At 52.0% G+C, this 212,863-nt stretch carries 182 protein-coding genes, 1 tRNA gene and 9 pseudogenes (1 of these 192 running past the window's edge); 84 read left to right on the plus strand and 108 right to left on the minus strand.

The genetic code is table 11. From position 1 onward, the window contains the following. The 5 genes from malZ to phoB all read right to left on the minus strand — a co-directional run. A protein-coding gene (gene malZ / locus KW829_RS16125; RefSeq protein WP_218308603.1) for a maltodextrin glucosidase crosses the window boundary here: on the minus strand, positions 1-1,170 show its 5' portion. It extends 648 nt beyond the left edge of the window; 1,170 of the gene's 1,818 nt are visible here — the first part of the coding sequence; its start codon is at positions 1,168-1,170; its stop codon lies off the left edge, out of view. Positions 1,171-1,334: 164 nt separating this feature from the next. Then, the gene (gene proY / locus KW829_RS16130) at positions 1,335-2,708 is read right to left on the minus strand and encodes a proline-specific permease ProY (RefSeq protein WP_218308604.1); all 1,374 of its coding nucleotides are present in this window, start codon (positions 2,706-2,708) and stop codon (positions 1,335-1,337) included. 81 nt (positions 2,709-2,789) lie between these two features. Further along, entirely contained in the window at positions 2,790-4,109 is a 1,320-nt protein-coding gene (gene brnQ / locus KW829_RS16135; protein ID WP_010428030.1) for a branched-chain amino acid transporter carrier protein BrnQ, read from the minus strand. Positions 4,110-4,518: 409 nt separating this feature from the next. After that, positions 4,519-5,814: a phosphate regulon sensor histidine kinase PhoR gene (gene phoR / locus KW829_RS16140; protein ID WP_010428028.1), complete on the minus strand. Its 1,296-nt coding sequence runs from the start codon at positions 5,812-5,814 to the stop codon at positions 4,519-4,521. 21 nt (positions 5,815-5,835) lie between these two features. Continuing rightward, positions 5,836-6,525, minus strand: coding sequence for a phosphate response regulator transcription factor PhoB (gene phoB, locus KW829_RS16145; protein WP_010428026.1), 690 nt, complete (start codon positions 6,523-6,525; stop codon positions 5,836-5,838). A gap of 187 nt (positions 6,526-6,712) precedes the next feature. On the opposite strand from phoB, the gene sbcD reads away from it, so the two are divergent. Both sbcD and sbcC read left to right on the plus strand, forming a co-directional pair. Further along, on the plus strand, positions 6,713-7,918 hold the full coding sequence (gene sbcD, locus KW829_RS16150; protein WP_010428024.1) for an exonuclease subunit SbcD: 1,206 nt from the start codon (positions 6,713-6,715) through the stop codon (positions 7,916-7,918). Then, positions 7,915-11,046 (plus strand): exonuclease subunit SbcC, encoded by a 3,132-nt coding sequence (gene sbcC, locus KW829_RS16155; RefSeq protein WP_218308605.1) that lies wholly within the window; start codon positions 7,915-7,917, stop codon positions 11,044-11,046. The genes sbcD and sbcC overlap by 4 nt, the downstream gene beginning before the upstream one ends. A gap of 146 nt (positions 11,047-11,192) precedes the next feature. Here the strand turns inward: sbcC and mak are convergent, their stop codons facing one another. Then, complete coding sequence (mak, locus tag KW829_RS16160) at positions 11,193-12,098, minus strand: fructokinase (RefSeq protein ID WP_218308606.1); 906 nt, start codon at positions 12,096-12,098, stop codon at positions 11,193-11,195. A 123-nt stretch (positions 12,099-12,221) separates the two neighbouring features. On the opposite strand from mak, the gene rdgC reads away from it, so the two are divergent. Beyond that, entirely contained in the window at positions 12,222-13,136 is a 915-nt protein-coding gene (rdgC, locus tag KW829_RS16165; protein ID WP_010428018.1) for a recombination-associated protein RdgC, read from the plus strand. Positions 13,137-13,184: 48 nt separating this feature from the next. Here the strand turns inward: rdgC and ppnP are convergent, their stop codons facing one another. From ppnP to KW829_RS16190, 5 genes are all read right to left on the minus strand, one after another. Then, the gene (ppnP, locus tag KW829_RS16170; protein WP_042716688.1) at positions 13,185-13,472 is read right to left on the minus strand and encodes a pyrimidine/purine nucleoside phosphorylase; all 288 of its coding nucleotides are present in this window, start codon (positions 13,470-13,472) and stop codon (positions 13,185-13,187) included. Positions 13,473-13,543: 71 nt separating this feature from the next. Then, positions 13,544-14,221 carry an AroM family protein gene (locus KW829_RS16175; protein WP_172701348.1) on the minus strand — a complete coding sequence of 226 codons (678 nt, stop codon included), beginning with the start codon at positions 14,219-14,221 and terminating at the stop codon, positions 13,544-13,546. A gap of 237 nt (positions 14,222-14,458) precedes the next feature. Beyond that, positions 14,459-14,650 carry a protein YaiA gene (yaiA, locus tag KW829_RS16180; RefSeq protein ID WP_010428011.1) on the minus strand — a complete coding sequence of 64 codons (192 nt, stop codon included), beginning with the start codon at positions 14,648-14,650 and terminating at the stop codon, positions 14,459-14,461. 44 nt (positions 14,651-14,694) lie between these two features. Continuing rightward, positions 14,695-15,219, minus strand: a complete 525-nt coding sequence (gene aroL / locus KW829_RS16185; protein ID WP_010428008.1) for a shikimate kinase AroL — start codon at positions 15,217-15,219, stop codon at positions 14,695-14,697. A 145-nt stretch (positions 15,220-15,364) separates the two neighbouring features. After that, complete coding sequence (locus KW829_RS16190) at positions 15,365-15,823, minus strand: YaiI/YqxD family protein (RefSeq protein ID WP_010428006.1); 459 nt, start codon at positions 15,821-15,823, stop codon at positions 15,365-15,367. Between the two features lie 105 nt (positions 15,824-15,928). On the opposite strand from KW829_RS16190, the gene proC reads away from it, so the two are divergent. Continuing rightward, positions 15,929-16,738: a pyrroline-5-carboxylate reductase gene (gene proC / locus KW829_RS16195; RefSeq protein ID WP_089599254.1), complete on the plus strand. Its 810-nt coding sequence runs from the start codon at positions 15,929-15,931 to the stop codon at positions 16,736-16,738. Positions 16,739-16,754: 16 nt separating this feature from the next. On the opposite strand, the gene adrA is transcribed toward proC, so the two are convergent. The 6 genes from adrA to KW829_RS16225 all read right to left on the minus strand — a co-directional run bounded on the left by adrA (position 16,755) and on the right by KW829_RS16225 (position 22,423). Beyond that, on the minus strand, positions 16,755-17,858 hold the full coding sequence (gene adrA / locus KW829_RS16200; protein ID WP_218308607.1) for a diguanylate cyclase AdrA: 1,104 nt from the start codon (positions 17,856-17,858) through the stop codon (positions 16,755-16,757). A 102-nt stretch (positions 17,859-17,960) separates the two neighbouring features. Beyond that, a complete protein-coding gene (psiF, locus tag KW829_RS16205; RefSeq protein ID WP_010427999.1) occupies positions 17,961-18,281 on the minus strand; it encodes a phosphate starvation-inducible protein PsiF in 321 nt (106 codons plus the stop codon). Positions 18,282-18,373: 92 nt separating this feature from the next. Then, complete coding sequence (phoA, locus tag KW829_RS16210) at positions 18,374-19,789, minus strand: alkaline phosphatase (RefSeq protein ID WP_089599252.1); 1,416 nt, start codon at positions 19,787-19,789, stop codon at positions 18,374-18,376. A 99-nt stretch (positions 19,790-19,888) separates the two neighbouring features. Next, entirely contained in the window at positions 19,889-20,149 is a 261-nt protein-coding gene (gene iraP, locus KW829_RS16215; RefSeq protein ID WP_042716702.1) for an anti-adapter protein IraP, read from the minus strand. A 206-nt stretch (positions 20,150-20,355) separates the two neighbouring features. Next, complete coding sequence (locus KW829_RS16220) at positions 20,356-21,570, minus strand: multidrug efflux MFS transporter (RefSeq protein ID WP_010427992.1); 1,215 nt, start codon at positions 21,568-21,570, stop codon at positions 20,356-20,358. Positions 21,571-21,739: 169 nt separating this feature from the next. Beyond that, positions 21,740-22,423 carry an extensin family protein gene (locus KW829_RS16225; protein WP_120159533.1) on the minus strand — a complete coding sequence of 228 codons (684 nt, stop codon included), beginning with the start codon at positions 22,421-22,423 and terminating at the stop codon, positions 21,740-21,742. Positions 22,424-22,525: 102 nt separating this feature from the next. Here KW829_RS16225 and ddlA point away from each other — a divergent pair, with 102 nt between their 5' ends. Further along, positions 22,526-23,626 carry a D-alanine--D-alanine ligase gene (gene ddlA / locus KW829_RS16230; protein WP_218308608.1) on the plus strand — a complete coding sequence of 367 codons (1,101 nt, stop codon included), beginning with the start codon at positions 22,526-22,528 and terminating at the stop codon, positions 23,624-23,626. On the opposite strand, the gene KW829_RS16235 is transcribed toward ddlA, so the two are convergent. Then, a complete protein-coding gene (locus tag KW829_RS16235; RefSeq protein WP_010427988.1) occupies positions 23,623-23,859 on the minus strand; it encodes a DUF2754 family protein in 237 nt (78 codons plus the stop codon). The genes ddlA and KW829_RS16235 overlap by 4 nt on opposite strands. A 248-nt stretch (positions 23,860-24,107) precedes the next feature. Between KW829_RS16235 and KW829_RS16240 the strand changes: the two genes are divergently transcribed. Beyond that, positions 24,108-24,410, plus strand: a complete 303-nt coding sequence (locus KW829_RS16240; protein WP_108415685.1) for a DUF2755 family protein — start codon at positions 24,108-24,110, stop codon at positions 24,408-24,410. Here KW829_RS16240 and KW829_RS16245 read toward each other — a convergent pair. From KW829_RS16245 to KW829_RS16255, 3 genes are all read right to left on the minus strand, one after another. After that, complete coding sequence (locus tag KW829_RS16245; protein WP_042716710.1) at positions 24,407-25,504, minus strand: DUF1615 domain-containing protein; 1,098 nt, start codon at positions 25,502-25,504, stop codon at positions 24,407-24,409. The genes KW829_RS16240 and KW829_RS16245 overlap by 4 nt on opposite strands. A gap of 14 nt (positions 25,505-25,518) precedes the next feature. After that, a complete protein-coding gene (sbmA, locus tag KW829_RS16250; RefSeq protein ID WP_089599248.1) occupies positions 25,519-26,739 on the minus strand; it encodes a peptide antibiotic transporter SbmA in 1,221 nt (406 codons plus the stop codon). A 114-nt stretch (positions 26,740-26,853) separates the two neighbouring features. Next, a complete protein-coding gene (locus KW829_RS16255) occupies positions 26,854-27,387 on the minus strand; it encodes an isochorismatase family protein (protein WP_010427984.1) in 534 nt (177 codons plus the stop codon). Between the two features lie 204 nt (positions 27,388-27,591). Between KW829_RS16255 and ampH the strand changes: the two genes are divergently transcribed. Further along, positions 27,592-28,752, plus strand: a complete 1,161-nt coding sequence (ampH, locus tag KW829_RS16260) for a D-alanyl-D-alanine-carboxypeptidase/endopeptidase AmpH (protein WP_089599247.1) — start codon at positions 27,592-27,594, stop codon at positions 28,750-28,752. Position 28,753: 1 nt separating this feature from the next. Here ampH and KW829_RS16265 read toward each other — a convergent pair whose 3' ends face one another. Beyond that, positions 28,754-29,383: a helix-turn-helix domain-containing protein gene (locus tag KW829_RS16265; RefSeq protein ID WP_029484991.1), complete on the minus strand. Its 630-nt coding sequence runs from the start codon at positions 29,381-29,383 to the stop codon at positions 28,754-28,756. Positions 29,384-29,475: 92 nt separating this feature from the next. Then, positions 29,476-32,250: an autotransporter outer membrane beta-barrel domain-containing protein gene (locus tag KW829_RS16270; protein WP_218308609.1), complete on the minus strand. Its 2,775-nt coding sequence runs from the start codon at positions 32,248-32,250 to the stop codon at positions 29,476-29,478. Between the two features lie 450 nt (positions 32,251-32,700). On the opposite strand from KW829_RS16270, the gene hemB reads away from it, so the two are divergent. Beyond that, a complete protein-coding gene (gene hemB, locus KW829_RS16275) occupies positions 32,701-33,675 on the plus strand; it encodes a porphobilinogen synthase (protein WP_010427978.1) in 975 nt (324 codons plus the stop codon). Positions 33,676-33,747: 72 nt separating this feature from the next. After that, positions 33,748-35,448, plus strand: coding sequence for a lysophospholipid acyltransferase family protein (locus KW829_RS16280; RefSeq protein WP_172701342.1), 1,701 nt, complete (start codon positions 33,748-33,750; stop codon positions 35,446-35,448). A gap of 104 nt (positions 35,449-35,552) precedes the next feature. Here the strand turns inward: KW829_RS16280 and tauD are convergent, their stop codons facing one another. From tauD to tauA, 4 genes are read right to left on the minus strand one after another with little or no spacing between them, the layout of a single operon-like run. After that, complete coding sequence (tauD, locus tag KW829_RS16285) at positions 35,553-36,401, minus strand: taurine dioxygenase (RefSeq protein WP_218308610.1); 849 nt, start codon at positions 36,399-36,401, stop codon at positions 35,553-35,555. Next, complete coding sequence (tauC, locus tag KW829_RS16290) at positions 36,398-37,225, minus strand: taurine ABC transporter permease TauC (RefSeq protein WP_010427972.1); 828 nt, start codon at positions 37,223-37,225, stop codon at positions 36,398-36,400. Before tauC ends, tauD begins: the two co-directional genes overlap by 4 nt. Next, the gene (tauB, locus tag KW829_RS16295; RefSeq protein ID WP_172701341.1) at positions 37,222-37,989 is read right to left on the minus strand and encodes a taurine ABC transporter ATP-binding subunit; all 768 of its coding nucleotides are present in this window, start codon (positions 37,987-37,989) and stop codon (positions 37,222-37,224) included. Before tauB ends, tauC begins: the two co-directional genes overlap by 4 nt. Positions 37,990-37,999: 10 nt before the next feature. After that, positions 38,000-38,962 (minus strand): taurine ABC transporter substrate-binding protein, encoded by a 963-nt coding sequence (gene tauA / locus KW829_RS16300; protein ID WP_042716721.1) that lies wholly within the window; start codon positions 38,960-38,962, stop codon positions 38,000-38,002. Between the two features lie 240 nt (positions 38,963-39,202). Here tauA and KW829_RS16305 point away from each other — a divergent pair, with 240 nt between their 5' ends. The 6 genes from KW829_RS16305 (at position 39,203) to fbpC (ending at position 47,000) form a co-directional block, all read left to right on the plus strand. Continuing rightward, positions 39,203-39,832: a response regulator transcription factor gene (locus tag KW829_RS16305; protein ID WP_010427966.1), complete on the plus strand. Its 630-nt coding sequence runs from the start codon at positions 39,203-39,205 to the stop codon at positions 39,830-39,832. Beyond that, on the plus strand, positions 39,832-41,373 hold the full coding sequence (locus KW829_RS16310) for an MASE1 domain-containing protein (protein ID WP_218308611.1): 1,542 nt from the start codon (positions 39,832-39,834) through the stop codon (positions 41,371-41,373). The genes KW829_RS16305 and KW829_RS16310 overlap by 1 nt, the downstream gene beginning before the upstream one ends. 85 nt (positions 41,374-41,458) lie before the next feature. Beyond that, entirely contained in the window at positions 41,459-42,760 is a 1,302-nt protein-coding gene (gene uhpC, locus KW829_RS16315; protein WP_033487711.1) for an MFS transporter family glucose-6-phosphate receptor UhpC, read from the plus strand. Between the two features lie 13 nt (positions 42,761-42,773). Continuing rightward, positions 42,774-43,805 carry an ABC transporter substrate-binding protein gene (locus tag KW829_RS16320; RefSeq protein ID WP_148400274.1) on the plus strand — a complete coding sequence of 344 codons (1,032 nt, stop codon included), beginning with the start codon at positions 42,774-42,776 and terminating at the stop codon, positions 43,803-43,805. Positions 43,806-43,870: 65 nt separating this feature from the next. Further along, a complete protein-coding gene (locus KW829_RS16325) occupies positions 43,871-45,949 on the plus strand; it encodes an iron ABC transporter permease (protein ID WP_218308612.1) in 2,079 nt (692 codons plus the stop codon). A 4-nt stretch (positions 45,950-45,953) separates the two neighbouring features. Beyond that, positions 45,954-47,000: a ferric ABC transporter ATP-binding protein gene (fbpC, locus tag KW829_RS16330; protein WP_100167153.1), complete on the plus strand. Its 1,047-nt coding sequence runs from the start codon at positions 45,954-45,956 to the stop codon at positions 46,998-47,000. 40 nt (positions 47,001-47,040) lie between these two features. Here fbpC and mmuM read toward each other — a convergent pair whose 3' ends face one another. From mmuM to KW829_RS16345, 3 genes are all read right to left on the minus strand, one after another. Continuing rightward, positions 47,041-47,973 (minus strand): homocysteine S-methyltransferase, encoded by a 933-nt coding sequence (mmuM, locus tag KW829_RS16335; RefSeq protein WP_218308613.1) that lies wholly within the window; start codon positions 47,971-47,973, stop codon positions 47,041-47,043. Then, positions 47,960-49,360, minus strand: a complete 1,401-nt coding sequence (gene mmuP / locus KW829_RS16340) for an S-methylmethionine permease (protein ID WP_218308614.1) — start codon at positions 49,358-49,360, stop codon at positions 47,960-47,962. Before mmuP ends, mmuM begins: the two co-directional genes overlap by 14 nt. Positions 49,361-49,613: 253 nt before the next feature. Beyond that, entirely contained in the window at positions 49,614-49,997 is a 384-nt protein-coding gene (locus KW829_RS16345; RefSeq protein WP_218308615.1) for a GFA family protein, read from the minus strand. 167 nt (positions 49,998-50,164) lie between these two features. On the opposite strand from KW829_RS16345, the gene KW829_RS16350 reads away from it, so the two are divergent. Together KW829_RS16350 and KW829_RS16355 are read left to right on the plus strand one after the other, a co-directional pair. Beyond that, the gene (locus KW829_RS16350) at positions 50,165-51,274 is read left to right on the plus strand and encodes an AI-2E family transporter (RefSeq protein WP_010427927.1); all 1,110 of its coding nucleotides are present in this window, start codon (positions 50,165-50,167) and stop codon (positions 51,272-51,274) included. Between the two features lie 112 nt (positions 51,275-51,386). Further along, the gene (locus KW829_RS16355; RefSeq protein WP_218308616.1) at positions 51,387-53,171 is read left to right on the plus strand and encodes a diguanylate cyclase; all 1,785 of its coding nucleotides are present in this window, start codon (positions 51,387-51,389) and stop codon (positions 53,169-53,171) included. A gap of 22 nt (positions 53,172-53,193) precedes the next feature. On the opposite strand, the gene KW829_RS16360 is transcribed toward KW829_RS16355, so the two are convergent. Both KW829_RS16360 and KW829_RS16365 read right to left on the minus strand, forming a co-directional pair. After that, positions 53,194-53,703 carry a hypothetical protein gene (locus KW829_RS16360; RefSeq protein WP_218308617.1) on the minus strand — a complete coding sequence of 170 codons (510 nt, stop codon included), beginning with the start codon at positions 53,701-53,703 and terminating at the stop codon, positions 53,194-53,196. Positions 53,704-53,719: 16 nt separating this feature from the next. Then, entirely contained in the window at positions 53,720-54,619 is a 900-nt protein-coding gene (locus KW829_RS16365; protein WP_218308618.1) for a LysR family transcriptional regulator, read from the minus strand. A 152-nt stretch (positions 54,620-54,771) separates the two neighbouring features. Between KW829_RS16365 and KW829_RS16370 the strand changes: the two are divergent. From KW829_RS16370 to catA, 5 genes and pseudogenes are all read left to right on the plus strand, one after another. After that, positions 54,772-54,990: pseudogene (locus tag KW829_RS16370) on the plus strand (hypothetical protein); the annotation flags it as partial. Positions 54,991-55,035: 45 nt separating this feature from the next. Continuing rightward, positions 55,036-56,247, plus strand: a complete 1,212-nt coding sequence (locus tag KW829_RS16375; protein WP_218308620.1) for an L-dopachrome tautomerase-related protein — start codon at positions 55,036-55,038, stop codon at positions 56,245-56,247. 348 nt (positions 56,248-56,595) lie between these two features. Beyond that, on the plus strand, positions 56,596-57,090 hold the full coding sequence (locus KW829_RS16380) for a molybdopterin-dependent oxidoreductase (RefSeq protein WP_010427922.1): 495 nt from the start codon (positions 56,596-56,598) through the stop codon (positions 57,088-57,090). A 17-nt stretch (positions 57,091-57,107) separates the two neighbouring features. Beyond that, entirely contained in the window at positions 57,108-59,039 is a 1,932-nt protein-coding gene (locus KW829_RS16385) for a bifunctional diguanylate cyclase/phosphodiesterase (RefSeq protein ID WP_109492526.1), read from the plus strand. 55 nt (positions 59,040-59,094) lie between these two features. Beyond that, on the plus strand, positions 59,095-59,772 hold the full coding sequence (catA, locus tag KW829_RS16390) for a type A chloramphenicol O-acetyltransferase (protein ID WP_218308621.1): 678 nt from the start codon (positions 59,095-59,097) through the stop codon (positions 59,770-59,772). 47 nt (positions 59,773-59,819) lie between these two features. Here catA and KW829_RS16395 read toward each other — a convergent pair. Then, positions 59,820-60,339, minus strand: a pseudogene (locus KW829_RS16395) (IS3 family transposase); the annotation flags it as partial. A 130-nt stretch (positions 60,340-60,469) separates the two neighbouring features. Between KW829_RS16395 and KW829_RS16400 the strand changes: the two are divergent. Further along, complete coding sequence (locus KW829_RS16400; RefSeq protein ID WP_218308622.1) at positions 60,470-61,279, plus strand: DUF4225 domain-containing protein; 810 nt, start codon at positions 60,470-60,472, stop codon at positions 61,277-61,279. Here the strand turns inward: KW829_RS16400 and KW829_RS16405 are convergent. The 11 genes and pseudogenes from KW829_RS16405 to KW829_RS16455 all read right to left on the minus strand — a co-directional run bounded on the left by KW829_RS16405 (position 61,276) and on the right by KW829_RS16455 (position 68,399). Beyond that, on the minus strand, positions 61,276-61,590 hold the full coding sequence (locus KW829_RS16405; RefSeq protein ID WP_089598109.1) for a hypothetical protein: 315 nt from the start codon (positions 61,588-61,590) through the stop codon (positions 61,276-61,278). The two genes, KW829_RS16400 and KW829_RS16405, sit on opposite strands and share 4 nt — an antisense overlap. A gap of 823 nt (positions 61,591-62,413) precedes the next feature. Next, positions 62,414-62,779, minus strand: a complete 366-nt coding sequence (locus tag KW829_RS16410) for a TA system toxin CbtA family protein (protein WP_194512890.1) — start codon at positions 62,777-62,779, stop codon at positions 62,414-62,416. Between the two features lie 20 nt (positions 62,780-62,799). Then, on the minus strand, positions 62,800-63,156 hold the full coding sequence (locus KW829_RS16415) for a type IV toxin-antitoxin system YeeU family antitoxin (RefSeq protein WP_218308623.1): 357 nt from the start codon (positions 63,154-63,156) through the stop codon (positions 62,800-62,802). Between the two features lie 85 nt (positions 63,157-63,241). After that, positions 63,242-63,403, minus strand: a pseudogene (locus KW829_RS16420) (DUF987 family protein); the annotation flags it as partial. Then, on the minus strand, positions 63,400-63,942 hold the full coding sequence (gene radC / locus KW829_RS16425; protein ID WP_218308625.1) for a DNA repair protein RadC: 543 nt from the start codon (positions 63,940-63,942) through the stop codon (positions 63,400-63,402). The pseudogene KW829_RS16420 and the gene radC, both read right to left, overlap by 4 nt. Before the next feature lie 12 nt (positions 63,943-63,954). Beyond that, a complete protein-coding gene (locus tag KW829_RS16430) occupies positions 63,955-64,395 on the minus strand; it encodes an antirestriction protein (protein ID WP_218308626.1) in 441 nt (146 codons plus the stop codon). Between the two features lie 30 nt (positions 64,396-64,425). Continuing rightward, positions 64,426-65,247, minus strand: coding sequence for a DUF932 domain-containing protein (locus tag KW829_RS16435; RefSeq protein WP_218308627.1), 822 nt, complete (start codon positions 65,245-65,247; stop codon positions 64,426-64,428). Between the two features lie 97 nt (positions 65,248-65,344). Beyond that, the gene (locus tag KW829_RS16440; protein WP_218308628.1) at positions 65,345-65,809 is read right to left on the minus strand and encodes a hypothetical protein; all 465 of its coding nucleotides are present in this window, start codon (positions 65,807-65,809) and stop codon (positions 65,345-65,347) included. 56 nt (positions 65,810-65,865) lie between these two features. Continuing rightward, the gene (locus KW829_RS16445; protein ID WP_218308629.1) at positions 65,866-66,264 is read right to left on the minus strand and encodes a hypothetical protein; all 399 of its coding nucleotides are present in this window, start codon (positions 66,262-66,264) and stop codon (positions 65,866-65,868) included. Between the two features lie 182 nt (positions 66,265-66,446). Next, positions 66,447-67,334 carry a GTPase family protein gene (locus tag KW829_RS16450; protein ID WP_218308630.1) on the minus strand — a complete coding sequence of 296 codons (888 nt, stop codon included), beginning with the start codon at positions 67,332-67,334 and terminating at the stop codon, positions 66,447-66,449. A 105-nt stretch (positions 67,335-67,439) separates the two neighbouring features. Beyond that, positions 67,440-68,399: a hypothetical protein gene (locus tag KW829_RS16455; RefSeq protein ID WP_218308631.1), complete on the minus strand. Its 960-nt coding sequence runs from the start codon at positions 68,397-68,399 to the stop codon at positions 67,440-67,442. Between the two features lie 1,041 nt (positions 68,400-69,440). On the opposite strand from KW829_RS16455, the gene KW829_RS16460 reads away from it, so the two are divergent. Then, a complete protein-coding gene (locus KW829_RS16460) occupies positions 69,441-70,025 on the plus strand; it encodes an inovirus-type Gp2 protein (RefSeq protein ID WP_218308632.1) in 585 nt (194 codons plus the stop codon). On the opposite strand, the gene KW829_RS16465 is transcribed toward KW829_RS16460, so the two are convergent. Further along, entirely contained in the window at positions 70,022-70,567 is a 546-nt protein-coding gene (locus KW829_RS16465; protein WP_218308633.1) for a hypothetical protein, read from the minus strand. The two genes, KW829_RS16460 and KW829_RS16465, sit on opposite strands and share 4 nt — an antisense overlap. Before the next feature lie 693 nt (positions 70,568-71,260). On the opposite strand from KW829_RS16465, the gene KW829_RS16470 reads away from it, so the two are divergent. The 4 genes from KW829_RS16470 to KW829_RS16485 all read left to right on the plus strand — a co-directional run bounded on the left by KW829_RS16470 (position 71,261) and on the right by KW829_RS16485 (position 75,073). Further along, positions 71,261-71,467, plus strand: coding sequence for an AlpA family transcriptional regulator (locus KW829_RS16470; RefSeq protein WP_023296957.1), 207 nt, complete (start codon positions 71,261-71,263; stop codon positions 71,465-71,467). Between the two features lie 168 nt (positions 71,468-71,635). Further along, positions 71,636-72,040, plus strand: coding sequence for a putative zinc ribbon protein (locus KW829_RS23065; RefSeq protein ID WP_371317576.1), 405 nt, complete (start codon positions 71,636-71,638; stop codon positions 72,038-72,040). A 671-nt stretch (positions 72,041-72,711) separates the two neighbouring features. Beyond that, positions 72,712-73,626, plus strand: coding sequence for a glycosyltransferase (locus KW829_RS16480; protein ID WP_218308688.1), 915 nt, complete (start codon positions 72,712-72,714; stop codon positions 73,624-73,626). 244 nt (positions 73,627-73,870) lie between these two features. Next, entirely contained in the window at positions 73,871-75,073 is a 1,203-nt protein-coding gene (locus KW829_RS16485) for a multidrug effflux MFS transporter (RefSeq protein ID WP_218308635.1), read from the plus strand. Between the two features lie 7 nt (positions 75,074-75,080). On the opposite strand, the gene KW829_RS16490 is transcribed toward KW829_RS16485, so the two are convergent. Next, a complete protein-coding gene (locus KW829_RS16490) occupies positions 75,081-75,761 on the minus strand; it encodes a nitroreductase (protein ID WP_218308636.1) in 681 nt (226 codons plus the stop codon). A 259-nt stretch (positions 75,762-76,020) separates the two neighbouring features. Further along, a complete protein-coding gene (locus KW829_RS16495; protein ID WP_225624028.1) occupies positions 76,021-77,046 on the minus strand; it encodes an alpha/beta hydrolase in 1,026 nt (341 codons plus the stop codon). A 273-nt stretch (positions 77,047-77,319) separates the two neighbouring features. On the opposite strand from KW829_RS16495, the gene KW829_RS16500 reads away from it, so the two are divergent. The 7 genes from KW829_RS16500 (at position 77,320) to KW829_RS16530 (ending at position 83,703) form a co-directional block, all read left to right on the plus strand. Further along, a complete protein-coding gene (locus tag KW829_RS16500) occupies positions 77,320-78,486 on the plus strand; it encodes an aldo/keto reductase (protein WP_218308637.1) in 1,167 nt (388 codons plus the stop codon). A gap of 14 nt (positions 78,487-78,500) precedes the next feature. Further along, the gene (locus tag KW829_RS16505; protein WP_218308638.1) at positions 78,501-79,181 is read left to right on the plus strand and encodes a heavy metal response regulator transcription factor; all 681 of its coding nucleotides are present in this window, start codon (positions 78,501-78,503) and stop codon (positions 79,179-79,181) included. Positions 79,182-79,196: 15 nt separating this feature from the next. Continuing rightward, a complete protein-coding gene (locus KW829_RS16510) occupies positions 79,197-80,654 on the plus strand; it encodes a heavy metal sensor histidine kinase (RefSeq protein WP_218308639.1) in 1,458 nt (485 codons plus the stop codon). A gap of 64 nt (positions 80,655-80,718) precedes the next feature. Continuing rightward, complete coding sequence (locus KW829_RS16515) at positions 80,719-81,198, plus strand: cupin domain-containing protein (protein WP_218308640.1); 480 nt, start codon at positions 80,719-80,721, stop codon at positions 81,196-81,198. Then, positions 81,176-81,937, plus strand: a complete 762-nt coding sequence (locus tag KW829_RS16520; protein ID WP_218308641.1) for a carboxymuconolactone decarboxylase family protein — start codon at positions 81,176-81,178, stop codon at positions 81,935-81,937. Before KW829_RS16515 ends, KW829_RS16520 begins: the two co-directional genes overlap by 23 nt. Before the next feature lie 9 nt (positions 81,938-81,946). Continuing rightward, positions 81,947-82,531 carry a flavodoxin gene (locus tag KW829_RS16525; RefSeq protein WP_014226770.1) on the plus strand — a complete coding sequence of 195 codons (585 nt, stop codon included), beginning with the start codon at positions 81,947-81,949 and terminating at the stop codon, positions 82,529-82,531. 107 nt (positions 82,532-82,638) lie between these two features. Continuing rightward, a complete protein-coding gene (locus KW829_RS16530; protein WP_014226771.1) occupies positions 82,639-83,703 on the plus strand; it encodes an alpha/beta fold hydrolase in 1,065 nt (354 codons plus the stop codon). Between the two features lie 398 nt (positions 83,704-84,101). Here the strand turns inward: KW829_RS16530 and KW829_RS16535 are convergent, their stop codons facing one another. Further along, a complete protein-coding gene (locus KW829_RS16535; RefSeq protein ID WP_218308642.1) occupies positions 84,102-85,022 on the minus strand; it encodes a LysR family transcriptional regulator in 921 nt (306 codons plus the stop codon). 139 nt (positions 85,023-85,161) lie between these two features. On the opposite strand from KW829_RS16535, the gene KW829_RS16540 reads away from it, so the two are divergent. The 18 genes and pseudogenes from KW829_RS16540 (at position 85,162) to KW829_RS16625 (ending at position 98,874) form a co-directional block, all read left to right on the plus strand. Beyond that, positions 85,162-85,467: a hypothetical protein gene (locus tag KW829_RS16540; RefSeq protein ID WP_045910563.1), complete on the plus strand. Its 306-nt coding sequence runs from the start codon at positions 85,162-85,164 to the stop codon at positions 85,465-85,467. Positions 85,468-85,478: 11 nt separating this feature from the next. Next, on the plus strand, positions 85,479-86,168 hold the full coding sequence (locus KW829_RS16545; protein WP_218308643.1) for a type 1 glutamine amidotransferase domain-containing protein: 690 nt from the start codon (positions 85,479-85,481) through the stop codon (positions 86,166-86,168). A gap of 84 nt (positions 86,169-86,252) precedes the next feature. After that, on the plus strand, positions 86,253-87,200 hold the full coding sequence (locus KW829_RS16550) for an aldo/keto reductase (protein ID WP_218308644.1): 948 nt from the start codon (positions 86,253-86,255) through the stop codon (positions 87,198-87,200). 102 nt (positions 87,201-87,302) lie between these two features. Beyond that, the gene (locus tag KW829_RS16555) at positions 87,303-88,337 is read left to right on the plus strand and encodes an amidohydrolase family protein (protein ID WP_218308645.1); all 1,035 of its coding nucleotides are present in this window, start codon (positions 87,303-87,305) and stop codon (positions 88,335-88,337) included. A 150-nt stretch (positions 88,338-88,487) separates the two neighbouring features. Continuing rightward, positions 88,488-89,060, plus strand: a complete 573-nt coding sequence (locus KW829_RS16560) for an NAD(P)H-dependent oxidoreductase (protein WP_218308646.1) — start codon at positions 88,488-88,490, stop codon at positions 89,058-89,060. A gap of 2 nt (positions 89,061-89,062) precedes the next feature. Beyond that, positions 89,063-90,082, plus strand: a complete 1,020-nt coding sequence (locus tag KW829_RS16565) for an aldo/keto reductase (RefSeq protein WP_218308647.1) — start codon at positions 89,063-89,065, stop codon at positions 90,080-90,082. 38 nt (positions 90,083-90,120) lie between these two features. Next, positions 90,121-90,498, plus strand: coding sequence for a DUF1330 domain-containing protein (locus KW829_RS16570; protein ID WP_218308648.1), 378 nt, complete (start codon positions 90,121-90,123; stop codon positions 90,496-90,498). A gap of 37 nt (positions 90,499-90,535) precedes the next feature. Continuing rightward, positions 90,536-91,132 carry an NAD(P)H-dependent oxidoreductase gene (locus KW829_RS16575; RefSeq protein WP_163387510.1) on the plus strand — a complete coding sequence of 199 codons (597 nt, stop codon included), beginning with the start codon at positions 90,536-90,538 and terminating at the stop codon, positions 91,130-91,132. A 49-nt stretch (positions 91,133-91,181) separates the two neighbouring features. Next, the gene (locus tag KW829_RS16580; protein WP_163387512.1) at positions 91,182-91,877 is read left to right on the plus strand and encodes a putative quinol monooxygenase; all 696 of its coding nucleotides are present in this window, start codon (positions 91,182-91,184) and stop codon (positions 91,875-91,877) included. A 15-nt stretch (positions 91,878-91,892) separates the two neighbouring features. Beyond that, a complete protein-coding gene (locus tag KW829_RS16585) occupies positions 91,893-92,696 on the plus strand; it encodes a carboxymuconolactone decarboxylase family protein (RefSeq protein WP_218308649.1) in 804 nt (267 codons plus the stop codon). A 270-nt stretch (positions 92,697-92,966) separates the two neighbouring features. Beyond that, on the plus strand, positions 92,967-93,206 hold the full coding sequence (relB, locus tag KW829_RS16590; protein WP_182947005.1) for a type II toxin-antitoxin system antitoxin RelB: 240 nt from the start codon (positions 92,967-92,969) through the stop codon (positions 93,204-93,206). Beyond that, positions 93,206-93,493 (plus strand): type II toxin-antitoxin system mRNA interferase RelE, encoded by a 288-nt coding sequence (gene relE / locus KW829_RS16595; RefSeq protein WP_218308650.1) that lies wholly within the window; start codon positions 93,206-93,208, stop codon positions 93,491-93,493. Before relB ends, relE begins: the two co-directional genes overlap by 1 nt. 158 nt (positions 93,494-93,651) lie before the next feature. After that, a pseudogene (locus tag KW829_RS16600) lies at positions 93,652-93,873 on the plus strand (transposase); the annotation flags it as partial. Between the two features lie 167 nt (positions 93,874-94,040). Next, positions 94,041-94,307, plus strand: coding sequence for a DUF1778 domain-containing protein (locus tag KW829_RS16605; RefSeq protein ID WP_014172304.1), 267 nt, complete (start codon positions 94,041-94,043; stop codon positions 94,305-94,307). Beyond that, positions 94,295-94,780, plus strand: coding sequence for a GNAT family N-acetyltransferase (locus KW829_RS16610; RefSeq protein WP_218308651.1), 486 nt, complete (start codon positions 94,295-94,297; stop codon positions 94,778-94,780). Before KW829_RS16605 ends, KW829_RS16610 begins: the two co-directional genes overlap by 13 nt. A gap of 105 nt (positions 94,781-94,885) precedes the next feature. Next, positions 94,886-95,204, plus strand: a pseudogene (locus tag KW829_RS16615) (ISNCY family transposase); the annotation flags it as partial. A 1,108-nt stretch (positions 95,205-96,312) separates the two neighbouring features. After that, entirely contained in the window at positions 96,313-97,695 is a 1,383-nt protein-coding gene (gene mgtE, locus KW829_RS16620; RefSeq protein WP_218308652.1) for a magnesium transporter, read from the plus strand. A gap of 93 nt (positions 97,696-97,788) precedes the next feature. After that, positions 97,789-98,874 (plus strand): porin, encoded by a 1,086-nt coding sequence (locus tag KW829_RS16625; RefSeq protein ID WP_218308653.1) that lies wholly within the window; start codon positions 97,789-97,791, stop codon positions 98,872-98,874. Between the two features lie 156 nt (positions 98,875-99,030). Here KW829_RS16625 and KW829_RS16630 read toward each other — a convergent pair. Then, positions 99,031-99,219, minus strand: a pseudogene (locus tag KW829_RS16630) (protein deglycase HchA); the annotation flags it as partial. Positions 99,220-99,688: 469 nt separating this feature from the next. Then, entirely contained in the window at positions 99,689-100,192 is a 504-nt protein-coding gene (locus KW829_RS16635; protein WP_218308654.1) for a hypothetical protein, read from the minus strand. A 551-nt stretch (positions 100,193-100,743) separates the two neighbouring features. Here KW829_RS16635 and mgtS point away from each other — a divergent pair. Both mgtS and KW829_RS16645 read left to right on the plus strand, forming a co-directional pair. Next, positions 100,744-100,827 (plus strand): protein MgtS, encoded by an 84-nt coding sequence (gene mgtS / locus KW829_RS16640; protein ID WP_371317577.1) that lies wholly within the window; start codon positions 100,744-100,746, stop codon positions 100,825-100,827. Positions 100,828-101,516: 689 nt separating this feature from the next. Beyond that, the gene (locus KW829_RS16645) at positions 101,517-102,017 is read left to right on the plus strand and encodes an NlpC/P60 family protein (protein WP_218308656.1); all 501 of its coding nucleotides are present in this window, start codon (positions 101,517-101,519) and stop codon (positions 102,015-102,017) included. A gap of 206 nt (positions 102,018-102,223) precedes the next feature. Here KW829_RS16645 and KW829_RS16650 read toward each other — a convergent pair whose 3' ends face one another. Next, positions 102,224-102,826, minus strand: a complete 603-nt coding sequence (locus KW829_RS16650; RefSeq protein ID WP_218308657.1) for a helix-turn-helix transcriptional regulator — start codon at positions 102,824-102,826, stop codon at positions 102,224-102,226. Between the two features lie 994 nt (positions 102,827-103,820). On the opposite strand from KW829_RS16650, the gene KW829_RS16655 reads away from it, so the two are divergent. Together KW829_RS16655 and KW829_RS16660 are read left to right on the plus strand one after the other, a co-directional pair. Then, positions 103,821-105,332, plus strand: coding sequence for a cyclic diguanylate phosphodiesterase (locus KW829_RS16655; RefSeq protein ID WP_218308658.1), 1,512 nt, complete (start codon positions 103,821-103,823; stop codon positions 105,330-105,332). Positions 105,333-105,471: 139 nt separating this feature from the next. After that, complete coding sequence (locus KW829_RS16660) at positions 105,472-109,923, plus strand: autotransporter outer membrane beta-barrel domain-containing protein (protein ID WP_218308659.1); 4,452 nt, start codon at positions 105,472-105,474, stop codon at positions 109,921-109,923. A 579-nt stretch (positions 109,924-110,502) separates the two neighbouring features. Here KW829_RS16660 and KW829_RS16665 read toward each other — a convergent pair. Then, on the minus strand, positions 110,503-111,387 hold the full coding sequence (locus KW829_RS16665) for a winged helix-turn-helix domain-containing protein (protein ID WP_218308660.1): 885 nt from the start codon (positions 111,385-111,387) through the stop codon (positions 110,503-110,505). 656 nt (positions 111,388-112,043) lie between these two features. Between KW829_RS16665 and KW829_RS16670 the strand changes: the two genes are divergently transcribed. From KW829_RS16670 to KW829_RS16695, 6 genes are all read left to right on the plus strand, one after another. Beyond that, complete coding sequence (locus KW829_RS16670; RefSeq protein WP_218308661.1) at positions 112,044-112,424, plus strand: helix-turn-helix domain-containing protein; 381 nt, start codon at positions 112,044-112,046, stop codon at positions 112,422-112,424. 75 nt (positions 112,425-112,499) lie between these two features. Beyond that, the gene (locus KW829_RS16675; protein ID WP_218308662.1) at positions 112,500-113,024 is read left to right on the plus strand and encodes a fimbrial protein; all 525 of its coding nucleotides are present in this window, start codon (positions 112,500-112,502) and stop codon (positions 113,022-113,024) included. 62 nt (positions 113,025-113,086) lie between these two features. Further along, positions 113,087-113,761 (plus strand): molecular chaperone, encoded by a 675-nt coding sequence (locus KW829_RS16680; RefSeq protein WP_218308663.1) that lies wholly within the window; start codon positions 113,087-113,089, stop codon positions 113,759-113,761. A gap of 46 nt (positions 113,762-113,807) precedes the next feature. Further along, positions 113,808-116,309 (plus strand): fimbria/pilus outer membrane usher protein, encoded by a 2,502-nt coding sequence (locus KW829_RS16685; protein ID WP_218308664.1) that lies wholly within the window; start codon positions 113,808-113,810, stop codon positions 116,307-116,309. Positions 116,310-116,321: 12 nt separating this feature from the next. Further along, positions 116,322-117,269: a fimbrial protein gene (locus KW829_RS16690; protein WP_218308665.1), complete on the plus strand. Its 948-nt coding sequence runs from the start codon at positions 116,322-116,324 to the stop codon at positions 117,267-117,269. An 18-nt stretch (positions 117,270-117,287) separates the two neighbouring features. After that, positions 117,288-117,821, plus strand: a complete 534-nt coding sequence (locus tag KW829_RS16695; protein WP_218308666.1) for a fimbrial protein — start codon at positions 117,288-117,290, stop codon at positions 117,819-117,821. Positions 117,822-118,235: 414 nt separating this feature from the next. On the opposite strand, the gene KW829_RS16700 is transcribed toward KW829_RS16695, so the two are convergent. The 4 genes from KW829_RS16700 to KW829_RS23070 form a co-directional block, all read right to left on the minus strand. Continuing rightward, positions 118,236-119,401, minus strand: a protein-coding gene (locus KW829_RS16700; protein ID WP_218308667.1) for an IS3 family transposase whose coding sequence is annotated in 2 segments (ribosomal slippage) — positions 118,236-119,137 and positions 119,137-119,401 — 1,167 coding nt in all. Because the reading frame shifts where the segments join, the coding sequence is not laid out codon by codon here. Between the two features lie 490 nt (positions 119,402-119,891). Continuing rightward, complete coding sequence (gene lpxP / locus KW829_RS16705; protein ID WP_218308668.1) at positions 119,892-120,800, minus strand: kdo(2)-lipid IV(A) palmitoleoyltransferase; 909 nt, start codon at positions 120,798-120,800, stop codon at positions 119,892-119,894. Between the two features lie 201 nt (positions 120,801-121,001). Beyond that, positions 121,002-121,274 (minus strand): hypothetical protein, encoded by a 273-nt coding sequence (locus KW829_RS16710; protein ID WP_171279005.1) that lies wholly within the window; start codon positions 121,272-121,274, stop codon positions 121,002-121,004. A 79-nt stretch (positions 121,275-121,353) separates the two neighbouring features. Beyond that, positions 121,354-121,590 (minus strand): YnfU family zinc-binding protein, encoded by a 237-nt coding sequence (locus KW829_RS23070; protein WP_350360144.1) that lies wholly within the window; start codon positions 121,588-121,590, stop codon positions 121,354-121,356. A 93-nt stretch (positions 121,591-121,683) separates the two neighbouring features. Here KW829_RS23070 and KW829_RS16720 point away from each other — a divergent pair. After that, positions 121,684-121,917: pseudogene (locus tag KW829_RS16720) on the plus strand (hypothetical protein). 19 nt (positions 121,918-121,936) lie between these two features. Here KW829_RS16720 and KW829_RS16725 read toward each other — a convergent pair. From KW829_RS16725 to cspF, 3 genes are all read right to left on the minus strand, one after another. Continuing rightward, a complete protein-coding gene (locus tag KW829_RS16725; protein WP_218308669.1) occupies positions 121,937-130,519 on the minus strand; it encodes a GH36-type glycosyl hydrolase domain-containing protein in 8,583 nt (2,860 codons plus the stop codon). A 155-nt stretch (positions 130,520-130,674) separates the two neighbouring features. Next, positions 130,675-130,845, minus strand: a complete 171-nt coding sequence (locus tag KW829_RS16730) for a YnfU family zinc-binding protein (RefSeq protein ID WP_305955329.1) — start codon at positions 130,843-130,845, stop codon at positions 130,675-130,677. A 75-nt stretch (positions 130,846-130,920) separates the two neighbouring features. Further along, the gene (cspF, locus tag KW829_RS16735) at positions 130,921-131,133 is read right to left on the minus strand and encodes a cold shock-like protein CspF (protein WP_001446195.1); all 213 of its coding nucleotides are present in this window, start codon (positions 131,131-131,133) and stop codon (positions 130,921-130,923) included. A 278-nt stretch (positions 131,134-131,411) separates the two neighbouring features. Between cspF and KW829_RS16740 the strand changes: the two genes are divergently transcribed. From KW829_RS16740 to KW829_RS16765, 6 genes and pseudogenes are all read left to right on the plus strand, one after another. Next, complete coding sequence (locus KW829_RS16740; protein WP_000203924.1) at positions 131,412-131,630, plus strand: cold shock domain-containing protein; 219 nt, start codon at positions 131,412-131,414, stop codon at positions 131,628-131,630. 267 nt (positions 131,631-131,897) lie between these two features. Next, a complete protein-coding gene (locus tag KW829_RS16745) occupies positions 131,898-132,125 on the plus strand; it encodes a hypothetical protein (protein WP_010434226.1) in 228 nt (75 codons plus the stop codon). A 563-nt stretch (positions 132,126-132,688) separates the two neighbouring features. Continuing rightward, entirely contained in the window at positions 132,689-133,093 is a 405-nt protein-coding gene (locus KW829_RS16750; RefSeq protein WP_023303013.1) for an H-NS family nucleoid-associated regulatory protein, read from the plus strand. A gap of 52 nt (positions 133,094-133,145) precedes the next feature. Further along, positions 133,146-133,256: pseudogene (locus KW829_RS16755) on the plus strand (arsenical resistance protein ArsH); the annotation flags it as partial. 235 nt (positions 133,257-133,491) lie between these two features. After that, the gene (locus tag KW829_RS16760; protein ID WP_014226777.1) at positions 133,492-134,343 is read left to right on the plus strand and encodes an aldo/keto reductase; all 852 of its coding nucleotides are present in this window, start codon (positions 133,492-133,494) and stop codon (positions 134,341-134,343) included. Between the two features lie 26 nt (positions 134,344-134,369). Then, positions 134,370-135,359 (plus strand): aldo/keto reductase, encoded by a 990-nt coding sequence (locus KW829_RS16765; RefSeq protein ID WP_014226778.1) that lies wholly within the window; start codon positions 134,370-134,372, stop codon positions 135,357-135,359. 24 nt (positions 135,360-135,383) lie between these two features. On the opposite strand, the gene KW829_RS16770 is transcribed toward KW829_RS16765, so the two are convergent. After that, positions 135,384-136,277 (minus strand): LysR family transcriptional regulator, encoded by an 894-nt coding sequence (locus KW829_RS16770; protein ID WP_014226779.1) that lies wholly within the window; start codon positions 136,275-136,277, stop codon positions 135,384-135,386. A 148-nt stretch (positions 136,278-136,425) separates the two neighbouring features. Here KW829_RS16770 and KW829_RS16775 point away from each other — a divergent pair, with 148 nt between their 5' ends. The 3 genes and pseudogenes from KW829_RS16775 to KW829_RS23075 all read left to right on the plus strand — a co-directional run. Further along, positions 136,426-137,217, plus strand: a complete 792-nt coding sequence (locus tag KW829_RS16775) for an SDR family oxidoreductase (protein WP_218308670.1) — start codon at positions 136,426-136,428, stop codon at positions 137,215-137,217. Positions 137,218-137,341: 124 nt separating this feature from the next. Next, positions 137,342-137,593 carry a DUF1471 domain-containing protein gene (locus KW829_RS16780; RefSeq protein ID WP_016243451.1) on the plus strand — a complete coding sequence of 84 codons (252 nt, stop codon included), beginning with the start codon at positions 137,342-137,344 and terminating at the stop codon, positions 137,591-137,593. A 56-nt stretch (positions 137,594-137,649) separates the two neighbouring features. Beyond that, positions 137,650-137,790, plus strand: a pseudogene (locus tag KW829_RS23075) (DNA-binding transcriptional regulator RamA); the annotation flags it as partial. 8 nt (positions 137,791-137,798) lie between these two features. On the opposite strand, the gene KW829_RS16785 reads toward KW829_RS23075, so the two are convergent. From KW829_RS16785 to proB, 6 genes are all read right to left on the minus strand, one after another. Beyond that, the gene (locus KW829_RS16785; protein WP_218308671.1) at positions 137,799-138,590 is read right to left on the minus strand and encodes a Cthe_2314 family HEPN domain-containing protein; all 792 of its coding nucleotides are present in this window, start codon (positions 138,588-138,590) and stop codon (positions 137,799-137,801) included. Between the two features lie 52 nt (positions 138,591-138,642). Next, the gene (locus KW829_RS16790; protein ID WP_256350657.1) at positions 138,643-139,884 is read right to left on the minus strand and encodes a DUF3644 domain-containing protein; all 1,242 of its coding nucleotides are present in this window, start codon (positions 139,882-139,884) and stop codon (positions 138,643-138,645) included. 101 nt (positions 139,885-139,985) lie between these two features. Then, complete coding sequence (locus tag KW829_RS16795) at positions 139,986-141,176, minus strand: integrase arm-type DNA-binding domain-containing protein (protein WP_218308672.1); 1,191 nt, start codon at positions 141,174-141,176, stop codon at positions 139,986-139,988. Positions 141,177-141,339: 163 nt separating this feature from the next. After that, positions 141,340-141,415, minus strand: a tRNA-Thr gene (locus tag KW829_RS16800). A gap of 111 nt (positions 141,416-141,526) precedes the next feature. After that, positions 141,527-142,780, minus strand: coding sequence for a glutamate-5-semialdehyde dehydrogenase (proA, locus tag KW829_RS16805; RefSeq protein WP_218308673.1), 1,254 nt, complete (start codon positions 142,778-142,780; stop codon positions 141,527-141,529). 11 nt (positions 142,781-142,791) lie between these two features. Beyond that, positions 142,792-143,895 carry a glutamate 5-kinase gene (gene proB, locus KW829_RS16810; protein ID WP_089598125.1) on the minus strand — a complete coding sequence of 368 codons (1,104 nt, stop codon included), beginning with the start codon at positions 143,893-143,895 and terminating at the stop codon, positions 142,792-142,794. A gap of 304 nt (positions 143,896-144,199) precedes the next feature. On the opposite strand from proB, the gene phoE reads away from it, so the two are divergent. Further along, entirely contained in the window at positions 144,200-145,252 is a 1,053-nt protein-coding gene (gene phoE / locus KW829_RS16815) for a phosphoporin PhoE (protein ID WP_010427906.1), read from the plus strand. Between the two features lie 110 nt (positions 145,253-145,362). Here phoE and crl read toward each other — a convergent pair whose 3' ends face one another. The 3 genes from crl to gpt form a co-directional block, all read right to left on the minus strand. Beyond that, entirely contained in the window at positions 145,363-145,764 is a 402-nt protein-coding gene (gene crl / locus KW829_RS16820) for a sigma factor-binding protein Crl (RefSeq protein WP_218308674.1), read from the minus strand. Between the two features lie 57 nt (positions 145,765-145,821). Continuing rightward, entirely contained in the window at positions 145,822-147,066 is a 1,245-nt protein-coding gene (frsA, locus tag KW829_RS16825; protein WP_218308675.1) for an esterase FrsA, read from the minus strand. 104 nt (positions 147,067-147,170) lie between these two features. Continuing rightward, positions 147,171-147,629: a xanthine phosphoribosyltransferase gene (gene gpt, locus KW829_RS16830; RefSeq protein WP_010427903.1), complete on the minus strand. Its 459-nt coding sequence runs from the start codon at positions 147,627-147,629 to the stop codon at positions 147,171-147,173. Positions 147,630-147,889: 260 nt separating this feature from the next. Here gpt and pepD point away from each other — a divergent pair, with 260 nt between their 5' ends. Continuing rightward, on the plus strand, positions 147,890-149,347 hold the full coding sequence (gene pepD, locus KW829_RS16835; protein WP_010427902.1) for a cytosol nonspecific dipeptidase: 1,458 nt from the start codon (positions 147,890-147,892) through the stop codon (positions 149,345-149,347). 75 nt (positions 149,348-149,422) lie between these two features. On the opposite strand, the gene dinB is transcribed toward pepD, so the two are convergent. From dinB to KW829_RS16875, 8 genes are all read right to left on the minus strand, one after another. Continuing rightward, complete coding sequence (gene dinB / locus KW829_RS16840; RefSeq protein WP_010427901.1) at positions 149,423-150,481, minus strand: DNA polymerase IV; 1,059 nt, start codon at positions 150,479-150,481, stop codon at positions 149,423-149,425. Between the two features lie 108 nt (positions 150,482-150,589). Beyond that, positions 150,590-150,790: a (Na+)-NQR maturation NqrM gene (gene nqrM / locus KW829_RS16845; RefSeq protein WP_172701397.1), complete on the minus strand. Its 201-nt coding sequence runs from the start codon at positions 150,788-150,790 to the stop codon at positions 150,590-150,592. 2 nt (positions 150,791-150,792) lie between these two features. Then, positions 150,793-152,016, minus strand: coding sequence for an NADH:ubiquinone reductase (Na(+)-transporting) subunit F (gene nqrF, locus KW829_RS16850; protein WP_089598130.1), 1,224 nt, complete (start codon positions 152,014-152,016; stop codon positions 150,793-150,795). A gap of 10 nt (positions 152,017-152,026) precedes the next feature. Next, entirely contained in the window at positions 152,027-152,623 is a 597-nt protein-coding gene (nqrE, locus tag KW829_RS16855) for an NADH:ubiquinone reductase (Na(+)-transporting) subunit E (protein ID WP_003863217.1), read from the minus strand. A gap of 6 nt (positions 152,624-152,629) precedes the next feature. After that, positions 152,630-153,268, minus strand: coding sequence for an NADH:ubiquinone reductase (Na(+)-transporting) subunit D (locus KW829_RS16860; protein WP_014882676.1), 639 nt, complete (start codon positions 153,266-153,268; stop codon positions 152,630-152,632). Continuing rightward, the gene (locus KW829_RS16865) at positions 153,261-154,055 is read right to left on the minus strand and encodes a Na(+)-translocating NADH-quinone reductase subunit C (RefSeq protein WP_010427893.1); all 795 of its coding nucleotides are present in this window, start codon (positions 154,053-154,055) and stop codon (positions 153,261-153,263) included. Before KW829_RS16865 ends, KW829_RS16860 begins: the two co-directional genes overlap by 8 nt. Further along, the gene (locus KW829_RS16870) at positions 154,048-155,283 is read right to left on the minus strand and encodes an NADH:ubiquinone reductase (Na(+)-transporting) subunit B (protein WP_218308676.1); all 1,236 of its coding nucleotides are present in this window, start codon (positions 155,281-155,283) and stop codon (positions 154,048-154,050) included. The genes KW829_RS16865 and KW829_RS16870 overlap by 8 nt, the downstream gene beginning before the upstream one ends. A 2-nt stretch (positions 155,284-155,285) precedes the next feature. Beyond that, the gene (locus KW829_RS16875; protein WP_218308677.1) at positions 155,286-156,629 is read right to left on the minus strand and encodes a Na(+)-translocating NADH-quinone reductase subunit A; all 1,344 of its coding nucleotides are present in this window, start codon (positions 156,627-156,629) and stop codon (positions 155,286-155,288) included. Positions 156,630-156,928: 299 nt separating this feature from the next. Here KW829_RS16875 and dpaA point away from each other — a divergent pair, with 299 nt between their 5' ends. Continuing rightward, positions 156,929-157,669, plus strand: a complete 741-nt coding sequence (gene dpaA / locus KW829_RS16880; RefSeq protein WP_010427887.1) for a peptidoglycan meso-diaminopimelic acid protein amidase — start codon at positions 156,929-156,931, stop codon at positions 157,667-157,669. Here the strand turns inward: dpaA and KW829_RS16885 are convergent. Next, a complete protein-coding gene (locus KW829_RS16885) occupies positions 157,640-158,407 on the minus strand; it encodes a class II glutamine amidotransferase (protein ID WP_010427885.1) in 768 nt (255 codons plus the stop codon). The two genes, dpaA and KW829_RS16885, sit on opposite strands and share 30 nt — an antisense overlap. A 150-nt stretch (positions 158,408-158,557) precedes the next feature. Next, positions 158,558-159,136, minus strand: coding sequence for a D-sedoheptulose 7-phosphate isomerase (lpcA, locus tag KW829_RS16890; protein WP_010427884.1), 579 nt, complete (start codon positions 159,134-159,136; stop codon positions 158,558-158,560). A gap of 239 nt (positions 159,137-159,375) precedes the next feature. Here lpcA and fadE point away from each other — a divergent pair, with 239 nt between their 5' ends. Together fadE and KW829_RS16900 are read left to right on the plus strand one after the other, a co-directional pair. After that, positions 159,376-161,820: an acyl-CoA dehydrogenase FadE gene (gene fadE, locus KW829_RS16895; protein WP_120159503.1), complete on the plus strand. Its 2,445-nt coding sequence runs from the start codon at positions 159,376-159,378 to the stop codon at positions 161,818-161,820. Positions 161,821-161,928: 108 nt separating this feature from the next. Further along, positions 161,929-162,699, plus strand: coding sequence for an amidohydrolase (locus KW829_RS16900; RefSeq protein ID WP_010427882.1), 771 nt, complete (start codon positions 161,929-161,931; stop codon positions 162,697-162,699). A gap of 491 nt (positions 162,700-163,190) precedes the next feature. Here the strand turns inward: KW829_RS16900 and KW829_RS16905 are convergent, their stop codons facing one another. Genes KW829_RS16905 through KW829_RS16935 form a run of 7 tightly spaced genes read right to left on the minus strand, consistent with a single transcriptional unit; the run spans position 163,191 to position 170,965 of the window. Continuing rightward, positions 163,191-164,792, minus strand: coding sequence for a gamma-glutamyltransferase family protein (locus KW829_RS16905; RefSeq protein WP_218308690.1), 1,602 nt, complete (start codon positions 164,790-164,792; stop codon positions 163,191-163,193). A gap of 9 nt (positions 164,793-164,801) precedes the next feature. Next, positions 164,802-165,677: an ABC transporter permease gene (locus tag KW829_RS16910; RefSeq protein WP_063431376.1), complete on the minus strand. Its 876-nt coding sequence runs from the start codon at positions 165,675-165,677 to the stop codon at positions 164,802-164,804. A gap of 2 nt (positions 165,678-165,679) precedes the next feature. Continuing rightward, a complete protein-coding gene (locus KW829_RS16915; RefSeq protein WP_015571382.1) occupies positions 165,680-166,621 on the minus strand; it encodes an ABC transporter permease in 942 nt (313 codons plus the stop codon). A gap of 18 nt (positions 166,622-166,639) precedes the next feature. Beyond that, positions 166,640-168,154 (minus strand): ABC transporter substrate-binding protein, encoded by a 1,515-nt coding sequence (locus KW829_RS16920; protein WP_172411097.1) that lies wholly within the window; start codon positions 168,152-168,154, stop codon positions 166,640-166,642. Between the two features lie 2 nt (positions 168,155-168,156). Then, complete coding sequence (locus KW829_RS16925) at positions 168,157-169,239, minus strand: ABC transporter ATP-binding protein (protein WP_218308678.1); 1,083 nt, start codon at positions 169,237-169,239, stop codon at positions 168,157-168,159. Continuing rightward, positions 169,236-170,249, minus strand: coding sequence for an ABC transporter ATP-binding protein (locus KW829_RS16930; protein ID WP_218308679.1), 1,014 nt, complete (start codon positions 170,247-170,249; stop codon positions 169,236-169,238). The genes KW829_RS16925 and KW829_RS16930 overlap by 4 nt, the downstream gene beginning before the upstream one ends. Then, complete coding sequence (locus KW829_RS16935; RefSeq protein WP_010427872.1) at positions 170,246-170,965, minus strand: FadR/GntR family transcriptional regulator; 720 nt, start codon at positions 170,963-170,965, stop codon at positions 170,246-170,248. Before KW829_RS16935 ends, KW829_RS16930 begins: the two co-directional genes overlap by 4 nt. 967 nt (positions 170,966-171,932) lie before the next feature. Between KW829_RS16935 and KW829_RS16940 the strand changes: the two genes are divergently transcribed. From KW829_RS16940 to KW829_RS16960, 5 genes are all read left to right on the plus strand, one after another. Further along, complete coding sequence (locus KW829_RS16940) at positions 171,933-172,595, plus strand: hypothetical protein (protein WP_108415648.1); 663 nt, start codon at positions 171,933-171,935, stop codon at positions 172,593-172,595. A 184-nt stretch (positions 172,596-172,779) separates the two neighbouring features. Then, the gene (locus KW829_RS16945; protein WP_256350658.1) at positions 172,780-173,415 is read left to right on the plus strand and encodes a hypothetical protein; all 636 of its coding nucleotides are present in this window, start codon (positions 172,780-172,782) and stop codon (positions 173,413-173,415) included. 251 nt (positions 173,416-173,666) lie between these two features. Then, positions 173,667-175,916, plus strand: coding sequence for a type I secretion system permease/ATPase (locus KW829_RS16950; RefSeq protein WP_089598139.1), 2,250 nt, complete (start codon positions 173,667-173,669; stop codon positions 175,914-175,916). Continuing rightward, positions 175,913-177,262: an HlyD family type I secretion periplasmic adaptor subunit gene (locus KW829_RS16955; protein ID WP_010427865.1), complete on the plus strand. Its 1,350-nt coding sequence runs from the start codon at positions 175,913-175,915 to the stop codon at positions 177,260-177,262. The genes KW829_RS16950 and KW829_RS16955 overlap by 4 nt, the downstream gene beginning before the upstream one ends. Before the next feature lie 4 nt (positions 177,263-177,266). Beyond that, on the plus strand, positions 177,267-179,015 hold the full coding sequence (locus tag KW829_RS16960; RefSeq protein WP_218308680.1) for a TolC family protein: 1,749 nt from the start codon (positions 177,267-177,269) through the stop codon (positions 179,013-179,015). Positions 179,016-179,087: 72 nt separating this feature from the next. On the opposite strand, the gene KW829_RS16965 is transcribed toward KW829_RS16960, so the two are convergent. The 20 genes from KW829_RS16965 to KW829_RS17060 form a co-directional block, all read right to left on the minus strand. Further along, positions 179,088-180,089, minus strand: coding sequence for a hypothetical protein (locus KW829_RS16965; RefSeq protein ID WP_218308681.1), 1,002 nt, complete (start codon positions 180,087-180,089; stop codon positions 179,088-179,090). A 10-nt stretch (positions 180,090-180,099) separates the two neighbouring features. Next, a complete protein-coding gene (locus tag KW829_RS16970) occupies positions 180,100-181,032 on the minus strand; it encodes an ACP S-malonyltransferase (RefSeq protein WP_010427862.1) in 933 nt (310 codons plus the stop codon). Between the two features lie 10 nt (positions 181,033-181,042). Beyond that, positions 181,043-182,431, minus strand: a complete 1,389-nt coding sequence (locus KW829_RS16975) for a hypothetical protein (protein WP_218308682.1) — start codon at positions 182,429-182,431, stop codon at positions 181,043-181,045. Then, positions 182,428-183,201 (minus strand): outer membrane lipoprotein-sorting protein, encoded by a 774-nt coding sequence (locus KW829_RS16980; RefSeq protein ID WP_218308692.1) that lies wholly within the window; start codon positions 183,199-183,201, stop codon positions 182,428-182,430. Before KW829_RS16980 ends, KW829_RS16975 begins: the two co-directional genes overlap by 4 nt. A gap of 24 nt (positions 183,202-183,225) precedes the next feature. After that, the gene (locus KW829_RS16985; protein WP_010427857.1) at positions 183,226-184,536 is read right to left on the minus strand and encodes an ABC transporter permease; all 1,311 of its coding nucleotides are present in this window, start codon (positions 184,534-184,536) and stop codon (positions 183,226-183,228) included. Continuing rightward, the gene (locus tag KW829_RS16990) at positions 184,537-185,184 is read right to left on the minus strand and encodes a hypothetical protein (RefSeq protein ID WP_010427855.1); all 648 of its coding nucleotides are present in this window, start codon (positions 185,182-185,184) and stop codon (positions 184,537-184,539) included. Further along, entirely contained in the window at positions 185,168-185,875 is a 708-nt protein-coding gene (locus tag KW829_RS16995; RefSeq protein ID WP_089598145.1) for an ABC transporter ATP-binding protein, read from the minus strand. Before KW829_RS16995 ends, KW829_RS16990 begins: the two co-directional genes overlap by 17 nt. A 10-nt stretch (positions 185,876-185,885) precedes the next feature. Next, a complete protein-coding gene (locus KW829_RS17000) occupies positions 185,886-186,836 on the minus strand; it encodes an ATP-binding protein (RefSeq protein ID WP_182403047.1) in 951 nt (316 codons plus the stop codon). A gap of 18 nt (positions 186,837-186,854) precedes the next feature. Beyond that, positions 186,855-188,072, minus strand: coding sequence for a beta-ketoacyl synthase (locus tag KW829_RS17005; RefSeq protein WP_010427848.1), 1,218 nt, complete (start codon positions 188,070-188,072; stop codon positions 186,855-186,857). A gap of 4 nt (positions 188,073-188,076) precedes the next feature. Further along, complete coding sequence (locus KW829_RS17010; RefSeq protein WP_126816705.1) at positions 188,077-190,635, minus strand: beta-ketoacyl-[acyl-carrier-protein] synthase family protein; 2,559 nt, start codon at positions 190,633-190,635, stop codon at positions 188,077-188,079. Positions 190,636-190,735: 100 nt separating this feature from the next. Further along, on the minus strand, positions 190,736-191,896 hold the full coding sequence (locus KW829_RS17015) for an aminomethyltransferase family protein (RefSeq protein WP_010427844.1): 1,161 nt from the start codon (positions 191,894-191,896) through the stop codon (positions 190,736-190,738). Positions 191,897-191,925: 29 nt separating this feature from the next. Beyond that, a complete protein-coding gene (locus tag KW829_RS17020; RefSeq protein WP_029484982.1) occupies positions 191,926-192,207 on the minus strand; it encodes an acyl carrier protein in 282 nt (93 codons plus the stop codon). Between the two features lie 21 nt (positions 192,208-192,228). Beyond that, positions 192,229-192,777, minus strand: coding sequence for a 3-hydroxyacyl-ACP dehydratase FabZ family protein (locus tag KW829_RS17025; protein WP_010427841.1), 549 nt, complete (start codon positions 192,775-192,777; stop codon positions 192,229-192,231). A gap of 3 nt (positions 192,778-192,780) precedes the next feature. Beyond that, positions 192,781-193,536: an SDR family NAD(P)-dependent oxidoreductase gene (locus KW829_RS17030; RefSeq protein ID WP_010427839.1), complete on the minus strand. Its 756-nt coding sequence runs from the start codon at positions 193,534-193,536 to the stop codon at positions 192,781-192,783. A gap of 20 nt (positions 193,537-193,556) precedes the next feature. Further along, a complete protein-coding gene (acpS, locus tag KW829_RS17035; protein WP_218308683.1) occupies positions 193,557-193,925 on the minus strand; it encodes a holo-ACP synthase in 369 nt (122 codons plus the stop codon). A gap of 17 nt (positions 193,926-193,942) precedes the next feature. Next, complete coding sequence (locus KW829_RS17040; RefSeq protein ID WP_218308684.1) at positions 193,943-195,562, minus strand: ShlB/FhaC/HecB family hemolysin secretion/activation protein; 1,620 nt, start codon at positions 195,560-195,562, stop codon at positions 193,943-193,945. A gap of 89 nt (positions 195,563-195,651) precedes the next feature. Then, positions 195,652-199,524: a filamentous hemagglutinin N-terminal domain-containing protein gene (locus tag KW829_RS17045; RefSeq protein ID WP_218308685.1), complete on the minus strand. Its 3,873-nt coding sequence runs from the start codon at positions 199,522-199,524 to the stop codon at positions 195,652-195,654. 283 nt (positions 199,525-199,807) lie between these two features. Then, positions 199,808-201,955, minus strand: coding sequence for a polysaccharide biosynthesis tyrosine autokinase (locus KW829_RS17050; protein ID WP_218308686.1), 2,148 nt, complete (start codon positions 201,953-201,955; stop codon positions 199,808-199,810). A gap of 17 nt (positions 201,956-201,972) precedes the next feature. Continuing rightward, positions 201,973-202,422: a protein tyrosine phosphatase gene (locus tag KW829_RS17055; RefSeq protein WP_089598152.1), complete on the minus strand. Its 450-nt coding sequence runs from the start codon at positions 202,420-202,422 to the stop codon at positions 201,973-201,975. Positions 202,423-202,424: 2 nt separating this feature from the next. Next, positions 202,425-203,564, minus strand: coding sequence for a polysaccharide export protein (locus tag KW829_RS17060; protein WP_089598156.1), 1,140 nt, complete (start codon positions 203,562-203,564; stop codon positions 202,425-202,427). 490 nt (positions 203,565-204,054) lie between these two features. On the opposite strand from KW829_RS17060, the gene KW829_RS17065 reads away from it, so the two are divergent. Then, positions 204,055-204,750 (plus strand): LuxR C-terminal-related transcriptional regulator, encoded by a 696-nt coding sequence (locus KW829_RS17065; RefSeq protein ID WP_187365536.1) that lies wholly within the window; start codon positions 204,055-204,057, stop codon positions 204,748-204,750. Positions 204,751-204,842: 92 nt separating this feature from the next. On the opposite strand, the gene KW829_RS17070 is transcribed toward KW829_RS17065, so the two are convergent. Continuing rightward, positions 204,843-205,712, minus strand: coding sequence for an OmpA family protein (locus KW829_RS17070; RefSeq protein WP_284734040.1), 870 nt, complete (start codon positions 205,710-205,712; stop codon positions 204,843-204,845). 162 nt (positions 205,713-205,874) lie between these two features. Further along, entirely contained in the window at positions 205,875-212,822 is a 6,948-nt protein-coding gene (locus KW829_RS17075) for an Ig-like domain-containing protein (RefSeq protein ID WP_218308687.1), read from the minus strand. Positions 212,823-212,863: the final 41 nt, after the last annotated feature.

Genomic DNA, 212,863 nt, shown 5'->3' on the forward strand with positions numbered 1-212,863 from the left:
CGCCGCATCTTCCGCATCGTTCTGCAGCCACTGGCGCGCGTCGCCAAAGTGCTCGCCGAAGACAAACGCTTCAGGCTGGGCCGCTTTTGCCGAGCGCGTGATCCCGGCGACGTGCTGAAGGTTGTTCCGTGCCCCGCCCGCTTCACCGAGCATATGCACCACATCCAGACGCCAGCCGTCCATGTTCCACGGCGCTTTCAGCCAGTGGCGCACGATGCTGTCTTCACCGCCGTAGATTTCATTCACGAGAGTTGGCGACTGGAAATCCAGCTTCGGCAGGCTGGCGTAACCCAGCCAGTCCAGGGCGCGTCCATCTTCGCTAAAGCTGTACCAGTCGCGCTGCGGCGAGTCCGGGTTATGGCATGCCCCGCCCATCGACTGATTATGGCGGTCAAACCAGGCGTGCGAATCTCCGCTGTGGTTGAACACGCCGTCCAGGATCAGGCGCATGCCTTCATTTTGGGTGTTCTTACGCAGGCGCAGCAGCGCCTCGTCACCGCCAAACTGTTCGTCAACGTGGCGATAATCCTGCGTATCGTATTTGTGCACGCTTGGGGCTTTAAACACCGGGTTCAGGTAGAGCGCCGTCACGCCAAGCTTTTTCAGGTACGGCAGTTTTTCGCTGATACCGTCGAGATCGCCGCCGTAAAAGGTCGAGCCGCCAGCCTGCGCCGTCACCGGGTCATCCCACGCTTTCATAATGACGTCGTGACCCGCCGCGTGGTGGTAATAAACCTTATCCTGCTGTGCGGTGCGCTTTTCGCTGCGCGCAAAGCGGTCCGGGAAAATCTGGTAAAAGACCTGATCGTTAACCCACTGCGGGCCATTATCCGGGTAATCGACCGCAAACTGCTCCAGCCGTGCGGGCGGGAAACGACTAAACCCCTGCGGGGTAAACCACAGCTGACGGTTGTTCCACAACAGTTTGAAGCTGTAACGGCGACGCGGCTGTCCGCTACTCAGGTCGATATTCGCTCGCCACGCCGTGATCCCCGGCTGCGGCTGGCTGCGCAGCTTGTGCATTTTCAGCCCGGTCTCTTCGTTATCTATTTCGGCGCGGAGCGTCACGCGTTCAGGCTGGTTTTCCCCCGCCAGCCAGAGCGTAATCACAAGGTTGTCTTTGTTTTGCTTAACAAATGGGGCAACCGGTAGGTGCCAGGCGTTTAACATCACGAATCCCCTTTGATGAAATTGACGTCACCTTGCCACAGGGTGGTTAAGGATAGCTCATCACGATCGGGATTATTGGGGGAGGAGAAAGGAGGAGGAGATTTTTTTCCGGGGCAAAAGGGAGTGTAGGCCGGGTAAGCGCAGCGCCACCCGGCATTTTTACCTTACTGTGCTTCCGCCAGCTGACGGTCGCGGCGGCATTTGAACATCCAGCCCACCAGCAGTAGAACAATCCACGCGAAGCCCACGTACAGGGAAATACGGGTGTCCGGGTGGTAGCCAATCAGGCCAATGATAAACACCAGGAAGATCAGCCCAACGACGGTGGTTGCCACCCCGCCCGGTACTTTGAACTTCAGCGCTTTCGTCTCATCCGGCGACAGACGACGGCGGAACGCAATCTGCGACAGCAGGATCATGATCCACACCCACACCGTCGCGAAAGTCGCCAGCGATGCAATCACCAGGAAGACATTTTCCGGCATGATGTAGTTCAGGTAAACCGAGAACAGCAGCGCCACGGTCATGACCACGACGGTCACCCACGGCGTGCCGCGGCGTGAGGTTTTGGCGAACACCTTCGGCGCACTGCCCTGTTCCGCCATGCCGTGCAGCATACGGCCCACGCCAAAGACGTCGCTGTTGATCGCGGAAAGCGACGCGGTCAGTACTACAAAGTTGAGAATGCTGGCGGCAAAGGCGATGCCCATGTGCTGGAAGGTCAGAACAAATGGGCTGCCGTTGGTGCCTACCTGGTTCCACGGGTAAATGGACATGATCACAAACAGCGTACCCACATAGAACACCAGAATACGCATCGGCACCGAGTTGATGGCGCGCGGAATGGATTTCTCCGGGTCTTTCGCTTCACCAGCGGTAATACCGATTATCTCGATACCGCCGTAGGCAAACATGACCATCTGGAGCGACATCACCATGCCGAGCCAGCCGTTACTGAAGAAGCCGCCGTTGCTCCACAAGTTATGGATACCGGTCGGCTGGCCGCCGTTACCAATACCCCAGATGATGATGCCGAAACCGGCGAGGATCATGATGATAATGGTCGCGACTTTAAAGAAGGAGAACCAGAACTCCAGCTCACCAAACACCTTCACGCTCATCAGGTTGACGGCGCAGATGATCAGCACCACGCTCAGCACCCATATCCAGTGCGGCACCGCCGGGAACCAGACGCCCATATAAATGCCAAACGCGGTCACGTCGGCAATCGCCACAATCAGGATTTCAAAGCAGTAGGTCCAGCCGGTGATAAACCCGGCCAGCGGGCCTAAGTTTTCCTGCGCGTAGCGCGAGAAGGAGCTGGCTGACGGGTTGTGAACCGACATCTCACCCAGCGCGCGCATGATGATATAGGCCGCCACGCCGCCGATGATGTACGCCAGCAGAACGCTGGGACCGGCCATTTTAATGGCATCTGCCGAGCCATAAAAAAGACCGGTGCCGATAGCCGAGCCCAGCGCCATAAAGCGGATGTGGCGCGTGCTCAATCCACGTTTAAGTTTGTTAGTGCTTTCCATTTAAATCTTGCCATTCAACACGAAAAAAACAAAAAACCACGGGGCCTTAAGCCCCGTGGTTAAACAGTTTGTTGCCGTTGATTAATGGGCGTTCGATGCGACCTGACGCCCTGCAGCACGGTCCCAGATAATCGCCAGAACCAGTGCAACAACGGTAGGCATCAGCCAGGCCAGGCCTTGCTCAGACAGCGGCAGACGCTGTGTCCATGCAGGCAGGATGTCTGCGAAAGCTGATGCTTTAATCCCGTCAAGGATACCAAAAATCAGGCTGATAAACATGGCTGGCGCGATAATTCGCGACGAGTTGTTCCACCACGGGCGAGTAAAGCTCAGCACCACCAGCACGATACACGGCGGATAAATCGCCGTCAGTACCGGAATAGAGACCTGAATCAGGTGGCTCAGACCGAGGTTGGACACCGCCATAGAGAAGATGCCGAGGATAAACACCAGGGTGCGGTAAGAGAGCGGCAGATACTGTGCAAAGAACTCTGCGCAGGCACAGGTCAGGCCAACCGCCGTCACCAGACACGCCAGGAAAATAAGCGCCGCCAGCAGCATGCTGCCCGCACCACCGAAGGTGTGCTGAACGTAAGCGTGCAGGATAGCTGCACCGTTGGCGTTCTGATCGACCAGCATGGCGCTGTCGGAACCCAGGCGGAACAGTGCCAGATACAGCAGCGTCAGACCCACACCGGCCATCAGGCCAGCCCAGATGGTATAGCGAGTCAGCAGGCGCGCTTCAGTCACGCCGCGGGAACGCGCGGCATTGACGATAACGATACCAAACACCATCGCGCCCAGCGTATCCATCGTCAGATAGCCGTTTACAAAGCCGTTGGAGAACGCCGCATTTTTATAGGCGTCCATCGCGTCGCTAATCGGGCCTGCAGGCCAGACGATAGCGGCTACCGCCAGCACGATCAGGGCCACAATTTTCAGCGGCGCCAGGAAGTTACCCACGGTATCCAGCAATTTGCCCGGGTAGAGGGAAACCAGAATCACAATCGCGAAGTAGATCAGGCTGTAGATAAACAGCGGCATCGCGCCGTCACCCGTCAGCGGAGCAATCCCCACTTCAAAGGAAACGGTCGCCGTACGCGGGGTCGCAAACAGCGGACCAACGGCCAGATAGCAGACGGTCGCCAGCAGAACGCCAGCCACTTTGCCAATCGGGGTGCTGAGGCTGTCCACGCCGCCACCGACTTTCGCCAGCGCGACAACGGTGAGAACCGGTAGACCCACGGCAGTAATCAGGAAGCCAAACGCAGCTGTCCAGACGTGTTCACCCGCCTGTAAGCCAACCATTGGAGGGAAAATGATGTTACCTGCGCCAACGAACAGCGCAAATGTCATAAAGCCCAGCGCGATGATGTCACGCGATTTTAAGTGATGGGTCATAAAACCTTACTGCCTGTGGATGTGGTGTTGAAAACGTTGAGATTTTCGCTATCCCTGTCGGGACGATACAGCGGAAAATTTGCTCAATTTCAGCGGGAAATGCTCCCGTCCTGGCGTGGAGAAGAATAGTTTTTCGATTTACCACGCAAATACAGTCGGTCTGACAGTATCTGGGGGGCAATTTAAACGCTTATAACGTTTAAAGGCAAGGAGGGATCGTAAAACCAGAACAATATGCCAGCATGAAAAAACAGACCAGCACAATGCACTAATTATAAGAAAAACCCATGGCTAATCATGCGAACAAAAAAGCATCAACCGTATAATATTCACACGCGTTTCGCTTGACTGCAAAGCAAACGGGCCAGCAAATGCTGGCCCGTGGAAAGGTAAAATGACACGCCAGCCGTCAGGCGATCTTTTTGGCAATTAATCGTTCCGGAATAACAAAGCTGAAGCGGGTTCCTTTACCCAGCGTACTCTGAATATCAAGACGGCTTTCATGATGATTCACCGCGTGTTTCACAATTGCCAGCCCCAGGCCGCTTCCCCCGGTCTGCCGCGAGCGCGCCTTGTCCACACGGTAGAATCGCTCGGTCAGACGCGGTATGTGCTCAGGGGCAATCCCCGGCCCGTTGTCCTCAACGCTAAACTCAGCGCCCGCGGTAACACGCTGCCAGCGCACCACGATATGGGTCCCTTCCGGCGTATGATTCACCGCGTTATACACCAGGTTGGAGATGGCGCTGCGCAGTTCATCTTCACTGCCGAGCACCTTCAGGGTGCTGTCGACCTCAAAGCTAATGTGATGTTTTTTATGGCTTAACGTTTGCGCTTCCCGCTCCACCACCCGCAGCATCATTGGCACATCGATGGTGTCATTCAGTGCCAGTGAAGGCGCGGCTTCAATCTTCGAGAGCGTCAGCAGCTGCTTGACCAGGCCTTCCATACGGTGCGTTTGCTCGCGCATGGTGTGCAGCGCTTTTTCACGCGGCGCACCTTCGAGCGTTTGCTCCTGCATCATCTCCAGGTAGCCCTGAAGCACGGTCAACGGGGTGCGTAATTCGTGGCTCACGTTCGCGAAGAAGTTGCGTCTCGCCCCTTCCAGCTGGTGCATCTGGGTGACATCGCGCGCCACCATCAGCCACTGCCGATCGCTGTAAGGCATCACGCGGATTTCCAGATGACGCCCGTTATTGAGCCTCAGATTATGCGGCCCCGTAAAATCACGCTTTTTCAGATACAGCGTGAACTCCGGATAACGCAGCAGGTTAAGGATATTTTGCCCATTATCGTCCGGCCAGCGCAGGCCCAGCAGCTGTTGCGCCAGACCGTTACACCAGAAAATGGTGCCTTCTTCAGTGGTCAGAATGACGGCATCCGGCAGCGACTCTGCGCCGCTGCGAAAGCGTTTGATTAAGCTTCCCAGCTCGCGACGACGTTTTTTATTACGCATCTGCATCTGGTGCAGGCCATACAGCAGCGGTTCCCAGCTGCCGCTTCCCGGCGGAGGGGTCATGCTTCTGTCTACCCACAGCCACCAGGAGAGGCGCAGTAAGTTCCAGAAATGCCAGACGAGTAACCCGGTCACTGCCGCCAGCAAAAACCACGGCAGATGCCCAACGATGGCCCCCAAAATGAAGGCCGGAATACAGCATAAGATCAGTTCAAAGACGAGCCTTTTCCATGACAGACGTTCCAGCACGCGTCACACTCCTGTCACTGTTCAGAAACGGGTCGAAAAACGATAACCCGTACCGCGGACCGTCTGCACCATGCGATCGTGACCGCTCAGCTCCAGCGCTTTACGCAGGCGGCGAATATGCACATCAACCGTCCGGTCTTCCACATACACGTTAGTTCCCCAGACGTTATTCAGCAACTGCTCGCGACTGTAGACACGTTCCGGGTGGGTCATAAAGAAGTGCAAGAGTTTGAATTCGGTAGGCCCCATGTCGAGGGGATTTTCGCCCGTCATCACGCGGTGTGAGGTGGGGTCAAGGCTCAGGCCCTGCATCTCAATCACCTCTTCTACCGCCATCGGCGAAATGCGGCGCATAACGGCTTTGATACGAGCAACCAGTTCTTTGGGGGAGAACGGCTTGGTGATGTAATCGTCCGCGCCGGTTTCCAGACCGCGCACGCGATCCTCTTCTTCACCGCGCGCAGTCAGCATGACCACCGGAATATCGCGGGTCATCGCTTCACGTTTAAGATGTTTGATAAACTGCAGTCCAGAGCCGCCAGGCAACATCCAGTCAAGCAGAATCAGATCGGGCCAGGGTTCATTCAGCTGGTTCACCGCGCTGTCATAATCTTCCGCTTCAACCGGCTGGAAGCCATTTTGTTCGAGCACGAAGCACACCATTTCACGAATTGGAGCTTCATCTTCTACGACCAGAATACGTCTCGCCATACTTTGCCCTGTCTTATCTTATTTAAGTTACAAGTTTGTAATGCGGCGTCATTATGCGTCAGATTTATGACAGATTTATGAAAAACATTACCACCATAAATGGCAAACTGTTGTTTTATTACAGCGGTTATTTTCCATCCCCTGAGAGTTTATAATCGCCATCAACTCTTTTCGCCACGGATCAGCTATGCGCATACTTCACACTTCAGACTGGCATCTGGGTCAAAACTTTTACAGCAAAAGCCGGGCGGCGGAACACGAAGCCTTCCTGAACTGGCTGCTGGAGACGGCACAATCGCATGACGTCGATGCGATTATTGTCGCGGGTGACATCTTCGATACCGGTTCCCCACCGAGCTATGCGCGTGAGCTCTATAACCGTTTCGTGGTGAATCTGCAGCAGACCGGCTGCCATCTGGTGATTGTCGCCGGAAACCACGATTCTGTGGCCACGCTGAATGAATCCCGCGATATTCTGGCGTTTCTCAATACCACCGTGGTGGCCAGCGCCGGACATGCCCCGCAGATCCTGAAAAAACGTGACGGCACGCCGGGTGCCGTGCTGTGCCCCATTCCGTTTTTGCGCCCGCGCGATATCGTACAAAGCCAGGCGGGACTTTCCGGCGGCGAAAAGCAACAGCATTTATTACAGGCTATCACTGATTATTATCACCAGCAGCATACCGATGCCTGCGCCTTGCGCGGCGAAGCGGCAATCCCGGTGATTGCGACCGGGCATCTCACCACCGTTGGTGCCAGTAAAAGTGACGCCGTACGTGACATCTATATCGGCACGCTGGATGCCTTCCCGGCGCAGAACTTCCCGCCTGCCGACTACATCGCGCTCGGGCACATTCACCGCGCGCAGATCGTCGGCGGCTGCGAGCATATCCGCTATTGCGGCTCGCCCATTTCACTCAGCTTCGATGAAACAGGCAAAGCCAAATCCGTGCATCTGGTCAGTTTTACCGACGGAAAACTCAGCGCTGTCGAGACGCTGGACGTGCCCGTCACCCAGCCGCTGGCGGTGCTAAAAGGCGATCTGGCGGCCATCACTGAACAGCTTGAGCAGTGGCGTGGTGTCGAGCAGGTTCCGCCCGTCTGGCTGGATATCGAAATCACCACCGATGACTACCTGCATGATATGCAAAGAAAAATTCAGGTGCTGACGGAGGATCTGCCCGTCGAGGTCTTACTGGTTCGCCGCAGCCGGGAGCAGCGCGAGAAAATTCTGTCAGGTGCGCAGCGTGAAACGCTCAGTGAACTGCGGGTCGAAGAGGTGTTTGAGCGCCGGTTGTCTCAGGAAGAGATTGACGACGCGAAGCGAGTAAGGCTCAACGAGCTGTTCACGCATACCCTGCATGCGCTTAACGATGAGGGAGAAAATGCATGAAAATTCTCAGCCTGCGCCTGAAAAACCTGAACTCGCTCAAGGGCGAGTGGAAAATCGACTTTACCGCTGAGCCGTTTGCCAGCAATGGGCTGTTTGCCATTACCGGTGCCACCGGTGCCGGGAAAACCACCCTGCTCGACGCCATCTGCCTGGCGCTTTACCACGAAACGCCACGACTGCAAAAGGTCTCTCAGGCGCAAAACGACCTGATGACGCGCGACACCGCCGAGTGCCTGGCGGAAGTGGAGTTCGAGGTAAAGGGCATCGCCTATCGCGCGTTCTGGAGCCAGAACCGTGCGCGCAATCAGCCTGACGGGAACCTGCAGGCCCCGCGCGTGGAGCTGGCACGCTGCGAGGACGGAAAAATCCTTGCCGACAAAGTGACGGATAAACTGGAACAAACGGCAGCACTTACCGGGCTGGACTACGGCCGTTTTACCCGCTCGATGCTGCTCTCTCAGGGACAGTTTGCCGCCTTCCTGAATGCCAAACCGAGCGATCGCGCGGAGCTACTCGAGGAACTTACCGGCACCGAGATCTACGGCCAGATTTCCGCCATGGTGTTTGAAAAACACAAAGCCGCGCGCAATGCGCTTGAGATGTGCGAAGCGCAAGCGGCGGGCGTTGTCCTGTTGAGTGAAGAACAGCAGCAGCAGTTGCAGCAAAGTTTGCAGGCACTTACTGACGAAGAGAAAACCCTGCTGGCGCAGCAGCAGAACCATCAGAAAGAATTTCAGTGGCTTACGCGCAGCGAAGAGCTTATCCGCGAACAGCAGCGCGCCGCGACCTTACAGCAGCAGACGCAACAGGCGCTGACTGATGCAGCCCCCGATCTGGCAAAGCTCCAGCTCGCGCAACCCGCGTCCCAGCTCCGCCCGCTGTGGGAACATCAGCAAGAACAGGCATCACGCCTGGCGCAAACAAAGCAGCGTATTGTTGAAGTAAATACTCGCTTACTGGAAAAAACCGCCTTGCGCTCGCGGATCCGCAACGGCGCTTTGCATACTCATACGCAGCTTCAGACAGAACTGGCGGCACTGGCACAGTGGCTGACAGACCACGATCGGTACCGCCTGTGGGGCCAGGAGATTGCAGGCTGGCGGGCTCACTTCTCTCAGCTAAATCGCGATAAAAATCAGCTGACTACGCTTGCTGCGCGCATCACTGAATTACGCCATAAGCTGACGGGTCTGCCAGAAAGTTCTCTCACGCTGACGGCTGACGAGGTCGCAATGGCGATGGAGCAACGGGCGCAAACCCGGTCTGCGCGCCAGCGCCTGACCGCTCTCCATGCCCGCTATCAACCGCTGCAAAAACGTCAGCGTCAGAACGCCGAAAGCGTCCAAAAAGCACAGACCGGGCTGGTCGCGCTTAACGAAACGCTGGCACAGCGCCGCCAGCAGTATAAAGAAAAAAACCAGCACTATCTGGACGTTGAAACACTCTGCAGGCAGGAAGAGAAAATCAAAAGCCTTGAGGCGGAGCGTGCTCAACTCCAGGCCGGGCTACCTTGCCCGCTGTGCGGCTCCACTACCCATCCGGCCGTGACGGCATACCAGGCGCTGGAACTCAGTGAAAATCAACGCCGCCGCGATCAGTTAGCTAAAGAGGTCGCCGCACTTAAAGACGAAGGTTTGTTAGTTCTCGGCCAGGTTAACGCCCTGTCACAGCAGATCCAACGCGAGACAGACGAAGCGCAGGCGCTCTCTCAGGAAGAGCAAGCGCTCACTAAAGAGTGGCTGGAAGTGTGTGCTTCTCTGAATATTACGCTGAATATTCAGGAGGATATTGCCCCCTGGATGAGCGAGCAGGAGCACTACGAGCAGCAGCTTTATCAGCTCAGCCAGCGTTTGACCCTACAAACCCAGCTTAGCGAGCAGGAAGAACAGGAGCGTCAATACCAGCAACAGCTGGCGGCGACGCGTCAGGCAGTGGAAACGTCCCTGCATACGCTGTCGCTGGGTATTCCGGATGCAGGCACTGAATCCGTCTGGCTCGCCTCACGTGAAAGCGAATACGCGCAGTGGCAGGAGAAACAGACCCAGCATGGCGCGACGCTGGAACGTATTAACGCCCTGACGCCGCTGCTCGATACCCTTCCGGCAACGGAGGCCACTGAAGCCGAAACGGCGATCCCCGCGAACTGGCGCGAAATTCATGACGAATGCGTGTCGCTGCAAAGTCAGCTTACCGCGCAGCAACAGCAGGAGGCGCTGGAGAACGAACGTTTGCAGCAGTCACAGGCGCAATTCGCCACGGCACTGGCGGAAAGTTGTTTTGAGGATCAAGACGCGTTCCTTTCTGCGCTGCTGGATGCCGACACCGTTCGACGACTTGAGCAGCTAAAGCAGACGCTGGAAAACCAGGTACAGCAGGCGACAGCGCTCTCCGCGCAAGCGACCCGGCAGCGAGAGGACCATCAGGCGCTGCGTCCGGAAGGGCTGGACGCCGATGTTCAAACATTACAAACGCAATTGCAGCAACTGGCACATCAACTTCGTGAGAACACTACGCATCAGGGTGAGATCCGCCAGCAGCTCAAGCAGGACAGCGATAACCGTCTGCACCAGCAGGCGCTTATGCAGCAAATAGAAGAGGCCGCGCGCCTGGCGGACGACTGGGGCTATCTGAACTCCCTGATTGGCTCCAGCACCGGCGACCGATTCCGTAAATTCGCTCAGGGGCTGACGCTGGATAATCTGGTCTGGCTCGCTAATCAACAGCTTAATCGCCTGCACGGACGCTATCTGCTTCAGCGGAAAGTCAGCGATGCGCTGGAGCTGGAAGTGGTCGATACCTGGCAGGCGGACGCGGTGCGCGATACCCGTACGCTCTCGGGCGGCGAAAGCTTCCTGGTGAGCCTGGCGCTGGCCCTGGCGCTGTCGGATTTAGTGAGTCACAAGACGCGGATCGATTCCCTGTTCCTCGACGAAGGATTCGGCACGCTGGACAGCGAAACGCTGGATACCGCGCTGGATGCGCTCGACGCGCTGAACGCCACCGGCAAAACCATCGGCGTGATCAGCCACGTTGAAGCGATGAAAGAGCGCATTCCGGTGCAGATCAAGGTGAAGAAGATAAACGGGCTGGGGTATAGCAGGCTGGATAAGGTGTTTGCGGTGGAATAAATGGGGGGCGGTGAGGTCTGGTGCCCTCACCCTGGCCCTCTCCCACGGGGAGAGGGTACAAACATCAAAAACAGCAACTTGCGTTGCTGTTTTGCTTTTACCTTGCCTCACCCTGGCCCTCTCCCACGGGGAGAGGGAAAAAACGTTTATTCTGGCCACAGCCACGCCGCGCCGCGCACGCCGCTGGAATCCCCATGCACCGCTTTGCGGATCGGGGTTTCACACTCTCCGCCGAAGACCCATTGCCTGACCAGATTCGGCACCGTGGCGTACAGCCGGTCAACGTTGCTCATCCCACCGCCAAGCACGATCACATCCGGGTCGAGAATGTTAACCACGTGCGCCAGCGATTTCGCCAGCCGCATTTCATACCGGCTAAGCGCCAGTTCTGCGACCGGATCCTGTTCTTCAACCAGACGCATAATCTCATTCCCCTTCAGCGGCTGCCCGCTCAGGCGATGGTAGTCCGTAGCAAACCCCGTACCGGAAATAAAGGTCTCGATACAGCCCTGCTTTCCGCAGTAGCACGGCACTTCCGTGCGATAGTTAAGTTCGTCTTCGTCCATCCACGGTAATGGATTATGCCCCCACTCGCCCGCCGTGCCGTTGCCGCCAATGTGGGCGCGACCGCCGAAGGCCACACCCGCGCCGCAGCCCGTACCGATAATGACCGCAAAAACGGTCTGGGCGCCTGCAGCTGCACCGTCGATAGCTTCCGATACCGCCAGACAGTTGGCATCGTTAGCCAGACGCACATCGCGTTTAAGACGCGCACTCAAATCTTTATCAAACGGCTGGCCGTTGAGCCACGTAGAGTTGGCGTTTTTCACCACGCCGGTGTACGGCGAGATCGACCCGGGGATCCCCATTCCAACGCTGCCCGTCTGCCCTGTTGCCTGCTCGGCCATCTCGACCAGCCGGGCAATCGTCTCGATAGTCTGGTGATAATCATCACGCGGCGTAGGCAAGCGGTGGCGAAACAGCTGTTCCCCCTGCTCGCTCAACGCAATCACTTCAGTTTTGGTGCCGCCTAAATCGATCCCAATACGCACAAGAGACTCCTCATTATTTTGATTATCAACAGAGTAGAAGCCGCCTACCCGATTAGCAATGCAAGCGATGCGACAATTCGTTATCATGCCCGCTGATTTAACGACAAGGCCGTGGAAATTATCATGCTGTGGTTCAAAAATTTGATGGTTTACCGTCTCAGCCGCGACGTTTCGCTGCGTGCAGAAGAGATGGAAAAACAGTTAGCCGCTTACACCTTTTCCCCTTGCGGTAGCCAGGATATGGCAAAAACCGGTTGGGTTCCGCCAATGGGTTCACAAAGCGATGCCCTGACCCACGCCAGCAGCACCGGTCAAATCATCGTTTGTGCGCGTAAAGAGGAAAAAATCCTCCCTACGCCGGTCGTCAAGCAGGCGCTCGAAGCGAAAATTTTCAAGCTGGAAGCCGAACAGGGTCGCAAGCTGAAAAAGACCGAAAAAGATTCGCTGAAAGACGAAGTGCTGCACTCCCTGCTGCCTCGCGCGTTCAGCCGCTTCAGCCAGACCATGATGTGGATCGACACCGTAAACGGGCTGATCATGGTGGACTGCGCCAGCGCCAAGAAAGCAGAAGACACGCTGGCCCTGCTGCGCAAAAGCATCGGCTCTTTACCGGTCGTTCCGCTGGCGCTGGAAACGCCGATTGAGCTGACTCTGACCGAGTGGGTACGCAGCGGGACTGCTGCGCAAGGTTTCCAGATCCTGGATGAAGCGGAGCTGAAAGCCCTGCTGGAAGATGGCGGTGTGATCCGCGCGAAAAAGCAGGATCTGGTGAGCGACGAGATCGCCGTACACATTGAAGCGGGCAAAGTCGTGACCAAGCTGGCCCTCGACTGGCAGCAGCGCATTCAGTTCATGATGTGCGATGACGGCTCGGTGAAACGCCTCAAGTTCTGCGATGAGCTGCGCGATCAGAACGAAGATATCGACCGGGAAGATTATGCCCAGCGTTTTGACGCGGACTTCATCCTGATGACCGGCGAGCTGGCCGCGTTGATTCAGAATCTGGTGGAAGGTCTCGGCGGCGAAGCGCAGAGATAACAGACAAAACGTAGGCCGGGTAAGCGTTAACGCCACCCGGCTTATTTTTTATTTCAGATAGCGGCACAGATAAGAGGTAGGCTCAGCAACCTGCAGATGGAATTCACTGTGGGCAGGGACGTTGAATACTTGCCCGGCAGCGTAAACTTTCCATTCCGTTTCACCCGGCAGTAAGACGTTCAGCGCACCGCTAACAACCGTCATCTCTTCTGCTTCCGCAGTGCCAAAGGTATATTCCCCTTCCGCCATAACGCCGACACTGGCGCGGCCAGTGCTGCTGCTGGTAAAACCGATGGATTTCACTTTACCGGAAAAGTATTCGTTACTTTGAAGCATGAACTGGCCCTTATATTTATAGATAAAAATCCACTATAGGGGCCATGCTCATGGCCTGTCACGCAAAATCATTACACCAGTAATTCAGACGCCAGACGCGCCATCAGAACATTGGACAACAGCACCGGTATATCGAGTGCTTTTTGCAGTAAATCGCGATGGTGCTGATGGAAGCCGAGGCAGTCCAGAATCAACACATCCGCGCCTCTCTCCATCAGCTCCCGTCCTGCGGCAATGAGCGCCGCTTCACTGTCCCAGAACGGATTAGCCAGCGCATACAGCGGGACTTTTTCCAGCACCTGCCATTTTGCCTCCTGGTTATCCATGAGTTCCTCGATGGGAACAATGACCCCCACCTGATGACCGTCGACAATCGAGGCCACCAGCGGCGGAATAATTCTCATCGGTTCCAGCAAAATCGCATTACGCGCAACCAGTCCTGTTATCGGTGCCGTGCTCATTAATAAAATGACGTCATAACCCTGATTATCGAGCACTTCAATAACACCCTGAAGCGCGCGCTCGATTTTCTGGCGTGACACATGCGCCAGTTTACCGTCACTTAATAACGTCGCGAGGGGATCTTCCCCTTCATCCACCGCGTAGTCTTCCATGACCTCTTCACGACTCATCTTACCCAACAGGCTAAGATGAGCGATCTGTTGCTCAGAGACATGCTCGGTTAAGAGCGGTAATACTTCGCTTACAGGGACCACACCAATAGTGAGGATCGCCAATGTCGCCTTCATTTTGATCGCCTTCCATTACTACCACAACCGTTACACAGGTACAGGCTCACTACGCTGCACCGTTCGTTTTTTCAACAAAACAGCACCAAGCGTAGCAGGGGATCTCTGCACCGAAATGTAAAGATCCCAGGCCCATGCCGAATCACCCTGTAATAACTAAATATTAACCCGTGCTTAACATTCACGATGCGTTAAAAGTGTGATTCAGGCACGGTTTTGCGTGGTTTAGGAATTTAATCAGGACTTATCGGGATCTTCGTAACGCCGTTTCGCATCCAGCGCTTCTTGTTCGGTTTCATGTTCGCTGATCAGCGAATCGGGTTTGGGGTGATCGGCACGCAGCTGATACCAGGTCACGGTATGGTCGGCATGACCCTTTTCAACGGTAACAATGCGTGCTTCACGCGGATAGGGAGGTCTGGTTGGCATAGCTCATCCTTTTTTTATGTCTGAGCTATGAGTATAGACGGCAGTTAGCTGGCGCAGGCCAAACGAAGGGCGGTAATAATCTGAATAACAACCTCTTCAGGTGAAGCAGAGGCATCCACAACGTGGTGTGCCGCCTCGCGGTATAACGCATCGCGTTCCGCAAGCACCTCACTCACTTCTTCGCTGAGCGGCTTCGCGGTCAGCGCAGGACGCTGCCCTTCTTCCGGAAACGCTTCAAGACGTCCAACAAGGGTAGAGACCGCCGCGCAGAGATAAATCACAATCCCTTTTTCGCGCATAAACTGCCGGTTGTACTCCGCCAGGATAATGCCCCCACCCGTTGCAATGATAGTTGCAGGTGACGTTACCGCTTCCAGCGCGGCGGTTTCACGCGCACGAAAGCTCTCCCAGCCCTCTTTTTCGACAATCTCTGCGATGGTTTGAGCCGCATGTTCCTGAAGCCAGTGATCGGTATCAACAAATTGACTCTGGCACACGCGCGCCAGTTCCAGGCCAACGGTGGTTTTCCCACAGCCTCGAGGGCCAACTAAAAAGATGGGTGGGTTCATAACCAGGTGTTTCCCCTTGATGCCGGAAGGCTGAAGACTGTAAAGAAATGATTGCAGAAGATGTTGCGTTTACTTTACTGCAAAGCGGTACGGGATGACAACCCTGTGGAGGCCACACTGTACCACATTTTGACAATGGTTATCATTACGCCGTGCGGCGCTTCACTTCCAGCAGCCATTTATCCAGCTCGGCAGCAAACTGCTGACGGTCACGCTGAGACAGGCTATCAGGCCCGCCAGTCTGCACGCCGCTGGCGCGCATGGTGTCCATAAAATCGCGCATGGTGAGCTTTTCGCGAATGGTCGACGGCGAATAACGTTCACCACGCGGGTTCAGCGCTGCCGCCCCTTTCTCCAGCACTTCTGCGGCCAGGGGAATATCCGCCGTGATCACTAAATCCTCGGCGCTGCACAGACGCACAATCTCATTATCCGCCACATCGAACCCGGCCGGTACGCGCAAAGAGCGGATGAACCGGGAGGGCGGCACGCGGATATTCTGGTTCGCCACCAGCGTTAATGGCATCTGTACGCGCTCGGCGGCGCGGAACAAAATCTCTTTAATCACATTCGGACAGGCATCCGCATCAACCCAAATCGCCATATTGTCACCCTTGTATCGCATTGACGGCTATTGTCGCCTGCTTTTCGTTGTTAAGCTATAAGCCTATCAATCAGAGATAACAACGCATAATAACGGAGAGACGTGATGGACAAGAAAATCGGGTTTATCGGCTGCGGTAACATGGGCAAAGCCATCCTGGGTGGCCTGATCGCCAGCGGGCAGGTACTGCCGGGACAGATTTGGGTCTATACCCCATCACCGGATAAAGTCGCGGCGTTGCATGATGAGTACGGTATCAACGCCGCCGAAAGCGCACAGGACGTCGCCCAGGTCGCGGATATCGTCTTTGGTGCCGTGAAGCCGAATATCATGATCAAAGTGCTGAGCGATATCACCTCCAGTCTGAATAAAGAGACGCTGGTGGTGTCCATTGCCGCCGGTGTGACGCTCGACCAGCTGGCTCGCGCGCTCGGTCACGACCGTAAAATCGTCCGCGCAATGCCAAATACCCCTTCTCTGGTCAACGCCGGGATGACATCTATCACCCCTAACGCGCTGGTCACCGCCGAAGACGTGGCGGATGTCCTGAACATTTTCCGCTGCTTCGGTGAGGCAGAAGTCATTTCTGAAGCGATGATCCATCCGGTTGTCGGCGTAAGCGGTTCGGCCCCCGCGTATGTCTTTATGTTTATTGAAGCGATGGCGGATGCTGCGGTGCTGGGCGGTATGCCGCGCGCGCAGGCGTATAAATTTGCCGCGCAGGCCGTCATGGGCTCTGCCAAAATGGTGCTGGAGACGGGTAAACATCCGGGTGAACTGAAGGATATGGTCTGCTCTCCGGGCGGCACAACGATTGAAGCCGTGCGCGTGCTGGAAGAGCGCGGATTCCGTGCTGCCGTCATCGAGGCGATGGCAAAATGCATGGAAAAATCAGAGAAGCTGAGTAAATCCTGATAAACAGAGCCGGGCGTCAGGCTGCCACTTCGGTGCGGCTTCGTCCGGCATTTTTCGCTTTATAGAGGGCAACATCTGCTGCTTTTAACCATTCGCGGTAGTGTCCGAATTGCGGTCCCCAGGGAGCAACCCCGACGCTAATACGGATCCTTTCTGAAGGGGCTCCGGGTAGCGGCATGTTGACCAGACGTTCGTGTACGCGGGACATCGCGGCAATGGCACTTTCCGCAGGCGTACCGGACATAATCACGGCAAATTCATCGCCACCAAAACGGCCAATAAAATCACACGAGCGTAGCGTCAACTGCAGCTGGCGGGTGATAGCCACTATCGCTTCATCGCCGACGTCATGGCCCCATGTATCGTTAATGCTCTTAAAGTGATCAATGTCGATGAGCAATATTGTCGCCGTTTGATGGCTGCGACGGCATTGCTCATATTCATTGCGCAAAAGCGTTTCCCAGTGGCGGCGATTGAACACCCCCGTCATCCCGTCGCGCGTGCTCATTAGCTCAAGCCGCCGTTTATGCTCAGCCAGCCGAACCGCCGTCCGGTGACTGACCCAGGCAAACAGCATCGGGTACAGTATCAGAACCGGTAGCGTCAGCCACCACTCCAGCGGCTCAGAGTAAAGCGTAATCATGCTGCCGTTCAGCTGCAGCGTGACCATAGCGGAAAACAAGGTAATGATAATACCGGCAATAAACAGCCGAAAACCGCCCGATCCCATCATATTCATGCCGATCATCATGATCAGCGCCGCCGTGGGCAGTGCATTCAGGCCCATCAGGCCAATCCAGACACCGGCGATGATTGCATCTACCTTCAGGTTAACGATTTCACTGCAAAACGGTTGGGATGAGCGGCAGGCAAGTTGCCAGGCGAGATGTGGCCAGACGAAGGCCCACCCCACCAACAATAACCACCAGCCGCCTGGGAGAAAATGGGTAACCAGCACACCCGCAATCGGGAAAAACATGGCTGCCAGCCCCACCACGCGCGCCAGCCGGATCCGCCGGCAAAATCGTATCCCGGAGCGGTGTGAGTCATCCTGAGAAAGATGTTTATTCCACTCTTCCTGAATGCTCTCTTTGTTGTAATAGATTTCATCATTCATCATTTTTGGGAATATTCTGAAACATTTTCCCAAATTATAGAGAGGGGGATTTCGGGGAAAGTATGAAATTTCGGGTGAGCCGCGACGGCAACTCACCCGTTAGAACTACACTTTTTTCTTCAGACAGGCGCTCATGAACTTACTGCGGTCATCCCCTTTCAGGGACTGCTCGGTTGCCTTCGCATTACACTCGCGCATTTTTTGCTGCTGCGGCGTCAGGCTTTTTTCATCCGGTTTCGAGGCACCGTTTTTAAGGCAGTCGCTCATGTAGGTCTTACGGGCATCGCCCTTCAGAGATTGCGAGGTCGCCTGTTGATTACAGGTTGTCATACGCTGCTGTTGGGGCGTTAAGGTCTTTTCTTCCGCATTCGCAGAAGCCATTAAGAACACGCCTGAGAGTAAGGTAACCAGTATTGTCGTTTTCATTGCACTATCCTTTATGTGAATTTCCACTCTAAGTCTGGTTCGTGACGGGGAAAATACCACCCGGCAGCCACGATTTCCGCCGGGTGACGAACTTATTTCAGCCCCAGCGCGGCCTTCATGGTGTAGAAAAGATCGGTCTGGTCAGTCAAACCCACCACGTTCGCAGCATGTGGGCCGTACGCCGCGATGCGCAGCTGTGTGCCGGTATGTTCCATAGACTCTTCTTCAGAATTGCCATAGCTCATCACCATCACGGCACCGTCTTTGGTCGTCAGCGCCTGCGTCAGACCCGGTGCTTTGGTATCGGGAGGGATAATCTGGCTGGAATGCGCATGGTCAGCGGTGACCACCACCAGCGTGTTACCGTCTTTCTTCGCAAACTCGAGCGCTTTTTGCACCGCTTCGTCGAGATCCACCGTTTCGCCAATCTGCCCGCACGGGTTCGCCGCGTGGTCTTGCTTATCGATTGACGCCCCTTCTACCTGCAGGAAGAAGCCTTTTTCGCTCTTGCTCAGCAGAGAGATGGCTTTGTCCGTCATCGCCGCCAGCGTAGGAACGCTGTCATTCCGTTTCGGGTTTGGCGTACAGGTCACCGCTGGCTTATCGATATTGCCGTGGTACGAGGCTTTTGGCCCTTCCCAGCGCACCGGCATGTTGCCGTCAGAGAAAAGTCCCAGCAGCGGTTTGTCCTGGTTTGCTTCGGTAATCGCCGCCAGAGAAGCCGCATCGCTTACCAGCTGATAGCCGCGCGCCTGCGCCTGCTCGCGCAGCGTTTTACCCTGCCACTCACCGGCCGTCGCCGTTTCGGCAAAGGTTTTCGCCCCACCGCCCAGCGTCACGTCAGGGCGCGCGTTCAGCATCTGTTCTGTAATCGAGCCTTTACCGCCGTTTTCCAGCGCATTGGTCGGACATTTTTCGCGGGTCACCGACGGGCCATAGCATTTCCGCGAGGTCACGTGCGACATCAACGCGGCCGGGGTGGCATCCTGAAGCTCAGCGGTAGAGACGTTGCCGGTTGCCAGCCCCGCCGCTTTCGCCATTTCCAGAATGGTTTGATGATCTTTCTCGTGAATATCGACGCCCAGCGCGCCATTATAGGTTTTCACACCGGTTGCCCACGCCGTTGCTGATGCGGCTGAATCCGTGACGTAATCCGGTTTACCGGTTTTTTTATCCAGCGAGTAATGGGTATATTGTCCCGTCAGAGGCAGCGCATCGATGCCTTTAAAATAGCCACCCGCCCCTTCGGCATAATTTCTCGCCGCCGTAATTTCGGAATCCCCCATTCCGTCGCCAATCAGCAGAATAATATTTTTAGCGGGGTTTTCATTCAGAGAAGCTCGAATGGCGGCAGTCTGATCCTCTGAGAGACGGCGCGCACCACCGGGCTGGGTGATATCTCCCTGCGCAGCACGATGTTCGAGGACGTTCATATTCGCGGTTTCAGCGTGAATAGCGGGGGCAAATAACAGTGGGATTAATGCGATAAAAAGCGCGCTCTGTTTCACTTTATTTTCTCCATGTACAAATACATAAAAATAAAAACAGAGCGACTATAGGCAACCGGCATGACATTTCTATGACAGCCCGTCACGCATTGTGACAGTTTAGCTGCGCGGATGCCTTAACAGCTTTTTTATGTATTGATGGAGCATTTCGGCGTCCTCAGGTGGAACCTGTGAATCAGGTTTGGCGTTGTCCAGCGCGCTTTCAATGCTGTCAATTAACGCCTGTTGATCCTGGGCAGCCATATGTCTGAGTAGCGCGGTGACGACTATTTCCAGCGCCTCAACCTGGGCGACCAATTCTTTTGACTCTTCTTCCTTTTGTGCAAGCTTAACCAACAACTCAGTAATGAGATTCTTCATGGTGCTATTTCCTTGTGGGTTTTTCCTGAAATTAGCACTCTCAATGATTTATGCAAAGAGGAGAAAAGTATTATCTTATGCAAAAGTGACGTTACGTCAAAAATAGCGTAGCGCGCACCGCAGCGAAACGTTTTTCTATAACAACAGGCCGCTTTTTGTTATATAAAAAAGCGGCAGCCATAAAAATATATAATACATCCACAGTGTTAACGGGCTCCTTTTGCCTCCGCTAATTGTCTGCGACGACGCAGTGCAATAGCCAGCTGGATAATATTTATCAATACCACCACTGCCGTCGCGGCAAATACCCAACGGAAACCGGCCATCGCGGAAACGGATGCACCAATAAGCGGACCTGCGACGTTGCCCAAATACATAAACGACTGGTTGTAACCAAAAATACGCCCGGTGACCTGGTCACTGGAATATTTCACCAGCAGTGTTTGCACGGCGGGCAACATGGCTCCATCGGCAAAACCAAGCAAGAAGCGTAGAACGCCAAGCTGAAGCGGGGTCGTTACGAACGACATAGCGAAAAAGAGTATGACCGCAAATATCAGCGTGGCCATCAGGATGCGCGCCGTGCCAATCCTGTCGCCCAGTTTGCCAAGCCGCGGCGCAGAGATCAGCGCCGACACGCCAGGCACCGCCGCAATCAACCCCGCGAGAAAAGCGATATTATTGCTGTCTGGCTCCATCGACTTGATAAACAGCGCCAGAATAGGCCCGACGGAACCATTACACAGCTGGATCACCATGGTGGTGACAAAAAGGCTGATCATCAGGCCAGGATAAGGCAGCGAGGCAAAGACCGCCCTGCCGCTCAGGCGTTCTGATTTGCTGACAACGGGACGGCCCCCTTCTTTGATCAGGAAAAGCGTCACCAGAAAACTGATCACCAGCAGTATCGCGGTGATGAAAAATACCGCGCGCAGCCCCACGTGATCCGCGAGGAAGCCCCCCAGCAGCGGACCGCCGATGACCCCGCTAATCTGCGCGGTAGAGAGCGTACTCAGCGCCCAGCCGCTACGTTCACGCGGCACCTGCGAGGCCACCAGCGCCATCGCGTTGGGAATATACCCGGAAGTCAGCCCCATGATTGCCCGCAGGATAAACAGCTGCCAGACGTTGGTGGCAAAGGCCTGAAGCAAAATGGCGATCGCCATACCGAGGGATGCACGCAGCAGCATCAGCTTGCGGCCTTTTCTGTCCGCCAGGCTGCCCCACATCGGCGAGACGATGGCCGAAACCAGAAACGTGACGCTGAACGTCAACCCTGACCACATAGAGAGGGCTTCATGGGAGGTCACCCCCAACTGAGACACGTACAGCGGCAGAAAGGGTAAAATCTGGCTAATGGCCAGTCCGGTAAAGAAACAGCCGAACCAGACCGAGATGAGGTTAACTTTCCAGGATTCCATAACAGAAATAGTCTTCATTTTTAGGCGAATTCGCCGACAGATTAGCAAGTTACGCGCGTTGACGTCGCACCAGAGATGCGGCCTTGCTGACTTTGGTGTTTTATCTTCCCAGTCATCATATTTGTGAAACAAGTCACAAATCATCCGCTTTCTGACGAAAGATTATGCTTCAGCGACACAGGCCAAAGCCGCGCATCCCAAGATGGAAATGATTAGCGTGGGCCGCGTTATATTCTGGCCCCAGACCGTTACCGTAATACCCACAGCTCGCCGCCAGCAGAGCCTGAAGCCACGGCTGAGTTTTAGCCGATGACCACCCCCTCAGAATGGTGATCCGCTCACCGTTTGCCAGCCGAAATGCGCTGATGTCCAGCGCCTCTGCCGTGGCATGTTCACTGCGACGCGCATCCGGGCGGCCGTAAATATTACGACAGGCATAGCTTCCCAGATGGTCGATGCGCGTAAGCTCGCTGCCCATCCAGCTTTTCGTCAGCGGCCGGGCCTGCTGACTGACAAACAGTGCAGAGCTTAATGCCAGAGGGCAACTGGCCAGAAAACTGCTGTTCAGGCTGACCGGACCGAAGTTACTCACGCGCACCACGTTACTGAGCGGGCATGTTCCCGCGCTGTCAGCCACCGGCTGCGTGCGGATAAGCGCTCTTTGATTTGCTTCGGTTAACAGGCTTTCGCAGGCCTCCGGCGTTAAGCGCCGAAGCTTAAACTGGGTGATTTTTCCGGGAGGATCGTCAAGGGTAAGCGGCGTAAAAGGGTTGTAATGAGACGGCAACCAGCGGTAACCCGCCGTTGCAACAGCCACAATAATGAAAACGGTTAGCAGACTTTTTCCTTTCACGCGCCCCCCATGATAACCCCAAAACATTATGGCAGAAGGCCGCGAAACCCGCAGGGCATCGTGGTATGTTATTGGCTTTTCGACAGACTGGAAGAGAGTGAGATGGCAAAGCAGCGCGTAGGTATTGTCTTTGGGGGAAAATCAGCAGAGCACGAGGTGTCATTGCAATCGGCCAAAAATATTGTCGATGCGATCGATAAAAGCCGTTTCGACGTGGTGCTGCTGGGGATTGATAAACAGGGTCAGTGGCATGTTAACGATGCCAGCCAGTACCTGATCAATGCTAACGATCCGGCGCACATCGCCCTTAATCCTTCAGAAACCAGTGTCGCGACCGTACCAGGCCTGGTTCAGGGGCAATTTATCAACGCCGGTAATGCGCAGACGCTGGCTCAGATTGACGTTATTTTCCCTATCGTGCACGGCACGCTGGGCGAAGACGGCTCTTTGCAGGGGATGTTGCGCATGGCGAACCTGCCGTTTGTCGGCTCCGACGTGCTGGGCTCCGCCGCCTGTATGGACAAAGACGTCACCAAGCGTTTGCTGCGCGATGCCGGGCTGAATATTGCGCCGTTCGTCACGCTCACCCGCGCCAACCGCGAGAAATTCGATTTCGCGCAGCTTTCCAGCCAGCTCGGCCTGCCGCTGTTCGTCAAACCGGCGAATCAGGGCTCCTCCGTTGGCGTCAGCAAAGTCACCACCGAAGCGCAATTTACCGACGCCGTGCGTCTGGCGTTTGAGTTTGACCACAAAGTGGTGGTTGAACAGGGTATCAAAGGCCGCGAAATTGAGTGCGCCGTGCTGGGGAATGATTTCCCACAGGCGAGCACCTGCGGTGAAGTGGTGTTGAACAGCGATTTCTACTCTTACGATACCAAATACATTGATGATAAAGGCGCGCAGGTTGTGGTACCTGCGGTTATCGATCCGGTCATCAACGATAAGATCCGCGCGATCGCCGTAGAAGCTTATCAGGCGCTGGGCTGCTGCGGTATGGCTCGCGTTGATGTATTCCTGACGCCGGAAAACGACGTGGTCATTAACGAGATCAACACGCTGCCAGGCTTCACCAACATCAGCATGTATCCGAAACTGTGGCAGGCCAGCGGAATGAGCTATCCGGAACTCATCACTCGCCTGATCGAACTGGCGCTGGAGCGTCACGCCGCTGACAGCGCCCTTAAAAGCTCCGTAAACGGTTAATCGGTTTTCTTCACCGTTTCCGTCTCTTCCGCTGTCGTCTCTTCAGGGCGGCGGCGGATAATCAATCCTGCCAGCCAGAAACTGATGACCCAGGTGACCAGCCCCACGGCATAGGTTTGCCAGCCTTTTGCCTCAAACCCCAATAGCCCCACAACACCGTTAAGAATAAAGATCAGCCCAATAGCAAAGGCGTAGTAATGCCAGTCACGGCGTAGTTTGGACGTGAGTTTCATAACAACTCCGGCAGGAAAAAAAGACATCCTCTCACAGTTTTATGGCCGGGTCTGTGGCGAATGCGGAAATTCTGAAACGCGACGCAATTTCACTTAAGTGATCAAATTGTGATGTGATGCAGAAATCATCAATCCAGGAGCATTCCTGAGGGTAAATTACCACGATTCTGATATTGACAAATGCGATGACCTGTCAAACTCACCCTATACGAAACGTATAAAACAGAGTGACATTTCGGGAGGTCTTTATGGCTGATTTTACATTGTCGAAACCGATTTTTGGCGGCAAACAACCAAAAACCTCCACGGCGGGTAATATCGCCTATGCCCTGTTTGTGCTGTTCTGCTTCTGGGCAGGCTCACAGCTTCTCAACATGCTGGTTCATGCGCCAGGCGTTTATGAACATCTGATGCAGGTTCAGGATAGCGGGCGCCCACGCGTTGAGATCGGTTTCGGGGTAAGCACCCTGTTTGGCCTGGTCCCGTTCCTCGTCGGGTGCATGATTCTTGGCGTCATTGCCTTAGTGCTTCGCCTGCGCCGTCGTTTCTAAAGCCCCATACAGCGAGCCCGGCGGTCATCGACGCGTTTCGCAAACCATGCAGTAGTCAGGTTACGCGTGATCTTCGGGCTCTCGAGCTGAATTCCGGGCAGGATAGCCCTCGGTAACGCTTTTCCACTTTTCTTCTCTGCCAGCGCAAAGACCTGTTGATACAAATCCGTTTTCTCAAACGCCAGACTGTCGCCCTTCTCCAGCTGACGGCGAATATCGCTGTTGCTCATATCCAGCTTTGTCGCCAGTTTGCGCACTGCCCGTTCGGTCGTACCCGCTTCGCTGCTGCCGTAGGCAATCAGATCGCCATCCAGCGCCAGCTTCACCCCGGATGCCCGGCTCACGGCATTCTGGAACGCTGCGTTCCTGCTGGCATACCAGCCCGCGTTAAAGTCTGCAAAGCGGTACAGCGGCTCGCTGTAATTCGCCGGGTAGTTAAGAAGGTGATAAGTGCCAAACCAGAGCCCGCCGCGCAGGGAGAAGACCTCCTGACGCACCGTTCCGTCAATTTTCCACGGATAACCGTCGGTATGTTTTTCTGCAAACGCGATGCTGACCTGCATCGGACCGCCGGTGTGTACCGGGTTAAGCGAGCCAAACAGTTTTTGCCCCATCGGCACCATGTTGATGAAGTCATCAAAAATAGCGCTTAGCTGTTTCTCAGTTTTCACCGTATCCAGCCTATCGCTATAGCTTTTGCCGTTTGGCGAGGTGATTTTAAGCGCGGTATGGACCAGGAACACCGGGATATGCATCGATTCCGCGCGGCGGTCGATCTCTTTCCAGGCAATTTTGTTCAGACCCGGCACGACCGGGTCTGACTGGTACATTGATTCCTGCTGCGCCACCGCCAGCACCGAGCAGATATTCTCCTCGGTAGGGGCAATTTTCTGGCTTTCAAAGGTCTTTGCCAGCGCGTCCGCCCACGCATTGCGATCCTTCACGCTGGAGGGCATTTTTTGCCGGACAACGCTCGCCACGTCCACGGGCTTTTCCCCTTTTTTGAGTGGCGTGGCCCCTTTCTCGGCACACCCCGCCAGTACCAGGGCAGCAAGTAAGGACAGCGATAACGTACGCGGTACGGCAAAAGACATAGCAACTCCCTGTATTAGCTCAATGTGTTGGTGACTTCCTGCAGATCTTTATCGTCCAGCTCGCGCTCGAAACTGCGTAAACGTTTGTAGATGGACATCAGTTCCACCAGCGTGGTCCAGGAGCTGATCAGATACTGGAACGAACCGCGCACCTGACCAAAGACGTTGGTGATCTGCGTCATCAGGCCCAGCGTAATCGTACCCGCAACAATCGACGGGAACAGCAGGAACAAACCGAAAACGTTATCAACCTGCAGATACAGAATGCGTGCAATGTTGAAATACATATAGTGGAAATAGAGGCGGAAATAGTTGCGACGCACGGCGCCAAACAGTTCGCGAACGGTCGGTGGCGAGGCGCGGTTAGCATCATCTTCGCCGTAAACCAGCTCTTTACGGTAGGCCGCTTCGACACGCTGATTTTTAAACTCCAGACCCGGCAGCTTGATGCCGACCACCGCCAGCAGCCCCGTGCCCATCAACGACCAGACAATCGCGGCGATAACCAGACCATACGGCAGGTGACCAATAATCGGCAGCTCCGGCACATGTGCGGAAAGCGTCACCAGCACCGGCAGGAAGGCGATCAGCGTCATAATGGCGTTGATAAAACTGACACCCATGTCTTCAAGCGTAGAGGCAAAACGCATGGTGTCTTCCTGCACACGCTGCGCGGCACCTTCGATATGACGCAGGTGCTGCCAGTGCGCCATATAGTGTTCGTTCATGGCGGTACGCCAGCGGAAGACATAGTGGCTAACGAAGAAATTGTTCATCACGCCAATGATGACCGCAATCAGGGCGATGCCGAGGAAGATACCCACCTCATGGTAGAACTGGTTAATCGTCACCTTATGCGGGGAACTCAGCGCCGTCTGGATCAGATCGTAGAAGGGGGCATACCAGGCGTTCACCGCCACGCCGACTTCGACCAGGAACCAGGTCACAAAGATGATCAGCGAGGTGCCCAGAATCGACCAGTATTGCCAGCGGTGTGGAGAGTAGATAAACCAGAAAACCGCAAACAGCCCTACGCAGACCGTGTAGTAGGCGTAAAACAGCAGGTAGCTGAGCGACCAGAAGCGCGCGGCGCTAATTGGCACCTCACCCGTTGCCCCCGTGATACGCGTCAGCCATGCGCCGCCGCCCGCCTGCCAGAAAATGACAGCAATCAGTGCCCAAATAAATGCCGACAGGAAAAAAGGCCCCGGCTTTGGGAAAAAAGACTTAAACATTGTGCTTCCTTTTTGTTGTTCTGGCTGTTGCTGTGCTCAACACATCACCACACGAAAATCTGACCTGAACCCGCCAGCGGCGCAGGCAAAAAGGTCAGACCCGTGGGTTTATTATTAGTTCGCTTTCCAGTTTTCGAGAATTGTTTCGGTGCGTTTCACCGAAGGTGGATTGGCAGGGGCGATGAAGTTACGCCAGACATCGTTGTAGTGCGCAATCAGAACCTGGGCTTCCGCCGCCGGGCGATTGGCCGTGGTGTGGGCATCTTCAGCAACCGTGATGTGGTAGCCCCGGCTGACGCCGTTTTTGAGGGTGGCATCGACACAGTAATCGGTGGCACAGCCGCAAATGACAAACTCGCGAATGCCCTGTTCACGCAACAGCGTCTCAAGCGCGGTGTTATAGAAGGCATCACAGGCGGTTTTGGTGACGTACAACGCACCTGCTGGCTGATTTAGCTCAGGAAGCAACGCAAACCCTTCACTTCCCTCTTCCAGGCCCCCGGCTTCGGTATGCTGTATAAAAACCACCCTGTCGGCTGCCTGCGTAAGCTGGTTGATCAGAGAGACACATTTCTCGCGCTGATGACGCGGCGTCTCGAATACCCCGTTCTGCATATCAACCACCATAACCACACGCTTATCAGACATACCGTTCTCCGCAAGATTGAGTCGCACTGGTGCCTATCATAAGCCCGATGTCACAAAATGGGATCCAGGCCGCAAGTAAATTGTTCATATTTACCCATGGTTACGTTTTTCTCGCTATCGTTATGCAATTCGGGCCTTTGCAGCTTACCGATTAGTAGTATAAATACCCCTAACTTTCCTTATTTACTTGATGGATGCTTTTCGTTGAAACGTTGTCTGCTCTCTTTCGCCGCGCTATGTGCGGTGAGCTTTTCCACCGCCCAGGCAGCGCAGCCGCTGACGGCCCCGGTTTTAGCCTCTGATATCGCCGATCGCTACGCGAACCTGATCTATTACGGTAGCGGCGGGACGGGAATGGCGCTGGTGGTCATTGACGGTAACCAGCGCGTGTTTCGCAGCTTTGGTGAAACGCGCCCGGGGAATAACATTCACCCGCAGCTGGATTCGGTGATCCGTATTGCCTCCATCACCAAGCTGATGACCAGCGAAATGCTGGTGAAGCTTCTCGACCAGGGCGTGGTTAAACTCGACGACCCGCTCAGCAAATACGCACCACCAGGCGCTCGCGTCCCGACTTATCAGGGTGCCCCCATCAGACTGGTCAACCTGGCGACCCACACCAGTGCCCTGCCGCGAGAACAACCTGGCGGCGCGGCACATCGTCCCGTCTTTGTCTGGCCGACGCGCGAACAGCGCTGGAATTACCTGAGCACCGCGACGCTGAAAACCACGCCGGGTTCGCAGGCCGCCTATTCAAACCTCGCGTTTGATCTGCTGGCCGATGCGTTATCGACCGCTTCGGGTAAACCCTATCCTCAGCTGTTTGAAGAGCAGATTACCCGTCCGTTGGGGATGAAGGACACCACCTTTACCCCCTCCCCTGACCAGTGCCGTCGCCTGATGGTCGCTGAAAAAGGTGCCAGCCCGTGTAATAACACCCTGGCGGCGATCGGCAGCGGTGGTGTGTATTCAACGCCTGGCGACATGATGCGCTGGATGCAGCAGTTCCTCTCTTCGGATTTCTACTCTCGCACCCACCAGGCCGACCGCATGCAAACGCTGATTTATCAGCGTACCCAACTGACCCGCGTTATCGGTATGGACGTACCGGGTAAAGCCGACGCCCTCGGTTTGGGCTGGGTGTACATGGCGCCGAAAGACGGCCGCCCGGGCATTATTCAGAAAACCGGCGGCGGTGGCGGATTCATCACCTATATGGCGATGATCCCGCAGTCCAACGTAGGGGCGTTTGTGGTCGTCACCCGCTCGCCAAACACGCGCTTCGTTAACATGAGCGATGGCATCAATAATCTGGTTGCTGAGCTGAGCGCGAATAAAGCGCAGGTGCTGACGGCGTCTAACTGACCTAATAGTCCGCGGGCAGACGGTTGATGCTAACCAGTTTGCCCCGGCTCATCGTAATATAATTACCCTGCCGCAGCGCTGCCAGTACTTCCGCGACCACAGAGCGTGAGATCCCTGTGCTACGCTGAATATGATTCATAACGCCAATTTTTGAGCGCAGCGTTTCATCCCACTCGGCCATATTAATGAGCATGGCCCGGATCTGGCTGTAAGAGTTATTCCCCACCAGTTGCATGTCACGTTTACCCAGATGATGGTTGATCCACGACAGCCAACAAAAGGCGTCTTGCCAGAGTGAGGCTTGCTGAAGCCGTTGGTACAGTGAAGAGGCCGGTAAATAAAAACCTGAGCAATGTGAATGCGCCATCATCACATATTCCTGATGGCTATTATTTACCCACGCGCTTAAACCATAAATATAGGGTGCCTTTGCAATCCCCACGAGAAGTTCATCTGACTTTCTGTGGATGGCAACGACGCCGGTTTGTATTACAAATGTGTATGGAACATCATCCTCATTATTAGCGGTTGAAATTAATTTCTGTGGCGCGGTCTTAAAAGGGGTGCTGGCGACTTCCAGGCACTGTACGATCCGGCTTAATTCAGAAAGTGGCTTCGCATTAACATTCATGCAGACCTCAAGTCATCTGTATCTGTCGGTTCTCGATTATTTTTAATTGTTATATAAAAAAGCGGGGGAAATATTCCCCCGCTTTTTATATTTTACCAGGTATATTTCACACCCAGATTTGCACCCCAGTTCTGGTCAACGTCGCCGCCACCGAGATAAGTTGCATCAGTATATGCGCTGAAGTTCTTCGTGAAGCTGAACTGCGTGCCCAGACCCACACGAACCGCGGAACCTTCAACACCGTTGTCGATGCTGTCGTCGTTCACATCAGCATTGTTGTCGGCATCGTCATACACGTAAGCCAGCTTGAAGTAAGGCGTCAACGCCTGCTCTCCGCCGTAATTGAAGGTATAACCCGCATCTACGCCAAGCTCATAACGCAGGCTGTCGTATGACTGCCCATCAATTCGCATGTCGTTGCTCAGCTGATAGTCATCCCCGGACTGGAACAGGCCGGATACCGCCGCGTAAGGCGTGATGTAGCCAGACAGGTTTGGTTTCCAGTCGTAGCCCAGTTTCATCCCAAAGCCGACCGCATCGGTCGTGGTGTCACCGTCAACATACTGGCCGTTGCTCATGGTAGCGGAGAGATCGTTGTTGAAGCGGGTGTAGCTCAGGGAGCTGTCGAGGAACAGATCGTTCATGAACTTCGCTGACGCGTAGACCATCGCAGTCTGACTGTCCTGATCAACCTGACCGGTACGATCGCTGATATCGCCCTTCGCGAAGCCTGCCGCTCCACCTACGATCCATTTCGCATTGTTACCGTCAATCTGGGTATCCAGACCGACCATAATGCCGCTCACGTCCTGATCGTAGCTAACGTTGCCATTATCAGCGTCGAAGTTACCACCGAAGTAGCTCACCCACGCTCCGCCGTTATCCGCCAGGCCGTGGCGGCTGTTGGTCAGACGCGTGCCGACGGTATCCTGCTGCAGGTTCCAGATGTTGCTGTTAGCAGACGGGATGCTCAGCGCCATGTTGGCATAGTCGGTCAGCTCTTTCTGCTGCAGAACAACGGTGTCACCTTTCTGCTGCGCCTGATAGGTGTAGGCACCTAAATCGGCTTTGTTCGCGGCAGCAAAGCTGGCTGTGGTATCCGCGTTATTGTCATAGATGCGGACGATCTCTTTATTTTTGTAATCGGCAACGGAACCGGCACCGGTCGCATCATCGATGCGCACTTTGTAGTTACCTGCAACGTCACCGTTCACTGACAGATGGCCATCAGAATTAATCGCCACAACGCCGTAGTCGTAATCGGCATTGTACTTATCGTTGGTGATATAGCGTGCGTTGTTCAGATCGCTGTTCAGCACGTAATCGCGGCTGGCCACGTTCAGCACGCCGCCGTCGGTCAGCACCATGTTGTGCGTATCAACCTGACCCATACCCAGCGCCAGCTCGGCACCGTTGTCTACGGTAATGGTGTTGGCATACAGCTCAGCGGTCTCTTCAGTCAGCGCTGCGCGGCTGTAGCTGTCCAGGTACAGGCTGTCGGTCGCGACGGCGCCGCTGTCGCCGATATTCAGCGTTGAAGCATTGGTCAGCGTGATGGTGTCCGCCAGCAGGCCAGAGTTTTCAACATTGACCTGCGACTGATTATTCACCGTCAGCGCGTCAATGTTGGAGACTTTACGGGTATCCCACTCGGAACCGTTATCCAGCGCCACGTTGAACAGACCGCTCTGATAAACCTCTTCACCCGCAACGTGACCGTTGGTGTCGAAGGTAGAATCAGGCCAGATGCTGTTTGGCGAGAGCGTACGCCAGTCGACATCGCTATAGCCCTGACCGTACATTTGCGCGGTGCCGATGGCTTCGACGCTGGACTGCGCTGCACCCACCCACTTACTGCCGTTAGTCAGAGTGACATCCAGTGTATCGGTGCCATCCCAGCCGTTGGTGGTTGGGTTATACACACCGTCATCGGTGGTATCGGTTGCCGGGTCGCCATTCTCGTAGAAGTTGTTATCGAAGGTACTGGAGAACAGGATGTCACCTGTGACGGTGGAGTGATCGAACGTCGCTGTCGTCTGCATCGCGTTGTCAGACGCGCTGGCAGCCACGATCAGCGCCGCGTCATCCGCCGCCGTCGCGTTGGTTTCACCGTAGTCGCTCGGCTTGGCCGTTTGACCATAGAAACCGCTGGTACCCAGATCGCTGTATGCGCCGGAGGTCAGCACGGAGTCTTTCACCACCAGGGTATCGGTAAAGATGTTGCTACTATTGGCAACGCCTTCCACACCGTCATACGGGGTATTATCCAGTTCCTGATAACCCTGCGTCAGCGTGATACCGGCTACGTGGGAGTTATTCTGAATAACGATATCAGACTCTACATCCAGCGTAATGGCGTTACCCAGACCGTAGGTGTCCAGATAATGGGTTTCGGTGGTGTCACCATTCACAACGTCATAAGCATAATGCTCGTAGGTGTCATTGATGGTGCTGTTATCTACCGTCAGGCTAAAACGGTCATACGGCGTATGTGCAGTACCATCCGTCTCCGTGCCATCGGCACACGTCGTGGTCATACACTCAGACGTGATCATGCCGTTGATGGTGCTGTTGGAAATACTTAACGCATTCGCCCGGCCTTTAACGCCATCATCCAGATAGTATGTTGAAATAACACCGTTTACCGTGGATTTGTTAATCACCGGATAAATATCACCATCATGGGTGGCATCCGAGTAATCCCAATCTGCATAACCATAATACCAGGGGGTAGAGGCGGTATTATCATATCCAAACGTATTATACGTCGTGCCGGAAATATCCTTCGCATTAGCCTGAGAAGCGATAGCCAGGGTGCAGGCTAATGCAAGTTGAGATACAACCAGTTTCTTTTTCCATGTTTGCATTGGGTCATCCCTCCTCAGGGACGTAAGCAAGTTTGTCCGTCAAATCATTTTGCAATGTTTAATTGCGGAGGGAATTATGCAGTTTCATTTCTAAAAGGTTCAATGAATGATTCAATTAAGTCCGTATCCAGACAACTCACTTCTAAAAAACGAAACAATAAGAATCACCCTGAATAAATATTATAAAATCAGCAAATTACAATTCTATTTTATTGACCCAGCCAATATAATAAAAAACAATAGATCATTTATAATTATACCTTCCATTCAATTCAAAACTTCCGCCAATATTTCACGCACCTAAAAAACCATTATTCATTCTATAATATCGACATTTGATGCAGCTTGTTTTAGCGCATTTCGCAACATCAAAATGCCCAATTTCGTAAAACACCCCTCTTCACTTTCATGTACACTGGTCTTCTTTGTTCCACAAACATCAGGCATACCATGACCGATTTAATTGCACGTCCCCGCCGCCTGCGCAAGTCACCTGCACTGCGCGCTATGTTTGAAGAGACAACCCTGACCTTAAACGATCTGGTGTTGCCGATTTTTGTCGAAGAAGAGATCGATGACTACAAAGCCATCGAGGCGATGCCGGGCGTGATGCGCATTCCGGAAAAACATCTGGCGCGTGAGATTGAACGCATCGCCAACGCGGGGATCCGCTCGGTGATGACCTTCGGCATCTCTCACCATACCGACGCCACCGGCAGCGATGCATGGAAAGAAGATGGCCTCGTCGCCCGCATGTCCCGCATCTGCAAAGAGACCGTGCCGGAAATGGTGGTAATGTCCGACACCTGCTTCTGCGAATACACGTCTCACGGCCACTGCGGCGTGCTGTGCGATCACGGCGTGGACAACGATGCTACCCTGCTGAACCTCGGCAAGCAGGCGGTCGTCGCTGCCGCTGCAGGTGCGGACTTCATCGCCCCATCTGCGGCAATGGACGGACAGGTTCAGGCGATTCGTCAGGCGCTGGACGCGGCGGGCTTTACCGATACCGCCATCATGTCCTACTCCACTAAATTTGCCTCCTCCTTCTACGGTCCGTTCCGTGAAGCGGCGGGTACGGCGCTGAAGGGCGATCGTAAAACCTATCAGATGAACCCGCTGAACCGCCGCGAGGCGATTCGTGAATCCCTGCTGGATGAAGCCCAGGGCGCAGACTGCCTGATGGTGAAACCAGCGGGCGCGTACCTCGACATCCTGCGCGACATCCGCGAGCGCACCGAGCTGCCGCTGGGCGCTTACCAGGTCAGTGGCGAGTACGCGATGATCAAATTCGCCGCGCGGGCAGGGGCGATTGACGAAGAGAAAGTGGTCCTCGAAAGCCTGGGCGCGATCAAACGCGCGGGTGCGGACCTGATCTTCAGCTACTTCGCGCTGGATCTGGCTGAGAAGAAAATCCTCCGCTAATCTTCACCAAACTGCAATACAACCGACATCTGCTCCTTCTACTGTCTTCGCAAGACGGCAGGAGGAGTAACCATGTTTAGCCTCGATAGCGTTCTCGACGATCTTTGGCCTCAGGCGAGGCCTGCCCCCTGGCAAAAAAGTCTGTTAAAAAGACTGTTTTACGAAGACGAATTTCAGCAATTTGCCGCAGCCCACCGCCACCTGAAAGGGCTGGATATGGTGGAGCAAGTTCTGGAACACCTTGATATTCTCTGCACAGTTTCCGCCCGCGATCTCGAACAAATCCCCGAACATGGCCCGCTGGTCATTATTGCCAACCACCCGACGGGTACGCTGGACGGGCTGGCGCTGATGTACGCCGTCTCCCGCGTGCGACGCGATGTTAAAGTTGTGACCAACCGGATGCTGACTCACCTTGAGCCTCTCAGTTCGCTGTTTATTCCGGTGGACAATATGGGTGGCAGGACGGCGAAAACATCCCTGGTTAAGATGGAACAGCATCTGCAAAACGCAGGCGTGCTGGTCTTCTTCCCGGCAGGCGAAGTTTCCCGCCCCACGCGCAAGGGCATTCGCGATAAGAAATGGCATTCCGGCTTTATCAAACTCGCCAGCAAGCTGCGCGCCCCGCTGCTGCCGGTGCATATTCAGGCGCATAACAGCCTGCTCTTTTATGCCAGCACGCTGGTGTCGCCGACGCTGTCCTTGCTGCTGCTGATGCAGCAGATGTTCCGCCGACGCCATAGCCAGCTGCCGATTAAAATCGGCCAGCAGATTGCGTGGCATCACTGGCATAGCGCCACCCTTTCGTCGCGTGAGATGGCCGAGCAGTGTCGTCAGCACGTGATGCGTCTTGGCAAGGGAGTGCCTGGCGTCTTTAAAACCCAGTGCGCCATTGCCCGTCCTGAAGACCGGGCTATGCTGAGGCGTGAACTGGCGCAGGCCGAGTGTCTGGGGAAAACCAGCGACGGCAAAACCATCTACCTGTGGCAACGCAACGGGCAAGAAGAGGCTCCTCTGCTGCGCGAACTGGGCCGCCTGCGCGAGATTGCCTTTCGCGCCGTGGAGGAAGGGAGCGGCAAACGCCGGGACACGGACAGCTATGATGACGATTATCTACACCTGATCCTCTGGGATGAAGAGGATCTGGAGATCGTCGGCGCATATCGCTTTATGCCGACCGCAAAACAGGTTGAACGTCGCGGTCTGGAAGGGTTGTACAGCTATAGCCTGTTCCACTACGACGACAAAATGCAGGACGTACTGGAACACGGTATTGAACTGGGGCGCAGCTTCATTCAGCCGCGCTACTGGGGACGCCGCGGCCTGGATTATTTATGGTCCGGGATTGGGGCTTATCTGGCGCGTTATCCGCACTACCGCTACCTGTTTGGCCCGGTCTCCATCTCCGGCGGCTTACCGCCTGCTGCGCGGGATCTGCTGGTGGCATTTTACCGCCTGTGGTTCCCGGCAACGCATCCGCTAGCCGCCTCACGTCAGCCGTATCCCGCCTCGCTGCCGGACGTGCTTGCGCAGTTTGGCGGCGTGGATTACGTGGACGATCTGACGAAGCTGAAATCCCTGCTCGGCAATCTGGGCTGCGGCATTCCGCCACTCTACAAGCAATATTCCGAACTCTGTGAACCCGGCGGCGTACAGTTTATTGATTTCGGCAGCGACCCGGCGTTCAACAACTGCGTCGACGGGCTGGTGCTGGTGGATTTGTGTTACCTGAAGGCGAACCGCTATCAGCGGTATATTGAGGCGCACCTTTAAATGTGCGGTTTTTGTAGGCCGGGTAAGCGCAGCGCCACCCGGCAAGAACGGTGCACAATTGCCGGGTGGCGGCTACGCCTTACCCGGCCTACGGGTGCGACGGTTCAAGGACGGTAAAACGGCTTATCCCCCAAAATCGTCGCCCGCTGCATAATCCTGCGCTGCGGAAGATAGTCCGCATTGGCATAGTGCTGCGTTACCCGGTTATCCCAGATCGCCAGGTCGTTCTCCTGCCAGCGCCAGCGCACCTGAAACTCCGGCTTTGTGATATGCGCGAAGAGGAACCCCAGCAGCGCCTCACTCTCTTTCTCGGATACGTCCACGATGCGCGTTGTGAACCCTTCGTTCACGAACAGCGCCTGCTTGCCCGTGACCGGATGGGTGCGCACCACCGGGTGCAGCAGCGGAGGATGCTTCGCTACCGCCTCCTGCCAGCGCTGATGTTCCTCTTCCGTTTTACGGTACTTGTACTCCTGGAACGATTTTTTGAAGTCGTGCTCCGCCCGCAGCCCGCTCAGCAGCGTCCGGAACGGCGCGGAGAGCGCCTCATACGCCGCAATGCCGCTGGCCCACAGCGTATCCCCGCCCGTCTCCGGCAGCAGCTTCGCCGCCAGAATCGCCCCGGCGGGTGGCGTCTCGATAAAGGTCACGTCGGTGTGCCAGTTGTCATTGTCCGGCGGGTTATCGTTGTGGGTGTCCAGAACGATAATCTCCTCCACGCCTTCCGCATGCGGATAGACCGGGTGGATATGCAGATCGCCAAAGCGCAGGGCCAGCGCGCGCTGCTGCTGCGGGGTGATCGCCTGTTCGCGCAGGAACACCACCTGATGGCGCAGCACCGCGTGGTACAGCTGCTCGAACTGGTTATCGCTCAGCGGACGGGTCACATCCAGGCCCGACACCTGCGCGCCAATGTACGGCCCCAGCGGGGTAATGGTCAGACGTTCACTCATTGTATTTCTCCATGCCAGGGCGTCAGGCGGCGCTGTAACGCGCGCAGCCCCAGTTCTAATCCAAAGGCGATCGCGGCGATCACCGCGATCCCTGCCAGTACCACGTCAGTCGCCAGGAACTCTCCCGCCGACTGCACCATAAACCCAAGGCCGCGCGTGGCTGCAATCAGCTCTGCCGCCACCAGCGTGGACCAGCCCACGCCGAGGCCGATGCGCAGCCCGGTTAAAATCTCCGGCAGTGCGCCCGGTAAAATCACGAACAGCAGCACCTGCGTGCGGCTGGCTCCCAGCGACTGCGCCGCGCGGATCCGCACCTGCTGGGCGCTTTTAACGCCTGCCAGCGCCGACATGGCAACCGGGGCAAAAATCGCCAGATAAATCAGCAGGATTTTTGACGTTTCACCGATGCCGAACCAGATAACCATCAACGGCAGATAGGCCAGCGGCGGCACCGGACGGTAAAGCTCAATCAGCGGGTCGAGTATGCCGCGCACCGTCGGGCTTAAGCCCATCGCGATCCCGACCGGAATCCCGATAATTACCGCCGCCAGCAGCGCCACCAGAATACGCGCCAGACTTGCACCTAAGTGCTGCCAGAGCGTGGCATCCATAAAGCCCTGCGGCCCGGCGATGGTAATGAGTTTGGCCAGCACCTGTCCCGGCGGCGGCAGAAACAGCGGGCTGACCCACTGCTGGGCAGCAACCGCCCACCACACCGCCAGTAAGACCAGCAGCGTACCGACGCTCAAGGTGATTTGGCGCGAGAAAGGCCAGCGCAGCGCCAGACGCGTGCGGCGCGTTTTTTCACTGAAGACGATGCTCATGAGAAAGCCTCCCGTTGTTCAAACACGCGGCTTAAGACGTATTCACGCTGTTCGATAAACAGCGGATCGGATTTGATGCTGCGCACGGGTTCTCCCGCGACGTAGCGGCGGGCGAAATCCAGCGGCAAACGCTCCAGCACGCGGCCCGGCCCCGGCGAGAGTAGCACCAGCTCGGTCGCCATAAACACCGCCTCTTCGATATCGTGGGTAATCAACAGCACCTGCTTGCCCGTCTCATGCCACAGGCGCAGCAGCAGGGTTTGCATCTGCTCGCGGGTGAAGGCATCCAGCGCCCCGAACGGCTCGTCCAGCAGCAACAGCTGCGGATTTGCGGCCAGCGCGCGGGCAATCCCGACGCGCTGCCGCTGGCCGCCGGAAAGCTGCCAGATAAAGCGTTTTTCCGCCCCTTCCAGCCCCACTTTTTTCAGCATCGCCCGCGCCGTTTCCAGCCGCAGTTCACGATTAACACCCGCCAGCTGCAGCCCAAACGCCACGTTTTCCTGCACGTTGCGCCAGGGGAGCAGCCCTTCATTCTGGAAGACCACGCCGCGCTCGGCGCCCGGGCCTTCCACCTTTTTGCCTTCCAGTTGAATGGTGCCATGCTGATAAGGGACAAACCCGGCGATCAGATTCAGCAGCGTGGTTTTTCCGCACCCTGACGGGCCCAGCACCACCAGCAGCTCACCGCTGTCCAGCGTCAGGTCGATGTCCTCCAGCGCGGGTTTACCACCGTAATCGGCATACAGGTTCGTAATATTCAGCATGGCGGACTCCTTATTTCACAAAACGATCGGTCACGTACTGGCTGTAATCCGCTGCCACCGCAGGCACTTTGCCCTGCTCTTTCAGGAAGGTGGCGGTATCCACAATCGCTTTGTTCACCGGCCCGGTCAGCTGCTGCACCTGCTGCGCGGGGGTCAGATAGGTATTGCCTTTCACCAGTCCCGGCACGTCCGCCTCCGGCACGCCGCTCAGGCGGGAGAGTTTTTCCAGGTTGGCGGGCTGCTTCAGCCATTCATCCGGGTTGCTGATGTACGGCTGCTGGGCGTCAATCGCGCTTTTCGCAAAGGCTTTCACCACCTCAGGATGTTTCTCGGCAAAGTCTTTGCGCACGACCCACACGTCGAGGGTTGGCGCGCCCCACTGGCCCACTTTTTCAGAGTCGGTCAGCACGGTGCCGTCTTTTTCCAGCTCGTTCACCGCCGGTGCCCAGACGTAGGCACCGTCAATGTCGCCGCGCTGCCAGGCGGCGATAATCGCCGGCGGCTGCAGGTTGAGAATTTGTACCTGACCCGGCTTGATGCCCCAGTGTTTCAGCGCCGCCAGCAGGCTGTAGTGCGTAGTTGAAATGAACGGCACGGCGATGCGTTTGCCGATCAGATCTTCCGGTTTGGTGATGTTTTTCTTCACCACCAGCGCTTCAGAGTTACCGAGCTGTGAGGCGAGCAGGAACACCTCAATCGGCACCTGCTGGCTGGCCGCCACCGCCAGCGGGCTGGATCCAATATTGCCGATCTGCACGTCGCCAGAGGCTAACGCACGCACGACGGATGCCCCGCTGTCGAACTTGCGCCAGTCGACTTTCGCGCCGCTCTCTTTGGCAAAGGTGTTGTCCGCCTGCGCGACTTTCGCCGGTTCCGCAGAGGTCTGATACGCAACGGTGACGTCTACCGCCTGCGCCTGAAAAGCCCACAGCGCCAGTGCGCCGAGTAATGTGATTCGCGATGAAATTGCCATAGTGCCTGCTCCCCTTGTTGTTATGAGGGCAGTATTTCCGGCGCGGGAATTTTGATAAAGGAATAAAAAGGTATCGCTCATTCCGAATCGTTTTTAGAAAAAAACCGGCAAAGGATAGTTAAAAAGTGGGCTGTGGCTTTATTGCAATTTTGTTACATCGGTTACATAACCGCAGCCGCAGGATTGCCAGCCCGCCGGCAACGGGCATCATAGGTCAACGAATGAGCAAAGGGTGTCGAGATGATTAAAGTGGTGCTGGTGGACGATCACGTGGTGGTGCGTTCCGGTTTCGCCCAACTGTTAAATCTGGAAGAGGATGTGATCGTTGAGGGCCAGTTTAGCAGCGCGGCGGAGGCGTGGCCCGCCCTGTCGCGCAACGATATCGACGTGGCGGTGATGGACGTCGCGATGCCGGACGAAAACGGTCTTAGCCTGCTCAAGCGCCTGCGCCAGCAGCGGCCGACGTTTCGCGCCATCATCCTGAGCATCTACGACACACCGGCCTTTGTGCAAAGTGCCCTCGACGCGGGTGCAAGCGGCTATCTTACTAAGCGCTGCGGCCCGGAGGAGCTGGTGCAGGCCGTGCGCGCCGTCGGCATGGGCGGGCATTACCTGTGCGCCGATGCGGTAAAAGCGCTGCGCGGCGGCGAGCCGATGCCAAAAGTGCTTGAGGCGCTCACTCCGCGCGAGCGCGAAGTGTTTGAACTGCTGGTGAAAGGCGAAAGCGTGAAGGAGATTGCCTATACGCTTTCGCTGAGCCATAAAACCGTTCATGTCCATCGCGCCAACGTGCTGGGCAAGCTTCAGTGCAGCAGTACCATCGACCTGGTGCACTTCGCGCTTGATAACCAACTGCTCACGGGCCACTGATGCGGCGCGCTGTCCGGCATCTGATCCTGTCCCTGTTCATTATGCTGGCCTGGGGAACCGGCTGGCTGATGCTGTGGACGCTGAGCTTCTACCTTACCCACAACGGCCAGCAGGCGGTGCTGTTTCTGCCGCAGGGGGTGTGGCTGGCGCTGATGATTTTACTTTCACGCCATTACTGGCCTGCATTAATTCTTCCCCCCCTTGCCGCCATTCTGTGGCTGCACGGTGAGCAGCTCCTCACGCGTTATCTGATGCTTGCCGTGCCGCTTATCGGCATCGTCAGCGCCTGGCTGGCGCAGCGGTACTGGCACCGCTTCCCGCTCTACTGGCAGCGGCTGTCGACGCTGATTGCGGCGGTGACGGTGAATGCCCTGCTGCAAACCTTGCTCCTGTCGCCCTTTCTGGACAGCCCGGCCACGCTGCTTTTGCTCGGCTCATTTACCGGTGGCGTACTGCTTACGCCGTTCGTCTATCTGGTCTTCGAATTTTTACGCCAGCAGCATCGTTACCATCTGCTGGGGCTGGACACCAGCAATCCGCCGCTGCGTACCTCGCTGATTATCTGGTGCAGCCTGTTTTTCATTATCGGCATCGGCACGCAGATGGTGCTCTCCCCGGCGCTGGAGCGACTGCTGCTGATTGTCGTGTTCCTGCCCAACGTGGTGATGGCGTGGAAATTCGGCTGGCAGGGCGGTGTCCTTTCCGGGCTGCTCGGCAGCATGATGATCACCATTGCCCGCCAGGTAGGCGTTGGGTTTAGCGACCTTCTCGAACTGGAAATTTTTCTCTCTACCCAGTCGCTGCTGGGGATTGGCCTGGGGATCGCCATCAGCCGCCAGCAGCATCTGGCGATGAACCTCGAACGCTATCGCCACCGGCTTGAGAGTGAACTTCAGGCCAGACGGGCGCTGGCGGAAAAACTGATCCATTCCGAAGAGGACACCCGCAAGCAGCTGGCGCGCGAGCTTCACGACGAAATTGGCCAGAACATCACCGCTATCCAGATCCAGTCTCAGCTGGTGAAGCGGGCGAGCGATACGCCGCTCGCCATTGAGGCCGCCGGACAGATCAACGACCTCGCGCGGCGTATTCACCACTCCACGCGCCAGCTGCTGCGCCAGCTCCGCCCACCCGTGCTCGACGAGCTGTCGCTCCACGAGGCTCTGCACCACCTGGTCAACGAGTTCGCCTTTGCTGAACGCGGGATCCGCTGCCGTTTTGATTACCGGCTTCCCACGCCGCCGGAGAGCGAAACGCTGGTCTTTACGCTGTATCGCCTGCTACAGGAGCTGCTCAACAACGTCTGCAAACACGCCAACGCCAGTGAGGTCACGATTCTGCTCTGCCAGCGTCACGCGCGGCTGTACCTTGAGGTGCACGATAACGGCAGCGGCATCAGCCCGCAGCAGCAGCCCGGCTTCGGCATTCAGGGCATGCGCGAACGCGTCTCGGCGCTCGGCGGCGAACTGACGCTGGAATCCCGTCTCGGGACGCGCGTAATTGTTAACCTGCCCACAAATTTGCAACAAACGCCGCGCTGACCAGGAAAAAGTCTTAGTCACTCCAGACTTTGTCTCATCCCATTTATGCCGCACTTCCCTACAGTCATCTCAAACGGAGAACGCCATGCACGCACTGTCTGCTGAAGAGGTTTCACAACGTTACCGGGCGCTGCGCCCCAGGCTGCTCCTTTGTATGGTGATTGGCTACGCCGCGTTTTACCTGACGCGAAAAAGCCTGAACACTGTTTTACCCGCGCTGCAGCTGGATTTGGGGCTCAGCAAGGGCGATATCGGGCTTATCGGCTCGCTGTTTTATCTCAGCTACGGGCTGTCCAAATTTGCCGCCGGACTCTGGCACGACAGCCACGGACAGCGCGCCTTTATGGGCATCGGGCTGCTGGCAACGGGCGTGCTGAACGTGCTGTTCAGCTTTAGCGATGCGTTCCCGCTGCTGCTGTTTATCTGGACGCTGAACGGCTTCTTTCAGGGCTGGGGCTGGCCACCCTGCGCCAGGCTGCTGACCCACTGGTATTCGCGTAACGAGCGCGGCTTCTGGTGGGGTTGCTGGAATACCTCCATCAATATCGGTGGCGCGATTATTCCGTTGATTTGCGCCGTTGCCGCCCACCGATGGGGCTGGCAAGCGGCGATGCTGACACCGGGGATTATCAGCATCGTGCTCGGCCTGTGGCTGACCACACAGCTGCGGGGCACACCGCAGGAAGAGGGTCTGCCCACGGTCGGGGAGTGGCGGAGCGATCCGCTGGAGCTGCGCCAGCAGCAGCAAAGCCCGCCGATGGGGCTATGGCAGATGTTGCGCACCACCATGCTGCAAAACCCGATGATCTGGCTGCTCGGGGCGTCGTATGTGCTGGTGTATCTCATCCGTATCGCCCTGAACGACTGGGGCAACATCTGGCTGGCAGAAAGCCACGGCGTGAACCTGCTCAGCGCCAACGCCACGGTGATGCTGTTCGAAGTGGGCGGCTTACTGGGCGCATTGTTTGCTGGATGGGGGTCAGACCTGCTGTTCAGCGGCCAGCGTGCACCGATGATTTTGCTGTTCACGCTGGGGCTGATGGTGTCTGTCGCCGCGCTGTGGCTGGCACCGGTTCACCACTATGCCCTGCTGGCGATGTGCTTTTTTACGGTCGGATTTTTCGTCTTCGGTCCGCAGATGCTCATTGGCCTTGCCGCCGTTGAGTGTGGACACAAACAGGCGGCAGGCTCGATTACCGGCTTTCTGGGCGTATTTGCCTATCTGGGCGCCTCGCTGGCCGGGTGGCCTTTGTCGCAGGTGATTGAACGCTACGGCTGGTCGGGGATGTTCAGTTTGCTCTCGATTGCCGCCGTCCTGATGGGTTTATTACTGATGCCCTTGCTGATGGCGGGCATCACCGCTTCTCGCAGTCACATAACGTCATAAAAAGGGCTGAATAATGAAAACAACGCTTCTCTCTACCCTCATAGCTTCCGGGATCGCGCTGGCTACCTTAACCGGTGCCGCACAGGCCAAAGGCCGTCTGGTGGTGTACTGCAGCGCCACCAACGAAATGTGCGAAGTCGAAACCAAAGCGTTCGGTGAAAAGTACGATGTTAAAACCTCGTTTATCCGCAACGGCTCCGGCAGCACGCTGGCGAAAGTGGATGCCGAGAAGAAAAACCCGCAGGCCGATGTCTGGTACGGCGGCACGCTCGATCCGCAGTCCCAGGCCGGTGAAATGGGGCTACTCCAGCCCTATAAATCGAAAAACCTGGAACAGATCATGGAGAAATTCCGCGATCCGGCCAAGGTGAAGGGCAACCTCTCTTCAGCGGTTTACGTCGGGATCTTAGGCTTTGGCGTCAACACCCAGCGCCTGAAAGAGAAAAACCTGCCGGTCCCAAAATGCTGGAAGGATCTGACCAAACCGGAATACAAGGGCGAGATCCAGATCGCCGATCCGCAAAGCTCCGGCACCGCCTATACCGCGCTGGCAACCTTCGTCCAGCTGTGGGGGGAAGATCAGGCCTTCGACTACCTGAAACAGCTGAACAGCAACGTGTCTCAGTACACCAAATCCGGCATTGCCCCGGCACGTAACGCCGCGCGCGGTGAAACCGCCATCGGCATCGGCTTCCTGCACGACTACTCGCTGGAAAAAGAGCAGGGTGCGCCGCTGGAGCTGATCTCTCCGTGCGAAGGCACCGGGTATGAAATTGGCGGCGTGAGCATTCTGAAGGGCGCGCGCAACGAAGAGAACGCGAAGCTGTTCGTGGACTGGGTGCTCTCCAAAGAAGCGCAGGAGCTGGCGTGGAAGAAGGGCAAGTCCTACCAAATCCTGACCAACACCACGGCGGAAACTTCGCCGAACTCGCTCAAGCTCGATGACCTGAAGCTCATCAGCTATGACATGGACAAGTACGGCTCCACGGACGTGCGTAAAGCGCTGATCAATAAATGGGTCAGCGACGTGAAGATGGGTAAATAAGCCCGCGAACAGTGGTCATCGCCCGGCAGCATTCCTTTGCCGGGCATCCAACACCCGGAAAACTTATGTCACAGACACTTGCTCTTCATTCCGCCACAAAGCGGGATGCGGTATTCCTGTGGGTTTTACTCGGCTGGCTGGCCTTTGCCCTGCTGCCGAGCTGGAGCCTTGATTACGGCCTGCTGGAGTCTACCGGGGATGAGATCCTCGACGCCTACGGCTGGTCCCATGTCAACGTCAGCTGGCTGTGGTACCTGCTGCCGAGCCTGCTGCTGGTGCGCCCGTTTAAGGAAGCAAAGCGCGAGCAGCGCAGCCGCCACTATCTTGACGCGGGCTGGGCGCTGCTGTGTATGGCGTTCGTGGTCATTAGCGCCACCGTGGAAGGACGCGGTTTAGGCTATGCCACCATCGTGCTGTTTGTTGCCCTGGGCGCCATCATGACGCTGGCCCTCACCCGCCTGGAGTGGCTGGGCGGCGATCGCTTTGTCATCGGCTCGCTGATTACCATCGTGGCGCTGATCGGTATTTTTATCGTCTGGCCGAGCATCGCCATTTTCATTCCGATGTTCACCAACGACGCAGGTGAATTCGCCCCGCTGGCCTTTATGAACGTGCTGTCGCAGGCGCACATTATCCAGGTCATCATCAACTCGATTCTGCTGTCGATAGCCGTCGGGGTCGGCTGCACCTTCTTTGGCCTGGTGCTGGCGATCTACACCACGCGCATCGCCAAACGCAGCGCCATCATTGGACGTATCTTCTCGATTCTCCCCATCGTGACCCCGCCGTTTGTGGTGGGGTTGGGCGTTACGCTGATGATGGGGCGCTCTGGCTATATGACGGAGCTGATGGTGGACTGGTTTGGGTTAACCAATACCAACTGGCTGTACGGCTTCACCGGCATCTGGCTGGCGCAGGTGCTGGCCTTCACGCCGATGGCCTTTATGATCCTCGACGGCGCGATCAAAACCATCCACCCGTCGCTGGAAGAGGCCTCGTACACCCTGCGTGCCAGCCGCTGGCAGACCTTTAACGGCGTCTTCGTGCCGCTGCTGAAACCGGCGCTGGCGAATGCGTTCTTAATCGTGATTGTGCAGTCGCTGGCCGACTTCAGTAACCCGCTGGTGCTGGGCGGGAACTTCGACGTGCTGGCCACGCAGATCTACTTCTACATTACCGGCTCACAGCTGGATTATCAGGCAGCGAGTACCCTTGGGGCCTTCCTGCTGCTGTTCTCGCTGCTGGTGTTCTGCATCCAGTACATGTGGATCGGCAAGCGCTCCTACGTCACCGTGTCCGGTAAATCGTACCGCGGCGACGTGCAGCCGCTGCCGGTGACGCTGGTGTGGAGCGTGATCGCCCTGCTGGCGGTGTGGATCGCCTTTAACGCCCTGCTCTACGGCAGCATTTTCTACGGCAGCTTTACCGTCAACTGGGGCGTGGATTACACCCTGACGCTGGATAACTTTATCAAGCTGTTCGGCCAGGGGATGAGCGACGGCGCGTGGCCTTCGCTGCTCGATACCCTGCTCTACGCCGGGATTGCCGCGCCGATCACCGCCGCCTTCGGACTGCTGATTGCCTGGGTTGTGGTGCGCCAGCAGTTCCGGGGTAAAAAGACCATCGAGTTCACCACCATGCTGTGCTTTGCCGTACCGGGTACCGTGGCGGGCGTGTCGTACATTCTGGCCTTTAACAGCGCGCCAGTGTACCTCACGGGCACCGCCGCCATCGTGATTATCTCCATGGTAATGCGTAACGTGCCGGTGGGGATTCGCGCCGGGATCGCGGGATTAGGGCAGATCGACAAGTCACTGGACGAGGCCTCGCTGAGCCTGCGTGCCGGAAGCCTGCGCACCATCACCCACATCCTGCTGCCGCTGCTGCGTCCGGCCATTTTATCAGCACTGATTTACAGCTTTGTGCGCGCCATCACCACCGTCAGCGCCATTGTGTTCCTCGTCACGCCGGACACCCGCGTGGCAACGGCCTACATTCTGAACCGCGTGGAAGACGGCGAATACGGTGTGGCGATTGCCTACGGCTCGATCCTGATTGTGGTCATGCTGGCGATCATTTTCCTCTTTGACTGGCTGATCGGCGAGGCGCGTATCTCCCGTTCAAAAGCCAAAAACCAGGCGTAACACTATGACTGAGAAACATTTTGTTGAACTGCGCAACGTGACCAAACGCTTTGGCGCAAACACGGTAATTGAAAACATCAACCTGGCGATCCCGCAGGGACAAATGGTAACGCTGCTCGGCCCGTCAGGCTGCGGTAAAACCACCGTGCTGCGCCTGGTTGCCGGGCTGGAAAAACCGACTGAAGGGCAGATTTACATCGATGGTGAGGATGTGACCCACCGCTCCATTCAGCAGCGCGATATCTGTATGGTGTTCCAGTCCTACGCGCTCTTCCCGCATATGTCGCTGGGCGAAAACGTGGGCTACGGTCTGAAGATGCTGGGCGTTTCGCGCGCAGAGATAAAAACGCGGGTCAAAGAAGCCCTGGCGATGGTTGACCTTGAGGGGTTTGAAGATCGCTATGTGGATCAGATTTCCGGCGGCCAGCAGCAGCGCGTGGCGCTGGCCCGCGCTCTGATCCTCAAACCCAAAGTGTTGCTGTTCGATGAACCGCTGAGCAACCTCGATGCGAACCTCAGGCGCAGCATGCGGGACAAAATCCGCGAGCTGCAAAAGCAGTTCAACATCACCTCGCTGTACGTGACGCACGATCAAAGCGAGGCGTTTGCGGTTTCCGACACCGTGCTGGTGATGAACAAGGGCAACATTATGCAGATTGGCTCGCCTCAGGATCTCTATCGGCAACCGGCGTCTCGCTTTATGGCGAGTTTTATGGGGGATGCCAACCTCTTCCCGGCCCGCTTCAGCGAGGATGTCGTGGAAATCCACGGCTATCGTCTGCCGCGTCCGCTGCACTTTGCTACCCAGGGCGAAGGCACCGTCGGCGTGCGTCCGGAGGCGATTACGCTCAGCCAGCACGGCGAGGCGAGCCAGCGCTGCACTATCCGCCACGTCGCCTATATGGGTCCGCAGTATGAGGTGATTGTCGACTGGCACGGACAGGAGATTTTACTGCAGGTTAACGCCACGCGCCTGCAGCCGGACGTGGGCGATGCGTACTATCTTGAGATCCACCCGTACGGGATGTTTGTACTGGCGGAGGCGGCATGATGTGTGCCGGGTGAGGCGCAGCCGCCACCCGGCAAAAGACTCAGCGCTGCGCGTTCAGCTCAGCAATATCTTTCGGCGTGGTGCGACAGCACCCGCCAATCAGCTTCGCCCCGGCAGCCAGCCACTGCGGCAGAAACCCTGCCAGCGTCTCGCACGCTTCGCCGTGGTGGTGCCAGGTTTTGGTTACCGCGTCATAGTGCTCGCCCGAGTTCGGGTAGACCACCAGTGGCAGCGCCGTCAGGCTTTGCAGATGCTTCAGCGCCGCGGTGGTGTTTTCCAGGGCGATGCAGTTAATGCCCAGGGCGACAATGTGCGGCGAGTTCGCCAGTACGCTGACCACCTCACGCAGCGGCGTACCGTCGCTCAGGTGCTCGCTGTCGCGTAAGGTGAAGGAGAACCACGCCCGGGCGCGGGGGTATTCAGACAGCAACGCCGCCAGCGCCTTAATCTCCTCAAAGGACGGTAGGGTTTCGCAGGCCAGCAGGTCAGCGCCCGCATCCAGCAGCGCTTCCACTCGAGGACGATGGAAGGTGGTGAATTCTTGCGCACTGCGCACGTAGTCGCCGCGATACTCTGAGCCATCCGCCAGATAGGCTCCGTATGGCCCGACAGATCCCGCCACCAGCAGCGTGCCCGCATGCGGATTTTCAGCCAGATACGCTTCGCGCGCCTTACGCGCCAGCTCCACGCTTTTACCAATCAGCGCGCGGGACTGCGCCTCGTCCAGACCGCGCGCGGAAAAGCCCGCAGGCGTGGCCTGATAGCTGGCGGTGATCGCCACCTGCGCACCCGCGCGGTAGTAATCAAGATGCACTTCGCGGATGAGATCCGGGTTTTCAACCAGCACTTTGGCAGACCAGAGGCTGTCTGCCAGGTTACAGCCGCGCGCTTCCAGCTCCGTTGCCATCGCGCCATCCAGCACCACGAAGGGCTGCTTTTCAAGGAGGGCGGTAAGCGGATTATTCTGCGACATGTTCAGTCTCCTGCGATGTCAGATTTCGGGTCAGGTAGTACGCACCATAACACAGGGCGACAAACGGCAGCCCGCAGTAAAGCGCAATGCGCTGGCTCGGATCAAACCACAGGCCGACACAGGCCACCACGCAGAGGATAAAACCGAGCACCGGCACCAGTGGATACCACGGCGCACGGTACTGCAGCGCAGAGAGCGGCTGGCCGGACTGCAAATGGCGGCGACGGAAAACGAAGTGCGACGCGCAGATGCTGATCCACACCGCCACCACCGCAAACCCGGAAATTGCAGACAGCGCCACAAACACCGTGTCCGGCGCAATCACGCTTGAGAACAGCGCCAGCACGCCGCCGAGCATGGAAACCGACAGCGCCGCCAGCGGCACACCGTTTTTGTTGACGCGGGCAAAGCAGCGAGGCAGCGTTTTCTCATTCGAGAGCGACCACAGCATGCGTCCAGACGCGTACAGACCGGAGTTCGCCGCCGAGAGGATCGCCGTCAGGATCACAAAGTTAAAGATATCAGCCGCATAAGGAATACCGACCTTTTCGAACACCAGCACGAACGGGCTTTTTTCTACCCCGGCCTGCTGCATCGGGATCAGCGCCGCCAGTACAAACACGGTGCCGATAAAGAAGATAATCAGGCGTGCAATGGTGGTGCGGATCGCCACCGGAATCACCTTGTGCGGGTTTTGGGTTTCACCCGCCGCGATGCCGATAAGCTCGGTGCCGGAGAAGGCAAAGTTCACCGCCACCATGGTCATCAGGATCGGCAGGCCGCCGTGCGGGAACCAACCTTCGGCGGTGATGTTGCTTAAGCCCGGCGCGGGCGCACCGTCCTGCATCGGGATAAAACCAAAGATCGCCGCCCCGCCGAGAATAATAAAGGCAATGATGGTGATGACTTTCACCAGAGAGAACCAGAATTCACCTTCAGCAAAGAAGCGCGTCGAGATGACGTTGAGGCCAAAAATCACCGCGCAGAATACCACACACCAGGCCCAGACGGGCACCTGCGGGAACCAGTACTGCATGCAGAACCCAGCGGCAGTAAAGCTCGAGCCGAGCGCCACCGTCCAGGTGAGCCAGTAGAGCCACGCCACGGTGTAGCCCGTCGCCGGACCCAGATAGCGGGCGGCGTAGACGTGGAACGCGCCGGTTTCCGGCATCGCCACGGAAAGTTCGCCCAGACACTGCATCACCAGCCAGACCACCAGCGCGCCAATCAGGTACGCCAGCAGCGTGCCCGCCGCCCCGGTCGTCGAAATGATATAACCCGTATTGAAAAATAACCCTGTGCCAATCACGCCACCCAGCGAAAGCATAATCAGGTGGCGTGTTTTCATGGTGCGCTTAAGCTGCCCATTTTCTTGTTGTGTTTGCATATTACCTTCTAAACGTATGGACATCTAAACATCCAAAGAAGGTGTGTTATACCGCGATTGTTAATAAAAAGCTAGATGACCAGACGCAGACGGGCACGCCGCGCGCTGAGTCGGGGATGGGTTGTGAGGATCACATAGAGAATCGGACGCCAGGCCATAAGCACCTCCGCAAGCAGATGCTTACAGCATGGCGTGAATAACTGAGATTCTCGGTCAGGCGAAAGTGGTATCGACAAACCCTCGGATCATACTTTTACGCTTCCCTCATGGTATGTCGCCACCAGGCAGGCATCATGTCGTCGAAGGAGTGATTTTCCGGGGCAAACTCCGGCTGGTCCGGATCGTCAAACACGCCAGTAAATAAGGCAACGGTGGGTGAATCATCAATCGCGCCGATAGAACTGCCGCAGGTGGGGCAAAACGCCCGGCTGGAGAAGTCCGACGATCGCCATGTCGCCGGACGTCCGCCCGGACCGGTCCACTGCACGTTTTCCGCCGGGAACTCAATCCATACGACGGTTTGTGCGCCAGTGTGTTTCTGACAGATATCGCACGAACAGGTATGCACATTGCCCCCGTTCGCAGCGGTAAAGCGAACCGCGCCGCATAAGCACCCGCCTGAAAAGACCTTTTCCATGCTGTCGTCCTGAGCTGTTTAAAATCTCATCTAAACATAACACATGATTGAGGTTTGATAGTCCGGGTCAGGCGAAGCCATCGCCCGGCACGCCAGCCGCAGAATTATTGGTAAATCCTCAAATCAGTTCTATAGTCGACACTGCTTATTCGTTACCAGGAATCACTATGCGCTTTAATGGACTGACCAAAGGTTTCTTCATTTTTATTCTCGCCCTCGTCACCTGGGCCTTTTTCGACGTGTTGTCGCCCTACTTCTCCGCGATTTTGTGGGCCGCCATCCTGACCATCATCTTTAACCCGGTGAAAAACAAACTGCGCGCTGCGCTTGGCGATCGCAACGGGCTGGCCTCGTTCCTGACGCTGTGCATTATCTGCCTGATCGTCTTTATCCCGCTGATGGTGATCCTCTCCTCGCTCGCCATTGAGCTGAACGTGGTGTACACCAAGCTGCAAGCGAACAACACGCAATTCCCGGAAGTGATCGCGAGCATCTTTAACCGCCTGCCGGACTGGGCCAGCGGTTTTCTGGCGGACCACAACCTGACTAACGCCGCGCAAATCCAGAAAAAACTCTCTGACGTGGCGTTGCAGGGTGGTCAGTATCTGGCTGGCAGCGCGTTCCTGATCGGTAAGGGGACGTTCGGTTTTGCCATCAGCTTCGGCATCATGCTCTATCTGCTGTTCTTCCTGCTCAAGGACGGCCCGTATCTGGTGCGCCAGATCCTTGATTCCCTGCCGCTGTCTGATTTCGCTAAACAGCACCTGTTCGCCAAATTCGTCGGCGTCTCGCGGGCAACGGTAAAAGGCACGGCGGTGGTCGCCGTGGTGCAGGGCACGCTCGGCGGGATTGCGTTTGCCATTGCAGGCATTGATGGCAGCATACTTTGGGGCGCGCTGATGGCCTTCCTCTCGCTGGTGCCAGCCGTCGGCTCGGCGATTGTCTGGGTGCCTGCGGCCATCTTCCTGTTCGCCACCCACCAGCTGTGGCAAGGGCTGTTTATTGTCGGCTTCTTCGTGATTATCGTCGGGCTGGTGGACAATATTCTGCGCCCGCTGCTGGTAGGCAAAGACACAAAAATGCCGGACTACCTGATCCTGATCTCCACCCTCGGCGGCATGGAGCTGTACGGCATTAACGGCTTTGTCATCGGGCCGCTGATTGCCGCGCTGTTTATCGCCTGCTGGAACCTGTTCTCAGGGCGCGATCACGAAGGTAACGCCGAAGAGCTGGACGCAGACTTCATCGAAGAAGGAAAAAACCGGCCAGATTTATGATGTTTCTCTTCATTCCAGGCGGCTCTTTGCCGCCTTTCTTTTCACGCTAAATCAAACATTTTCTATAATTTGAAAAACGCCTCCCCACTCTTGTCGTAGAAGGATCCCACAGGTGCGAATCGCCACGATAACAAACTGGGCCTACGGTGCCACGGTGTGCCTGACCCTCGCTTCTGGCATCGTTATGCTCCTGGCATCCAACGCCGATAGCGTTGAACGTCAGGCCGTTAAGCAACGGCAGGTGTTTGATCGGCTTACGGAAGAGATCGAGACAAATACCTGGATGCTCTCTGATTTAGCGCGCCTGTTCGTCATCAAAAAAGAACCCTCTATTCGGGAAGAATATCGGCAAAAAGAGAGCGAATTAAAAAGCATAGAGCATCATCTGGTGCAGTTAAAAGATAACGGCGCCTCCGGCGAAGAGCTCATGCTGCTTCAGGAAGGATTAAAAATCATTAATGAACTGCAGGACGAGCAGCAAACCGCACTCGACAGCATAGCCCGTGGCGAGCAACAGCAGGCCGTTGCCCTGCTTTATGGCCCTGTCTACGAACAAGAGATGGAGCGCGCGCAGAGCCAGATTGATCATTTCCGCCAGATACTGGATAAGCGCATCATTGCCGACGTACAGGCGGCCACCAAAACATCGAAAGCACTGCGCACGGTGTCGGAAGTGATGGTCGGCCTCACGGCCCTGCTCTTCCTGTTCGTGATGGGCTTTATTCTCAAGCGTCGTGTGCTCCATCCGGTGGTTCGGCTGAGCGACGTCGTACACCGGCTGGCTTCGCAGGACTATGCCGTTGAAACGCCAAACTTTACCCAGATTGATGAAATAGGCGATATGGCCCAGGCCATCCGCATCTTCCGCGAGAACGGGCTGGTGCGACAGCAGCTGGAAAAAGAGCGCGATGCCGACTGGGCGATCCGCGAGCTGCTGGCTCGTATGACCCAGCGGTTGCAGGGCTGTGAAAACCTCGCCGACGTTATTAATGTGGCAGAGCTGTTTGCGCCCAATATTGCGGCGGGCGTTTCCGGGCGGTTATATATTTTTGATCGCGAACCCTGGCAGATGCGCTGCGCAGCAGAATGGTTGTCCCCGGAGGGTGACACACCCGCATTCCATCCGGATGAATGCTGGGCCGTCCGGCGCGGGCAGAGCCATCCCCCGGTGAACGGTGAGCCGGACATTGGTTGTTATCACCTGCCAGAATCGCAAGCACACAGGTCCCTGTGCGTTCCGCTCATTGCGCAGGGCGAAGCCATCGGCCTGCTCTCTTTCCAGAACATCACCCCTGAAACCGCCCCCTCCCGCGCTTATCTTGAACTTATGGCTGAAGCGCTGGGGCTGGCACTGGCCAACCAGAAGCTACGCGATGCTCTACTGGAAAAAGCGCTCTTCGACCCGCTCACGGGTTTGCGTAACCGTCATCACCTGGAAGATACGCTGCGGACGCAAATGGCGCAGGCCATGCGAAGCGAGCAACCGGTAAGCTGTCTGATGATCGACATCGATCACTTCAAGAGCATTAATGACCGCTTTGGTCATGAAGCGGGTGACCAGGTCATTAAAAGCGTGGCGTCGGTTGTTCAGCGCGCCACGCATAATACGGGGATGGCCTTCCGCTACGGTGGCGAAGAGTTCCTGGTTCTGCTTTCCGGTGCCGGTGAAGAAGAAGCGCATGCCTGTGCGCAGAAAATTTACAACGGCGTGCATGAGCTGTCGCTTCGCTATGGGCTGACCGAGATTGGTCCAGTGGATGTATCCATTGGTATCGCCAGCTACCCGCAACATGCCCAGAGTGACAGCCTGCTGCGCGCTGCAGACGTGGCCTTGTATCGGGCGAAAGAGCTGGGCCGCTCGCGGATTGTGAGCTTTGGGATGCTGGAAGCGAGCTAATTGGGATGAGTCGGCCCCGGGTTCAGGGCCGTGTGATTGCCCAAAGCACCACCATGCCCAGCGAATTACTCCGCTTTTCCACGTACAGGGTGCTGTCGATAAAATAATTCCCCTGCGGGTAACAGATGCGGATCTCTCTCTTGAGTTCCGGCTCATAGACTTTCGCCCCCGAACAGCTTTTTCGGCTGCCGGATTCATACCGGTAAGGTTGACTCCAGGCAGAGTATTCTCCGCCCAGTAGCCAGGCCGCGGTAACGATGACGAAAATGACCACCGGCAGGCTGATGATGATGAGGCCGAGGTAAATTTTGACAACGTCAACAACGGTTTTGCCTTTGAACGCTCTCTTCGCGATGAACATCGCCATCACCACCAGCGGCAGCAGCAATGCGCCAACCGCAAGAATCTGTTCTCCCAGGACGGTGAGAAAGGTCACGCGATAAATCTGGCTTGACCAGACAACAAAACCAAATATCAACGCCAACCCGCCAACGATGAGTGGGATCAGAAAGGCATAGCTATCTTTTTTCATGGTGAACAGTTCCTTGTCATGCGTCTGCGGTCAGAAGGGCGATCATCGCGCGAGTGGCTGCCGACTGACGACGGTGCGGCGCGAAGATCACGGAGAAAGGCCGCGAGCGCCCGCGTAAATGGGGCAGCACTTCGACGAGCTGGCCGCGCGCTATCCTGTCGCGGACGATAAATTCATAGCTCTGGCAGATCCCCATCCCCTGTTCCGCCAGTGAAACCACGCCCAGCACGTCATCCGATATTTCGAAGGTTGAACGGGGCAGCCAGTCAACGTCGCGTCCATCATCCCGGAACACCCAGGGTGCAATGCGCCCCGTTCGCGGCATGATAAAAGGCAGACAGCGGTGCTTTTGCAGCTCATCCAGCGTCTGCGGGACGCCCGTCCGATGAAGGTAAGCAGGGGATGCCACCAGAAGCAATGCCGCATCTTCCAGCTTGCGCGCCACTAAGCCACTATCGGGCATCTGACCCAGACGAATAGCGAGATCGAATCCCTCCGCGATCAGATCGACGTTGCGATTGGTGATATTCAGTTCTACCTGAACGTGCGGATACTGTTGAGAAAAGCGAGCCAGCAGGGGCGGCAGACAATAGTGCCCGTAGGTGGTCGGAACGCTGATCCTCACGCGGCCCGTCAGATCGCCCCCCTGGCCACGACCATCCCGTTCGGCGTCATCAAGCAGGGAAAACGCCGTTCGCGCCTGCTCCAGATAAATTCGTCCGGCTTCCGTGAGCCCCACGCGACGAGTGGTGCGCTGTAATAGCTGTCGTCCAAGACGTACTTCAAGGCGGGACACGGCGCGGCTTAAGACTGAGGGGGTGGTTGAAAGGGCAACCGCAGCCGCGGTAAATGAGCCATGTTCAACGACAGTAATGAAGACTTCAACATCGCCGAGATAATCGAATTTTCTGCTCATTTTGCTCTTTCACGAACAAATGTTTTTCAATTTCGCTAATTTATCTCCGATTGGGCGATGAGTAAAGTGACCGCACTTATCACCAAAAGGCAAAAATTATGGATCTTCAACTCACTGGTAAGACCGCACTTGCCACTGGAGCTACCGCTGGATTCGCCGACATAACCGACGAGGAGTGGCTGCGTATGTTCGACATTAACGTGATGTCCGGGGTGCGTCTTTCCCGCCATTACTTCCCGCGCATGCTTGCACGAATGATCGAGGCTGACGAAATAGCCGCTATGGTCGCGCTGCTGGCAAGCCCACTCGGTGCAGCGTCTAACGGAGCTGCGGTACGCGTCGAGGGCGGCACGTTCCGCTCCATTCTTTGATACCGAATTAAGAAGCCGCTTCTTACTCTCTTCACTGGAGCATTTATGTCCCACTGTCCCCGTACTTTCTCCGCCATTGCGATGGCGGTATTGTTTTCTTTCGCAAGCTGCGCCAGCGCGGCGAATCAGGTGCCTCTTGAACGCTGGCGCAGCTATTCAGGTGTAAGCTGGGATACACCAGTGAACGGGCAGCCGGCGCTTTTTTCCGGGTCGGTTAATGCCCCAATCGCCGGTATTCACTTTGATGCAAAGGGCCGAGCCTTTGTCAGCACGCCGCGACTGGTTTCGGCCAGTGCCCCCGCCACGTTAAGTATTCTGGATACCCGCACTCAGTCGGGCCCGGCGCGCCTGACGGCATTTCCGTCACGCCAGGGTAACGCGGTAGATTCTGCTCCCGATCGGAACCTGCGCAACGTGCTCGGCTTTTATGTTGATCGTAAGAACGGCTGGTTATGGGCGCTGGATATGGGGTTCGTCGCGGGAGAAGCGGAATCCCCCGCAGGCTCGCAGAAACTGGTCGTGCTGGATCTCGACTCGGGCCGTACGGTCAAACGGATCCCACTGGACGGCGTGGCTGACCGTAAGGCGAGCTTCCTCAATGATGTCGTTGTCGATGAAGATCGTCGTATCGCATACATTTCCGACAGCGGATCGCGAAGTGCGCCTGAAAACCGTGTCGGTCTGATCGTTGTGGATTTTACCGCCGGCGCAGCCCGACGCGTACTGGATCGCCACCCTGCCCTACAGATTGAACCCGGCGTAAAAGTCGTTTCCCACGGTGCGGAAGTGTGGCCGGGTAAACCGCTGTTGATTGGCATCAATGGCATTGCGCTTTCTCCCGATGCTGAGACATTGTACTGGACGGTGACGACGGGAACACATGCGTACGCGGTACCGACTGCCGTTCTGAAGCAGCTTGGCTCAACCGATGCGCAGATTACCGGACAAATCCAGAATCTCGGCACAGTGGGAGGCAACACGGACGGTCTGGTGACCGATGCAAAGGGCAACCTCTATATTACGGATGTCACCCGCAACGGCATTGTCAGGTATGAGCCGAAGACCCGTACAATGTCGCTTATTGCTGAAAATGAATCCGTACGCTGGCCAGACACGCCGGCTATTCGTCCGGACGGTGACCTGATCTTTACCTCAAGTAGCCTTAATGACCACTTTGCTGGAGCGCTCAAACCCGGTCATGAACGCTACGAGCTATGGCGTTTGCCACTCGATGCTTCATCGGGCACGAAAAAGTAACGGTGCACTACGCTGGACAATCGCTAAATATGACGACGCCGCCCATTGGGTGGCGTTTTTTTTACCTGTCCATGACAGATACAATCTTTGCGGTGAGAAAATAACACCCAATTAAAGCGATCGTTTTTTAAACGCAAGAGAGTTTATTCAAGTCAGTCTAGCGTGCCTCAAAAAAAAGAGGCGTGGTATGTGATTCAAACGCCCCCGCCCAAAACCACGCAAGTAATTGATTTAGTTACACTTAACCATCAAATAAGTACAGAAGTAATAGCGACTCAATAAAATACATAAACTACTGTGATAACTAAATTATAATTCATATACTTCTGTTCAAAAGTGGAGGCCATAATGCGATTAACCCTAATGTTGGTATGCTGTCTGGTACAGAGTTTAGCCTGGGCTGGCGAGCTGCCAAAACCCGTTGGAAAACCCATTTTGACGATTTACGGTAATATAGAAAATACCAATGAAGAGGGAAAAGCAGTGTTTGATCTCGCCAGCCTTGAAAAACTGGGTATGGTGAGTTTTGAGACGACATCTCCCTGGTACACTGGCCGTACAAAATTTGAGGGTGTCCCAATGGGCAAACTCATGGATTATGTTGGCGCGAAGGGTTCTGTCGTTAATGTTATTGCGCTCAATGATTACGCTACCGAGATCCCTCTCAGCGACTTTAAAAAATACAACGCCATACTTGCCTTAAAGATCAATGGCGAATATATGCGCATTCGCGATAAAGGCCCATCATTCATTGTTTACCCTTATGACAGTCTTCCTGAATTGAATAATCAGATTTATTACTCGCGCTCGGCATGGCAGGTTAGCAAAATGAAGATTGAATAGCAGTTCAGGAGAACATAATGAACAGGATACTGGTTGGTATCATTTTTTCTCTTTTTATCACGACAGGGTATATTGCATTTCTTGTTTACGATCGTCAGCAAGAGTTGCAAAAACTGACTCACTACACTGAGTCCTGGTCCGTGGCTCAACTGGTATCAGAGTATTACCGATTTGAATCATGGCTTGGTCTGTACGCAACCGATACCGATGAGGTTACGATAGACCAGGCCCGCATGCGCCTCGAAATTATGCTCAGCCAGGGTGAGTTAATGAAGGGAGGAGATTTAGGTCGCTATATTGAAAGCGATAAAACGCATCAGGCGCTCGCTGCACGCCTGGAAGAAATACTTTCTTATCTGGATAGTCATCTGGAAAAAATGAGCCATGCAGAGTTAAAAAAATATTTGGCTAATATGCATCTGCTCGACGCGCCACTCAGCCAACTCTCTTCAAGTGCGTTAACAAAAGATATTAATACGATTAATGAATCCAATAGAAAAATACAAATACTCTATTATATCTATTCCGCACTTTCGTTACTTCTGGTGATATTAAGCTTTATTCTGGGGTTCCTAATGATCTACCAGAATAAAAACATTCTCAAAGCACACATGCAGGTTAAAAGCCTTGCTGACGAACTTCAGATATCAAAAGAAAAGCTGCAAATTCAGAACGCGAAGCTGGAGTATGATGTTTATCATGACTCCCTGACCGGCATGAAAAACCGCCTTTTCTTCTGGGACGATCTCAGCAAAATTAATCTTCAGGCAGACAAAAACCACATCCCTGTCACGGTGATGTTATTTGATTTAGATCGGTTCAAAGAGGTCAACGATACCTATGGCCATGATGCCGGTGATTTACTGTTGAATCAGGTATCCAGACGGCTCACCTCAATGAGCAGCGCCACTGATACGTTTTACCGTTTGGGCGGAGACGAGTTTGCCCTTCTGTCGAGTGGCCTCACCGAAACGGCAGCCGTTTCGCGCGCAAAAGAAATCAGTAACCATATCAGCCAGCCCTATACGATTAATAATCAGCTGATAAAAATTGCCACCTGTGTAGGTATCGTTTTATCTGATAATGAACGACGCTCCGATTATCTTTATAAATTTGCCGATCTGGCACTCTACGAGGCCAAAAAAGAGGGTTCACAGCAGATAAAAGTCTTCCGTCAGTGGATGCTGCAAAAATTACAGGAAAGCAGAACCCTCGAACATGATATGGCGCTGGCACTTGATAACAATGAATTCGTTGTTTATTACCAGCCTATTGTCGATTCTTTCAGTAATGAAATTTACGGCTATGAAGCGCTTATTCGCTGGAAACACCCTGTGAGGGGAATTCTGTCGCCGGATAGCTTCATCTCCGTTGCCGAAAAAACCGGCAAGATCAATGAAATTGGCAAAATTGTGCTTGAGATTGCCTGCCGTGAAGCGGTTTCCTGGGCCGTTCCGGCGAGAATTTCTGTGAATGTCTCACCGATTCAGTTGGGCAGCAAATCGTTTACGACGATGGTGCAGTCCATTCTAAAAGAGACAGGACTACCGGCTAACCGCCTTGAGCTAGAGGTTACCGAGTCTTCGCTCTTCAGCGACAGCAACATGCCGATCAGTATTCTTAAAAAGCTGAGATCGTTGGGGGTAAAAATTTCTATCGATGATTTCGGGACGGGATATTCTTCACTCTCAAGACTGAGTGAACTGAATTTTGACAAAATCAAAATAGACAAATCCTTTGTGAATTCTATATCCACGCAAAATGAAGCACTGAATATCGTTAAACTGATTACCGGCATGGCCAAGAGCCTCAATATGCGGGTCATTGCAGAAGGCGTTGAAACCGAAGAGCAGCTTGAACGTCTTCAGGTACTTGGCTGCGATCTCGTGCAGGGATACCTGTTCGGAAAACCTCAGCCTGAGGTTAACGAGGTAATCAGGTGCAGTTGAATGGGTGTTGGGCTGTTTATGACCTAAAACCATTTTGATAATCAAAGGTTTAAAAATGAAAAAGACAATGCCGGAATATACGCCTGTTGATTTATCTCGTTGGGCAAGGAGAGAACATTTTGAGGTATTCCAGTCATTTGCAGAGTGTACAATTAACCAAACGGTTCTGATCGACATTACCGTGCTGCGAAAACATATCAAAGAGGTCGGCTGGAAGTTTTACCCGACGATTATTTTCCTCCTTTCTAAAATCATGAACCGGCATCCGGAATTCCGTATGGCCATGAAGGACAATGAGCTGGTTATATGGAATGAAATCCATCCAAGCTATACCATTTTCCATCCCGAAACGGAGACCTTTTCGTCATTGTGGAGCCACTACGACGGCAATATGCATCACTTCCAGAACACCTATGCAGAAGACGTTGCGCACTATGGCAATAACCTTGCTTACTGGCCGAAAGAAGAGTCACGGGAAAATGTCTTTTTCGTATCGTCGATTCCCTGGGTAACGTTTACTAACTTTACGATGAATATTGCTCACATGAAGAACTTCTTTTCCCCGATGTTCACGTTTGGAAAATACTACGAGCAGGATGGGAAAGTGTTGTTGCCGCTCGCGGTGCAGGTGCATCATTCGGTGTGTGATGGCTTCCATGTGGCAAGGATGTTTAATGAGTTGCAGGAGATGTGTGATGGTTTGCCGGAGCTGTCAGAGGAACTTAGCACATGATGCTTAAGAAGTCTTGATGATTCCTTTTATCGGGAATGGCGTAGTGGTCAACAAAAATTGGCCACGGCTTTAGAGTCTTTCCAGAAAAATCGTTCTGATTCATTCGGTGTCAAACCACCGTTATATTGATGAGGTCTGAACTGGCTGTAATATCCCATTATGCCGTTTGTTTTCGCTGCGCTGGCTTCGCTAAAATTAGCGTATCCATTATCCGGTGCCTACTCCGTTTTCAGGCTTCTGAAGAACCGTTCCATTGGGCTGTAATCCCAGCAATTTCCCCGGCGACTCAGGCTTTGTTTTATCTGACACCTCCACAGCAACTGTCTGAAATTTCTGCTTGTATAGTGGCTACCTTGATCCGAGTGATACAGCAAATTAGCGGGTTTCCTCGTGCTTCCCAGACCATGGATAGCGCTTTCGTTGTCAATACAGAGTCCGCATCGCCCAGCCAACCGGTTTAGGGGAAAACAGATCAAGCACAACGGCTAAATAAGCCCAACGTTTACCCGTCCAGATATAAGTAACATCGCCACACCAGACCTGATTAGGCTCTGTTACTGCAAACTCTAACGCGTGGAGTTTCAGGGTTTGATTATAAATTCGAGCCGCTTAAATCAGACGTTGGGAAATCATTTCCTGTTGTCTTCGACCTTATTGTACGTAAAATGACCAGACACATTTTGGGAAGGAGTCTTTAATGGATATTGCGCTGCTCAACAGGGGCTGGAACAGAACATGGTCAGATACCATGGTGAATCTGGAAGCCCGGAAACTCGTCGAAATAGCAAATCGGCTGTCAGCATTCTATTTGCAAGATGGTCTTACACGTATCAAGTTTGTCGAAGAGATAAAACAGGTTGTAGATAAAGAATTTGAAACAGCACGACGAGCTAAAACCGATGAAGAATGTATTGTATGCATCAAAAATCTTCGTGCTGAAACAGACAACCTGCTTGAACAAGAGCGCCTGTTAAAAACAAAGTCCGCACAGCTTTACGCGAAGGTCGAGTTTGTTAAGGAAAATAATAAAATCGTCGGTTATGTTATATCCGCTGTAAATGTGGTGCTATCAGGCGTGGTTCTCTTTGGTGGATTTATGATGTTATCCACTATGGGGCCGATTGGTATGCTGGCTGGGGCAGTCCTGATTGCCGATGGAATGAACGGATTGACGAAAGAAGTGCTCAACTTTGATCAGCCAGCAGGACATAAACCCTCGCAAGGTATCATCGCTGACTCCGCGATGCATACGGCCCAGTTCATGGGATTTAATCCTAACACAGGGTTGGCTCTCTATAATGGTGTTACTCTTGGTGCCAGTGTGTACAGCATTGTAGGACTCGCTCGAAAAACTGGAGCCTGGAGATTATTCCGCTGGCTTCCACACGATTACTATCGCAAAGTCAGCACAATGAACACTCCTAAACTAACAATGAAGATTGTCGGTTATGGTGTTAAAGCAAAAGTGATTTTCGATCTATTGACAACAGAAAATGGAACCAGTTAATCCTTGATAGTTTTTCGGTAACGCCAGGATTTATAAGAAATTACCGGCGGCTGTGCGAAGGACATAATGGCAACCCCAAAGATCATCGCCAGCCCCCATGCAACTGCTCTATCAGGTGAGCTGAAGACGAAAAGTAGCAGTAGGATTAAGGCACACACAGCCACTACTCCCGCCAAGGTAACAAATCGCCTGGCGAGATCATTTATGGCCTCTCCAAGCGTTCCTCCATATTTTTCAATGTTACTTTTTATCTTCTGTAATTCGGGCTGCGTAAACCCTGAACGTAACAAAGCCTCATCAGTCACTTTCATATCGTCTCGTCCCTTATCTTCCAGAAGTGTTTTCCCAATCGCTGATTGTGCAAGCAATCATACTGATGAACTTTAAAGCAATCCACATGATGTTTGTGCAATGTATCAGATTTCAAACAATAGAAGCCATAGAGCCCCGTTAGTGGCACAAGCAACAAGCGGAGCGCAGCGACTTCATCAGATTGTCAGAGGGATCACAACCTTATCAGGATGCTCGCGTACCTTTCGGAGCGTGAGCGAAGCGCTGGCAGAGCCTGCATGTCGTTCCCACTATTCACCTGTTTACGCAGCCACAAGGCCGTTCTTCGGTGACACAAAGCGTCATCACTTCGTGATCGGACAACCAAGGCCACACATCGGGCTTAAATGCTTGTAATCAATCTGTTTCGGGAGGATTTAGAGACGTTGGCAGCGTCATCAGCTTCGAGTTGATAGCGATTCGTGTAGACTGCTCACGCTTTGTACCTGTTCTAGCTTTACAACTACAGGCCGCTACGTGCTAACTTCCCTGAATAGCCACTGTTAACCATAGCGGCAACTGTTGGTCATAGAATCCCTTAAAAAAAGATTGTATCTCGAGAGAGATAATCGCCTTAAGCTATTTTTTTTAAGGTTTTTTTATGTGAGTGCGATAATAGGAACATAACACAACCCATATAACCATTGATAAATATACATATTTTCTTGTTTCATCCTTATAAGTGCCCCCTTTTGTGCCCCCACCTTGTTTTTCATGCGACTCGATGAGCCTTCACCGAGTCGCCAATTTCACCAATTTTTTCACAGACCGTGCAAATCTTCTCGACTCTTGAAGTCTTCCTCATTACCGCGATCGGCTAAGAACAATATTACTTACTTCCCTGTAAGAAAAACGAGTCATCAGCCCGCACGCTCTTCTGGCATGAAGTATGTCTGTCACGGTCAAATATGATGCTTGCTCCAGTGAGGTAAACCCTTTGCGATCGATACGAACCAACTCATATTTCTCCACCAAAAAGTTAACGGCATTAACCAAAGTGATACCGGCATCGATATGTTCCTGTATAACGGTTTCATCACAGAACGGCGTATCGTTCAGGGTCAGACCATAGTGTTTTTCCAGCAGGCGTGAAAGTAGCATTTGCCAGACTGCAACGGGCGACAGACATGGCTTCGCCGCCCGCATGTTTCTTGCAGATAGAAATTTCATTTTTGCTCTCGTGTATTTAATTAGCGTTGAGTTGGATAAACGGCGATGTATACGTAACCGCAACTGCCAAGCGTGTCGGCTTCACAAGTGAGCCCATTGTGATATAGCGTGACGCAGTGCTGATACCGAGGATTAAGCTCGCCGCTGGTCAGCATTAGTTCCAGTTGTTTGAGTATCAGGGGAAAAGCTTGGTCCAGGCACAACGCATCCTTGTCGCTGAAAGCACCGTTAAACCCCGCCCGGTCAGCGAGAAAATGCAGGCGGTTGCCTTCCTGCACCAGACGAGCGCCAAAACAGGGGATGATCGTACTCTGTAGTCCCCACTGCTGGCAGGCGGGATTCCCCGGCTTGGTACCGGATTCGGAGCGATTATTCATTTTTGTTCCTGATTATAGGGAAGGATTAATTGAGAGTGACGCTTCGAAGAATGACATAGGGACCATTGCGGTCCTGACGGCGTTAAGCGAATACGGCCAGAACGCCGCGTATGTCCTGAACTTCCCGGCCAGCATAATGGCAGACACTGCCTGACCATTTATATTTGCCCGTACTGAAGCGAAACAGTCGGGATCCAGGATGTTGCCGGTACAGAGTCATGGCCTGGCGTTTACTGATTATTTTCATATCCAGCCTCGCTCCGCGAACGACACAATGCCATCCTGGCCTACAACCAGATGGTCGAGCGTTTTCACATCAATCAGTGCTAATGCTGCTTTAAGCCTGCCCGTAATGTTGCGGTCGCACTGGCTGGGCTCCGGGTCGCCGGATGGATGGTTATGCGCCAGCACGACAGCAGCAGCATTCAAGCGAAGCGCTGACTTCACTACCTCTCGAGGATGGACCTGTACATGGTTAATCGAACCGGCAAATAGCGTTTCACTCTCCAGTAAACGATGCTGGTTATCGAGATAGAGCACCATAAACACTTCCCGTTCTTGTCCTGCCAGCTGTAACCGAAGCCAGTCACGAGCAGCAGTACTTGAGGTAAAGGATATACCGGGCTGGCGCAAATATTTTTCCAGCAGGTTGATAGCACGACGAATGGTCCGTTGGGCATAGGGTGTCAATCCGGAAGTCGCAGGGAGCAGATAACCATGTTGTGCCAAAACCGTCAGCGGAAAGAGTTCAGGCTGCGATGGCGCCGGGGATAATGCAGCATTCATGTTCGGCATTCCTCAGTCGATAAGATGCATAATAGCGCTGCATTCCGGATGGTTCAGCGCGTAGCCGCGTAAGCGATAATAGTGCTCAGTCATCGCGTCACATTCGATACGACAGGCATGGTGGCTGTATGCCATCAGGCAGATCGCTATACCGGCAGCCTCTCCGCTCATCTCCGCATCGTTGCCATTCATCGGGTTGAACAACGTCCACTTCTCACCGTCGGGCTCCGGAGCCATAAATGCGCCGCCGTTGCTGAGTGTATAAAAGCTCCAGACGCCGCCGCTGTAATCAGCGCACAGACGATCCATCCAGCCAAATATTCGGGGCTCAAGCGTTATCCATTGCGGGATGGTGCCAAAGTACTGTGGCCAGAAGCCGATGCGTAACTCGTCAGGTACTGCTGAGGCCGCAATTGCTGCCTGCTCAGCAAACTCAAGGTTTTGTGTATTCATGAAACTATCTCCTTATGTCGGAACGGTTGTTTAACGCTCGAAAAACTCGAGCATATTTTCTGCCATAACCCACAGGGCGCGATTGAGCTTCACATCACCGTCAATGCCGGTAACAGCACGGGTGCGACTGCTTTTCCCCTGTGCGGTTCGCCCTGAAAGACCTCCTTTCATCAGGTTCTCCTGCACGCGCTGATAAACGGTCCACAGGTCATCGCCGTAGTCCTCCCGACGACGCGGAGTCAGCAGTTGCGATACCGTGACCGGCTGGTGGTCTTCACCGAAGCGATATTTCAGCGCGGCATTCGCCAGCGCGTGACGTGCGGGTACTGGCAGCTCCAGCGACTGCATTGCATCGCGCTTCTCATCCACCCGATCAAACACCCCGAGTACTTCGTAGGCCCCTTCAATCACCTTCTCGACGACATTACCTTTATGCGGTACCCGCACTTCTCCGAACGACTGACCGCAGACCAGGCCGTTGGTACAGACGCCACGAAACAGTCCCGGCAGCATCTGGTAGCTCGAGGAGCCGTCATGGCTGTTGAGCAGGATGATTTCCGGCACCTGATGGCCGGTCAGTTGTCCGGCACGACGCAGACGCAGCATATGCTTGGTGTGCTCCCGCTTGCTCTGGTCGCGAACCTTCGTCTGGCAGGCAAAGAACGGCTCAAAGCCTTCCCGCTGCAGGCTTTCCAGGATGGTGATGGTCGGGATGTAGGTATAACGGTCCGAGCGTGATTCATGTTTGTCACTCCCGAACACGCTGGGGACATGGCTCATCAGCTCTTCGTGGGTCAGCGGTCGGTCACGGCGTATCTGGTTAATACGGCCAAAGCGGCTGGCTAATTTCATGATTAGTTCCTTTAAAAGAGACAAAAGAAAACGCCCTGCTCGAATGAGCAGGGCGCTGGTGGTGTATTGCTGATGTTTTAAGCGTTGTGGGTAAGACTTACGGAAGGGCAAATTTCGGTACGCAGCCATTATCGCCAAATTCAGGAATAATGGCTGCTGTACCGTTGAGCGTAAATGCGGCTTGTTTTGCGCCGGTTCCCGAGACAATAACGCGCTTGCCGCTACGTAATTTATTCCATGCCCACATCACATTGTCTGAGCCCACATGAGATTCGCTTTCGCTGATATTGGCTTCTTCTTCATTATCAATTTTCATGGTCAGCTTCTGGCCACCGTCCATGCCGACCTGGTGGCCGTATACATCAGTGAATATAATGGTCACCGCCTGTGAACCAGTACTTTCGCAGGCAAGGTATAACTGTGACTGTCCCTTACCGAGGATGGTATATTCAGTGGTGCCCTGAGCGTAGCCGCTTGTCCAGGCATCGTGGCTACCAAATGCCATTGCCTGGGCGGATAAAAGAAGAGTGAGAGCAAAGGGGATACAAGATTTAAGTATCATAGTTTTAGTCCTTTAAATGAGTGATGAAGGGAAACGCTGCTGATAAGGCGTTTATTTCATTCGCTGATAGTGAAGGTTCCCTTGTTGGTAAACACACGGGCTTCAACGAAGCTGCAGTTAATCCCCTTCTGCTGAAGCGGGTTGCCGAAATGCCACGTCAGGCCATCGGCAAACTGCATAGTAGTGGGGGTAAACTCTCCCTTTTTAGGCACCCAGCCTTCAACCGTAATGCCCTGATAGGTGACTGTTCCTTTTGCCAACAGCAGGCACCTGCCCCGGTTTACGTCAATGTTCTTGATCTGGATGTTGTCAGTCCTGGCGATAACAGTGACAAGCAGCTCGAAACCACTCTTCTGAACATCGAGTTTAATAACATCATTTTCAGCTGCTCCGGCAGGCAAAGACACAGTTGCCAGTAGTGCCATGGCGGCGGTGACGGGATAAGTTGTTTTCATCTGAGTCCTTAAGACATGATCAATCCTGCGATTCATCGCATTGATTTTTAATAAATAAAATTTCAGGCAAAGTAATCCCTGAGAGATTCTATAACCTGATATTAATAGTTGATAATGAATAAACCCGATCGGTTCGATCGACAAAATCGATCGTGATTCAGCAAAATTGCTTGTTGATGGTATTAACCGAAAAAGAACGACCAGACACTACGTGCTGCCCGGGCGACGGTATGGGTCACCGCATGCAATGCCGACCGAGCCACCAGCGGCAACGGGGCCAGGTCAATGACCTTATCAATAACCTCCACCACGGCATCGCCAAAACTGCTGCTGGCAGTGCTGATGACGGCTTCGGTGCGATACATGGTCTGCAGATGTGGCACCAGCGGGCTGCGGGCCTGCTTTGGGAGACGGATAATCATCGCCTCCACCAGACGGGACAGTCGATAGCGACCCCGGACCGAGACCGGCAGAATATCGGCTTCGGCAATACCTAACTGTCGGGCCACTGACTGTTGCTTCTGCGAGATGCGTACAGCCTGTAATGCCGATGGCTGCGCGGAAAGCCAGTTCCATTGCTCTGCTGGTTCGGTCTTGTCCGCCTGGTTGAGCACCCACAATACCGGCGGTAGCGGCCCGCAGAACTGCGCGAATAAGTCCTGATAAAACTTCTCTTCGACTGAGAAAGCACGATCATCGGCTTTGAGCACCCACAGCACCATATCAAGTTGTGGCATCAGTTCGCGGTAGAGCTCACTATATTCGCCATCACGTGCCTGACTCTCGCCAACGCCGGGCAAATCGACCAGGGTCAGGAAGTGGTTGCCGAAACGCAACCGGACACGCTGCGGCTGACGGGTACAGGCTTCCACAGCGTTCACGGCACAGACTTCACTGCGGAACAGGGCGTTACAGAGCGACGACTTGCCGACACCGGTTTTCCCCATAATGCCAATCACAGGTTCATACGTGACTAACTGGTTAAGCTCCTGCAGCAAATGCTGACGTAGTGCATGTGGGTAACGTCGCAGATGGCGTCGAATAAGGGCGTAGCCCGAGGGATGTTTCATACCGGCCTCTGAATGAAAAAAAGGCCATCCGGTGGGGATGGCCTGTTGGAGTTAAACGGGAGGGAATTCAGTAAGATGATATATAACTGAGAAAAGTTTAAAACATTAAGTCTTATTATACTGCTCGTAAAATTTCTCAATTAGTTCATTAACCACTTCTTTTTTTGAGTAAAGCCTGAGGATTTTCTGAAGCTCCTCTAGTTTTGGAATGTTTTCTTTTTTGATATCAAAATGCAGATCGGAATATTCTTCTTTATTCTTCCTGTTTTTCCAGGATGATAATCCGCTCGACATTTTTCCCTTAAGGCTTTCTGCGACAATGTCACCATTGGCTGAATGCCCATGAATATAATCAAAAAAAGCTATAACAATGTCTTTGTGACAAAATCCTGAGGCCTCACAAAATTCAATAATTAATGCAACCTCTCTTTCCGACATTGTGGAAAGTATGATATTCATCCCTTTATCTTTAAGGTAACTATAACAATATTCTATTTCATTTTGCTCTTTTTTTTGCTCTAACCAGAGATACATCTTGTTTATTTTTATTTTTCGCCAGTCGTCTGCGTAACTCATTATTCTTTTCGGAACATCATCATGGCGCCATGAATACATTTCTTTATCAATCCACGCAAGAATTGAATAATACTCTGAGTCAGAGTGTGTGTTTAATGATTTGTTATTAATGATATCTCTTACGAATTCATATTGAGTATCTTTGATGAGTATATTAAAAAGAAGCCAGAGACATGCTCTCCGATCCCCTTTTAACCAGTTGGTATTTTCTTCTGAAATAGCAAGCTCATGATAATCTTCAAGCATTCTATTGATTGTGTTGTCAATATCATCAGTTCTGGCATCTGATTTATACAATGCATTTCGGATGAGTTTTTTAACTAAATTAAAATCAGTATAATTCACGCCTGAGATGTAATGTCTGGTTTTATTTCGTTTTTGTAAATAATGAACATAATACACAAGTTCTCGTTCACTGCTCTTTAGAAGTTCTTCAAGTTTGGTGACTACGGGAACCTCAACACGTTTACCATTCTCATTAAATGCCATTTCATTCTCCATGCAACACATCAATCACGGCGTGACTCTGTAGTGATGTTATCATGATAATTCCATGTCGTAACCATTGTTTTTACGTTATTTGTCCATTCATTAGCCGTATGATTGCCATCCTGATTTACTGCTGGCAGGCTCAAGAAACAGCTCTTTTGTCGGCTATCGTTCTTCTGTTATCCGCAACTTTCAGCAAACAGGGTGATCTGAGTGCACTTTAGTGTATGCAAGGCAATGTGGATCTCCATTCGTACCAGGAGCAACCGATATGAGAACTAACAGAATGATCAGTTCACAGTGTCATCAAAAATTTTAATTATTTAATAAAAGCATTCTGTAGTGGGCTTATGGCGGTACGTTGTTTACATTCGAAAATAGCATCGGGATGTCTCTGCTGGCAGCACGCTTGTGATGTCTCAGAATGCTGGATAATTCCCCCGATATCGGCGCACGTTCCTGGATGATTAATTTTTTACACCGCCCAGCAATTTTACGACGCGTTACCCTTTCAGGCCCCTGAGCCGGAGCAATCGTTATGCCAATATACGATAAGGGAGGTGGGGAACCCGTCACGCTGACGTAAGAGTGAAAAATATATTATAAGCCGATGTATCACTGAGTTGAAATGAAGAGGTGATAAAATGTCGTTTGTCTTCATAAGTGCCGCACAGTGGAAAACCGACAGTTCGCTGACCAGACCTTCAGAATAAATTCATTTAGGTTATTAGTGTTATTTTATAAAGTCGCTATCTCCTGCCTCTGCTTAAGCCACTCAACGAGAGATCAGTGGACGACTTGCAGCTCAGCTTGATTAAACGTATCTCCTGTCCCTGGTACACTCATACTGACCGGTCTCAGATATTATCTTGCGAACGACAAGCACAATACCTCCTCACGTCGATAGTGTACGTCCAGTTACAGCGCGTAGGGTAATTATCCAGCGTACCAGTATCCGATCGATAACCGAATTCATCCCACTCGGTAAAAATTCACATCCTGGTGTAATCCCATGACCACTATTCATCATGGGATAACATCATGCGTCACAATATCAATCGAAACCACATATCAGATCATTCGCTACAGAGCGTGTTATTCGCTCATCATAACCAGCTATTTGATTGCTACTCGAAACTCTTAATGCTGCGAGTGGACTTTGCTTACCGCCGGAACAGTAAGTCGTTTCACCACGCCGATGTAAATCAACTTGTCGCCGATATGACCTGGCTGACAGAGCAATGCCATGAGTTATCCGGGCTGGTGGGGTATGCCTGGGTATTGGAATACGGGGAAGATCACCGCTACCACATTCATGCTGCGTTTTATCTCAATGGTCAGCGCCACAGGAAGGTGTGGTGCTTCTGGGAGTCCATAAGGGACCTGTGGGAGGACATTACGAACGGAGAAGGCTACGCGCACAGGTGTGAGCCTAAGGGACATTACAGGGTACGGGGAGAGCGTGTTATCAGTTTTTCCGACAACAGAGGGCGGGAGGGCATGCAGTACATCCTGAGCTACCTGGGCAAGCAGTCGCAGCGGACAGAACGCCGGATTTACAGAGTCAGCGCTGTTCCGGCACCAGTGTCGAGCGGCAGACGTCGCTCATATGTTCCCGGACGTTAATCCAGTTTTACCTGGCGGTTCTGAGAATAGGTATAACGGAACTTATCACCGTAGATGGATTCCGTATCCAGCACAAAGTCCAGCTGTTCTGGGTCCTGTGAGGCCCACTTCAGGCGCAGCAGGTCTTCCGCACAGCTTTTATCTGACCCTCTGGCTTCCACCAGAAATATTTCCTCTCCCACCCTGAAGGAATCATTCGGGCGCGGGCCGCCAATCACAAAACACTCAGCGTGAAGGCCCAGTGCCTGAATAGCCCCGACGAAGATATTGTTGTCAACGGCATCCACGGGTTTGCCATTGACCTTCACGGTGAGCCCGTTAACAAAGGCCGTTCCCATACCGTTGTTGATGGCATAAATTCCCCACTGATTTTTGCGACCATCGTTAGAGAAATAGGCATTTATCCTTGGCTCTACAGAAATATGGTTGTGCCTGATTTCCTCTCTGCCCTGCCAGATAGCGAACCCAAGTGAGATAATGGCAATGATGATGCCTGCAGATGCGAGGATCGAGTCCCGGTACGTTGTCAAAAAATGGCGCATTTATTGTGTTTCCCTACGATAAATCAGTTGCTCCGATGCAATGTTGCTGCTCAGGCACACGCTGTAATCAAGGTAAATAATACTGTTTCTAAAGAAAAGACATTTCTAATTATCATTCTTTAACCTGATTTGTCTCCACATTACCCCCAACGCTGATGGATGATGCTATCCCAACATGATTACCTTTCTCACTTATATCGAGCCGTACTCCAAATTAAATGAATCGGCACTGTATAGCGATATATCAAGGGGCTGGTGGGCTAAGTATGGGTACTGGGACAAACCGAACAGCATGGTTTTCACATCCACGCCGCGTTTTACCTCAATGGTCAGAAACACCGCCATGCATGGACAGTTTTTGAAGCACTCAGGGATACCTAGAAATACGTGACATGGGGAGAAGGACATACATACCGGTGCGAGCCCAGGGAGAAGTACAGAGCACGGGGTGAATGGGTAACGGCCTACGACGACATTAAGGGCCGTAAGAGCATGCAGTACATCTTGAGCTATCTCAGCAAGCAGGAGCAGAAAACTTTAGGCGTTATCTGCCAGTTAAGTGACATCCCAGCTCCACTGGCAGCGGGCAGACGGCGGAAGCTCAGTTAAAAAATACGCCAGTGCCTCATCGTTTGAAGGAGTTTGCGTTCCCCATACCTGGCTCCTTCTCCCATTCACTCAAGGAGAAAAACGATGACAACTGATTACAACGTTCTTAACGACCAACTGGTGACGATGGCGTTTATCACCCAGCTCACAGGCCTGACGGACAAATGGTTTTATTTCCTTATAAAAAACGGCGAGTTCCCGAAGCCCATTAAGCTGGGCAGAAGCTCTCGTTGGTTGCAAAGCGAAGTAGAAGCCTGGCTACAGCAGCGTATCGATCAATCCCGCCAGTGATATCAAATCAAACCTTACCTCCTCTCAGGTTTATCTGAATTCCCCCCACAGCATACTCGCCAGACTGCCTGACATAGGCGGCTTTCGCCTGCGTGCTGTATGGCGAAGGTCCCATACTATGAAACTAAAGATGCTTATTGAATCGGCACAACGGGAGGCATCGTCATGATGCAATTCCGTGCCATTGAACACGCCATCACCGAAGACGGTGAGTGGGTGACGCCAGAAGAACTTCCTCTGGATTATCGGGGACGACTGCTATGCGATTCCTGTCATGCCGAGGTTGTTATCGAGGAAGACAGGTCAGGGAATGAGATGTTTGTTCACTCCCGACATAATCGCAGCGAAAGAATCAAAAATCAGAGCTGCCGCTACGCAATCCGTCAACCTAAGCAACCAGCATCGACAAGCGCCGGTCACAGACGAAAACAACCACCTGCAGGTTACGCTGGCCTACGAGGTCCTTTGAATACCCGAAGAGGACTGTGGCGATGCAATCAATGTGAACGTTCCTACTACGGCAGCAAGAAATGCCCCCATTGCGGCGAGTGGGTTTATACGATATCGCGCTAATCGGTTGCCAGAGGTCTGGCGAATCAGGAGGGCATTATTGCATTCCGTTGTGTTCGGATATATTGCCCTCCTGCTCAGCTTGAGATGTAACAGCTCACAATGAACATCATTCACTTCTTCTGAGCCTGTCAGTTCGGAGCTGCCCATACATTCTCCCTTTGCGATGTGGCCCATGTCTGGCAACGTGCTGATGCTGGTGGCTACTGCGCTGATACAGACGCATTCTCAAGAGCATTCCATTTAGCAAAACGCTCGTTTTCATGGACTGACTCCGTGGACATACCTATCGCTTAACCACACTTGTTATCGATCGGCGCCAACGATCAATATCGAAAAACTGATCTATCAAAACGATTATCTTTCATGCGCCCTGCCTGGTTATCCTTGTCTTAACTTACTCGCAGAAAAGCCTTTTATTACGGTTAGTTATCTAGCCGAGGCTTGCTACGCCCATTTTCCATGTATCCCAAATTACGAGGTCGCGAAGACGCGGAAAGATGAAGAGATGCGCACGTTGCAACAAAAAAAGAAGTGTCCTTGAGCGATGGCTCTCACTCGATAAAGAATTCTGCGACGAGTGCTTGTTTGATATCGACCAGGAAATCAGGGAAAGACGGATTATCCCGATCAGAAGGCTTAAAGATGACGATGAAGGGAAATAGTTACTCGTGATGAAGAATAAAATCGACGTTAGTGTCATTATCCCTGCTTACAACGCCGTTGAGACCATTGGTAATCTGGTTAATAAAATCCTCAGCGAAACCCACGTGGCTATTGAACTTATCATCGTCGATGACGGTTCTACTGATGGAACAGCCAACGTTCTTCGTCAAATCCATGATGACCGACTCATTCTGATTGAGCAGGCCAATCGAGGTGTCTATGCTGCCCGAAATGCTGCTCTAGCCTTGCATCAAGGAGAGTGGGTAATTTTCCTCGATGCTGACGATGATATAGCAGACGGGTTCATTGAAAAACGATGGCAAGCAGCTACTGCGTCGCAAGCCGACGTCATGATCTTTAATGGCTGGCATTCTAGTGCTGACCTATATCGAAGAGCAGTCCACCGAAAGCAGCCATATGGGGCGACCCTGTCAGGTCATGAGTGGATTAGGCAGTGCGTTACACGCCGTGAATGGCCACATTACCTGTGGTTGCAGATGGTCAAGTCAGCCTATATCAGACAACACTCACTGCACTTCCAGTCCGGTAAGAGCCATAAAGACATTATCTGGACGGTTCATCTTGCAGCGAGAAATGGCCAGCTCTGCATATTGGATGTTAAGGACTATATCTATAACAGCAATAGGACCTCTATCACGCACCGACCGGATTACTACGATGTTCGTGCAATAAGCTATGTTGAGGTGATCGCCGAAATCATCCAGCTAGCGGGACAGGAACAAAACAAAAAAATAAAGGTATTTTTTTACAGACATGCGCTGGTGGAGGCTCGTCACTTTTTGGGGCTTTACCGAAAAAAAACACAGGATAAGTCAGGTGTGGAACAATACTTCAAAGTAAAGATACCTCTATATTTTCTGGCCAGAGGCATAGGAAGTTTCAGCGATTTATTTTTTTCTTAAAACTGATGTGGAAAATTCTTTAAGTAAAAACTCAAGATATTTTCTAATCGATGTTCGGACAAAGTCAGTTTATTGCAACAAGGGAAAGCCTATTATCTGGTTTATTCATCATCATTTCTGTGTTGCTCAATGCCATGTAAAAGATTAATGAATACCACTCATAGTCCCTATCCTCCCCCCTGTGATTATCAGCGAGCACAAACCCGTTAACATCCCCCTATCTCTTCATGCTCAACGGATTACCATGCTTAATCAACAGGCACGAACTCACTCAACTACAGTAAAAAAAACTGGTCTATCATTTTTGCTCATTCTGAGCGCCCTAATGGCTGTTACCTCTTTATCAACCGATATCTATCTGCCCGCCATGCCCGTGATGGCCAAAGATTTGCAGGGTGATGCAGAGCTGACAATCACAGGGTTCCTTATCGGTTTTTGCATTGCACAACTGATTTGGGGACCGATTAGCGATCGTTATGGTCGTCGACTGCCGCTGTTTATCGGTTTAGGTCTATTCATCGTCGGCTCGGTGGGCTGCGCGTTATCAACGGATATCGTGCAAATAGTCTTCTGGCGTGTTTTTCAGGCGTTAGGTGCCTGTACCGGGCCGATGCTGGCTCGAGCAATGATCCGTGACCTGTTTAGCCGCACTCGTGCAGCACAAATGCTTTCGACTCTGATGATAATTATGGCCATCGCGCCGATTGCCGGGCCCCTGATCGGTGGGCAGATGATTAAAGTCACCTCGTGGCATGCCATTTTCTGGCTGCTGGCGATTATCGGAGCATTAATGCTGATGTCTTTATTCTGGCTACCGGAGACATTACCTGCTGAAAAACGCTCACAAGCCTCCGTAATCAAAGCTTTTCACAACTACTATGCCTTGCTCACCAACGCCAGATACATGCGGTTTACTTTGTGCCTGACGTTCTATTACGTCGCTGCCTATGCGTTTATCACGGGTTCCCCGTTTGTGTACATCACGTACTTCGGCGTTGACCCGCAGCATTACGGTTGGCTGTTTGCAGTAAACATTGTTGGACTGATGGCGGTGAGCATGGTCAACAGACGTCTGGTTCACCGCTATCCACTGGAAGCGTTGCTCAGGAATGCCGTATTCATCGCAGCTATTGGGGCAATAGTGCTGGCAGTCACCACCGGCCTGGGCGTAGGTGGAATTACCGTGATTGTCGGCGCTGTGTTCGTGTTCTTCTCTATGAATGGCATCATCGCGGCAACATCCACGGCTTGCGCTCTGGACGCAGTGCCTAATGTGGCTGGCTCCGCATCGGCGCTAATGGGCGCGTTACAATACGGCAGCGGCATCATCTCTTCACTTCTTCTTGCCCTGTTCAGTGATGGCACACCATGGACGTTGGGCTGGATAATTGCGTTGTTTACAGCAGCCAGCGCCCTGATGGCACTGACCGTTCAGATAAAGAAATAAAACGTCGTTATTGATGCCAGACGACACTTTCGTCCAGAGATACCCGCCCTTCCCTGTAACTCAGGGAGGGATGCGTTTTATCTGGGATCCCCAAAGAAATACCGTAAAGCAGCCTGAAACCTTCAGGAACATTCAATAGCCTACGCACCGTTTGGGCAAAATAACTCAGCACTGCCTGTGGAACACCTGCGTAACCGCGAGCTGCCAGAGAAAGCAGGAATGTCTGCGCATACATACCGGCGTCTGAGGCTACGCGAACGTTGTCCCCTACAGCAGGAATGAATAGCAGGGCAACATGAGGCGCGCCGAAAAATCTCACATTACGCTCGACCACTTCTGAGCGACTTAAGTTATCCCCCCGCGCAACGCCCAGTGCCTGATAGTACGAGCGCCCCTGCTCCGAAGCCCGTTGCCTGAATGGCTCGGGATAAGCTTCTTTATCAAACGAAAAATCAAGGCTGTAGTTCCCAGCCCTCAGATCTTCCGTCAGTGCGTGGCTTAATTCACGAAGTTTATCTCCTGCAACAATATGCAGGGTCCAGGGTTGAGTATTGCAGTTGGATGGTGCGCATTGCGCTTCGAGCAAAATGTCTTTGAGGATATCGCTGGGGATGGGAGATGGAAGAAAGGCTCTAGCCGAGTATCTGTTTTTTACTACCTCACTAAATGTTGGCTCTTGCGTACTCATTTGCTTCTCCGCCTGAAAGTAATTTGAAGTGAATGATTCACTCTCTCCCGATCCATCCTGTCACATCAGGCCCATCGTTTTCATTCCCGGTTCCAGATTAGGTCTATGAATTCCATTCATAGCGTCTATTTAAGCAGCGTAATTATCTTTAACCCCAACTTCGTTAATCTGGGTCTATCGCGTGAACACGCAAGCGGAAAATGGCTACAGCTGATGGATATACCCCAGCCTGCGCGGCTGGGGCGTCATTGGAGGCTAACTAAATATTTTTATCGAAGAAGACGTCTAACTTTTGCATTGCCTGGTCAACGTATTTTGGCACCCAATACGTCTCGATATGGGTAGCACCATCGATCAGGAAGAGTTCTTTGTCCTTCGTACCGGTGGCTTTCGCGAACGCGTCTTCAGTCATATAGAGCGTATCCGCTTTTGTACCGGCAATCATCAGCAGTGGTTTATTGATGAGATTGATATGGTCCGTTACGTCAAAGCTCATTAAATCCAGAAGACTGCTGGTGGTGTATCTAAACGTGGAGTTCGGGTGCGCGTGGGTTTTCCAGTAGTACTCGTAGCCCTGGCGATACAAGGCAAAGGGTAATTTAGCAATCTGTTCATCAGTCAGGTTGGCATCGCCGGAGTAAAGCACTTCTCCTCCGGCTGCTTCCTGAGCTCGAGCGTCAGAAGCCTGCTGAAGACGCTGCTGGATAGTATCCAGCTGTGAATCCTGCATACCGTTACGGCGCACAAGGCCTGAATTAAACATGCTGATGGTTGCTATCGATTTGAACCGCTTGTCAGTTTCAGCCGCAACAAGTGAATACCCGCCACCTCCGCAAATACCCAGCAGACCAAGGCGGGCGGTATCTACACCAGGATACTGACTGATGTAGTCAGCCATGCCGTGGATATCCTCAATGCGATTAGCGGGTTTATCCACGCTGCGCGGCATCCCACCGCTAGCACCCTGATAAGCCGCGTCGGCGGTAATCGTGATGTAGCCCTGTTCGGCGAGACGCTGGGCATACAACCCGGCGACCTGTTCTTTTACGCCGCCATTAGGATGTGCCACCACTACAGCAGGGTATTTTTTGGCGGGATCGTAGTTAGCAGGGGTATAGACATTCGCAGCAATCTGGATGCCATGCAGATCGTATTTCACGGGGTGAATGTTGACCTTGCCTTTGACGTTCTCAGTAATGGCACCGTCATAGGCCAGTGTGAATGGATTTTTTTTGTAATCAGCCGCATTGACTGAGGTCACTCCAGCCATTGCCGTGAGTAGCATTGCACTGATAAGCGTGAATTTCATGGTCTCTCCCGATGAGTGTCGGCCTGGTTATTCAGGCTCGCGGAATCAAATTTGCAGGGTCAGAGTAGGCGGAGAGGGCTGTCAGCATCGTGACAGGGAAATAACATTTTTGTCAGGAAACAGACTGGATAGGTAGGTGTTTCTGACAACGCTGTCAGGTAGCCGTCAGCTTTATGTTGGCAATCACAACGCAGAATGGTCCCGCCTAAATGAGAGTCATGTTTAATTTTCTGAGAAACGGAGCGATCAATGAAAAGCCAGAATGCCCCAACAATGCCAGAGCGGCGCAAGCTATTAGTCGCCGGGGCCGGTATTGCCTCCGCCTCGCTGATTCCGCACGTATCAGCAGCGAGCCAATCCTCTCAGGTCGATTCATCCAGACAACCCAGCCAACGCCCTTCAGCTCCTGGCAAGCGTAAACTCGGGAAGCTGGACGTTTCTGCCGTCGGTCTGGGCGTGCAGAACATGAGTCGCAAATACGACACCTCCGTTCCCTGGCGTCCCGAGATGATCAATGTTATCCACCGGGCATTTGATGAAGGGGTAACGTTCTTCGACGCTGCTGAAGCCTACGGCCCGTTTGAAGTCGAAAAAATTCTCGGGGAAGGCGTCGCCCCGTTCAGGGACAAAATCGTTATCGCCACCAAGTTTGGCTGGAACATTGACCAACAGACTGGTAAGCGTCTGCCGGGCCTTAACAGCAGACCTGAGCATATCCGACAGGTCGTCGACAATATGCTCAAACGCCTGCGTACCGATCGTATTGACTTACTGTATCAACACCGGGTTGATCCACAGATCCCCATTGAAGATGTCGCCGGTGTGGTGAAAGATTTAATGGATCAGGGGAAAGTCCTGCACTGGGGTCTGTTTGAAATGGGCATCAACACGTTGAGACGCGCTCATGCGGCATTACCCGTTACCGCTGTGCAAAGTGAATACTCCATGCTCTGGCGTGGCCCTGAAAATCAGGTATTTCCGGTGTGTGAAGAGCTGGGCATTGGGTTCGTGCCATGGAGCCCACTCGGCGTGCAATTTTTAACGGGCTGGATTGATGAGAATACCCGGTTCGCTGCCGGTGATTTCCGCGCGACAGAAACGCGTTTCTCGCCTGAAAACTTGCCACACAACTTACAGCTGGTTGAACTACTGAAATCCTGGGCAATAAGAAAAAATGCCGCGCCGGGGCAGATTGCACTGGCATGGCTCCTGGCCCGTAAACCGTGGATTGTTCCCATTCCTGGCACCACCAATAAAGACCATATGCTGCAAAACACAGCGGCTACCGGCGTGTCGCTGACTTCCGCCGAGATGACCGAGCTCACCCGCTCACTGGATGTCATCACTATTCAGGGGCAACGTCTGCCGGATGCCGTGCAGGTTTATTCCGATGTTGAAGCACCGTTGAAAAGTTAAGAGGAAGTCCCGTTATGCGCCTGTTGTTAGTCGAAGATGAAGAAAAAACGTCAACCTATCTTAACCGTGCGTTGAGTGAGTCCGGATTTACGGTAGATGTGTCTGCAGACGGCGCTGAAGGTCTTCATTACGCGCTGGAGTTCGACTACGACGCGATAATACTGGATGTGATGCTGCCGGGGATGGACGGCTACCGGGTACTTGAGGGTGTGCGAGCAGCCAAACAGACGCCGGTGCTGATGCTCTCGGCTCGCGGCTCTGTCGATGAACGCGTTAAAGGGCTTCGCCTTGGCGCGGATGATTATCTGCCCAAACCCTTTTCGCTTATTGAGCTGGTGGCGCGTATTCAGGCACTGGTGCGTCGCCGCGCTACGGATGGCGCAGACATCACCCAGTTGCAAATTCACGATCTGCATCTCGACCTGCTGGCTCGCCGCGTATTTCGCGCCGGAACACGACTGGAGCTGACCGCAAAAGAGTTTTCCCTGTTGAGCCTTCTGGCCCGGCATCAAGGGGAGATTCTGTCAAAAATGATGATTGCGGAGCAGATATGGGACATGAATTTTGACAGCGATGCCAATGTGGTTGAAGTGGCCATTAAACGTCTTCGAGCCAAAGTGGATGCACCGTTCGATGTCAAACTGCTGCATACCGTTCGTGGCATGGGGTATGTCCTCGAAGTCCGGTCCGCATAAATGAAGGGGATAAGCATGCCTAAGCGTTCCATCTCGGTTCACCTGGCGCTGATGTTTGCCTTATCCGCGCTGCTGATTGTGTCCGTTATCGGTATTCTGCTGAGAAGTTCCTTGCATGACTCTTTGCAAAAGCAGATGCACAACGAGCTGCTATTCCGGGAATCATTAATGAGTCCGTGGATCACCGCGCGAACTTCGGCTGACGGCTGGTCTACGCTGGCCAATAAATTCACCGTATTAACCAATTCTGAAGGTGAGCGCGTTCGCTACTGGATAGTGAGCGATAACCCACGCTTTAGCATGGGGGGAACACCACCAGTGGGTGTTCAGTGGTCTTCTTTACAGGAAGGCTTTAATAAAGTGCCCGGTGCATCGGAAGGTGCCTGCTCGCTGTTTCTGTTAGTGAAAACGATCCCCGCCAACGGTGAAAGGCCTGAGCTTCGCTATGTGGTTGCCATCGACTCCACACCGTATATGGGCACACTCGATGCGTTCACGCGGACATTGCTGATCATTACCGCACTGGGCGTCGTGATTGTCGCCTTACTGGGATACGTCGTGTCAAGAATCGGTCTTCGTCCCGTTGGGGCGCTCAGTAAACAGGCTCGGCAACTCGCTCCTGGGGACCATGGTCAGCGCCTGAATACCGAAGCATTACCTGACGAATTACAGCAGTTAGCATCATCTTTTAATGGCGTGCTGGAACGGCAGGAGGTCGCCTGGCGGCAGCTCGAAAGCTTTAATGCCGATGTTGCGCATGAACTCCGGACTCCGCTGACTAATCTGATCGGCCAGACGCAGCTGGGGCTTTCGCGCCGACGCTCGCAGGATGAACTGGAAGAGTTACTGGGTTCAAATCTGGAAGAACTTGAACGCATGACGTCTATCGTTAACGACATGCTGTTCCTGTCCCATGCCCATGCGGGTGAACATGCTTCCCAGCTTACGCAGGTGTCCCTGCGCGAAGAAACCCTAAAAACAGCGGAGTATGTGGAACCATCTTTTGCTGAAAAACAGCTCTCTCTCGATGTTCAGGGCGACGTCACCGCGGACATCGACCGACGACTGTTCCACCGTTCACTGGCCAATTTACTGGAAAACAGCGCAAGACACTCCCCCTCCAACAGTACGGTTACGGTGCGGTTAAGCGAAACCGGTCATCAAGCCTGTGTTGAAGTGTCAAACCCGGGCGATCCAATAGCACCAGAGCACTTACACCGGCTTTTCGAGCGGTTCTATCGCGTTGACACCTCCCGGGCCAGGAGTGATACCCATCATGGACTGGGCCTGTCGATCGTGCGTGCCGTCGCCATTATGCACCGGGGAGATGTCTTTGCCCGTAGTGAAGGTGGCATCAATACTTTTGGCCTCACCTTTGCGCTACAAGCGGATAAAGCGGCAGACAATGCTCAATCCGGTACTGAGCCGGGACCCGGGTTAGCTGACAGAATTGTCAGGGGGGCGTCAGCCTGACGTCATTACCCTCCCGATAAAATCATCGCAGGCAATCCCCTCTTCATTGATAAGGACGCTTTGCATGATCGGACATTTACGTTACATCGGGCTGTTACTGCCCTTCTTCACATTTTCATCCTGGGCAGCGGAACAAAATCCCGCGGTCCATATCGCCCCCGCAGGAAGTCAGAATGCGGTGTTCGGGCCAGCCGAGAACTTTACCGGTCGTGTCAGGGTTGATCCTCTCTTCAAACCGGATAACGACATCCCTGTTTCCGGGGCTTATGTCACGTTTGAACCCGGCGCTCGTTCCGCCTGGCATACGCATCCGGCAGGTCAGCGGCTGATTGTGACCTCGGGTGTTGGGCTCACCCAGCAAGAAGGCCAGCCGGTGCAGGTTATCCGCGCCGGTGACGTTGTCTCTTGCCCGGCGGGCGTCAAACACTGGCACGGGGCGGCCCCCGGCAGCGCAATGACGCATCTGGCGATAACTGGGATTGTGGATGGCAAAAGCGTTAACTGGATGGAGAAAGTGACAGATGAACAATACCACGCCCATTAAAACATTAGCGGCAGCGGTACTGCTGACCTTTGGTTTTGGTCTCGCGGCACATGCTGCGTCCGTCAATAAAGGAGCCTCAGAAATGAACCACGAACAAACGGTTTCAGATACGCTGTCAGCTAGCCAACAGGCCATCCCGTTGATTGCGGCATCGATGGCCAGCAGCCAGATGGATAAGCTGAATGCAGCCCTGAATCAGGGTCTTGACGCAGGGCTCACGATAAACGAAACCAAAGAGATTCTCGTCCAGCTTTATGCCTATACGGGCTTCCCCCGTAGCCTGAATGCGCTTAGTGAACTGATGAAGGTCGTCGAAGCACGTAAACAACGTGGTATCAAAGACGTTGAGGGTAAAGAACCGATTGCCCCGATCCCTGTCGGGGATGAGCTTCGCCGTGTCGGTACCGCAAACCAGACAAAAATCTCAGGCGCTCCCGTCCAGGGCCCACTGTTTGATTTTGCCCCGGTGATTAACCAGTTCCTGCAAACGCACCTTTTCGGCGACATTTTCGCCCGTGATAACCTCGACTGGCAAAGCCGCGAGCTGGCAACGGTTGGCGCATTAGCGGCCACGCCGGGCGTCGAATCACAACTGCTGTCGCATACGCGAGCAAGCATGCGGGTCGGCCTGACGGCGTCGCAGCTGCGCCAGCTGGCACAGGTTCTGCATGAACATGGCGAAAGTGATGCAGCAACGCGAGCTGAAAAGGCGCTGCAGCAGGCGCTCGAAAACAATTAGGAGTGGATTATGGAGCATGATCCCAACCGCAGAATGTTAATCACCGCACTTGCCGGGCTGACGCTGGCGAACGTTTCTTTTGCCTCAGCTGCGACCGGAACCGCAAACGAGCAGGGTAAAAGCCGTGTTCTGGTGGCGTACTTTTCCCGCAGCGGAAATACACGGGTGATTGCGGGCGTCATTCACCGCAGCCTGAATACCGATCTGTTTGAAATCGAACCGGCTACGCCTTATCCGGAAGACTATTTTCAGACCGTTGAACAGGCGAAAAAAGAGCGTGAGCGAGGCGTAAAACCGGCATTAAAAAATAGCGTTGCAGATACCTCACGCTACGAGACCGTGTATTTAGGCTTTCCGATCTGGGGGACCAGCGTGCCGCCTGTAGTGCAAGCATTTCTCAGCAGCCACAACCTTGCGGGCAAATTACTCATCCCCTTTATTACTCACGGTGGCTACGGTAAAGGAGACAGCGACGACATCCTTGCCAGTCTCGCCCCAACTGCGCGTCGGGAAAAACCGCTGGTCATTGAATGCGACCAGGAGCGAAGAACCACTGAAACGGTAACAAGTTGGTTAGAGACAATACGCAGTTAATCGTCCGCATTCATGAGTCTGCCAAATAAGGGCAATCAGGGGTGCTAAATAATTAACGCTGACTACTCAGATATGATTGAGCGGCAAACATAACAGAGGATGTAATCTTGAAGACAATCTTAAAAACGCTGGCCATCTGCGTAATGGCGGGCGGCCTGGTGGCTCAGTCGGTCTATGCCGAGCCGCTGGTCATTCAGGAACAAGGAAGCTTTTCTGCTGGTGGCACTATCATCACCGCACCAGGAACATTTGATGCAAAAAAGCCGCTGGATTCAGCTGGCCAAACCTATCATGGCGATCATGCCTCAGTGTTCTACCAAATCCCGGAGAATCCGCATAAATACCCTATCGTCATGCTGCACGGCGCAGGTCAGTTCTCCCGTACCTGGGAAAGTACCCCGGATGGTCGCGAAGGGTTCCAGAACATCTTCCTGCGTCGCGGGTTCTCAACTTATCTTGTCGATCAGCCGCGTCGGGGCAGCGCCGGGCGCACGACTGTAGAAGGTACTGTTACGCCTAAACCGGATGAACAAATGTGGTTCAACCAGTTCCGCGTTGGCGTGTGGCCAGAGTATTTTAAAGGTGTTCAGTTTTCTCACGACAAAGAAGCACTGAATCAGTATTTCCGTCAGATGACCCCAAATACCGGGCCGTTTGATATCAATGTCATCTCTGATGCGATGTCCGCCGTCGTGGATAAATCCGGCCCAGCTATCCTCTTCACCCACTCTCAGGGTGGTGGACCGGGCTGGTACACGGCGATGAAAAACAACAAGGTCAAAGCCATTGTCGCCTTCGAGCCTGGCAGCAGCTTTGTCTTCCCGGAAAAAGAACTCCCAGCCCCTATGCCAAGCGCGTTCGACACGCTGAAGGGTGAGCCTGTGCCAATGGAGCAGTTTATGGCACTGACCAAAATCCCGATTCTGATTATTTACGGCGATAACATACCGGATAAACCGGTAGCCATGCCCGCGCAGGACAGCTGGCGCGTACGTCTGGCGATGGCCCGCGAGTGGCGTGACGTGGTGAACAAGCATGGCGGGGATGTTACGGTGACGCATCTGCCTGAAGTGGGAATCAAAGGGAATACCCACTTCCCGTTCTCTGATTTAAATAATGTGCAGGTTGCTGATTTGGTTAGTAAATTTTTGAAGGAAAAAGATCTGCAATAGAGAAAGCTAGTATTGAGCCTTCATGAATGAAGGCTCAATACAAACATCAGTTTTATCAAAAAAATAAAATGGGGACGAGAAGGTCGGCTTTGAGCGAAAAGCGGACATTCAAGTAAGCGTCAGAATTACATATGAGGCAGATGTTCAGCTTACGCCCCCTGAGTTCCAGAAGATCGAGGATGCACTGTCTCAGATTAAAATTCATGATAATCGTACTGACGAAGATATTGCGAAACTGTATCGATAACTGCTCCAGACTGACGCTGACTGGTAATTTTAGCCAGCTTCTTGCATTGCTTTGGAGCTTCAAAAAAGTGATTGTTAAAGAGGCCATGCTGTTATACACGTCCGCTGGCACAGAGCGGACGAGCTAACTGAGTTGAAGGTCCGAGAGGACGTCAGTCAGGGTAAGCCTGTGAGTCGCCCATTGAAGTGATTATCAGAAAATCAATCAGGGCCTTCACTCTTTTGGTTTTACCCGCGTTTTTTGGGTAATAGAGATATACCGGCGGATAGGTTTTCCAGTAGCTCTCCATCACGGGTATAAATTTCTCCCTGTCAGGCTGTAACTGCCAGACAGGCTCAAACAAACGCCCAATGCCCAGCCCGTTACGGATCCCGTCTGCCATAACGTCAATATCGTTGCTGATTAACTGCCCGGGCATCTCAACCGTCAACTGCTCTCCGCGATCGTTCAGAATCAACGGAAGGATGCGGTTGTTAGTGATAAAACGGTAGCCAATCAGCTTGTGTTGACTGAGGTCAGCCGGCACCTCGGGCATTCCATGCTCGCGAATATAAGTTGAGGATGCATATAACCCTTCACGAAAGGGTTTCATTAACGGCCGCGCCACCACCCCACCTTCGAGAATATCGCCAAAACGGATCCCAAGGTCAAAACGCTCTTCGATAACATTCACGGTACCGTCGTAGACCGATATTTCCAGCTGTATACCCGGATATTGCTGACAGAATTTCGCCATTGCAGGCTTAAGAATTAACAGATAGGCAAAACGCGAGAGCGTAATTCGCACCACACCAGAGGGCTCCTGATTCTGGTCGCGAATGCTTTCAAGCGAATGTTCCAGCGACTCCACCGCCGCAGCGGTCTGTTCCAGCAACAGCTGCCCGGTTTCCGTCAACTCAATACGGCGGGTCGTACGCACAAAAAGCGGATGGCCAATATGCTCTTCCAGCAGCTTTAGCGCATTGCTGACGGAGGGAGGCGTAATTTCCAGTTTTCTTGCGGCTGCCGAAATATTGCCCTCACGTGCAATGCTCTGAAAGATGCGTATCTGGTTATACAGGGCGTTATTCATAATGTTTTCCTAAAGCAATCTCCGCCTGATTATTAAGTACAGTCTAAAGATGCTTAAGTCAATGCCCCTCTAATCTTCCTGAAATACGCCTCTTATACTTTAGTCTCTTTCTACAACGACCTGAGTTCAGGAGACTATGATGCGAATTTTATGTCTGGATATCCCTGCACCTGGAGCATCGCTGGAAAAATATGCTCCGCACCTTAACGCTGAAGCGCTGCACGCCTGGGGATTGTATAAATCCGGCTTCATCCGCGACATCTACTTCCGTCAGGACCGACCTGGCGTCGCTATATTTCTTGAATGCGACTCTGTCGATGAAGCGATGAACGTAATGGCCGAATTCCCGCTGGCAAAAGCAGGCTTATTAAGCTTCGAGTGCATTCCGCTTGGCTCATTTATTAACTGGGAAAATCTCTTTGCCGCTGAATTTAAAAATAAATAATGAGGCCCGATATGAAACCTGCCGATAAACCCGTGCTGTGTGTCGTTTCCAGCCATCCGATTAAAGGCGCATCCGGTGTGCCGACCGGTTTTTTCCTAGCCGAGCTGACGCATCCGCTGAAAGTACTGGAAGATGCCGGACTAAAAACGACGATAGCCAGCATTCGCGGGGGACAGCCGCCGGTGGATGGATTTGACCTCAGTGACCCTGTCAACGCCTGGTACTGGAACGAAACCGATTTTCAGCAGCGCCTGGCATCAACACCTGCGTTATCCGGGCTGAACGGTACCGATTACAGCGCCGTTTTCTTTGCGGGCGGGCATGGAACCATGTGGGATTTTCGTGATAGCCAGGATGCCCAGCGTATTATCCGCGAAGTGTATGAAAGTAATGGGATTGTCTCAGCCGTCTGCCATGGACCTGCGGCACTGGTTGACGCAAAGCTCAGTAGCGGAGAATACCTGGTGAAAGGCAAAAACGTGGCGGCTTTTACCAACAAGGAAGAGGAAGAAGTTCACACCACAGATGTGGTTCCCTTCCTGCTTGAGACTGCACTCCGCGAGCACGGTGCGCTTCATCATGGAGCCCCGAACTGGTCTGAAAACGTGGTTCCCGACGGTCGCCTTATCACGGGGCAGAATCCCGCTTCAGCGCACGGTGTCGGTGTGGCGCTGTTAAATGCGCTCCGCCAGCCAACTTAATTCATTCATCTGTCTCTCACCGTTACTCACCCTCTTTGGCCGGTTTAAGTCAGCAACATTCCGGCCTTTTTTCAGGAGCTGAATATGAAAACTCTTCCTCCCGTCGCGCTGGGCACCTGGTCCTGGGGCACAGGCTTTGCCGGTGGCGACACTGTATTCGGTAATAATCTTTCTGATACTCAGATGGCAGAGGTGTTCACCACGGCCATGAGTAAGGGCCTCAATCTCTGGGATACCGCAGCAGTCTATGGCATGGGAAGTTCCGAGGCTGCGCTGGGAGCATTAGTCCGTCAGTTTGTTCGCGAGGACATGATTTTATCCACCAAATTCACGCCGCAGATTGCGGACGAACAGTCAGCGCAGCCTGTCAGCGATATGCTTGAGGCCAGCCTTGGACGCCTGGGCGTGGAAGCGATTGATATCTACTGGATCCACAATCCCCTTGACGTTGAGAAATGGACGCCAGAACTGATCCCACTCTTACAAGGCGGTAAGGTAAAACGCGTCGGTGTTTCCAACCACAATCTGGCACAAATCAGACGCGCCAACGAGATCCTTAACGCTTCCGGTTATTCCATCAGTGCAGTACAGAATCATTACAGCCTGCTCTATCGCGCCTCTGAAGAGGCCGGGATCCTTAAGTATTGCCGAGAAAATAACATCACGTTCTTTGCTTACATGGTCCTGGAGCAAGGCGCGCTTAGTGGTCGTTATGATTCGAATCATCCCATGCCTGCCGGGAGTGGCCGGGCCGAAAGTTATAACGCAGTGCTGCCGCAGATAGAGAGATTAACCACCGCCATGAAAAAAATGGGGGCCGAGAGGAATGCCAGCGTTGCACAGATAGCCATCGCATGGGCTATTGCGAAAGGTACCCTTCCACTCATCGGTGCGACTAAAGTCCATCACGTTCTGGACGCCGCCAGTACTTCAGATATCCAGTTACGCGATGAGGAAATCAGCCTGCTGGAACAACTCGCCGCAGAGACCAGAGTGGATACACGAGGCGCATGGGAAAAACCGATGGTGTAAACCCCGTCCGGGACAGACTGTCATGAATGTCACTCACGAGCGGTCTGTTCCGGGCGATCCTGATTTGCATCACTTTTACTGCTGTGTATGAAGGCTAAGAATATGAAAATCATTTGCCTCGAAGAACATTATCTCGACAGCGAGTTAGGACGAGCGTGTATGCCCGTTGCCCTTGAGCAGGCGCCTTTCCTTGGTGACTGGGGGAAAACCGTCGCTGATGGTCATCATCCGGACCGAAGCCGGCCGCAGATTGAAAAGAATGCCCAGATAAACCAGAAAGGCATTGATTTGGGAAACCGTCGCCTCCGGGATATGGATGAGGCGGGAATTACCATGCAGATCCTCTCTGTGGGGGGATTCCCCCAGCTGGCACCCGAGGATGAAGCGGTAACATTAAATATGGCGGCAAACGACCGCCTTGCCGGGGCGGTGAGCAATCACCCGGAACGCTTCGCGGCATTTGCCACCCTTCCCTGGGCACAGCCGGAAGAGGCTGAAAAAGAGCTTGTCCGCGCAGTTGAAGAACTAGGATTTAAAGGAGCACTGCTGAATGGCAGACCCTCTTCATGCTTTCTCGATCATCCTGACTATGACTCCCTGCTTTCCCGCTTTAATAAACTGAATGTGCCACTCTATCTTCATCCCGGATTACCGCTTAAAAGCGTACAGCAGGCCTACTTCACGGGCTTCAGCGCAGAGGTCAACGCCAGGCTTTCTATGTTTGGCTGGGGATGGCATCACGAAGCCGGGATCCATTTGTTACGGCTGATGTTATCGGGCGCATTTGATAAATATCCCAACCTGCAGGTAATCAGTGGCCACTGGGGGGAGATGTTACCCTTCTGGCTCCAGCGTCTTGATGACAGCCTACCACTGGCTGCAACGGGTCTGTCACGCACGCTAACGAGAACCTTCCAGGAACACGTTTACGTTACCCCGTCAGGTATGCTGACACTGCCGCACTTCCAGTTTATCTACGCGTTAATGGGTGCTGAAAGGATCCTGTTCTCCGTTGATTATCCCTATCAGACCCTGGACGGTGTAAAAACCTTTATAGACAGTCTGCCCGTCAACAAGGCTGAAAAAGAGGCCATCGCGTTTCGCAATGCAGAACGTTTACTGGGCATCACGGTTTAGTTCACCGGATCATGATGACTGGGCACAATAAGTTCGGCCGACCATTATTAGTTTTTGTCTAAAAGTGAATGAGCCTTTACTGCTCTAAAAAAAATAATATTGTCACTCTATACTGGGTTAAATATTCACCAAGACATTTAACTTATTGAAATGAAAAATATCCTTGTTATTTCCGGTCATCCTGAGCTGAACCATTCCGTCGCCAACGCCACTATCCTTGATGAAGTGGCGACCGCCCTTCCCGATGCTGAGATTCGTCGTCTGGACTGGCTCTATCCGGACGGCAAAATCAATATCGCTGCGGAGCAGGAAAGCCTGCTCAGGGCCGATGTGATTGTCTGGCAGTTCCCTTTTTCCTGGTATGGGCTGCCAGGATTAATGAAACAATGGCTCGATGAGGTCTTTGTTCACGGCTTCGCGCATGGCTCAACGGCGAAACTGGGCGGTAAAAAGCTGATCCTCTCCTTCACTACAGGGGCGCCACAGGCTCTCTATACCGCTGACGGTTTCTTTGGCCATACCATTGAAGAGTATCTTATTCCATTCGAGACCACGGCAAGGCTGTGCAATCTTGAGCTGCTGGCGCCGGTTTATACCTGCGGTATTAGCTACGCCGACCGGGATGCCGACAAAATCGCGCAGCAAAAAACGCTTGCCCGGGAGCACGCTTCAAGGCTTGTCGACCTGCTCAATACCGTCGTGAATAATCCGGAGGGAGAATAACGATGCAGTATACCCGGCTCGGTAAAAGTGACTTACTTGTCTCCCGCATCTGCATGGGGTGTATGGGGTTTGGCGATCCGTTGACGGGCCAGCACAGCTGGACGCTGGACGAAACAGCAAGCCGCGACATCATCCGCTACGGCCTCGAAAAGGGTATCAATTTTTACGATACCGCCATCGCCTATCAGAACGGCTCCAGCGAGCGATACGTTGGCCAGGCGCTGCGGGAGATGGCAAAACGCGAGGACGTGGTGCTGGCCACCAAGTTTCTGCCGCGAACCGCCGCGCAAGTTGCAGCGGGGATCGGCGGAAAAGAGGCAATAGCCCGATCGCTCGACCAGAGCCTTCAGAATCTGGGGATGGACTACATCGACCTCTACATCTACCACATCTGGGATTACAACACGCCAGTTATTGAGGTGCTTGAAGCACTTCATGCCGCCGTTACTGCGGGCAAAGTGCGAGCTATTGGTATTTCCAATTGCTATGCCTGGCAGCTGGCGAAAGCGAACGCCCTTGCCGAACGCGAAGGGCTGACGCCTTTTGTCTCTGTGCAAAGCCACTACAACCTGATTATGCGTGAAGATGAACGAGAGCTCTTCGGTCTGTGCGCTGAAGATGATATCGCAATGACGCCCTATAGCGCGCTCGCCAGCGGCCGTCTCGCCCGGAAAGAAGGCCACACGCGGCGAGCCACCGAGGATGCCTATGCCCGCGGAAAATATGACAGCACGTCTGAACAGGATCGGATCATTATCGAGCGCGTCGCCGAGCTTGCTGAACGACATCAGGTGTCCATGACGGAAATCTCACTCGCCTGGCTGCTGACAAAAGTCACGTCACCTGTCGTAGGGGCCACAAAAAAAGATCACGTCGATGGCTCGGTAAACGCAGTAAATCTTCAACTGAGCCCGGAGGAAATCCGGTTTCTGGAAGAAACCTACCAGCCGCATGTTCTGACGGGGATCATGGCGCAAAACACGCCGCAAACGAAAGCCGTTAAGCAGGTCTGGACGCGGTAGCCCTTATTCACTTTCATGAAATACCATCAGGAGGAAGGATGACTTTTAAAACAGCGGTAGCCTTTCTGTTCGCGCTCTCTGGGCTATCTTCAGCACTGGCGGCAACGCCTGCTTATTATATCGCAGAGTTTCAGGCAACCGACCGTGAAGCGATAAAACCGTACAGCGCTCAGGTTGAGTCAACTTTCAGGCCCTTTGGTGGACGCTTCATCGTCAGAGGAGGTGAACCCGATATTAAAGAAGGGTTCGGAGCACAGGGCCGACTGGTTGTTATTAAGTTTGAGAGTCTTAAAAATGCCCAGGACTGGTATAACTCGGCAGCGTACCAGAAGATCATCCCTATCCGTCACCGTGCCGGCAATTCGCGAACCTATATTGTCGAAGGATTACCGGAACTGACTCCTGTTACGCCATAGCGCTTTACTACCTTATTAAGACAAAGGAGGTTTTATGATGTGGTTACGTCAGCGCAGAGCAGCAGCATTGTTTTTGTTTGCATTTATCTTCCTCATGCCCGTCAGACATGCACATAGTCGTGAAAAAACCAACATTAAAACGCTCGTTATCGTCTCTCACCCTTATCCAGAGCGCTCAGTTCTGACAAAGGGGTTGCAGGAAGCCGCTGAGAGTCTGGAAGGCGTGACGGTTCGCAACCTTGAGACTTTGTATGGTTATGATACACGTCAGATTAATGGCGACGCGGAGCGAAAAATGATGCGTGAACACAGTCGTGTCGTTTTTATCTTCCCGACACACTGGTTCAATATTACGCCGATGATGAAGGCCTGGTTGAATGAAACCTGGGGGAGTGTCGGACCCGGTTTGTGGCAGGGAAAGGAGATGCTTGTAGTCAGTACGGCTGCGGGGGGAAGCTCTACTTACGGGCCGGACGGCAGGATCGGGGTATCGCTTGCGGATGTGTTTTTACCGATGAAGGCAAGCGCCCTGCACGCAGGTATGACGTGGCTTCCTCCCCTCGTCTTTGAGAGCGCCAGCAGCGATCGGTTACCTTCTTACCAACACCAACTTATAGAACGTCTTAAACAGTAATTTCAATAAAAGGATCATCGTGAAAAAGAGCCTTATTCTTTTAATTTGCATGCTAATAAGCAGCCCTGTCTTTGCAACAAAACCGGACGCGCCGAATAAGCCAGTGATGAATATCTTCGAGCTCGGCGTCAGGCCCGATAGGGACAACGACTTTGCAGACGTGGCCAGGCAGACGATTTCCGCTTCGGTTGATCATGAAGCAGGTACGCTGGCGATGTATGCCCTGCAACGCAACGACAATCCAGGTCAGGCATTCATGGTCGAACTCTATGAAAATGAGAGTGCTTATCGCAAACATCTCAATGCCGCCCCATACATAGCATTCGCTGCTCGTGCACCTGACATTATTGACAGGAAAAAGAAAATCACCCTGGAGCCACAGTTTCTGGGCGACAAACACATCATACCGAATGAGCGAACCATCAATAATCTGGTGATCGTCGAGGTAAAGCCTGAATTTCAGAGCGAATTTAAAAACATCGTCCTTCCTGAAATGGCCGAGTCGCTCAAAGTAGAGAAAGGCGTGTTAGCTATGTATGCCGCTACAGATTCAGAGACTCCAAATCGCTGGTATTTCTATGAGATTTACGCCAGTGAGGAGGATTATCAACTGCACCGACAAACGCCACACTTCCTGGATTACCTCAGGCAAACGGCGCATATGAGCGCCAGGAAGGACGCTATCCCGGTAAAACCGGTATTTCTTCGTAACAAAGGCGGAATCAAACAGGATCCGCACCGTTGACCAGTGAGGATTAACATGAAAAGCGTAATTGCAGCGGCGGCCATGTCGCTTGTTATTTCTGATTTTGCTAATGCTGAGGAAACAAGAGGTAAAGCTATGATGAAAATTGAACCTTCAGCGATTTCGGAAGCTGATATTCGTTCTGTCTCACCAGCTCTGGCGCGCTTTGGCCGAGAAACTATTACTGAAGATCTGTGGACACGCGATGCCCTCTCGCCCAGGGATCGTAGTATAGTGACCATCGCCATGCTAATTGCCAGAAACCAGCCTGGCGACCTTAAGCATTATATAGACATTGCCCTTGATACTGGCGTTACGCCAGCGGAGGTGTCAGAAATCATTACCCATCTGGCTTTCTACTCAGGTTGGCCAAATGCAATGTCAGCCGTCAGCGTGACCAAAGCGGTTTTTGAATCTCGTGGCGTCACAGCAGATGCACTTCCTGAAGCTTCTCCGGATCTGCTCCCCCTCAATCAGGAAGCAGAAAAGCAGCGTTCAGAAACAGTGGAAAAAAATGTTGGCCCAATATCTCCAGGCCTGGTTAAATTCACTGCTGACCCACTGTTCCTGGATCTCTGGCAAAGACCCGCGCTGAAACCCCGCGACAGAAGCCTGATTACGGTCAGCGCATTAATCGCATCAGGACAAAGTGCACAGATTGGCTATCACCTCAACAGAGCGATGGATAATGGACTTTCGGCCGAAGAGGCTGGTGAGGTCGTTACCCAGGCCGCATTCTACGCTGGGTGGCCAAATGCATTTACCGCTGCCCCGGTTGTGGGTGAGGTAGTACGTAATCGGTCGTCCAGTAAAGGATAAAATCTTCAGGAAGGACCCGCTTTTAGGGGGGCCTTCCGTATCTTTTTTCTGCCTCTTCATACAGAAAATCGTGGCTATCACCACGTAGTACACCTTAACCTGCCCGCAGATGGCTATCTCACAGTGATGTCAGTAAGGTCTGCTTTTGGCACAAAGGGGACTGTGATCACCCTTCTGATATCTCGTTTTCTGACTTCCTTCGTGACTTGCCCTAAGCATTTAGTAGTGCGATACTTGTAATGACATTTGTATTTACAAGGGGTGAGGGACATGGGTAGCATAAATCTGCGTATTGACGATGAACTTAAAGCGCGTTCTTACGCTGCGCTTGAAAAAATGGGTGTAACTCCCTCTGAGGCGCTTCGTCTCATGCTTGAATATATTGCTGACAATGAACGTTTGCCGTTCAAACAGATACTCCTGAGCGATGAGGATGCTGAGCTCGTGGAGATAGTGAAAGAGCGTCTTCGCAATCCTAAGCCAGTACGTGTGACGCTGGATGAGCTCTGATGGCGTATTTTCTGGATTTTGACGAGCGGGCACTAAAGGAATGGCGAAAGCTGGGCTCGACGGTACGTGAGCAGTTGAAAAAGAAGCTGGCTGAAGTGCTTGAGTCACCCCGAATTGAAGCGAACAAGCTTCGTGGAATGCCTGACTGCTACAAGATTAAGCGCCAGTCTTCAGGCTATCGTCTTGTATATCAGGTCATAGACGAAAAGGTTGTCGTCTTCGTGATTTCTGTTGGGAAAAGAGAGCGCTCGGAAGTTTATAGCGAGGCGGTAAAACGCATTCTCTGAAAAAAAGCAGGACATCTCTTTTTCGCAGTGAATGTGCCATTTCTGCTTTGTGTTGACACGATTGTAAGTACCGATTTTACTCGATAGATCAGAATCATGTGTACAGCTCCCTCCTCGGTAGACGATCCTGCCCTATAGCTTGAGCACAGGAAACACGTATGGGCACACCACGATTTACACATGAATTTCAGGAAGAAGCCGTCCATCAGATCACGGAGCGAGGTTATTACGTTGCCGAATTCTCTAACCGTCTGGGTGGGACTGCGCACAGCCTCTACAAGTGTTTACGGGTTATCAAGCCTGATAATACCGAACAGCATGCCCGGGATTTACTGGAAGCCAAAAGCGAGATCTTGACGCTCAGGGCACGCATCTCCAGGGGCGCATTTGCCTGTCGGCGTGTGGTTCGCGGGACTATAGGGAAGAGAAAAAACGTTTAGTAGGAGCAGAGGGATTTCAGGTACCTCTTGGTGCGAGTGTATAGCGTTTGCTATACACTATCATTGTGATATGCTTGTAAAGCAATTGCTATACAAGGAGCACACTCATGAAATCAGATGTCCAGCTCAACCTCAGAGCCAAGGAGTCTCAAAGAGCACTTATCGATGCTGCTGCAGAAATCCTTCATAAATCACGCACGGACTTTATACTTGAAATGGCGTGCCAGGCTGCTGAGAATGTGATCCTCGATCGTCGCGTATTCAATTTTAACGATGAGCAGTATGCTGAGTTTATCGATATGCTCGATGCGCCAGTCGCGGATGACGCTGCCATCAATAAACTCCTGGCAAGGAAACCTCAGTGGGACGTGTAACAGCACCAGAACCGTTATCCAGCTCCCATCAACTAGCAGAGTTCGTCAGTGGTGAGGCAGTACTTGATGACTGGCTTAAACAGAGAGGATTAAAAAACCAGGCTCTTGGTGCAGCACGAACGTTCGTTGTGTGTAAAACAGGAACGAAACAGGTTGCCGGTTTTTACTCTCTGGCCACCGGCAGCGTTAACCACGTGGAAGCAACGGGAAGCCTCAGGCGCAATATGCCAGATCCAATTCCCGTAATCATACTTGCTCGCCTGGCAGTCGATTTTTCATTCCGTGGTCAAGGGCTCGGGGCCGATTTACTGCATGATGCAGTTCTGCGTTGTTACCGTGTAGCTGAGAATATTGGAGTCCGTGCGATTATGGTTCATGCACTGACTGAAGAAGCCAAAAACTTTTATCTTCACCATGGCTTTAAGGCATCACAAACTCAGGAACGGACATTGTTTTTAAAGTTACCACAGTGAGGTTTGAGGAAGAAAGGGGGCTTGCTTGATATATAACACATTGATTTATAATTATTATATTATTTTATTTAACATAATCTTTGTTATGCGCACCAATAATGTAACTGCAATATTCTGATGTCACTTGATGACGTGACTGGTTGCCTGATGCACCTCCGCTTTGGTGAGGCTAAATCAGCCTTTGATTACATGATGGCCACCCGCGAGTATCTCGAGCACTACGGCAAGCCCCTGACGTTCTACAGCGACAAGCACGGTATTAGTCAATAATGGTGGTTCAACCACAACCTGCGTTACCCAGTTTGGAGGTGTGCTTTCTGAACTGGGGGCCGAGCTGATTTGTGCCAACAGTCCACAGACTAAAGGCCTAGTGGAGCGGGCAAATCAGACACTTCAGGATCGGCTTATCAAGGAAATGAGACTCATAACGGCATATGGAACGGAGTTTTTCTCAATGAACGATGTAAACCGAATCTGGATCCTCCGGGAAGTTATCGGCCAGCGTCTCACTACATGTCTCGCAGCCTGCCGGCTGGCGTTTTCTGACAGATACTGTCCGCCATTCACTTAAGTTTTTGAATCATCAGACCGATAGAATAAGCGGATGTAGACTGCAGCCAAAAAAAAGCCGGGCAAGCCCGGCAAATGGCATAAACGCGATAACATCATTTATTTTTTTAAGGGATCACGTTGGAGAAAATACCTCAATTAATTTAAAAAATTAACCATTAATATATTAGAAATGTCTGATTTTACGTCGACTTCAGTTATCCCATTGAATTTCGTCTCATAATCAAGAAACTTCCAGACCATTGATGCTCTGAGCGCGCGTGTCCTTAAACTCTCCATGATCTGAGTTTTACAGCAACTGCCAGTTTTCAAAGCGCTTCTCTGTACTGAAATGATCACTGCTGGACGTCAATCGGATGGCATGTCTTTCGTTTCGGTATCGATATCGAACGCTTTGATTATGTGTCTGTTACCTGAGGGAAATAATGCTGCCGAGCCCACTGACTTTTCAGGGTGAAGGTTGAGAAAATATTTTCTCTTAAAATTTGTTTAGGTTTCATTCAAAAATGATTTGTTAGATTTTGGCTGCGGTCAGATTGACATGATCTGACTAACTGTCCGTTGTTAAATCACGGATTAACATTAACGTGATTGAGAGAGTAATACACCAGGAAGCTTGAAATTATAAGGTCATCAATAATATAAATTTTCAGCTTATTTCACAGATCATAAAATAGAGTTAGAACATTACGTTTTTATGTTGATAGCCATTCCATTGACTTTTATAGGCATAGCCACAACTAACAATGGAATCAGTGAGTGTTCTCTTATTGACTGGAATAGGCTCTTATTTTAATGCCGGTTCAAGGATGAAAGGGTTGTCAGTATGAATGACAATTCTGTAGCCATTCATGTTTTTCGCCGACATAGGCATTTTGAATGCTTCGTCGAAACGATCTTACCTGTAACCGGATAATAAAAATCTCTAAACCAGAGCCCGCGAAAGGGTGGAAGAAAAGAGCATGAATAAAGCATTACTCGTCGACCAGCTTCGTAACGCATCGCACCCGTCGGTGTTGCATAAGATCGCGCAGCAAGTTAAAAACTTGCATCCTGCCGATTTAGCAGAAATCTTGAATGAGCTCAGCATCAGCCAAACATTACTGATCCTCAGCCGTCTCGGATCGCACCATCGAGCAATGGTATTCAGCCATTTCTCCGATACGCGTCAGAACAATCTGCTTCAGCAAATGTCCCGTGAGGTGATGACCGCACTGTTTGAGCATCTTCCATCAGATGTTCGGGCTGATATTTATAACCGGATGAACGATCGGGTGCGCCGTGATTTACTGTCTGCACTGCCGAAAGCACAGCGTGAAGATATGTTGCGTATGTCTTTGCATCCTGAAGGCACCACTGGGTCAGAAATGTCCTCTGATTTTATCACCGTATCGGCGGAAATGACGGTGGGACATGCTCTGAAGCACATCCGTTCGACAGCTTCAGAGAAGGAGACTATTTATATTATTTATGTTCTTGATAGTCAGGGTGGTCTGAACGGAACCGTTTCACTTCGCGAGATGCTCGTGGCCAGCGACGGGTTAATGATGAAGGAAATCATGCGTCCTGATCCAGTCTCAGTAAAGGTTGACTGGCCTAAAGAGCGAGCGGCAGAGCTCATCCGTCATTACAATCTTTTGGCACTGCCCGTGCTGAACGATGAGGGAAAGATGCTTGGTATCATGACGATGGACGATGCCATGGACATTGAAAAAGAACAGGATGTTCGACAGTTGGCCCGTTTCGGAGGGACAACGCTTGGTGAAACAAGTGACCTCGACATCATGACATCCCCTTTTCACCAGATGTTTCGCGTCAGGGTTTTCTGGCTGGCGCTGCTGACAGTGTTTGGGGTTATTGCCAGCAACTTCGTGGCGGCTCAGGAAGAGATCCTGTCAGAAATTGTGATTCTGGCTGCCTTTCTTGCTCCCGTGATTGATATGGGGGGAAACACTGGCAGCCAGTCAGCTACGCTGGTTATTCGCGGGATGGCACTCGGCGAAATCAAATTGAAGTGGCGATATGTTTGGCTCGTGATCCGTCGGGAATTACCTGTTGTCATGGGCCTTGGGCTGGTTATCGCCTTGCTCGAGGTGGCCCTTGCACAACTCTCCAAAGGGGTGGGTGTGGACGTCATGCTTGTGGTAGGTCTCAGTATGCTGGTCTGCACAATTTTGGGCGGAATCATAGGCGCGCTGTTGCCCTTTGTTGCCCGTCGGATTGGCACCGATCCAGCCACCCTCTCTTCTCCGCTGATCACCTCCATTATGGATCTGTTGGGTGTGTTTATCTATTTCGGTTTTTCCTGGCTTCTGCTCGGCGAGCTGCTTACTCAGGCGGGCTAAATATCCGAGTCAGTTGCTTGTTGTGGAGACCTTAAATATTTTGGGTGTTGTCTCCTCTCTTTTTATAAATAGCTGATACCACAAGGACATCTGATGTCTACTATTAACCGTACCGTAAAACAAGTTAAGCCTGCTGCATTTTTATCGCTGGTTTTTGTGCCTTTCGAAATTAATGCCGTGGAAATTTATAATAAAGATAAAACTCGAGTAGAAATTCTTGGGGAAATTAATGCCTATCATCAATTATCTTCTGACAACGATGAAAGAGGCGATGAAACGTATGCCCGTTTGAGTTTTTTAGGTGAGATGCCTTTAAATGATCAATTATCAGGTTATGGTTTTTTTGAATATAACGCTCAGAGTAATGATGTTGAGGAGAAGAGTGACTCTTCAGTTTGGTTGTCTTATACCGGACTAAAAGCAGAATCAGGCCTATCTGTTGACTATGGCAGAAATGAAGGGCTGCTTTATGATACTGCGGTGTGGACCGACGTATTGCCTGTCTTCGGCAATGATACCTACACTGAAGAAGATAATTTCATGGCAGGGCGTGCCAGTAATCTGACGACTCTGAGGATCCCGGATGCTCTTGGAAAGGTTGAAGGTCTTGATTTTGCCATACAGTATCAAGGTCAGAATCAAGGCTCGAGAGACCTCACGCGGAAAAATGGTCAGGGCTGGGCATATTCCGCCAGCTTTGAATCAGAATATGGTTTTTCATTATCAGCGGCCTATATGCGATCCGGACGCACAGACGAGCAAAAAAGACAGATTATGGATCTGGGAGAACATGCTGAAGCATGGGCCACATCGCTGAAGTATGAAGATTCGGCATTCTACTTCGCAACGACCTGGGGAGAGACGCACAATATGACGGCATTCAATGATGGCTCGGTGGCACCTAAAACAAAAAATCTTGAGGTTGTTGCGCAGTATCTGTTTGAGTCCGGGCTTCGTCCGTCCATCGGCTGGCTTCAGTCAGTCGCTTACACGCCAGAGTTTTCCCGTTTTGACAGAGTGAAGTATCTTGACCTGGCGTTGTTTTATGAACTCAGTGATCACTTCATTCTCTACGCGGAGCATAAAATAAACCGTCTGAACGGTTCGTTGGATGCAGTAAAAGCCCGTGAGTTGAGTTCTTCCAATATCACCGCAGCCGGAATGGTATATAACTTCTGATGAGTTTTTGTCTATCACTGTTACAAGTCGAGTGGACATGAAATTCATGTGAGTCTTATTGTGTCGGGGTTACGTTAAAGTGGCTAGGGTTCTTCAGTCAAGGGAACGTGATCTGCGACTCATATTGCGTCAGCCCACTGCTTAAGTGTAGGGAGTGGTTGGCAGGTAGCGTTCATCCGCTGCAATCACGAGGATCTTATGGCTACCGGTATACCGCTTCGGGTAATCAGCCCCGCTGAGATCGGAGACCGGGCTGGTAAACTGACTGAGCGAATACGCGGAGGGAAAGAAGGCATTCTGTTCAGCAGGATTGGTTTGGGGCTGTTTACGGGTATCATCCGTCATGGTTCATCCTCATCCGGAAAAATTAAAGCAATCTGCCGTAACCGTAAGGACATCCCTGATGTCCGCAGGTGCCTGAGACTGCTAAGCGTAGCAGTCCTGTCACGACGGATAAGGGTAAATAATCCGTAATCTGCAACCTGTCTCCCCTGCTCCGCCGGACATGACATCCGGCGACAGCAACGCTCCTGTGAATACTCCCCCTCACCACAGACCTGTCCGCCTTCTCTGCTCTAGTGTCCCGGCCCCTCACATTCTGTCCGGATCCCGGCCAGACGGTTTACCGTGAACACACCTCATCCCCGGAGGCGAAATTCACCCCGGGAATCCCCATGCCCATCATGAATACCACAGGGTGTGCTTCCCCCTTTCCGGTGAGGCAGGGTCAGTGCGTCATCCGGTCATCGTGACGTTGAACTCGCCGGCTAAAGGAGATGCTGATACTGGTTACTCGCCAGGCATCACGAAGCGGTCACCTCCTGGTGGTTCCTGAGCCACATTCCACATTAATTTCTTCTTCAATAACCGACGATACGTTGTGTTCAACCAGATTTTTAAACTTACGCTTCATCATAATGCCCTGAGGAGCACAGTCGTTTGATTCTGCAATCTGTAAGGCTGCGCTGTAGGCTTTATAACAGTGGCTGGTCTCTTCAACCTCCCGCTTGCAGCGGCTGAAGTCATTAAAGATCGTGTCAGGGTGTTTGACCAGCTCGTGGATCTCACCGTTGTGATGGATATGAGCGAGCACCGCGGGAAAAAAAATTTCACGCCCGCTAGGACCGTGGCCACCGATGATGTGCTCATTACCGTTAATCGTCACCAACAGCAGAGGCATCCCTCTGAGACCCCTCTGGTTTAAAAGCTGCTTCACTTTCGCGATCCTCGCATCCGTCATGCGACGCAGTGCTTCATCCGTATCAGGCATCCGGATAACGCGATCATACTGAATCCCGGAAGGGTTTTTACGGTCCAAGACCTAGACTATATCCCCCACCACGTCAGGAAGCGACGTGTCTCGCCCCCAGACATCGTGAAGCAGTGGCTACATCGCCAAGGCGTGAACAGAACCAGGATAGTGTTCAATGGGTACCGATGTAACGAGCGCTGCAGTAAAGCAACTGGCGTAATACACCGGGGATGATTGGATCTTAAACTGACATCCCTCAGCCCGGTAAAAGGTGACTTTTGATGCTGACTCTTTGAGCTGTTGTGTCTTGTCGGTTCACGGTATGAGTCCTTAACCGACAGCAATCAGGATGATGTCAGTTTACCTCATAGTCAGGTTGGGGCTGAGGAACTGGCAGTACGCAGACACAGGGCAATACATGTGATGAGAGGCTAACAAAACTGTAAAAGCTCAGTTGAGGGTGTTTGTAGTTTTGAGTACAAGATTAATATGTTACGTATAGGTTGCGTTTAAGGTTAGATGGTTAAAATGTATTTATTCAGATCATAAAGCATTTTTTAGACGAGAGGTATTTCTATCGAAATACAATAGACGGAGGGATAATTATGTTAGGCAACATGGATTTATTCATTGCAATACTCGGAGCTTGTGTTTTTCTCGGGTTTATTGCTGCATGGTTAAGTTTGAAATGGGATGATTAATGAGAGTTGAGGCACCACTACCTATGTAGGCTCCTGAATAACACTATTCAGGAGCCTATGTCATTTTAATTCGTAACACCTGTCGCATATCTCATTTCTTCACTATTTCTGCATTAACACCAAAAAAACACCAGAAAATAACATCAATAATATTTATACTCTTGATGGTTTCATCTTATGTAAATTAACGTATGGCTACCCCTCCCTTTCGATTAAGTTGTACATAATTTGTGTCATCAGTTTCTGATGTTTTGCAAAAAGCAATAGATCCTATCTGTAATTGATCAATTGATTTTCGCTAACGAAACCCTGATGTACTCAGCCAAAAATAAACTGCGAAACGTTGAAGTGAAAGCAGATGATGATTTTCCCTTCAGTAAAACTACCTGACGTGGTTTGTGTCATCTGATTTGTACAAGTGAGATGGATAAATCACGTCGTAAAACCGGTTAGCTCTGTGTCAGCATCGCATGTCATATCTATGCATTCTTTCTTTTCAATTTTAAACAACGGTCAAACGGATTGCGTTTAAAATGCAGCACGGGATATCTTAACTACATTGATCACAAAGGATTATTCGATAAAATTAACTAATTACTAATCGTTTTAAATCATTTTAGTCCTTGCTTAACAACATAAGACTGTATACTTTGTGAACAAATTTCGTACACTTTTCACCCTGAGATATAATGTTTATAAAAATTTTTTTTACGCGCATCCTGATTCTGCTCCCATTCGTCTTCTCCAGCTCAGTGCTCTCTTCTCCAATTCGAAGTAACCCGGAGGAGATAAGATTATTTTTTGAAAATGAAATTCGTACGAAGATCCTTATGGAATATGCCCAGTGGGAAGGTGTGAAATATCGATTAGGAGGAACCTCAAAAAAGGGAATTGATTGCTCCTCTCTAATGCAGGAGATTTTTAACAATGCTTTTGGCGATATACTTAATACCCCTCTACCACGTACAACTTCAGCACAAATTAAGCATGGCTCAAAGACATTTCGCGAAGACCTGCGCCCAGGCGATCTTATTTTTTTCCATATAACAAATGTAGAACGTCATGTTGGCGTTTATATCGGAGATAATCGCTTTATTCATGCATCAACCAGCAAAGGTGTTAAGATTTCCAGTTTGCAGAGTCAATATTGGATAGAAAAATTCACCACAGCGCGGCGAGTTTTACTGTGATAAAATCTTTATCAATTTATAGTCTCATCACAGGCCCACTCATCCTTGATCAGTACTCAATAGAACACTTCCCATAAGGAATGATATAGACAGTTTATGCAACCATCTACATATTGATTCTTTGATAAAAAACGAGCACAAGAAATAACTTAAATGGTTAAAATTCTGAACTGTTTTCGTGATGTATTACCGGTTTAAGGGTCTTATCACATTATATTTTTCCTGGATTTGACTGCGATCCACTTATCAAACAACACTGATGTATAAATTGGCCGCCAGAATATCATCAACGACGTGAAACTCGAAAAACCCATTTTCCAGCAGGCTTTTCTTCTATGATGATATATTGTCTTAATAGATAAGTCTAAGTTTTTGGCAATCGAATTAATGCTTAACCCTTTGACGGACATAATCAAGACAATTTCTTCCTGAGATGTAAGTTGAGAGAAGTGTAAACGTAATGAAATATCATTTCTCTTTACCTCGTCAATCATTCTAATAAATTTTGACAAAGGTTGATTGAACTCCATTATGTAACAAGGATATATGACATAGTCAACAATAGAAAAATTCTTTGATTTTAGTCTTATTAACTTTGGTGTAACATTTTCTTTTAAAAGACAAATTAATATATTGGTTATATCTACCGTATCGTCTTTAATCAAAAAGTCATCATCTTTAATTATATTAACTAAGGAGTCCACATTTGATAAAGCATCATTGGATAACGTATCCACAAGTTTTAAAGGATAGTATAACTCCTGAAGGCCTTTTAATAAAAAGGTATTTCTTGTGAAGATGAAAATCATTTAGCTTATCCTCCGGCCTTATAAGAGTTATTTACAGTGAGCCGTATTGTTCCTATCAAAAGGCTTCATCGAATGATAAAAAGCAAAAAAGATGGATGCCAGTGATTATAAATATTTCTATGATTGCTTTTATATATTGTGTATTAAGAATTTTATAACTACGTTTTAATTCAAAGCCAATTATATGACCATTGATTTATTTGTAAACACGACGTTCATTTTAGTATTGCCGCTCTTATCACCCACCGGCTCAGTCATTAGCTTTAACAATAAGGCTCAGAGCGGAGTATAATAATGAAAAGTACTTCCCATTTAGGGCTTTATTCTCTAGGTTTCACTTTTTGATCATCAGCTGAATATTTCGTATTTATCATCTTTGCAGAATAAAATAACGAGTTGTTGAATAACATGCAAAAACACAATTTTCCTTAATTGTCTGGAAGTGTTTTTGGTTCAATTTGTATAATTTTCACACGAAAAATCTTGTCGAATATATCGCCACGGGAATCACGTAAGGGCCTGTATTTATTCCAGCTCACTCTGAAAAAAAACACTCGAATGTAGCAAAAATTATTTTGCTACCTGAAGACAGAGAATACCCAAGCCAAACTTCAATACACCCATTGTAAAAAGGAGGATAAATTCTACAAAAAAACAAATCTGTGACAGTTTACCCGTTAAACAGGAAAATAAAGGCACCAAAGACTAATTACCGCCTTCAATATGTAAAACAGGATGAAGGAAATAATCATGCAATCTTGCAATTTAATTCATTCATTTACATGTGATATTTTTATATAGTATTTTACTAAGATAATTCTGACCTTATTATACCCCCTGAAAATGAATCCACAGATGTGCAGTCATGACATGCTTATGGGATGACTGATGTAAACTAAAAAAATTAAGCCGAAAACTTTTCGAGTAAAATCGTTGTTGCAATATTTAGCTTTTCATCTATATCTTAATAAAAGAGAAAATTAGGAAATAAAGAATGTCTTCTTTCAGGCACACCAACATACTGCTTCTTGTGCTTTTCTTCATATTGAGTATGTTGATTGGGCTCTACACCACCTTGATTCAGATGCAAAATACGCTTGATAAGGAACTACGCAAGTCGTTACATCATGCCATGAAAAGCATTGACTTAACCCTTTTTCATGGACATAAGGCTGCCAACGAAGCCAGCCAGTGGTTAGGAAGAGACTGTAATGATGTGGTATTGACGGGTATCAGAACCCTGGTGGCAACAATTCCTGATGTCAGGACGGTGAATCTTGTTAAAAATGAAGAAATTTATTGTACGTCAGTTTTCGGAGGGGTGAACTACAAAATTCACCTGGCTGACTATGCTCATGGTGGTTTGCTCCTTCTCCAGGGTAATTCTGTGACACCAACACGATCGTTACTGGTGTACAAGGGAGATGATAAACCGGATGGTACTGCTCTTGCGGGTATCGATGGCTATTATATATATAATGTGCTCAGTGCAGTTCAGGGAAAATCAACTTTCTATATTTTAGTTGGAAGTCAGGCTATGGACGCAGAGGGAAAGGTATCGGCAGTGCCTGAACTTGAAAATTCCGTTCTTATTCATTCCAGCCACTTTGATTATACACTGATGGCGGATACTCATTTTATGAGTACGCCTGCGGTATTCTTGCAGCAGCAAAAAGAGATGATCCTGATCGTCACTTTTTTTTCCTTTCTGACAACGTTACTTTTCAGTCGTTATTTGCTTTACAGGCAAACCATAGAGTTTAAACTTAAGAATGCACTTACGCGTAAACAGATAGTGCCAGTGATTCAACCCATTATTGATGGGAGAAATCAGAAAATAGTGGGGGGAGAAGTGCTTCTACGCTGGAGACACCCTATCCAGGGTAACATCCCGCCGGATGTCTTCATCTCTGCAGCTGAGCAGGCCGGACTGATAAAGAGCGTTACTAATTATTGTTTTAGAAAAGTAACTAAAGCTCTCAATGACACTTGTTTAAACGCTGAAAGCTCGCTGTTAATTTGTTTCAACGTCAGCGCTAACGAATTTTCTACAGGCGAGATCATTCAGACCTGCCGTTCGTTTTCTGACACATTCTCACATCAGGGTATACAACCCGTTCTTGAAATTACCGAAAGAGACAAGGTTCATCGTTCTGAAGAAATATTACAAGTGCTTCAGGAGCTTCGTTTGGCTGGAGTAAAATTTTCTCTTGATGATTTTGGGACCGGAAATGCTAACTATCATTACATTTCACTTTTTACTCCAGATTATTTAAAGATTGATAAGATCTTCACTGATGATTTTGAAGTAAATAGCTTTTCCATGGAAGTAATTAAAAGCATTGTCACAATTGCGAAAAGTACAGGTTGTCTAACAATTGCCGAGGGTGTTGAGAATGAAAAGCAATTTCTTGCTTTGAAACGCATGGGAGTAGATTACTTTCAGGGGTACTATTTTTCAGTCCCCGTACCTTTTGTTGATTTTCTCTCTAAGGTATCCAAATAACAAGACTGAATGCAAATACACTTGGCTTTGGAAAACGACTGTGGAGTACATCGTTGTGATGATCTTTGTGTTTTGAATTCACACTATACTGCCCTGAATGATTAAATTAAAAAATGAACAAGATACTGGAATCAGAAATATGATTATTACTACACCTGGGAAAATATCCTTTATTTCTACATGCATTTTCTTGGCTCTTTCTACTGCCAGAGAGAGTCATGCCGCTTGTGACAATTATGCGCCTGATACAGGCGAAATAGTCGAGTGCGATATATCTTCTCCAAATCCTGCTATCAGTCCGATCGCCAGCAGCAGTGGTACGACAAATGTGACGGTGAATATTGCCGTCGGCAGCGAACTTAGCGTCGCCGGAATGACGGCTATTTTGCTTGGCGATGGCAGCAACATCATTAATGCCGGACGCGTGACAGGTTCCACGGGCATTCTGCTCCAGGAAGGATCCTCAGTACTCACTAACAGTGGCGCTATCACCGGCACTACCGGTCCAGGGGTGGAGTTTAACGGCAGCGGAAATAGCCAACTGATAAATAGCGGCACGATCCAGAGCAGCGACAGTGGTAACACGGTCGTCTTCGGCAGCGGGAATGATTCGTTTATCATGAACGAGGGTACCATTACTGGTGATGTGGACACTGGCGATGGTGCTGACAGTGTCTGGATCACAGGCGGTACCATCACTGGTACCCTTTTGCAGGGTAATGGCATCGATGATTTCGTGATGAGTGGAGGTACATTGGGTGCACTCCAGCAGGGTGACAACCGGGACACATTCCTGATGACTGGTGGCACTATCGTGGGTGCTTTTGAAGATGGCGACGTGGCTAAAATGACGGGGGGAACCATTGGCCGCGTTAATATGAAGCTCGACAATAATATTTTTGATATGTCCGGCGGCGATATTGTGGGCAACCTGGTGACCGGCTTCGGCAATGACACCATTCTCGTCAGCGACAACAGCGTAATCGGCGGCAATATCAGCGTCAGCGGCGGTGTCGATAGTGTGACAGTCACCGGCGGCACGATCAAAGGTGAAATAAGAATGAGCGCCGGGGATGACCTTTTACACTGGGAAAAAGGCACCATTCTGGGCAGTATTCTCATGGAAGCTGATAATGACCGGATTGAGTTGACCAATCTGGACGCGACCTCTGCCGCCTCCTCCCCTCTCATAGATGGAGGAGCGGGCGATGACATCTTAGTTATGGATAATAGTGTATATACCCATAGTGCGGCAAACGTACTGCAGGGCGTTGAACACATCACGCTCAATAATGGCTCCACGCTGACGCTTAATAACAGTTCCTTGCCGCTGGGCGATGCCAGAGACGACAACGCCGGCACGGGTTATATCATCGACAGCACGAGCACGCTCGCCATTCAACATGAAAGCCCGGTGGCATTTAACAGCCACTTGGGTGGAACAGGTACGATAAGGTCGGACACCAGCGGTAATGCCTTCAGCTTTACCAGCAACAATGCCGGGGACAACTTTGCCGGCATCATGGCGCTGGGTGATAGCGCCTTCGCTCTTGATGGTGTAAATACTCAGGCGCTCGGACAGGCCACGCTGCTGGCCGGAACCGATAGTGTCACGACCGTAGGTGCTGGTGAACAGCGTATAGGCGGCCTGATGTTTGCAGGCGGCATCGTCGATTTCGGTCATGTTGCCCCGGGCAATACACTGGCAGATAACACGATTCAAACCAACCAAGATCTCAATCTCAACGGAAGCGGAACGGTGATAGTTGGCGTTGACAATATGGTGAATGAATACCCGTCGGCCCTGGATCATTTACCACTCCTGTCTCAGGATGACGCAAACACGTTCATCAAACTCGCGGGTTCAGATGGCTCCGTTACCGGAAATGGCGGCAGCCTGACACTGCGCGATGCCAGTGGCAAAGTGATTACCAGCGGCGTCACCAGGGACATTATTCAAAACGGCAAGGATGTTGCTCAGGGGACATGGGACTGGCGATTAAGCTCCGGAGAAAACCAGGATGGACTTTACATCGCCTGGGCCCTCAAAAAAGTAGATATTATGGGGACTGGCGCCAACGCGCTGGTTCTAAACGGTCAGAGTGCATCTGGCAACGCCGCTGACCTGAGCGCAAAAATTACCGGCAGTGGTGATTTGGCATTTGAGAATGCCGCTAACAGCATGGTTTCGCTTTCTAATCAAAGTAACGACTACACCGGAATAACGGACGTGCGCAGCGGCAGGCTGCAGATGAATAACGACAACGTGCTCGGTAACACTTCCCTCCTGCAAATGGCAAGCGACACTGCATTCAATATGAATGGATTTAGCCAAACTATTGGTAGCGTAGATGCAGCTGAGAGTACACAGATAAATTTTGCAGGCGGAAGCCTGACGATTGACTGGGGAGGAGCCATAAACGGTAACCTGCTTGGAGCCGGAGATCTGAGGGTTAAAAGCGGGATGCTGGATATCCATGGCGCTAACGTTGGTCTGAGTGCCAACACCCTAATTATAAATGCCGCCACCGTCAATCTGAACAACGCGAACGGACTGGGAAGTGGTGATATAGATAACGCAGGTCTCCTCAAACTTAACGGCGCGCGCGGCATCCTGGTCAACAGCCTAAGTAACAATGGCGAGGTAGATTTAAATGCCAGCGAGATCACTCTGGCCGGGGATAACTCTCATTTCAGCGGCGCGTTTAATATTGATGCAGACAGTCAACTGATGGTAGAAGAAGTACAGCATCTTGGCGGCGCAACAGTCCGTGATGCGGGGACGTTAAATCTGACCAACGACCATGACTGGACACTGTCTAACAGCGTGACGGGAGCAGGCAATCTTGTCAAAAACGGCGGAGGTGTTGTTACCCTGACACAGGCAAGCGCAGCATACACGGGAACAACAAGTATTAACCAAGGAGGTATCACTTTCGGCAGTCGCAGCCAGCCAGTTACGATGGCCACATCAGCCGTCAATGTCAGCAACGGCTTCCTCGCGGGAAATGGTGAGATTGCCGGGTATGTGATTAACAGTAGCCTGCTTCAGGTCGGAAGCGGCATGGTGTTACAAAACAGCACTGCGCAACGTGTCACGTCACTTACCCGCGTTCAGGCATTCGATTCACTCACCATAGGCGGAAATTTGACGAACAGCGGTCTGATTCAGATCGGTCAGTCCAGGGACCCCGTCACAGCAGGTAATTTGCTTACCATCCTGGGTAACTATGCCGGAAGCAGCGGGCAGATCGCCTTCAATACGGTACTCGGTAACGACGCCTCAATCACAGACCATATGATAATCAATGGTGATACAAGCGGTACAACTTATGTCAGAGTGGCCAACGCCGGGGGCCATGGCGCAAGCACACGTAACGGAATCGAACTGATCAGTGTTGGGGGTAACTCTGCCGGGGAGTTTGTACAGGACGGGCGCATAGTTGCGGGAGCTTATGACTATCGACTCAGTCGCGGCGCTGGTAATAGCCAAAAAAATTGGTACCTGACCAATAATACTGATGAACCATCGACACCGGGCAATCCTTCTGAACCGGGTAACCCTTCTGAACCAGGTAACCCTGTTCCCCCTGTGGGTAACAATGTCATGTTTCGTCCGGAAGCGAGTAGCTATACGGCAAACCTCGCTTCAGCAAACAACATGTTTGTCACACGATTGCACGACCGGCTGGGGGAAACGCAGTATACCGACATTCTTACCGGTGAAAATAAAGTGACGAGCCTCTGGCTTCGCCAGGCTGGTACACATAACACTTCCCGCTCACATATCGGCTCGCAGAAAACCACCAGTAACCGGTACGTTGTAATGCTGGGTGGAGAGATGGCGCAATGGAGCAGCGATGGGCTGGACCGAAGCCACCTTGGCATCATGGGAGGATATGGCAACAACCGGAGCAACACACGCTCCAATATGACCGGCTATAACTCCAGAGGCCAGGTCTATGGCTATAGCGTTGGTCTTTACGGAACATGGTACGCGAACGATGCGGACAAAACAGGGCTGTATGTAGACAGCTGGGCGCAGTATGGCTGGTTTAGAAACACGGTTAACGGAAAAGATCTGCCCCAGGAAAAATACGACTCAGATGGATTAAGCGCCTCTCTTGAGAGCGGCTACACCCGGAAAATCGGCGACTATGATGGGGGCAGCAACGAAACTGGATCAGTTTATATCCAGCCGCAGGTACAGATAACCTGGATGGGTGTAAAAGCTGACGACCATACGGAAGGTAACGGAACGCGCATCAGTAGCGACGGACAGGGGAACATTCAGGCCCGTCTTGGAACCCGAATTTTTCTTAAGGGGCACAGTAAAACTGACGACGGTAAAGACCGGGAATTTGAACCTTTCATCGAGGCGAACTGGCTGCATAACACCCACAGCTATTCAACCCGTATGGACAGCGTAAGAATCACTCAGGCTGGAACTCGGAATATCGGTGAGCTGAAAATCGGTGTTGAAGGCCAGCTTTCGCGCAACCTCACAGCATGGAGTAATGTAGGTCAGCAGCTCGGCGACAAGGGTTACTCGACTTCGGAAGCCATGCTGGGGATTAAGTACAGCTGGTAATAGTAACCCGCATTATCTAAAAATCAGGCTACTTCAGAAACGAGATTTGATGTAGCTGATTGTCTTCATAATGGGCTGCCTCTATGCCCGTAGGCAAATGCAGTCCTCACGACGATGCCTCCGGACTGCGCTGCTGCACCGGGCACGGTTGGAAAACCCTTCGATGTAATCCTCAAAATCGGCCCGGACCCGATCTCCGATTTGCAGAGGCGCTTTCTGATCCGTTCATTTTCAGCGCGTGGAAGAACAGGCCCACCATACCCCTTTTCTGCCAGCCTCCCTGAAAAGATCGCGCTGTCTTAATCAGTCAACTCAACTTCAGTGCGTTCTAAGTGCGTCCCGAGTTTCAGGTCCTCTCATTTAGCTTCCTGCGAAGCCATTCCGGGCACACTGGGTTTGACAGCCCGCAATCATTTGTCAAGACGGTGTGAAGCCCCTCAGCGAGTCGGATATTTCAGACCAGATTCCGCCGATGACGGCCAGCTTTTACCTACAATTCAGATAAAGATCGTCGTGTGCTCTTACGTACCTCACATGCTCAGACTGCATCCCCGGGGCATCTGTTAAATCCGTAGAAATTCAGTCGTTGCGTTTAGGATACAAATAATCGGGCAATTTCATCGTTGTGACACACTTCAGATCATTATCCGGGAGTGGGCTGCAGGTAAATACGAGTAGTTCAGCACGATGAAGGTTTCTTGTTAGATAGATAAAATCATCCTGGGCGCAGGTGACCATTTGTTCCTTCATGTAATTGATGATACGACTTAGATTTGTGTTGCGATTGCTCTTATCTATATAGACCGGACATTTATTTACCCGTGCGACAAGGTCGTGCGTGGATGAAAACTCGTTGTTTCGTGTAAGGAAGGTTGTGAGGATAACCAAAAAAAGGATTGCGCAAAGAGAGAACACCGAAAGATAGAAGTAATTTACTCTGAATGCTGAGGTGCGACGTAAACCAGAACCCTTGAGATTGTATTTACGCAACACGGCAGATCTTCTGACAGAACGTGAAGATTTATTTCCCGCAACGGCTACTGTATCTACCTCAGAACGTCCTTCTTCTGCCGGCAAGACAGGCATTTCCTGCAATACTGTTTTTTCAGTATTATGACCAGAGTCTTCCTGCATAAGTTGTATATCAGCCCGTACGGAAAAACCAATCTTTGAGTGCGTTCTAATAACTGGAAGATGCAGGCCAGCTTTTTTAAGGGCCTTTCTTAGTAACGAGATATTCTGGTAAAGCGTATTTAACGTAACCATTTGTCCATGCCTTACCCAGACTTCATTGAGTAAAACATCCTGTTCAATCACATTCCCGGCATTTTCAAGCAGCAATAAAAGCACACGACTCATAGGGATATTAAGCACCACCTCTGCGCCGCGGGCACCAAGAGGTTTTAACTTATTTTCAGCAACAACGAACAACACATTGCTGTTAATTATGTATTTTGTATCCATAAATCAATCACCTAGATGAAAAAATGAAGTGTTTTATATGCGCTATTTGAAAGTATAAGTGTTTATCAGCAAAAAAGATCATGATTTTATCTATTAAAGATCAATGAGTTAAAGAAAAACCTGATGTTAGCCACAAAACACGTTAGGAATCTGAAAATCATATGAATGATACCACGCATGCTATTGATATTTATAACTTAATCTCAGTATGGATTTATTGTAGTTTTATTCATTACAAAAACAGGCCATTCGGTCGTAATATTTTTCTGGCAGACAGGGAACAGGCTGTTTGCAGGAATGGCAGCGGCATTTCCACGAGATTGAAAAGTACTGAGTAAGGTGCGATGAAATATGCACTTCAGAGTACTACTCACAATAGCGGACTTTTACACTGCCTGAGTAAAAACTAAGGAGCTTTATGCTACTTCTTTAACGAATAACTTTTGCAAGCTTTAATCTTGTGCTTTAAGCCAGGTGTAGTATTTTCTATCGTATTTACTTGGTAAGGCAGAGCTATAACCTCACCATTAACAGAGGACAACTTTAATCCTATGTTTTTTCGGGTGGTTTACAGTATTTTTTTGCCAATTATAATGAGCCTCGTTGAAAAGTAGGACATTCAGAAAGGAAAATGAAGTAACAATAGAGTTTTGGTTATGAACAGAAGTATTTATGGATACCTGCTTAACGGTAAAATTCTTTATGATGTTGCAAATAAAAAAATCGTGTATTACAGCTTTGAAAGTACTGACATGCCGATATCGTTTAAGGTTGTCACACTAAGTGATACACAATCACGGCTTCTGTATTTTTTACTGGCAAACAGAAAGAAAGAAGTCATTGATAAAAGCGAGATACTAAATTACGTGTGGGATAGCTTTAATTTATCGTCATCGAGTCAACGCCTTTGGCAAACGATGAATGACCTTAAAAAGAAACTTTCTTATGTCGGCATCCCTGACTCATTCATTCAGAATGTCTATGGTGCTGGCTACTACATCGATGATTCAGCTGTTTCGCCGTTGTATGTTGGATAATCCCCTCTGAGTTTCAGAGAAAAACCTAAGTCTTAAATCATTAAGACTTAATAACACCTGTATAAAGGATAAGTAATGAAACATAATATTTTTGCAATCGCTATCACCGCTGGAACCGTTTTGACTATGACTAACGCTTTTGCTGATTCAGGAACTGTCAATTTCACTGGAGAAATTCTTGAAACTGCATGTGAAATTGATAGCAACGCTCAAAACCTGACTGTTGATTTAGGTAAATACAACAAGAACGAGCTCAGTGAAGTTGGGAAGAAATCAGTAGCTAAGCAGTTTAACATTACCCTGAAAGACTGCCCAGCTGGTTCATCTAGCGCACAAGTACGTTTTGAAGGTACTCAGGATCCTACAGATTCGTCTCTGTTGGCACTTGATAATACTCCGGGTGCAGCAACAGGTGTAGCAATTAAACTTCTGAACTCAGACATGAGCAATCTTGCGCTTAACCAAGACAGCAAAGGATATTCCCTGAGTGAAGGTTCGGATAACGTATTGAATTTCTTTGCTCAGTATCAGGCTACATCAAGTACCGTTACTGCTGGTCCAGCAACATCAGTAGCGAATTTCTCAGTTGTTTACAACTAAGTAATCATTAATTGCAAAGGGCCTTTGCAGGGCCCTTTTTCTTCTTTGGAGAAATCAGTTTTATGAAGTTCAGTAAAGTAATATTTTGTATTTTGATCAACCTTTCAGTTATAGGGGTTTCCAAAGCAGGTGTTGTTATAGGTGGCACGCGTGTCATATATGACGGAACAAAAAAGGAAGCCTCTTTAACTGTAGAAAATAATGATAAAATACCATATTTAATTCAATCATGGGTTGAGAAGAATGAAGAGCAATCAGATTCTCCGCCCTTTATTATTACACCACCTCTTTATCGACTGGACGGTGGAAGACAAACCGTTCAACGTATTTTATTGACCGGTTCTATAGCGCAAGACAAAGAAAGTCTATATTGGATAAACGTTAAATCAATACCGGCTTCTGAAATGGCAGATAACACACTTCAAATTGCTGTTAAAACACGCATGAAGTTAATTTATAGGCCGAAATCTTTAGTCAAAGAAGATGCAGAGCAGTATGCAGAAAGTCTTAAATTTTCGATATCTGGCAATAAATTGATAGCAACCAATACCTCAAACTACGTTATGAATATTGGCGAGATTAAAATAGATGATAACCAATTAGACGATGCTTTATATGTTTTACCGGGAAAAACTAAAACATTACCGCTTTCAAAGCCCATCACATCTGGAATGGTTAAATATAAATTAATCAACGATTCAGGTGCGTTAGGAAAAGAACACATTTCAAAAATATAGTTTTCAGTGAACATATCCTGAAAATTTAATTATATAGAGTTTGATAATGAATGTACGTATGAAGATTTTCAGGATCACATGTTTAGCTCTAGTGTATATTTCTATTAACTACAAATCTTATGCAAGAGACTATTTTAACCCTGCGCTTCTTGAGGGTATTGGCGCTGAGAAATATGAATCAGATCTAACTACGTTTGAAAACGGCTCCCAAATACCTGGTACGTATTATGTAGATATCGTTTTAAATGGAAAAGTTGTCGATCACGGTGATGTAGAATTTGGATATTTAGACTCGACTAATAAAGTTAAATTGACTCCCTGTATTAGCATTGAACAACTCAGAAAATGGAATGTCAAAACAGATCTCTATTCTCAGCTCAACACGTCTACTAACAGTTGTGTTAACATGTCCGCAATTCAAGATGCAAGTGTGGAGTTTGATTTTGACAGTCAACGTTTGAACTTGAGTATACCGCAGATAGCGATTGTTAATAATAGCCGTGGCTATGTGTCTCAGGATAAATGGGATAATGGTATAAATGCCGCGATTTTAAATTACAGTTTGTATGGATCAAGAAGTAAAAGCAATTTAAATAATAATGAAGACAGCTATTTTGGAAATTTACGCCCTGGACTTAACATAGGACCTTGGCGCTTGAGAAATTATATGACTTGGAGTAAGGGCAATGATAGTAATAAACTGACAAGTGTATATACTTACTTGCAACGACCTATAGTCAATCTTAAATCACAACTAGTTTTTGGAGATAGTTCTTCCAGTTCAGATGTTTTTGATAGCATATCATTTCGTGGCCTCCAGCTAAGTTCGGATGAAGATATGCTCCCTGAATCAACAAGAGGCTATGCACCAGTAGTTCGTGGGATTGCTAGAACAAATGCACAGATCACGATAAAACAAAATGGTTATCAAATTTATCAGCAGTCGGTATCCCCAGGAGCATTTGAAATAAATGATATGTATCCCACTGGTGGTGCCGGAGATCTCTTCGTAACTGTAAAGGAAGCTGATGGAAGTGAGCAAAAATTTATTGTTCCATTTGCATCTCTTCCCGTACTAAAAAGAGAAGGTCAATTACAGTATTCTGTAACAGCAGGAAATTATCGTTCTTATGATAAGACCGTACAAAAAAAGGCACTAGGTCAGTTGTCATTAAGTTATGGCCTATCACATGGTATGACTGCATATGGAGGGATACAAAGCTCCGCTAAATATACAGCGCTTTCGACGGGATTAGGTCAAAACATGGGAGATTTTGGTGCCATATCCGTAGATCTAACTCAGGCAAAGTCAACTTTACCTGATGGCATTGAATCTACGGGTCAATCATGGCGTTCGCGTTATAACAAAAACTTCACCAATACTGGTACTAACTTCGCCATTGCAGGCTATAGATATTCAACAGGTGGATATTATGGAATGCAAGAAATATTAGATGCAACCGGTCACTCGGGTATGAGCAGAGATCGTAGGAGAAACCGAGCCGAGCTTTCAATGAACCAAAGCTTAGGCCAAAGTTACGGTGTTTTATCAATAAGTGCATTAAGAGAGGATTACTGGGAATCTGGTAAAACGTTACAATCCAGTAGCATAGGATACAATAACAACTGGAACACGATAAGCTATGGATTAATATATACTCGCAGTAAAAATAGTAATATTGCCTATTCTGGAAATGCATCTATGCATGATAAGAATGAAAGTTTATCAATGAACATAAGTATGCCTTTAGGTGGTAGTTCTAAAAATACAAGGCTCAGTTATAGTGCAGCAACTAGTAATAATAATGATACTACTCACAACATTGGTATTAGCGGTTCTGCCCTTGATGACAACAATCTTAACTGGAGTATTCAACAAGGATTATCAGGAACATCTGAAAATTATAATGGAAGCTTAAATGCTAGTTACAAAGGATCTTCCGGCGAGATTTCTAGTGGATACGATTATGACAAAAACACAAATCGTATAAATTATGGTATTCAGGGCGGTATCATCGCGCATTCTGATGGTGTAACCCTGACTCAGGTTCTGGGGGAGACAAACGCTCTAATAAAAGCATCTGGAGCACGAAATGTTGGTGTTTCTAACCAGCCAGGAGTATTAACCGACTGGCGTGGATATGCCGTAGTGCCTTCTATCCAGTCTTACAAAGAAAATATAATTGGACTAAAAACCGACACATTCCCGGAAAATGTTGAGTTCGATTTAACTTCGGTTACGGTCGTACCGACTCGAGGGGCAATAGTTCGTGCAACATATGCACCAGAGATAGGTGATAGGGCTTTGATAAAATTAATCACTAGATCGGGTAAAAGTGTTCCATTTGGTGCAGTACTGAGTGTCAATAACTATAAAAAAAGCTTCATTGTAGGAGACGACGGTCAGGTATTTGTTACTGGACTTTCCAGAGGTTCTACCCTGCATGCTAAGTGGGGAGCATCACTAGACAAACAGTGCAAGACTGATTATATGCTAGACGAAAATGATAGTCTTTCTATCAAAAACCTTACTCTAAAGTGTCTTTAAAGGTAGAACAAAATGAAATTCTTTTTTAATTTTTTATTCTCTCTTCTTTTACTTTGTGTAACAAGAGAAGTTATGGCATGCAAAGCAGTGGAGTACGTATCTAAAGTTGCACAATTTTCAGGCACAATAAATGTTCCTATAGGTTTGTCCGTGGGTGGAACTATCGCCTCGGTAACTATCCAGCCAACAAATAAAAAAGTCTTTAGCTGTAACTGGCAGGCTGGTGAAGGTCTTTACTATGCTGTAGGTATAAGAGGATTTACCTCACAATCATCTATTGCTAACGTTTATAGAACAAACGTTCCGGGGGTTGGGATTAGAATTACTAATGGTCTAGCTAATGGATACTTAAATTCACCAGATCAATCTTTCTCTGTTACCACTAGTGACTATGCTGTTCTAGATAAAAATCCAGTAGTAGTTAGCTTAATAAAAATTGGGGATATTTCTTCTGGCAGCCTTAATTCGTTAACTATTGGGGCAGCATACGGTGATAGGACACCGCAAAATAATAACTATACTGTTTATTTATCCTCATCGGCAAACATTACATCTGTTGGGTGCACTCTTTTTACAACTAGTACGAGCATTACGATAGGCAATATATCAAAAAGTGTTTTTACCACGCAGGGTATAAACTCGAGTACAGCAAGTAACAGAATTAGTATCAGCTGCGCTCCTGCCACAAAGGTTTATTTATCTACGTCAGGAAGTTATAACATATATAATCGTAGCTATTATGGGCTTAATGGTCAAGGGCAGGATGGTGTGGCACAGGGTATAGGTGTTGAAGTATGCTTCGATACTAAATGTATCTCGCCAAATGCGAGCGGTATTCTCATAAATACTCCCACCGGCACCATTCCTATTTATGCAAGATACAAGCAGTTGACTTCCAGTGACCGAGTTACTCCTGGAAAAGCGAATGCTTCTTTATCAGTAACGTTTACATATCAGTAATTTGGTTAAGGAAAAATTGTGTTTAAATTTTACTCTATTAAATGCAGCCTTTTACTTGAGGCTAAGAAAGTTTTTATGTTGATTTTTTATTTGATGTGCTCGGGGATTGCACTTGCAGATTCTACGTACATGGATATCTACGGAAATATAATGGAGACGCCATGTAAAATTGATATTAATTCACAGAATATAAGTGTTAATTTTGGTAAATTCAATATGCCAAGAGATAATGTGCCGGGAATAATTGCAAGTAAAGCCTTTTCGATGAAGCTAATATCTTGCCCCGTAACTCAAAGCAAGGTTAATGCAACCATAAGTGGTATTGCTGATGCTATCAACCCCACAAAGTCATTTAAAAACACAGGTACAGCTAAGAATGTTGCAATTGAGTTACTCAGCGAAAATAAAGATGCCGGACCAGGACAGGTATTAAGTGGTACTATTGTCAATCAAGAATACACCTTCAACTTTATTGCCAATGCAGTATCCAGAGGTGATATAAGTCCAGGAACGATTAATGCCACAGCAACTGTTACATTTACATATCCATGATTTTAATTGACTCTTAAATGCAACAATGCTGAAAATTGATCCGTTTTGTTCCCTGCATTTTTAAGATCTCGGCCAAATTATAGTGTCGTCAGTTATTCTTCTGGAGTCGTATGTTAGCGCATCGGCATCAGCATGGGCAGAAGGAGCAATAGGATCAGGATCAAAAGAAGCAGAATAAAAAGGAGAAGCATGAAACACTCACTATGCCCAAATAAATATTTCTAGTGACGTAAGATGAATAAAAAAAAGCCGGGCAAGCCCGGCAGACATTTCAACCGCTCTACACAATTTTATATAGTTAATAACAGTCTTCACCTGAAGAATGATATACCAGACAGTAAAAAAGGTTAATCAAATAAAAATTAGAAACGTCTGATTTTGACTCTCAGGCAGAAAGTGTAGTGGATCACAAAATCAGGACACAGGAATAACCTGTTTCCACTTTTCTTCATGTAAGCAAGGCGGTAAACCACCATTGTTCGTGTGGGGGTGATAAGCGTTGTAATAACCATTTATCCACTGGTTTATATCGCGTACCGCATGGCTAAAATCACCATAACCGCCTTTCGGAAGCCATTCACTTTTAAGGCTACGAAAGACTCTTTCCATCGGCGAGTTATCCAGGCAATTCCCTCTGCGACTCATGCTTTGCATTACCCCATAATGCCAGAGTAACCTTCTGTATTTATTGCTTTTATACTGAGCTCCTTGATCTGAATGAAACAACAGTCGGCCATTATGCGGTCGTGTTTCCAGAGTATTACGCAAAGCCTTGCATACCAAATCCGCGTCAGCGGTTAATGAGAGGGCTGAACCGATAATCCGGCGTGAATATAAATCAACGACAAGTGCGAGATAGCACCATCTGTCCTGCAGACGGATAAAACTGATGTCGCCGCACCAGGCGCGGTTCGGTGCAACAGGGTTAAATTGCCGGTTCAATAAGTTCGGTAATGCCGGACTGTTGTCTTCGTTCATCCGGTAGCGATGTTTAACGGATTGACAACTTGCCAGTCCACATTCCTGCATCAGTCGTCGCGCCAGCCACCGCCCGGAATCAACGCCGCTCTGGCGCAGCATCTGGCTGATGGCCCGGCTACCGGCAGCGCCACGACTGAGAGCATGGAAAGCTCTCATCTGGCTTCGCAATTCAATTCTTTGCACATCAACAGAACGCTTCACCTGCGCGTAATAAACGCTATGGTGAACACCCCATAAACAGCAAAGACTCCGTACTGGCCGCTTTGCTTTCAGCCGTGTGATTAGCGCGATAATTTCCCGGGAATTTCGCTCATCAGCACGGCAGCCTGCTTTAGTATTTCTTTTTCCATCTCAAAACGCTTTATCTGTGCTTTAAGCTGCTGAATTTCGCGTTGTTCAGGTGTGATAGCATTGCCAGCTGGCTCAATTCCCTGAATTTCCTGCTTATATAGCCGTATCCATTTGCGCAGATGATCAGGGTTGAGTTCGACTGCCTGCGCGACTTCCCGTACATCTCGCTGGTATTTAACAATCTGCTCGACAGCTTCGAGCTTGAACTCCGGGGAAAAGGTGCGTTTAGTCCGACGAGTTTTAATCATGCATCACATCATTTTAACTGTTTTAAAATTAACAGGATTTCGAGGTGTCCTGAATTACCGATCCACTACAGTTTTCTTAGATGATCTTTTAAGACTTACTATGGACATTATCAGCATCTCTTTATATGGACGGGGCGAGATTCAGAGCAGCCGGAACAGACGCTATTCAGAGAATAACGAGAACATGTGGATGAGAATGGGGAGCGGACGATTCAAACCCGCTGCAATTAGCAGGCGGTTTCAGGTCGTTATCTTAGAGGTCCGCTTGGAAAACGGAAAATGTCCTAAGTTAAGCCTGTTTTTTGAGCTGGCATGACGGGCAGCTATGAGCGAAAAACGGACCTTCAAATCCGAACCGGTTTAATTGATTAACCTTGGCTGTCAGTCAACCCATCGTTAGCATGAATCCGATCGAAAATTCCTTATCGCATTTTTTACAAATACGCAGTGGCAAGAAAGATAGACTCTGGCTCGTGACAAGTAGAGTTGTTCATTTGTATAAAGAGACTTCGCCTTCAGGACGCGTTTTGAACCTGCGATGCATCCACAGGTATTGCTCAGGAGCACGGAGAATTTCACGCTCGATGATCTTGTTCATATAAGCCGCTGCGGCGACCTTGTCTTCCCCTGGATAGCCTGACAACGGCTTGCTGATATACATGTGATAACCTTTTTTATCGCTACGTCGAATCATGCTAAGTGTGATCAAGGGCGCACCAGCGAGTTTTGAAAGAACATACGTTCCGTTCGTCGTTGCTGCTTTTTTTACCGAGAAAAAAGGTGCAAAAACGCTTCCTTTAGACCCATAATCTTGGTCTGGTGCAAACCAAACGGCTTCACCAGCTTTTAGCGCATGAACAAAACCAGATAAATTACGGCGATTAATCATAGCTTTATTTGAACGCATACGCCCTTTTGTCTGTACCCATTCCATTAATGGATCATTGTGTGGGCGATACGTTGCCATCATAGGATGACATAACCCCATTACCCTTCCACACAACTCAAGGGACATAAAATGAATCCCGACAACCATTACTCCTCTTGTCGCGCCGGTCAGGTTTTCAAGCCCTTCAACATCAAACCATTTTTTGACTCTCGCATCGCTCCAGAACCAGGCCATTCCTGTTTCCATCAGTCCCAGCCCAAGAGAAACAAAGTTTTTATTAACCATCTGGCTCCGGGCAAACGGTGTCATCTCGGGGAAGCACAGTTCGATATTTCTAATCGCAATTCCTTCCCGACGTTTCAGAAAGGGTCTGGATATTTTTCCAAGGCCAGAACCCAGAATATGTAAAACCGGGTAAGGAAGCTGAACGAGAAGCCACAGCAGACCCAAACCAGACCAGGTAAGCCAGTGGCGAGGATGAAGTAAATTATGAGTAAACGTCTGTGCCATAAATTTCCTTAATGCTAATGAAGGTTATAACGCAAAAGGAAAACAATGAGGCAATTCGTCTTTAGCGATACATTTTGTTTTAGACAATTTAAACCCATCTAAATTCAGAGGAAATAATTTTGAAATGCCTGTTAAAGGATTTAAAGAGCCAGGATGAATTGTAAGCCAGCAAATTTATTCTTTTATAAATCCATGGTTTTATCATTGATACTCAAGAAATTGTCTTCTTGATTCATCATCATCAAGGTACTCAAAAGAAAGAAGCCGAATTTTGGTAAGTTTATAAAACCACTCGCAATCGTTTCGTTGAATACTTTCTCCTGGTTTGAAACATATCCCTGAAGCCACCCGGATAATCGCATATTTACCATTACTAAACCTGACCCGGTGAATACAGAAAGGTTGGCCAGCCTGGCCGTGACAGCTGTTCGACAGGATATGCCCTTCAATAAAAACAGATTTTTTAGATTTCATTATCATACCCTCGACAACTGCAGTACAGGAGAAATGTTGTCATTTCCCGACATCACTGTCGTTAAGTGGCAGAAGCTGATCAGCCGCCGATACACCAGCATTCTGAAGGCCTGAACAACAGTCCGCAGGCAGGGCACTCAAGAACCGCATCTTTTCTTAGTTTACCTGCTTTCTGATCGGCTCTGTGTGCGCATACCGGGCAGGCAACATGAACCGGTCTTTCTTTAAAATACCTGAGCCCATTTGTATAAGACATAAATAATTCTCTGAGGAATAGAGTGATTATTATACGCTTTAATAGAAAAATAACTGGCATAAGTTATGTTAAGTTGTGTCTGAATCAGGATATCAGATATTGAAAATTGAACATCTTATTTATGATACACTACCCTTCCGTGAGAAATTTAAGATGAAATCAGAAGACACCCTTGACTGGTATCCGGCACAACTACCGCCTGTGAAAATTATTCTTGGCGAAGCCGTGCTGGCTGTAGGTAAACAGGGCCGGCCGATTAATTAACGCACCTTGCTGGAATACCTTCAGGTCATGCAGGACAAACAAAAAAGGCGGGATGACAAAATCGCCATGCAGACTGCGATTGATGTTCTCAGGGATAATCAGCGCATTAACGGCAGACGTTAATGCACCTCCGGGATCAGTGTCAGTTCTGAATGATCTCAACCGTATGGTTTTGTCCATCATCCTTCAGCGGTATTCTGTCATCAGGGAGGAGAACACCATCCAGCGTCACGCAATATTCTGCATCGCCGCGTGAAACACTAATCTGATAATGGCTTTCACCATATTGATAGGCCATAGAAAAAGACGACCACTCATCCGGTAACCTGGCATGAACACTAAAGTCAGTGCCGGAACGTTTTATACCCAGTAACTCCTCGGTAAGTAAACGCCAGGCCCAGCCTGCGGAACCGGTATACCAGCTCCACCCTGCACGTCCGGTATGGGGAGCGACGCTGTAGACATCAGCACTCATGACATAAGGCTCAGCTTTATAAATCCCGACAGAGTCCGCATTCAGGGTATGATTTATAGGGCTGAGCATTGACCAGAGTTGCCAGGCTCGTTCGGCATTCCCCATTCGGGCAAAGGCCATCACTGCCCAGATGGCGCCATGCGTATACTGCCCTCCGTTTTCCCGCACGCCGGGCAGGTACCCCTGTATGTAGCCCGGATTTGGACCGTGTCCGTCGAAAGGAGGCGTTAACAGTTTGATCAGCCCTCCTTCGTTATCCACAAGGTGCTTATCCAGCGCCTGCATGGCCTTTGCGCACCGTCCCGGGGTCGCGGCGCCGGACAATACAGACCAGCTCTGCGCAATCGCATCAATCCGGCAGTCCTGTGAGGTTTTCGAACCCAGGGGAGTACCATCGTCAAAATACCCGCGCCGGTACCATTCCCCATCCCAGGCGTGGGCTTCGAGATTACTTTGCAGGCGCAGAGCCTGTGAACGGCACATCGCGGCGACGCTTTCATCCAGCCTGCGCTCCGCCAGCGCTGCAAACCGCTGCAAAATGTCGTACAGGAAGAAGCCCAGCCAGACGCTTTCACCTTTGCCTTCGATGCCCACCCGGTTCATCCCGTCATTCCAGTCACCAGCCCCCATCAGCGGCAGGCCATGCTCCCCGAAGCGAAGTCCATAGTGAATAGCTTTGACGCAGTGTAACCAGAGTGTCTCTTCGGTGCCGCTGATGACCGGCGTGTCATAGACAGACTCTTCACCAGGCTGAAGCGAGCGTCCCTCCAGATAAGGAATGCGTATTTCCAGTGCATCCATATCCCCCGTCGTTTCAACATAGTGGCAAACAGCAAGCGGCAGCCAAAGATAGTCATCGGAACAGCGGGTACGCACACCGTTGCCGTGTGGCGGGTGCCACCAGTGCTGCACATCCCCCTCGATAAACTGCCGTGATGCACAGAGTATTATCTGTTCACGCATCCGGTTCGGAGCAGCGTGGCTCAGAGCCAGCGTATCCTGCAGCTGATCGCGAAAACCAAATGCACCGCCAGACTGATAGTAGCCACTCCGGGCCATAAGACGGCAGGCGACCGTCTGATAAAGCAGCCAACCATTAACCAGTAAATTTACGGACGTGTCGGGGGTATTAACTACGATTTTATCGAGAACATTGTGCCAGTGATTATGAATCCGGTTCAGCTCCTGGCGGACCGTATCCTCGTTCATGTAGCGGGCCAGCGTCTCCTGAGCACAAACATCATTCTCCTCTGCGCCGAGGATAAAAATAAACGTCCTCTGGTCCCCGTCAATTAATGTAACCGCCGATTGCACCGCTCCGCAGGGATCCAGACCGGCCCCCGTCTTACCAGAAAGCTTTTGCAGTTTCATGGCCGAAGGGGCGTGAAGGGAACCATTACGGCCAATAAACTCCCGGCGATCCCCTGTCAGAGAACAGTCATTACCGCTGACGGCAAAAAATGCAGTTCGGCCGCCACCATTATCACCATAAAAGTTATTCGCAAGCACCCCGCAGCCACCGGGCGTTCTGGCCACATGTGTCACAATGTGAGGGGCTGAGCGCGTTCGTGTTTCTCCGAGCGTCCACTCTACATAGCCTGTTACGGAAAGTTGACGTGTCCGTCCCGAGGAGTTACTGAGCGTCAGGAGCACCAGTTTAACCGGATCTTCCTCAGCAACCAGGACCGTCAACTCGCTGTCTATACCACTCTCACGATGGGCAAATACGCTGTAGCCAAAACCATGGCGGGTCAGGTAGTCACCGTGTCCGCGAACAGGTAAAGCCGTCGGCGACCAGCACTCCCCGCTCTCTTCATCGCGCAGGTAAAATGCCTCGCCGCTGCGATCGCTCACCGGATCGTTCTCCCACGGCGTCAACCGGTATTCATGGGCATTCTCATACCAGGTATAGGCCTGCCCTGCCTCTGAGATCACACTGCCAAAACGAGAATTTGCCAGTATGTTCGACCAGGGAGCCGGTGTAAGCGCATTTTCCCGAAGGACGATCTGATACTCCCGCCCATCCTGAGAAAATCCACCGTACCCATTGAAATGGCATAACTGACTGGTATCAGGGCTCCAGTCCGTATGTTGATTACGCTCGCGCACAGCACGCGGAATGAATGCCCTTGCCGGCGATTTCAGGGTATGAATACGCTGGTTAAGCTGCTCATTAATACCCCCTGCGCGGTCATCAAGATAAAGACAGGCCACGCTCATCAAAAGCAACTTATCCTCAGCGGAGAGATGCTCACCGTTCCGGACAAAAAGCCCGCCCTTTTTATCCAGCAGACTGGCTTCAGACCCGGCATAAATTAACTCCATAATCTGATTTTGTAATCCCTGCTGGTAGCCGCCGGGGCTGTTATTCAGGATAACCAAATCAACATCCAGCCCTTTCTGTCTCCAGTAACGGTGTGCCTGAATCAGTGTGGTCACTGAGGTGATACTTTCCTCGCTGGTTATACTCAGCAGCACTATCGGCAGATCCCCTGAAATTGCCCAGCCCCACAGTCCGGACTGGCCACGCCGGTTGCGGCCTATCGCCTGGCCTTCGGCGCGCAGCTCCTGGACAGGGTAAAGCACAGCGCTGGCGAGACTATTGAACAACGTGGCATCATCTTCACTGGCGTTCATCTGGCGCAATACCACCAGACTGTGAGACCAGGCCAGTTCAAAGACGCGATCGGCAATAGGGTAATCGCGATATTTCTCCAGCAACGCCAGGCTCTGCTGACGGGTCTCGCTGATGCCATAAATGATATCAATCGTAACCGGCTGCCCTGGCTGCAGAATGATGGCGTTGCGAATTGCCAGTATCGGATCCAGCACCGAGCCCGACGTGTTGCCTAGCATCCCTCCCGTCTCTATTGCCTGTGCATTCGCAGGGTTTCTGCCACGTCCAATAAACCTTGCCCTGTCCGTTTCAAACGACACGTTATGTCGGTTATCGCCGTGCACCACCATCATGTGAAACAGGCAAGGGCCCGGTTCATCCGGTGAGCGCGGGCGCCGGTGGCAAAGAATAGCGTCACGCTCAGGAGCCAGCTCAGTCTGAATAAACAAATTGCTGAATGCCGGGTGTGCCAGATCGCTGGCATCAGGTGCCAGTACCACTTCAGCATAGGTTGTCAGCTCCAGAGAGCGAGGCTTACGACCACGATGAATCAGTGTGAGCCGTCGCAATTCAACATCATCCTCCGGAGAGATCACCACCTGAGTTTTGACGCTGAGTCCCCCTAAGCTGCGTCTGAATTCTGCCCCCGCATCGGTGAACAACACTTCCTCGTCTTGTCCGCTGGTGTAGCCTGTTGGTTGCCAGGTATTGCTCCACACATCTCCCGTCTGGGTATCGCGGATGTAGCAGAATGCTCCCCAGTTATCACGGGTGGTATCACTGCGCCAGCGCGTTAGTGCAATATCATTCCAGCGACTGTAACCACCGCCGCCCGCGGTCAACATCAGATGATAATGGCCGTTGGACAGGAGTTGAATATCCGGGGAGGGGGTATCCACGCTATAGAAAATACGGGGTTCATAGCGAACGGGTTTGACCATGCCCTCATGAGATTCAAAATGACGGCGCGGACTGTACAGATCGACCGCATCCGGCACGCGCTCCTGTAACAGCAGACTCGCTGACCGGAATACCGTGCTGGACATAAAGCGTTCAGTCATGGGGGCGTCAAGCAGCACATGAGCCAGCGCCTGAAATGCCATACCCTGGTGATGCGCCATCCAGGACTGTACCACCGCATAGAGCTGACCGGTTGCAAGACGTGAGGGGGTATAGTCCAGCGCTTCATAAAAACCGTATTCTCCGCGTGCACCATTTTTTTGCAGCCTGAACAGGTTCTCACAGGCTCTCTGTGGGGAAACCATCAGCGCCAGCAGCGTGGCGTAAGGAGCAACAACCATGTCATCGGCAAGTCCCCTGCGTAGACCGAGCCCCGGTACGCCAAATGCCTGATACTGATAATTATGCTGAACATCAAAAGCATGATAGCCAGACTCTGAAACACCCCATGGTACCCCGCGTTCTTTCCCCCAGTGAATCTGGCGCATAACCGCCGACTGACTCATTTCATCGAGCAGGCTGCCGGGCCAGGTGGGCATCACCAGATTCGGCATCAGATATTCAAACATGGATCCGCTCCATGACATCAGGGCAGTTTCATTATCAATCGTGGTAAACAATCGACCCAGCGCGTACCAGCTTTTAAGAGGCAGCTGATTAGTCGCAATGGCAAGAAAACTGGTCAGGCGGATTTCAGACGGCAGGAGATCGTAGTGGCTTTTGTCAGGCATATTGGTGTCACAGTTATAACCGACGCTGAGCAGACTGGTTGCTTCACTGTACAGAAAGGCGAAATCCATCCGGGCATGCTCATCCAGCCGCTGTTCCAGCTCGGTGATAATATTGAGTCGCATTCGGGCCTGCTCCGCCACTGACGCCGGAGGCGTTCCTGTACCGGTTAATGTCGGACGGGCAAGCTCGCTCAGCGTCGGCAGCGTCTGTTCATTCCAGGATGCAGGCAACCAGCCAAGCAACAGAGACCACTCATGGCAAAGCTGAACCAGTTGATGCTCCAGATGTCCAGCCCAGCGCATCTGAAGAGGAGATCCCTGATGACATGCGCTGGTCAGATGGTTGCACTGGTTGCACATGCTTTTCAGTTCGCTGAAAAGCGCCTGCGGAGAGAGCGACACCGCGTTCAGGCAATGCTTGCGCAGCAGTCTCAGGCTGTCAGGTGGGTTCTTACCCCACTGTTTTTCCAGAATATCCAGCGTATCGTTCAGTCCTGCCAGTATCTGTTGGTTGCTTAAAACAGGCTGATGACGCATGGCGGACAGGCCTGCACGCAGGGTCAATAAATGCCCGGCCATATTGCCGCTGTCGACGCTGGAGATATAGCGTGGACTTAGGGGGGCCAGCGTACGGGTGTCATACCAGTTGTAGAGATGGCCCCGGTAGTGCTCCATTTTATCCATCGTGTCGAGCGTGAGCGACACGCGCCGGAGCGCCTCTCCGCCGGGCAGGTAGCCAAAGTCCCATGCCGTCAGGTTAGCCATAAGTGAAAGACCAATATTGGTAGGAGAAGTTCGGTGTGCCACCGTCGGTTGTGGTATTTCCTGATAATTATCAGGCGGAAGCCAGTTCTCTTTTGCTGTGGCAAATGTTTCAAAAAAAGCCCAGATTTCACGGCTTGTCTGGCGTAACAGCTGTTTTTGTTCCTGATTAGGCGAAAAAACCTTACGCACGGGCTGGCGACTCAGCCAGCTCATCAGCAGCGGTGCCACACACCATACCAAACCGATCGGTAACGCAATCCCCAGCAGCTGGGGGGCAAATTGTCCGGTCAGTATTGTCAGCGCCACGCCACCGGCAACGTTCAGCCACATCGCCTGATAAAAACGTGCAACAGTGGGTCTGGCCTGACTGCTGTCCTGGCTGTGGCTGACCCACTGGCTGAGGTGACGCCTGCTTATCCCCAGTCGCCATAGCGTCACGGCGATCGCTTTCAGCGAATATCCGGCTTCGTGCGGCAGTATCGCAAAATCAAGGCTGATACCTGACAGACGCTTTAGCGCGCCCGCCCCCACCATTAACAGATGCGGCTTCACGCGGCGACGCAGAGGTTTATGTAGAAGGTCGTGGCTGATGCAGAGGATGGCTGGCAACAGCCATATCAGCAACAGTATGCCCAGCCAGTAAACCGGGTTGGGTACCCAAAGCAGAGCGAAGAACAGCAATATCAGTAAGGAGGGGGCGACCAGACTGCGACGTAGATTATCGAGTAATTTCCAGTAAGAAAGCGCGGTCAGCGGATTCCTGACCCGGGTTCCATCGGCTTTTCTGACGCGTGGTTTTAGCCAGTTAAGCAGTTGCCAGTCACCCCGGATCCAGCGTGAACGTCGTGCAACATCCGACAGATAATTATTAGGGTACTGTTCGTACAGTAACACCTCGCTCAGCAGACCCGAACGTGCATAGCATCCTTCAAGCAGATCGTGGCTGAGTACCAGATTTTCCGGGCAGATGTTGGTAGTGGCCTGCATAAAAATATCAACATCGTAAATCCCTTTGCCCACAAACGAGCCTTCCCCAAAGAGATCCTGATAAATATCCGAAGACATCATCGAATAAGGGTTATTGCCCGGTACGCTGCTGCGCAGGGCTGCGTAACGCCCCTGACCGTTGCGTGGTATCTCCTCCGCAAGACCGGGCTGTAAAATACCGAATCCTTTGACAACCCTCTGGCGTACCGGATCATACTCAGGCGTATTCAGCGGATGCGCCATCGTCGCGACGAGTTTGTGTGCCGTATCGCGCGGGAGCACCGTATCGCTGTCCAGGGTAATGACGTATTTTATGTGACCCGGTAAAAGGTGGGCAGGCATCTCTGCAACGCTGACGAATTGCGTTCCGGGATGGCGCAACCAGCTGTTCAGTAACGCCAGTTTTCCCCGCTTGCGTTCATAGCCCATCCACGCTCCTTCCGAGGGGTTCCATTCAGGCTGGCGATGTAACAGATAAAAACGTGGTCGGCCGGAGGGGTAGCGGCGATTAAGCGCCTGCGTATCGGCGATAGCCTGTCTGAGCAGCGCGTGACTTTCCGGCGAGGGTTCATTTTCAGAATCAGCAAAATCAGTGAGCAGCGCGAACCTGAGATTTTCGTTTTCATTCCCCAACCAGCAGACTTCAAGACTGGTGAGGAGCTGGCTGAAACTTTCGTGGCTGGTCAACATGCAGGGAATGACTAACATGGTGGCACTGTCAGCGGGAATACCGGCTGAAAAATCCATCCCCGGTAAGGGTCGAGGAACGCGAAAACGGGTGGTTGCATCACTGAGCAAATCGCTCATTAACTGAGTTAATGCGATAATCAGAGGTAATATCACCGCGATCAATAGCCAGTCTGCGCCCTGCATGGCGGTTTCGTGCAATATTGCTGCGGTCGCTGCGGTTGTCAGCAACGCCAGGCTTCCAAGCCATGACAGCAGGGTTATTCTGTTGAAACTGTGCCGCAAGCGTATGAGCCTTGAGGCGTCTGCCAGGAGATGAATATCCAGCGCCTGTCGACCTTCGCCCGCAAGATAATAACCAACATGATGTTCCGGTGTATCGGGCGCTTTTTCCTCTGAAAGCGCCAGCACCTTCTCAGCAACCTCAGGCTCGCTGAGACCGCTGTCCCTGGCTAGAACCTCAACTACGTGCCGGTAATGATCCCGGGTATTGAAGTGCATCCGGGGATAGATGCCGGCAGGATCATTGCGTAATGCCTGTTCGACAACGCTTATCGTTTCGGCGAAATCAGCCCAGTCCGTTTCACTCAATAAACGCAGGCCCGCGATGCTGTTACTGACGGACAGCTGGCTGGCGGCAAGCTGCTGATTGAAACTATGTATGAGAACGTCAGTGGTGATCCCCTGTTCCCGAAGGCACTGATCAACCCAGGTCAGAGGTAACGACAGCGCGTTGCCATGCCCCTGCAGGCGCCGCACCAGCTCTGCGACAAACGCACTGGTTAACGGAGGTCGGGAGCGCGCCATATCGGCAACCACCATGATTAAATCACCAGGCGCACTCTCTGCGCATTCGACAATCCTTGTTATCCACGTATCAGCAAGGTTTCTGTCCTGCTGCGCTTTTATCACTTCCATACTGATACGACGAAGATTTTCAATCAGCGCAAGGCGCAGCATTCCCGGTAACGCCCAGACTTCACCCAGCGTCAGCGGCGTCACCTGTTGATAGGCAGTGAGATAGCTGGTCAGGCTGGCGGCATCCCAGCGGCCATCGCCGTGAGCAATGGCCTCTGATGCAATATGATAAATTCGTGGGCAATTCAGCGGCGATACAAGCGACGGAAGACCTTTGCCAAAGCTTTTCGGCAGATGCTGGCGGACAGTGCGGATTTGTTCCTCAATCAGATAATAATTGTCCAGCAGCCATTCACCGGCGGGCATGATACTGGTCTTTTTACCCGCGTTAAGCTCATAGCAGTTTTGGGTAATGACGGCCTCATTGTCGCCAAGCCGTTTCAGAAGATAATAAGGATGCCTATCCGGTGATACTTTATGAGTCCGCGCCAGCTTCTGGCCGTAGCGTTCCATCTGGACGGTCGAAAAGAGTTCTGACCGCGGCGAGCTTTCACCGGCAGGATTGTTCGCCGAAAACGTTATGTTTTCGGCAGCATTCATCAGAATACGGGAGCGGTTAAACCACGCTCTGGGGATCATTTTCATAGCATTGCTCTGATGCGACGTTAGCGCGCAGGAGCAGTTGCGAAATCAGTTCAGAAACGTTCTCTCAGGATGGGCGTCAGGCATCAGGGATTTAACAGCTGCCGGAATCTAACATAAGTATAGGACATGAGCTCTGTTCTGCGGTTTTGGTCGAGCTAGCGTCGGGAGATAAACAGAGCCTTACATCCGGGGCAAAGCATGGTCTGGTTGAGCCGGATTTTTGACAACGGTTGTACTGATTTTAAGCCACAAACAGGACAGGCAGCAGTGGCAGTAGACGCACTGCTGAAGAATTTCATTGCGTAATTGATAACAGACATAACCATTAACCTTTCAATGAATGAGCTTCACCGTACCACATGTGGTTAAGTTTTAATCTATCTATTTTGACACACTGAAAATCAGGAAAGATAAATGTTCGCAGCCACAGGCCCCCTGAGACCGTTTATCCGGCAAAACTCTATGCGGCTTCCAGGGATGAGTAATTCTGATTCGCGAGAGTTAACGGCTGAAATGTGAAGCAGAACGTCTTTTCGTCCATCAGATGGGATGATGAGGCCTTTACCACTAAGAATATCAAAGCTTTTGACAATTCCTGTCATTTTATGGGACAAGTCAATTCCTTATTGAAAACACGTAAAGACTATACATTGAAAATGGCATTCAGCCACTTTTATTTTCCCTACAGGACCTCTGGACGGCTAAAAGATAATTTGCTTATATCGATTCCCTGTGCCTTAATGAATCCCATCAGTTCGATGTACTAATGAAAGTTAGAAATTTTCCGGGCAGTTCTCATTACCAGGCGCTATCGTTGATATCCCCTCTTTTGAGTCCATATGTTTAATCCTATACGTTTACTATCAATACAATCATGTATAACGGAGTCAGTATGACCTCTAGAATTATGGGCCTGGTTAAATGGTTTAACGAAGACAAAGGTTTTGGCTTCATCTCTCCTCTTGATGGCAGCAAAGATATCTTTGTCCATTTGTCTGCACTTGATGGCGACAACTTTAAAACTTTATTTGAAGGTCAGAAAGTTGAATTCGCCATTCACCGCGGAGACAAGGGTCCTGCTGCTGCAAACGTAACACTTTGCGATAAATAATCATTGTGGGTCTGCGATAACTATAAAGGATTATTCCTGAGTAGACAGATCCATAACTTAAATCAGATGAAAGTCGTTTATTCATAATATCTGATCAGCATATTTTTCAAAATTATGAGTATGCTAACCGATGTGATGAAGTGCAGTACTACTGCATAAAAAGTCTAAAAGCACAAACTAACCACATGTTAAATAAGAAGTGCGTAATGGCTTTGACCTTAATGGCATCTGCCAGTTAATATCCACGAGAGAACAGGGTAATAGAATATGATTAAAGTCCTTGTTTTCTTTAATGCTGAATCCTGTAAAGTCATGACCGTTCTGGAAGGTATATCCTCTATCAGGCAGGAATATCCAAACGGTGAAGAAACACATCTTCGGATTATGTCTGCAGGTTTTCCTTCCTTAACTGGCGATCATGGTATTGTTTACGTGGCTACTGACAGGGAGTTAACGTCACAGGAGATACTTGATGCGGCCAGGAAATATTTATAGCATTTTTGTCATGCTCTCTGCTCCACGTTTAATTGCATGCTTACCCTATTTATCAGAATCGAACAAAAATGAGTTGAAAACATTTATGGCCTGCTAACAGCAGGCTTTTTTTTTACATTACACTTTTTTAGAAACACCTCTATAAAGAGAGAGTAATTCGCTACCTTCTGACAAAATGCAGGTGTCTCTCCCCTGCGTGCCATCTTGCCATTTGTGAAAAACCTTGCTAAGTGGCGGCGCTGTCTCTCCTCATTTTAAATCTCATCAGGTGTGACTGAAGCAATAAGTTATGAGGATATAAAAAGGCTCTCCGGATGACTCCTGGCATCATAGTTTTAAGTACCTTCAAAAACGCATGGACATTTCGTAGGAGTTGTAATTTAGTTCTTACACATTCTTCTTAATTTTTTCTTGCGACAAGAGATTTATATAAGTAGTCTAAACCTCGTTAATAACAATATGTCCCAATCGCATTAAAATGCTCAGTAAGAAAAATCGGGTCGATGAGCAACCGTCGACATTGGTATTTGCTGAACAACGAAAAAACTTTAAAAGGTCTCTTTATGTCAGATGCTCTAACACAGTTAAACAATATCCGTACCTTACGTTCTCAGACTCGTGAAATGTCATTAGATGTACTGGAAGATGTTCTGGAAAAGTTTAAAATTATTCTTATAGAACGACGAGAAGAAGAGACATTACGTCTTGCAAATGAAAGTCAGCGCCGCGATAAACTGGAAACACTTCGTCAGATGATGCTTGATGAGGGTATCGACCCCTCCGAACTTTTAGCTGCTATTGGCTCTCCGGGTAAGGCTAAAAGGACGCGCTCCCCCCGCCCCGCGAAGTATCGATATACTAACGAAACTGGAGAGTCAAAAACATGGTCAGGTCAGGGGCGAATGCCGAAGCGGATCTCAAATCTGATTGCTGAAGGTGGGGAATTAAAAGATTTTGAAATCAGCTAAAAAGAGCCGGGTAAAACCCGGCTCTTTTTTGTAAATGCCGCAAGTTGCCTTAGAGAATAGTCGAGAAACATTTAGTTCCGTCGATGTAGCCGAGGCGCTGTTTAAAATCACAGTGCTGCTTAAGGGAGAAACCGGTTATCTTGCAGATCGCTACAGCGAGTGAAAAAAGAGCCATCAGGAGCTTTCATTCCGAGTCAATCAGGACAAAAAATAACGTATGTTCTTCGTGAATCCATACTGCATGAGCTTAACAACGTCTGCCATTGGCACAAAGCCGATCTTCAGCCCTCCCTAAAGATTAATGAACACATCTAATAAACCCTAGCTAATTACCCCATCTAATCGAATAAATCAGTTTGCGTTATGCTTTTCCAACACAACAGCTGAAGGATAACGTCATGCAAACTGTAAAACTGAACAACGGTATTGAAATGCCCCTGCTGGGCTTTGGTGTCTTCCAGATGACGGATGCTGCTGAATGCGAAAGAGCGGTTATTGATGCGATCGATACGGGATACCGCCTGATCGATACCGCCGCGTCTTACCAGAATGAAACCCAGGTCGGGAACGCTCTGAAACAGAGCGGTATCGCGCGTAACGAACTTTTTGTAACGACCAAACTGTGGCTACAGGATACCAATTACGAAGGCGCTAAAGCCCAGTTCGAACGCTCCCTGAATCGGCTGCAACTTGATTACGTCGACCTGTATCTGATTCACCAGCCTTACGGCGATGTCCATGGGGCATGGCGTGCTATGGAAGAACTGCAGCAGGCAGGCAAAATTCGCGCCATTGGCGTCAGCAACTTCCATCCAGACCGACTGGCCGACCTTATCGCCTTTAACAAAGTGGCCCCTGCGGTAAACCAGATTGAAGTAAACCCCTTCAACCAGCAGCTGCATGCTGTTCCGTGGAATCAAAGCCATGGCATTCAACCGGAAGCCTGGGCACCGTTTGCTGAGGGTAAAAATGGCCTGTTCCAGCATCCCGTGTTAACGGCGATTGGCCAGAAGTACGGCAAAAGCGTGGGTCAGGTTGTGCTGCGTTGGATCTTCCAGCGAGGCATCGTTTCGCTGGCGAAATCGGTGCGCAAAGAACGCATGGAAGAGAACATCAACATTCTCGATTTTGAACTCAGCTCTGAAGATATGCTGCAGATTGCTGCCCTCGACACTGCAACCAGCGCCTTCTTCTCTCACCGCGACCCGGCGATGGTGGAATGGCTGACGGGCCGCAAACTTGATGTTTAAGTCCCGATAAAAGAGGTATTCATTCAATGCAAAAACGTTATCTGGGTAAATCCCGACTCGAAGTATCCGCGCTTGGGCTCGGTTGCATGGGCTTAAGCCACGGCTATGGTCCGGCGACCGATACTCGTCAGGCTATCGAGCTCATTCGCGCAGCGGTTGAACGTGGCGTCACCTTCTTCGATACCGCTGAAGTGTATGGACCTTTTCTTAATGAAGAGGTTGTCGGCGAAGCCTTAAAACCATTTCGTGACCACGTGGTCATCGCCACTAAGTTTGGTTTTACTTTTGGCGACGACAACAAGCAGCAGATTTTAAACAGCCGTCCGGAGCATATCCGTGAAGCTGTGGAAGGATCATTACGCCGTCTTAAGACTGATGTCATTGACCTGCTGTACCAACACCGTGTCGATCCAGATGTCCCGATTGAAGATGTTGCAGGAACGGTGAAAGACCTGATAGCTGAAGGCAAAGTCAAACATTTCGGTCTGTCCGAGGCTGGCGCGCTAACCATTCGTCGTGCGCATGCCGTACAACCGGTCACTGCCCTGCAAAGCGAATACTCAATGTGGTGGCGCGAACCGGAGCGGGAGATCCTGCCGTTACTGGAGGAACTGGGCATTGGTTTCGTTCCCTTCAGCCCATTAGGCAAAGGCTTCCTGACGGGATCTATTAAGCCAGGAACAACTTTTGGCATGGATGATTACCGCAGCACTGTGCCGCGTTTCGCCGAGCAGGCGATTGAAGCCAATGAAAAGCTGGTCGCATTGCTGGGTGAACTGGCGGCAGAGAAAGGTGTGACGTCTGCACAAATCGCTCTGGCATGGCTGCTGGCACAAAAGCCGTGGATTGTTCCTATCCCTGGTACAACCAAAATGCACCGGCTGGAGGAAAATCTGGGGGCTGCCGACATCATTCTTTCACAGGATGACTCACTGCAGATAACCCAGGCGCTTGAAACGATTAAAATCGTCGGCGAGCGTTACTCTCCTGAGCATCAGGCTCGCGTGGGCCGTTAATACCCGGACGGGTCTACGGACCCGTTATTCCGAGTAGCGAAGTGCATCGATCATCAACGCAAAAGCGGGCGGATGCTGCTTACGGCTCGGGTAATAAAGATAATATCCGGGGAAAGACGGACACCAGTCCTGCAGAACCTGAATAAGCTCTCCTGACTTTATATAATCCTGCACCCTGTCTTCAGGTATACAAGCGATGCCAAAACCGGATAACGCCGCATCAATCCTTTCCGCTTGCAGATTAAACGTGACCTGCCCTTCCACTCTGACCCGTAACGGTTTCCCATCCTTCTCAAACTCCCAGTGGTAAAGCCCACCGGCTGTTGGCAGGCGCATATTGATACACCGATGATTTTGTAGCTCGTGCGGCGTTTCAGGTGCAGGGTTTGCAGCGAAATAAGACGGTGCTCCCACCACAGCCATTCTCATGTCCGGCCCAATTCTTACCGCAATCATGTCTTTATCCACGCTTTCCCCCAGACGGATCCCGGCATCAAAACGCCCCTCAACAATATCGACAAAGCCGTTATCAACGACCAGTTCAACATTGATTTCCGGGTATTCCCTGAGGAAGGGTTTTAGCTTCGGCCATACCAGACTTCGCACGGCATGCTCCCCGGCAGATAAACGGATATTACCGGAGGCAGTGCCGTTCAGTTGAACCAGCGATTCCAGTTCCTGCTCGAGATCGGCAATACGCGGTTCAAGGCAGGCAATAATTCTCTCACCGGCCTCTGTAGGGGCAACGCTTCGGGTCGTGCGGGTCAGAAGGCGGATATTCAGCCTTTCCTCCAGGGCCTTCATCGCGTGGCTGAGTGCAGACTGAGAAACGCCCAGTTTGCCCGCTGCTTTGGTAAAACTTCGCTCCCTTGCCACCACAAGAAAGATTTGCAGTTCGTTGAAATTTTCTTTGAGCATCGGCGATTTCCTTATGGAGGCATTCCCTTCATCGCACACTCATGAAGGGTGTTCATAGACACAATCATTTTAGCCCTATTACTGACATTAATGATAATTGATATTCTGACCGTATCGAAAATAAGTCTGAATTATCAGTAGGTTTATCATGAAAATACTCGTTGCAGGCGCGACAGGAAGTATTGGTCTTCTTGTCGTGAATACCGCTATTGAAATGGGCCATCAGCCCGTGGCGCTGGTCAGAAATAAACGCAAAGTAAAATTGCTTCCTCGTGGAACTGATGTTTTTTACGGCGATGTTTCAATGCCGGAAACACTCACCGAATTGCCGAAAGATATTGATGCCATCATCTTCACTCTCGGTTCCGATGGTCAGGGTCGTATTGGTGCCAAGGCGATAGATTATGGCGGAGTGCGCAATATTTTACGAATATTCAGGGATGTATCTGTTCGTATTAGCCTGATGACCACGATTGGCGTGACTGAACGACTCAGCACCTGGAATCAACGCACTGAGGTTCATGACTGGAAAAGACGTGCCGAGCGTCTGGTAAGGGCAAGTGGTCATCCCTATACCATCGTCAGGCCCGGCTGGTTTGATTACAACAATGACGATGAGCACAAAATCCTTATGCTTCAGGGAGATCGTCGCCATGCAGGAACACCAGAAGATGGTGTGATATCCCGGGAGCAAATCGCCCAGGTTCTGGTCAGTGCCCTGACCCACGACGAGGCAAAAAATAAAACGTTCGAACTGGTGGCTGAACGAGGTGAAGCACAGCAGGATCTTACCCCACTGTATGCAGACCTGCAGGCTGATGATCCACAAAAAAATGATGGGGTTCTGGACATAGACAATATGCCTCTGCGTGAAGAACCTGACTGCATTATTAACGAGCTGAATTTGTATTCAAAAAAATTAACCAATCTACAACTCTGACAATTTTGTCATATAGCGGTCAGTCTCATGACAGCTTAGGTCTGTATATTTGAATGTACAGAGAGGGAGAGTTCCCCTGATACGAGTCCAGTTTCAAACATAAATTTTAAAAGAGGTATTAGATATGAAATCACTACTTATTACTTCATTGGTCGTGGGATTTATTACAGTGAATGCCGCATCTGCCGCTCAGGAAATTAACCATGCAGATGGGAAAGAAAAGATCGGTGTAGTCTCAGCCAGCAATGCCTATACGCTTGATGATTTATCGAATGCGCTCTCTCGTAAGGCTGATGAGCAAGGAGCAACATCGTTCAAAATCCTTTCGACAACGGGGGATAACAGGCTACATGGGGTTGCTGAAATCTATAAGTAAATCATAAGTATTCCGAACAGGATGTGTCACAGCCCTCTTATAGTGAGCGTCGATCTATGTTCAGAACAGAAGACATCATCGATGAGATAACCCAATGGATTGATTCAAACTTACATAAACCGCTGAATATAGAGGATGTTGCTGCGCGGGCAGGATACTCCAGGTGGCATCTTCAGCGTATTTTTGTGCAGGTGAAATAATTTATTTACTCCTTCTTTCCATGATAATTATAGAAATGTGCAGATACACCACTTCTGGACTTTATAGATAGCGCTTCATGTCTGTCTCTATAATAAAAATAAAGCTCATCGACAATATTTTTACAAGAAGAGAGAGCGTTTTCTATTTCATTAACTACAATATCGTATATCTTATCTCTTGATTTTTCATATATTACATTTAAATCATATCCTTCTAAGCGTGAACCATAGTCCTCTATCCACGACATATTCTTAAACATCTCATCATCATCAGTGTATAAATTACAGAATCCCTTATGAGCTCTTGTATTTCTATCTGTACGTAGAGGGCCACCAGAGGAATCAAGTATTTTTAAGTTGGTCAATATATCAGCATGAGTGTCTTTAATAATCTTACCGAACTGTTTAATATTTAAAGAGTGATCTGGGATATTAAGTTCTAAAACCTCATTAACAAAATGAAAGGTTATATCGCGAAGGCTTGAGAATCTAAATAATGCCAAATCAATAATTGCCTTAAGCCAATCATATCGATTTATATTTTTTACTTTTGAAACCAATGGCAAATTATTAACCCATAGCATTTGAGGGATAACTCTTAAATCTACGAATTGTTGTTCTAGTGCGTTAAATCTAATATAGGTCAAATGCGCATATGCCATATGAGGATCAGCTTTAGAGAACTCATTCCAATCAGAGTAGGAATGATCATACAGAAAATATGTATTAATCGAATCATAAAGTACCGCTTTGAAAATAGTCCCCTCCAGATCCCACCAATAATAATCATCTTTCATGAAAAGCCTCGCTGAAGTTAAATGCAAAACCCAAAAAAATCTTATTTTAATGTCAGCCTAACACCTTATCCAACTCTTTATTATCAGAATAAACACTTAGTATTTTACGCACCCATTCCTGATTATATAAATACCCATCAAAACCTTCGATATAACCACAATACTTCCCTTTTAGAGTTTTATCTACATGAGATGGTCTGACATCAAAATGCTTCCAAAACTTTGCATGAGTACTAAGATTAAAAGACTTATGTTTTTTCTGAACCAACTCAACTACCTTTTTAGGTTTCAACTTAAATTGATTTTCCACTCCTTTGATGAAAGCAATACCAGTATCAAATTTCTCAAGTTCATCTTCGGTGAGATTATTAACATTGATAAACTCTATAGAAATATCAGAACTTGATGCCTTTTTACCTATCAAGGGGACTAACAAAGCTCTGAGTCGATATTGTTGACTTTCTAATATTTCTTGCTCCAAGTCTCTTTTATAATCCTCGATATATTTCTTAACAATAGTGAAATTTTTTGATTGGACTTTCTTCAAAGCGTCGATCTGCGCTTGCTGCGACATCCTTGTAAGTTGCATTGCAAGAGATAAGTTTACCATTAAAGCATTTTCATCACCAAATTCGTTAATGATAATATCTTCAAAGTTATTTATTGAAGCCTGGCACTCACCAAAAGTTAGTGTATCTATTTCAGGGAGACCTCGGTGTTCAATGATATTACGTAAACCTATTAAAAAAAACACATTCGATTTTTCTGGGGTATTTCTTCCAGGCCAATATTTTTCACAGCAGGTTTTCAGTTCCCACGCTTTTTTGTCACCATCAACAATTTTATGAGAGCCATCATCATTCAAGTAAAAATAATCAACACCTCTTTTTGCGAATATAGCATGAAATAATGATGTATATGCTATAACTACATTAACTATAAAACCATGAGTTTTAAACTCTGTAAATGGATTATTGTAAACAGAAACAGCAAGCATAGCGAACTCTCTTGCTTTTTTTAAATTAATGCTTCGCTCACTTTTGGCCGGTTCAACGCTCTTCTGACTATGAAGATTTCTGAAGTCTTCCTTACTTAAGTATTTTATTCCAAGTGTGGTATATTGAGCGCCATCCCTTGATATATATTTACTCCATCTTTTAGTTGGATATGTTTTACATGTCTGAACTTTCCAACCAGTAGCCACTGCTAACTCAGCAATAGTAAAAAATTCTTGCCGATTTTCCTTTCCTACTAAAAAATCAAAAGCCTTATCAACCTGATCATATTTTTTCATACAACATCCCTATTTAACCCTTAAAGATAAATGTCTTTTTAGATTGGTCAGCAAAAATTCTTTCGCAAACAAATAAAAAGACATTGTACATTCTTACTATATTATTTTAATATACTTACATCACACATAAAAGATAACAAATCGGCATACCACTGCATCATCTCCCTACGCCCTTCCAGATACTGAGCATGGTTATACGTCCCACGAATCGCATTCTTATCAACGTGAGCCAGCTGGGTTTCAATCCACGCCGTATTGAACCCTTCCTCATGCAAAATCGTACTCATCGTGTGACGGAAACCATGCCCCGTTACCTTCCCCGTGTATCCAATCCGCTTAAACACCTGATTAATACTCGCTTCGCTCATCGTTTTGCGGGGATCATTCCTCCCAGGAAACACCAGAGGATATTGCCCAGACATCACTTTGAGCTGCTGTACGATCTCTAGTGCTTGGGTAGAGAGGGGGACAAGGTGAGGCCGTTTCATCTTCATTCGGTCGGCAGGAATTTCCCACACCGCTTTCTCAAGGTCAAACTCACTCCAGAAAGCACCTCGAAGCTCGCCGGTGCGAACTCCCGTAAGGATCAGCAAACGTGCGGCAAGAACAACCAGCGGGCTGCCTGTATAACCAGAGAGAGCTTTAAAGAAATCAGGTAACTCCTCAACGGTAAGGAAGGGATAATGCTTCGATTCATGCCCTGACATCGCGCTGGTAAGATCCGCTGCAGGGTTATATTCCGCACGACCAGTCACGATGGCGTAACGAAAGACTTCACTGCAACGCTGGCGAACCTTCTTGGCCTTCTCTGTCGCGCCACGGCTTTCCATTCGACGCAGCACATTAAGCAGAACCAGCGGTTTGATTTCATTCACCGGCTGCTGGCCGATATAGGGGAAAATATCTTTATTGAAAGCTTCGATAATGTCGGAGGCATAACCTTCTGACCATCGGCTTACCTTCGTTCCGTGCCATTCAAGCGCCACAGACTGGAACGTGTTGTTGAGCTGCACATCCCGAACCAGCTTTTCTTCTTTCTTGGCAAATGATGGATCGATACCCTCGGCCAGCTTTTTCTTGGCTTCATCACGCAGTGCCCTCGCTTGTGCAAGGGACACTGCCGGATAGACCCCAAAAGCCATACGCTTCTCTTTTCCATTGAAGCGATATTTCATCCGCCAGTATCGAGAACCAGAAGGAACAACCTCAAGATACAAACCAGCACCATCTGCAAGCTTATAGGCTTTCTCTCTGGGTTTCGCAGCGTCTACCTGTCGTGCATTTAGCTTCATTGGGGGCATCTCCCTGGACCGAACACAGAATGCCCCCACTTATGCCCCCAACTGTAACTTGATTCCGGTTGAGTCCAGTTGATAACAGGAGATAAGATACGGGCCAGAAACCGCAGTATACGGGCTTTGAGTTGATTTCGGTAGACTTGGGAAGAGTTTGAAATGGTGCCGATAATAGGAGTCGAACCTACGACCTTCGCATTACGAATGCGCTGCTCTACCAACTGAGCTATATCGGCCCTGAGAGGCCGGTTACGAGTGTAACCACGGGGCAAAAGGTTAGATCTATCCGGGTGATGCGTCAATGCCCTTTTGAATCAAACGGCTACTTTTGCATCACCCGTGATTATTTACGCACGAATCGTATCGTCACCGAAGCCGATCCACTTGTACGTGGTCAGCGCTTCCAGTCCCATCGGACCGCGCGCGTGCAGTTTTTGCGTGCTGACCGCCACTTCTGCGCCCAAACCAAACTGTCCACCGTCGGTGAAGCGGGTGGAGGCATTCACATACACCGCGGAGGAATCCACTTCGTTCACGAAGCGATCGGCATTACGCAGCGTACGCGTCAGGATCGCGTCCGAATGCTGGGTGCCGTGTTCACGAATGTGCGCAATGGCGTCGTCGAGATCCGCAACCACTTTCACGTTCAGATCCAGCGACAGGAATTCGTCGTCGTACTGCTCCGCATTGACGGGAACGACGTTAGCAGGGCCATCCTGCAGCAGCGCGAGCGCGCTGGCGTCAGCATGCAGCGTCACGCCGCTCTCTGCCATCTGTTTGCTCAGGGCCGGCAAGAAGGTGTTCGCAATATCCTGATGCACCAGCAGCGTTTCTACGGTGTTACAGGTGCTTGGACGTTGGGTTTTTGCGTTCACGATAATCTTCAGCGCCGGTTCAATCTCCGCACTGTCGTCGACCACGATATGGCACACGCCGATACCGCCGGTGATCACCGGAATCGTCGACTGCTCACGGCAGAGTTTGTGCAGGCCTGCGCCACCGCGTGGGATCAGCATGTCGATGTATTTGTCCATGCGCAGCATTTCGTTGACCAGCGCGCGGTCCGGGCTCTCGATCGCCTGTACGGCCCCCGCCGGTAAGCCACACTCTTCCAGCGCCTGCTGAATGACTTTCACCGTCGCGGCATTGGTGCGCCAGGTCTCTTTTCCACCGCGCAGAATAGCGGCGTTACCGGTTTTCAGGCACAGAGAGGCGACGTCAACGGTGACGTTTGGGCGGGCTTCGTAAATGACGCCGATAACGCCGAGCGGCACGCGGCGGCGCTCAAGACGTAAACCGCTGTCGAGCAGCCCACCATCAATGACCTGCCCTACCGGATCGGCCAGATTACAGACCTGACGGACATCGTCGGCAATGCCTTTCAGGCGTGCCGGCGTCAGCGCCAGACGGTCAAGCATCGCTTCGCTCAAACCGTTGCGACGGGCTTCCAGCAGATCCTGCTCGTTGGCGAGCAAAATTTCCCGGGACTGTGATTCCAGATAATCAGCGATTTTTTCCAGCACACGGTTTTTCTCGCGGCTGGAAAGGAGCGCCAGTTTGTAAGAGGCGGCCTTCGCGGCTGCGCCCATTTGTTCCAGCATATTCTGGCTCCTTAACGAATAATCATGTCATCGCGATGTACGGCAACCGGACCATACTCGTAGCCCAGAATGGCATCGATTTGCTGCGAATGGTGGCCCGCGATGCGGCGCAGCGCGTCGCTGTTATAGCGGCTTACGCCGTGTGCGATGTCGCGGCCTTCAAGGCTACGGATGCGGATCACTTCACCACGGGAGAAGTTGCCTGTCACGCTTTTAATTCCTTTAGGAAGTAATGAACTCCCTCGTTCCAGAATCGCGGCAGTGGCCCCTTCATCGACGACGAGTTCACCCGCAGGAGGCGCACCAAATATCCAGCGTTTGCGGTTTTCCAGCGGGGATTCCTGAGCGTGGAAGCGGGTGCCGACAGAGATGCCTTCCATCACGTCACCAATCACGCCCGGACGGCTGCCCGCAGCAATAATGGTGTCGATACCGGCACGGCACGCGACGTCGGCGGCCTGCAGCTTGGTGCCCATTCCGCCAGTTCCGAGACCTGAAACGCTGTCACCGGCGATGGCGCGCAGGGCATCGTCAATGCCGTGAACATCGGTGATCAGTTCGGCTTCCGGGTTAGAACGCGGGTCGGCGGTGAACAGCCCCTGCTGATCGGTCAGAAGCAGGAGTTTATCGGCACCGGCCAGAATCGCCGCCAGCGCAGAGAGGTTATCGTTATCACCCACTTTAATTTCAGCGGTGGCCACGGCGTCGTTTTCATTAATAACCGGAACAATATTGTTATCCAGCAGCGCACGCAGCGTATCGCGCGCGTTCAGGAAACGCTCTCTGTCTTCCATATCCGCACGCGTCAGCAGCATCTGCCCGACATGAATACCATAGATAGAGAACAACTGCTCCCAGAGTTGAATGAGTCGGCTTTGTCCCACGGCGGCCAGCAGCTGTTTAGAGGCTATCGTCGCGGGGAGTTCGGGGTAACCCAGATGTTCACGCCCGGCGGCAATCGCCCCGGAGGTCACGATAACAATACGATGCCCTGCGGCATGCAGCTGAGCGCACTGACGTACAAGCTCAACAATGTGGGCGCGATTAAGGCGGCGCGATCCGCCTGTTAACACACTGGTACCGAGTTTTACCACCAGCGTCTGGCTGTCACTCATGATTCTCTGCCGTTCAACGATAAGGGAAAATGATGTCGAACGAACGTTTTAACAGGACTCAGCCCCGTTGCCAACTGCCTTAGCACAAAGCAAAACACTTTGTTGCGCGGGATCAGGAAGCGTAGCGGCTGATTTTGACAAATTTATTACTGAAAAATTAAAACATACTTTTTTAAACATATTCTTAAATTGTCATAAAACGTTCACCCGCGGACGATAAAACCCTTCCTGTTTTTTCACGGAACATAAGCGTCGGCTTAGCGTTCAGCGAATATTAGCGCGTATATAAAACTCAGGATTGAAAATGAAAAAGAGCACTCTGGCATTAGTGGTAATGGGCGTTGTGGCTTCCGCATCTGTTCACGCAGCAGAGGTTTATAATAAGAACGGTAATAAACTGGACGTGTACGGCAAAGTAAAAGCAATGCACTACCTCAGTGATGATGACGCTAAAGACGGTGACCAGACGTACGTGCGTTTCGGCTTTAAAGGTGAAACGCAGATTAACGATCAGCTGACGGGCTATGGCCGCTGGGAAGCAGAATTTGCCGGAAACAAAGCAGAGAGCGACTCTTCTCAGAAAACGCGTCTGGCGTTTGCCGGGCTTAAATTAAAAGACTTTGGTTCCCTGGACTACGGTCGTAACCTGGGGGCGCTGTATGACGTCGCATCCTACACCGATATGTTCCCTGAGTTCGGCGGCGATGGTCTGGCGCAAACCGACAACTTCATGACCAAGCGTGCCTCCGGTCTTGCCACCTATCGTAACACCGACTTCTTTGGCGTGGTGGACGGTCTGGATATGACCCTGCAATACCAGGGCAAAAATGAAAACCGCGACGTGAAAAAGCAGAACGGGGATGGCTTCGGTACGTCTCTGAGCTATGACTTCGGCGGCAGCGATTTCTCTGTCATTGGTGCTTATGCTAACTCCGATCGCACCAACGAGCAGAACCTGCTGACGCGCGGTGAAGGTAAAAAAGCCGAAGGCTGGGCAACCGGTCTGAAATATGATGCCAATGATATTTATCTGGCTACTATTTATTCAGAAACCCGCAATATGGCCCCAATCTCCGGTGGTTTCGCGAATAAAGCGCAAAACTTCGAAGTGGTTGCGCAATATCAGTTTGACTTTGGCCTGCGTCCATCCGTTGGCTATGTTCAGTCTAAAGGCAAAGACATCGAAGGCATTGGCGACGAAGATATCGTGAAATATATCGACGTAGGCGCAACCTATTATTTCAACAAAAACATGTCCGCATTTGTTGATTATAAAATCAACCAGATTGATGACGACAATAAACTGGGTGTAAGCAGCGATGATATCGTCGCGCTGGGTATGACCTACCAGTTCTAATCGTGTGGAAATAAAAAAACCGGCTTGATGCCGGTTTTTTTATTGTCGGGGATTAATGCGGTCTGGTGCCCTCACCCCGGCCCTCTCCCACAGGGAGAGGGAGAAGACTATCAGGCGGTCAGCTTAACCGCCTCGCTGGAAAAATCATCCGCAGGCTCCAGCTTCAGATCCAGCGTTGCCAGCAGCGCGCTAGCCTTGCCGAGATACTCTTTCAGCGTATGTTCCAGGCGGTCGATCACTTCCTGATCTTTAATAGGTGCCGCTTGCCAGTAACCGTCTTTGTTAAACAGGCCAAACTGGTAGCTGTAGGTAAAGCGTCTTTCCTCTGCTTCCATTTCCATCCACCAGCCCCAGAATTCACGTTTTTCGGGTGCAGGCTTCACGTTGACGCAAACAGCCAGGCAGTCGAAAAAAAAGCGATTCTCTTCACACTGCTCTTCTCGAATATACGGGCCAAGAGCCATGAACTTCTTGATCAGTCTACTTTTCGGATGTCCACTCGGTAACGTCATTGCGATCTCCTTTTGTGAAGCCACTGTTTTACCAAACCATCAAAATTTAGCAATCTATTAACACAATCTCTGCGCGATCCAGCGTGTAATCTCTTTTAACGCCTTGTCAAAATTCTGATACACCGGGCTGAATGGCACTTCAAGCAACTTGCCATCCGAAGATGACGACGTGATTAAGCGCGACTCTTCTTCCGGACTGAACGGATCGTTTTTCCAGAAACCTGACAGCATCGGCGTTGGGCAGCGGCGTCCCAGCAACCCCTGCGTTTTTAACGAGTAACGATTGAGCTCAACGCGCAGCGCTTCGTCTGATGCATCATGCATGCCAAGACGACTGGCCAGCACATCAAGGTACATCTCCGGCACGCTGCCCTGACGGGCTGGATCGCTGAGCAGCGCGTGAACCACCGGGCCCAGGCAGGCCACAGCCTTCAGGCGCGAAAATTCAAGATAGGCAAGACGCACCGCAACGTTCGCCCCAAATCGGAAGCCAAAAGCCGCCACGCGGGTATGGTCAACCCAGGGAATATTCTCCAGAGCTTTAAGCGCATGCTGGTGCAGCAGGCTCGAATCCTGAGTCAATTTCCACTTCGACGAGAAACCAATAGAAGGCATGTCGAGCGTCAGCATCGCGATCCCTTTTGGTGCGAAGTAGCGCTCAAACAGGCTGTAATAATCAATTTGCAGGGAATCCAACCCACCGCACATCAGTACGGTCGGGAACGGGCCTTCGCCTTCCGGCATATGCAGGAACCCGGTGACGGGTGCGCCACCAGGAATGCTGAACTCAAGCTCGCGCATCTGGCCCGGCAAACGCTGCGCCGCCTCTTCGTAAGCACGGTTCGCCAGCGCCTGGGCCTGTTCCGCCAGTTCATCACCTTTCAGATGTGGATACGCGGCAATGGCATAGAGATTGGCCGCATGCAGCCAGTGCTTGCCGCTGCGCGTGGCATCCTCTTCCTGGCTGGCTTTTTGCTGCCAGAGCATCGCCTGCTTCGACCATTCATAGATCCAGTTACCGCCGCGATAGCCCACCACCGTATCGTAAAGCTCTCTGTCGGTCCGTTCAGATTCGCTCATGACGATACGCGCCTGCACGTCAAGGATTTCACGCGGATCAATACCACGCCAGATCCACATCAGGCGGTTAATCATGCGATACCAGTGGGGCACGTTTTTACCGTCTAACGCAGACTGGACGGCAGGCATGGTCCCCGGATTAAACCGACGCACCAGCGTCGACGTTTCAGGGTGTTTGAAACGGGGTTTAAAGAGAGTTTCGGTGAGATTCGCCTGCGTCATTGCGTTGCCTCCATGGATACGTCATATAACGTCCATTGTAACGCGTGGCAGGATAAAAAGAACAACGCCCGGCATTGCCGGGCGTGTAAAGTTACGTACTGGGATTAACGGCCTGAAATAGGCGGTACGAAGACCACGCCCATATCCCATGGCTGTTCAATCCAGGTATCCTGCGGGATATCAATCACGTAATCGTCAACCAGTGGGCGACCCGCCGGTTTTGCGAAGATCGTGACGAAGTGCGCTTTTGGATACATTTCACGGATAGCCACCGCGGTACCACCGGTATCGACCAGATCGTCAATAACGATGAAGCCTTCACCGTCGCCTTCCGCGCGTTTCAGCACGGTCAGCTCGCGCTGGTTGTCGTGGTCATAGCTGGAGATACATACGGTATCGACATGACGAATACCCAGCTCACGTGCCAACAGCGCCCCCGGTACCAGACCGCCGCGGCTAACGGCAATAATGCCTTTCCACTGCTCGGAAGGCATCAGACGCGCAGCCAGTTTGCGTGCGTGAATCTGCAACATGTCCCAGGTGACGACGTATTTTTCGCTCATGTGAAGTGTCCCAGCCTGTTTATATACGGCTTAAAAAGTGTTCGAGGGGGAAATAGGTTGCGCGAGATTATAGAGATCTGACGCACTAAAAACCAGTGTTTAGCGCCCCGAGCCTGAGTTTTTACATGCTTTATGCTACCCGCCGTCGGAGAAAGTGGTATTCTCAGATGCATCTCGCAAGCCTGTCTTGTGGTAACTATTAACCTGCTAACCCTGTGACCTGCAACCCCGTTTGCAGCGCATCGACAAGGAGACTTATCGTGTCTGAACTGTCTCAGTTATCTCCACAACCGCTGTGGGATATTTTTGCCAAAATCTGTTCCATTCCACACCCTTCCTACCATGAAGAACAGCTTGCCGAACACATTATGGGCTGGGCGAAGGAAAAAGGTCTGCACGCCGAGCGCGACCAGGTTGGCAACATTCTGATCCGCAAGCCTGCCACCGCAGGCATGGAAAACCGTAAACCGGTTGTGCTGCAGGCGCACCTGGACATGGTTCCGCAGAAAAACAACGACACCGTTCACGACTTCACTAAAGACCCGATTCAACCGTACATCGACGGCGAGTGGGTGAAAGCGCGCGGCACCACCCTGGGCGCGGATAACGGCATCGGTATGGCCTCTGCGCTGGCGGTGCTGGCTGACGACAGCGTTGAGCACGGTCCGCTGGAAGTGCTGCTGACCATGACCGAAGAAGCAGGCATGGACGGCGCGTTCGGTCTGCAGGCCAACTGGTTGCAGGCGGACATCCTGATCAACACCGACTCCGAAGAAGAAGGCGAGATCTACATGGGCTGCGCGGGCGGGATTGATTTCATTTCTACCCTGCCGCTGTCTCGTGAAGCGATTCCCGCAGGCTACCAGACCTTCAAGCTGACGCTGAAAGGGCTGAAAGGCGGCCACTCCGGCGGCGATATTCACCTGGGTCTCGGTAATGCCAACAAACTGCTGGCACGCTTCCTGGCGGGTCACGCGGCTGAGCTGGATCTGCGTCTGGTCGATTTCAACGGCGGTACGCTGCGTAACGCGATCCCACGTGAAGCCTTCGCCACCGTAGCAGTACCCGCGGCAAAAGCAGACGAGCTGAAAAAGCTCTCCAGCGTTTATCTTGATATCCTGAAAAACGAACTTTCTGAGAAAGAGAAGAACCTGACCGTAGTGCTGGAATCCGTGACCACGGATAAAGCCGCCCTGACCGCACAGTCTCGTGACACCTTCGTTCAGCTGCTGAATGCGACGCCAAACGGCGTGATCCGCAACTCTGACGTCGCGAAAGGCGTGGTAGAAACCTCCCTGAACGTGGGCGTGGTGACCATGGGCGACGACAGTGCAGAGATCATCTGCCTGATCCGTTCCCTGATCGACAGCGGTAAAGAGTACGTAGTGAGCATGCTGGAGTCTCTGGGCACGCTGGCGGGCGCAAAAACCTCCGCGAAAGGCAGCTACCCGGGCTGGCAGCCGGACGCAAGCTCTCCGGTCATGGCACTGGTGCGTGAAACATACCAGCGTCTGTTCAACAGCACCCCGAACATTCAGGTTATCCACGCCGGTCTGGAATGCGGTCTGTTCAAGAAGCCGTATCCTGACATGGACATGGTGTCTATCGGGCCAACCATCACCGGTCCACACTCACCGGATGAGCAGGTTCATATCGAAAGCGTCGGCCATTACTGGACGCTGCTGACTGAGCTGCTGAAAGCGATTCCTGCTAAGTAATACCCTCCCCCAGCCCTCTCCCACAGGAAGAGGGTGAAAAACGTAGGCCCGGTAAGCGTAGCGCACCGGGCTTTTTTACAATCCCAATACCAGCTGTCGTTCCAGCTGCGGGTCCAGCAGCGTGACGTGCAATCCCACCAGCCTCACCCCTCGCCCGCCCCGGCGCTCTTCCCATGCCTTTTTTGCGGTCGCAATCAGATCGTCTTTATTCAGACGTGGCCAGACGTGTTCCTGCGTGGTCTGCTGGAAATCGTTGAATTTTAGCTTGATGCCCTGACGGGCGATCAGCAGGTCCGGCTTCACCTTGGTTAAGCGTCGCTCCAGCTCAGGGTAAAGCTGTTCCGTGATAATGGCCTCGCACTCGGACCAGTCATGAATATCTTCAATGAGGGTGCGCTCAACGCCGACGGATTTCCGTAGCCGTTCGCTGTTCACATCTCGATCATCAATGCCCTGGCTGCGCTCCCACAGCACGCGACCAAACTTTCCAAAGCGCTTAAGCAGCATGGCGAGATCGCTTCGCTGCACGTCTTCGCAGGTGCGCAACCCCATGCTTTCCAGCTTTGCGGCAGAGACTTTCCCCACGCCGGGTATTTTGCCAAGCGGTAGGGTTTTCAAAAACGCAGGCACCTCTTCAGGGGTGATGACGTATTGACCGTTGGGTTTATTTAAATCTGAAGCAATTTTAGCGAGGAATTTAACGGGCGCGACGCCCGCCGATGCGGTCAGATTCAGTTCGTTGAATATCGTCTGGCGGATCTCCTGGGCCATCAGCGTGGCGGAGCCGTGGCAATGCACGCTGTCGGTCACATCCAGATAGGCTTCGTCCAGCGACAGCGGTTCTATCAGTGAGGTGTAGCGGGAGAAGATTTCCCGAATATGAATTGAGGCCTCTTTATAAGCATCAAACCGACCGGGCAGAAGCGTGAGATGAGGGCAAAGCTTTAAGGCCATCGCAGTCGGCATGGCGCTGCGCACGCCAAATTTGCGCGCGGGATAGTTGGCGGTGCTGATCACACCGCGCTGCACGCGGCTGCCGCCAATGGCGATGGGAATATCCCGCAGCGCCGGGTTGTCACGCATCTCCACTGCGGCAAAAAAGCAGTCCATATCGACATGGATTATTTTGCGCATAGTAAGCCCTCACTCATTACTGGATAAGTATACAGTAAACAAATGAGGATTGAGAAGCAGATGTGAAAACGCCGGGTGGCGGCTTTGCCTTACCCGGCCTGCATACACTTAAATGATGCGCTGCTGCTCGCGGGCCATTCTTTTTTTCCGCGCATCGCACGGTTCCGGGCAGTCGCACACCTTTTCCATCCCAAGAGATGAAATACCGCCACAGCTGCCCTGAATGCTTTTACGCTTGATGATCCAGCCTAACGACATGCCGAGCACCACCAGCACAAAGACGCCAAAGGTCGCCAGAAACGTCAGCATCATCAGCCTCCAAAATCATCAAGCATGATGTTCTCATCTTCGACGCCAAGATCTTTAAGCATCTTAATCACGGCGGCGTTCATCATCGGCGGACCACACATATAGAACTCACAGTCTTCCGGTGCCGGGTGCTGTTTGAGGTAGTTTTCGTACAGCACGTTGTGGATGAAGCCCGTATAGCCCGTCCAGTTATCTTCCGGCTGCGGATCTGAAAGCGCCACGTGGAAGGTAAAGTTAGGGTTCTCACGCGCCAGCTGTTCAAACTCGTCGTCGTAGAACATCTCGCGCAGGGAGCGTGCCCCGTACCAGAAGCTGATTTTACGCTTGCTGCTTAGACGTTTGAGCTGGTCAAAGATGTGCGAGCGCATCGGGGCCATACCGGCACCGCCGCCGATAAAGACCATTTCCGCGTCGGTATCTTTGGCAAAGAACTCACCGAACGGACCGGAGATCGTCACTTTGTCGCCTGGCTTAAGGGACCAGATATACGACGACATCACGCCCGGCGGTGCATTCGGCACATTCGGCGGCGGCGTGGCGATACGCACGTTGAGCATGATAATGCCCTTCTCTTCCGGATAGTTAGCCATGGAGTAAGCGCGCAACGTCGGCTCTTTTACTTCGGAAACAAAGCGGAAGAGATTGAATTTGTCCCAGTCGGCCCGATACTCCTCGGGCACGTCGAAGTCGGCATACGCCACGGTGTGCGCCGGACAATCAATCTGGATATACCCGCCCGCGCGGAACGGAACGCTCTCCCCTTCAGGGACACGCAGCTTAAGCTCTTTAATGAACGTGGCTTTGTTATCGTTAGAGATAACTTCGCACTCCCATTTTTTGACGCCGAAGATCTCTTCCGGCAGCTCAATCTTCATGTTCTGGCGCACCGCGACCTGGCAGGCGAGACGGCAGCCCTCTTTCGCTTCACGCTTCGTGATATGGGACAGTTCAGTAGGCAGGATATCACCGCCGCCCTCTTTCACCGTCACACGGCACTGCCCGCATGAGCCACCGCCGCCGCAGGCTGACGAGACAAAGATCCCATTGCCCGAGAGCGTATTGAGCAGTTTGTCCCCTGCCGGGGTACGGATCTGATTTTGCGGGTCATCGTTGATATCAATAATGACATCACCGGCGTTCACCAGCTTCGCACGCGCCGCCAGAATCAGCCCTGACAGCACCAGAACAATCAGCGTGAACATCACCACGCCAAGAATAATTTCCATCTGTTAGCCCTTATAGCTGCACACCGGAGAAGGACATAAAGCCCAACGCCATCAGGCCGGTGGTGATAAAGGTGATCCCTAAGCCGCGCAGACCCGCAGGCACGTTGGCATATTTCATTTTTTCGCGGATCCCCGCCATGGTCACAATCGCCAGCATCCAGCCGATGCCGGAACCGAAGCCATAGACCACGGATTCGCTGAAGTTGTAATCGCGCTGAACCATAAACGAGACGCCGCCGAAGATGGCGCAGTTCACCGCGATCAGCGGCAGGAAGATCCCCAGCGCGTTGTACAGCGACGGGAAATACTTATCGAGGATCATCTCAAGGATTTGCACCAACGCCGCGATCACGCCGATAAAGGTGATGAAGTTGAGGAAGCTGAGATCGACCCCTTCCACCAGCGCGCCGTCCCGCAGCACGAAGTTGAACACCAGGTTGTTAATCGGAACCGAAAGCCCCAACACAACGGTGACCGCCACGCCCAGGCCAAATGCCGTGGAGACCTTTTTAGACACGGCAAGAAATGTACACATGCCAAGGAAAAACGCGAGCGCCATGTTTTCAACAAACACCGCGCGCACAAATAAACTCAGGTAATGAGCCATTGTCGGTTACTCCTTTTCCTGCTGTTCAGGCTTCAACGTACGAATCAGCCAGATCAGCAAACCGATAATGAAAAATGCGCTTGGCGCGAGCAGGAACAGGCCGTTCGGCAGATACCAGCCGCCGTTCTGCACCGTGTCCAGCACCGTGATGCCAAACAGCTTGCCGCTGCCAATCAGCTCACGCAGGAACCCTACCGTCAGCAGGATCACGCCGTAGCCGAGGCCGTTGCCGATACCGTCCATAAAGCTCGCGAGCGGCGGCATCTTCATGGCGTAAGCTTCTGCGCGGCCCATCACGATACAGTTGGTGATAATCAACCCGACAAACACCGAAAGCTGTTTTGATGTTTCGTAGGCAAAAGCGCGCAGCAGCTGATCGACCACGATCACCAGCGAGGCGATGATCGCCATCTGCACGATGATCCTCACGCTGTTGGGGATGTGGTGGCGGATCATCGAGATAAACATGCTGGAAAACGCCGTAACCAGCGTGACCGCCAGCGTCATCACCACCGCCGTTTCCAGCTTGGTCGTCACCGCCAGGGCTGAGCAGACACCCAGCACCTGCAGCGTGATCGGGTTATTGGCGAGCAGCGGGCCAATGAGCACCTTTTTGACTTCTTTCAGTTCACCCGTATCAGCCATTATTCAGCGCTCCTTCACGTACGTTTTTCAGGAAAGGACCAAAGCCAAGTTCGCCCATCCAGAAATCAAAACTGTGCTGCACCCCGTTTGAGGTGAGCGTCGCCCCTGAAAGGCCGTCAACGGCGTAGTCGTCACCCGGACGTGCCGCCCCTTTCATCACCTTCAGCGCGGGCTGACCGCTATCGTCGAGCACTTTCTTGCCAACAAACTGCGCGCGCCAGTTAGGGTTTTCCACTTCGCCACCCAACCCCGGCGTTTCGCCCTGATCGTAATAGGTAATGCCTTTGACCGTGCGGCCATCGGTATCCAGTGCCACAAAGGCATACATCATTGACCACAGCCCGTTGCCGTAAATCGGCAAAACCACTTCCTGTACGCGTTTTTGCTCGTCACGCACCAGGTAGATCTCCGCGATGTTGCTGCGGCGCTTTATTCCTGCCGGATCCTGCGATGCGTCAAGCACGGTGCTCATCTGCGGATCTTTCAGCGCCAGCGCCTGGTTATACTTCGCCGGGTCTTTATCCATCAGCTCACCCGTTTTTAGATCCACCAGCCGCGCGGTAATACGTTCGGCAAACACGTCTGCGACGTCGTCCTTCGTCATGCCTTCCTGCATCAGCCCGGCCACGGCGAGAATGTTACGCTGTTTATCCAGCGCGCGTTGCTCCTGCTGCAGCGGTTTTAACCCTACGGCAGACCCAGCAACCACAATGGAACAGACCAGACACAGTACCAGCACCACCAGCAGCGTTTTGCTGATGCTGTCGTTATTTTTAACCTCAGCCACGCTCCTTCCTCCGCTTAATGTTGGCGCGCACGACCAGATAGTCGAACAGCGGCGCAAACAGGTTGGCAAACAGAATGGCCAACATCATCCCCTCCGGATAGGCCGGGTTGACCACGCGAATCAGGACGCACATCACGCCGATCAGCACGCCGTAGCTCCATTTACCCTTATCGGTAAACGACGCCGAGACGGGATCGGTCGCCATGAACATCATGCCAAACGCAAAGCCTCCCAGCACAAGGTGCCAATACCACGGCATGGAGAACATCGCGTTGGTGTCTGAACCAATGAGGTTGAACAGCGTGGCGGTAAGCACCATGCCGAGCATGACGCCTGCGACGATGCGCCAGGAGGCCACGCGACCAAAGAGAATGATTGCGCCACCAAGCAAAATCATCAGCGTAGAGACTTCCCCGATGGAACCTGGAATGTTGCCTATAAAGGCATCGAACCAGGTGACCGGCTGGCCGGTAGCATTGTTAACCAACGTTTCGCCGCCGCCTGCCGCCCACTGTGAAAGCGGCGTCGCGCCGGAGAAACCGTCGGCTGCCGTCCACACCAGGTCGCCGGAGATCTGCGCCGGGTAAGCAAAGAACAGGAACCCACGCCCCGCCAGCGCCGGGTTGAGGAAGTTGCGTCCGGTCCCGCCGAAGATCTCTTTGGCAATCACCACGCCAAAGCTGATCCCCATCGCCGCCTGCCAGAGCGGCAGCGTTGGTGGAACAATCAGGGCAAACAGAATGGAAGTAACAAAGAAGCCTTCGTTGATCTCATGTTTGCGAATAATGGCAAACAGCACTTCCCAGAAGCCGCCCACGATAAAGACTGTGATATAGATTGGCAGGAAGAAGACCGCGCCCAGCGTCATCATACTCAGCCAGCCCGCATCGGCCGCAAAGCTTACCCCCAGCGACTGCGCCAGGCGGTAATGCCAGTCGGACTGGATCACCTGCGCCAGCTGCTGTGCATCGTACATGTGGTGCAGTGCCGGAATGGTCTGCAAGCCGACGTTGTACATGCCCCAGAACATGGCCGGGAAGACCGCAAACCACACCAGGATCATCATTCGCTTGAGATCGATGGCATCGCGCACGTGCGCCGCCCCTTTCGTCACCAGCCCCGGCGTGTAGAAAATGGTCGTTGTCGCTTCATACAGCGGGTAGTACTTTTTGAGCTTCCCTTCGGTAAAGTGCGGCTCAATTTTTTCAAAGAGGTGTTTTAAGCCCATCGTTATCCTTCCTGCTCAATGCGGGTTAACACCTCGCGCAATACGGGTCCGTATTCGTATTTGCCTGGACACACATAGGTACAGAGCGCCAGATCTTCTTCGTCCAGCTCCAGGCAGCCCAGCGCCTGCGCACCGTCGGTATCGCCAGCAAGGAGATCGCGCAGCAGCACGGTAGGCAGAATATCCAGCGGCATTACGCGCTCGTAGTTACCAATGGGTACCATCGCACGCTCACCGCCGTGGGTGCTGGTGGAGAAGTTGAAAAGCTTATGGCGCAGGAAGTGACCCAGCGTGGTGCGGGTTACGGAGTATTTTTCTGCACCGGGCAGAACCCAGCCGAACAGCTCTTTCTCACGCCCTTCCTGAACGATGCTCACCTGCAGATGGAAGCGCCCCAGATAAGCCTGCGCGCCAACGGCATGACGGCCACTGAGTACTGAACCGGAAATCAGGCGGTTTTCACCCGCTTTTGTTTCATCGGTCAGCAGCTCATTGATATCTGCACCTTGTAGCGTCTTCACCAGACGTGGGTTTGTCGCCTGCGGTCCACCAATGGCGATCGTGCGTTCTGCACACAGCTCACCCGTGGTAAAGAGCATACCTATGGCAATCACGTCCTGATAATTCAGATGCCAGACCTGTTTTGCCAGACTCACCGGTTCAAGGAAATGGATGTGTGTGCCAACCAGCCCCGCCGGATGCGGGCCAGCAAATTCATTAAACGTTACCTGCCCCTGCGGATGGCCGCCCAGCTTGCCGCCGCTCGCCTGGCAGACATGGACCTTCCCGGGCGTCAGACGCGTTAAAAGGGTCAACCCGGCATCAAACGCCTTGCGCTGCGCCAGGATAATAGGCTGCGGATCCGCACTGAGCGGATTGGTGTCGATGGCGGTAACGAAAATAGCCGCCGGTACGGTTCCCGGAACCGGTGACTTGCTAAAGGGGCGGGTGCGAAGTGACGTCCACAACCCCGACGCCAGCAGCTGCGCCTGCACGGATTCGCGGCTGAGTGTCGCGAGGTCGGCCACATCAAAACGCGCAAACTCGCGCTGCTCATCGCCTTCAAGACGGATCACAACGGATTGCAGCACGCGGCGTTCACCGCGATGAATCGCCACAACGGTGCCGCTGGCCGGGGCCGTAAACAAGACGCCCGGATTTTTTTTATCCTCGAAGAGCGCCTGGCCTTTGATGACGCGATCGCCCTCTTGCACCAGCATCGCCGGGCGCATCCCCACATAATCGTCGCCCAAAATAGCGACATGACGAATGCTGGCCCCTTGCGCGACGTGCTGATCGGGCACACCGGAAATCGGCAGATCAAGTCCTTTTCTTATTCTAAACATGTAGTTAGCAGGTATCCATGAACAACAATCCAGAGGGGGTGAAGTGTACCATTTTCGTCCCAAAGGGGGCAGAGGATCCGCCTCCTGACGCGCCAAAATGCGAGCTATTACGCAAAGTTCCTGGAGTCAGGGCGATTTGAATGGGTTATAAAGTAAAACTAATTTGTAAACACAAAGGTTGGCTCTTGCGAAAATCTTTATCGGTGCTAATGTGAGCGCTCCTGTCCAGATTAATCTGATTTCGGGTCTCTTTTGCCGTCCTGGCAATTTGGTCATGGTTTTATCAAGGAACTAGTAGTATGCGTAAAATCGCATTGTTCATTGCGATGCTTCTGATGCCGTGCATGTCGTTTGCCGGACTGCTCAGCAGTAATAGCTCAACGACACCGGTTAGCAAAGAATATAAACAACAGCTGATGGGATCCCCAGTTTATATTCAAATCTTCAAGGAAGAACGCACTCTCGATCTGTTTGTGAAAATGGGCGAGACATATCAGCTGCTTGATAGTTACAAAATTTGTAACTACTCCGGCGGTCTGGGGCCAAAACAGCGTCAGGGCGATTTCAAAAGTCCGGAAGGGTTTTACAACGTTCAGCGTAATCAGCTAAAACCTGACAGCCGCTTCTATAAGGCCATTAACATCGGCTTCCCGAATGCCTATGACCGTGCACACGGTTATGAAGGTAAATACCTGATGATCCACGGTGCCTGCGTGTCTGTCGGCTGTTATGCGATGACCGACTCCGGCATTGATGAGATTTTCCAGTTCGTCACGGGCGCGCTGGTCTTTGGGCAGCCTAACGTACAGGTCAGCATCTATCCGTTCCGCATGACGGACGCCAACATGGCGCGTCACAAGTACTCCTACTACGCGGATTTCTGGAAACAGCTGAAGCCAGGTTACGACTACTTTGAGCAGACCCGCAAGCCACCGGTGGTCTCTATCGTCGATGGCCGTTACGTGGTCAGCAAGCCGCTGAGCCACGAAGTCGTCCACCCGCAGCTGGCGTCAAATTACACGGTCCCCGAGACAAAATAGTACCCACTCGCCTGGCATAATCTTTTGCCAGGTTTCGTTGCCCGTCAGCGGCTGCGTAGCAATGACGGTGACCACATCGTTCGGTGTGGTCTCCTTCTGAAAGTCTATCTCCACATCCTGATCGAGCAGCGTCGCAACGCCAAACGGCGCGCGGCGGGTGATCCAGAACAGATTCGTTGAGCAGAACGCCATCACGTAGCGCCCGTCAGAAAGCAGCATGTTGAACACGCCTTTTTCACGCAGTTCAGACGCCAGCGTCGCGATATATTTGAATACGGCGGCCATGTTGCCGGGCGTGCGCGGATAGCGCTCCGTCAGCTTGTGCAGCAGCCAGCAGAAGGCTTTTTCGCTGTCCGTTTCGCCGACCGGGCGGAAGTTGCCCGTCTCCAGCGACTTATAGCCCGTAAGCTGCCCGTTGTGCGCGTAGGTCCAGTTACGGCCCCACAGTTCACGGGTAAACGGATGGGTATTTTCCAGCGCCACTTCGCCGCGGTTTGCCTGACGGATGTGGGCGATCACCGAGCGGGACTTGATGGGGTAGTCCTGCACCAGTTTGGCAATCGGTGAGTTAAAGCTGGGCTGTGGATCTTTGAACGTGCGACACCCTTTGCCTTCGTAGAAGGTGATGCCCCAGCCGTCTTTATGCGGCCCGGTTCCTCCACCGCGCTGAACCAGCCCGGTGAAACTAAAGCAGATATCGGTTGGCACATTAGCGCTCATCCCGAGCAGTTCGCACATACAACACCTCCACAAAACGCCTTAACGCGGGAAGGCGTAATTGTTGCAGCCAGTTTGGATTCGGACAGCGCGCAGAAACCGGAGCGTACACGTAGTACGTGAGGATTTCGAGCACTGCCCGGATTCAAAATGGCAAATAAAATAGCCTTCTTACTTAACCATCTCTTTTTCGATCAGTTGGATCAGTATATGGATCACTTTGATGTGAATTTCCTGAATACGGTCAGCATAACCGAAGTGCGGAACGCGGATTTCAACGTCCGCTGTACCGTCCATCTTACCGCCATCTTTACCTGTCAGGGTGATGACTTTCATCCCTTTTTCACGCGCGGCGGCGATCGCTTTGATCACGTTGCCGGAGTTGCCAGAGGTCGAAATTCCCAGCAGCACGTCGCCTTCACGGCCTACCGCTTCAACGTAGCGGGAGAAGATGTGGTCGTAACCGAAGTCGTTGCCTACGCAGGAGATGTGGCTCACGTCGGAAATCGCAATCGCCGGGTAGCCCGGACGGTTTTCGCGATAGCGTCCGGTCAGCTCTTCGGCGAAGTGCATGGCGTCACAGTGGGAGCCACCGTTACCGCAAGAGAGCACTTTGCCACCGGCTTTGAAGCTGTCGGCCAGCAGGACCGCTGCGCGCTGAATAGCGTGAATATTGGCATCATCTTTCAGAAAGTTCGCCAGCGTTTCCGCCGCTTCGTTCAGTTCGTTACGAATAAGATCCTGGTACATAAGGATAATCCTTCAGTATTGATGAAATAACACAGTGGAGTGTACCGGATAGCGTCAAAAGCGAGAAGCTAAAGCCATGCGAATCGTCCGGCGTTTTGTTTTTTCGTGCCGACGAAAACGCGAACAATGTGAACCAGGTTGTAATTATTTTGTAAACACATTGCTAAAGGAATTTACATCAACTACAACCATATCATCACAAGTGGTCAGACCTCCTACAAGCAAGGGAGCTTTTCTTTATGATGATTTTGAGCATTCTCGCAACCGTTGTACTGCTCGGTGTGCTGTTCTATCACCGCGTAAGTTTATTCCTGAGCAGCCTGATTCTTCTGGCCTGGACGGCTGCGCTTGGCGTCGCAGGCCTCTGGAATATCTGGCTTTTAGTCCCTCTTGCCATCATTCTTCTGCCGTTTAACCTGGCACCGATGCGTAAGTCGATGATCTCCGCGCCGGTGTTTAAAGGCTTCCGCAAAGTGATGCCGCCAATGTCACGCACTGAGAAAGAAGCGATTGATGCGGGCACCACCTGGTGGGAAGGCGATCTGTTCCAGGGCAATCCTGACTGGAAAAAGCTGCACAACTATCCGCAGCCGCGTCTGACCGCTGAAGAGCAGGCCTTTATTGACGGCCCGGTGGAAGAAGCGTGCCGCATGGCAAACGACTTTGCCATCACCCATGAAATGGCCGATCTGCCGCCAGAGCTGTGGGCGTATCTGAAAGAACATCGCTTCTTCGCGATGATCATCAAGAAAGAGTACGGCGGTCTGGAGTTCTCCGCCTACGCTCAGGCTCGCGTCCTGCAAAAGCTGGCGGGCGTTTCCGGGATCCTGGCGATTACCGTTGGCGTGCCTAACTCCTTAGGCCCGGGTGAACTGCTGCAGCATTACGGTACCGAAGAGCAGAAAGATCACTACCTGCCGCGTCTGGCACGCGGTCAGGAAATCCCTTGCTTCGCGCTGACCAGCCCGGAAGCGGGCTCCGATGCAGGCGCGATCCCGGATACCGGCGTGGTCTGCATGGGCGAATGGCAGGGTGAACAGGTGCTGGGCATGCGCCTGACCTGGAACAAGCGTTATATCACCCTGGCGCCTATCGCCACCGTACTGGGTCTGGCCTTTAAGCTCTCTGACCCGGAAAAACTGCTGGGCGGCGATGAAGATCTGGGCATTACCTGTGCGCTGATCCCAACCTCTACCCCAGGCGTTGAAATTGGTCGTCGTCACTTCCCGCTGAACGTGCCGTTCCAGAACGGTCCAACCCGCGGCCAGGATATCTTCGTGCCGATTGACTTCATCATCGGCGGTCCGAAAATGGCCGGTCAGGGCTGGCGTATGCTGGTGGAATGTCTGTCAGTGGGCCGCGGCATTACCCTGCCGTCGAACTCAACCGGCGGTCTGAAGTCGGTAGCGATGGGGATTGGTGCGTACGCGCACATTCGCCGTCAGTTCAAAATCTCCATCGGCAAGATGGAAGGTATCGAAGAGCCGCTGGCGCGTATCGCGGGCAATGCCTACGTGATGGATGCCGCTGCTTCTCTGATTACCTACGGCATTATGCTGGGCGAAAAACCGGCCGTGCTGTCCGCGATTGTGAAGTACCACTGTACCCACCGCGCGCAGCAGTCGATCATTGACGCGATGGATATTGCAGGCGGTAAAGGCATTATGCTCGGCGAAGGCAACTTCCTGGCGCGCGGCTATCAGGGCGCACCGATTGCCATCACCGTGGAAGGGGCAAACATCCTGACCCGCAGCATGATGATCTTCGGTCAGGGCGCAATTCGCTGCCATCCGTACGTGCTGGAAGAGATGGCCGCTGCGCAGAATAACGATGTGGATGCCTTCGATAAGCTGCTGTTCAAACATATCGGTCACGTGGGCAGCAACAAGGTGCGCAGCTTCTGGCTGGGCCTGACGCGCGGCCTCACCAGCGCGACGCCAACCGGCGATGCGACCAAACGTTACTACCAGCATCTGAACCGACTGAGCGCCAACCTGGCTCTGCTGTCTGACGTCTCCATGGCGGTGCTGGGCGGAAGCCTGAAGCGTCGCGAACGTATCTCCGCCCGTCTGGGTGATGTGCTGAGCCAGATCTTCCTGGCCTCGGCGGTCCTGAAGCGCTACGACGACGAAGGCCGTCAGGAAGCAGATCTGCCGCTGGTGCACTGGGGCGTGCAGGATGCGATGTATCAGGCTGAACAGGCGATTGACGACCTGCTGGCGAACTTCCCGAACCGCTTTGTGGCGGGTGCCCTGCGCGCGGTGATCTTCCCAACCGGTCGTCACCATCTGGCCCCGTCCGACAAGCTGGACCACAAGGTAGCGAAGATCCTGCAGGTACCGAGCGCAACCCGCTCCCGTATCGGTCGTGGTCAGTATCTTGAGCCGACGCCGCATAACCCGGTGGGACTGCTGGAAGAGGCGCTGCTGGACGTGATGGCCGCCGATCCGATTCACCAGAAGATCTGTAAACAGCTGGGCAAAAACCTGCCGTTTACCCGTCTGGACGAACTGGCAAAACAGGCGCTTGCCGGTGGCATTATCAATAAAGATGAAGCCGCTCTGCTGGTGAAAGCCGAAGAGAGCCGTCTGCGCAGTATTAACGTGGATGATTTCGAACCGGACGAGCTGGCGACGCAGCCGGTAAAGCTCCCGGAGAAGCACCGCAAACCTGAAGCGGCGTAACGCGTTTCGCTTGTACAAACCCCGCCTCGCGCGGGGTTTTTTATTGCCACATTTTCTCGTAATGACGTGCTACAGTGTCAAAAAGCGGTCTTTTGAGGAGTCTGTATCGTGCCTGGTTTGAAGATTTCGATTTTGCAGCAACCTTTAGTGTGGATGGATGGCCCCGCCAACCTGCGCCACTTTGATCGTCAACTGGAAGAGATTACCGGGCGTGATGTGATTGTCCTGCCGGAGATGTTCACTACGGGTTTTGCCATGGAAGCGGCGAAACAGTCGATGCCGCAGGACGAGGTGGTCGCCTGGATGCAGACCAAAGCGCAGGAGACCAACGCGCTCATTGCCGGTAGCGCCGCGCTACAAACCGAACGCGGACCGGTGAACCGCTTCCTGCTGGTTGAGCCGGAAGGGAAAGTGCATTTTTATGACAAACGCCACCTGTTCCGTATGGCGGATGAGCACCATCACTATGAAGCGGGTAACGAACGCGTGGTGTTCGAGTGGCGCGGCTGGCGTATTTTGCCGCTGGTCTGCTACGACCTGCGCTTCCCGGTGTGGTCGCGCAACCGTAACGATTACGACCTGGCGCTGTATGTCGCCAACTGGCCTGCGCCGCGTTCGCTGCACTGGCAGACGCTGCTGGCGGCGCGCGCGATTGAGAACCAGGCGTACGTGGTGGGCTGTAACCGCGTGGGAACAGACGGCAACGGGCATCACTACCGCGGCGACAGCCGGGTGGTGAATCCGCAGGGAGAAATTATTGCCACCGCTGAGCCGCATCAGGCGACGCGGATTGATGCGGAGCTGTCATTGACGGCGCTGAAGGAGTATCGGGAGAAGTTTCCGGCGTGGCAGGATGCGGATCCGTTTAGCATTGGCTGAAATTTTCCCCTCACCCCGCCCCTCTCCCAAAGGGTTGAGGGATCCCCGGTAATTTTTTTAACCGGAAGCGGTGAATGTTGCTTCAGGAAAATGGATAGCTTACAGCGATGCCCTGGTCCGGCTGTAAATCGCCGAGGCGTTTCCGTAAGGCCGGGGCGAGGCGCAGGGATGCGCCGAGAGGGCGTGGCCTGCAGGGATGCAGGCTCATGCCCGACCCGATAGCCTGAAGGAATAAGCAGAGGGAACCGCGAAGCGGCGATTTACCGCCGGGAGCCCGGGTCGCCAGGGTGGTGGCGATTGAGCCACCCTGGCACGTTCACCGGTCATGTCGTTACAGAGTAGCAAGGAACATGAAGTGAACGGAATGACCACCAGAGCCGTATGTTCGTTCCCCCTCACCCCAGCCCTCTCCCTCAAGGGAGAGGGGGTCGTCCGTGCAGGCATTATTTTGTGGGGAACTCTCACCCCAAAGGGAGAGGGAGGATAAAACATTAACTCACCAACGCCTGCCCGTCTTTACGGCTTTCCGTCGCGGCCACGTAGTGCCCTTCCGGCAGGCGATAGATCACCTGCGCCCCGCCAAAGTTGTAATCCTGCAGCGGATCTTCCACCACGATCTGATGCCCACGTTCGCGCAGCGCGGCAATTGTATTGCGATCGAACGTTGATTCAACGATCACCTCCCTGCCCTGCACCACGCGCCAGCGCGGAGCGTCAATCGCCGCCTGCGGGTTTTGTCCGTGCAGCATAATGCGTAGCGCCATCTGCATGTGCCCCTGCGCCTGCATCGGGCCGCCCATCACGCCAAAGGACATCAGCGGCTGGCCGTTGCCGTCCATCGCAAAGCCCGGAATGATGGTGTGGAACGGGCGCTTGCTGCCCGCCAGCGCGTTCGGGTGATGTGGATCCAGCACAAATCCGCAGCCCCGGTTTTGCAGGCTGATCCCGGTGTCCGGCACCACGATGCCTGATCCAAAGCCCATATAGTTGGACTGAATAAACGAGACCATCATCCCGCTGGCGTCAGCAGTGCTGATGTAGACCGTGCCGCTCTGCGTCGGGGAGCCGTAGACAAAATCAGAGGCTTTATCGTGGTCGATAAGCGCGGCGCGCGACTTCAGATAATGGTCGCTCAGCAGCTCTTTCGCCGCGAACGCCATGTGTTCTTCATCCGCCACGTAGCGGTCGAGATCCGCCAGCGCCAGCTTCATCGCCTCGATGGAGAGATGAAGAGACTGCACGGAATCCGGATGATGCTTCTCAATGCCGCACTGCTCAAGAATGCCGAGCGCAATCAGCGTGGCGATCCCCTGGCCGTTTGGCGGCAGCTCCTGCACCGAACCGCCCGCGAAGTCGCGCGACAGCAGCTCAACCCAGTCCACGCGATGGTTTGCCAGGTCCTCTTCGGTCAGATGCGCGCCGTGTTCTTTAGCAAAGGCGGCGATTTTCTGCGCCAGCTCGCCGCGGTAAAAGGCGTCGCCGTTGGTTTTCGCAATCAGCTCCAGCGAGTTCGCCTGCGCCGGGTTACGGAAGATTTCCCCCACGCGCGGGGCGCGGCCTTCCGGCGCGAAGCAGGCGCTGAAGCCCGGCTGATCTTTCAGCTTGTTATAGCCGCGCTGCCAGAGATGGCCAATCAGTGGGGAGACCGGGAAGCCGTTGCGCGCATAGTCAATGGCGGGCTGCGCCAGCGTGGTCAGCGGCAGCGTGCCGAAGCGTTCCGCCAGTGCAACCCAGCCGGATACCGCACCCGGCACGGTCACCGCGTCCCAGCCGATTTCCGGCACCGCGGTTTTACCGGCAAACAGATCCGCATGCCAGCTCGCGGGCGAACGACCGGACGCGTTCAGACCGTGTAGCTTTTCACCGTCCCAGACGATGGCAAAGGCGTCGCTGCCGATCCCGTTGCCGGTCGGCTCAACCACCGTCAGCGCCATCGCGGTGGCAATGGCCGCATCGACGGCATTCCCGCCCAGCTGCAGCATTTTCATGCCTGCCTGTGCCGCCAGCGGCTGCGATGTCGCAACCGCATTATGGCCCAGCATCGGCGGGCGTCGTGAAGCGTAACCGGACGTAAAATCAAGCGCTTTGGTCATCATGACTCCTTAGTCGTGGCGCGGATCGAGCGCATCGCGCAGCCCGTCGCCGAGTAAATTAAAGCCCTGCACGGCAAGGAAAATCGCCACGCCGGGGAACACGGACATCCACGGCGCCTGCTCAAGAAACCCTTTCGCGGTGTTGAGCATGGACCCCCAGGACGGATTGGGCGGCTGCTGTCCCAGCCCTAAAAACGACAGGCTGGCTTCGGCGATAATCGCCGAGGCAATCGCCAGCGTGGCCTGCACCAGGATCGGTGACATCACGTTTGGCAGGACGTATTTAATGATGATCCAGCGATCCGGCAGGCCAATCGCCCGCGCGCCGTCGATGTACTCTTCGTTGCGAATGGCGATCACCTGGCCGCGCGTCAGGCGGGCGAAGATCGGCATCGCCGAAAGACCGATGGCGATCATCGCGTTGGTCAGGCTCGGGCCCAAAAATGCCCCCAGCGCGATCGCCATGATCAGGAACGGACAGGCCAGCAGCGCCTCGATAAAACGCGAGATCACCCCGTCCCACATCTTCTGGAAGTAGCCCGCCACCAGCCCCAGCGGCACGCCGATAACCACCGCAATCACCACGGACATACAGCCCGCCATCAGCGAGGTGCGCGCCCCCCAGATAATGCGGGATAAAATGTCGCGCCCCAGCTCGTCGGTGCCGAACCAGTACATCGCCGACGGCGCTTTGCGCACCGCCAGAAAGTTGGCTTTAACCGGGTCGAACGGGGCAATCCACGGTGCCAGCAGCGCCACCAGCACAAAGAACCCCACTACCACCGCGCCAATCACCGCGCTTTTATTGCCGAGGAATTTCTTCAGCACCCGGTTCTGCGCGCGCGGCAGCGCGGGGGCAACGGTTTGCGTTGTCAGTTCCGCCATGGTTAACCTCGCATTTTCGGGTTGATAAGGACGTAGAGCACGTCGGCCAGCAGGTTGAGCATCAGGAAGCCAATCGCCACGATCAGCACCACGCCCTGCACCACCGCGTAGTCACGGTTGAATACCGAGTCGACGATCATCTTGCCGAAGCCCGGAATGGTGAAGACCTGCTCGGTCAGCACCGCGCCGCCCAGCAGCTCGCCGAACAGCAGCGTGGTGAGGGTGATCACCGGCACCAGCGCGTTGCGGAACGCGTGCTTCAGGATCACCGCCTTCGGCAGCAGCCCTTTCGCCCGCGCGGTGCGAATGTAGTCCGCCTTCAGTACCGCAATCATCGAGGCACGGGTGTGGCGCATCAGCGTTGCCGCGAGCCCCGTTCCGAGCACGGAAGCGGGCAGCAGCAGCGTGCGCAGGTTCTGGATCGGATCTTCACTGAACGGCACGTAGCCGGACGCGGGTAGCCACTGCAGGTTTACCGAAAAGACCAGAATCAGCAGGATCCCCAGCCAGAAGTGCGGGATCGAGATCCCCGAGATCGCCACGAAGTTCGCCCCGTGATCGACCCAGCTGTTTTTGTTCACCGCCGCAAGGATCCCCATGCTGATGCCAAATACCAGCGCGATAATCATCGCCAGCAGCGACAGTTCCAGCGTAACCGGCAGCTTGCTGGCGATCAGCTGCGTCACCGGTTCGTGCGTGCGTAAGGAGACGCCCAGATCGCCCTGCAGCGCCCGCGTCAGCCAGTGGAAATACTGCACGGGGATCGGCGCATCGAGGTTCAGCTCCGCGCGCAGCTGGGCGATGACGGCCGGATCGCGCTCCTCCCCGGCCATGGCGATCAGCGGGTCGCCGGGCAGCAGCTTTTGCAGCCCGAACACCATCATGCTCACCAGCAATAGCGTCGGGACGGCCAGCAGCAGACGTTTGCAAATCAGTTCCAGCATGGGTTCTCCTCAGGACGTTTATTTCGCCAGCGTCAAACCGGCCAGACGCACGATGCCGTCCGGGTACGGCTTAAAGCCCTGCACGCTTTTGTTCAGGCCAAAAATGCGCGGCTCGAAGTAGAGGTAGGCAATCGGCATATCGGTCTGGAGCTGCTTCACCACCTTGTCGTACAGCGGCTGGCGTGCGGCCTGGTCGGTGCTCTGGCGCGCCTGGGTCAGCCATTCATCAACCTGCGCGTTGCTATAGCGGCCGTCGTTAAGCGTGCCTTTGCTGTTGATAAAGCCGTAGATGCTGCCGTCCGGATCCGGGCGTCCCGACCAGCCGGAAAAGCTCAGCTGATAGTCACCGCTCTGCTGGCGATCCAGCAGCGTGGCAAATTCGGTCATTTGCAGGTTCAGGGTGAAACCGGCTTCGGCGACCATCGCCTGCAATACCTGACCCACCTGCTGCGAGGTTGGGTTGTTTGGCACCAGCAGGTTGACGGTCAGCGGCGCGGTGATGCCTGCCGCTTTCAGCAGCGCTTTGGCTTTGTCGACGTCACGCGGCGGGACCGGCAGGTTAACGTGATACGGGCTGACCGGTGAAAACGCCTGGTTGGCCGGGGTGTAGAGCCCCTCAAAGACCACCTGGTTTAACGCATCGCGGTCGATGGCCTGAGAAAACGCCTCGCGCACGCGAGCGTCCTTGAACGGATCGTTCGCCGGTACCTTGCCGTTGTTGATATTGAAGGTAATGCCCTGATAGCCCAGACCGGTCACCTTCGCCAGCGCCAGCTTGCTGTCGGCTTCGACGGTTTTAACGTCGCTGGCGGCGATGCCTTCGGTCAGATCAAGATCGCCCGCGCGGAGGTTCGCGAGGCGCACGGAGGCATCCGGGATCGGCAGATAGATAATTTTGTCGAAGTGGTAAGCGCCTTTGTTCCAGTAGTTGTCGAAGCGGGTCAGAACGATGCGGTCCTGGGACACGCGGCTGTCGAATTTATACGGGCCGGAGCAGACCGGGTGGGCGGCAAAGTCAGGCTTTTTCGCCGCTTCAGGTGCCATCATTGCCCCGGCGCGGTCGGTGAGCTGCATCAGCAGCGCGGCATCCGGCGTTTTCAGGTGCAGCGCAATCTGCATCGGGCCGGTGACCTCGACCGATTCAACGGAGGAGATCTCGCTTTTACGCAGGGAGCCTTTCAGGGTCAGGGCGCGGTCGAGGTTGTATTTTGCGGCGGCGGCATCGAATTTCTCACCGTCGTGGAAGGTCACGCCGTCGCGCAGATTGAGCGTCAGGGTTTTACCGTCCTCGCTCCACGCCCAGTCTTTAGCCAGACCGGGGACAACCTTCAGGTTTTCATCCACGTCCACCAGCCTGTCGCAGAGAGAGGCAAAGACGAAGCGGCCATAGTAGGTGCGCGCCAGATGCGGGTCGAGCATGTCCGGGTCAGCGCCCAGACCGATTCGCAGCACGCTTTCAGAATGGGCGGGCAGCGCCGCGCCAAGCAACATAACACTTCCCAGTACGGTCAAAAGAGAATTACGCATTGTCATTATCATGAGTTCCTTGAAGGAAGGGACGAGTGAGTGGCCGCGTGTTCAAACAGCGCGCGGCGGCGCAGGAAAGCGGCGGATGGCGGAGCAATCTGGATAACGCTGCGATCGCGGTTGATCTCCTGCCAGCGGTGGCAGGCAACCTGACGTCCGCCGTCGAGTACCTGATTAATCGGCTCGACCTGGCGGCATTCTTCGGTAACGTACGGGCAGCGGGTGTGGAAACGACAGCCGGACGGCGGACTGGCCGGGTTGGGCAGATCCCCCTGCAGCAGCGGCGCATCGCGCTCAACGCCCGGCTGCATCTGCGGTGCAGACGCAATCAGCGCCTGGGTATAGGGGTGCAGCGGTGCGTCAAAAATCTCATCGACGGTGGCAAGCTCAACGATTTGCCCAAGGTACATGACCGCCACGCGGTCGCTCATATGGCGGATCACCGCCAGACCGTGGGCAACAATCACCATCGTCAGCCCCAGCTGGTGCTTCAGGCTTTCCAGCAGGTTGACCACCTGCGCCTGAACGGAGACGTCCAGTGCGGATACCGGCTCATCGCCCAGCAGCAGCTTCGGTCCCGAGGCCAGCGCGCGCGCAATGCCGATGCGCTGGCGCTGGCCGCCGGAAAACTCGTGCGGGTAACGCCCGGCCCAGGCGGCAGGCAGACCAACGGTTTTAAGCAGTTCGGCGACGCGGTACTGGCGGTCCACTTTTTTCATGTTCTGATGCAGCCACAGCGGCTCACCGACAATCTGCTCCACCGTCATGCGCGGGTTCAGCGAGGCGAAGGGATCCTGAAAGATAATCTGCAGCTCGCGCCGGAGCTGGTTAAGACGGGCACCGGAGGCGTCGGTGATCTCTTCCCCCTGATAAAACACGCGCCCTTCGCTGGCGGCCAGCAGGCGCAGCAGCAGACGTCCGAGGGTAGATTTCCCGGAGCCGGACTCGCCGACAATCGCCAGCGTTTCGCCCGGCATCACCGAAAGTGAGACGCGATCGACCGCCGTGACAAAGCGTGCCGGGGTAAAGAGCTTTTTCGGACCGGGGAAGCGTTTACTCAGGTCGCGGGCTTCAAGAATGGGGATGGTCATGCGATTTCTCCCAGGGCAATGTGCTGTTCGAGCGGCACGCGGAAGCAGGCAACCTGATGGCCCGCGCCGAGCGTAGTAAGCTGCGGTTTTTCAGCGTGGCAGCGCGTCTGAGCAAACGGGCAGCGCGTTGCGAAACGGCAGCCTTCAGGCATGGATTCCGGCAGCGGTACCGCGCCGGGAATGGTGGAGAGTTGCCCTTTACGCGCCCCGAGAGAAGGAATCGAGCCCATCAGGCCGATGGTGTACGGATGCTGCGGGTCGGCGAATATTGCCTCGACGCTGCCCTGCTCCACCACCTGGCCGGCATACATCACCGCGACCTGCTGGGCGACTTCCGCCACCACGCCTAAATCGTGGGTGATCATCAACACCGCCGTGCCGGTTTCCGCTTTCAGGGTGTTGAGCAAGGCGAGGATTTGCGCCTGAATGGTGACGTCGAGCGCGGTGGTGGGCTCATCAGCAATCAGCAGTTTAGGGTGGTTGATCAGCGCCATCGCAATCATCACCCGCTGGCGCATGCCGCCGGAGAGCTGATGCGGATAGGCTCTGAGGCGCATCTCTGCCGCCGGGATCTGCACCTTCTCGAGGATCTGCAGCGCGACCTTCATCGCCTCGGCGCGCGAAACGCTCTGGTGGCGTATGACCGCTTCGCTGAGCTGATCGCCAAGCGTAAACGCCGGATTGAGCGAGGTCATGGGCTCCTGGAAAATCATCGCCAGCTCGCTGCCGCGCAGATCGGCATATTCCCGCGGCGAGAGCTTGCGCAGGTCATGACAGCGAAACTGCATCTCACCGCTGACAATCTGCGCGCTGGCGGGCAGTAACCCCATCAGCGCTAATGAGGTGATACTTTTTCCGCAGCCGGACTCCCCCACCAGCGCCAGCGTTTCGCCCGCTTTGACCGTCAGGGAAATGCCGTCAAGCACGCTCACCGGCGAGCCGGAAAACCTGACGTTGAGATTATTCAGCCGCAATACGGGCGTGGCGTCCTTAAAGGGTATGGTCGTCATAGCGTGAAATCGTCCTCAAGGTGGATCGCCTGAATCAGCGCGGCCTGCAGGCTGAGCAGGTGCTCGCGCATCGCGGCGGCTGCTTCATTAGGCTGACGATGGATAATCGCGGACATGATTTTGTGATGGTGGTCGTTGTAGCTGTCGACACGTTCAGGCGTGCGGGCAAGTTCACGCAGATGCTGCCAGCCGGGTTCCCGGCGGACGGCATCAATCGCATCAAAAAGCCCGAGCATCAGGCGGTTGCCTGCGGCTTCGGCAATGGCGCGATGAAAGGCGCTATCCCACAGTTCGTTGAGATCGCGGTCATCCGGGCTGACCTTATCAATGCGTTCCAGCATGCGCTGCATGAGCGCGAGGTTTTCCCTGGTGGCACGCAGTGCCGCAAGCCGGGCTAGGCCGGGTTCAAGCTGTAGACGAGCTTCCATCACTTCCAGCAGGTTAGTCTGCTGAACCAATCCCTGAAGGGCCAGCGGTTCTACAGGAGCTGCCGGGCCAATAAAGGTCCCTTTCCCCTGCTTTCGCCAGATACGCCCCTCTTCTTCCAGCACGTCCAGCGCACGACGGACTTCACGTCGCCCTACGCCGAGAGTATCCGACAGCTCACGTTCCGTGGGCAGCGGAATGCCTGGTGTTGACTCGTGCTGGTTGATTAGCCCGCGCAGTTGCTCAAGCGCGGTGCTGGAATTGGCCAGAAACCGTGACGGTTTTTCCATATTGGTTCGCTCGCTTTCATCATGACTTTATTTTTATTAACGATAAGTTATTGATATGACGTGCTACTTATCGTGCTAATGATTAAGCAATAAACGAACCAATTCGCTATTGGTTCAAATATAAATGACAGGGGTAAAATTAAGGCGATGATTTTTAATATATTATTTTAATCGACTCGGTCGGGCACAGACACACGCCAACACACATACATGCCAGGAAATGCACAAAAACAGTGCAACATATGCACCAAAAACGATCAATTATTAATATTATGCACCTAAATTGTTTTCGTTGTGTTAACCAATGATTATGTCATATGCGCAACTGTGCCCCCTGGGGGTAGAGGGATCCCCAGTAATTTTTAGTAGCGAGGAACATAAAGTGAACGGAATAACCCCCACAGCCGTATGTCCCCCCTCACCCCAGCCCTCTCCCACAAGGGAGAGGGAGTCATCTTTGTCGGCACTATTTTGTGGGGATCCCTCAACCCTGGGGGCGAGCGTTCTCATTATTGATATCTTCACACTCTTCTTTCGCCGATCCCGACCATTAAAATACGCTTGTCATTATTCTATTTTTTTATTTTTGCCGACAGACCATTTCAGATATTTAAACGATTAACTCTGATTACTTTAGTTAATAAAATCCAGGGACGTAACGGCCGATATTGCCGATATCTCAACATACATTCCACGACGTAAAGAGCACATCATCAAAAATCAACAAAACGACAACAACCACAACGCTAAATAAACATTTCACATGTCAAACCTTCATTTAAGAAACCCTGCAAGCAACTGTTTTTTAATGATTTAATTCTTAATAAGAACACCAGCGTGACAATTCATATTATTTAATTAAGAATTTTACCTGGTGGTCTGTATGATTATTCCTAAAGAACGAAAGCAATTTCGCTAAACATCTTCTCATTATTAATGTATCGATTCAGTGCGTGCGAGGTAAAATATGTACAGTGCGACTAACAACCCAATCTATTTATCTTCCACTGATAGACTGCCCGTCTGTCATACGCCATCTATGCATTGCTATGGTTGTGATAAAAAATGTCATTTTGACAATTCCGCACTGCATGAAATTAAAGAGTGCACGGGTCTTGAGTATTACATCTGGCCTGACAATAATAGTTTTCTTGTTGAAGGCATTCGTCATTATTTCACTGACGTAAATGATAAATACATTACTCAGCCTGTGGTGATTATTGATTTTAGCCATAAAAACATCAATTACTTCCTGTCAGACAACTGGCTGGATCAGTTCAAGAACATGAGACTGATTCTTGTCACCGATAAGAAGATGACCGCCATTGCCCATTACTGGTTTTACAACGACACGTCCGACACGACGATAAGCTCGGTGATCTTTTACGACGACACGGCCGAGGAGGTGGCAACAAAACTGCAGAAAACCTTCCTCGCGAAAACGATTAAGCCCGCAGGCAGCAGGCCAAAACTGAGCCAGAATGAATACAGTCTGTTTGCGTTTCTTTTCAACGGATGGACACCCAAGAAAATCGCATACCGAAACGGAACCAGTGTCAAGAACACCTATGCGATGAAAAACAGAATCGAACGCAAGCTGGGTGTGTCAATTACCCGACTCGCAAGCTGACGTATACTGAAAAAAACGGCTGGCATGGCATTATGCAGTAAAATACTCACTGTCGAAAATTCCTGGTACGACCGCGAGTAATCTTACTGCTACCCGTTTTCATCCGTAATGCAATTTTAAGATGAATGTTGATATATTATATCAAATTTAATATTTATAATATGGACGCACTGCGTTTAACTTAATGGATAGAGTGATTATTAATAATATTGAACACCACGACAACGCAATGCGCTGCTATGGATGCGTGAATAAATGCGTCTATACATCTGTACAAACAAAAAAGAATATAGAGTGTACCGGTGTAGAATTTTACATTTGGCCAGAGAATAACTCATTCCTGATTGAGGGACTGCTGCAATATTTTAGCAATATTAATTCAAAAGTGATTTCACAACCTATTGTGGTTATTGACTTTAACTATAAAAACATAAATTACTTCTTAACAAACAACTGGTTAAGTCAGTTTAAAAACTCAAGATTGATTTTAATCACGGATAAAAAAATGGCCGCTATCGCGCACTACTGGTTTTACAACGACACGAGCGAAACGGTCATCAGCGCGGTCATTTTTCATGATGATGTGACAGAAGATATCAAAACCAAGATTAATCAATCATTTATGGGCAAGATCACACGCCCCTCGGAGAAAAAGGCAAAGTTAAGTGCAAATGAATATGCACTTTTTGCAGAATTGTATAAGGGACAACTGCCGAAAAAAATCGCCATGAAAAATGCGACTAACGTAAAAAATATCTATGCCATGAAAATACGTATAGAGAATAAACTTGGCGTTCCCATTTCAAGACTTGCCAGTTGATTAGTAATACGCAGGAAACAGACATTTACCTGCCGGGATGTAAATTATTCCTAAGCGAGTGGTTACTTATCCTTATTGTGTGCCTGATGCTTAACTCATACACTAAGATATTGCCAGCGCTTGTATTTTCAGCATAAACAATCCGCTACCACTCATCGTATTCATGGATGTTTCTGGTCGTTTTTTAAATCGCACATTCTTTACTTTTTTAATTCTAAGTGAGGAACGTCACTACAGGTCTGGATTCGATAATGAGCACGCATCTTTCCACCGTTGAAATTAATTCAGAGCACGACTTCAATAATATTGAAGATCCCCGAAAAGATTCCCTTCTGTGGGGTGTTGAATGGCTTTGTACACATCATGCTAAGTTTGCCAGCAAAGAAGTCCTCTATGCTGGCCTGCCAAAAAGCGACAAGCTTGAGCCAGAAATGGCATTGCGCATGCTTGACCAAATGGGAATATCTGCCGGTTGGGTAAAGCGCGATCTGAGCACCCTCTCCTCCTGGCTATTTCCTTTACTGATCGCACGTAAAGACGGGACCTATTGCATTCTTACCGCGCGTAACGGAAAGCGTGGAGAACATACTTATAAGATTGTGGTACCGGAAAACGAAGGAACCGTTGTCGTGACGGAGGCGGAGTTAAACGATGTCTACGGCGGTTATGCCCTCGTCACGACGCGCAAGCCGACGCTGGACGAGCGTGCAGACGACCAGCTGTTGCCGCAGGCTCAGGCGGAAGGGCATTGGCTCTATTCGACGCTATGGCGCTACCGCCACTACTTCTACAGCGCGGCGCTGGCCGCTCTGCTGGCGAACATTCTCACGCTGGCAGGCACCTTCTTTACCATGAACGTCTATGATCGCGTCATTCCCACGCAGGCCTACGTGACGCTGTGGTCGCTGGCGATTGGCGTGGTAATTGCCATTGTATTTGAATTTTGTAGCCGACAAATTCGAGCCTACCTGATCGACATCGCCGGGAAAAAAGCGGACCTGATACTCGGGGCAAAACTGTTCCGTCAGGTGATGTCGATGCGAATGGAATACAAGCCACAGTCCTCGGGCACCTTTGCCAACCAGCTGCGTGATTTTGAGGCCGTGCGCGACTTTATTACCTCAGCAACGCTGGCAACGTTGTCCGACCTGCCGTTTTGCGCCCTCTTCATGTTCGTCATCTACCTGATTGGCGGCCCGCTGGCGATCGTGCCGTTAGTCGCGATGCCGCTGATTTTGATTGTCAGCATCATCATCCAGTGGCCGCTGGGCCGCTACATGGAAGAGAACGTCCGCGAAATCTCACTGAAGCAGGGTTTGCTGATTGAGAGCATTGAAGGGCTGGAAGCGCTGAAAGCGGCACAAGGCGAAGGGGTGATGCAAAAACGCTGGGATGATTTCAGCGCTCTGGCAGCCGCGTCGTCGATGAAAACGCGTTATCTCTCGATGCTGACGACCAACTTTGTCTCTTTCGTGCAGCAAATCACGACGGTCTGCATCGTCGTTCTTGGCGTGTATCTCATTCACGCTGGCGAGCTGTCGATGGGGGCGATGATTGGGGTGGTGATCCTTTCCAGCCGCTCGCTTGCACCGCTGGCGTCGGTTGTCGGGTTAGCGCTGCGCTATCAGCATGCCAAAACCGCGCTGAAATCGCTGAACCAGCTGATGGAAACACCGACCGACCGCGATGCCTTGCTCAATTATCTACCGACGCCGAATTTCACCGGCAGCATGCGCCTCCACAAGGTGGGCTTTACCTATCCGGTGCCGGGCATGATGGTTGCGCCGCGCATCCTCGACAACATCAACATCAATGTTGAAGCCGGTGAGCAAATCGCCGTGCTGGGCAAAATCGGCAGCGGAAAATCGACGCTGTTGCGTGTGATGGCCCGCCTGTATCAACAAAGCAGCGGCCAGATGTTCATTGACGGCGTAGATGCCACCCAGATTGACCCGGCGGACTGGCGAGCCGCGGTGGGCTATGTCGGCCAGGATTGCCGTCTCTTTTTCGGCACGCTGCGCTACAACATCATCATTGGCAACCCCGGCGTAAGCACGGAGGAGTTCCTGCGCGTCGTGCGTCTGACCGGGCTGGATCACGTGGCCGCCAGGCACCCGCTGGGTTTTGACATGCCAATTGGCGAAATGGGCAACTGCCTTTCCGGTGGACAAAAACAGCTTGTCGCCCTGGCCCGCTGCCTGCTGCTGCGCCCAAAGGTCCTGCTGATGGATGAACCCACCAGCTCAATGGATGCCATGACCGAAACGCTGTTCCTGCGTCGGCTCAAAGAGGCGACACAAGGGCAAACGCTGATCATTGTGACCCATCGCATGTCGGTACTGAGCCTGGTTGAGCGTCTGATTGTGCTGGAAGACGGGCATGTCGTGAAAGACGGGCCAAAAGATCAGGTGATGGCCAGCCTGAATGAGAATGTGATGAAGAAAAAACAAGCGATGCATTCGGTTGAAGAGAAGCAACAGAAACAAGGTGTAAATGGATGATGAACGAGGACGAAGTGAATCATAACGCCTCAAAGGGAGAGGCCGACTCCGGGACGGATGCATCCTCCACGGCGTTGAGAAAGGTAGACAGCAACGGCGGGAAAACGCAGCTGGCAGTGCAAAAACCGCAGGCCACAGGAAAGGTCAAAGCAGACGATTTGAAATTCATGAATGACCTGCAGGGCGCGCTGATCGCACAGAAAACCCCGTTCAGCATGATCATGCTCTACACCATCGCCCTGGTGGTGGTGGTGTCGCTGGTGTGGGCGCATTTCGCCCGGGTTGAGGAGATCACCCGTGGCGATGGCAAAGTGATCCCGGCCAGCCGCGAGCAGCTCATTCAGAGCCTGGAAGGGGGCATTCTTGAGGAGCTGAACGTTCAGGAGGGGGATATCGTCGAGAAAGGGCAAATTCTGCTGAAAATTGACCCGACCCGCGCCGGGGCCAGCTACGGTGAATCCCTCTCTAAAGTGCAGGGGCTTAAGGGCAGCATTGCCCGTCTCCGCGCGGAAGCTTACGACACGCCGTTGTCCTTCCCGCCCGATATCGCCGGAATTGAGTCTATCGTGCGTGATGAAACCCAGGCCTATAACGCGCGCCTCAAAACCCTTAACGAGAGCGTTCAGGCCTTACAGCGCAGCCTGTCCCTGGCACAAAACGAGGTCAGCCTGTCAGAGCCGCTGGCCCGTAAAGGGCTGATGTCAGATGTGGAGATCCTGCGCCTGAAGCGTCAGGCCAACGAGTTCAGCCTGCAGATCGCAGAGCGGACCAACCGCTTCCGCTCCGACGCCAACAGCGAGCTTAACCGGCTGGAATCTGAACTGGCGCAGGCGGAAGAGATCCTGCGCGGGCGTCAGGATGTGATGAACCGAACCACGGTGGTTGCGCCGGTACGCGGCACCGTCAACAACATTCGCGTGACCACGCGCGGCGGCGTTATCCAGCAAGGGGCGGAAATCATGACCATCATCCCGCTCGAAGATAACCTGCTGGTCGAAGCCAAAATCAAACCGTCCGATGTGGCCTTTATCCATCCGGGGCTGCCCGCCACGGTAAAAATTACCGCCTACGACTACGCCATTTACGGCGGGTTAACCGGCGTCGTCGAGCACCTGAGTTCCGACACCCTGATTGATGAGGAAAAAGCGCGTCAGGGACGTGGCGATTCGACCTATTACCGGGTCTTCGTCCGCACCAATCGAGCGGCACTGCAGGTTAAAGACAAGGAGTTCCCAATCATACCAGGCATGGTGGCGAACGTTGAAATCAGAACCGGGGAGAAGACCATTTTGTCTTACATCCTCAAACCGATACTGAAAGCGCGCGAAGCATTCAGAGAGAGATAATTTTATGGTTAAGGCACGTAAAGAGCGTCGTTGGGCCAGGGTAGCCACTGCGGTTGCACTCTGTTTGCCCTGCTCTTCTTTTGTCATTCCGCTCCACGCGGCTGACGTGGCGCAGGTTAAAAAAGACCTGTCCTCGCTGCCGCCGATGCGCACACAGTCACAGTTAACCCGCGCCGCGCAGACGCCAGCGCAGCCTGCGGTACGCGCGAGCACGCCGGGGACGGTTCAACGGACTTCGCTGCCCTCGATGCGCACGCAGTCGCAGTACGCCAGTACGCATAAAACCGTACCCACGCAAACGTACCCCGCATCGCGACCGGCAAGCTACGCCGCGACGCAGCAAACTGTGGCACCTGAGCCGACGCTCGAGAACAGTACGAGTAACAAAGCGGCACTGAAAACGAATTACGATTTCTTCCCGCCCGTTAAAGAATACTATAAGCCCGAACCGGCCTACGCGAACGTTCGCCAACAGGGCGCATCGGCAAGCCCCCGCGCCACCAGCGGCATGTCGCACGGCTATTTCAACGGTGCCAGCACCAATGATTCGCGGGAATTCCTGCGCAGCATGGTGGCAAGAGCGCTGGCGTACAGCCCTGAGCTGCGTGCGGCCTCCTCTGAGGTTCTGGCCTCGGACTACATGGTGGATCAGGTCAAAGGCCAGCGTATGCCGCAGGTGCGGCTGGGCGTAACGTCGCCGCTGACAACCGTGGGGGGAGACCGCCAGTCGTCCAACAATACGCATATCAGCGACTCCAGCGGGACGGTATCCGTCAACACCCCCGTGATCGACTGGGGACGAATCAGCCATCAGGTCGATAACTCGCTGGAAACGGCAAAAGCGGCCCGCTATTCCAAAGAGTATTCTCGCGAGCAGCTGGCCTATAACACCGTGTCCGAGCTGATGAACATGAGTCGGTACCAGCAAAGTAAACAGGTGGCGAAGAACTATGTTGGCCGCATGAAAGAGCTGGTCAACATGCTGTCGCAAATCACCCAGGCGGACCGCGGCAGAGAAAGCGAACTGGTGCAGGCGAAAGCGAAACTGATGTCCGCTCAGGCGAGTCTCGACAACATCGAGCATCAGCTGAGCGCCAGTAAAATCAAGCTTGTGCGCCTGCTTGGCGCTGAGCCTGTGCTGCCAGAGAATTTGAGCTGGCAGGATACGATTATCCCGGCATCGGTCGCCATCGGCTCGCTGGACAAGAACCCGATGATGCTTAACCTGCAGTCCAAAGTCCGCGCGGCGGAATCGGAAGCAGAAAGCATTAAATCGGCTGCGCTGCCGCAGGTAAACTGGGTGGTCTCCAAAAGCACCGCCAAGGACAGTAACGGTAACGAAGCGGGCTGGTATACCGGCCTGAACGTGGAGTGGGAGGCGTTTAGCGGCGGCTCTCAGCGCGCCGCTCAGATGACGGCCCGCGCAAAAGCCAACGTGGCGCAGCAGCAATATGAAGTGAGCTACCGCGATCTGGAGTATCAGATTAACTATCAGGTGCAGGTACGCGACTCATCATTCCTGCGTGCAGATGATTACGAACGTCTCTCAGGCGAAACTGACCGCGTGCGCCAGATGTTCTACCAGCAGTGGTATCACCTGGGAAAACGCACGTTGCTTGATGTGCTGACCGCTGAAAACGACCACTTTAACAACCAGCTTTCCGCCATCAATAATCGTTATGACGGGTACATTTCCAACGTGAACGTCATTGCCAGCGCCGCGATGATGCTCACCTGGATGCGGATAGCCTGAGCCGTATCGACCTGATAAAAAAAGCCAGACCCTCATTGCTGAGGGTCTGGCTTTTTTATTGCCCTTCGCGTCTTACCAGAGGGCGTTTTCTTTATCGATCTCCGCCCAGCGCAAATACATGTCGCTCGACATCATGAAATCGTTATGCCATTTCCACCAGGCGTGGAGGGTGTAATAGGCCAGACAAGGCAGGTAGCTCAGCAGGAAGTACACCTCAAACCACACCTTCCACCCCAGCAGCGTGAGCAGCAATCCCACCACGGCCGACCAGACAAACTCCACACCCACCAGCATCACCAGCCTCAGCCACAAAGGTTTCCCGGACAGGCTGCGCCAGGGGATCGTCGGGGAGAAAAACAGGTCGATCTCGTTAAGGAAAAGATGCCCCAGGAAGATATACCGCTTCGTGAACCGTAAAAACAGCAGATTAATGGCCAGCACCACCGCGCAGAGCACCAGTATGGTAATGATGGACTCGAGGGTGAAGTAACGGCCATAGCGATCGAACTGTTCACTGTTCCGTAAGGGGCTAATCGTCAGCAGGTTCATGACGACGGACATGACGACAGCAATGGCGACATAATGGGACAGACGTTTATATTTCCCTTTGTCCCGCGCCGAGGCGATGACCTGTCGGATGTAGATCGAACGCATCGCTGCGAACATTCCCCAGACGATGAACGGCGCGACGATGGCCAGCGTCAGCAGCACGATCCCCGGCTGAGCCAGGGTGAGCATCAGCGCAATAATGCCTGCGAAAACCAGCGTGGCGATCGCGAGCACCATTACAGGTTCGACAATCATCGCATTCACCGGCTTATTCTCTTTCTGCAGAAACACAGATAAATCGACATTTTTGACCACGCACTTATAGGCCCAGAACGCCTTGAGATCGGCAATGAAGCTATACAGAATCAGCGCAAAAATACCGCTCGCCAGCCAGGCATCCTGCCGGGTAAAGGAAAACCCGGCGTTTTTCCAGTAAAAACCCATCAGGATCAAGGTCACGATAGAGATAAAAAGAAGGTTCCTTTTATCCTGAAAGCGAATGAACGTTAAATAATCTGGAATCATATCTCGACCATTACATCTCTAATGCTTTTCTGCAGTGCAGAACGCGTTCGGCATTAAAACCGGCAAAATCATTCAGCATTTGACCGAGATAAGGTTTGTTACTCATCTCCAGGAACAGCGGACGCTCTGAATGGTTGATAAATCTGGCGACAGAATCGTTCCATTTCACCGTGTGGGTCAGGTGCAACGACAGATTTTCTTTGATGTTTTCCGGCACGATTTCCATTCTGCCCGTCACGTTCATCAGCACATCATACGCGGGTGAGGTGAAAGGTTGTCCGGCGAGGAAATCCCGCATCAGCTGGACGCCCTCTTCCATTAAACGCGTGTGCCAGGCACCGCTGACGCCGAGTTTGATCGGCTCATAGCCCTCATCCGCCAGTACCTGGGCGAAGTCGCTCAGTGCCGCCGGTGTCCCGCCGATAACCTGCTGGCGCGGCGTGTTGTCACAGCTGATATCCAGCGCAATCCCGGAACGGGTGATGATGTCGCTCAGGGTGGCAAAATCCGCCCCTTTCAGCGCGATCATTGCCCCTTTCTGCTTTTTGCTCACCGCATCCATGGTGCTGGCACGGAAATGCAGGGTGCGGAATAAGGTCTCCAGAGAGACTGCCCCCGCCGCATAGAGCGCACTGTATTCCCCGACGCTGTGGCCGCAGGCCCCCGTCACCCGAAGGTTGGGGAAACGCTCACGGCAAAGGCTATAGAGCGATACGTTGATCGCCGTTACGGCCAGCTGCTGTACCGTGGTCTGGATCAATCTGTTCATCGGCCCCTTCAGGCAGAGTCGGCGAAGATCGAGGCCAGAAATATCGCTGGCGCAATCCCAGATCTGTTTCGTCGTCGAATTCAGATCCCACAGATCGCTGCCCATCCCGATTACCGGGTTCCCTTGCCCGGAAAACAGCAGCACGACAGGCTGCGATGCATTATCAAGCGTCATAGTCATTTCCTTATAAATAATACTTAAAGCCAACATAACCACCGGCGACATCACCGAAGAATGCAAACTCAGAATTTGCGCTACCCAGTGCGGAATAGACGCCGGTATACGCTTCCAGCTGGTCATCAATAAAGGTCAGCGGTGCGCTGAGGTGTAGCCCTGCCATGGAGCTTTTATCCATCAGGTTGAGGATGAGATAGGGCTGTGCGGTAATCTGATGCCTGAACTGCACGCTGGACCAGGCGTTGAGATAATGTTTTCCCTGCAGCATGCCTTTGTTCCCCGTATTGCTTATCTCGGAGGCCATCAGGTATTTATAGGAATCATATGCCCTGTCGAGCGGTGCATAGCCTGTAGCTGTGTTCAAAAAGGTCATCAAATCGCGCTGCTTGCGCCATTCTGATCGCGAATAGCCTTCGCTCTGGTAATAGTATTCCAGGCCGAAAACGTTGAAGGTATCGGAGGTATATTGCCCGCCCACGGCCAGCTCAACGCCCTGTTTCTCTTTTGCTTCATACAGCGAGGTGGGGAACTGATACCGCTCCAGCTCCGCGCTTTTCTCTTCAGACAGATGACGCCAGCGCTGCTCCGCATGCCACGCCACGTCGGCATTGAGCGTGAGCTGAGGGGTGTAGTTGTAACTGTCTGAAAGCGCGACCGACAGCGAGTCGCCCATCAGGACGCGCATCCCCGGCGTATGGTCACGAAAGACATGGGAGGTATAGCTCAGCAGCCAGGATTCACTGCTGTTGCCACGCTGATTCGCAGACCAGTTCCCGGAGGTCAGATAGTATTCATCCACCGTCGCCAGCTTCGGGATCATCGTCAGCGAAAACGACTCGTCCCGGTTATCCATCGTCAGCGTTGCAGCCCAGGAGGAAGACTGATAAGCCGAGCGGAGCTGAGGATCGTAAAGCCGCGTCGGTTTTGCACCGTCGTAATAATGCGGCGTGAGATCCGAAGGCGAGCGCAGGAAGAAGAGCCCCGGCCTGGACGGAAGCTTCCCGACCTCAAGCTGCAGGCTGTCCGACAGGGTGTAGACCAGCTTAAGGCGCTCAATTAACAGACGTGAACGGCGGTCATCTTCTTCAAACGCACCGAGCTTACGCGGGGAATACCAGGTTAGCCCATAGAGGGATAAATCCAGGTCCAGCGTATCCTCAATCAGCGAACAGCGGCTTGCGACATTCACCCCGGCATCGTTGTAGATATTGTGTCGGGTGTACGGGTTTCGGCCATTGATTCGCCACTCCGAAATCTGTTTTTTAACGACAGACACCTGCTCATACAGCGTGACAGACGTATTCTTTGCAACGTCACTGCCGGACAGACAATCCGCGAATACGCTGACGGGCAGCGCGGCGAGCATCAGGGTTAAGCCTGTTAATGTACGCTTCATTTCGCGCCTCGCTGAATAGACTCGCGGGTGAACGCCGATTCAGGTAACGATTCATAACGCACATCGCTGTAGGTCATGACGGAATAGCTCTTGCCGTGGCGCGCCTCTTTCACCACGATTTTCATCGGGCGCATTTTGCCTAATACCATCTGGAAATCCTGATAAAGCACTTCTTTGATTAACTTATTGTCCAGAGAGAAATAGGCAGCTTTATAAGGACGGTTATCCCCCTCTTTTTCAACGTAATAATCCACCTTCGGCCAGGTCACTTCAGCCGATTTACGCACCAGTTCCAGCTTATAGCACTGCGTTTCGCCGCAAGGCTCTTCACCCTTCAGCGTGGCGTCGTAGGCATATTCAAAGTTGGTGACAATGACGTCGCCATTGGAAATTTGCCCAATCAGACGCTGCTGGCGAGAGACGGGAACAGGACGGCGGAGTTCTGGCGTGTAGAACCATAAGTCGTACCAGTCAGAGAGCAGCACCTTTCCCTTGTCGCGCGGCGGATAAATAAAGCGCGCCAGGGAGCGGGCATCCGCTTTCATCTCACCTTCTGGCTTCATAAAGCGCATGGAAATATCCAGCACCTGTTTATTGTCGGGCTGCGTAGCACCCGTTTTAAATTCATGGATGGTGAGGGTGTAGCGAAAGGGTTTATTTGGCGAACGGACTTCATCCGCACGACGAATAATATCCACCGCTTTGTCATCGGCAGAGGCGGAGTGCGCCCCTGCCGAAAACAGACAGGCACCCAAAAGGAGTGAGGCCATAACACTGCGTTTCATATCGCTTCCTTACGAGAATTTAAATGCGTCCGAAATATTGAGCCGTGAAGCACGTAATGCGGGTAATACCGAGGCCCCCGTGGCGGTCAGGATCGGCAATACCAGGGTTATCCAGTTAAGCGCGACGCTGTCGGTTTTAATAAATGCGGTATAGCCCTGCGATTGCCCCGGCGACGGTGGCATCGCGATACCGTACAGATTAATGACGCTGGCAATGGCGTAACCTATCGCCAGACTGCCAATCGCGCCGATAATGCCGATGAAAATCCCTTCCAGTAAAAACAGGCGGGTCACATGCAGCGGTTTGAGGCCGATGGCTCTGAGCGTCGTAATTTCACGGGTGCGCTCGATAATATTCATCGTCATCGAATTACCGATCATGAAGATGACAATCAGACCGACAATGAGCTTAATAAAGAAATAGATCCCGGATAACAGCCCTTCCACCTGCTGATAAAATATCGAGGCGTCTTTCCAGTCTTTTACGATCAGCGGTAAGTTATGCTCGGCAATAAAGCCACGCAGTTTCGCCGTGAACGCGGCTGTATCGTCCTCTTTCAGCAGGATCAGCACTTTACTCACGCTGTTGGTGCCCATAATACGTTGAGCCGTACCCAGCGGAATTTTCATCGCCACGTCATCGTAATCTTTGATCCCGGATTCAAAGATGCCGCGTAGCTTCATGGAGAGCGCGCCCTGCCCGCCTTGCGTATTGACCACCAGCACGTCCAGCCAGTCGTCGTAATGCGCATTCAGCGTTTTCGCCAGGCCGCTTCCCAGCGTGATTTCGTCCGTGCGAATGCGGGACAGATCGCTGCCGGTGATTAATTTATCAAACGAGCCCAGCTTCAGTGCCGGTAGTGGTTCAACGCCCAGCGCGGAAAAATAGCTGGAGGTTTCACTCTCATACTGTGAAATAACACCGGTGAACTCCAGCTGACCGGAGAGCGTCGAGATATCCTCAGCCAGAGCCGGATCGTTGAGAATCGCTTTCTTTAATGCCGGATAATCGTCGATCAGGCTTTTGTTTTTATTGGAGGTCTCAAAATAATTTTTGTTATAAATTTGCACATGACCAATATTGGTTCGAATCGTTTGCTCTTTCAAAATCCAGAAAGAGTAATCAATAAACCCGCCGTACAGGAAAATCGACACGCCGCCCAGCATGATGGCCGCCATGGTCGAAAACGATCGCCTTTTGTGGCGAAACAGGTTTAAAAAAGCAAACTTCACGTCCCGCGATCGGAATACGACACACCAGAGGACAAAAAGCAGGATCAACAACACAACGCTATTCGCTAACACCATTTCCCCGGACATTTATTTCCCTTTCGCCAGCGGCAACAATACTTCTGTCACTTCGTTGATATCCCACTCTGGTGCACTGCCCGATGCCAGAGACGATGCCGTATTCGCATTACGCAGTTCAATCTCTGCCAGTAACGCGTCTGCCTGCCGCTTGTGTTTGCAACTCAACAGCGCGCGATAACGCATTTCGTTGATGTGTTCCACCAGCCCTGCATTGAATACGTCAGGCGTATTCAGCATCTGTTCCGTATCTTTTAACGTCACCACGCAGCGCCCGATTGACGCAGGCAACCAGGCATCGACCCGGGCACGCATATAGCGCACCAGCATGTTGTCTTCATACAGATCAACCGCCTCGTCCAGATAGAAAAAGCCCGTTTTCCCGTACTCAGATGCGCGAATAAAATCGTTGGTCTGGAGAGCGCGATCGGCCTGGCGCAACGTTCCGTAGGCATAGAAAACCAGCGAAAGAGGATTGTCGTTGGCTTTGTATTCTTTAAAGAGCGACTGCGTCATCTCTGCAAGCATGTCCGCTTCCTGCGGAAAACCGCTCTTAATGACATGCTCGGCGACGGGCGCCGGTGCGGCTTTAATGTTCCCGACATAGGCCAGGCACAGCAAAAACCAGCAAAGAAGGAAAAAATTACGATTGTGAATCATGAACTAAAACTCCGTCCTTAATTTCAACCACGCGCCGCGCACGCTCTTTAAGCTGGCTTGAATGCGTGGAAATAATAAAAGTGGTGCGCGTCTCCTGGTTAATTTTCAGCAGAAGATCCAGAATGGCCTCCCCGGTGACCAGATCGAGGTTTCCGGTCGGCTCATCGGCAATGACCACCTGCGGGTCGTGCGCCAGCGCCCGGGCGATGGCCACGCGCTGCTGCTGGCCGCCCGAAAGCTGGCCCGGTTTACGCTCGGTGAATCCCGCAAGCCCGACGCTGTCGATGAAGTGCAGCGCCCGCTCTTTGGCCTCTTTTTTCCCGACGTGGCCGTTTAACACCAGCGGGAAAAACACGTTATCGAAAACGCTCAGTACCGGTATCAGATTGAAAAACTGAAAAATAAAACCCAAATGCTTGCCGCGGATCGCCGATAATTGGTCTTCCGGCAGATGATTCAGTAATTTTTTCAGAAACATCACCGAACCGACGGTGGGTTTATCAATTCCCGACAGGATATTTAACAACGTACTTTTGCCGCTGCCGGAAGGCCCGCAGAGCGCCAGAAATTCGCCTTTTTCTATTTCCAGATTGATATTTTTCAGGGCATCGACTTTGCCTTCGCCCGAGCCATAACTCTTATAGATATTGTTCAGCGATATCGTTGGGAGTTCTTTAATTATTCCGCTCATGGAGATGTCGTTATTCCTTGCAATATTCAATGTCGAAATAGCTGTAACCAAACTGCTTGTCGGGAACGATGGTTCTTAATCGGCCCGAAAAATCAGCATGTTGTTTGAGCCAGGCGAAACTTAACGCTGGAGTCAGGCAGCCGCTGGCACCGTAGAGATCAACCAGATCCAGCGTGTTCTTCGCGGGCAGCGTCGAGCGAGACAGCAAGTCTTTGCGCAGGCCCGAAAATGCAATCTGTTCAGGAACCTGGGTGTGCTCGATGGCATCGGCCATGACGTACTGCCCCCCCTTCACCCGGATAGCGCTTTCCTGCTGGCTGAAGATGAAACACCCGGCGCGTTCAACCGTTAAATTGACGTCTTCGGCCTTGCCTTTACGCTTCTCTCCCCACTTGAGGGCAATGTCTTCATCAGAAAACACCAGGATCGGGATCGCCCGGTACGCCGTGCAGATCACGACAAAATCAAACACATCCCAGCTGAGGTAGTCGTTGGCCAGGCTGAGGGCCTGCACGAAGGATTGCTTCTCACCGCGGAGCTTGCAGGTGGGAGCGTTAACCGAGAATTTCTTGACCAGATTTTTGGGCAGCGTGTCGATCGCTGAGATATGCAGCGCGCTGGAAATATTCTCAAACGGCCCGGATTCCCCCCAGGCGTCGACATAAATAAATGCCGTGCGCTGCTTCAATAACCGCATCCGCTCTTTTGTGGGCAGCGCCATAAGCGCGTCATCCGCCGCCTGCTCCATCGCCTCAAGGTATTTTTGATATTGCGGGTTACGGATCATTTCACCGGGATAGAGATCCGGCTGCGTACCAAAACGTTTTAATCCCCAGCCATGAGCGTGGGTGGATTTCATCGCCTTATTGTATAAGTGTGCTTCCCAGGCGTTTAACCAGCTGGGTTGATAGAAATAAAATTTATCTTCCGGCTCAATAAGCGAAAATGAGGATAAATACATAGGGCTCTCCATAATCGTTCAAAGGCCTCGATGAATATCAGACATCACGGCACCGATAATTGAACCATCCACGCCAACCCCTACCTTAAGCAGATGGTTTTTGTGGTGCCCAATGATGCCGCGGTCAATAACAACATGCTGCGCAACGCTATCAATAATGGCGTCGTTGCCCACGGGTGAAATCAGCTCTTTCTGCGATAACGTATGGTGACCAATAATTAAATCGACGATGCCTGAGCCGGTGGCGGTATAGCCAATCTGGCCTTTATAGGCGAGAACCGGAAGGGTATTTCCCTCAGCAAAGACCTCTATCGCTTTTGCTTCCGCTTTATCACTGATGGATGAGCCGTTGCCGTGCGGAATAATCGCGCACAGATCTTCCGTGCTGAGGTCCGCTTTTTTCATCGCGGCCTGCATCACCTTTAATACATTGGTGCTGAGCCAGGAACTGTCATTGCTTCTTCCGGCACTGATCTGCGTGTAGGTAGTTTGCAGTCGTATCCCATGCCCTGCTTTTCTGGCGCGTCGGTGGCGCGCATTTTCCAGCAGGATCGCGCTGTATCCCTCAGCAAAAAGAACGCCTTTACTGTTTTCACCGAACGGCTGGACCAGGTGCGTATCCAGCATCGACTGGGTATCGAGGAACCAGATATCCTGGGTTTTAATTTTTGAGCAGTTCACCACCAGCACAATATCAACGCCGCCATGCTCAATTGCCTGGCAACCTAAATGCACCGCCGTCATCGCTGAATTACTGGTGCAGTTCATATTGGGCGGTAAATACTGCAGGTGATATTTACGCGCAAGATTTCCGGCAATACGATCCTGCGACATATTATCGACGTGCAGGGTCATTAATGATTTTGTCAGATGAATATCTTCAATATCATTTTTGTTATAGAAACTCTTGAAGGCCATGCCATCGACCCGAGGGCCGATGCCGGTTAAATAAACGCGGGCGTTGCACCCGGCCAGCCATTGAACATCTAATCCGGCCTGGGCGAGTGCATCGTCGATCAGACGATAAAGCAGATCTAATGCGCTATCATCCGTATGATCCAGCGTGGCAATATGCTTATTGCCATCGAACCCACACTTAATTGCCTCGTCGTCGGATTTAAACCAGGGCTTTCTTTCAACACGTTTGCCCAGCTTCAGATTTTGAATAAGCTGAATACTGTCTTCGGCAAACGGCAGACAGGAACTGAACCCCGAAATGATAGCGGCATTATCCACAATATTATCCTTTAATCACAAACGCGTAGTAGTTGCCGCCTTCCGTCGCGCCCACCAGCAGCACGTGCTTCAGGGCGAGCTTCAACGGTTCACGAACGAAGTTGATTCGCTTATCGAAGAACTCAACGGTATGAGGAATGGCGGGAACCGCCTGCTTCTTAATACAGTCAATGATGACGGCCAGGTTAAGCAGCCCGGCAGCAGACGCAACAAAGCCAAAGCAGGCGTTATAGTTCACGACCGGCACATCCGGTTTGGCCTGAGCGAAGGCTTCAACGATGGCATCGATTTCAATGCGTGAGCTTTCATCGCTACCGTTGCTGGTGCCGCAGACCAGATCGATCTCCTGCGCCGTGACGCCGGCATCCTTCAGCGCACGGGTAATCGCCAGCGCCATGGAGGCGGATTTCTCGTCCTGCTGAGAGGCATCGAAATAGCTGTTGCTACAGGCTTTACCGTAACCGACCACTTCTGCCAGCACCTCAGCACCACGCTCTGCGGCGCGCTGCGGATCTTCCAGCAGCAGCATGCAGGCACCTTCGCCGGGAATGTAGCCCTTCGAATCGTTACCGTAGATGTGGTAGTCGCGAGCGTCAGAGGTCATATGGAGCTTGCGGGTGACGGCATCCATATAAAGTGACATCGACGGGAAATACTCGTCCGCACCGCCCACCAGCACCTGCGGCTGCAGATCCTGACGCACGATTTCGTAGCCATAGGTTAATGCGCCTAATGCCGCATTCTCCCCGGTCGCCAGGGTGGTGGTGTAGCCCTTGATCCCTTCGGAAATACCGCAGAACGTAGGGATTGAGTTCATCAGCGAGCCCGGGAACTCAGAGGTTCTGACCTTGCGCGGGTCTGGCTTCAGGCTTTGCAGGTATTTGTAGGTGGTTTCCTGCGGGCCGCTGGACATCCCCATCACCATGCCTAGCGCATCGCCATCACGTTTAATTTTACGCTTCGCCTGTTCCAGCGCTTCGGACAGCGCAATCAGCGCGAAGGTACCGCCACGGGTGGCTTTACGCGGGTCAAAGCGACGCAGATGTTTACGCGGCTCAAGGCCGGTGACCTGGAAGGTTTTAAAGTGTTCGTTCGCTTCCGGACGGGTGGCCGTCAGCACGCTGAATTCTTCACCAAACAGCGTCTCAAACTGACGGGTTGATTCAAGCACATCCAGCAGCTCTTTCGCCTCTTCCAGCGTGTCTTCCGGGAAGGTGACGCCGCCCAGTTCAACGCTATGGTTCTGCTTCCAGACGTTATCGAGGATCTCGTTAACGGTGTGACCAATCGCGGAGACGGCCCCCAGACCGGAGATTGCCACGCGTTTTTCGTCGTAGGTGCTGACCGGAACAGAGCACGGCTCCATGCTGATAATCATGCTGCAGTTATTACCGCCGAAGGCATAATTGTTCTTCATGAAGAGGTTGATTTTCTGGTCGCGGAAGTCGTTTGGGACGTAATCCAGATCGCAGTTTGGACGCGCGTTGTTGAAGTTCAGCGTCGGCAGAACGCGGTTATCCGGCAGCGTCACCAGACACGCGATCAGTTCGACGATACCCGCCGCACCGATATTATGGCCAAAGTAAGACTTGGTGGAGCTGACCAACAGCTTCTCGTTGTTGGCGAACACCTTTTTCATTGCCAGCGTTTCGATGCGGTCGTTCGCTTCAGTGCCGGTACCGTGGGCGTTGACGTACTCAATCTGCTCCGGGGTGACGCCCGCGTTTTCCATCGCCTTATGCATCACCTGTACGGCACCGCTGGCGCGCGGATCCGGCCCAGTTTCGTGGAACGCATCGCAGGAGGTGGCGTAGGAGAGGATTTCACCGTAAATGGTGGCGCCGCGCGCGACGGCGTGCTCGTACTCTTCCAGCACCACGGCGCCCGCGCCTTCACCAATCGACATGCCGGAGTTGCCGGAAAACGGCGTGCAGGCTTCCGGATGCATGACGTTCAGGGCATAAAAACCGGCGAAGGTTGGCAGGTAGATCGGCTCTGTCCCGACGGCCAGCATCGTTTTGCTTTTGCCGTTCTGGATATAGTCAAACGCCATGCCGACCGCGTTAGGGCTGGCCGTACAGGCGGTCGCAACCAGTTCAACCCCGCCCTGCAGTCCGAGCAGCGTAGAGACGCTCGAACAGCAGGAAGAGAAACCGCCGGAGAACAGCGCTTTACGCAGGGAGAAATCTTCCATGCGTTGTTCAAACAGCGGTAAGAACGCCTCGGTGCCCGCGGAGGAGACGCCCACAATCAGGCCCGTCTCTTTCAGGTGCGTCTTGTTCTCGGCCAGCCCCGCCTGATTCAGCGCGTCTTTACCGACCTTATAGGCCCAGAGTGCGGCATTATCCAGTGACGCAATAACGTCATCCGGTAATTCTGAATAATCAATATCATGTAACACTTCAGCCGCGCGGGCGTTTTCAAACCATTTTGAAAAACGCACGCTGTCGGTGACGCCATTTTTTTTATTTAATAATGCGTCTCTAAAATCCTGAAGGTTTTCTGCCAGTGAGGAAAGGATCCCAATCCCGGTAATAACAACGCGTTTCCGGTTTGTCTTCATAAATATGTACCACCGTGTACAGACACTAAACAGTGAGAAAGGATCCGTGGCGTGATATTGCCCACGGATATCTCACTCACTGTTAAAGATGAATAATGAATTACAGCGCGCTTTTCGCTTTAGACGCGTCGATAAAGCTGTGCTCAGTCGGATTAACCAGCATGCTCAGGTTATAAATAAATGGCATACCTTTGGTTTTTGCCGCGACAGTTTCTGTATTCGTTTGAATAGAGAAACCGCTGATATCTGACCATGCGTATTCATTTTCCAGCAGTGCCAGGGCAATGAAGCACTGCAGCGCCGGAGAGAAGACCGCTTTCACAACGTTACCCACAGCCTGACCGTCAACCAGCACGCTGTCGCCTGGAGCAATGCCCGCGCATTCCCCTTCGACGATCATGCCGATAACCTTGCGCGCGCCTTCACCGTGAGACAGTTCTTCAACGGCGTCTTTACCTACAAAGCCTTCTTTGTCGTACTGCACGGCCCACTGCAGCTGCAGCTCTACCGGGTTAAGGTTGTAGCCAGCCCACAGCGCGTCATCCCAGCCTGGGTTTTCGATACGCACAATTTTCTGGTAGTCCAGTCCGCCGGTCTGCAGCTGGTATTTGCTACCGTGCTCCAGCAGCTGCTGCCACTGATCCAGCAGCTGTTCCTGCTGGCCCACAACCATGTAGGCGAACTCGCCGTGTTTGCCGCAGCGGAATACCATCAGTTCGTTATCGGTATTCATGTACTCGTAGTAAGGCAGGCCGATGACGTCGAAACCGTGGATTTCGGACATTAGCTCCCAGGAGTAAGGTCCTTCAACCATGATTGCGCCCCAGCTCTGCTCACGCATGTCGGCAATTTCCGGGGTTTCCTGGATATCCAGCTCGTCGGCTTTTTCCAGAAGGGCATTCAGACCCGCGATCAGCTCCGATGACGGGATGTTTTCAGACAGGATGTAATAGCCGTCGGATGAGCAGAGCACGTACACGTCGCCGCGGACGGTACCGTCTTCATTCAGCACCAGAGAGTAGATCCCCTGCTCGTCACGAATAATAGAGACATCGGCAGAGACCAGGTTATTCACCAGGGCCCAGGCGTCATCACCCATCACGCTGACGATGGACATGTGGGAATAGTCCACCAGCAGGGCATTTTCACGTACGGCTTTGTATTCCACCATCGGATCATGATAGGCAGAAGGAACGTTGGCATTGTTGTAAATGCCCATTTTCGCATTGTTTTTCAAATGGAAATCATAAAGAGACTTCATAACGGGATCCTGTTATTCGCAAAGATAAATTAAGCTTTTTTCTTCTGGATGATAAACGTCGCCAGATTATTGATACTTCTCATATAAGAAGGATCGTCGCTTTCGTTAACTTTAATATCGAAAACTTTATCCAGCATGACCACGATTTCCGTTGCATCAACGGAATCCAGCTTTAAGCCATTGCCAAACAGGGCTGTATCATCATCAATTTGAGATTCATCGCGCTGAATATTTAAACGCTGAATAATCTCGGTTTTAATTGTCATCAGCACGTCCTTGCGCTGGTCAATTTCATTTTTCATTGTTGTCATGGTATTAACTCTCTCAGGGGTTTACTTACTTTCGCGGTAATTAATAATGGTGCCGTGGCTGATTAATCGCTTTCCGACGTTTGCCGTCACGGAATAGTGCTTAAAGCCATGAGCATCAGAAAATGCCAGCTTGCTGGTGACTTCAATCGAGTCGCCAGGGTAGGCAATATCTTTAAATTTTAAATTCTGGGCAGCCAGTACGCCGCGCACCTGCGCGCGGCGGGTGCGGATGATCTCCCGCATCTCATCACGCGTGATGAGCGCATGGATATCGCGTAACGATTTGAGTTCACCGCCGTACGTCTCGCTGTAGATATCGCAGATATCGGTGAGGAACGAGAGGTACTCACTGGCCTGACCAAAGATTTCAGAAATAATCACCCCGGGCATGATCGGATCGTCCGGGAAATGCCCGAGCAGATAAGGCTCGTTATAGGTAATATGCTTCGTCACCTTCACAAAGCCATTTTCGCCGTATTTGAAGTCATCAATTCTGTCGACCATCAGCAGCGGCTGACGCCAGCCGCCCATTTCCAGAAAGATCTTCGAGGGGATAACGTATTTAGACATAACTCACCGCATCACCAGGCCGCCATCGATAACGATGGTTTGACCCACAATGTAACTGGACGCAGTCGAGCCCAAATAGACGACGGTATTGGCCACCTCGTCACATTTGCCCAGACGACGCAGCGGAATAGAGGCGGTCACGCCGCGCACCACCGTGCGGGAGACTTTTTTCACCATTTTGGATTCAATCATCCCCGGCGCGATGGCGTTGACGCGCACGCCGTACGGTGCCAGCTCGGCAGCCAGCGTGCGGGTGAAGCCCAGAATCGCCCCTTTAGACGCGCTGTAGTTCGCCTGCCCGACGCTTGGGATAATGGCCGCAATAGACGCGACGTTGATGATGGCCGGGTTTTCTGAGGAACGCAGCAGCATTAACGCCTCTTTGGTCAGGCGGAAAATACTGAACAGGTTGGTGTCCACCACCTGGCTGAAATCATCAAAGCTCATTGAGGCAAAGAGGCTGTCTTTCACAATACCGGCATTGTTCACCAGCACATCCAGCTTGCCGACGGCTTCCGTCAGGTGAGAACAGAGTGCAGAAACGCTCTGCGGATCGGCGAGGTCGCACTGAATAATAGACAGCTTGCTGCCCGCCGGATGCGTCTCTTTCAGCTCCGTTAACTGCGTAGCATTTGATTTATACAGCGCGTAAACATCGCAGTCCTGATCGAGAAACTTCGCGCAGATCGCCAGACCAATATCTCCGCTCGCTCCGGTGACCAGAACCGTCTTTTCCTTAAGATCGTTATATTGATACATAATATTCACAAATAGTTAGGTTAATAAAGTATGACAACGGCAGTCGCATAATTCTGACAATGCGAAATACTGAGCGAGGCATTCTCGAGCTGCTTTTCAACAAGCATCTCTTTTACTCGCCCGGAAAAAATAAAATGGGGGCAACCCAGTTCGTCATGGCCAATTTCGATATCCTTAAAGGTGATCCCGTCGCGATATCCACAGCCGAGCGCTTTGACGACCGCCTCTTTTGCCGCCCAGAATCCCGAGGCGCGTTCATAATTCGGGTCTTCGCGGTTAATTTTTATATTTTCCTGCTGGGTAAAGACGCGATGTAAAAAATCGGTCTGCCAGTTTTTTATCGCCCGCTCTATTCGCGAAACTTCCACGATGTCCGTGCCGATATGCATTTTTCGTACTTCCCTGTTCAGAGCTGATAAGAAACATTCAGATTAAAATTAAATTTATTCACGTCCATGCTGCCCGGGTATTTTACCGGCATGGAGATTGACGAATCGTACGCCAGGCTTTTGACGTTACCCTGAATACCTATTGTGCTGCCGATGATAATCTCTTCGCCGTAGAGGCTGTCCCGTCTTATATGGCCTGCGTCGACACCCAAATAATAGTTAGCGTCTATGCCCCGCACCGGACGATAAACGGTATTTTGCAGGTAGTATCCGCTGTTCCCGGTGAGACCCACGCTGTTTTCAAACCCGCGCACGCTCCAGCGGTCGCCCATCGTTATTTGGTCCTGCAGCGTCAGCTCGCGCGGTGCGTATTGCGCCAAAAAAAAAGCGTTATACACATTGCCGCCGAGCTGGCGGGTATAGTTGCTTTCAACATTAACAAGCTGGCTGACAGGGCTGACGTTGCCATAGACCATATCGGGCGTGTGTTCCGCCCCGAACCAGCTCAGGAATCGCTGCCAGGAGAGCGACGAATCCCAGTGAGCATTCACTAACTGCTGCTTATAGTTAACGCCAACCTTGACGTTATCCATATCGCGCTTCTGCAAGACCAGCTCTTCCCCCTCTACCGTATAGCCAGATTTGCGGCGTATCAGCTCGGCGCTGCCGCTCACCTTGCGGGTTTTATCCCGATAGAGCACGCGTGATGCTTTGAGGTTTGCGTAATCACTTTTCCCCGCATAGTCCACGGTGGTGTAGAAAAGCGGAAGGGTCTGTCGCGACTTGCTGGTGCTGTAGAACAGTGAATAGTTCCAGTAGCCTACCGGCAGCGCGTAGTAACCACTCACACTTTCATAGCGGCCATTGGTGCTTTTTGTTCCCGCGAGATAAAACAGGTCGCTGAAGCGGGCAGTGTTGTACAGGTAGCCCACTGCAGAGGTCAGATACTGCCCCGTTTCTTTCACACCCCAGTTGTTATAGCTCGCCCGCACGCTCCAGTTTTTTTCACGGTTCGTGTTGATGTGAATCGTGCTATATCCCTGCTTTGTGCCCGGTTCGATGTTGATTTTGACGTCAACACCCGGCTCCTGCTGGAGGTTTTCCAGCCCCTGCTCAATATCGCGAATATTCAGGATGTCTTCTTTCGCAAAAGGCAGCATCAGCGGATTAATGTCGTTACTGTCGACAATAATCTTTTCAATTTTCCCTGCACTCACGGCAAGCTTCAGCGTGCCGGACGCAATGTTTTGCGTTGGGATCGTAATACGGGTGGTGATGTAACCCGCATCGATATAAAAATCTTGCAGCGCCGCGGCAATTTTCACCACGCCAATACTGCCTACACAGCGGCCGAGGATCTCTTTTTTGATTGCCCTGTCGGTCTTACGCTGAAGAAAATCATTTTCAAGAACCAGAGACCTAATCGTGAAGCAGTTCTCTTCTTGCGGTAAATCATTCAGCCTGAATACTTTACGTTCGGTACTGGAATAAACGTCCTGCCGGTACACCTTTTGTTCTTTGAAAGTATTCAAATCGGCATTTTGCTGCTGCTTAATCAGGTTATTAATACCCTCTTCCGCGAAGGCATGAAAACTTAACAGCAACAATAAAGGTAAAAATTTAAATCGCGATTTCATTAACTTTCTCAGAAAAAAAAGGCAGCAGGGTCTCGTTCTGACTTTGCGCTATCAGGCGATAGCTGCTGCCTTGCATTACACTTTACACATTACAGACCGACAATAGCGCCGGTATTGGTCACTTTATTCGCATTAAGTTCCATACCAGACAGACCGCCGAATACAGCATCGCTGCCGCTGTTCGTCAAATTGTTGGTCGTGATACCGGCAACACCGTAACTCACCATATTCAGGTAGTTATAAATATTGCCTGCCGTTTTCACCAGCAGGGTATAATCGCTCACGATATTACCGCGGTTATTAATGTCGGCACCGGCATTAATCGCGATATTCTGCGCAAGGATATTGCTGTTGGCGTTATTGGTTAAATGACGCTGAGTATCAATCTTAACGCTGGTCACACCCACGATGTCTTTAAAGTTCTCAACACCGTTCAGGGCATTAATCGCCAGTGCGTTACCTGAAGAGATGGCATTGCGGTTAGTCAGTGCACCTTTCAGGACATTGAAGTTCAGATCGCCTTTACCGCTGATCCAACCGTAGTTGGTGACGTTGTTATCGACAGTCAGATTAACGTTCTTATCTGACGCGATAACGCCGGTCGCCGTGTTGTTCTCCATGCTGCCATCGCTGTAGTTGCTCAGCGTGCCTGCAGTCACGTCAAGGTTGCCCGCGCTGTAGGTGGTCGCATAGTTGTTATAGAACGTACCCGCTGCTTTGATAACAGCATCTGCACCGCTTACCAGCATCGCACGGGTGTTATCCAGCGTCCCTTTGGACAGCACGCTCAGCGCGCCGTCATCCGCGATGATGCTGCTGTTGTTGTTGTAGACGTTCTGACCGGAAAGCGACACGCCTTCACGACCAATCATGCCGCCAACATCGCCCGTCACGCCGAAGGTTTCGCCATGATTACGAACAAAGTTGTTACCGTCACGGTTTTCAATATTCCCTGCCGCGTTAACGGAGAGCTTATTGTCCGCCACGATCATTGCGGTGTTGTTGTACACAGTGCCTTGTGCATCGACGGTAACGTTCTTACCTGCGATCAGACCGTTGTTGTTATCAACGGTGCTGGCAGCCAGCTTGATGTCACCCGCCTGCGAAAGAACTGAACCACGGTTGCTGTCGAAATAACCTGTCAGCGCCAGATCGATATTGCCGTAGGCTGCAACCCGACCGTAATCGTTATTCAGTCGGTTCGCTTTCAGGGCAATGTCGCTACCGGACAGGATTTGACCGTAGTAGTTATCTACCGTTCCACCTGCAGTGATAGTCACGTCGCCAGTCTCAGAGCTGATTTCACCGCGGCTGTTGTTCACGTTCCCGGCGGCAGTCAGCGTTAAATCACCGACCGCTTTGATTTTGCGCGAGTTGTTATCAATGGTATTAGCACTTAAGGTTGCATCGCCATAGCTGATCATATTCAGATCGTTATAGATATTGCCTTTCGCGCTCATTGCCAGGCTGCTGTCAGCAACGATATTCCCACGGTTATTGATGTCATAGCCCGCGGAGATCGTAACCTTATCGCCAACCATGTTGCTGTTGGAGCTGTTGGTCACGCCACGCTGGGAATTCACCACCAGATTCTCGCCAGCGGCAATATCTTTCAGGTTTTCGATACCGGTCAGCGCGGACACCGTCAGTGATTTCTCAGCAGAAACGGTATTACGGTTAGTGAAAGAACCGTTCAGAATGTTGACGATGGCATCGCCCAGGCTGCTGATCCAACCATAGTTGGTCAGGCTGCCCTTCAGATTCATAGTCAGGTTCTTATCCGCCGCAATCACGCCCGTTGCATTGTTGTCTTCGAGCGCGCCGTCGCTGTAGTTGCTCAGGCTGTTGGCCTCGATAGCCATGTTGCCCATGCTGTAAAGGGTGGAGTAGTTGTTGTTCAACGTACCGCCAACCTTGATGGTGGCATCGCCGCCGCTCACCAGCAGTGCGCGGGAGTTATCCACGTTGCCTTTTGCCAGCAGCGTCAGCGGGCCATCTTCAGCAACAATACGGCTCTGGTTGTTGTAGATGTAGTTCCCGGAGAGCGAAACGCCTTCTTTACCGACCATACCGCCGTTCTGCTGCGGCATACCGAAGTAGGTGCCGAACGCAGAACCGAAATTGGTACCGTAGCTGTTGTCGATGTTATCGCCTGCAGTGACGCTCAGTACCTTGCTCGCAACGATGAATGCCGTGTTGTTGTTCACGCCTGCGTTGGCATTAATGGAGACGTTTTGTCCCATAATGAAGCCGCCGCGGTTGTTCAGGGCGTTGGACGCCAGAGCGACATCACCCTCTTCAGAGCTGTAAACGCCGATGTAGTTAGTGATGTTGCCACCCACCGCAACGCTAACGCCGGTTTTACCTGACACTCCGCCGTTGTCGTTACGCATAGAGGCCGCTTTGGCGATCACTTTGCTGGAGGAGTTCAGCTTGCCGGAGTAGTTATCAATAGCGCCGGCGCTTTCCAGGGAGATATCGCCATTCGACGCCATCTGCCCACCGTTGTTATTGATGCTGTTCGCCGCAATCTGCACGCCCTTCTCGGCGATAATGCCTAAAGAGTCATCGCTGGCGGTATCGGCCGTTTTGGTCGCGCCGTTGTTAACCGCACCTTTGGCCGCGATTTTCGTGAAGCCGCCTGCGGAACGGATCATGCCTTTGTTGTTGTCGACGTTGCCGCCGCTGACAACGTTCACATCACCCAGGGAGTCAACCAAACCGCTGTTGTTGTTCACCGCAGCAGACTCAAGGCCAACGTATCCGCCCTTAATCTGACCGTTGCTGTTGTTCAGCGCACCAGTTTTTAACGCCACGATACCGGCTTCAATCCCGACCGCATTGCCTTTACCGTAGTTGGTTAAGGTATTGCCGTTGGTGTCGGCCGCCAGCATACCCGCCGCCGCCATTTTGCCGTTGGTGTTGTCGACAGCGCCGCTGTTGACATAGAGGTCAGCCATCGTCGAGATGTTGCCCGAACGACTGTTGTTGAGGCTGTTTTTGTTGGTGTCCAGCGCGATAGTCCCAACGGAGGTAATATCCCCGGTGGTGTTGCTCAGTGCGCCATTGGTTTTGATATTGATCTGACCAGAGGACTCAATGCGTGCATTGTTGTTCAGCAGCTGGCCGTTGGCGTCAATATTGACACCATTGAGACCCCCCGCAATAACGCCCTGGTTACGGACGCCGACACCGCTTTCGGTGCTGACGAGGTTGATCTTGTTGGCATACATGCCGCCCAGCGCAGCAACGTCAATGCTATTGGCATTACGCGTACCGGCAGCGGTTACCGACCCGGTCACCTGGCCTGCAGCGTTAACGTAGTTATTGCCCGCAACAACGTTCAGCTCGTTAGCGGTGACCTTATCCGTCACAACGACATTACGAGACAGAATTTCAGTTGGGCTGGAGTTATTCAGTTGACCCAGGGTGATGGTGCCACCGTTGACGGAGTAACCCGCAAGCTGGTCATTCTGAATATCCGGCGTACCGGTCGTCAGGGTCAATTTACTGGTGTTAATTGAACCCCCACCGTTAACGGTAATACCGTTCGGGTTGGCGATAATTAAATCGGCCTTATCACCTGCGACTTCCATCATGCCGTTAATAGCAGAGGCATTTTTCGAGGTCACTTCGTTCAGAATAACTTTCGCTGAGCCGGAGGTCAGGTTGCTGTTACCCTGAATCTGGCCTGCCAGAACGGTATTCGATCCTGCAGCACTGTTATTGAAGATCAGACCGTTCTTGTCCACGTTTAACTTGTCATACACATTATGCGAAAGCCCCTTATCGTTGGCTTTGTTAATGTTAATGACAGGCACGTTTCCAGCAGAAGCAACGATACCGTTCTTCATGCTGATCTCTGCTGTGTGCGCAACAAATGGCAGAGCGAGCAGAACCGAAGCGGCCACAGGGTGCCACTTAAGCTCTAATTGAAAGACATTATTCTTTTTACTTTTCATTATTACCTACTCTTTATTACGGAATCATTACATTCTTTTAGAAATATAACTTCGCCACTCTAAATAATTACTTCACATCCTATGATTATTGACCTCCTGTGGTTTCCTACCATTTCATTAATTAGAATTTAAGAGCATAGAATTGAGGCTAATTCTGTCATTTTTGATCTGAATTGGCATTCAGACTGCACCACATATATGGAACTTTTGATTAGGAACAAGTCATCCAATATTCGGAATTTTATACATCCCGGATAATGTTGACCTGTTCCGTAATCAGATTTTATTCCTGATACGAATAGTCGCCGTAGGTGTAAGGTTCAGCGGCGCGCTTCTCTACGCCGTTAAATATGGTGCCCTGAATGGCGATGCCATTTTGATCGAAGCGGCGCAGCCCTGCCTCCACCTCTTTCAGGGAGTTCTGTTCAAAACGCACCACCATCAGGGATGTTGATGCATATCGGCCAACAATGGCCGCATCCGTCACGCTCAGGATCGGCGGGGTATCAATGATAATCACGTCATATTGCGTTGAGCACGACGTGAGCAGCGTCTTGAATTTCTCAGACATAAAAAGCTCAGCAGGATTATTGGTCATTCGTCCGCGACCAATAAAATCCACTTCCGGGTATTCCGTGTGCTGAATAACAGTCGAAATATTAACGTCTTGAGATAAATAATCCGCAAGCCCTGCGCCATTTTCTGCCGCAGAGAAAACACGGTGCAAATACCCTCGTCGTAAATCGCAGTCGATCAACAATACCCGCGTACCCGCCTGCGCCATCAGTGCGGCGAGGTTAGAACTCACGAAAGATTTACCGACCCCGGGCGACGTCCCGGAGATCATTAATATTTTGTTGTCCGATTTCAGCATCGCAAAATGGAGGCTGGTACGCAGCCCCCTCAACGCTTCGACCGCCAGCGACGTTGGCGTCGATTTCACCAGCAGCTCGTCAGACTGGTAAGTCGGAATGGCGCGGCACCGTCTGCGCTTCGTTAACTCAGGCGCCAGGGGAACAACGGCCAGGACAGGAATGCCACGTTTCTCCAGCTCAGCAGGTTGCCGGATCCCTTTTATCAGCATGTTGCGAACAAGGATGACCCCGGAGGAAAAGAGGAACCCCATTAAGGCGGATAAGAGAACAATCAATATTTTTTTCGGTTTGACCGGTTTCTGCTGCGTGACCGCATGGTCAATAATCCGCACATTCCCCAGGGTACTGGCCTTACTGATATTAAGCTCGTGCTGTTTATTCAGCAAAATCATATAAATATCGTTACCCATCTGGACATCGCGGGTCATGCTTAAAATTTCTTGCTGGGTGCTGGGCATCGCGCTAATACGCTGGTTCAGCTTTTCTTTTTCCGCAGCCAGAATGGCTTTTTTCTCAGATAACGCTTTATAGGCCGGGTGCGTACGCTTATACAGCTTGGAAATTTCCGCCTCTTTAAAGGTCAGTTCATTGAGCTGCGTATCAATAGAGACGACGTTATCCAGAATGAATTTAGCTTCTAATGACAGGTCAACGGACTCATTATTCTTTCTGAATTCATTCAGTTTACTCTCGGCGTTAACCAGATTGCTTTTGATCTGCAACAGCTGCTTATTTAAAAACGCCAGGCTTTTGCTTGCCTCTGCTGATTTGCGCTCAACGTCCTGCGCCAAATAGTTCTGCGCAATACTGTCCAGGATCTGGCTGATCGTCACCGGGTCGGGGCCGATCATGCTCAGGTGCAGCATGCCATTCCCCCCCGACTTGGTATCAATGGAGACGCGCTCTTTGAGCTCTTCAATGACCGAATGCTCATTGCGCTTCGTCACAATGAACGCGGTGTTTTCCGTGAGTTTGGCAGATTCGATCAGAAGCTCAATACCGCTGGCCTGAACAGGTACACCCACTTTACCTTTCACGACGGCATCCCCCACGTGCAGGGCGAAGTCTCCAGAAACCGCGATGTCCAGATTCAGGGGGGTATTCATCCATTTTTCCGGTACGGACAAATAGGCAATATCGAGCGTCGCCGGTTCATGACCCAACAGACGCTGCAGAGTGGCATTCGCAACAGGATAGGTTTTTTCTCTTACGACAATATCCAGCTTCAAATCACGTACCGTTTTACCCATCACTAAGCGTGATTTGAGTAACGATACTTCGGATTCAGAACTGACTCCGGAGCCTTCCGGGAGCATGGTAGACAGCTTGTTTAAAATGCCTAATGAGGAATTCTTCTCAACCTGAATTAACGCATCGCTCTTGTAAATCGGCGTCGAGATGTTAGCAATAATAATCCCCATAATGATAAACAGAATGGTCGTCGCCGCTATCCAGACTTTGCTGTAAAACAGCACCTTAAGGATTTGAACAATATCAATGTCCTCCTCCCGCTGAACAGGATCGGGAGGGGCATTGCTAACGTGTTTGTTATACATACTCTAATCAGCCTTGATTATTTAACCTGCTGGAAAACCTTGACCCATTCTTCGGCAGCGGAAAAAAGTTGTTTGAAAATGATGTCGGATATTTCAGCTCCCCGGCGATAAGGATCTGAAATTTCCAGTTGCTGGAGCCAATATCCGAATAAAAAGGTCTTACCCCGGGCTTCCATCGCCAGTTGTGTAACCGCTTCAATATGATGCTTATCCATGGTCAGGATCAGATCGTATTCGCGGCACATAGCAGGCGTAAGCTGTCGGGCAAGATGGCCCTCTAAAGAAAAACCCTGTTTGCTGGCCGACTGCCGCATGACGGGATCCGCCGGTTCCCCTGTTAACGCTGAAATACCGGCAGAGTCCACCCTCATGCCGGGTAAGCGCGAACGCAAAATCCGTTCCCCCGCCGGGGAACGACAGATATTGCCGGTGCAGACGACCAGGATGGAGGTATATCGCCCATACACGATTAGTTACCCCAGTTTCTGACAAAGCGCGTGGTTTCCGTCAGGCTGTAGATACCATTAATGGTTGGCATTAACTGGTTAATCACCCTGTTCCAGCGTGCAACCGGCGCCGTCGTGACATAGACAATATCGTATGGCTTAAGCTTAAATTCCGTGCCTAATACCAGCGCGGTGGCATCACGCGCGTCGAGCTGATAAATAGCCGCTTGTTTCCCCGCTTCTGCATCAGGTTTTGCCTCAGAGCGAATGACAAATATGCCGCTGGCATCGCTTGTCATTTGATTGATCCCTTCAGCATTCCCCAGCGCTTCTGTCAGCGTCATGCCGGAACGATCCATTTTCATGGTGGTTTGCTTGACGACATCCCCCATCACAAAGACTTTTAAGTCGTCATTGCGCGGGATATAGAGAATATCGCCAGGGTAGAGCAGTTTATTTTGCTGCAAATCCCCATACTGCATGAGCGCCTGCAGGGAGACCTTCGACTTCTTACCGCCCTGGGTTAATACCACGTTGCCCCAGTCTGCATTCTCGGTCAGCCCGCCCGCCTGATTTACCGCATCAATAATGGTCAGCGGCACGTTGGTGATAGGTTGCTGGCCGGATTGATTCACCTCGCCTGAGACCGTCACTTTTTGCGAGCGGAATGCGGCGATCCCCACATCGACCTGCGGGGATTCAATATATTTAGCCAGATGCTCGGTGATCATCTCCCTCACTTCGGTCACCGTTTTGTCCTTCACGGCAATTTTGCCGATGTAAGGATAAAAAATGGTCCCGTCTGAATGTACCCAGTTGCCGGTGTCGCTGGCGCTGCGATACTGGCCTGACGGCGTGGTGAGCTCCGGGTGTTCCCACACCGTCACCATAATGATATCGCCCACGCCAATCCGGTACTCATACGCGTCCAGACGCTTGTTCAGCTCGGCATTACCCTGCGCAACCATCACGTTTTCACGCAGCCGCTCGATCAGGGCTGGCGTAACGGGATAAACATTGATATCGACGTCGTTGAGCGTTTTATCATCCTGTGCCTGAACAATGTTTTTCCCGGACGTAGCAATATGGCTGCCCGGTGCAATCTGGCAGCCTGCAAGCAAAATAATAGAGGTTAAAATAAACAGAACTGAAATTTTCTTCATGCTTTTCTCAATGTCACCTCTGAACAATGACATTCCCTTTTTAATTTTCCATCACACAAAACGTCGCTAACGAGGAGTAATACACGTGAATCATAACTGTTGAAATTATAACGCCCCCCGTTTTATCTGTCCTGCATACGTGGAATATTCCTGGTTGAAAACCTCGCATTCTTACATTAATGTCTAAAAGGAAAACCGTGCGACTCAGGTAAACAATTCCCATTTAGTGAGGGAGTCTTCTCAATTAAGCGTTTATTTATATCGTGTAGAATATAAATATATTCATACCGTAATACCTGTCTGTCGGTATGCAAAGATTACGAAGATGGACTTTTTTGCCATTTTATAGCCTAAATAATTCGAGTTGCATGAAGGCGGCGACGCAGCGAATCCCCAGGAGCGTACATAAGTACGTGACTGGGGTGAGCGAGAAAAGCCAACGCACAGGCAACTTGAAATATGACGGGTATAGTTCACTAAAGGAATACCCATGGATACCTCCAGAGTTATTTTATCCCGATGTAACTTCAGTAACATCGGCCTGAGTCACTTGCTATCCGGTACATTCAGTAAAGAGAAAATTATCTCGTTTGATGACCAAAGAAACTTGTTTGCCTGGGCGAAGGAGATCAGGAGAGGGTCTTTTTATACGTTGTACCTGGTTTTACCTGATTCCATATACAGCAATATTGTTTATTTCCACTGGTTGATTTCCCTACGTAGAAAAACAAATAACGCAGCCATTTCAGAAATCATTATTGCTTATCACTCGGATATTTTTCCGGAGCTGTTTTCTTGCATTTGCTCTCATTACAAGCATCGCCTTGTGAATATCAACAATCTCACGAACGATGAGATCATAAAAAAAATGCATACGCAGCGCCACCCAAGCAAAAACAAGATTATCAAGAAATACATCGAACTGACGCATATGGAGTTCTCTGTGTTAAAGCTGATGATTGCGGGTTATTCCATTGATGATATCAGTATCGTGCACAACATTAAGCCCAAAACCACCTATACGTACACCAACAACATAATGAAACAGCTGGGCTTTAACTCTTTAAAGAAAATATACTCCTGCGGCGAGATCATTAAAGCGTCAATTGAGCATGACATAATCAGAGAAAAGAAAAAGCAGTATACCAATGCGAAGATCAAAACCCACGAACCACAGTTTGCATGACACCTCGTTTTTCAGAACCTTTCTCTTTGATATACCAATAAAAAAAATACGGATAGCATCTCTGCGATCCGTATTTTAGTCATACACGCGGCTTAGTGGCTTTTCACTAAAATTTCCACACGACGGCTGTTAACGTTACAGCCTGCTGCTTGCTGGCTGGCATTTGTACCGCAGCCTTCAGCGCTCTGCGCCACGCCCTGACCAACGGTGTTGTTGATCATCTCTGGTTTGATCCCTTTCTCGATCAGCAACGAACGAACGGTATTCGCACGTGCTTCAGACAGACGCTGGTTGGCCTCACGGCTACCAATCGCATCGGTATAGCCCACGATCTGGATCTCACGAACGTTATTCGCCTGACGGATAAACTTCACCACGTCATCCAGCTTCTTACGAGATTCGGCAAAAATTCCCGCTGAGTTGCTCGCCGCAAAGCGGAACAGCACCTGTTCCTGAATGAGCACTACGCCGGTGTTATTAACGTAATCACAAGGCTTGACCTGAGATGCACGGTTAATAATTTTGGTCTGCTTGTGCATGTTTTTCAGGAGCGTTTCCGCACGCGAACGTTCCTCCAGCGCCGCTGTATTGCCCGCAGTGCCCGGATTAACCTGAATAAAATAGGTCTGTGCGCTTTCGGTGCTCAACTGCTGCTGAGGGTTTTGCTTGCCCTGATACGTCGGGTGATCGTTGAAGAATGACTCCACCGTGTGCGCGCCCGGTGCTGCGCACAGGACGGTAAACTGTCCTGGTAACAACACGGACTGCAGCTCGCGGTCAACATAGACCGCTGCAGGAACTGTGCCCTGTGGGTAATAGACGACAACCTGTGCCAGCTCAGGCGTCACGCCCGCCACCGGACGATAAGGTTGCGGTGCCGTATTTTTTGGCGTCGGTTTGATCACTACCGGTAAATCAATGGCCTTTTCCACTTTTTCAGCTGAATAAGCGGGGTTGGCCATAAATGCACTTAATGCAGCAGCGACACAGAACGCCAGGTTTATTTTTTTAAAATTCCGAGGGGTTATTTTCATTTTCAAATTCCTGATTCACCCAGTGATTGATCGTATTACTTCAGATATGCGCAGAAAACCCGCCATCCGAAGATGGCGGGTTTTACTGGGTTACATCATTATTTGGTTATTCTGCAGCAGCGTAACCAGATCGGTTTGAACGTCAGCCAGTGTGACAACCTGCGTGAAGCCATGTTGTCCGCCCTGACCGTCACGGTCGATACTGATCACGGTATCGCTTCCGACAACCTCCACCTTGACGTAGTCAAGCACGCCGCGAGAGGAGTAATCCAGCTCCAGTTTTCCATCGTCCTCGAAGAAGGAGACAGAACCCTTGTAGTCAAGCAGCTCGCTCATATCGAGCAGATCTGCATCACTGTCTTTCACCAGATTACCCACCTTGAAGCCGTGGATCGTGTCGTGGCCGTTGCCGCCGGTACCGTCGTTAGACATTCCTGCCAGCACCTTGTACATCAGCGTGTCGTTACCGCCGTTGACCAGGTAGAAGGCATCATTGCCACCACGACCGTCGAACAGGTTGTTCGCGGAGTTATCCGTGAAGGTATCCTGCTGGTTTGACCCGACCAGTCCCTCAATGCTGAGGAGCTTATCGGTGCCGTTACCGGTTGCAGTACCTGTCCAAAGGTTGGCGTTAACCGCACTGGTAGAACGGCTGTAGTCAACAACGTCCATACCCGCAGTTTCACTCCAGACTGGCTTGCCGCTCACAATCTGGTTCCAGCCGCCGCCACCGTTGTAGGTGTCGTTACCTGCCGAACCGAAGAAGGTGTCGTTATAGCCCGTACCGATGATCCCGCTGTTGCCAGAGGTGTTGTTCGCGGCGCTGTCGCTTTCCGCCGTCAGCACGTAGGAGTCGTGGGCTTTACCTGTTGTCAGGCCACCCCAGTTCTCATTCACCGTACCGTTGGTGTAACCGCCAATGCTGCCCGTTGCGCCAATGTGATCCGCTTTACCGTCGGTAATACGCAGCATCTGCACGGAGTAAACTTCGTTCGGATCCAGTCCGAAGAAGCTCACCAGACCCATGCTGTTGCTGGAGCCGGAAGACTGCGGGTTAATCAGCTGGGTAGCGACAAGCTCGCCCGCCGAGTTATAGAGCTTCACGGTGTTGCTGTAGAAGGTATTGATGCCGTTACCGTCAACAATACGGATCTGCAGGCTCGTGCCGTCCGCCGCGATATTGGTGTTTTTCACCAGCATCGTGCGGCCCGCGTCGTCGCTTGCCACCACGTTGGCATCTGCACCCGAACGGTACAGCACCAGGTCCATCGAACCGTCCCAGTCGTAGTCAAGCGCCACGGCACCGGTCAGGTTGTTGAACATCGTGTTACCCGTCAGGCTGACCTTGTTGGTACCCCAGTTGTTGCTTCCCGTATTGGTATACAACATTGGCGCACCGTTCACGTCAGAGCGAGGGACCTCGATGATGTCCATCTTACCGTCGTGGTTCCAGTCCACCGCCAGCGAGGTGCCACCGTCCAGGCTGTCACCAAACCACTGGGCCTGGCTGTCGGTTGCGTTGAGCTTACCGGTACCATCGTTGAGGTAAATGCGGCTCTCATCGCTGTTCGCGCCGCCTTTCGAGCCACGGCTCAGGAACAGATCCAGCCAACCATCGTTGTTGTAATCGCCATAGGTCATGGAGATTGAACGGTTGCCGTAGTCCTCGTGACCGTCGTTGCGGAACACGTTCGCGTAGTAGCCGACTTCACCGAAGTTTGTCTCCGATGTGCCGGTCGTCTGGTTATAGATAATACCCAGACCACGCGATGTGTTACCCACATAGGAGCCCGCGCCGTTGTAGTCGATATGCGCCGTAATATCTACGGTACCGTTGTTATCGATGTCCACAGCCCCCACTTCGTGCAGCACGCTCATCGCTGTTGGCAGAGCCCCGCCAGGGTGACCATCATAGAATCCGGCGTTGTCCTCGTAACTCAGCGTGCCCTGCTCATTCTTAACGAAGGAGATGGAGTCCGCTTCGGAGTCAGCCAGCACGAAGTCCAGATAGCCGTCACCTTCACGGTCATAGGCAATCACGCCGCCCAGGTGGTTCAGGCTTCCCTGATCCAACGCTTTCGCCGAGTAGCTACCGTCCGCGTTTTGCAGCCAGTAGGCAGTACGACCTGCGTTTCCGTAGCTACTGACCTGCGACATCACGTCGGTGTAACCATCGCGGTTAATGTCCGCAAAGGTTGCCGAGTTGATGTAGCGGCTGTAGGACGGGTCGTCGACGTTGTAATCAGATCCGTTGCTGGTTGACGGCTGCGCAAGATACGTTGAGTCGTAGTCTTCACGCGTCACGGAATCATACACACGTCCGGCGTTAGCCGTTGTGCTTCCTGACGTGCCGCGGGCACTCTGGAAGAACGACCACAAACCGTCCTGGCTGATGGTGACCGCTGCGGCGTTCAGTCCACGACCGTCAGAGTCCGTCGTTCCGCCCCAGGTCTGTTCAATCAGCGTACTACCACCACCTTCGGTGACGCCCGTGCTGGTGCTTGCGCTCATGCTTGAGCGGTTGCCCGCCTCATCCCAGACCACAAAGGCCAGGTTATGCGCGCCCGCAGGCAGGGTCGTATTCAGGGTCCAGGAGCCGTCCGCGTTCGCTTTCGCGAAGCCGATGATCTGATCCAGGCCTTCCTGATAGGTGCCGTTGCTGTTGACGTCGCTCACCAGAGAGACAATCGCACCCGCTTCAACGCGACCATACTGACCGCTGGAGAAGGTGAACGAATCCCCGGTGCTGGTGTGCTGAGGCACATCCGGCGCCATCGTGATGGCATCAGGCGAATCCAGGTCGATGACCACGTTGTAGCTATCCGCAAACTTCGTGTTCGTACCCGGGTTGCCCGCAACATCAATCACCTGCAGCTTGAAGCTGTGGGTGGTGCTTGCCGTCGCTTCCGGCAGTTCATAGCTCCAGCTCTGGCCGTTGAGTGCCAGCGTTTTCCAGGTCTTTCCGTTATCCAGAGAGATCTGCAGATGTTCGCCAGCCTGCAGCGCCGCGCTCAGGTTACCGCTAAGGGTGACGGTACGGTCACGGGTGACCATGTCGCCGTTAGTCGCCGTTGCGGCATGGCTGAAGTGATCCCCGGTCGTCAGACCATGGCTGGTATCGGTAGTCACTTTGGTTGTCGTAGACAGACCGTTCATGTCACTGCCGCCCGATGCCACCTGCAGCGCCTGAGAATCGGTGCTGCCGACGTTACCGGCGTTATCCACCACGCGAGCCTGAATGGTGTACGCACCATCGTTCAGCGGCGTGCTCTGCATATCCACAGTCCAGGATGTGCCGGTTACCGTTGAAGCACGCGTCCAGGTCACACCGTTGTCGAGGCTAATCTCAACCCACTCGTCCGCCTGCAGGGCTTTGTTCAGCTCACCGTTAATCAACAGCGTGTTATCGCTGGTGATGAAGTCAGCGTCTGAAGCACCACGGTCTTCCGAGATCGAGCTGATGTTAATAACCGCGTCAGACACGGTGGTATCGACAACAATCGTCCAGGTGTTGCTTGGCGTACTGACGTTGCCTGCTGCATCCGTGGAGGTTGCAACCAGATTCCAGGTGCCTTCAGCCAGCTTGTTCGCGTCGCTGATTTGCAGCGTCCACTGACCCGTTGTGCTATCGGCCACGGCGGTACCCAGCAGAATGCGGGTTGTCGCATCCACCTGATGGTACACATTCACCGTGCTGCCCTTCTCTGCCGTACCGGTAATTTCCGGCGTGGTGTCGTTGGTCGGCTTGCCGTGAGCAACGGAACCCTGAACCGGATCCACATCGTCCAGCACGTTGGTAATAACCGGTGCGACAGGCGCAACCGTGTCCACAACCAGATCGAAGTCGATCGGCGTGAGCGGGTTATTCGACGGATCGGTCCCGGTGATGCGCAGGGTATGCGCGCCATCGCTCAGGCTACTCATCGGCGTGAATTCCCAGTTACCATTGGCATCCGCTTTCACGGTACCCAGCTGAACGCCACCGACATCGGTGATGATAATGGTGCTGCCTGCCGTCGCCTTACCGACCAGCTGTACCTGGCTATCGTTCGTGACTTCACCATCGCGAAGCACGCGAGAACCACCCGCTTCCTGGACATCATCCACCACCTGCAGCAGCTGCAGATAGCTTGCGCCCGTGGAGACGTTAACGGTGATATCGTCAACGATCGCACTGCTGTTACCCGCCGGATCCGTTACCTGAGTCGCGAACTGATGTTCGCCATCAACCAGCGGCGTGGACGGGGTGAACTGCCAGCTACCGTCAGGGTTGGTGACGGTGACTGAACCGATCGCCTGGCCATTATCATAGATAGTGACCGTGCTGCCCTGCTCCGCTTTACCGGTGAAGGTCGGTTTGTTGTCGTCCGTGGTCATGCCCTCGGTCAACTGACCTTTCCAGGCACCCTGATCGTCAGACACCTGCAGGCCGGAAACCGGATTCGGTGCTGTTGAATCAATGGTTACCGTGAACGAACCGCTGCGATCGCTCTCCTGACCCGCGCTGTTGGTATTGGTCACCGTAAAGGTGTAGCTACCGTCAGCCAGTGCCGGAGATGGCGTGAAGCTCCAGGTGCCATCGCTGTTCAGCGTTGTTTTACCTACAACCTGACTGCCGTTGTAGATGGTGATCGTATCGCCCGCAGCACCGTCCGCAGTCCCGTTCAGGGTCGGCGTATCGTCTTTGGTCAACGCATTGTTGGCCAGGTTGATAACGGTTGTGCCGGTATCGTCCAGAACGTTAACGATCGCTGGTGCATCCGGGGTATCGGACATAATGACGTCATAGCTGTCAGCCGGTTTCGCCACATTGCCAACCCGATCGGTTTCCGTCACGGTCAGTTTGTTGATGGAGTCACCGTACAGAGACTCAGATGGCGTCAGTTCCCATTTGCCGTTCTGATCAACCGTGGTGGTACCCAGTACTTTCGTGTTGCCGTCTTTATCGGTGGTGTAGACCGTAATGACGTTGCCCACTTCAGCACCAGAGCCGCGGATCACCGGACGTGAATCGTCCAGAACGCCGCCATCCGCAACAATCCCCTGAACGTTACCCACGTTATCCGTAACGGAATCAATGGTCACTTTGCTCGCATCCGGCGCGGTGTAGTCGGTGGTCAGCACGAAGTCCGCAGACTTGTCGCTGACGTTTCCGGCTTTATCCGTCGCCGTCACATAGAAGGTGTTTTTCCCTTCTGGCAACTTACTGCCCGGCTTGAAGTTCCACGCGCCGCTGCTGTTCGCGGTGACTGAACCCAACAGCGTGCCATCAACGGAGTAGATGTTGACGGTGCTGTTCGCTTCGGCCGTACCGTGCAGGATTGGCTGCGGATCGTCAGTCACGTCGTTGCTGTTCAGGTCGTCCTTAACGGTACCCACCTGATCTTCCGCGTAATCAATGCTCGGACGATTCGGTGCTTTACTGTCAATTTCGAAGCTGAAGGTGCTGGAGGTATCCTCTTTACCGGTCAGATCTTTAGCGGTCGCCGTAATGTTATGTACGCCATCGCCCAGATCGCTGGTTGGAGTGAATGTCCAGTTACCGCTGGCATCTGCCGTCACGGTGCCCAGCACCACGCTGCCATCTTTGATGGTCACGATGCTGCCTGCTTTTGCCTTGCCGATAATGTCCGGACGGGCATCGTCAGTCACGTCATTGGCCTTCAGTTCGCCAGTTACGGTGCCTTTATCGTCCATCACGCGAACGATAGTGACCGGTACGCTGGAGGTATCAAGCGTGACGGTGACGCCAGCATTTTCTGCACCCAGGTTGCCCGCTGAATCCTCAGCGCGCGCGGTGAAGGTGTATTCCCCATCCGCCAGTGAACCGGTGGTGTAGGTCCAGTTACCGTTAGCATCTGCCACCGCGGTGCCGTTTTCCTGACCGTTCACGTAGACGTGAACAACGCTGCCAGGCTCTGCTTTACCGCTGATGGTCGGCGTCGCATCGTCAGTGGTGTCGCCATTGGACAATACGCCAGTCTTCGGACCTTCGTTATCGCTAACGATGAAGCCAGTGACTTCACCCGGCGCGCTGGTATCCACCGTGACCGGGAATCCGCCGGTTTGCGGGCTCACCTGTCCGATGTCGTTAATGGCTTCCGCCACAAACGTATGGACACCGTCCGCCAGTTTCGGCGTGTTGAAGCTCCATTTACCCTGGGCATCAGCCTGCGTTTCACCCAGTAAGGTGGTGCCGTTCGGGCCGCCGTAAATGCGAACCGTCACGTTGGCTTCCGCAGTACCGGTCAGAAGCAGGGTGTTGTCGTTGGTTGTCGCATCCTTCTGCAATGGACCGGTATGCGGCGCGACGTCATCTTCGACACTGCTCAGGGTCGGTGGCAGCGGCTGACCGCCTGCATCGATCTGAATAATGTATTCCGGTGAAGCCGCCGTGGTGTTACCCACGCTGTCGGTCTCTTTAACCGTCAGGTTATAGGTGCCGTCAGGCAGCGCCTTGGTGACTTGCAGTTCCCAGGTGCCGTCTGCCTGCACTTTGGCGGTGCCAATCACCTTGTCGCCGTTGTACACGGTGATGGTGTTGCCCGCTTCCGCGCCGGTGCCTTTGATCAGCGGCGTGTTATCGTCAGTCTTACCGCCTGACGTCACGGAGCCGGTCACAGAACCAAAGTCATCCACCACGTCAGTGATGCTCACTTTGCTTGCATCCGGTGCGGTGTAGTCCAGGTTCAGCACGAAATCGTCGGACGCTGCGCTGGTATTACCCGCCTTGTCGGTCGCCGTCACGTGGAAGCGGTGCTCGCCTTCCGGCAGTTTCGCCGTCGGTGAGAAGCTCCAGGTGCCGTCGGCTTTCGCCGTCACTTCGCCCAGCAGGCCGTTCTGATCGTAGATCTTCACGGTGCTGCCCGCTTCCGCCTTGCCACTCAGGGTTGGCGTCGGGTCGTCGGTGCTGCTGCCGTTAGACAGGGTGCCCTGTACGGTGCCCACGTCGTCCAGCGCCGCGTCGATGGTCGGTTTCACCGGCGCATCGGTATCGATGGTCACGGTCCAGCTGCTGCTGCTTGACTCGTTGCCCATCGGATCCTTCGCCGTGGCGGTGAAGCTGTGCTCGCCGCGAC

It is taken from the genome of Enterobacter sp. ENT02 (genome assembly GCF_019219165.1).
Taxonomy (GTDB): Bacteria; Pseudomonadota; Gammaproteobacteria; order Enterobacterales; family Enterobacteriaceae; genus Enterobacter; species Enterobacter mori.

Coding starts and splice junctions, on each gene's coding strand:
- relB (WP_182947005.1), top strand. CDS start 92,967: ATGGGTAGCATAAATCTGCGTATTGACGATGAACTTAAAGCGCGTTCT.
- KW829_RS16560 (WP_218308646.1), top strand. CDS start 88,488: ATGAAAAATATCCTTGTTATTTCCGGTCATCCTGAGCTGAACCATTCC.
- KW829_RS16915 (WP_015571382.1), bottom strand. CDS start 166,621: ATGCTGGAACTGATTTGCAAACGTCTGCTGCTGGCCGTCCCGACGCTA.
- KW829_RS16645 (WP_218308656.1), top strand. CDS start 101,517: ATGTTTATAAAAATTTTTTTTACGCGCATCCTGATTCTGCTCCCATTC.
- KW829_RS16930 (WP_218308679.1), bottom strand. CDS start 170,249: ATGACGACCATACCCTTTAAGGACGCCACGCCCGTATTGCGGCTGAAT.
- KW829_RS16510 (WP_218308639.1), top strand. CDS start 79,197: ATGCCTAAGCGTTCCATCTCGGTTCACCTGGCGCTGATGTTTGCCTTA.
- fadE (WP_120159503.1), top strand. CDS start 159,376: ATGATGATTTTGAGCATTCTCGCAACCGTTGTACTGCTCGGTGTGCTG.
- fbpC (WP_100167153.1), top strand. CDS start 45,954: ATGACTGAGAAACATTTTGTTGAACTGCGCAACGTGACCAAACGCTTT.
- KW829_RS16975 (WP_218308682.1), bottom strand. CDS start 182,431: ATGAAGCGTACATTAACAGGCTTAACCCTGATGCTCGCCGCGCTGCCC.
- KW829_RS16965 (WP_218308681.1), bottom strand. CDS start 180,089: ATGATTCCAGATTATTTAACGTTCATTCGCTTTCAGGATAAAAGGAAC.
- sbcD (WP_010428024.1), top strand. CDS start 6,713: ATGCGCATACTTCACACTTCAGACTGGCATCTGGGTCAAAACTTTTAC.
- KW829_RS17010 (WP_126816705.1), bottom strand. CDS start 190,635: ATGAAGACAAACCGGAAACGCGTTGTTATTACCGGGATTGGGATCCTT.
- KW829_RS16925 (WP_218308678.1), bottom strand. CDS start 169,239: ATGACCATCCCCATTCTTGAAGCCCGCGACCTGAGTAAACGCTTCCCC.
- KW829_RS16235 (WP_010427988.1), bottom strand. CDS start 23,859: ATGAAACTCACGTCCAAACTACGCCGTGACTGGCATTACTACGCCTTT.
- KW829_RS16730 (WP_305955329.1), bottom strand. CDS start 130,845: ATGGTTATGTCTGTTATCAATTACGCAATGAAATTCTTCAGCAGTGCG.
- KW829_RS16470 (WP_023296957.1), top strand. CDS start 71,261: ATGACAACTGATTACAACGTTCTTAACGACCAACTGGTGACGATGGCG.
- KW829_RS16690 (WP_218308665.1), top strand. CDS start 116,322: ATGAAATTCTTTTTTAATTTTTTATTCTCTCTTCTTTTACTTTGTGTA.
- uhpC (WP_033487711.1), top strand. CDS start 41,459: ATGCACGCACTGTCTGCTGAAGAGGTTTCACAACGTTACCGGGCGCTG.
- iraP (WP_042716702.1), bottom strand. CDS start 20,149: ATGAAGAATCTCATTACTGAGTTGTTGGTTAAGCTTGCACAAAAGGAA.
- KW829_RS16935 (WP_010427872.1), bottom strand. CDS start 170,965: ATGGAAAAACCGTCACGGTTTCTGGCCAATTCCAGCACCGCGCTTGAG.
- KW829_RS23065 (WP_371317576.1), top strand. CDS start 71,636: ATGCAATTCCGTGCCATTGAACACGCCATCACCGAAGACGGTGAGTGG.
- KW829_RS16480 (WP_218308688.1), top strand. CDS start 72,712: ATGAAGAATAAAATCGACGTTAGTGTCATTATCCCTGCTTACAACGCC.
- KW829_RS17075 (WP_218308687.1), bottom strand. CDS start 212,822: ATGGGCAACGAGTCAAGCAGCAGCAGCTGGACCGTGACCATCGATACC.
- KW829_RS16320 (WP_148400274.1), top strand. CDS start 42,774: ATGAAAACAACGCTTCTCTCTACCCTCATAGCTTCCGGGATCGCGCTG.
- KW829_RS16360 (WP_218308617.1), bottom strand. CDS start 53,703: ATGAAAAAAGATAGCTATGCCTTTCTGATCCCACTCATCGTTGGCGGG.
- KW829_RS16990 (WP_010427855.1), bottom strand. CDS start 185,184: ATGATTCACAATCGTAATTTTTTCCTTCTTTGCTGGTTTTTGCTGTGC.
- KW829_RS16945 (WP_256350658.1), top strand. CDS start 172,780: ATGGATAGAGTGATTATTAATAATATTGAACACCACGACAACGCAATG.
- KW829_RS16405 (WP_089598109.1), bottom strand. CDS start 61,590: ATGAAAGTGACTGATGAGGCTTTGTTACGTTCAGGGTTTACGCAGCCC.
- KW829_RS16650 (WP_218308657.1), bottom strand. CDS start 102,826: ATGATTTTCATCTTCACAAGAAATACCTTTTTATTAAAAGGCCTTCAG.
- KW829_RS16520 (WP_218308641.1), top strand. CDS start 81,176: ATGAACAATACCACGCCCATTAAAACATTAGCGGCAGCGGTACTGCTG.
- ppnP (WP_042716688.1), bottom strand. CDS start 13,472: ATGCTTCAAAGTAACGAATACTTTTCCGGTAAAGTGAAATCCATCGGT.
- KW829_RS16220 (WP_010427992.1), bottom strand. CDS start 21,570: ATGGAATCCTGGAAAGTTAACCTCATCTCGGTCTGGTTCGGCTGTTTC.
- proC (WP_089599254.1), top strand. CDS start 15,929: ATGGACAAGAAAATCGGGTTTATCGGCTGCGGTAACATGGGCAAAGCC.
- KW829_RS16920 (WP_172411097.1), bottom strand. CDS start 168,154: ATGACAATGCGTAATTCTCTTTTGACCGTACTGGGAAGTGTTATGTTG.
- KW829_RS16515 (WP_218308640.1), top strand. CDS start 80,719: ATGATCGGACATTTACGTTACATCGGGCTGTTACTGCCCTTCTTCACA.
- phoE (WP_010427906.1), top strand. CDS start 144,200: ATGAAAAAGAGCACTCTGGCATTAGTGGTAATGGGCGTTGTGGCTTCC.
- KW829_RS16980 (WP_218308692.1), bottom strand. CDS start 183,201: ATGGCCTCACTCCTTTTGGGTGCCTGTCTGTTTTCGGCAGGGGCGCAC.
- KW829_RS17015 (WP_010427844.1), bottom strand. CDS start 191,896: ATGAAGTCTCTTTATGATTTCCATTTGAAAAACAATGCGAAAATGGGC.
- relE (WP_218308650.1), top strand. CDS start 93,206: ATGGCGTATTTTCTGGATTTTGACGAGCGGGCACTAAAGGAATGGCGA.
- KW829_RS16525 (WP_014226770.1), top strand. CDS start 81,947: ATGGAGCATGATCCCAACCGCAGAATGTTAATCACCGCACTTGCCGGG.
- nqrF (WP_089598130.1), bottom strand. CDS start 152,016: ATGGAAATTATTCTTGGCGTGGTGATGTTCACGCTGATTGTTCTGGTG.
- KW829_RS16280 (WP_172701342.1), top strand. CDS start 33,748: ATGTTTAGCCTCGATAGCGTTCTCGACGATCTTTGGCCTCAGGCGAGG.
- adrA (WP_218308607.1), bottom strand. CDS start 17,858: ATGATGAATGATGAAATCTATTACAACAAAGAGAGCATTCAGGAAGAG.
- KW829_RS23070 (WP_350360144.1), bottom strand. CDS start 121,590: ATGCCAGTTATTTTTCTATTAAAGCGTATAATAATCACTCTATTCCTC.
- KW829_RS16710 (WP_171279005.1), bottom strand. CDS start 121,274: ATGAAATCTAAAAAATCTGTTTTTATTGAAGGGCATATCCTGTCGAAC.
- KW829_RS16240 (WP_108415685.1), top strand. CDS start 24,108: ATGGCTGATTTTACATTGTCGAAACCGATTTTTGGCGGCAAACAACCA.
- KW829_RS16545 (WP_218308643.1), top strand. CDS start 85,479: ATGAAACCTGCCGATAAACCCGTGCTGTGTGTCGTTTCCAGCCATCCG.
- KW829_RS17020 (WP_029484982.1), bottom strand. CDS start 192,207: ATGACAACAATGAAAAATGAAATTGACCAGCGCAAGGACGTGCTGATG.
- lpcA (WP_010427884.1), bottom strand. CDS start 159,136: ATGTACCAGGATCTTATTCGTAACGAACTGAACGAAGCGGCGGAAACG.
- KW829_RS16540 (WP_045910563.1), top strand. CDS start 85,162: ATGCGAATTTTATGTCTGGATATCCCTGCACCTGGAGCATCGCTGGAA.
- KW829_RS16790 (WP_256350657.1), bottom strand. CDS start 139,884: ATGAAAAAATATGATCAGGTTGATAAGGCTTTTGATTTTTTAGTAGGA.
- KW829_RS16585 (WP_218308649.1), top strand. CDS start 91,893: ATGAAAAGCGTAATTGCAGCGGCGGCCATGTCGCTTGTTATTTCTGAT.
- KW829_RS16955 (WP_010427865.1), top strand. CDS start 175,913: ATGATGAACGAGGACGAAGTGAATCATAACGCCTCAAAGGGAGAGGCC.
- KW829_RS17030 (WP_010427839.1), bottom strand. CDS start 193,536: ATGTATCAATATAACGATCTTAAGGAAAAGACGGTTCTGGTCACCGGA.
- KW829_RS17000 (WP_182403047.1), bottom strand. CDS start 186,836: ATGTATTTATCCTCATTTTCGCTTATTGAGCCGGAAGATAAATTTTAT.
- mgtS (WP_371317577.1), top strand. CDS start 100,744: ATGGATTTATTCATTGCAATACTCGGAGCTTGTGTTTTTCTCGGGTTT.
- KW829_RS16675 (WP_218308662.1), top strand. CDS start 112,500: ATGAAACATAATATTTTTGCAATCGCTATCACCGCTGGAACCGTTTTG.
- aroL (WP_010428008.1), bottom strand. CDS start 15,219: ATGAACCCACCCATCTTTTTAGTTGGCCCTCGAGGCTGTGGGAAAACC.
- KW829_RS16580 (WP_163387512.1), top strand. CDS start 91,182: ATGCTAATAAGCAGCCCTGTCTTTGCAACAAAACCGGACGCGCCGAAT.
- nqrM (WP_172701397.1), bottom strand. CDS start 150,790: ATGCTGACGTTTCTGGCGACCTTTGGCGTCTTTGTGCTGGTGGTGCTC.
- gpt (WP_010427903.1), bottom strand. CDS start 147,629: ATGAGCGAAAAATACGTCGTCACCTGGGACATGTTGCAGATTCACGCA.
- KW829_RS16325 (WP_218308612.1), top strand. CDS start 43,871: ATGTCACAGACACTTGCTCTTCATTCCGCCACAAAGCGGGATGCGGTA.
- KW829_RS17060 (WP_089598156.1), bottom strand. CDS start 203,564: ATGAAGAAAATTTCAGTTCTGTTTATTTTAACCTCTATTATTTTGCTT.
- KW829_RS16870 (WP_218308676.1), bottom strand. CDS start 155,283: ATGGGCTTAAAACACCTCTTTGAAAAAATTGAGCCGCACTTTACCGAA.
- KW829_RS16655 (WP_218308658.1), top strand. CDS start 103,821: ATGTCTTCTTTCAGGCACACCAACATACTGCTTCTTGTGCTTTTCTTC.
- radC (WP_218308625.1), bottom strand. CDS start 63,942: ATGAATGCTGCATTATCCCCGGCGCCATCGCAGCCTGAACTCTTTCCG.
- KW829_RS16745 (WP_010434226.1), top strand. CDS start 131,898: ATGATTAAAGTCCTTGTTTTCTTTAATGCTGAATCCTGTAAAGTCATG.
- frsA (WP_218308675.1), bottom strand. CDS start 147,066: ATGACGCAGGCGAATCTCACCGAAACTCTCTTTAAACCCCGTTTCAAA.
- KW829_RS16660 (WP_218308659.1), top strand. CDS start 105,472: ATGATTATTACTACACCTGGGAAAATATCCTTTATTTCTACATGCATT.
- acpS (WP_218308683.1), bottom strand. CDS start 193,925: ATGCATATCGGCACGGACATCGTGGAAGTTTCGCGAATAGAGCGGGCG.
- KW829_RS16265 (WP_029484991.1), bottom strand. CDS start 29,383: ATGAATGTTAATGCGAAGCCACTTTCTGAATTAAGCCGGATCGTACAG.
- KW829_RS16775 (WP_218308670.1), top strand. CDS start 136,426: ATGAAAATACTCGTTGCAGGCGCGACAGGAAGTATTGGTCTTCTTGTC.
- KW829_RS16455 (WP_218308631.1), bottom strand. CDS start 68,399: ATGGCATTTAATGAGAATGGTAAACGTGTTGAGGTTCCCGTAGTCACC.
- KW829_RS16350 (WP_010427927.1), top strand. CDS start 50,165: ATGCGCTTTAATGGACTGACCAAAGGTTTCTTCATTTTTATTCTCGCC.
- yaiA (WP_010428011.1), bottom strand. CDS start 14,650: ATGCCAACCAGACCTCCCTATCCGCGTGAAGCACGCATTGTTACCGTT.
- KW829_RS16875 (WP_218308677.1), bottom strand. CDS start 156,629: ATGTTTAGAATAAGAAAAGGACTTGATCTGCCGATTTCCGGTGTGCCC.
- KW829_RS16450 (WP_218308630.1), bottom strand. CDS start 67,334: ATGAAACATCCCTCGGGCTACGCCCTTATTCGACGCCATCTGCGACGT.
- KW829_RS17045 (WP_218308685.1), bottom strand. CDS start 199,524: ATGAAAAGTAAAAAGAATAATGTCTTTCAATTAGAGCTTAAGTGGCAC.
- KW829_RS16400 (WP_218308622.1), top strand. CDS start 60,470: ATGGATATTGCGCTGCTCAACAGGGGCTGGAACAGAACATGGTCAGAT.
- catA (WP_218308621.1), top strand. CDS start 59,095: ATGAAAAAGACAATGCCGGAATATACGCCTGTTGATTTATCTCGTTGG.
- sbmA (WP_089599248.1), bottom strand. CDS start 26,739: ATGTTTAAGTCTTTTTTCCCAAAGCCGGGGCCTTTTTTCCTGTCGGCA.
- KW829_RS16740 (WP_000203924.1), top strand. CDS start 131,412: ATGACCTCTAGAATTATGGGCCTGGTTAAATGGTTTAACGAAGACAAA.
- lpxP (WP_218308668.1), bottom strand. CDS start 120,800: ATGGCACAGACGTTTACTCATAATTTACTTCATCCTCGCCACTGGCTT.
- KW829_RS16380 (WP_010427922.1), top strand. CDS start 56,596: ATGCGATTAACCCTAATGTTGGTATGCTGTCTGGTACAGAGTTTAGCC.
- mmuP (WP_218308614.1), bottom strand. CDS start 49,360: ATGCAAACACAACAAGAAAATGGGCAGCTTAAGCGCACCATGAAAACA.
- mgtE (WP_218308652.1), top strand. CDS start 96,313: ATGAATAAAGCATTACTCGTCGACCAGCTTCGTAACGCATCGCACCCG.
- tauD (WP_218308610.1), bottom strand. CDS start 36,401: ATGAGTGAACGTCTGACCATTACCCCGCTGGGGCCGTACATTGGCGCG.
- KW829_RS16505 (WP_218308638.1), top strand. CDS start 78,501: ATGCGCCTGTTGTTAGTCGAAGATGAAGAAAAAACGTCAACCTATCTT.
- KW829_RS16665 (WP_218308660.1), bottom strand. CDS start 111,387: ATGGATACAAAATACATAATTAACAGCAATGTGTTGTTCGTTGTTGCT.
- KW829_RS16415 (WP_218308623.1), bottom strand. CDS start 63,156: ATGAATAATCGCTCCGAATCCGGTACCAAGCCGGGGAATCCCGCCTGC.
- tauC (WP_010427972.1), bottom strand. CDS start 37,225: ATGAGCATCGTCTTCAGTGAAAAAACGCGCCGCACGCGTCTGGCGCTG.
- KW829_RS16445 (WP_218308629.1), bottom strand. CDS start 66,264: ATGAAAACAACTTATCCCGTCACCGCCGCCATGGCACTACTGGCAACT.
- KW829_RS16270 (WP_218308609.1), bottom strand. CDS start 32,250: ATGCAAACATGGAAAAAGAAACTGGTTGTATCTCAACTTGCATTAGCC.
- KW829_RS16750 (WP_023303013.1), top strand. CDS start 132,689: ATGTCAGATGCTCTAACACAGTTAAACAATATCCGTACCTTACGTTCT.
- KW829_RS16440 (WP_218308628.1), bottom strand. CDS start 65,809: ATGATACTTAAATCTTGTATCCCCTTTGCTCTCACTCTTCTTTTATCC.
- KW829_RS17050 (WP_218308686.1), bottom strand. CDS start 201,955: ATGTATAACAAACACGTTAGCAATGCCCCTCCCGATCCTGTTCAGCGG.
- KW829_RS16495 (WP_225624028.1), bottom strand. CDS start 77,046: ATGCTACTCACGGCAATGGCTGGAGTGACCTCAGTCAATGCGGCTGAT.
- KW829_RS17065 (WP_187365536.1), top strand. CDS start 204,055: ATGGATACCTCCAGAGTTATTTTATCCCGATGTAACTTCAGTAACATC.
- KW829_RS16305 (WP_010427966.1), top strand. CDS start 39,203: ATGATTAAAGTGGTGCTGGTGGACGATCACGTGGTGGTGCGTTCCGGT.
- KW829_RS16310 (WP_218308611.1), top strand. CDS start 39,832: ATGCGGCGCGCTGTCCGGCATCTGATCCTGTCCCTGTTCATTATGCTG.
- KW829_RS16885 (WP_010427885.1), bottom strand. CDS start 158,407: ATGTGCGAACTGCTCGGGATGAGCGCTAATGTGCCAACCGATATCTGC.
- crl (WP_218308674.1), bottom strand. CDS start 145,764: ATGACGTTACCGAGTGGACATCCGAAAAGTAGACTGATCAAGAAGTTC.
- proY (WP_218308604.1), bottom strand. CDS start 2,708: ATGGAAAGCACTAACAAACTTAAACGTGGATTGAGCACGCGCCACATC.
- mmuM (WP_218308613.1), bottom strand. CDS start 47,973: ATGTCGCAGAATAATCCGCTTACCGCCCTCCTTGAAAAGCAGCCCTTC.
- sbcC (WP_218308605.1), top strand. CDS start 7,915: ATGAAAATTCTCAGCCTGCGCCTGAAAAACCTGAACTCGCTCAAGGGC.
- brnQ (WP_010428030.1), bottom strand. CDS start 4,109: ATGACCCATCACTTAAAATCGCGTGACATCATCGCGCTGGGCTTTATG.
- KW829_RS16385 (WP_109492526.1), top strand. CDS start 57,108: ATGAACAGGATACTGGTTGGTATCATTTTTTCTCTTTTTATCACGACA.
- tauA (WP_042716721.1), bottom strand. CDS start 38,962: ATGGCAATTTCATCGCGAATCACATTACTCGGCGCACTGGCGCTGTGG.
- KW829_RS16410 (WP_194512890.1), bottom strand. CDS start 62,779: ATGAAATTTCTATCTGCAAGAAACATGCGGGCGGCGAAGCCATGTCTG.
- KW829_RS16625 (WP_218308653.1), top strand. CDS start 97,789: ATGTCTACTATTAACCGTACCGTAAAACAAGTTAAGCCTGCTGCATTT.
- KW829_RS16345 (WP_218308615.1), bottom strand. CDS start 49,997: ATGGAAAAGGTCTTTTCAGGCGGGTGCTTATGCGGCGCGGTTCGCTTT.
- KW829_RS16550 (WP_218308644.1), top strand. CDS start 86,253: ATGAAAACTCTTCCTCCCGTCGCGCTGGGCACCTGGTCCTGGGGCACA.
- KW829_RS16500 (WP_218308637.1), top strand. CDS start 77,320: ATGAAAAGCCAGAATGCCCCAACAATGCCAGAGCGGCGCAAGCTATTA.
- KW829_RS16670 (WP_218308661.1), top strand. CDS start 112,044: ATGAACAGAAGTATTTATGGATACCTGCTTAACGGTAAAATTCTTTAT.
- KW829_RS16460 (WP_218308632.1), top strand. CDS start 69,441: ATGCGTCACAATATCAATCGAAACCACATATCAGATCATTCGCTACAG.
- KW829_RS16960 (WP_218308680.1), top strand. CDS start 177,267: ATGGTTAAGGCACGTAAAGAGCGTCGTTGGGCCAGGGTAGCCACTGCG.
- KW829_RS16255 (WP_010427984.1), bottom strand. CDS start 27,387: ATGTCTGATAAGCGTGTGGTTATGGTGGTTGATATGCAGAACGGGGTA.
- nqrE (WP_003863217.1), bottom strand. CDS start 152,623: ATGGCTCATTACCTGAGTTTATTTGTGCGCGCGGTGTTTGTTGAAAAC.
- KW829_RS16680 (WP_218308663.1), top strand. CDS start 113,087: ATGAAGTTCAGTAAAGTAATATTTTGTATTTTGATCAACCTTTCAGTT.
- KW829_RS16435 (WP_218308627.1), bottom strand. CDS start 65,247: ATGAAATTAGCCAGCCGCTTTGGCCGTATTAACCAGATACGCCGTGAC.
- KW829_RS16555 (WP_218308645.1), top strand. CDS start 87,303: ATGAAAATCATTTGCCTCGAAGAACATTATCTCGACAGCGAGTTAGGA.
- proB (WP_089598125.1), bottom strand. CDS start 143,895: ATGAGTGACAGCCAGACGCTGGTGGTAAAACTCGGTACCAGTGTGTTA.
- KW829_RS16685 (WP_218308664.1), top strand. CDS start 113,808: ATGAATGTACGTATGAAGATTTTCAGGATCACATGTTTAGCTCTAGTG.
- KW829_RS16190 (WP_010428006.1), bottom strand. CDS start 15,823: ATGGCGATTTGGGTTGATGCGGATGCCTGTCCGAATGTGATTAAAGAG.
- KW829_RS16760 (WP_014226777.1), top strand. CDS start 133,492: ATGCAAACTGTAAAACTGAACAACGGTATTGAAATGCCCCTGCTGGGC.
- dpaA (WP_010427887.1), top strand. CDS start 156,929: ATGCGTAAAATCGCATTGTTCATTGCGATGCTTCTGATGCCGTGCATG.
- KW829_RS16910 (WP_063431376.1), bottom strand. CDS start 165,677: ATGGCGGAACTGACAACGCAAACCGTTGCCCCCGCGCTGCCGCGCGCG.
- KW829_RS17040 (WP_218308684.1), bottom strand. CDS start 195,562: ATGAAATCGCGATTTAAATTTTTACCTTTATTGTTGCTGTTAAGTTTT.
- KW829_RS16465 (WP_218308633.1), bottom strand. CDS start 70,567: ATGCGCCATTTTTTGACAACGTACCGGGACTCGATCCTCGCATCTGCA.
- KW829_RS16785 (WP_218308671.1), bottom strand. CDS start 138,590: ATGAAAGATGATTATTATTGGTGGGATCTGGAGGGGACTATTTTCAAA.
- hemB (WP_010427978.1), top strand. CDS start 32,701: ATGACCGATTTAATTGCACGTCCCCGCCGCCTGCGCAAGTCACCTGCA.
- dinB (WP_010427901.1), bottom strand. CDS start 150,481: ATGCGCAAAATAATCCATGTCGATATGGACTGCTTTTTTGCCGCAGTG.
- tauB (WP_172701341.1), bottom strand. CDS start 37,989: ATGCTGAATATTACGAACCTGTATGCCGATTACGGTGGTAAACCCGCG.
- KW829_RS16995 (WP_089598145.1), bottom strand. CDS start 185,875: ATGAGCGGAATAATTAAAGAACTCCCAACGATATCGCTGAACAATATC.
- KW829_RS16485 (WP_218308635.1), top strand. CDS start 73,871: ATGCTTAATCAACAGGCACGAACTCACTCAACTACAGTAAAAAAAACT.
- KW829_RS16430 (WP_218308626.1), bottom strand. CDS start 64,395: ATGAATACACAAAACCTTGAGTTTGCTGAGCAGGCAGCAATTGCGGCC.
- KW829_RS16985 (WP_010427857.1), bottom strand. CDS start 184,536: ATGTCCGGGGAAATGGTGTTAGCGAATAGCGTTGTGTTGTTGATCCTG.
- KW829_RS16535 (WP_218308642.1), bottom strand. CDS start 85,022: ATGAATAACGCCCTGTATAACCAGATACGCATCTTTCAGAGCATTGCA.
- KW829_RS16375 (WP_218308620.1), top strand. CDS start 55,036: ATGTCCCACTGTCCCCGTACTTTCTCCGCCATTGCGATGGCGGTATTG.
- psiF (WP_010427999.1), bottom strand. CDS start 18,281: ATGAAAACGACAATACTGGTTACCTTACTCTCAGGCGTGTTCTTAATG.
- KW829_RS16175 (WP_172701348.1), bottom strand. CDS start 14,221: ATGAAGGCGACATTGGCGATCCTCACTATTGGTGTGGTCCCTGTAAGC.
- KW829_RS16365 (WP_218308618.1), bottom strand. CDS start 54,619: ATGAGCAGAAAATTCGATTATCTCGGCGATGTTGAAGTCTTCATTACT.
- KW829_RS16950 (WP_089598139.1), top strand. CDS start 173,667: ATGAGCACGCATCTTTCCACCGTTGAAATTAATTCAGAGCACGACTTC.
- KW829_RS16905 (WP_218308690.1), bottom strand. CDS start 164,792: ATGACCAAAGCGCTTGATTTTACGTCCGGTTACGCTTCACGACGCCCG.
- phoB (WP_010428026.1), bottom strand. CDS start 6,525: ATGGCGAGACGTATTCTGGTCGTAGAAGATGAAGCTCCAATTCGTGAA.
- proA (WP_218308673.1), bottom strand. CDS start 142,780: ATGCTGGAACAAATGGGCGCAGCCGCGAAGGCCGCCTCTTACAAACTG.
- KW829_RS16795 (WP_218308672.1), bottom strand. CDS start 141,176: ATGAAGCTAAATGCACGACAGGTAGACGCTGCGAAACCCAGAGAGAAA.
- KW829_RS16725 (WP_218308669.1), bottom strand. CDS start 130,519: ATGAAAATGATCCCCAGAGCGTGGTTTAACCGCTCCCGTATTCTGATG.
- KW829_RS16575 (WP_163387510.1), top strand. CDS start 90,536: ATGTGGTTACGTCAGCGCAGAGCAGCAGCATTGTTTTTGTTTGCATTT.
- KW829_RS16570 (WP_218308648.1), top strand. CDS start 90,121: ATGACTTTTAAAACAGCGGTAGCCTTTCTGTTCGCGCTCTCTGGGCTA.
- KW829_RS16770 (WP_014226779.1), bottom strand. CDS start 136,277: ATGCTCAAAGAAAATTTCAACGAACTGCAAATCTTTCTTGTGGTGGCA.
- KW829_RS17070 (WP_284734040.1), bottom strand. CDS start 205,712: ATGGCCAACCCCGCTTATTCAGCTGAAAAAGTGGAAAAGGCCATTGAT.
- ddlA (WP_218308608.1), top strand. CDS start 22,526: ATGGCAAAGCAGCGCGTAGGTATTGTCTTTGGGGGAAAATCAGCAGAG.
- KW829_RS16860 (WP_014882676.1), bottom strand. CDS start 153,268: ATGGCTGATACGGGTGAACTGAAAGAAGTCAAAAAGGTGCTCATTGGC.
- KW829_RS16970 (WP_010427862.1), bottom strand. CDS start 181,032: ATGACGCTTGATAATGCATCGCAGCCTGTCGTGCTGCTGTTTTCCGGG.
- KW829_RS16245 (WP_042716710.1), bottom strand. CDS start 25,504: ATGTCTTTTGCCGTACCGCGTACGTTATCGCTGTCCTTACTTGCTGCC.
- KW829_RS17025 (WP_010427841.1), bottom strand. CDS start 192,777: ATGTCTAAATACGTTATCCCCTCGAAGATCTTTCTGGAAATGGGCGGC.
- KW829_RS16605 (WP_014172304.1), top strand. CDS start 94,041: ATGAAATCAGATGTCCAGCTCAACCTCAGAGCCAAGGAGTCTCAAAGA.
- KW829_RS16780 (WP_016243451.1), top strand. CDS start 137,342: ATGAAATCACTACTTATTACTTCATTGGTCGTGGGATTTATTACAGTG.
- KW829_RS16940 (WP_108415648.1), top strand. CDS start 171,933: ATGTACAGTGCGACTAACAACCCAATCTATTTATCTTCCACTGATAGA.
- rdgC (WP_010428018.1), top strand. CDS start 12,222: ATGCTGTGGTTCAAAAATTTGATGGTTTACCGTCTCAGCCGCGACGTT.
- KW829_RS16565 (WP_218308647.1), top strand. CDS start 89,063: ATGCAGTATACCCGGCTCGGTAAAAGTGACTTACTTGTCTCCCGCATC.
- KW829_RS16765 (WP_014226778.1), top strand. CDS start 134,370: ATGCAAAAACGTTATCTGGGTAAATCCCGACTCGAAGTATCCGCGCTT.
- KW829_RS16490 (WP_218308636.1), bottom strand. CDS start 75,761: ATGAGTACGCAAGAGCCAACATTTAGTGAGGTAGTAAAAAACAGATAC.